The organism is Rathayibacter sp. VKM Ac-2805, assembly GCF_009834265.1.
Taxonomy (GTDB): Bacteria; Actinomycetota; Actinomycetes; order Actinomycetales; family Microbacteriaceae; genus Rathayibacter.
Map to the genome: position 1 here is coordinate 2,937,953 of NZ_CP047185.1, position 227,001 is coordinate 3,164,953.

The following is a 227,001-nucleotide window of genomic DNA, read 5'->3' on the forward strand; positions in this document are numbered from 1 at the left end:
CGGGTCGAGGTGCGGGTGCCGCTCGTCCGCTGAGCGGGCGCTTCAGGCCTGCTTCAGCGCCCGACCGCGAGAGTGCTGGAGGCGTCGACGAGCGGCGCCGGGACGGAGCCATCGTGCAGAAGAAGACGAAGATCATCGCCGGGATCGCCGGAGCGGTCGTGCTGATCGGAGCCGGGACGGGCATCGCCTACGCCGCGACCGACGGCTTCGAGGGGTCCGACTCCCTCACCGGCAGCGACCTGGACCGCGCGAGCGAGGCCGCGCTCGCCGAGATCGGCGGCGGGACCGTCACCTCGGCCGAGCGCGACGACGACGGCGCCACCGGCTACGAGCTGGACCTGACCGACCGCGCCGGCCTCGAGTACGAGGTGCGCCTCGACGACTCCTTCGCCGTCCTGTCCGTCGACCCCGACGACCGCGCCCTCCAGGCCGGCTCCGACGATGACGGCGTGCCTGCCGGCGACCCGACCGCCGCCGCCGTGGACCCGGACGACCTCACCGGCGACGACCTCGCCCGCGCGAGCGAGGCGGCGCTGGGCGCCGTCGGCTCCGGGACCGTCACCGAGGCCGAGCGCAGCGACGACGCCGACCACGCCTTCGAGGTGGAGGTCACCCGCGAGGACGGCACGGACGTGGACGTCGAGCTCGACGCGGCGTTCGCCGTGCTCTCGACCCAGGAATAGCGCTCTAGCGGCCGCCGGGGCCCTTCGCGGCCCCGGGTGCGGCACCGCTGCCCGCGGGGGCGCCGACGCCGGTCGCCGCACCGCGAGCGCCCGGGCCGTTGCCGCCCGCGTTGCCGTTGCCGTTGCCGTTGCCGTTGCCGTTGCCGTTGCCGGGAGCGTTCCCGCTGTTGCCGGGTGCGCCACCGCTGTTCCCCGGAGCGTCGCCGCTGTTCCCCGGAGCGTCGTCGCCGGGAGCGGCCGGGGTCTCCTCCGCGGGCTCCTCCGGCTCGGTCGGCGTCTCCTCCGGCTCCGACTCCTCGGGCGAGGGGGCGGGGTCGTCCTCGGTCTCGACGGGGGCCGGCGTGTCCTCCGGCTCCTCCTCGACCGGGGTCGTCTCCTCGGGAGCCGGGGCGGTCGTCTCGGCCGGCGCCGGCTCCGGGGCTCCCGCGATCAGGGCCTCGAGGTCGGCGCGGACGACGTCGACCTGCGCCTGCACCGTCGCTGCGCGGTCGGAGCTGACGGAGCCCTCGGCGAGCGCGGCGTCGAGCGCCGACTGCAGCGAGGCGAGCTCGGTGAGAGCGCCCTGGTAGTCGTCGGCCGAGGCCTTCTCGGCGACGGCCACCACCGCGTCGTCGAGGGTCTGGGCGGTGCCCTCGTCGATGCCCTGCGGCGCGGAGGAGCATCCGCTCAGCAGCAGGACCGAGGCGAGCACGGCGCCGGCGGCGCGCAGTCGGAGGCCCCTCACGAGCGGATGCTCTCGCGCAGCTGACGGAGGTGGTCGCCCAGCTCGCCGTCCACCTGCGGCAGAGGCGATTGGGGACCGTCGATCAGGATGATCGCGAGCCCGACGGCGACCGCGACCAGCGCGAGCACCAGCACGATCAGCCACGGGCTCGGGCCGCGGCGCTGCGGAGGGGCGGCCGCGGGGCGGAGCGGAGCCGTGCGCGGCGCCGGAGCGGTCTGCGGCGCCGGAGCGGTCCGCGGTGCCGGTGCGATCCGCTCGGTCGCGGTGAAGCGCTGCGTCGGAGCGATCGCCTCCGTGGCCGGGTACGCGTCGGCCGCGAGCCGGCGGGTCGGATCGAGCGCCTCCGTCCGCGTGATCGGCTCGGTCTCGGCCAGCGGCTCCGTCGACATCACCCGGGTGGCGGGGACGTCGGGGACGACGATGGCCGCCGGCGGGGAGTCGCGCCGCGGATCGATCAGGCGGCGTGCCGACTCCGCCACCTGGAGCGCGGCGGGACGCTCGCCGGGCTCGCGCCGCGTCATCGAGGTCAGGAGCGAGGTCCAGCCGCTGCCGAGCGACTCCGAGACCTCGGGGTCGCGGAGCAGGCGGGCGAGCGTGACCTCGATCGCCGAGCCCGTGAACGGGCGGCGGCCGGTCAGCGACTCCAGGAGCACCAGGCCGAGGGAGTAGATGTCGCTCGCCGACGTGACCGGGTCGCCGTGCGCCTGCTCGGGGCTGAGGTAGGCGGCGGTGCCGATGAGGGTGCCCGGCGCGGTGATCCGCGTCGCGTCGATGAGGGAGGCGATGCCGAAGTCGGCCAGCTTCGGGCGGAACTCGCGGCTGGTCAGCGGGCTCGGGACGAGCAGCACGTTCGACGGCTTCACGTCGCGGTGCACGACTCCGGCCGCGTGGACCGTGTGCAGGGCCTCGCCGAGGTCGCCCGCCATCGAGGCGACGTCGTTCGGCGCGACCGGGCCCTCGGCGAGCCGCTCGGACAGGCTCGGGCCCTCGGCGAGCTCCATCACCATGTAGGCCTGGCCGTTGGTGTCGTCGCCGCCGTCGTGCGCGTCGTAGAGGGTGACGAGGGCGGGGTGGTTGAGGGCCGCGAGCAGCCGGATCTCGGACGCCTTGCGCTGCAGGTCCTGCGCGTCGTCGATGCCGGGGGCGAACATCTTCAGCGCGACGGAGCGGCCGAGGACGCCGTCTCGCGCCCGGTAGACCGTGGCCATGCCGCCGCGGCCGATGAGCTCCTCGATCGTGTACCGGCCGTCGACCGTCGTCCCGACGATGCGGGTGTCGCCTGTCCGGTGGGATGCCACGGGTCCTCCTCGCGGTCGGCGGCGGGTGTGCCGCGCCCCCCGGTGCGACCGTCGACCCAGGGTAGTACGTCGACCCTGCACGCCGCCCTCCCCCGGCCGGGCTGTCAAGCGGGTGCCCCCGCTCGCGCCCCGACGTAGCGTCGGAGGTCCCGACGAAAGGCGACGACATGGACCAGGACCGCACGGAGCAGGACGACCAGGGCTCGACCATCGGCAAGCCGGACGGGGCGGCGCCCGCCACCTCCTCCGAGAGCGAGACCATCGAGAAGGACATCTCGGAGTCGCCCGGCAGCGAGCGCGAGACCGAGGCCAAGCAGGACTCGGACCCGGCGGAGAGCCGGACCGAGGTCTCCGGCTCGGCCGAGGTGAAGGCCGTGCCCGGCACGGGCGGCCCGGACGACGTGGGCGACGTCGAGGTCGACCCCGACGAGGTCTCGCTGAACGGCAAGCCGTTCCCGGGTCACGCCGGCACGAAGTAGGACGCCGGGAGGACGGAGCGGACGTGCCGCGGATCGCCGTGCGCCCGGCCGGAGACGTCAGCCGACGAGTGGCGCGAGCAGGCCCGGGTCGCGGCGGTCGACGGCGCGGGAGTTGTTCACGCGGCGGTCGACCGGGTGGGCCGTGACGGTCGAGGCCATCGCGACGGACGCCCGGTCGAGTGTGGCGAGCATCTCCTCGGCGGAGGCGAGCGGAGCCGGGTCGAGCCAGGCGTCGCGCACGTCGGGCGTCAGGAACACGGGCATCCGGTCGTGCACCTCGCCGGAGGCGTCGCGCGCCTCGCGGGTGATGATCGTGAAGGAGACGCGCCAGTCGTCGCCCTCCTTCCGGGCCGTGTAGAGGCCGGCCGCGGCGAGGATCGGCTCCTCGCCCTGCAGGAACCAGGGCTGCTTGCCGTCGGCGCGGGCCTCCCACTCGTAGTACCCGCGCATCGGCACGATCGCGCGCTGCTTGGCGAACGCCCCGCGGAACAGGCCGTTCGTCGCGACCGACTCGAGTCGCGCGTTGATCGGCGAGGGCCCCCTGCCCTTCGACCAGGACGGGGTGAAGCCCCAGGACGCGAGCTCGAGCTCGCGCTCCCGCTCGCCGTCGTGGAGCCGCTCGCGCACGATCGGCGCGACGTCGGTGGGAGCGACGCTGTAGTCGGGCGCCCAGTCCTCGGCGCGCCCGCCCGCGGCGACGAACTCGCGGATCAGCTCATCGGTCTCGGAGTCCATCGCGAAGCGGCCGCACATGCGGGACAGGCTACGCCGCACCTCCGACGCCGCGCGAGGCGCCCGGTCCGACCACCCGGGACTTCGCGGACCAGAAGCGCATCAGCGCGCCGGCGAGGATCGAGCCCAGCGCGCCGGCGGCGAGGTCGCCGAGCGTGTCCTCGTAGCCGACGAAGATCGAGGAGTCGATGAAGCGGTGCCCCGCCCACTCGCCCCACTCCCACAGGACGCCCGCCGTCGTCCCGAAGCAGGCGCAGAGCACGACCGCCGGGAGCAGCGGTCCGCGATCGCCCGCGACCGCCGGCACGACTCCGGCCCGCGCGGCGACGATGTAGGCCACCGCGGCGATCAGCCCGTTGAGCACGCAGTGCACGACCAGGTCCCACTGCGGCCAGGCCTCGTAGAGGCCGAGGACGCTGCTCCAGGACGCCACGAGCAGCGCGAGCCCGAAGAGGGCGTCGAGCGCCGGACGGATGCCGAGGAAGCGCGGCAGCACCAGCCCGATCGCCGCGAGCGCGAGCACCGCCACGTCCACCAGGTCCCAGCCGATCGCGGCCGCCACGATGCTCGCCGCCCCGATCGCGCGGATGCCGTCGGCCGTCCACTCCCCGCGGGTGCGCGGGGGCTCGAGGAAGGTCTCGACGAGGGCGGTGCCGCTCACGGGTTCGTGAAGCGCAGCACGGCCTGGACCGGCTCGTGGTCGGAGGGCGCCGCTCCCCCGTAGCGGACCGCGTTGATCCCCGCGGAGACGACCTCGAAGGCCCCCTGGCTGACGAGCAGCCAGTCGATCCGCTTGCCCGGCGCGGGCGGACGGTAGTTCGAGAAGGTGCTCCAGGAGTGGGTGAGGTGCTTCCCGGCGGTCTCCCACGCGTCGACGAGGCAGCCGTCGTCGAGGATCGTCCGATAGGGGACGGTGTCGACGTCGGTGTTGGTGTCGCCCATCACGATCGCGGGGCGTCCGAGCTCGAGGACGCGGCGGGCGATCAGCTCGGCGGAGCGCTGGCGCGAGCGCCGCGAGATGTGGTCGAAGTGGGTCGAGATCACGGTGAGCTCGCGGCTGGTCGCGTGATCGGTCAGCTCCGCGATCACGGCCGTGCGCGGGATGCGGTTGCCCCAGCTGCGCGAGCCGGCGACGTCCGGGGTGTCCGACAGGGCGAGCTGGGTCCAGTGCCGGACGGCGTAGCGGCTGCGGTCGACGAAGAGCATCACGCGCTCGCCGCCGCGGTCCGCGTCCCGGCCGAAGCCCATCGCCTCGAAGGAGGAGCCCAGCGCCTCGTGCACGGCGGCCGACTGGTCCGGCAGCGCCTCCTGCACGGCGAGGATCGAGGGGCGCTCCTGCTCCAGCACCCGCTGGACGAGCGGGCGGCGGCGGTCCCACTGGTCGACGGCGCGGGAGGTGAGGCGCGGCATCCGCCGGCGGATGTTGTAGGTCATCACGTGCAGATCGGGCGCCTCGGTCGGGCCGATCAGAGGCGTCGCGTCGGTCATCACTCCACCCTACGGGGGCGGATCGAGGTGCCACGGAGGCTTGCGGTGACCGCTCCCGGCCGCTCTACTTCGGACATGCCCCTCTCCCAGGACCTCACCGCTCTCGCCGACGAGCGCTTCGTCTCGCTCACCACGTTCCGGAAGTCCGGGGACGCCGTCTCGACCCCGGTCTGGATCGCCCGCGACGGCGACGAGCTGATCGTCACCACTCCCCGCCGCAGCGGCAAGGTGAAGCGCCTCCGCAACGACGCGCGGGTGACCCTCGTCCCCTGCGACCGCCGCGGCCGCGTCTCCGACTACGCGGTGCCGGTCGAGGCCGCCGCGGAGATCGACGCCGACCCCGGCGAGGTCGATCGCCTGGGCCGCGTGTTCCTGGCGAAGTACCGGCTCGAGTACCGCGTGTTCCTCCTGATCGAGGGCCTGGTCACCCGCGCCGACCGCACCCGCGTGATGCTCCGCGTCTCCGACCGCTGACCCGGCACCGCCCTACACCCCCGGAGGCTCCCGCCGGAAGGCCTGGGGGCCGCCGGTCCCGGGGTCTACCGTGGGGCGATCGCCGGTGCCCCTGCGCGCTTCCCGCGCGCGCTCCGGCGGCAGTCAGAAGGAGCACGCAATGAGCATCGGAGCAGGGATCTTCCTCCTCGTCGTCGGCGCGGTCCTCGCCTTCGCGGTGGACGTGCAGGTGTCCGGGATCGACCTGAGGCTGGTCGGCTACATCCTCATGGCGGCCGGAGCGGTCGGCCTGATCCTCGGGCTGGTCCTGCTGACGCGCCGCCGCCAGGCCGTCTCGACCACGCGCTCGGCCGTCGACCCGGCCAGCGGCGAGCAGGTCACCCGCCGCTCGAGCGAGAGCGACGGCCCGCTGATCTGATCGGCGGAACGACGAAGGGCGGGACCTCGCGGTCCCGCCCTTCGTCGTTCACGGCCCTACTCGGCGGGCTCGTCCGGCTCGCCGCCGGAGACGGTGTCGGTGTCGCCGCCACCGGAGGAGGTGTCCGTCCCGGTGCCGTCGGGGAGGTCCTCGGTCTTCTCGGTGTCCTCACCCGTGGTGCGGTCGGTGCTCATGGCGCTCTCCCTTCGCGTCGGCGACCTGCCGACCCTCCCACTCTGCTCCGCCCGCGCCTCGCGGGGCAGGGGGTAGCGGAGGCGGAGGGCGGCGTGGAAGGCGCCTACTCCTCGACGACGATGGTGGTGATGACCGGGTTCCGGCGGTGGCGGCGGGTCAGCCAGCGGCCGAGGGTGCGCGTGATCAGCGCCTCCATGGCCTCGAGCTCGACCGGCTTGCCCGCGGCCTGCAGGACGGCGTCGTCGATCGCCTTGCTCGCGTTGGCCTTCCAGCCCGGCTCCTCGACGAAGCCGCGGGTGAAGAACTCGACCGGCTCGCCGAGCGTGCCGCGGTCGAGGTCGGCGATGGCGAGGACCGTGATGGCCCCCTCCTCGGCGAGGACGATGCGGTCGTTCATCGCGTCCTCGGTGGCGACGCCCATCGTGGTGCCGTCGACCAGGATCTGGTCGGCCGGGATGCGCCCGCTGATGCGCGAGCGGCCCTTCACCAGGTCGATCGAGACGCCGTCCTCGATGACGAAGACGTCCTTCTCGTCGATCCCGGTGCGCGTCGCGATCGCCGCGTTCGCGGTGAGGTGGCGCCACTCGCCGTGCACGGGGAGCACCGCGGTGGGGCGGAGGATGTTGTAGCAGTAGGCGAGCTCGCCCGCGCTGGCGTGACCCGAGACGTGCACCTTGGCGTTGCCCTTGTGCACGACGGTGGCGCCCCAGCGGGTGAAGGCGTTGATGATCCGGTAGATCGCGTTCTCGTTGCCGGGGATCAGCGAGCTGGCCAGCAGCACGGTGTCGCCGGGGCCGATGTCGATGATGTGGTCCTTGTTGGCCATGCGCGAGAGCGCCGCCATCGGCTCGCCCTGCGAACCGGTGCAGATCATCACGATCTCGGTCGCGGGGAGCTTCTCGAGCACCTTCATGTCGACGACGAGGCCGGCCGGGATCTTGAGGTAGCCCAGGTCGGCGGCGATGCCCATGTTGCGGACCATCGAGCGGCCGACGAAGGCGACCTTGCGGCCGTGGCGCTGCGCGGCGTCGAGGACCTGCTGGATGCGGTGCACGTGGCTCGCGAAGCTGGACACGACGATGCGGCGCGGCGCGGTGCGGAACACCTGGTCGATCGCGGGGGCGAGGTCGCCCTCCGAGATCGCGAAGCCGGGGACGTCGGCGTTCGTGGAGTCGACCAGGAACAGGTCGACGCCCTCGTCGCCGAGGCGCGCGAAGCCGGGGAGGTCGGTGGTGCGCCCGTCGAGCGGGAACTGGTCCATCTTGAAGTCGCCCGTGTGCAGCACGAGGCCGGCCTCGGTGCGGATCGCGACGGCGAGCCCGTCCGGGATGGAGTGGTTCACGGCGAGGAACTCGAGGTCGAAGACGCCGGCGTCGATCCGGTCGCCCTCCTTCACCGGGCGCGTGCGCGGCGTGATGCGGTGCTCCTGCAGCTTCGCGCTGATCAGCGCGAGGGTGAAGGTCGAGGCGATGATCGGGATGTCGCCGCGCTCCTTGAGGAGGTAGGGCACGCCGCCGATGTGGTCCTCGTGGCCGTGGGTGAGGACGATGGCCTCGATGTCCTTCAGGCGCGAGCGGATCGCGGCGAAGTCGGGGAGGATCACGTCGATGCCGGGCTGGTTCTCCTCGGGGAAGAGGACGCCGCAGTCGACGATGAGCAGCTTGCCCTTGTGCTCGAAGACGGTCATGTTGCGGCCGATCTCGCCGAGGCCGCCGAGCGGAGTGATCCGCATGGCGCCCTTCTCGAGGGGCTTGGGCTTGGGGAGCTCGAGGTGGTGGCGGGCGGGCTTGGCGGTTCTGGCGTTTCTCATGCGGTTCTTCCGGGAGGGAGTGGCTGGACGCGGGCGCGCGGCGCAGGGTCCGACCGCGCGCCCGGTCGGGCCGCGGTGACGTGTCGCTCCGGCGCTGTGAGCGCTGTCGGGAGCGGGTGGAGGTGTGCGGGACGGGGCCGGGCGGGGCCGCTCTCAGCGGGCGGTGCCGTCCGTGCGGCGCGCTCTCGCGCACCGACCGTCCCGTACATCCTGCCAGCGTTCCCTGGGTCGCGGGTCCAGGAGGCGGGATCCGGACCTCGCAGGCGCTCAGGCGCGTGCGTCCTCCGGGGTCTCGGCGGCCTCCTCCGCCGCGCGGAGCACGCGCAAAGTGTTGCGTCCGGCCAGGTCGAGCAGCTCCGCGTCGCTCCAGCCGCGGTCGGCCAGCTCGGCGAGCAGGCGCGGGTAGCCCGAGACGTCGCCGAGCCCCTCGGGCAGGTCGGCGACGCCGTCGAAGTCGCTGCCGAGGCCGACGTGCCGGGACCCGACGGCCGCGCGGGCGGCGTCGACGTGGTCGGCGACCTGCGCGACGGTGACGAGCGGCGCCGGATGCGCGCGGCACCAGTGCTCGAAGGCGGCGAGCGCGGCGGGGTCGGCCACCGGGAACGCGGCCCGGTTCGCCCGCGCGGCGTCCTCGGGCGCCTCGGCGGGGCGGGGGGCGCGGGGCCAGGGCATCGACGTGGTGATCCCGAGCCCGGCGCGGGCTGCGTCCGCCTCGGCCGACCAGTCGGCGAAGGCGCGCGAGACGAACTGCGCGACGAAGGCGATCTGCAGCACTCCTCCGTTCGCGGCGAGCGCCGCGAGAGCCCGGGCGGAGACGTTGCGCGGGTGGGCGGCGACGTCCGCGACTCCGGAGTGGGAGTAGAGGACGGGAGCGGAGGTGGCGGCGAGCGCGGCGAGCTGGGTGCGCTCGGAGGTGTGCGAGAGGTCGACGACGACGCCGAGCCGGTTCAGCTCGCGCACGACGGCCACCCCGTCCGCCGTGAGCCCGCCCTCGACCGGGGTGCCGGTGGCGGCTTCCGCCCAGTCGAGGGAGCTGTTGTGCGTGAGCGTCATCGTCCGCACGCCCAGCCGGGCGAGCATCCGGAGCACGCCGAGGGAGGAGGCGACGGAGTGGCCGCCCTCGATCCCGAGGAAGGAGGCGATCCGGCCGGAGGCGACCGCCTGCTCCGCCTCCCGCACCGTGGTCACGATGCGCAGGTCGCGCGGGTGGGCGGCGGCGAACCGGTACGCGGCGTCGATCTGCTCCAGCGTCGCGGCCACCGCGTCGCCCTCGCTCTGCAGCGCCGAGACGAAGACCGACCAGACCTGCGCCGAGACGCCTCCCGCGCGCAGCCGCGGCAGGTCGGTGTGGAACTCCGGGCGGGGCCGGTCGAAGCCCTCGACGCGGTACCCCTCGTAGCGCCGCAGCCCGCAGAGCAGGTCGTTGTGCGTGTCGAGCAGCACCTCGCCCTCGAGGAGCCGGCGGAGGCGCTCGGCGCTCACGCGTCGTCGTCGGTGGGGATCGGTCCGACGCCGCGCCAGCGGGAGAACACCAGGGTCGTGTAGGTGTCGGCGACCACCGGATCGGAGGTGACGCAGTCGAGGACGAAGTCGCTCAGCTCGTCGGGGCTCGCGGCGACCACCTCGATCAGGTAGTCGTCCTCGCCCGCGACCAGCCACAGGTTCACCACCTGGGGCAGCTTCGACATCGCCTCGGCGAAGCGGGCGTTCTCGGCCCGCGAGTGCTCGCGCAGCTGGACGCGGAGGATCGCGCGGATGCCCTTGCCGAGCAGGCGCGCGTCGACCTCGGCGTGGAAGCCCGAGATGACTCCGCTCTCGATCAGCGCCCGCACCCGGGCCAGTGAGGAGGAGGGCGCGAGGCCGATCCGGTCGGCCAGCTCCTTGTTCGGGATGCGCCCGTCCTGCACCAGGACGTTGATGATCGCGCGGTCGACCTCGTCGAGCCGGACCGGCCTAATTATGTTCGGCAAGGGAGACACCTTTCGCGGGCGTGAGCCGCTTCTGTGCGGCCAGAGTGGGAATCGCTGTACAGGATACAGACCGTTTGCCTCAACGGGCATCGACGTGCAGACTTTCTGCGAGATCACCGAACGCATGCGCCAGTCCCCTCGATGACGCCGCACCCTCCCGACTCCCCCGAGTCTCCCGATGCACCACACACGAAGGGGTACCTCCTCCCATGAAACGGCTCCCGAAGCTCCTGATGGCGGCGGTCGCGATGACCGCGGCCGTCGGCCTGCTGTCCGCCTGCGGCACCGACTCGACGTCGTCGAGCCAGGCCGGCACGTCCTCCCACGTCCTCACCGTCGGCAAGCTGCTCCCCCTGCAGGCCGTCGATCCGCACAAGGTGAACGACGGCATGTCGAACGAGGTGCTCACCGCCGTCTTCGACGGCCTCTACACGCTCGACGCCGACGGCCAGATCGACCCGCTGATGGCGGAGAGCGTCGAGAAGTCCGACGACGGCCTGACCTACACCTTCACGATCCGCGACGCGTCGTGGAGCAACGGGACGCCGGTCACCGCGCAGGACTTCGAGTACTCGTGGAAGCGCCTGGTGAACCCGGCCACCGCGGCCCCGAACAGCAACGAGGCGGTCGCCGCCGGCATCAAGAACGCGAACGAGATCGTCAACGAGGGGATGGACTACACCCAGCTCGGCGTCACGGCGCTCGACGACAAGACCCTGCAGGTGCAGCTCGCCGCAGACGTGCCCTACTTCCAGGCGCTGCTGGTGCGGCCGGCGTTCCTCCCGGTGAACCAGGCCTACCTGGAGAGCGTGGGCGACACCTACGGCCAGACCCCCGAGACGACGATCTACAACGGGCCCTTCGTCTGGGACTCGTGGGACTTCGCGAACAACTTCTCGGTCGCCAGGAACGCCGACTACTGGAACGCCTCCGGCATCGACCTGGACGCGATCAAGTGGCAGGTCGTGAAGGACTCGCAGACCGCGGCGCTCCTCCAGGAGAGCGGCGACCTCGACTTCACCGAGATCTCCGGAAGCCTGATCGACCGCTACACCGACTCCCCCGAGCTGACCACGGCGCTCGAGGTGCACATGTGGTACTTCTACCCCAACCTCCAGAACCCGGCGCTCGCGAACGAGGACATCCGCACCGCGCTGGCCACCTCCTTCGACAAGGAGGCGCTCGCCGACGAGGTGCTGAAGAACGGCGCCCAGCCGGCCGACTACTTCGTCGGTCAGAACCTGGCGGTCGGACCCGACGGGAAGCAGTTCCGCGACACGGGCGGCAGCTACCTCGCCTACGACCTCGACGCGGCGCAGGCCGCCTGGACGAAGGGACTCGCCGCCCTGGGCACCGACTCCGTGAGCCTCACGCTCTCGTACTGGGACGACGAGGCCTCGATCGCGCAGGCCGAGTACGTCGCCTCGCAGTGGGAGGCGAACCTGCCCGGTCTGAGCATCGAGCTCACCAGCCAGCCCAAGGCGACGGCGAACGAGCAGGCCACGGCCGGCGACTTCGACCTCTACCTCTTCCGCTGGGGCCCCGACTACAAGGACCCGATGGCGTTCCTGGAGCTGCTGTCCTCCACCTCCGCCCGCGACTTCGGCGGCTACGCGAACCCGGAGTACGACTCGATCATCGCCGCGGCCCGCACCGCCGACATGCTCTCCCAGCCGGAGGCGCGCTGGCAGAGCCTGCACGACGCGGAGGACATCCTGATGGGCGACGTGGCGGTGATCCCGACCGTGCAGAACGGAATCGCGATGCTGATCAACCCCGCCGTGCAGGGCATGGAGGTCCGCAACGTGAGCCTGACCTGGAACTACCGCCTCGTCACGAAGGACGACTGATGCGGACCACCCCCCGAGAGGAGACGGCACGATGACCGCGACGAGGACCCTGCGCGAGCTGATGGAGTCCGGGAGCGTCCTGGCCCCCTGCGTCTTCGACTGCTCCTCCGCCCGAGCGGTCGAGCTGGCCGGCTTCGAGGCGATGCTGCTGAGCGGATCGGAGGTGTCGATGTCGATGAAGGGCATCCCCGACCTCGGACTGCTCTCGCTGGAGGAGCTCCTCTGGGCGGTGGAGCGGATCGTCGACATGTCGCCGCTGCCGCTCGCGGTCGACATCGAGGACGGCTTCGGCGCGAGTCCCCTGCAGGTGTACGAGACCTGCAGGCGGGTGGCCAAGGCAGGCGCGATGGCGGTGCTGATGGAGGACGAGTTCGAGCCCGGCTACGCCCGGGACGTCTCGGCCGACAACATGATCCCCCGCGAGGAGTACTACGCGAAGGTGCGGGCCGCCGTCCGCGCCGTCGAGGGCACCGACTGCATGGTGATCGCGCGCAGCAACTACGGCAGCGCGAACCTGGAGGAGGGCATCCAGCGGATGATCGACTGCGTCGCCCTCGGAGCGCACGCGACGGTCGTGGTCAACGTCACGACCCTCGCGGACGCCGCCGAGGTGGCCCGCCGGGTGCCGGGGCTGAAGATGTTCGCCGACATCAACGCCAAGCGCGGCCTCGAGCAGATGTCGTTCGCGCAGCTGGCGGAGCTGGGCTTCCAGCTGGTCACGATGCACTTCACGATGAAGGCGTCCATGGCCGGGATGATCGAGGCCGGCCGGGCGAACCTCGCCGAGATGGGCAACACCTACTCGAACGAGCTGATGCCGGAGGAGTACCCGGGCCACAGCGGCATGGCGTTCTTCGCCGCGCAGGAGCTGCTCGACCTCGAGTCGGAGTTCTCGGGCCGCGTCCAGTCGTTCAACGACCCTCGGACCGTGCACGCGGCCCCGGCCGGCTGAGCGCGACCGCACCTCTGCAGGGCCGTCCGCCCGCGCCTCGAGCGCGGCGGGCGGCCCTTCGTCGTGCGCGGGGCGCGAGGGGCGCGGCGCCGAACATCGTTCGGCCGAGAGCCCTCACTGCCGCACGCAGCCGAATCCGCTTCGGCAGCAGCGTCGCATCGGCGCTTCTGTTCGGCTGACTTGCCGCTCGCCCGCGTTCTATGCAGACTTAAGCCACTACCACCGAACGACCGAGGCTCCGAAGCCGGATCAACGAAAGAGACTCACTCCCATGACTGAACTGGCACAGACGAGCGGAACCGCCTCGATCGGCTCCTCTCAGCCCGACTTCGTCGAGATCGACGGCTTCACGCTCACGATCGAGGACATCGCGCTCGTCGCCCGCGGGCTCTCGGACGGCACGTTCCCCGAGGTCGTCCTCAGCGACGAGGCCCGCCGGGTCACGAACGAGGCCCGCGCCTACGTCGACGAGCACTTCCTCGCCCCCGACGCCCCCGCCATCTACGGCATCAACACCGGGCTCGGCCGGCTGATGGACGTCCGCGTCCCCGCCGAGGACCAGGCCCGCTTCCAGCGCCTGGTCATCAACTCCCACTCCGCCGGAGTCGGCGAGCCGCTCCCCCTCGACGAGACCCGCGCGCTGCTGCTGCTGCGCACCAACGCGATCGCCAAGGGCATGTCGGGCGTGCGGATCGAGTGCATCGACCGCCTGATCGCGATGCTCAACGCCGACGTCCTCCCGGTCATCCCGGGCCAGGGCTCGGTCGGCGCCTCGGGCGACCTCGCCCCCCTCGCGCACATGGTCAGCGTGATGGTCGGCCACGAGAAGGCCGAGGCCTACCACCGCGGCGTGCGGATGCCCGCCGTCGAGGCCCTCACTGCGGCCGGACTCGCCACCGAGTTCGAGCTCAAGCCCAAGGACGTCCTCGCCCTGATCAACGGCTCCACCATCTCGCTCGCCACCGCCTGCCTCGCCCTGCACGACGCGTGGAGCCTCACCCGCCAGGCGGACGTGGCCCTCTCGCTCTCGCTCGAGGCGATCCGCGGCGAGCTCGACGCGTTCGACGAGCGCATCCACCTCGCCCGCAACGCCCCCGGCCAGGTCGACGTGGCCGCGAACGTCCGCGCCCTCACCGCGGGCAGCGAGCGCACCGTCGAGGAGGCGCGCCGCCTCCGCCTCCCGGACGAGCAGCGCGTCGGCGGCGTCTACAAGCCGCGCGTGCAGGACGCCTACTCGCTGCGCTGCGCGCCGCAGGTGCACGGCACGACCCGCGAGTCGCTCCTGTTCGCGCAGACGCTGCTGGTGCGCGAGGCCAACGCCGCGACCGACAACCCGCTGGTGCTCCCGGACGGCGAGGGCGGCTACGACGTCCTCTCCGGCGGCAACTTCCACGGCGAGCCGATCGGCGTCGCGGCCGACCTCATCGCGATCGCGGTCGCCGAGATCGGCGCCATCTCGGAGCGCCGCTCGTTCCGCCTCACCGACCCCAACCTCAGCTACGGCCTGCCGCTCAACCTCGTCGGCGGCCAGCTCGGCCTCAACACGGGCTTCTCGATCGTGCACTGCGCGGCGGCCGCCATCGCCTCCGAGAACAAGGTGCTGTGCTTCCCCTCCGTCGTCGACTCGATCCCGACGAAGGCGAACCAGGAGGACCACGTCTCGATGTGCACCTTCTCCTCGCGGAAGGCGCGCAGCATCATCCACAACACGCAGGTGATCCTCGGAGTGGAGTTCATCCTCGCCACCCAGGGCATCGACCTCGCGTCGCCGCACCTGGAGGACCGGGCGCTCGGCGAGGGCAGCACGGCCGCCTACGAGGCGGTCCGCTCGATCGTGCCGATGACCCGCGAGGACATCTACCAGTCGGAGCAGATGATCAACGCGCAGGCGATGGTCGTGCTCGGCACCGTCCTCACCGCCGTCGAGGCGCGCATCGGAGCCGTGCGGTGACCGCGGGCGGGACGGTCGTCCACGGCCGCGTCGTCACGCCGGGCGCCGTGATCGAGGACGGGGCGGTGGTCGTCGAGGACGGCCGCATCGCCGCCGTGCTCGGCGGACGCGAAGCGGCGCGCGCCCTCGCGGAGGCCTCGGTCGTGATCGGCGGCGCGGGGATGCTCGTCCTGCCCGGCGCGGTCGACGCGCACGTCCACGCCTTCTCGGAGCCGGCCGAGACGTTCACCGCCGCGACCTCGGCCGCCGCCGCGGGCGGGGTGACCACGATCCTCGACATGCCCTACGACGCGGGCAGCCCGGTGAACACGGCCGCCGCCGTCGTCGCCAAGCGCGAGCGCCTCGAGCGCGAGGCCGTCGTCGACGTCGCCCTGCACGGCACGGTCCGCCCCGGGGACGGCGCGCGGGACGTGGCCGGGATGATCGACGAGGGCGTCTGCGGATTCAAGGTCTCGCTGTTCGAGACCGACCCGATCCGCTTCCCCCGCATCCCCTCCGACCAGCTGCTCGAGGCCTTCGCGATCATGGCTGAGCGCGGCGTCCGCGTCGGCGTGCACGCGGAGGACGGCGAGATCATCGGCGCGCTCGTCGCGGCGGCGAGGGCCGCGGGCCGCACCGCCCCCCTCGACCACGTCCGCAGCCGCCCGCCCGTGTCCGAGACCTCCTCGGTGGCGCTCGGGCTCGAGCTCGCCTCGGCGGCCGGCGTGCCCTTCCACATCTTCCACGCGAGCCTCCCCGGCACCGTCGAGCTCGTGACGGCGAGCGCCGCCCGCGGGCTCGACGCGACGCTGGAGACCTGCCCGCACTACCTCGTCCTCACCGAGGACGACATGGAGCGGCTCGGCGCCCTCGGCAAGATCAACCCGCCGCTGCGCACCGCCGAGCACGCCCGCGGGATGTGGGAGGCGCTCGCCGACGGCCGGATCGGCCTGGTGACCTCCGACCATGCGCCGTGGCCGCTGGCGAAGAAGAGCGCCGACGTGATCTTCGACAACGCCTCCGGAGCGCCCGGCGTGCAGACCCTGCTGCCGATCGTGATCGGCGCCGGCTACCTCGGCGGCCGCCTCTCGCTGCTGCGCGCCGCCGAGGTCCTCGCGACGAACCCCGCCCGCGCGTTCGGCCTCGGGCACCGCAAGGGCGCGATCGAGATGGGCCTGGACGCGGACTTCGCCGTCGTCGACCCCTCCGGCACGACCGTGATCGACGACACCCCGATGCTCTCGACCGCCACCTGGAGCCCCTACGCCGGGATGTCCTTCCCCGGCCGCCTCGAGACCACCGTCGTCCGCGGCACCCCCGTCTTCAGCCGGGCCGAGGGCCTGCTCGCGGAGCCGGGCGACGGACGCTTCGTCGCGAGGGCCGCCTGATGGGCGAGCAGTCCCTCCGCGCCTTCGTCGACGCGCTGCCCGCCGACGAGCTCGTCACCGTCGAGCGCACCGTCGACGCCCGCTTCGAGCTGGCGAGCGTGCTCGCGCTGCTGGACCGCGGCCCGGCCGTGCGCCTGACCTCGGTCGCCGGCTCGGCCCACCCGGTCGTCGGCAACGTGCTCTCCAGCCGCGAGCGGATCGCCCGCGCCGTCGGCTGCCGCGTCGACGAGCTGCTCGACCGGCTCACCGCCGCGGTCGCCGACCGCACCCCGGTGCGCGTGGTCGAGGACGCTCCGGTGCAGGCCGTGCGCCTGCCCGCCGCGTCCGTGTGGGAGGAGGTCGTCGCTCCGGTCTGGTTCGAGAAGGACTCCGGCGGCTACCTCACCGCCGGGCTCATCGTGGCGTTCGACCCGGTGACCGGGCACCGCAACGCCTCCTACGCGCGGATCAAGCCGCTCGACGCGACCACCGGCTTCGTCGGGATCGCGCCGAACCACCACCTCACCGCGCTCTCGCGCTCGGCCGCGGCCGTCGGCGGGCTCCCCGTCGCCGTGGTCCTCGGCGCGCACCCGGCCGTGCAGCTCGCCGCCTGCTGCTACCTCGCCCTGGGCGACGACGAGCTGGAGCACGCCGCGCACCTGCTCGGCGAGGAGGTGCGGGTCGCGCGGGCCACGACGAGCGACGTGCTCGTCCCCGCCGACGCGGAGATCGTGATCGAGGGGATCCTGCACGCCGACCGGCCGGTGCACGAGGGCCTCGTGAACGAGTACCACGGCATGTACGAGGACTACGGCGACGGGATCACCCTCGAGGTCACCGCCGTGACCCGCCGCGAGTCCCCCGAGGTCCAGGTGATCCTGCCCGGCCTCTCCTCGGAGCACAGCTACATCGCGGCGCTGCCCATCGCCGCCGGCATCCGGCACGCGCTGCGGAACGTCGGCTGCGACATCGTCGACGTGGCGGTCACGCACTCCGGCGGCGGCCGGGTCGACGTGGTGGTCGCGATCGCGAACGGCCGTCCGGGCACCGCCAAGCGCGTGATGTTCGGCGCGTTCGCGGCCGTCAGCATGGTCAAGCAGGTCACCGTCGTCGACTCCGACGTGGACGCCTGGGACATGGAGCACGTGCACTGGGCCCGGACGAGCCGGATGCGGTGGGACCGCGACCTGATGCTGGTCGACGGGGTCGCCACCGACCGCAACGTGCCGATGCAGGTCGGAGGCACCGTGACGAAGATCGGGATGGACGCGACCCGCAAGGAGGGCGACCGCGCCCTCGGCGCCGAGCTGGCCGTCCCGCCCGGGGACGTCCTCCGCCGCGTGCGCGACGCCCTCGTCGCCGACGGAGTCGCCCTCCGCCCCGCCGTCGTCGTGCACGGCTCCCTGGCCGACGACGGGGAGGACCCGCGATGACCCCCGACGTGCGCTTCCCCGACACCGGGCGGCTGGCCCTCGACCTCGACGAGATCGCCGGCCTCGTCGACTCCTCGCGCCCCGGCTGGAGCCGCGTGGCGATGACCGAGGTCGACACCGACTCCCGGCACTGGGTCGCCGAGCGGATGCGCTCCGCGGGCCTGGAGGTCCGGATCGACGGGATCGGCAACGTGATCGGCACCCTCGCCGGCACGGGAGCCGCCCGCCGCGCGATCGTGATCGGCTCGCACACGGACACGGTGGACGGCGGCGGGCGCTACGACGGCGTCGTCGGCGTGCTGGGCGCGATCGAGGTGGCGCGCCTGCTGCAGGAGTCGGGGATCCGGCTCCACCACGACCTGCGCGTCGTCGACTTCTACAACGAGGAGGCCAACCGCTTCGAGCTCTCCTGCCTGGGCAGCCGCGCGCTGGCCGGCTCCCTCACGGCCGAGCACCTCTCGGCGACCGACGACACCGGGCGCACCCTCGGCGCCGCCCTCGAAGCCGCCGGCTGGTCCGACCCGCTCTCGGGCACCCGCTGGAGCCCCGACGAGGTGCTCGGCTTCCTCGAGCTGCACATCGAGCAGGGCCCGGTCCTCGAGCGCGAGGGGCTGCCGCTCGGAGTCGTCACCTCGATCGCGGGCATCTCGCGGTTCCGCACCCTCTTCTCGGGCCGCCGCGACCACGCGGGCACCATGCCGATGGCGCTGCGGCACGACGCCGGCTGCGCCGCGGCCGGAGTGGTCCTCGCGGTCGAGCGCATCGCCTCCCGGGCCGCGGAGGCGGTCGGCACCGTCGGCTCCGTCACCTTCACTCCGGAGGCGACCAGCGTCGTCACCGAGAGCGCCCTGGTCACCGCGGAGTTCCGCAGCCCCGACCCCGGCTGGTTCACCCTCGCCCGCGAGCAGATCGCGGAGGCCGCGGCCTTTGAGGCGGCGGCGCGCGGCCTCGGCCACGAGGTGACGTGGCTGCCCTGGGAGCGCCCGACGGCCATCGACCCCCGCCTCGCGGACGGCATCGGCCGCTCCATCGAGCGCCTCGGCCACCCCGCCGCCCGCCTCTACAGCGGAGCCGGGCACGACGGGGTGCAGATGGCGAGACTGGGACCCATCGGCATGATCTTCATCCCCTCGCAGGACGGCCGCAGCCACTGCCCGGAGGAGTACACCGGGATCACGGATATCGCGGTGGGCGTGCACGCGCTCGCGCAGTCCGTGCTCACCCTCGACAAGGAAGGCCTCGCATGAACCGCACCCGCCAGGAGCCCCCCGGCCGCGTGATCGTCGCCATCACCGGCGCCTCCGGAGTCGGGATCGGGGTCCGCATCCTCGAGCTGCTGCGGATGGATCCGGGGCTGCGCAGCGACGTCATCGTCTCGAAGGCGGGCGCGATGACGCTCGACCAGGAGTGCGGCCTCACCCAGAAGCAGGTGGAGGCGCTCGCCGACACGGCCCACCGGCCCGCGCACATCGGCGCCTCCATCGCGTCGGGGTCCACGCCCGCCACGGCGATGGTGATCGCGCCCTGCACGATCAAGACCCTGAGCGGCATCGCCTACGGCCTCGCCGACAACCTGATCACGCGGGCGGCCGACGTCTGCCTCAAGGAGGGCGTGCCGACGCTCCTGATGGTGCGGGAGTCGCCGCTGCACCGCGGCCACCTCGCCGCGATGGACGCGGTGGCCCGCTCGGGCGGCATCATCGCGCCGCCGGTCCCCGCCTTCTACACGCGGCCCGCCTCGGTGGAGGAGATCATCGACTCCCTCGCCCGCCGCGCCCTGGTGCGCGTGGGGCTGACCCAGTTCCACGCCCGCTCCTGGGCCGGCATCCCCGAGGACGGCGAGCGCGCCGTGCTCGCCGAGGGGTCGAGCCGGTGACGAAGTACGTCGCCACCCGGCTGCTCACCTCGGTCTTCACGATCATCGCGATCGCGATCGTGATGTTCGCGCTGCTGCAGCTGCTCCCGGGCTCGCCCTTCAACAGCGAGAAGCTCGACGCGGTGCAGAAGGCGCTCCTCACGCAGAAGTACGGGCTCGACGAGCCGGTGCTGCTGCGGCTGGGCACCTACCTGGTGAACCTCGCCCGCGGCGACTTCGGCATCTCGTACAACCTCATCCCGGACTTCCCCGTCTCGGAGATGCTCGGCAGCCGCCTGCCCGTCACGATCCGCATCGGCCTGCAGGCCCTCGTCCTCGGCGTGGTGCTGGGCCTGCTGATCGGCATCGTCTCGGCGATCCGCCCGCGCGGCTGGTTCGACAACCTTTCGACGTTCGTCTCGGTGATCGCCTTCAGCGTCCCGTCGTTCGTCATCGCGCTGCTGCTGGTCTACTTCGTCGGCTTCGAGTGGAAGCTGCTGCCGATCCGGTACTCCGAGTCGGACCCCTTCACCTCGAGCGTGCTGCCGACGATCTCGCTCGCCGCCTACGTGATGGCGGTGACCGCCCGCTACGCCCGCTCCGAGATGCTCGACTGCCTCGAGAGCGACTACATCCTCCTGGCGAAGGCGAAGGGCATCGGCCCCTCCAAGGTGATCGGCCGGCACGCGCTGCGCAACACCCTGGTCTCGATCATCACGGTGCTCTCGCCGCTGCTGATCGGCCTGATCACCGGCTCCGTCGTCATCGAGCAGATCTTCGGAGCGCCGGGCCTGGGCCAGCTGCTGCTCACGGCGATCCAGAACGTCGACTACAACATCGTCATCGCGATCAGCCTCGTCTACAGCATCATCTACATCCTCGTGATGCTGCTCGTCGACGTGCTCTACGGACTGATCGACCCCCGCATCCGACTGGCAGGACAGGCAGCATGAGCGACCGCGTCTCCCCCACGGCCGGCCTCGACGCCGGCGTCCCGCCCGAGGGCCTGCGCCTCGTCTCGCCGGGCAACCGGCCCGCCGGGCCGCCGACCACCTCCACCCGCATCATCCGCGGCGGCGGCCGCGACATCGCCCGGCGCTTCCGCGCCAACTGGCCGGCGATGGTCGGCCTGGTGCTGCTGGTGGTCATCGTCGTGCTGAGCCTGGTGGTCCCCTTCTTCCCCGCAGCCGGAGGAGGAGCGGACGTCGGCTCGCGCTTCCTCCCGCCGCGCGTGCCGCTGCTCGAGGGCCTCGGGATCCTCGACGGCACCCACGACGGCCAGGACGCGTACGCCGCGGCGGGCCTGCCGCCCGGCACCTACTTCCTCTTCGGCACCGACGAGCTGGGCCGCGACGTGTGGTCGCGGGTCTGGAGCGGCACCCGCGTCTCGCTCCTGATCGCCGTGATCGCCTTCGCGATCGACGTGGTCATCGGCATGACCTACGGCCTGGTCTCGGGCTACTTCGGCGGTCGCACCGACTCGGCGATGCAGCGCGTGGTCGAGGTGCTCTCCGGCATCCCGCAGCTGGTGATCGTGACGCTCTTCGTGGTCGCCGTCGGGCCGGGCATCGGCGCCATCGTCTTCGGCCTCCTGCTGAGCAACTGGCTCGCGATGAGCCGCGTCAGCCGCGCGCAGGCGCTGCGCCAGAAGACGGAGGAGTACGTGCTCGCCTCGCGCACCCTCGGAGCGCGGGACAGCCGGATCGTGTTCGTCGAGATCCTCCCGAACATCATCGGCCCGATCGTGACGATGAGCATGTTCTCGATCCCGTCGGCGATCTTCACCGAGTCGTACCTGTCGTTCGTGGGCCTGGGCGTCCAGGCGCCGATGGCCTCGCTCGGCTCGCTCGTCAGCGTCGGCTACAAGTCGTTCCTCTCCTATCCGTTCCTCGTGATCGTCCCCGTGGTCGTGCTGGGCCTGCTCATGGTGGCGTTCACGCTCGTCGCCGACGGGTTGAAAGAGGCCACCGATCCGCGACTGTCCCACTCGAGAGGCCACTGACATGACCGAGAGCAGCACGGGCACGACCCGTCAGGACACGGCCGGACCGGAGCGCGGCAGGGTCCTCCTGTCGGTGCGCGATCTGGCGATCTCGTTCGACAACGAGGGCGGCAGCGTCGAGGCGATCCGCGGACTGGGCTTCGACCTGCACGAGGGCGAGGTGGTCGCGATCGTCGGCGAGTCCGGCAGCGGCAAGTCGGTCACGGCGCGCGCGATCCTCGGCCTGATGGCCCGCAACCAGCGGATCACCGCGGGCAGCATCGAGTTCTCGCACCGGAGCGACGACGGCACGGTGACCGCGAAGGACATCGCGGCGATGCCCGAGTCGGCGATCCGCCGCGAGATCTGCGGGCGCCGCATCGCGATGGTGTTCCAGGACGCCCTGACCTGCCTCGACCCGACGATGTCGGTCGGCAAGCAGGTGATGGAGGGGATCCAGGAGCACTTCGGGCTCGGCCGTCGCGAGGCGCGCGCCCGTGCCGTGGAGCTGCTCGGCGAGGTCGGCATCGACGATCCGGAGCGGCGGTTCAAGCAGTACCCCCACCAGCTCTCCGGAGGCATGTGCCAGCGGGTCAACATCGCCATCGCGCTGTCGTGCAACCCGGACGTGCTGATCTGCGACGAGCCGACGACCGCGCTCGACGTGACGATCCAGCTGCGGATCCTCGAGCTGCTGAAGCGCCTGCAGGCGGACCGCGGGCTCTCGGTGATCTTCATCACCCACGACCTCGGCGTCGTCGCGACCGTCGCCGACCACGTCAGCGTGATGTACGCCGGACGGATCATCGAGCAGGGCACCGCCGAGCAGGTCTTCTACGACCCGCGGCACCCCTACACCTGGGGCCTGCTCTCGGCGATGCCGGACCTGACCACCGACTCCCCCGAGCTGTTCGCCATCCCCGGCAGCCCGGCGAGCCTGGTGAACCGCGCGCCGGGAGACCCCTTCGCTCCGAGGAACCCGTTCGCGCTCGAGATCGACTTCGTCGAGGAGCCGCCCCTCTTCGACGTCGGCGGCGGGCACCGGGTCGCCTCGTGGCTCTGCCATCCCTCCGCTCCCCCGGTCGAGATGCCGGCGCCGCTGCGCGCCAAGATCGACGCCATGCTCGTCCCCAGTGAAGGACCGACCCCGTGACCGCACTCGCTCCGACGCCCGACTCCGCGCCCGCCCTGCTCTCGGTGCGCGGTCTCACCCAGGTGTTCCGGCTGGGCCGGCGGCACCACGTGACCGCGATCGGCGGCGTCGACTTCGAGATCCGGCGCGGCGAGACCTTCGGGCTGGTCGGCGAGTCCGGCAGCGGCAAGTCCACGATCGGCCGCTCGATCATCCGGCTGATCGACCCGACCGACGGCCAGGTCGTGCTCGCGGGCCGCACGATCAGCGGCCGGCTCGACGCCGCCCAGCGCGACCACCTGCGCTCCAGCATCCAGATGATCTTCCAGAACCCGATGTCGAGCCTCAATCCGCGCAAGACCGTCTTCGACATCGTCGCGCAGGGACTCACCACCCAGCGCCGGTACTCCTCGGCGGCCGAGCGCGACGAGAAGGTCTACGCGATCCTCGAGAAGGTCGGCCTCGACCGCTCCCACGCCGACCGCTACCCGCACCAGTTCTCGGGCGGCCAGCGGCAGCGCATCGGCATCGCCCGCGCGCTCGTGATGCAGCCCGACCTCGTGATCGCGGACGAGTGCGTCTCGGCGCTCGACGTCTCGATCCAGGCGCAGGTCGTGAACCTGATGCGCGCGCTCCAGGAGGAGCTCGGCACCGCGTACCTCTTCATCGCCCACGACCTCGCGATGGTGAAGTACATCTCCGACCGGATCGGCGTCATGCACAAGGGCCACCTGGTCGAGACGGGCACGACCGCCGAGATCTTCTCCGGCCCCGTGCACCCCTACACCCGCTCGCTGCTGCGCGCCGTGCTCTCGGCGGACCCGCGCGCGATGCGCCGCCGCGCCCCCTCCGAGCCGTACGACCCGGTCGCGCTCGGGATCGACTACTCGGCCGGGAGCGTCCACGAGCTCTCGCCGACCCACCGCGTCCTGACGACCCCGGAGGAGCTGGCGGCCTGGCGCGCGTGACGGCCGCCCGGCGTCAGGACTCGTCGGCCTCGAACCGCAGGGGCCGGTCGGCCACCGGCAGCCCGGAGCCGCGCACGGCGGCCTCGATCGCGGCGTGCCCGCCGTCGGGCGCGACGATCCGCAGGCCGTCCTCGGTCGCCCAGTAGGCGGTGACGCCGTGCTCCTCGACGAGGGTCGTGAGCAGCGCGGCGGTCCGCTCCTGCTCGCCGGGACCGACGGTGATCGCGGCCCAGGGACCGGAGATCTCGACCGGGGCGCCCCGCTCCGCGCCCGCAGCGTCCCGCAGGTCCTCCGCCGCCCGGACGATCGGGAGCAGCTCGGGCAGCCCGCCGGAGACGTCCTCGAAGGAGTCGAGGGCGAAGGCCCCCTCGCGGAGCGACGCGTGCAGCTCCAGGCCGCGGCCGAGGCCGTCGATCCGGTCGAGCAGGCCCGACGCGTCGACAGCGGGAGCGGGGCACTCGCCGGTCGGCTCCTCCGCGCCCGCGAAGGAGAGGGCGTTCCCGCCTGCGGACGTCGCCCGGAACGACCACAGCACCGGATCCGCGTACTCGGTCGCGCAGGCCGTCGCGAGGGCGTCGGCGAGCGCCGGCTCCTCGACCGCGACCCCGACCCACGAGGTCGGCGGGCCGAACGCCGGCGCCTCGACCCAGCGCTCGGCGCCGTCGAGGGAGACTCCGGGCACCGCGGCGACCTCGCTCGTCAGACGGTCGAAGCCGGCGTCGGGCCGTGCGAACGGCGTCTCGTCGATCGTCCAGACGAGGAGCGTCAGCCCGCCGGCGGCGAGGGCCGCGGCGAGGACGCCGGCGACGGGGAGGAGGAGGCGACGGGACACGCCCCCATCCTCGCTCCCCTCCTCCGCGGCGTCACGTGGACATCGGGCGAACGGACGGTGCGCCGGCGACGACGGCGCCCGCCTCGATCGAGCGCATCATCCGCGTGTTCACGGGCGACGGGTGGATCGAGTCGACCCGGACGCCGGTGCCCGCGACCTCGAGGGCCGCGCTCTTGGTGAGCCCGGCGATCCCGTGCTTCGAGGCGACGGAGGGGCTGAGGCCCGGGGCGCCGTCGAGACCGGCGACGGAGGAGGTGGTGATCACGCTGCCCCGCCCCTGCTCGATCATCCGCGGCAGCACGGAGCGGAGCCGGTGCCGGCCCGCTCCCAGCACGCTGGGCGGCGGCCGGCCGCCTGCCACGGGGGTCGACCTCCGCTGGGGGCAGGGGCTACAGGCGCAGTCCCGAGACGAGCGCGAGGAGCCCGTCCATCGACTCGACGACGAGAGGCGGGAGGTCGCCGCGCTCGGCGACGAAGGCGACCGCGAGCACGCCCGCTCCGGACGCGTCGGACTGCTCCCGCTCCGGCACAAGGCCCAGCGCGCGGGCCGCCGTCTCCGCTTGACTGGGGGCGACGCGCCGACCCTCGGCGCACCCGGGAGGCGACATGGCGAACCACCGTTTCGAGCTGCGGTCCGGCCGCGGGATGGGCGTCTCGGCGGCGGGCGATCCCGTCGCCGACCGGCTGGTGGTGTTCTGCCACCCCACTCCCGGAGCGGGCGGCTTCGACCCCGACCCCACTGTCACCGGCCCGTGGGGCCTGCACCTGCTGATCCTCGACCGCCCCGGCTACGGCGCCTCGGACCCGGTCGACGCCGCTCACGGCCGCGTCGAGGACCGCGCGGACGACCTCGCCGAGTACCTGCGCCGCTCCGAGCGCACCGCCCGCATGGTCGAGGGCGCCCGCTTCGGCAGCGTCGGCGTGGTCGGCTGGGGCTCCGGCGGCGCGTTCGCGCTCTCGCTCGCGGCCCGGCACCCCGACCTCGTGGACCGCCTCGCGCTGGTCGGCACCCCCGCGCCCCCGCAGGCCGGCGTGATCGTGCACCCCACCAGCGCGTGGGAGCGGCGCGAGACCCTCCGCGGGGAGGACGCCGACGCGATCGCCGCCGCCCTCCCGCAGACGCAGCCGGGCCTGGACGCGCTCGGGATCGACTCCGACGACCCGGTGCTCGCCACCCACGGCGGACTGCGCAACCGGCTGGAGCGGATGCTCGCCGAGGGCTGGCGGCAGGGCCCGAGCGGCGCCGCGACCGACCTCGCAGCGCTCCGCGACGGCTCCTGGGCCGACGACCTCGACCGGGTGACCGCCGAGACGCTCCTGGTCCACGGCGACGCGGACCCGGTGGCGAGCGCCGAGGACGGCCGCTGGTACCGCGGCCGCCTCGCCCGGGCGCGCACCGTGACGGTCGACGGAGCCGGCCGGCTGGCGCTGGTGCGCGAGTGGCGCCGGATCCTCGACCACGTCGCTCCGCTCGAGCGCGGGGCGGAGGGCCGATGAGCCGGCTGGGCGCGGGACCGCTCGTGCTCGTGTCGGCGATGGCGGTCTCGGGAGTCGTCCACCTGGTGCACCCGCGGACCTTCGACGCGGTGGTCCCGCGCGGGATGCCCGGCTCGGCGCGCGGCTGGGTCCTCGTCTCGGGAGCGGCGGAGCTGGTCTGCGCGGCCGCGACGCTGCACCCGCGGACCCGCGCGGCCGGCGGTCTCGCCTCCGCCGCCCTGATGGCCGCCGTCCTCCCCGGCAACGTGCAGATGGCGCGGGACGCCCGTCGGCCTCGGACCCGGGTGATCACGCTGCTGCGCCTCCCGCTCCAGATCCCGCTCGTGCTCTGGGGTCTTCAGGCGGCACGCAGCCGCTGACGCAAGCCCGCGCGGGCGCGGATCGCCCGCTGCTACCGTCCAGGCATGACCGACCAGAGCGCGGACGACCGCCACGACCAGCTGACCAGCGCCCCGAAGGCGACGGAGGCCGACGCGGCCCCGCGCATCGAGGTCTCCACCACCGAGGCCGGCGACACCCGCATCGACATCCGCGAGGACGCCGCGGTGCGTCCGGGCCGTGTCGACGAGAACGGCGACGAGCTCGACGAGAGCCGCGACGATGCCTGAGCGCCGCCGTGCCGCCCTCGTCTACAACCCCGTCAAGGTCGACCTGGAGTCCGTGAAGGCCGCTGTGAAGCGCGCCGAGGAGGCCGCCGGCTGGGAGGAGACGCTCTGGTACGAGACCTCCGTCGAGGACCCCGGAGCCGGTCAGACGAAGGAGGCCCTCGCCGCGGGCGCCGACGTCGTGATCGCGGCCGGCGGCGACGGGACGGTCCGCGTCGTGGCGGAGGCCCTTCGCGGCTCCGACGCCTCGCTCGCGCTGCTGCCCTCCGGCACCGGCAACCTGCTCGCCCGCAACCTGAACCTCACGCTCGACGACATCGACAACTCCCTGACCGTCGCGTTCTCCGGACAGGACCGGGCGATCGACGTCGGGATGATCGACATCGAGACCTCCACGGGCCGCGACCGCCACGCCTACGTCGTGATGGCGGGCCTCGGGATCGACGCGAAGATGCTCGCCAACACCGACGACGACCTCAAGAAGCGGGCCGGCTGGCTCGCCTACGTGGACGCGCTGCGGAAGGCCCTGCTCGACAAGAACCAGCTCGAGTTCCGCTACCGCCTCGACGGCTCGAAGACCCGCAAGGTGCGCGCGCACACGATCATCGTGGGCAACTGCGGCGCCCTGCCTGCGAACATCCTCCTGCTGCCGGACGCGGCCGTCGACGACGGCGAGTTCGACATCGTCCTGCTGCGCCCCGAGGGCTTCTTCGGCTGGGTGCAGATCATCTTCAAGGTGGTGTGGGAGAACGGCGTGCTCCGCCGCAGCGGCGTCGTCGGCAAGAAGCTGATGGGCCTGACCAAGGAGGTGTCGGCCCTGCGGTACGTGAAGGGCCGCGACCTCACGGTCCGCCTCGAGCACGCGCAGGAGATCGAGCTCGACGGCGATCCGTTCGGCTCGACCTCGGCGTTCCGCACCTGGATCGAGCCCGGCGGGCTGACGGTGCGCGTCCCGGCGTAGCGACGGCGGCGGCCGGGCGGATCCGCCCGGTCCGCCTCCCGCCGGGAGAGAGGATCGTCATCCCTCCCGGCGGAGGCGTCTGCTCCGAGCAGGGCGGTGCAGTGCGGCTTCGGGTACCGCACCCCATGCACCTGCATGAACACGGCGACTGTAGTGCGGAATCCGTCGCCGACGCAACGATCCACGCGACCCCGGCGGCTCGCATGGGTAGTTCCACCGTGCGATGCTCCGCGGCCACGACGGATTCCGCAGCTGACTCGCCCCGGCAGGAGCGCGATCGCCCGTCCGTCGATCGACGGGGCTTCTCCTCGGCACGGTGCCGACACGCGCACGAAACGCCCGCCCGCTAGCGTGCGGACATGACATTCCGTGCGTCAGCCGCGCTCTGCGCGCTCGTGGCCTCCTCCCTCCTCCTCGCACCCGCCGCCATCGCCTCCCCCGCCGCCCGCGCGGGAGCCGTCGACGAGGGCACCAGCGCCGGCGATCCCTACTTCCCCGGCCTCGGCAGCAGCGGCTTCGACGCCCTCACCTACAGCCTCGTCCTGAAGTACGATCCGGCGACCCGGGCCCTCGGCGGCAGGGCCGTGGTCACCCTCGCGCCCCAGAAGGACCTGCGCTCGCTCTCCTTCGACCTGACCGGCCTCACCGTCTCGAAGGTCACCGTCAACGCCGGGGGCGCCCGGTTCTCCCAGTCGGGGGACGAGCTGACCGTCACGCCCGCCCGGACCCTCCGGAAGGGCCTGCCCGCGCTGGTGAGCATCGACTACGCCGGGACCACCGGGAACCCCGTCGACGGCACCGGGGCCCCCTTCGGCTGGTGGTCGACGGACGACGGCGCCCTGGTCGCCAGCGAGCCGGACGGCGCCTCGACCTGGTACCCCGTCAACGACTCGCCCGCCGACAAGGCGCGCTACACCTTCAGCATCACGGTCCCGGAGGGCCGGACGGTGGTCGCGAACGGCCTGCCGGTCGGCTCCCCCACCACGTCGAAGGGGTGGACGACCTCGCGCTGGGTCGAGACCAGCCCGATGGCGAGCTACCTCGCCATGGTGAACATCGGCGACTACGACCTGGTCCGCTCCACCCAGGGCGGCGTGACGACCATCGACGCGATCGACCGGGACATCACCGGCGACACCCGCGCCCGCACCGAGGCGGCGCTCGCGAAGCAGGGCGCGATCATCGACTACTTCTCCTCCGTCTTCGGCCCGTACCCGTTCCGCTCGGCCGGAGCCGTGGTCGACGACGAGCGGATCGGCTACGCCCTCGAGACCCAGGGCCGCTCGTTCTACTCCGGCGGCGCGGACGAGTCGACCGTCGCGCACGAGACCGCGCACCAGTGGTACGGCGACAGCGTCACTCCGGAGACCTGGTCCGACATCTGGCTGAACGAGGGCTTCGCGACCTACGCCGAGTGGCTCTGGGAGGAGCACACCGGCGGCGCGAGCGTCACCGAGTCCGCCGCCCGGGTCGCCGCCGCTCCCGCCGACGACCCGTTCTGGTCGACCGCCGTCGCCGACCCCGGAGCCGCAGGCCTCTTCGATGCGCCCGTCTACGCCCGCGGCGGCCTGACGCTCGTCGCCCTCCGCGACCGGATCGGCGCGGACGCGTTCGGCGTGCTGCTGAAGCGCTGGGCCTCCGAGAACCGCTACTCGAACGCGACGACCGCCGACTTCCAGGCCCTGGCCGAGAACGTCTCCGGCTCCGACCTGGCGGACTTCTTCGACACCTGGCTGCGCACGCCGGAGAAGCCCGCCGGTCTCTGACCCCCGCATCGCCGCCGCGCGGCCGGGGTGTCAAGGAGGGACGGCAGGTCGGCCCGAGCCGATACCGTCCCTCCATGGGCTTCTTCGACCGCAACGACTCCTCGACCAGCGCCGCAGCGCCGCCGCCGAGCGCACCCGATCCGCAGCGGCGGGTCTGGAGCGACGGCCTCGGCCGGTTCGCCACCCGCTGCCTCCAGGTGGTCATCGTCCTCCTGCTGGCCTCGGTGCTCGTCTTCGCGATGACGCAGCTCACGCTGGTGCTCATCCCCGTGATGATCGCGCTCATCCTCGCCGCGGCGATCCACCCGGTCCTGGCGTGGATGCGGCGCAAGGGCGTGCCGTCGATCCTCGCGACCTGGCTGGCGCTGATCGGGCTGCTCGCGATCCTCGGCGCGGTCGGCTGGCTGATCACGGTCGCGGTCCGCAACCAGTGGGACGAGCTGGTCAGCAGCGCCTCCGACGGCATCACCTCGCTGCAGGACTACGTGCAGCACCTGCCGTTCCAGATCACCGACGAGCAGATCGAGTCCGCCCGCCAGTCGGTCGTCGACTTCCTCACCTCCAGCTCGTTCGGCAACGGCGCGCTCGCGGGCGTCTCCGCGGCGGCGAACTTCATCACCGGCCTCGTGCTGATGATCGTGGTGCTGTTCTTCTTCATGAAGGACGGCCCGAAGATCTGGGAGTTCCTCCTGCGCCCCTTCACCGGCTCGGGCTACGAGCGCGCCAAGCGCGTCGGGCACAAGACGGTCGACGTACTGGGCGGCTACGTCCGCGGAACGGCGACCGTCGCGGCGGTCGACGCGATCGGCATCGGAGTCGCGCTGGCGATCATCCAGGTGCCGCTGGCGATCCCGCTGGCCGTCATCGTCTTCCTCACCGCGTTCATCCCGATCGTCGGAGCCACGGCCGCCGGCATCCTCGCCGCTCTCGTCGCGCTGGTGGCCAACGGCCCGGTCGCCGCGCTGATCGTGATCCTGGTCGTCATCGGGGTCAACCAGCTCGAGGGCAACTTCCTCCAGCCGGTCGTGATGGCGCGCTCGCTGAAGCTGCACCCGCTGATCGTCCTGATCGCCCTGACCGTGGGCACCGTCCTCGCCGGCATCGTCGGCGCCGTGCTGGCCGTGCCGATCGCGGCCGTCGTCTGGGGCATCGTCTCGATCTGGAACGGGCCCTCCGACCCCGCCGAGCCCGCGCGGCAGAAGCGCGCCGAGACGGTCTAGGCCCCCGGGATCGTCGAGCGCGCGCCTAGCGCTCGACGATCCCGTCGCGCAGAGCCTGCCGGCGGAGCGAGATCTTCGTGCCGACGGCCAGCCCCTCCGCCCGGTACTTGCCCCGGGCGCTGCGCAGCGAGCTCCGCGCGGCGTCCTGGGTGATGCCGAGGAGCGTGGCGACCTGCTTCAGCGGCATCCCGTCGACGAAGAGGCGGACGATCTCCCGCTCGCGGTGCGTCAGGGTGCCCGGGCGGTCGGCCCCGAGCAGCTCCCGCGTCTGCGCCGTCAGGAAGCGCTCGTCGCGCGCCGCCGCCCGGATCGCCGCGAGGATCGTCTCGGTCCGCTCGCTCTTGACCACGTAGCCGTGCGCCCCGGCCTCGAGCGCCCGGCTGATCGTCCCCGGCTCGGAGTGCGTGCTGATGATGATCGTGGCGGCGCCGGCGGCCGCGATGATCCGGATCTTCATGGCGAGGTCGAGCTCGTCGCCGAGGTCGATGTCGAGCAGCACCACGTCGGTCGGGAAGGCCGGATGCGCGAGCAGGTCCGTCCAGGTGCCGGCCGTCGCCGCCACGCGGATGTCCGTGCCCGAGCGGCGGATCCACTCCGCCAGCGCCGCCAGCAGGATCGGGTGGTCGTCGAGGATGGCCAGCGTGATCGCGGGCTCGTCGCTCATGTCGTCGTCCTCCTCCGGGGCCGGTGGGCGAGGAGGATCCTCGTCGCGCCGTGGTCGGTCGTCGTGCGGTGCTCGCCGAGCTCGCTGAGGATGCCCCAGACCGAGCGGTCGAGGTCGCGGGTGCGGATGCCCGCGGCGACCAGGGCGAGCTCCACCCCGCCGCCCTGGCCCGGCTCCAGGCGGACGGCGAGCGGGGTCCTCCCCGCGGGGGCGGTGAGCAGCCAGAGCACCGAGAGCAGCCGCGAGCGGTCGAGCGGGGCCAGCAGCGCCGCGGCCCCGCTCGGATCGTCGATCGCGACAGCGGAGGACAGCAGCGCCGACTCCTCCACCGCGATCCTCAGCCAGGTGCGGTCGTGGCTGCGGGCCAGCGCCTCGCGGAGCTCGTCTCCGAGCACCCGCGCCCGCTCGCCCAGCTCCTCGTCCAGCGACACCGGCGTCCGGACCCGCTCGAGGAGCTCCTCGATGCGGGCGTCCACCTGCGAGAACTCGTCGTCCGCGGCGGGGACGGTGCCGTCGGCCAGGCTGCGGTCGAGCGTGCGCCGCACGTACTGGTCGAGCGAGGTGAGCACGACGACGCACACGGCCGCGGGCGCGACGGCGAGGAGGACGTTGCTCACCGCGAGGGCGGCGCCTCCGTCGCCGAGCAGCGCCTGGCCGACGAGTCCGAGCGCCGCGAGCGCGACCAGGACCACGAGGGCGAGGAACGAGCGCGAGAGCGGCTGGAAGGTGATCAGCGCGATCACGCCCGCGCCCACTCCCACGCAGACCGACGGGTAGTACATCGGTGCCGGAGTGGGCAGCGCGTGGTCGGCGAACTCGAGCAGCAGCGCGATCACGTCGACGCCGAGGACGCCCGCGAAGGCCCAGCGCGGCAGCTCGCCGTGGCGGCGCAGGGCGATCGCGGCCCCCGCCGCGCTCGCGGCGATCACGAGCAGCCAGGAGAGACCGCTCACCCAGGTCGCGGACCGGGCGTCGAGGGACCAGAGGTACGAGATCAGTCCGCGGATGTCGAGCATCACCGCCATGGTGAGGAAGCCCAGCCCGAGGTAGCTCCCGCTCAGGCGGTTCGGCCGCGTCAGGCGCTCGCGGATGCTCCACAGCGCTCCGGGGCTCCGATCCGCCGCGCGGACCAGCTCGAGGAGCGTCCCGTCCTCCGGCCCCTCCTCCTGCCGCGTCCCGCTCACAGCGGCACGCTCAGCAGCGGCACGCTCAGCAGCACGGTCGCGCCGGATCCCGGCGCCGAGAAGACCCGGACCGTGCCGCCCACCGCCTCGACGCGGCCGACGACGGACTCCGCGAGGCCCAGGCGCCCCGGCGGCACCGCGGCCGGATCGAAGCCGCGCCCCTCGTCCGTGACGACGACGCGGAGCGAGCCCGCCTCCTCCGCGACGCTCACGTGCGCCAGCGCTGCCCCGGAGTGACGGCGCACGTTCTCGAGGCACTCCCCGGTCGCGCGCACCAGGGCGTCGAGCACCTCCGCACGGATCCGCGGCTGGGCACCGCCGTGCCAGCGCACCTCGACGCCGACCTCCGCCGACCGCCGACCGAGCGCGGCGAGCGGCTCGGGCAGCCGGACGCCGGAGGCCGGCTCCGGCTCGTCCACCGCCTCCACACCGCGCAGGAGCGCGAGGTCGGCCGCCGCCCGGTCGCGCAGCACCGGAGCCGGCACTCCCTCGCCCCGATGGGCCACGAGCGTCAGGGTCGCCAGGATGGTGTCGTGCATGAGCCGCGCGTCGGCGCGGTGCCGCGACTCGGTCTCGCTGGAGCGGCGCTCGGCGTCGTGGGCCCTCCGGAGACGGGCCGTGCCGACGTGGGCCCGCGCGACGCTGCCCTCGAGCCAGCGGGCGGCCGTCAGCAGCAGGGCCCAGCAGACGACGATCGAGAGGAGGACGAACGGCGCGCGCCCGGACGCCCCCGTCGTCGCCGCCCCGAGGACCAGGACCGGGAGCAGCGCCAGGACCGCGGCCCAGGGCAGGCCCCGCCAGGCGCCGACGGCGAGCATCGCGCACGGCAGCGCCATCGAGGTGAGCATCGTGATCCCGCTCAGGACGGCTCGGAGGGAGGCGTCGACGTCCGGCGAGAGGAACGCGACGAGCGCCGCGACGTCCAGCGCGAGCCCGAGGGCGACCGCCCTCGCCCCCGTCGCGACGGACCGGCTGGGCGCGAGCTGCACGAGCGCCGAGACGACGAGCAGCGCGGCGCTCGGCACCACCGTCAGCAGCTGGGCCGGAGTCAGGGCGAGCAGGTGCAGGGCTGAGGCGGCGGTGAGCACCCCGCCGGCCCGCCGAGCGCAGAGCACGCCGACCTCCCGCTGCTCGCGCAGCAGCACCGCGGCGTCGGCGGGCCGGGGAGGCAGGGGCACGGTGACCTCGGAAGGAGGGGCGGGGGCGAAGACGGGGAGGTGCGGTGGGGTCGGCGGTGGGGTCGGCGCGTTCCGAGTCGTATCGTGGCACACCGCGACCCACTCCAGCGGGCCTTCCGGCCGTCCAGCGCACGCGGATCGGCGCGCCGTATGACGCGGGCGGTCGCGCTCGGGGGCCGTGATCCCGTAGAGTCGAGACATCTCCTGGGCGATCGCCCGAATTCCACGGCTGAGAAGTCGCACGACGACGAAGAGACTCAGCCCCTGATAGAGACCGCACCGACCGAGAGCATCGTCCTCGGTCGTCCGGTTCGAACGCCCGCCTCGCACGCGGGTACCGCCCTTCACAGGACGCCGCGGAAGCCGCGCCGTTCCTCGTTCGACCCCCGCTCCACCGGCTCGCCCGGTCCGCGGGACGTTCTCCCCCGCAGAGCCGCCCTCCCCCGGAGGCGCGAGCTCAGCCCCTAGACGACCCGGACGACTCCGGCAGACGCGTGTTTCACCCGCGGAGGCCGAGTCGAGCGGGTACCGCACACTCGTGCGGACTCTGACGACGCCGGCCCCGGTCGGCGTCATTAACACATAAGGAAAAGAAATGCCTACTGGCACCGTTAAGTGGTTCAACTCCGAAAAGGGCTTCGGCTTCATCGCTCCCGACGACGGAGGCGCCGACGTGTTCGCGCACTTCTCCGCCATCGCGAAGCAGGGCTACCGCGAGCTCGTCGAGAACCAGCACGTCGAGTACGACGTCGAGCAGGGCCGCAAGGGCCCGCAGGCCGCGAACATCCGCGGCGTCGGCGAGTAATCTCCGACTTCCGACGCCCCGTCGACCAGGATCCCCGGATCCGGTCGGCGGGGCGTCCGTCGTTGACGGGGTGATTCCGCCCCCGGCCGGCGGAGGCGAGAGCCGTGTCACCCCTCCGGGTCGCAGGATCGGTATCCTCTCCGTGGCGGCTCCCGAGCTCACGGAGCCCGCGACGCCGTCCGGGACTCCGGCGCGTCGGCACGACTTCACGGCGGAGACAATGGGACGACTGATCTACGGACCGCAATCACTCGAGATCGACTTCGAGGACCGGCTCCTCGCGCACCTCAAGGTTGCGATGTTCACCAAGATGCGGCGGAACGAGTCGTTCAGCCTCTCCTGGAGCGAGCCGGAGTCGTCCGGCTACGGCCGCAGCTCCGTCTGGGTGCACCCGACGACTCCGCTGCACTTCCGGTTCCACGGCAGCAAGCGCCCGTCGCTGAACCGCCTGTGGATCGAGCAGTTCATCGCGAGCGCGAACAACACCGGCGAGATGACCGTGGTGCCGGAGCCGGCCGAGGGCTCCTGAGCCGCGACGCTCCTCAGACCACGAGCGGCCGGGCCGTGTGCACGAGCTCTTCGTGCGGCAGGGCCCGGAGGCGCTCGGCGATCTCGGCACGGGCCCCCGCGTCGACCGAGGCCCGGGCGTGCTCCTGCGGCCGCAGCGGCGTGAGGGTGACCAGGTCGGCGTGACCGGTCGCCAGGTCGAGCCGCTCGGGCAGGCCGGGGCTGCGCAGGCCCAGGAGGACACCGACGGTGCCCTGCTCATCGGTCCAGGCGGGCGGCGCCGCGACGTTCGCGAGCCGCGCCGTGTCGAGGGAGCTGCGGCAGCACACCCCCTGCAGGGCGGCCCGTCGGGCGGCCTCGTACAGCAGGCGGAAGTGCCAGTGGTTCCAGAGCTCGGCGGTGGGGACGCCGCGGACGGCGGACGTCTCGAGGCACAGCTCGAGGCCGAGACCGGTGCCGGGATGCGCGAGCCGGTCGAAGGGATCGCTCAGCCCGTCGGTAGCGAGCACCACGGAGGCGCCGCGGTCGACGCGCAGGAACGCACGGTGATCGGTGGGCCAGCGCGCGCCGCCGCGGACGCCCGGGTCCTCGGTCGAGACGACGACGGTGCGATCCAGCGCACCCACTCCGCGCCAGGCGTCGGCCCGGTCCTCCGCCACCGCCTCGGCCAGCGCCCGCCTCTCGTCCTCGGTCCATCGGACCTCACGAGTGCGGTTCAGGAACAACGACATGGGACTCCCCGTCCGCGCGACCGGCGTGCCGCGCTCCCGGAACGCTACGGCGCCCACCCCTGCTCCTCCTCCGAGCAACCGGAACGCCAGCTGTGTGCGGTGTTCACTCCCGCGGCGGTCCCCGCCCGCCGCGGCGCAGTCGGCTCCCAGGAGTGGCCGGGCAGGTGGAGCGGGTCGCGACCGGCTACGCCGAAACGCTGGAACGCGTTTCGACGGTTCGCCTCACGGCGCGCCGCCGTGGCCGTGGATGGAGGAGTCGATGGCCCGCGCGACCGGACGTCCACCGCCGCTGGGGTCCGCGAGGCGAACCGGCGGAACGCGTGTCAGCGTTCCGTCGTAGCTGGACGCAGGACGCTCCACCCGCCCGGCCATCCCGGGTAGCCGACTGCGCCGCGGCGGGCGGGGACCGCCGCGGAAGAAGGCTCACCCCAGCGGGTTGATGCCGTTGGTGCGCCAGCGCTCGTCGGCGAGCTGGCCGGGGGTGCCGGCGCTCGCGTTCTCGCCCAGGGGCTCGCCGCCCTCGACGGCGTCGGCGCCGAGTGCGGTGCCGGCTCCCTCGGCGGTGCTGCCGGGGGGCAGCAGGCCCTCCTCGTCCTCGCGGGGGCCGACCTCGTCCTCGGGGGCGTTCTCGGAGCCGCTCTCGCTCATCGGGTCGTAGCCGTGGTCCGGGTCGCGGCTCTCGTCGGCCGTCGTGTTCTCCTCGACCTCGGCGTCAGCGGGACGGACGTCGTCGGCCTTCTCCGCATCGGTGGAGGGGGTGGCCTCGAAGCCTGCGAACTCGGGACTGTCGTCTGCGCTCATGGCCGCCACGGTAGCACCGGCCCCGCGGGCACCGGAGGGGGTTCCGCCGGGCGCCCGCGACGCCTCCGCTCAGCGGCCACGCCCTAGGCTCGAGGGGCTGGCACGGACGACGGGAGCGACATGCGACGACTCGGGTACGACAGGTTCGGCGGGCCCGATCTGCTCTCGTGGCGGAAGGCGCCGGTGCCGATGCCGGGTCGCGGCGAGGTCCTGGTGCGCACGCGCGCGGCGAGCATCAACGCGACGGACGAGAAGATCCTGTCCGGCTCCGCGCGGATCATGGCCGTCGGCCGCTCCCGCCCCTACGGGTTCGGACTCGACATCGCCGGCACCGTCGAGGCGCTCGGCCCGGGGTCGCACTCCGTCGCGATCGGCGACCGCGTCGTGGGGATGACCCGCGACGGCGACGCCTTCGCCGACGCGTCCCTCGCCCGCAGCCGCTCGCTCGTCCCGCTCCCCGACTCCCTCGGCTTCGTCGAGGCCGTCACGCTCGCGATGTCGGGAGGCACCGCGGTGGGCCTGGTCGACGCGCTGCACGTGCGCGCCGGCGAGCGCGTCCTCGTCAGCGGCGGCTCGGGAGCGATCGGCGATCCGACGATCCAGCTGCTGGTGCGCGCCGGCTGCACCGTCGCGGCGACCGGCTCGGCCGCTTCCGCCGACCTCCTGCGCGAGATCGGCGCCGAGCCGCACGACTACCGCGCGCTCGACCTCGGGGTGCTGGGCGGCCGATTCGACGTGGTCGTCGACGTCTCCGGCCACCTGCCGGTCGACGACGCGGCGATCCTCCTGGCCGAGGGCGGGCGCATCGCGACGCTGGTGCCGAGCGGTTCGGCGCTGGTCTCGCAGGCGTCGGGCCTCGTCCGCCGCGACCGCCCGCGGGTGCGCAACCTGATCGTGGTGGCGACGGCGGAGCGGATCGGGCGCGCGGTCTCGCTGGCCACCTCCGGCGAGCTGCGGCCCCGGCCGGGCGCCGTGCATCCGCTGGGCGACGTCGTCGACGTCCTGTCGCGCCGTGCGACGGGCGCCGACCGCACGATCGGCAAGATCGTCTTCACCGCCGACGACTCGGCTCCGCTGAGCTGACCTCCGCCTCCGCCTCCTCGGCCGGGCGGCCGAGCGAGAGCGTGGCCAGGAAGCCGACGGCGAGGAATCCGGCGGCCGCGAAGGCCGCGTACCGGGTGCCGTCCGAGAACGCCTCCCCCGCCGCCCGGGCCGCGTCGGCGGTGGCCGGCGAGGCGGCCAGCCCCGCGATCGCGGCGCCGGAGGAGTCGACCACCGCGTCGACGGTGCTCGCGACCTGCTCCGCGGGGAGGCCCTGCTGCTCGAGCGAGGACGTGAGGACCCCCGCGGTCGAGGTGTAGAGGATCGTCCCGAGCACGGCGATGCCGAGGGCCGAGCCGATCTGCCGGGCGGTCGACTGCGTGCCCGAGCCCTGGCCGCTGAGCTCGACGGGCACGTCACGGAGCACGACCCCGGTCAGCTGCGCCGTCGCGAGACCGACGCCGAAGCCGTAGACGGCGAGGAACGGGACGAGGGCCCACCACGGAGTGGAGTCGGAGACGACCAGGCCGATGCCCGCGACGCCGACGATCTCGGCCGCGAGGCCCACCCGCACGATCAGCACCGGCGCGACCCGGTTGCCGAAGGCGCCGGCGAAGCCCGAGGCGACGAAGGAGCCGAGCGCGAGCGCGAGGAGCACCAGGCCGGTCTGCACGGCTGTGTAGCCGAGGACGCTCTGGAGCCAGATCGGCAGCGCCAGGATGATCCCGAACTCGCCGAGCGAGACGATCATCGCGGCGAGGTTGCCGTTGCGGAACGAGGCGAGGCGGAAGAGCCCGATCGCGAGCATCGCCGAGCGCCCGGCGCGCTCGCGGGCCCGCGCCCACAGGACGAAGGCGACCCCGGCGAGCACCGCGACGGCGAACGCGATCGGGACCGGCGAGAGGCCGAGCGGCCAGCTCCAGCCGCCGACGCTCAGCCGCTCGTCGACGCCCCACCAGCCGAGGGTGCGCCCCTCGATGAGGGCGAACACCAGGGAGGCGGAGGCGATGATGGAGAGCGCGGCGCCGACGAGGTCGACCCTCCGCCCGTCGGGCTGCCGCGACTCGTCGACGAACAGCAGCGCTCCGACCACGATGATCACGCCGAGCGGGATGTTGATGCCGAACGCCCAGCGCCAGGAGAAGTCGGTGGTGAGCCAGCCGCCGAGCAGCGGGCCGACCGCGGTCATGCCGCCGATGGTCGAGCCCCAGACGGCGAAGGCGATGGCGCGCTCGCGCCCGCGGAAGGTGGCGTTGATCAGCGAGAGGGTCGTCGGCAGCACCATCGCTCCTCCGACGCCCTGCACGACCCTGGAGAGGATCAGCAGGTCGCCGGTCGGAGCGAGGGCCGCCGCGACGGAGGAGAGCGCGAAGAGCGAGACGCCGACGATCAGCATGCGGCGCCGGCCCCAGCGGTCGGCGAGGGTGCCGAAGACCAGCAGGAGCGCGGCGAACACGAGCGTGTACGACTCCTGCACCCACTGCACCTGGGTCGAGGTGATCCCGAGATCGGCGACGATCGACGGGATGGCGACGTTGACGATGGTCGAGTCGACGATGATCGTCGCCACTCCGAGGCTGATGACGACCAGCCCGATCCACTTGCGGTTGCGCACGACGCTCTCCTCCGACGATTTAGTAAGCCAGCTGACTATATGCCCGCGGAGGGCGCCGTGTCGAAGGGAGGGCCTGGAAGATTAGCGGGAGGCGGGCGCGGCGACAAGGGCGCGAAGCTCCCGGAGCCGCCCGGTCAGGATGGACGCATGCCCGCATCCCCCCGTTCCTTCCCGTATCCCCTCGGCGTCTCCCTCCGCGGCGACGCCGGCGCCAACGTCGCCGTCTACTCCGAGACCGCGGACAGCGTCGAGGTCTGCCTCTTCGACGAGTCCGGAGCAGAGACCCGCGTCGCCCTCACCGAGCGGACCGGCCACGTCTTCCACGGCCTCGTCCCCGAGATGGGCATCGGCACCCGCTACGGACTGCGCGTCGACGGCCCCTGGGACCCCGCCAACGGCCTCCGCCACAACGCCGCCAAGCTCCTCCTCGACCCGCACGCCACCGCGATCGAGGGCTCGTACACCTGGTCCGAGGACGTCTTCGGCCAGTTCTACGAGGACGCCGACTCCCGCAATGACGCCGACTCCGCGCACGCGGTCCCCCGCTGCGTCGTCACCGACCCCGACTCCTTCGACTGGAGCGGCGACACCGCGCCGCGCATCCCACTCGAGGAGACCGTCGTCTACGAGGTGCACGTGAAGGGCTTCACGAAGCTGCACCCCGACGTGCCCGAGGACATCCGCGGCACCTACCGCGGCCTCGCGCACCCCGCCGCGATCAAGCACTTCACCGACCTGGGCGTGACCTCGGTCGAGCTGCTCCCCGTGCACCAGTTCGTGCAGGACTCGCACCTCGAGGAGAAGGGCCTGCGCAACTACTGGGGCTACAACTCCCTCGGCTTCTTCGCGCCGCACAACGAGTACTCGCACGCCGGGGACGACGGCTCGCAGGTCGACGAGTTCAAGGCCATGGTCAAGGCGTTCCACGAGGCCGGCCTCGAGGTCATCCTCGACGTGGTCTACAACCACACCGCCGAGGGCAACGACAAGGGCCCCACCCTCTCGTTCAAGGGCATCGACAACGGCTCCTACTACCGACTGGTGGAGGAGGACCGCGCGAACTACTTCGACACCACCGGCACCGGCAACAGCCTCAACGTCGCGCACCCGGCCGCGCTCGGCCTGATCATGGACTCGCTGCGCTACTGGGTGACCGAGATGCACATCGACGGCTTCCGCTTCGACCTCGCCACCACCCTCACCCGCCAGACCGGTGAGGCCGAGGTGCACAGCGCCTTCCTCGACCTGATCGCGCAGGACCCGGTGCTCGCGCCCGTCAAGATGATCGCCGAGCCGTGGGACACCGCCGGCTACCAGGTCGGCGGCTTCCCCGCGGACTGGTCGGAGTGGAACGGGAAGTTCCGCGACGACGTGCGCGACTTCTGGAACGGCGCCGACTCGGTGCTCGGCACGACCGCGCAGCGCGTCCTCGGCTCCCCCGACGTGTACGAGGCCGACCGCCGCTCGCCGGTCTCCAGCATCAACTTCGTCACCGCGCACGACGGCTTCACCCTCGCCGACCTCACCGCGTACTCGCGCAAGCACAACGCGGCCAACGGCGAGGACAACAACGACGGCGAGAGCGACAACCGCTCCTCCAACAACGGCGCCGAGGGCCCGACCGAGAACGAGGCGGTCAACGAGCGCCGCGACCGCATGCGCCGCAACTTCCTCGCGACGCTGCTGCTCTCGGCCGGCGTGCCGATGATCCTGGGCGGCGACGAGATCGCCCGCACGCAGGGCGGCAACAACAACGCCTACTGCCAGGACGACGAGATCTCGTGGTTCGACTGGGAGAACGCGGACCGCGAGCTGCTCGCCTTCACCCGCGAGCTGATCGCCCTCCGCGCCGCGGAGCCGGCGCTGCGCCCGAAGTGGTTCCGTCGCGCCCCCGGCGACGGCGGCCCTGACACGGTCGACATCCTCCGCTCCGACGCGCAGGGCTTCGCCGACGAGGACTGGGACAACCCCGACGCCCGCTCGATCACGTTCGTGTTCGAGCACGAGGGCAGCGCGAGCTTCGCCCTGCTGCTGAACGCGGCGGAGAACGGCGTCGAGTTCACCGTTCCCGAGGCGCCCGGCGCCGAGTGGACGCTGGCCGCCTCGAGCGACCCGGAGCAGGTCGTCGAGGGCGAGGTCACCACGCTGATCGTCCGCGACGGCTCGTTCACGCTGCTGCGCTCGGCCTCCTGATGACCGGCCGGACCCCGCGGCTCCTCCGCTTCGGCGGGCGCATCGCGGGGTTCGGCACGTCCTCGGGCACGAGGATCGTGCTGGGCCTCTGGGAGGACACCCCCTTCGGCCCGTTCGCCGACGCGATGGTCGAGGACGGCGACGGCCACCGCCTCCTGATCGCACCGACCCGCGAGGTCGCGGACTTCATCGGGTCGACGTACGCGTTCGACGAGGTGCGGATCGCGCCGGTGTCGTGGCGGAGGATCGCGGGCGGCCTGTCCGTCGCGGCCGGACCGCTCGCGGTGCGACTGGAGCTCGGCGGTCTCACTGCGCTCGGCCGGCTGCTGCGGATCGTTCCGCGACCGCTCGCCGAGCACCCGGCATGGCTGACCGCGATCTCGCCGGTCGCCTCCCTGCTCGTCCGCGGGGTCAGCACGGCCGGGTCGGCCGGGCACGGACGCCGCGAGTACTACGGCGTGCGGGCGATCCGCCGCGTCGAGGGCGTCCACGCGGTGCTGGCGGAGGAGGACCTCGGCCCGTTGCGCCCGCTCTCGCCGCCCGTGCGGTTCGGCTTCTCGTCGGCGCCCGCCGCTCCGGCGATCGTCGACGTCACCACCACCATCGCGCTTCCGCGCGAGGGGACCACCGCGCTCCGGCGCGACCGAGAGAGAGGAGCCGCCTCGTGAAGAAGGGCGACAAGATCAGCTGGAACACCCCGCAGGGCGAGACCCACGGCGAGCTGGTCGAGAAGAAGACGAAGGAGTTCCAGTTCGAGGGGCAGAAGTTCAACGCCTCGGACGACGAGCCCTACTGGATCGTGCAGAGCGACAAGACCGACGCGAAGGCCGCGCACAAGGAGTCCTCGCTGACGAAGAAGTGAGCGCGGGGGTCGTCGGAGCGCCGGTCGGACCGGCGCTCCGACGACTCACGCGATGCGGATGAGCTTCTTGTTCACGAACTCCTCGAGGGCGGGGCGGCCCATCTCGCGGCCGGTCCCCGAGCGCTTCACGCCGCCGAAGGGCAGCTCGGCCGCGTCGCCGAGGACGAGGTTGATCCAGACCATCCCCGCGTCGATCCGGTCCGCCAGGCGCAGGGCCTGCTCCTGGTCGGTCGTGTAGAGGTAGGAGCCGAGGCCGTAGGGGGTGTCGTTCGCGAGGGCGATCGCCTCGTCCTCGTCGCGGATGCGGTAGAGCGCGGCGACGGGGCCGAAGAACTCCTCGCGGTAGGCGTCCATCTCGGGCGTGACGCCCTCGAGCACGGCGGGCGGGAAGAAGTTGCCGGTCACCTCGCCGCTGGCGCGGACGGTGGCCCCCTGCTCGCGCGCGGCCGCCAGCTGCGCCTCGAGTCGCTCCGTCGCGGCGGAGGAGGAGAGCGGGCCGAGGAGGGTGCCCTCCGCGAACGGATCGGCCGGCTGGGCGCGGGTGAACGCCTCCGTGAACTTCTCGGCGAACGCGTCGTACAGCTCGTCGATCACGATGAAGCGCTTCGCGGCGTTGCAGGACTGGCCGTTGTTGTCCAGGCGCGCGGCGACCGCGTCCTCGACCGCCTTGTCGAGGTCGTCGGTCGACAGGAGCACGAACGGGTCGGAGCCGCCGAGCTCGAGCACGACCTTCTTCAGGTGCCGGCCCGCGAGCTCCGCGACGGCCGCGCCGGCTCGCTCGGAACCGGTGACGGAGACGCCCTGGACCCGGGGGTCGGCGATGACGGTCGCGGCCTGCTCGTTCGTGGCGTAGAGGTTCACGTAGACGCCGGCGGGCGCACCCAGCTCCTCGGCCGCGGTGCGGAACATGTCGGCGATGGCGGCGGCCGACTCCGGGCACTGCGGCGCGTGCTTGAGCAGGATCGTGTTGCCCGCGACCACGTTCGGGCCGGCGAAGCGGGCCACCTGGTAGTAGGGGAAGTTCCACGGCATGATGCCCAGCAGCACGCCCAGCCCGGCACGGCGGATCAGCGCGGAGCCGGTGCCCTCGGCGAGCTCGATCGGCTCGTCGGCCAGGAAGGCCTCGCCGTTCTCGGCGTAGTAGCGGTAGATGTCGGCGGCGAAGCCGACCTCGCCCCGCGCCTGGTCGAGCGGCTTGCCCATCTCGCGGACGATGATCGCCGCGAGCTCGTCGGCGCGCTCGACGTGCAGCTCTGCCACCCGGGCGATCAGCGCCGCGCGGGTCGCAACGGGCACGGTCCGCGACCACGAGGAGTACGCGTCCTGCGCCGAGCCGATCGCCGCGGTCAGCTCGGCGTCGCCGAGGGTCGGGTACTCGCGGAGGGTCTCCCCCGTGGCCGGGTCGATCACGGCGTAGTGGGTGCTCATGCGGGCTGTGCTCCTTCGCGCTGGGGGGCCGGTGCGGTCGCGCCGTCCTCGTCGATGATCTCCTGTGCCAGGCGCCTGCCGACGCGGATGGCGCCGTCGACGTGCTGGTAGCCCTCGGCGGCGAGGTCGCTCGTGCCGAAGCGGAGCGGACCCACCGGCTCCAGCTGCAGCGCGCCGTACCGGGTCAGCCCGCCCAGGTCGAAGCTCGCGGCGTACGCGCCCTGCGTCCACTCCTCGGACGCCCAGTCGCTCTCGTAGTAGACGACCGGATCGAGTGCGGCCGGGCCGAAGTAGGCGGCGAGCGAGTCGAGGATCGCGGCCTTCCGCTCCGCCTCGTCGAGCGCGAGCACGCGGTCGGCCTTCTCGTCCGAGACGAAGCCGACCAGGGTGCCGCGCTCCTCCCCGTGGTTCGAGTTGTCGTAGGCCTCGTGCACGAGCGAGTGCGGGCTGAACGCGGTGCCGGAGAGGCCGTCGGCGCGCCAGAAGGGCGTGGCGTAGGTGGCGTGCACCTTGATCACGAGGCCGAGCGACTGGTGCTGCAGGGCCTGCTGCCGCAGGCGCGGGAGCGATGGATCGAACGAGATGCGGCCGACGAGGTTCGGCGGCACGGCGACGATCGCACGGCGAGCGCGGAGGACGACGCCGTCGGCGCGCACCTCGACCCCGTCGTCGCCGTAGCGGACGGAGCGGACCGGGTGCCCGAGCAGGACGCGCTCGGCGCCGAGGCGCTCGGCGAGCCGCTCCGGGACCTGCTGGAGGCCGCCGATCACGCGCTTGTCGAGGATGAAGTCGGCGTCGACCAGGTTGCTGAAGCTCCCCGCACTCGCGGCCATGAGGAGCGCCTGGAGGAGGGAGAAGGCGTGCGCCGGCTTGGTGAGCATGGCGTCGGCGAGGAAGAGGGCGATGTTGGCCCGCGCCTCCTCGTCGTCGCTCTGCTGCTCCAGCCAGGCGGCGAAGGTGACGCGGTCGTAGTCGCGGGCGAGCGGGTGCGTCCACGGCGCCGCCGGGTCCGTCTCGGCGACGAGGCGGTCGAGCACCTCGATCAGGCGGGAGATCTCGGACTCGGTGCGCTCGCTCCCCGGGAAGATGTCGCCGGTGAAGCGGCGGGCGGAGCCGTCGGCGCCGATGTAGACGCTCTCGCCCTCGCGGTAACGGGAGTAGGTGCCGAGGCCGAGCTCGTCGAGGGTCTCGAGGAGCGCCGTCTGGTCCGGCGAGACCCACTGGCCGCCGAGCTCGAGGAGCTGCCCGTCGACCACGCGGGTCTCGAGCCGCCCGCCCACGCGCTCGCGCGCCTCGACGACGACGACGTCGAGGCCGTGCTGCTGCAGCCGGCGCGCCGCGGTGAGTCCGGTGGCACCGGCTCCGATCACGACGACGTCGTGCTCGCTGGGGGACATGACTTCTCTTTCCGTCGGTGATCGCGGGAGTGGACGCGCGAATACGGATGATCCTGTCACAGAAGCGGAGGAGAACGTCAGTGAGTGCGCACGATGGAGGGTGGACTCGAAGCGCCCTCCACCAAACTACATAGGCGTGCTATATTGTTTCTCGTGCCCGATTCCAGCGCCCCCGTGCGTCTCGCCTCCGCCGCCACCGCCCTCACGCGGTTCGCGGGCCGGGCGAGCGGCGCGACCGGGCTCGGCGCGCAGTCCGGAGCCGTCTGGTCGACGCTCGCCGAGCTGCGCACCGCCTCCCCCTCCCGCCTCGGCGAGCTCGCCGAGCGGGTCCGCGTCACCCAGCCGACGATGACCGGCATCATCGCCCGTCTCGACGAGGCCGGCTGGATCCGCCGCGTCCACGACGCCGGCGACGGCCGCGCCTGGCTGATCGAGGGCACTCCCGCCGGCTTCGACGCCCTCGCCGAGCACCGTCTCCGCCTCGAGGCCGCCCTGGCCCCGCTGTTCGAGGACCTCGACGAGGACGACCGCCTCGCCCTCGAGCGCGCCGCGACCCTCGTCGAGGCCCGCGTCGCCCGCATCGCCGGCACCCCCGTCCCCTCCTCCCCCGAGAAAGGCTCCACGCCGTGACCACCTCCCCCCACTCGCCCGCCCAGGGCTCGATCCTGAAGCAGCCGCTGGCCGTCTGGGCCGTCGCCTTCGCCGCGGTGATCGCCTTCATGGGGATCGGCCTGGTCGACCCCATCCTCCCGGCCATCGCCGAGAGCCTGCAGGCGACTCCGACCGAGACCTCGCTGCTCTTCACGAGCTACCTCGTCATCACCGGCGTCGTGATGTTCTTCACCAGCTGGCTCTCCAGCCGCATCGGCGCCAAGAAGACCCTCATGATCGGCTTGGTGCTGATCGTGGTGTTCGCCGCGCTCGCCGGCACGGCGGGCAGCGTCGAGGGCGTCATCGGCTTCCGCGCGGGCTGGGGCTTCGGCAACGCGCTGTTCATCTCGACCGCCCTGTCGACCATCGTCGGCGCGGCGAGCGGAGGCTCCTCCGCGGCGATCGTGCTCTACGAGGCCGCGCTGGGCATCGGCATCGCCATCGGCCCGCTGCTCGGCGGGCTCCTCGGCAGCGTCTCGTGGCGCGGCCCGTTCTTCGGGACCGCCGTGCTGATGGCCGTCGGCTTCATCGCCATCGCGACGCTCCTGCGCGAGGACGGCCCGAAGCCCGCTCCGACTCCGCTCTCGGCGCCCTTCGCGGCCCTCAAGGTCCCGGCCATCCGCACGCTGGCGGGCGCCGCCCTGTTCTACAACATCGGCTTCTTCGTGCTGCTCGCCTACACGCCCTACCCGCTCGGGCTGGACGAGATGGGCCTCGGCTTCACGTTCTTCGGCTGGGGCCTGGGCGTGGCGATCACCTCCGTGTTCGTCGCTCCGCTGCTCACCCGGCGCCTCCCGCGCACCGTCGTGCTGCGCTCGGTGCTGCTGCTGCTCGCGCTCGACCTGATCGCCGGCGGCCTCGTGATCTCGTCGCGCGTCGGCCTGATCGTCTGCATCATCGTCGGCGGCCTGCTGCTCGGAGTCGTCAACACGGTGCTCACCGAGTGCGTGATGGAGGCGACCGACCTGCCCCGCTCCGTCGCCTCGTCCGCCTACTCCGGCGTCCGCTTCCTCGGCGGCGCGATCGCCCCGCCCGCCGCCTCCGCCCTGGCCGCCGCGATCTCGCCGGCCTTCCCGATGTACGCCGCGGCCGGAGCGGTCGCCGTCGCCGCGCTGATCGTGCTGCTCGGACGCCGCACCCTCGCCCGCGCCGACGCCCACGAGCCCGAGCCCGAGCTCGTCGAGGCGCAGGCGATCACGCTCGGCGAGTGACGCGCCCGGCGGGCTTCAGGGGCCCGCCGAGGGGTCGCGAACGGTCGTCATCCGAGCGGGATGACGGCCGTTCGTGACGCCTCACGGGAGGGCGCGCGCTCAGGAGTCAGGGCGCGACCTCGAAGAGGCGCGGGCGCAGCGCGGACGTGCGCGGGTCGGCGGCGCAGGCGGCGAGCGCCGCCGCGAGGACGCCGCGGGCCGGGTGCGGGTCGCGGACGTACACGTCGACGCCGGCGGGCGTGAACGGCGTCCGGGCGAAGCGGGTGAGCGCCCAGCCCGCCTCCTCGTCGGCGGCGACGAACGACCAGCGGCTGCGGGCGAGGAGGGTCAGCGGCTCGACGCCGCGCCAGCGGAAGCCGGACGGATCGTGCGGGTCGGGGGTGTCGATCCCGACCACGTAGTGCGAGCGCGTGCGGCCGCGCCAGCTGACGACGTCGCCGATCCCGCCGGTCGGGAGCGGCGCGTACGTGATCGCCACCCCCGACCGCGAGCGCCAGAGCGGCAGCGAGGAGCCCCGGACGAACCAGGTGCCGCTCGCGAGCGCCCGGGCGTCGATCATCGGAGAGCGTGCTTGATGTTGGTGCGGGCCAGCGCGACGGCCTCGCCCGCTCCTCCGTTCATCACGATCTTCGAGACCGCCAGCGCGAAGCCCTTCACCTGCGCGCCCGTGATCGTGGGCGGGAGCGAGAGGGCGAGCGGATCCGTCACCACGTCGACGAGGACCGGGCCGCCGTCGGCGAGAGCCGAGCGGAGGGCCTCCTCCACGTCGCGCGGGTCCTCGACGCGGATGCCGCGGATGCCGATCGCCTCCGCCACCTTCGCGTAGTCGACCATCGGCACGTCGACGGCGAAGTCCGGGAAGCCGTCGACCAGCATCTCGACCTTCACCAGCCCGAGCGTGGAGTTGTTGAACACGACGATCGTCACGGGCAGCCGGTAGGCGGCGACCGTGACCAGCTCGCCCATCAGCATGGAGAGCCCGCCGTCGCCGCTCAGCGAGACGACCTGGCGACCGGGGTGCGAGAGCTGCGCGCCGACCGCCTGCGGCAGCGCGTTCGCCATCGAGCCGTGCATGTACGAGCCGAGCAGGCGCCGCTTCCCGTTGGGGGTGATGTAGCGGGCCTGCCAGACGTTGCCCATGCCGGTGTCGGCGGTGACGATCGCGTCCTCGGAGAGCAGGCCGTCGAGCGTGGACGCGACGAGCTCGGGGTGGATCGGGCTGCGCGTGCCGACCTCGGTGTACTTCCCGACGACTCCGGTGACCAGCTTCTCGTGCTTCTTCAGCGTCTTGTCGAGGAAGCGGTGGTCCTTCCGCTGCACGAGCGGGGTCAGCGCGGTGAGGGTCGCCGCCACGTCGCCGTGGACGGGGTGCGCGACGCTGACGCGGCGCCCGAGCTTCGAGGCGTCGCTGTCGACCTGAGCGATCACGACCTTCGAGGCGTCGGGGAGGAACTGCTCGTAGGGGAAGTCGGTGCCGAGGAGGAGGAGCAGGTCGGCGTCGTGCATGCCGGCGTGAGCCGCTCCGTAGCCGAGGAGGCCCGTCATGCCGACGTCGTAGGGGTTGTCGTACTGGATCCACTCCTTGCCGCGCAGGCTGTGCCCGACGGGCGCGCCCACCAGCTCGGCGAAGGCGACGACCTCGTCGTGCGCGTTCTGCACTCCGGCGCCCGCGAAGATCGCGACGGTCCGCGCCTGGTCGATCGCGGCCGCGAGGGCGCGGACGTCGGCGTCGGCGGGGACCAGGACGGGTGTCGACGGCAGCACGAACGCGGGGAAGCCGTCGACCGCCTCCAGCTCGGCGATGTCGCCGGGGAGGGTGACCACGGCGACTCCGCGGAGCGCCACCGCGCTGCGCATCGCGGCGTTCACGACCCGCGGAGCCTGGGCGGCGGTCGAGATCAGCTCGCGGTAGTTCGAGCACTCGACGAAGAGCCTGTCCGGGTGCGTCTCCTGGAAGTAGGACGAGCCGATCTCGTTGCTGGGGATGTGGCTCGCGATGGCGAGCACCGGGGCGGAGGAGCGGTGCGCGTCGTAGAGGCCGTTGATGAGGTGCAGGTTGCCGGGGCCGCAGCTGCCGGCGCAGACGGCGAGGCGCCCGGTGAGCTGCGCCTCCGCGCCGGCGGCGAAGGCGGCCGCCTCCTCGTTGCGCACGTGGATCCAGTCGATGCCTCCCTTCTCGGATCCGCCGCTGCGGCGCACCGCGTCGACGATCGGATTCAGCGAGTCGCCGACGATCCCGTAGATGCGGGAGACGCCGGCGTCGATGAGCTGAGCGATGAGCTGGTCTGCGACCGTCTTCTGAGCCATGACCCCATTCGACCGGACCGGGCTGAGCGTCCGCTACTCCGGAAAGTGGAGATCCGGATCGAGTGCATCCCCCTCGGGACGGATGCCCTGCACCCCTAGCCTGGGAGCCGTCACAGGAACACCTCCGTGCAGCAGATCCCGGGAGTCGTCATGAACCGCCGCAGAACCGCCCTCGTCCTGGCCGCCGGCGCGGCCCTCGCCCTCGGCCTGACCGGCTGCTCGGGCCTGAACGGCCTGATGGGAGGCGAGACCCGCGACGACGAGACCGGGGAGATCACCGAGGGCGGGACGACCGACGTCTTCCAGCTGCGCGTGGGCGACTGCCTGAACGGCGAGCTCAGCGAGGAGGCGACCGAGGTCACCGACGTGCCGACCGTGCCCTGCACCGACCCGCACGTCTACGAGGTGTTCCAGAACCTGACGATGGCCGACGCCGACGAGTACCCGGGCGAGTCGGTCGCGACGGAGCAGGCCGAGACCGACTGCGTCACGGCCTTCGAGTCGTTCACCGGGATCGGCTACCAGGACTCGGCGTACGACTTCAGCTACTACTACCCGACCGCCGAGAGCTGGGGCACGGGCGACCGCACGATCAACTGCATGATCACCGACCCGAACGGGCCGAGCACGGGCACGCTGGCGGGCGTCGCGACCTGATCGCGATCCCCGCGCGCGGTGGTGCCGGTCCGGCCGAGCGCTCCGCGCGCGGCCGGGGTCAGTCGCGGTCGCGCGCGGGGAACAGGCGCAGCAGCAGGCCGGAGCCGATCCAGACCACGGCGATCCCCGCGACGAGCCAGGAGGCTCCGAGGCCGGACGCCGCTCCCGCCAGCACGGCGCCGACGGCCGCGGCGGCGGAGCGCAGCCCCGCGCCGATCGTGAACACCTGCGAGCGGACGGCGGCGGGGCTCTCCTGGTCGCGCAGCAGCAGCATCGCCGCGTTCGAGGGTGCCGTGAAGACGCCCGCGACCGCGAAGGCGGCGATCGCCACGACGACGCCCAGGTCGGGGACGGCGACCAGGAGGACGGCGCCGGTCGCGATGTAGGCGGCGCCCATGGTCCACGCCGGCGGACGGCGGGTCCAGCGGCGGGCCGCCACGGCGAGGGCGCCGAGCAGGCCGCCCACGGCGAAGGCGGTCAGGATCCACGCGGCGGCGTCGGTGCTGCCCAGCCGCTCCACCGAGAGGCTGATCGCCGCGACTCCCGCCGCTCCGCCCGCGACCTGGCTGAGGGTGCCCGCCGAGGTGACCACCGCGATCGGACGGTGCCGCACGAGGTGGGTGACGCCCGCGACGATCGTCCGCAGCACGCCGACGGTCGGCGCCGGACGCGCCTCCATCGCCAGGCCGAGCGATCCGACGACGCCGATGAGGGCGAGGACCGCCATGGCGAGCATCGCGGTCCGCGCTCTCCCGACTCCGACCGCGAGGCCCACGATCGCCGGCCCGCTGATCGAGGCGACCGTGTACGAGAGCGAGTCCTGCGCGTAGGCGCGGCGCGGCTCCGGGATGGCGCTCGTGACGAAGCTCGACATGCCGCCCATGTAGACGGGCGTCGCGAGCCCCGCGAGGAGCAGCAGCACCACGATGAGCGGCGTCGGCACCTCGCCGAGGAAGGCGGCGACCGCGAAGGCGACGGCGGTCGTGAGCGCGGCGCCGACCAGGAGCCGGCGGGGGCGGCGGACCCGGTCGAGCACCGTGCCGACGAGCGGTGCGGCGATCACGGCGGGGAAGAGCGCCGCTCCGGTCAGGGCGCCGCCGAGCGCGACGTCGCCGAGACGCTCGACGGCGAGGACGGGGAGGGCGACGACCATGCCGGCGCTGGCCAGGCGGAGGGGGATCGACGCGGCCTGGTAGCTGACCGCGCTCATGCGGGACCGGAGATCGACATCACCTCCGATGGTGTCACGGCTGCGGGACCGGGTCGGCCGGGGAGGCAGGCCACCGGCGTCCGAGCGGCCTGCGGAGCCTGCCCTAGGCGATCGGCGTCCGCGCCGCGAGCTCGGCCGCCGCCGCGACGCCCAGGCGCCAGGGCGCGCCGTGGCCGGGCAGGAGTGTCCGCGCCCCGGTCCCGGCGAGGACCCGCAGCGAGTCGAGGGACTGCGCCGTGTCGGCGGTGGCGGCGCGCGCGACCAGGTGCGGGCCGGTGCGCGCGGAGTAGGGGTCGAGCGTGACCAGCGCGTCTCCGCCGATCACCGCGTCGCGCTCGGGCAGGTGCAGCGAGACGTGCCCGTCGGTGTGCCCCGGAGTCGCGAGCACGCGGGGCGATCCGGGCACGTCGAGCACCGCTCCGGCGGTCAGCGGCAGGGTCCCGTGCACAGGCGGCACCGCGAGCGCGCCCGCACGGGCCATCGCTCCGAGCACCGGGATCGCGGAGGGGTGCAGCAGCGGGTACACGAACGGCGTGCGCTGGCGGCGGTAGGAGTAGGGCTGCGCGGCGAGCGGCTGGTCGGCCGCGTGCAGGTGGACGGGGACGCCCCGGCGGACGAGGCTGCGGGCGACGCCGAGGTGGTCGAAGTGCACGTGGGTCAGCACGAGGGCGTCGATGTCGCCGAGCGAGCGGCCGAGCACCTCCAGCGCGCGGACCAGGTGCGGCCACGTCCTCGGGAGACCGGCGTCGACGACGGTCAACCGGCCCGCCTCCTCGATCAGGTAGAGGTTCGTCCAGGCGTGCTCGAGCCGGTGCACCCCGGGTGCGACGTCCCGGTGCAGGCTCGCGCCGCCCCCTCGCCGCTGCTGCCGGTGCTGCTGATCGCGCTGCTGCTGCTGGTCCATCGTGCTCCCGCCCCTCCGGGCCCGCGCCCGATCGCGACGACGCTACGAGCGTCTGCGACGGATCGGACAGGGCGTTGACGGCGGGGGTCCGCGTCGTGCAGGGCTCAGCGGCGCCGCCCGCGGAGGGCGAGCTGCACCGCCGCGAGCAGGAGGAGGACCGCGAAGAGGATCCCGGACACGCGCGCCGGCAGGAGGAAGGAGAGCGCCACTCCGGCGAAGGAGAACGCCGTGGCGGTGAGTCCGACCACGAGGCCCGCGCGCACGTCGAGCAGGCCGCGCCGGGCGTTCGCGATCGAGCCGGTGACCGCCGTGGGGATCATCGCGGCGAGCGAGGTGCCCTTGGCCAGGAGGTCCGCGAGCCCGAAGGCGCCGACCAGGACCGGCACGGCGATCGCTCCGCCGCCGATGCCGAAGAGGCCGGAGGCGACGCCCATCCCTATGCCGAGCCCCGCGAATCCGGGCCACACGCCCCAGCCCTCGGCGACGTCGCCGGTGTCGTTCGAGCCGAACACGGCCATCCGCACCGCCGCGGCCACGAGCAGCGCCACGAACATCCAGCGCAGCACGCCCAGAGGCAGCCGCGCGAGCAGCCAGGATCCGGCCACCGCCCCGAGCATCGCCGCAGCCGCGATCACCGCCGCCGGGACCCAGGCGACCTGGCCGGCGAGGGCGTAGCCGAACGCTCCGGCGACCGAGGTCGGAGCGATCGCGAGCAGCGAGGTGGCGGAGGCGCGGCGCTGGTCCATCCCGGCCCACGCGATCAGCATCGGCACCATCACGATCCCGCCGCCGACGCCGAACGCGCCCGACAGGGTCCCGCCGACCGCGCCGATCAGGGCCAGGACGAGCAGGGCGCGCGGGCGCATGCGCTCGGCCGTCCGACCGGGGAGGGGCGCCTGCGGGGCGGTCGAGTCGGTCACGGCTCCATGCCACCACAGCACCGGGCCGAGGGCGAATCGACGAGCGTCGACCGCGTTCCTGAGAGGACCGGCCCGGCCCGCCTCTCTGGCAGTTGCCTGGGCGGGCCGGATCCGACCGTGACGTTCGGCGTCGACGGAGCGTCCTACCTGCATACCCCGCCTGATCGAGCGATCGGGCCCCGAGCGAAAGAGGAGACCATGGCCGAGACCACCGCGACCACCACCCGTCAGACCAGCACCGGATCCGGACGCACCGTGATCGAGGACGGCGTCATCGCCAAGGTCGCCGGCATCGCCGCGCGCGAGGTCCCGGGCGTCCACGCCCTCGGCGGAGGAGCGGCCCGAGCGATCGGCGCCATCCGCAACGCGATCGGCAACGACGACCGCGGCCAGGGCGTCAAGGTCGAGGTCGGCGAGCGCCAGGTCGCCGCCGACATCACCATCGTCGCCGAGTACCCCGCGCCGCTGCAGAAGGTCGCCGAGGACGTGCGCTCCGCCGTCGCCGACGCCATCCAGCACATCGCCGGCATGGAGGTCGCCGAGATCAACGTGACCGTCCAGGACGTCCACATCCCCGAGGACGACACCCAGGAGTCCGACCCGCGCGTCGTCTGACCCGTTCCCCCCGCACCGACGCCCCGGGCCGAACGGCACCGGGGCGTCGGCGTGTCGGCGACCCTGCGCCGACCCCCGGGGCGTCCCCCGCGCCCCTCCCCGACCGGGAACCCGGCCCCGCACCCCGACGCGGGGCCCCCGCCCCCGAACCCTGACCCGAACAGGAGCGATGACATGGAGAAGTCCTGCGTCCGCCCCCTCGACCTGGACGACGCCGTCGCCCTCGTCGGCATCCTCGCCGCCCTCCAGGCCCTCCTCGACAGCGGCGGCCTCCCCCCTGAGGAGGTCGAGGCCCTGCGCCACGGCCTCGAGCAGGGCGGAGCCCTCCTCCCCGGAAGCGACGAGAACGAGATCGCGACGGCTCTGGGTGGGCTGAACGCCCGCCTGCGTGGGACCATCGGGTGATCGCGCCGCGCTCGACGTTCCCGTAGCCTTCATCCGCGCTCGTGTCGACCCCGGAGACGCGCTCCCCCGACCACGGGTAGCGTCCGGTCCGGTCCCGCACTCCCACGGGGTCGCTGAACCCCGAGAGCCGGAGGAGATCCGATCGTGAACGGTGACCACTTCGTGCTCTCGACCGCGACGCCGTGGGACGACCGCACAGAGATCATCGGCGTGTACGCCTCCGAGGCGTGGGCCCGCGAGGCCGCCGCCGTATGGCTCGGCTCCCCGGACCGCGAGGCGTTCCCCCGGTGCGTCATCGAGGGCTGGAGCGGCGCGCACCTCCTCGGCCGCGAGGTCGTCGAGGCCCTCGGCTTCGACGACGAGGGCGGCGACGAGTCGCTGGGCGGCCCCCGCAGCCTCTGACCTGGCGGCCTAGCCGCCCCAGTGCGACGGGCGCTCGAAATGCGACGGCAGCGTGGTCGCCGCATCCCCTCGGGCGCTGTTCACCTGCGCCTGGGTGAGGTAGACCGCCTCGGCGAGCCGCGCACCGGACACGTCCGCATCACGAAGGTCCACCCCGAGCAGGTCGCACCGCTGCAGATCCGCACCCCGCAGATCCGCGGCGAGGAGGAGCGCGCCCCGCAGATCCGCCCCCCGCAGGTCCGCGTTCCGGAGCGATGCACCCGCCAGATCGGCACCCGGAGCGAGCCGACGGCCCCTCGACCGGCGGGCAGCCGGCGCCGCTCCTGCGCGAGCGGCTGCGCTCGCCGCGATCAGGAGCGGCCGGGACGCTCCGTACTCCGCGTCGACGTCGACCGCGACCACCTGCTCCGGCTCGCCGAGGGTGTGCGCGTGCACCGCGTCGAACCGCTCGCGCAGCTCATCGAGGAGCGGCGCGCCGACGCCGGGCAGCGCCAGAGCGGAGTCGAGGTACCAGAGCAGCTCGTGCAGGCGGCGCATCAGCGGGAACACCGCGAACATCCGCTCGCGCACGGCAGGGTCGGACCGCCAGGAGACGCCGCCGAACGTGTGCTGCGAGACCTTCTGGCCGGCGCCGAAGCAGTCGAAGACGGTGCAGCCGACGAAGCCCTGCGGCCGGAGCCGGCGGTGGATCGTGCACGCGTCCTCGCCGTCGAGGTTGACGCACGGGTCCCCGGCGTGCTTGTCGAACGGGAAGTCGGCGGAGCGGGCGAAGGCGAGGGCCACGCAGCACAGGCCGAAGCAGTTCGCGCAGTCGGCGCCGAGGTCCTCGCGGCGGCCGAGCTCGACCCTGGTGCGTGACGTCATCCGTCCGAGCCTACGCGCGGCGGCGCCTCCGGATCAGTGCGCGAGCGCGAGCACGCCGACGACCAGCACGCCGAGGCCCACGATCCCGAGCAGCGAGACGAGGCTCTCCTTCCAGGAGAGGCCCGCGCGCACGACGGCGATGAGGGCGATCCCCGCGAGCGTGGCGACGTAGACGCCCGCGCCGATCCGCAGCGCGACCGTCGCATCGATCCAGCCCAGCGCCGCGGCACCGAGCGCGAGGACCGGCAGCGACGCCGAGGCGAGCGCCCCGCCCGCGATCCGCAGCATCGTGCCCGACTCCGCTCGCGAGGGCGTCGCCGCGTGCACGACCTGGTGCGCGATCACCTCGGCGACGAAGCCCGCGGCCGAGATCCCGACGATCGAGATCACGAGGCTCTGGAGGGCGTGGACCGCGTCGGGGTGGTCGCCGACGAGGTAGATCATCACCACGGCCAGGCCCGTGAAGGTCGCGTAGACGCGCTCCTTGAGGGCGCGGGCGATCTCGTCGAGGGGGCGGCGGGTCCGCTCCGCCCACCGGCCGGCGCGGCCCGGGCGCAGGCGCACGGGCGTCATCCGGTCGGCGGGTGCGGTGCGGCCCTCGTCGGCCGCTCCGTCAGTAGGAGGCGGAGTCGACACGTGCCGCGGAGGAGTCGCCCGAGTGCCGCGCGGCGAGGTCGCCGAGGATGGTCGCGGAGCCGCTGGTGCCGAAGCGGGTGACGCCGAGGCCGCGGTAGGCGAGGAGCGTGTCGAGGTCGCGGACGCCGCCGGACGCCTTCACCTGGACGGCCTCCGAGACGGCGCCGCGCATGAGGCGGAGGTCGTGCTCGTTCGCGCCTCCGCCCGCGAAGCCGGTGGCGGTCTTCACGAAGTCCGCGCCGGCGCGCTCGGCGGCCCGGCTGCCCTCGACGACCTGCTCGTCGTCGAGGAGGCTCGTCTCGAGGATGACCTTGACGACGTGGCCCTCGGCGGCCTCGACCACGGCGCGGACGTCGTCCTCGACGTCCTGGAGCAGGCCGCTCCGGAGGCGGCCGATGTTGACGACCATGTCGAGCTCGGACGCGCCGTCGGCGAGCGCCTGACGCGACTCCGCGACCTTCGCCGCGGTCGAGGTGGTGCCATGGGGGAAGCCGATGACCGTGCCGACCAGGACGCCGGAGCCCTCGAGCCGAGCGACCGAGTGGGCGATGTCGGAGGGGCGGACGCAGACGCTGAACACGCCGGACGCGCGCGCCTCGTCGAGCTGGGCGTCGACCTCGGCGCGGGTGAGCTCGGGCTTCAGGATCGCGTGGTCGATGAGCGCCGCGATCTCGGCGACGGTGGGCAGGCTGGAGTCGGTCATCCGCACATTTTACGTCCGCCGGCGGGACGACGAAGGCCCGCGATCCGATGGATCACGGGCCTTCGGTCGTTCACGCCGCTAGCGGCGCTCGGTCACCAGCTGGACTTGGTGATACCGGGCAGCTCGCCGCGGTGCGCCATGTCACGGAAGCGGACACGCGAGATGCCGAACTTCGTGAGGTTGCCGCGGGGGCGGCCGTCGACGGCGTCGCGCGAGCGGACGCGGACGGGCGAGGCGTTGCGGGGGAGCTTCTGGAGGCCGACGCGGGCGGCCTCACGGGTCTCGTCGGTCCCGGCCGGGTCGACCAGAGCCTTCTTCAGCTCGAGGCGCTTGGCGGCGTAGCGGTCGACGATCACCTTGCGCTGCTCGTTGCGGGCGATCTTGCTCTTCTTGGCCATACTTAGCGCTCCTCGCGGAAGTCGACGTGCTTGCGCACTACGGGGTCGTACTTCTTGAGCACGAGACGGTCGGGGTCGTTGCGGCGGTTCTTCTTGGTCACGTAGGTGTAACCGGTGCCGGCCGTCGAACGGAGCTTGATGATCGGACGGACGTCCTGCTGCTTGGCCATTAGATCTTCACCCCGCGAGCGAGAACATCCTTGACGACGGACTCGATGCCACGGGCGTCGATGACCTTGATGCCCTTGGCCGAGAGGGTCAGGGTGACGTTACGGCGAAGCGACGGCACGTAGTACGTCTTCTTCTGCACGTTCGGGTCGAAGCGGCGCTTGGTGCGCCGGTGCGAGTGCGAGATGGCGTGCCCGAAGCCGGGGACGGCTCCGGTCACCTGGCAGACTGCTGCCATGGTTTCCTCCATGTGTGGTTACCGTGGATCACGCGCGGCACGAAGCCCCGCCCGACCCACCCAAGGTCACTTGTCGGCGCACCGCCCGCCTGTCCGGCCGGAGCCGGAGCTCCTGCCCGGTGGGCAGCACGCAAGCGCGTGCAGATGCACGCAACCTCGCTAGGCTACGCGACCCGGGCGGCGGCCGCAATAGGGCGGGGGCGCTACCCCGACAGGGTGGGGACACTCCCCCGACAGGGTGGGGACACTGCCCCGACAGGGTGGGGACGCTGCCCGGACGTGCACGGGGACTTCCTGGGAGGTTCCGGCAAAAGCGGCCTCCCGTACCCCCCGAGCAGGGCGTTCGTGTACCTTCCGCCTTCCTCGCGGGTCGACGACCGCCCTACTCTGAGCCGACCGCGGGCGCCCGCTCCCGGCAGCAGCCGGGAGTAGCAGCACATGCGCCAGTCCTTCCTCCGTTCCCTCGTCGCCGCGGCCGTGCTCGTAGCGGGCGCAGGACTCAGCGTCGTGGCCGCGCCGACGGCGTCGGCGGCGCCGGTCTTCAGCACCGCGTGCTTCACCTCCCCGAAGGTCTCGACGGTGTCGCAGTACACCGTTCCCGCGACCGGGGTCTCGACGGTCCGCGCCGTCCTCAGCGGACAGAACGGTGGGAAGGGTGCGAGCGGCCTCGGGACGGGCAACGCCGGCGGACGCGGCTCCAGCCTCGTCGTCGAGGTGCCCGTCACGCCCGGGCAGGTGCTGGAGATCGGGCGCCTCGCCGGCGCCCCGGCCGGAGCGGCAGGCGCCACGCGCTACGTGAACGGCGGCGTCTACGGGGGCGACTCCGGCGGCGCGGGCGGCGACGCCCAGTACCTCAGCACGGCCGGCTCGGACGGCTGTCAGCACGCCCTCGCCGTGGCGGCGGGCGGCGGAGGCGGCGGCGGGCGGTCCTCGGTCGGCGGCGACGCCGACGCCGGCAGCGGCGCGAGGGGCGGCGGAACGGCGGCAGGAACAACGCGGCCGACGGCGGCGGCGGCGGCGCGGCCGGGCAGAGCTCGGGCGGCTCGCCCGGCGCCCGCGGCTACAGCACCTTCGGCGAGTGCGCCGACGGCAACAACGGCCAGTGGGGCGTGTTCCTCAACGACGGCAAGGGCGCCGACGCCGGCGCCTCCCGCGGCGGCGGAGGCAACTGCTCGTTCCCCGGCCACAGCGGCGGCGGCGGCGGGGCAGGCTGGTGGTACGGCGGCGGCGGCGGATCGCCCTACGTGTTCGGCAGCATGAACGACACCCTCGGCGTCATGAACGACCCCGGCGCCGGCGGCGGCGGCTCGAGCTACGTGCACCCGAGCGCGACGAGGATCTCGCAGACGGCCGGCCCGACGGCGGCCGACCCCGTTGTCGCTCCGGTGTACGACACCGCCGTGACCGTGACGCGCACCCCCGACTTCTCGATGCTCGGGCAGGAGGTCACCGTCACCGCGAGGGTGACCATCCCGAGCCTGGGCCGGCCGGTGGCCGCCGGCGGCACCGTCGAGATCCTCACCGGCGCGGGCACCAGCAGGGTGACCCTCGACGCGGACGGCGTCGGCGTGCTGACCACGAGGGACATCCCGCAGGGCTGGAACGAGATCCGCGCGCACTACCCCGACACCATCACCCCCGCCGAGGCGGGACGCGGGAGCTGGTCGGCGCTCCCCGCTCTGCGCCACGAGGTGCGCGCGTGCGCCGCGGCACCCGTCATCACCCGGCAGCCCTCGGACATCGCGGGCGTCACCAACCAGATCTACACGCTGACGATGGGCGTGAGCGTCTCCGCCGTCTACGGCGGCATCCCCGCCGTGTCCTGGGAGAGGTCCACGGACGGCGGCGCCACGTGGAAGCCTGCGCTCGGCCGGGCGGGCGCCCGGGAGGACGGGACCGCGTTCCTCGAGGCCGGCCCCGATCCCACCGGCTCCTACCGCTACCGGGCGACCCTGACCACCTGCGGCGGCAGCGTCCGCAGCGAGCCGGCCACCGTGGCGGTGGGCGGCGTGCGCTTCGACCTGTCGACGCTCCCGCAGAAGGCCTACGGCGACTCCTTCGACGCGAGCCCCTACGCGCAGGCCGTCGACGTGCCCGGCCGCTCGATCGTCCTGAGCAGCAGGACCGCCGAGACCTGCTCCGTCAGCGGCATGAGGGTGACCGTGCTCCACGCCGGCGTCTGCACGCTCGCGGCGAGGCTCGACGCGCTCGCTCCTCTGGGCTGGGCGGGCGAGCCCCTGCAGAGCTTCACGGCGAAGCCGAAGGCGCTCACGGTCACCGCTCCGACGGTCGACTACCCGCGAGGCGCGCCGGCCCCCGACCTGCGCTGCACGGCCGCCTTCGTCGGCTCCGACACCTTCGGCGCCCCGCTCACGGCCGGCGTCTACCGGCCGATCGTCACGGCGGACGACGTCATCTACCGCCTGATCCCTAACTGGCCCACCTCCACCTTCACCACCTTCACCACGCGGTGCAGCGGCGCGAAGGTCAGCAGCGACTACACGATCGCGGGGTACAAGGACGGCGCGCTGCGCATCGTCGCGGCCGTCCCGATGGTGACCGCCTCCTCGCCCTCGTCGACCTACGGATCCACTCCCCCCGCGATCACCGCCTCCGTGACCGGCTCCCCCTCGGGGACCGTCTCCTGCGGCGCCTTCGCGGCGTCCGACACCGGATTCACGACGCCGCTGGCGCTCTCCGCGACGACCCCCGTCGGCCGCTACCCCACGCGCTGCTCCGGCCTGACGAACCCCTCGGGACAGCTGATCACCATCGACGGCGCGCTCACGATCTCGCCGGCGCCCCTCTTGGTGACCGCGTCGAGCCCCGGGACGCAGGCGCACGGCACCGCGACCGCCCCGACGGTCACCTGCACGGCCGACGGCTTCGCAGGAACCGACCGGTTCGTCACCGAGCCGACCGGCGCCTACTACACGGCGGACGGCACCGGGAAGGTCACGATCGGAGCGCGCACGCCCGTCGGCGACTACGTCACGCGGTGCGACGGAGGCGACGCCGGGCCGAACTACACCCTCCGGTCGATCCCCGGCACCTTCGCGCTGGCCGACCGCTCGGCCCCCGTCGTGACCGTGCCCGCCGCCGTCACGGCCGAGCCGGCCGACGTCTCCGGCGCCGTCGTCACCTTCGCGTCCTCCGCGCAGGACGCGGTCGACGGAGCCGTGGGCTCGACCTGCACGCCCGCCTCGGGGAGCGTCTTCCCGATCGGGGACACGACGGTCGACTGCACCGCGGACGACGAGGCCGGCAACACCGGCACGTCCTCGTTCCGGATCACGGTCCGGAAGTTCTCGCAGACGGTCGCCTTCACCTCCTCGCGGCCGACCGCGCCGACGGCGCTGGGCACCTTCACTCCGACGGCCACCGGCGGCGGCTCCGGGAGCCCCGTCTCGATCGGAGCGACCGGATCCTGCGCGATCGCCGACGGCGTCGTGACCTTCACCCGGAGCGGCACCTGCACCGTGACCGCGGATCAGGCCGGCGACGACCACTACACCGCGGGGCGCGCCTCCTTCGATCTCGAGGTCGCGAAGGCGTCGCAGACGCTGACGGTCGCGGTGCCGAAGACCGGCGTCCTGGAGTCGACCGGCGTCGCCACGGCGACCTCGAGCTCGGGACTGCCGGTGCTCGTCAGGACCTTCTTCGGCTGCACCGTCGCCCCCGACGCGACGGGTGCGCAGATCCTGACCTACACCGAGCCCTCGACCTGCGGCGTGCAGTTCGACCAGCCGGGCGACGAGGTGTACGCGGCCGCCGTCGGCCTGGTGCGCTTCGTCCCGATCTCGCGGATCCCCCAGACCGTCGTCGTCACCTCGACTCCGCCCGACCGGGTGTTCACCGACGACCGGTACACGGTCGAGGCGACCGGCGGCGGCTCGGGCAACCCGCTCGTGATCGCGGTGATCGAGAACGGCAACTGCACCATCGCGGACGACGTGGTGACGTTCTTCGGCGACGGCACCTGCACGGTGACGATCGACCAGGCCGCGGACGATCGGCACGACGCCGCTCCGCAGGTCCGGCAGGTCATCACGGTCGGGACTCCCGAGGGGAACCTCTCCTTCGGGAGCACCGCGCCCCCGCACGCGATGTCGCTCGAGACGTACCGGCCGACGATCGTGCCCGGCCCGTCGAAGGGCGTGCCCGTGCTCTCCGCGAGCCGAGACTGCTCGATCCTCCCGGACGGCGTGACTGTGCGGAACGACGGGGCCGGGCTCTGCGTGCTGTCCCTCGACCAGCCCGGAGACGGCTACTGGCCCGCGCGGCACGCCGAGCAGGAGTACTCGATCTACTTCCTCCCGCAGACGGTCCGGATCACGAGCGCGCCTCCGGTCGGCGCCGTCCTCGGGGACACGTACCGCCCCGTGATCGAGGGCGGCGCCTCGGGCATCGCTCCGTTCCTCCTCACCACCGCGTCGTGCTCGGCGAAGGACGGCGTGGTCACCTTCACCACGAAGGGCGTCTGCGGCGTCTTCGCCTACCAGAACGGCAACCGGCAGTACGACAGCGCCCGGCCCGCCGTGCAGGAGGTGGAGGTCGGCTACGCGCCCGGCTCCGTGGCGTTCACGACCGCCGTCCCGACCGACGCGGAGGTCGGCGGATCCTTCACTCCCGCCTTCACGCGCGGACCGTCCTCCGGCCCCTCGGTGCTCAGCGTCTCGGGCGCCTGCTCCGACGGCGAGAACGGCGCCGTCCGGTTCGACTCCGCGGGCACCTGCACGCTGACGGCGATCCACTACCGCGACGCCACCTACGGCACCGCGCGGGCGGTCCAGACCTTCGAGGTCACCGCGATCGCGCAGACCGTCGCCTTCACCTCGACCGCGCCGTCGACGGCCGCGGCCGGCGACACGCTCACTCCGACCGCGACGGGCGGCGCGTCCGGGCTCCCCGTGACGATCGGAGCGACCGGCGCCTGCACGCTCGCGGACGGCGTCGTCACCTTCGCCGGCAGCGGCACCTGCACCGTCACGGCGGACCAGGCGGGCGACGGGCGCTACGCCGCGGCGGCGCAGGCCTCGCAGACCGTCGCGGTCACGCAGCTCGCGGGCACCGTCGCGTTCGGCGGCGATGCTCCGGCCGAGGCCCGGGTCGGGGGCTCCTCGACGGCCGCGGTCGTCGCCGGCCCCTCCAGTGCTCCCCCGGTGCTGACGGCCTCCGGCGCCTGCTCCGTCGGGCCCTTCCGACTGGTCTCCTACGACTCCGCGGGCACCTGCACGCTGACCCTGGACCAGGCGGGCGACTCCCGCCACAGCGCAGCGCCGACGGCGGTGCGCAGATTCGAGATCACCCGGATCGCGCAGACCGTGGCCTTCACCTCGCAGGCGCCGGACTCGGCGCTCGCGGGCGGCACCTACCGCCCGACCGCGACCGGCGGGGCCTCGGGGCGGCCCGTGGTGCTCGGCGCCTCCGGGTCCTGCACGCTCACCAACGGGGTCGTCTCCTTCACCGGATCGGGCACCTGCACGGTGACCGCCGACCAGACGGGCGACACCCGGTACGACGCGGCGGAGCGGGCCTCGCAGGTGATCGCGGTCGGACTGCTCGCGGGCACCGTCTCCTTCGGCGGCAGCGCGCCGACCGGCGCGACGGTCGGCGGGACGACCACCCCGCGGATCATCGCCGGACCGTCCACGGCGCGTCCGGTGCTGACCGCCTCCGGAGCATGCTCGGCGGCCGCGGGAGTGGTGTCCTACGACTCCGTCGGCACCTGCACGCTGACGCTGGACCAGGCCGGCGACGACGCTCACGCGCCCGCGGAGCAGGTCGTCCGGACGTTCCCGATCGGCAGGGCGCTGCAGACGGTCGCCTTCACCTCCGCGGCTCCGAGCACGGCGACCGCGGGCGGCCGCTACACGCCGACCGCGGCGGGCGGCTCCTCCGACCTGCCGGTCACGATCGGCGCCACGGGCGCGTGCTCGCTCGCGAGCGGCGTCGTGACCTTCAGCGGATCCGGCACCTGCACGGTCACCGCGGATCAGGCCGGCGACGCCTCCCACGACGCGGCTCCCCGGGCGACCCAGTCGATCGCGGTCGCCGCGGTCGTCCCCCAGAAGAAGAAGGCGCAGAAGGTCGCCTTCTCGACCGCGATGCCGTCCTCGCCCGAGAAGGGGATCGCCTACCCGGTCGCGGCCACCGCCTCCTCCGGTCTGCCCGTGAAGCTGTACGCGAGCGGCAGCTGCACGCTGACCGCGACCGGCGCGGGCACGGCGACGGTGCGGCTGACGGGCGCGGCGAGCTGCACCGTCCGGGCCACGCAGGCGGGCGACTCGGCGTGGCTCGCCGCGACCTCGGTGACGCAGTCGCTGCAGGTGAGGTCCTCCACCCGCGCCGACCTCACACTGACGCTGGCGCCGGCGCCGGGACTGGCGGCGACGGCTCCCCTCTCGGGCACGATCACCGTCCGGAACACCGGCACCCGGGACGCGGCGACGACGACCACCCGGGTCGTCGTCAGCGGAACGGTGGCGAGTGCGCCCGGCGCCGTGCAGACGAAGGGCTCGGCCGCGGGCACGACGGTCCTCACCTGGACCGCGCCGAGCGTCTCCGCCGGGCGGAGCACCACCTACTCGGTGACGCTGGTCGACCGGCCGGCCGCCACGACGATCGACGCCAGGGTGTCGACCGCCGCCGCCGATCCCACGCCGGCGAACAACGCGGTCAGGCGCACCTTCCGGTAGAGGCTGCGGGGAGGGAGGGGTGTCGCGCCGCGTTGCCCGTTCCCTCCCCGACCGCTACGGTCGCGGGGACGCTCCGGGGGACGGGGCTCGCGAGGGGGGCCCGTGGACCGGTTGAGGCGACGCGCGCTGCTGCTGGGGATCGCCTCGTCGGCGGTCGCGCTGACGGGGTGCACGCCCGCCCGGCCCGCTCCCGCGGCGCTCCCGCCGAGCACGGCGCCGGCGGCGGTGCTGCCGTCCGCCGCTCCGACGGCCGTCCCGACCCCTCCCCGCCCCGTGCCGACCACCACCGCCGCGGCGACTCCGGTGCGGCGGAAGGCGCCGCTGCCCTCCGGCACGATCTCGGAGCTGCCCGGCGAGGGGAGCACGCTCGCCTGGACCGTCGACGACGGCGCGGACTCCGACGTGGTCGCCGCCTACGCGCAGTTCGCCCGCGATACCGGCACCCGGCTGACCTTCTTCCTCAACGGGAAGTACGACTCGTGGACCGTGAACGCGCCGCTGCTGGCTCCGCTCGTCGCCTCGGGGCAGGTGCAGCTCGCGAACCACACCTGGTCGCACGCCGACCTGACGAGCCTCTCGAGCGACGGCGTGCAGGAGGAGCTGGGCCGCAACGGCGACTTCATCCGCTCGACCTACGGGGTGGAGGCGGCGCCCTTCTACCGGCCGCCGTTCGGCTACACGGACGAGCGGAGCCGGGCCGCCGCGGCGGCGATCGGCTACACGGCGACGGTGCTCTGGTACGGCTCGCTCTCGGACTCCGGGCGGATCACGCCGGAGCAGGTGGTCGGCTTCGCGGACCAGTGGTTCCTGCCGCAGCACATCGTGATCGGGCACGCCAACTTCGATCCGGTGACGCAGGTCTACGCGCGGCTCGTCGACATCCTCCGCGAGCGCTCGCTCGAGACGGTGACCCTCCGCGACGTGTTCGCGGTCTGAGCGCCTCCCCGGCGGCGCAGGTCAGCGCGCGGGTCAGCGGAGCGCGGCGCGCGCGGCAGCGGAGACGGCCGCGGCGACCGCGTCGAGGGCGGGCGTGTGCAGGGCCCACTGCTGCCAGTAGAGGGGGACGTCGACGGGGTCGCCGCCCAGCTCGACGAGGCCCTCGCCGCCGACCGGGGCCTGCAGCTCGGGCAGCATCCCCCACCCCATGCCCAGGCGCACGGCTCGCTCGAAGTCGGTCGATCCGGGGACGCGGTGCTGCGGCGGGCGGTCCTCGACGCCGGCGGCTCGGAGGAAGTCGTCCTGCAGGCGGTCCTTCTCGTCGAAGACGACCAGCGGAGCGCTCGCGAGACCGGCCGTGCCGCCGTCCGGGAACCAGCGCTCGGCGAACGCGGGCGCGGCCATGGCGCGGTACCGCATCACTCCGAGCGGTGCGACGGTGCAGCCGAGCACCGCTTCCGACTCTCCGGTGACGGCCGCCAGCACGGTGCCGTCGCGGAGGAACGCGGTGGTGTGCGCCTGGTCCTCGCGGTGCAGCTCCACCACGACGTCGGGGACGGAGGCGAGCGCGGGCAGCACCCAGGTGGCCAGGGAGTCGGCGTTGACGGCGAGCGGGAGGACGACGGGGCCCGCCCCCTCCGCGTCCTCGCCGCCGAGCGAGCGGACGGCGTCGTCGGCGAGGAGCTCGATCTGGCGGGCGAGGCGGAGGAGCCCCGCACCGGCCTCGGTCGCGACGACCGGGCGCGAGCGCACCAGCAGGACGCGGCCTGCGGCGGTCTCGAGCGCCTTGATCCGCTGGCTGAGGGCGGAGGGGGTGATGTGCAGGGCCCGGGCGGCGGCGTCGAAGGAGCCGTACCGGACGGAGGCGGCGAGCGCGCGCAGGCGGGAGAGGTCGAGGTCGTCTGTCAGCATCAGTGCTGCTTACGGTACTGAAGGAGCATGAGCTGGTCTACAGATGCGCCCCGCCCTAACGTCGGAGCGTGTCCCCCCTCCTCGCCGCCCTCTCCGGCCTCGGCTTCGGCCTCTCGCTCATCATCGCGATCGGCGCGCAGAACGCCTTCGTGCTCCGCCAGGGCCTCCGCCGCGAGCACGTGCCCGCCGTCGTCGCGATCTGCGCGCTCTGCGACGCCGCGCTGATCGTGCTCGGGATCGCGGGGATCGGAGCGGTCCTGGAGTCGGCGCCGTGGCTGCTGGTGGTGATCCGCTGGGGCGGCATCGTCTTCCTCCTCGCCTACGCGGTGATGGCGGCGAGACGCGCACTGCGGCCGGGGACCCTCGACGGCGATCCGGCCGGCGCCTCGACGTCGCTCCGCACGGCGATCGGCACGTGCCTGGCGCTCACGCTGCTGAACCCGCACGTCTACCTCGACACGGTCGTGCTGCTCGGGTCGGTGGCGAACACGCACGGCGACGAGCGCTGGTGGTTCGGGGCGGGGGCGGCGGCCGGGAGCGTGCTGTGGTTCACCGCTCTCGGCTTCGGGGCGCGCGCGCTGCGGCCGCTGTTCCGGAGCCGCGGGGCCTGGCGGATCCTCGACGCGGCTGTGGCGGTCGTGATGGTGGTGCTGGCGGTGTCGCTCGCGCTGCACTGAGGGCCTGGTGGTGCACTGCTTGTTCTACTAACATTGTGAACATGTTGTTCCGGGTCGACCACTCCGCGGCGGGCTCGCTCGCCGACCAGCTGGAGTCGCAGGTGCGCTCGGCCGTCGCCCGGGGCGAGCTCTCGGCGGGCGACCGCCTGCCGCCCGCCCGCGAGCTCGCCGACTCGCTCGGCATCAACATGCACACCGTGCTGCGCGCGTACGCCGCCCTGCGCGACGACGGGATCCTCCAGATGCGCCGGGGCCGCGGCGCGTGGATCACGGAGTCGGCCGGGCCCGGGCTCGTGCGCGTCACCGCCCTGGTCGACGAGCTGCTCGCGGAGGCCCGTCGCAGCGGCATCACCCCGGCGGAGCTCGTCCGCCTGATCGAGAGGACCGGATCATGACCGCCACCGCCGACCGCCACCGCGAGCTCCTCGCCGCCGCGTCCCTCCTGCTCCCCGCCGCCGGAGTGCTCGTCTCGCGCCTCGTCCTGGACGACGCTCTGCCCGCGGAGCTCGCCTCGCACTGGTCGGGCACCGGGGCGGCCGATGCGACCGCGTCGACGGGCGCCCTGCTCGCGATCGCCCTCGTGCTCTCCGGGCTCCCGGCCGTCGCGGGCCTCGTGGCGGCGGCCGTCGGGCGCGCCGCGCGGCTCCTGCTGGCGACCCTCGGCCTCGTGGCCGGGCTGGGCGCCTCCGCCTGGGCGACCTCGGTCGGCACGACGCTCGCGGCCGGGCGCGCCGAGGGGCGGAGCTCGGCGGGTGGCTGCTCGCGCTGCTCGGAGGGATGCTCTTCGCCGTCGTGCCCGCGCTGATCGCTCCGCGCACCCGGCGCCTCCCGCCTGGCCGCCGGCCGCCTGCCGCTGGCGGCGGAGGAGGAGACCGGCGCCTGGTCGCAGACGCTGACGGGCCCGGTGTTCGCCGTCGCCGCGATCGCCACGGCGGCGGGCGCGGCCCTCTCCCTCGCGACGCTCGCCGCGGCGGGCGCCACCGGTCCGGCGATCGCGACGGCCGTCGTCCTCGGCGTCGTCGCGCTGGTGCTCCTCTCCTTCTCCCGCCTGAGGGTGACCGCCGACCGCCGCGGCCTCCGCGTCGTCACGACCGCCCTCGGCATCCCGCTGCGCCGCATCCCGCTCGACACCATCGCCTCGGCCGGCACGGCCCAGCTGCGGCCGTCGGAGTGGGGCGGCTGGGGGTACCGAGTGATGCCGGGCCGCTCGGCGGTCATCCTGCACGCCGGGCCGGGGCTGGTGGTGACGACGGACCGCTCGCGCGAGTTCGCGATCAGCCTCGACGACCCCGAGACCCCCGCGGCGCTGCTCGAGACCCTGCGCTCGCGGGCCTGAGGCGCCGACCCGTCAGTCGACCACGATCCGGACGAGCGTCGTGACGGCATCCACCGCGTTCACGTAGGAGTAGTGCCGCGAGGTCGGGAAGGCGAGGTGCCGTCCAGGCTCCAGCCGCACGGGCTCCTCGCCCTCCCGCTCCAGGAGGAGCGCGCCGGCGGTGACGAGCAGGATCTCGTGCCACCCCTCGGGGTCGGGCTGCGCGTCGTAGCGGTCCCCGGGGCCGAGCGTCCAGGTCCAGAGCTGGGCCTCCCGGCGCGCGGGGACGGAGGAGAGCAGGACGGCGACGCTCGCCTCGCCCGCTCCCCGCCAGGCGACCTGGTCGATCGCCGCGGGCGCGGATCCCGGGGCCGAGACGAGTGCCGTGAACGTGGTGCCGAGGGCGGTCGCGAGGCGGTCGACTCCGGTCAGCGAGATGTTGGCCTCGCCGGCCTCGGCCGCGACGATCGTCCGCCGGCTGATGCCCGAGCGCGCCGCCAGCGCGGACTGGCTCAGTCCGGCTCCGCGCCGCGCGAGACGGAGGTTGCCGCCCAGGTGGGCGAGGACGGGAGCCGACATGCGCACTATTCTGCACCGACATGCCCCTGATGCTCCTAGGATGTGCAGAATGATGCACATCTCGCCTCTCCGGGGCCTCCGCTTCACGCGTCCGGAGTGGGCGCTCATCGGCATCACCGCGATCTGGGGCGGGACCTTCCTCGCCGTTCACATCGCGATGGAGCACAGTGGGCCGCTGTTCTTCGTCGGGATGCGGTTCGCCATCGCGGGGCTGATCAGCGCGGTCGTGTTCCACCGGTCGCTCCGGGGGATGCGGCGGATCGACCTCGCGGCCGGCGTCGCGATCGGGGTGATGATCTTCGCGGGCTACGGCCTGCAGAGCTACGGGCTGCAGACGATCACGAGCAGCACCTCCGCGTTCCTGACCGCGCTGTACGTGCCGCTGGTGCCGCTGCTCCAGTGGGTCGTGTTCCGTCGCCGTCCGGGCGTGCTGACGCTGGTGGGCGTCGCGCTGGCGTTCGTCGGACTGCTCCTGATCGCGGGCCCGCAGCCGGGCGTCGCGCTCGGAGCGGGCGAGGTGGCGACGATCGCGAGCACGCTGCCGATCGCGGCGGAGATCATCCTGATCGGCCTCGTCGCCGGACGCGTCGACCTCGGCCGGGTGACCGTGGTGCAGCTGCTGGTCGCCGGCGCGCTCGGGTTCGCCTCGATGCCCCTCGCGGGCGAGGCGGTCCCGGCGTTCTCGGGGGCCTGGCTGATCCCCGCGCTCGCGCTCGGGGCGAGCAGCTGCCTGATCCAGCTGACGATGAACTGGGCTCAGCGCTCGGTCTCGCCGTCGCGCGCCACGATCATCTACTCCGCCGAGCCCGTCTGGGCCGGCCTGATCGGCCGCCTCGCCGGCGACCGGCTCCCCGCGCTCGCCCTGCTCGGGGCGGGGTTCATCGTCGCGGGCACGCTCGTCAGCGAGCTGAAGCCGCGCCGCGAGCCTGCGCCGCCGGCTCTCAGGTGACGGCGGGGAGGGCGGCCGAGGCGACGAGCGCTCCGCCGGCGTCGGTGACCTCGACGGCGGCGACGGACTCGCGCAGGACGGCCGCGTTCATCTCGCAGTCGAGCTCCGCGGAGCTGCCGAGGAAGGAGCCGGACGGGAGCCGCTCACCGGAGCCGGTGACCAGCACGAGGTCGTAGCTCTCGCCGAGCGTGAAGCCGGTCCCGCGGAGGATCGTCTCGGTGCCCCAGGTGTGCGCCACGAGCGAGCCGTCGAGCGTCACGCCCTCCGTCCGCTCCTCGAAGGCGATCGCCTCGACGGCGCCGAGCGTCCCGGGCGGTCCCGCGACGGGGCGCTCCTCGGCGGACCGCAGGGCCGCTCCGGCGACGCCGCCCACGACGAGGAGCGCGGCCGCCGCGGCGACGGCCAGGACGGCACGGCGGCGCGAGGCACGGCGGCGCGAGGCACGGCGGCGCGGGGCACCCACGCTCGCAGCGCGCTCGGACCGCTCCCCGGCGAGCGCCGCGATGCGCGACCGCAGCTCCGGCGACGGCTCCGCCTCCTCCCAGCGGCCCAGCGCGCCGACCCGGTCGACCACCGCACCGAACGACGCGAGCTCGGGGTCGATCGAGGGGTCGGCGGCGCGCAGGCTCTCGAACTCCCGCGTCTCCTCGGCGGAGAGGTCGCCGGCGAGGGCCGCGGCGAGGAGCTCCTCGCGGCGGCCGCCGGGCTCGTCTCCGTCGGGCTGGTCTCGGTCGATCACGATCTCTCCTCGTCGGTGGGTCCGGCGCCCGCGAGGTGACCGCGGAGCGCTCGGAGAGCGTAGAAGGCGCGGCTGCGCAAGGTGGCGACCGGCACGCTCGTGGCGGCCGACAGCTCGGCGTAGGTCTCGCCGTGCAGGTGGACGGCGACGACGACCTGCCGGTGCTCGGCGGAGAGCCGCGCGAGCGCCTCGGCGATCGCGAGCGGCTCGAGGGGGTCGCGGTCCTCCGCGGGCACCTCCTCCAGAATCTCGGCCTCGATCAGGCACGGCAGGCGCTGACGCGAGCGGTGGACGTCGATGACGACGTTGCGGGCGATGGCGAAGAGCCAGGTGCGGGTGCTGGCACGCTCGGCGGAGTAGCTCGCCCGCGAGCGCCAGGCGCGCAGGAACGTCTCCTGCACGCAGTCCTCGGCGAGGCCGCGGTCGCGCAGGGCGTTGAGCGCGAAGCCGAGCAGGGCGGACCCGTGCTCGTCGAAGGCGGCGGCCGGGTCGAACCCCGCCGTCCGGGGCTCGAGGCGCACCACCGGAGCCGGGACCTCCGAGTGCTCGCGCGGCATCGCGGGCCCTTCGTCTCGTCGTGCCGTCGCCGTGCGCGCCACACCGCCTCCTCGTCGGGACCGGTGGTCCGTCGGAAGGGGGTACGGCCGCGGCGGCGGCAGCGTTCATCGGAGGCGAGGACCGTCTCCGTGAAGATCTTCTCAGATGGAGTGAACGCGGCGCCGCTTCCGGCCGTACTCCCTGCATCGGGCCCGCTCGGCGCTCGCGATCGAAAGGCTCCACCATGACGAAGACGTCCCCCGCGCGGAACCGCGCCGGCCGCCGCCTGCTCTCCCTGGGCGGCATCACCGCCGTCGCCGCCGCCTCCTTCTTCGCCGCCGCGCCGGCCCAGGCCGAGACCGAGGTCGCCGAGCCGTCCTCCTTCACCAGCGCCTTCACGGTGATGGCGACGCCCGACCAGGTCGTGAACGCCGACTCCGCCGCGACCCCCGGCCAGCCCGGCGCCACGGGCGAGATGACCTTCCGGGTCAACAGCGACCTCGACATCATCTGCTACGACATCACCCTCACCGGCGTGACCGGCGACTACCAGAGCCCCGCGAAGACCGCGACGCACATCCACCAGGCGGCGCTGGGCAAGGCGGGCCCGCCGCGCATCGCGTTCCCGAACCCGGCGCCGGTCGGAGACGGCCCCCGCACCAGCAGCGGCTGCCTGCAGGGCCCCTTCACCACGGGCATCCAGGCGAACGGGGCCGACACCGGCGCCGGATTCACGCTGAAGGCCCTCGAGGCCGATCCCGCCGCCTTCGCGGGCGACTCCCACACGGCCTCGTATGCGGCTGGCGTCGTCCGCGGCCAGCTCTCGCAGGTGCCGGTCGGCGGCCTCCAGACCGGTGGCGGCGCGACCGCCGCCGGGAGCGACGCCACGGGCCCGTCCGGTCTCGCCGCGATGGCCGGCCTCGGAGCCGTCGCCGCCCTCGGCGCGGCCGGAGTGGTCGTCGCCCGCCGGCGCACCGCCTCCTGATCGTGGGCACCCGGTCGAGGAGCGGCGCGGCGGCACTGTGCGCCGTGCTGCTCCTCGCGGGGTGCGCCGCCGCGGACGGGAGCGGAGGAGCGGAGACGCCCGCGAGCGCGCCCGCGCCTCCGGCCCTCGCTACTGCTCCCCTGGTCACTCCTCCCCCGGTCCCCGCGCCCGACCCCGCCGCTGCGGCGCCCGCGCGCACCGTCGGCGTCGAGCCCGCCCGGCTGATCGTGCCCGCGATGGGCCTGGACGAGCCGCTGATCGCCCTGGGCATCCAGTCGGACGGGGCGATGGAGGTGCCGGCGGACTACGACGACGTCGGCTGGTTCTCGGGAGGCGGGCGCCCGGGCGGCAGCGGCCGCACCGTGATCGCGGCGCACGTCGATTCGCGGTCCGGTCCCGCGGTCTTCTTCCGCCTCGGCGAGCTCGCCCCGGGCGATGAGATCGCGGTGAGCGGAGTGGACGGCTCCGACCACCGCTACCGGGTGACGGCGGTCGAGTCCCACGCCAAGGCCGCGTTCCCCACCGCCCGCGTCTTCGGCGCGACCCTCGAGGAGGAGCTGATCCTCGTGACCTGCGGAGGCGAGTACGACGCGGCGATCGGCCGCTACCGGGACAACCTCGTGGTGTTCGCCGCTCCGGTCTGACGGAGGGGTGGGGGCGGCTGCACGAGGGGCCGGTTGCACGAGCGGGCCGTCGGCGCAAGGGGCCGGGCGCGCGGGCGCGGTGTGATCGGATGAAGGAGGCCGGTCTTCGCCGACTCCCCCCTCCCCGCCGTCTCCCGCTCCCCACTGCCGTGGCGCGGCCGATCCGACAGGACGCCCGTGTCCACCAGCCCCCGCCCCACCCTCTTCGCCCTGCCCGGACTCGGGCTCGACGGCCGCGCCTTCGACGCGCTCGGCCGCGAGCTCGCCGACGTCGCGGACCTCGTCGCGCTCGACCTGCCCGGTGGATCCGGGACCTCGCTCGAGGAGATGACCGCCGCCACGATCCGCCGGATCCGCGAGCACGGCTCCTCCCGCTGGCTGCTCCTCGGGCACAGCATGGGCGGGAAGATCGCCTCGCTCGTGGCCTCCCGCACGGTCACCGGCCGCTCGGGCCTGTTCGGGCTCGCGGGCGTCGTGCTCCTCGCCGGGTCGCCGCTCTCGCCCGAGCCGATGGAGGAGGAGCGCCGCTCGACCATGCTCGGCTGGGTCGACGACGGACCCCTCGACGAGGCGCAGGCGCGCGAGTTCGTCGACCAGAACGTCGGCTCGCCGCTGCCCGCCGACGCCGACGCGGAGGTGCTGGCCGAGCTGCGCCGCTACTCCCCCGAGGGCTGGCGCGACTGGCTCGAGCACGGCAGCCGCGAGGACCGCGCCGGCGAGGCCGCCCTCGGGCCTGTGCCCGCGCTGCTGATCGCGGGCGGAGAGGACGGCGACCTCGGCGCCGACGCGCAGCGCCGCCTGAACGGCTCCCTCTACTCCCGTGCCCGGCTGCTCACGCTCGCCGGGGCGGGCCACCTGCTGCCGTTCGAGCGCCCGGTCGAGGTGGCGGCGGCGATCCGCCGGTTCTGGGAGGAGGAGGCCGGCACGGCGCCGTCGGTCCCGGCCGACGTCGGCGCGGCCATCGCCTCCGCCCGGACCTCCACGCGGGTGCGCGGGCTCCTGGCCGTGCGCGCGCTCGCCGACGACCCGGAGTACGCGCCGCGCGCCCTGACCGTCGCCCAGCTCGCGGAGCTGCGGGCGATCGCCGACCGGGTCGTCCCTCAGGAGGGCGGCCGGATCGACCTGGCCGCGCGGGTGGACACGCAGCTCGCGAACGGCGAGGGCGACGGCTGGCGCAACGCCGACCTGCCGGCCGACCCGATCGCCTACGGTCTGGCGCTCGACACCCTCCGGGGCTTCGCCGGCCTCGGCCCCGCCGAGCAGGACGCGCGCCTCACCGCGATCGCCGACGGCTCCGCGGAGCCCGGCGACCGCTCGGCCGGCGGGCTCGGTGCAGATCAGCTGACCGCCTGGTTCGAGGACTGCCGCGTCGACCTCGTGAAGCAGTGGCTGGCGCACCCCGCGTCGATGGCGCGGATCGGCTACGACGGCTACGCCAGCGGCGGCGACACGCTGCCGCTCGTGACGGGCTTCCGCCTGCTCGGCGCCGACGACCGCGAGACCTGGGAACCGACGACGAGGAGTCACCGATGAACACGACCGGCATGCGCCGCTTCCCGCTCGACGAGACGGTCGACGCCGTCGTGATCGGCACCGGGGCCGGCGGAGCGCCCCTGCTCTCGGTGCTCGCCGCTCGCGGGCTGCGCGTCGTCGCCCTCGAGGCCGGGCCGCACTTCGATCCGCTGGGCCACACCGCCGACGAGACGGCGGCCGTGGAGATCAACTGGATGGAGGAGCGCCTCAGCGGAGGCGAGACCCCCACCGCCTTCGGGCAGAACAACAGCGGCCGCGGGGTCGGCGGCTCGACGCTGCACTGGGGCGCGTTCACGCCCCGCCCCGACCCGCGCGACCTGCGACTCCGGAGCGACTCCGGCGTCGGCCGCGACTGGCCGATCGAGCACGCCGAGCTCACCGCGTACATCGAGAAGGTGGAGGCGACGATCGGAGTGGCGGGTCCGGCCGAGTACCCGTGGGACCCGTCGCGCCGCTACCTGCAGGGCCCGCTCGCGCGGAACGCCTCGGCCGACATGATGCTGCGCGGCTGCGCGGCGATCGGGATGCGCGCGACCGATGCGCCCGCCGCCGTGCTCAGCGGCCCGCGGGACGACGGCCGCCCGTCCTGCGTCAACTGCGGCCAGTGCCATCAGGGCTGCCGGACCGGCGCGAAGACGAGCATGGACGTGACCTACCTGCCGGAGGCGGTGCGCGCCGGCGCCGAGATCCGGGCCGACTCGTTCGTGCACGGGATCGAGCTGGACGCCGCGGGCCGCGTGTGCGCCGTGGTCTACACGAGCGGCGGAGTGGAGCACCGGCAGCGCTGCTCCGCCCTGTTCCTCTGCGCGGGCGGCGTCGAGACGCCCCGGCTCCTCCTGCACACCGGCATCGCGAACAGCAGCGGCCAGGTGGGCCGCAACTTCCTGGCGCACGGGGCGACCCAGGTCTGGGGCACCTTCGAGAACGAGATGCGCGGCTACCGCGGCTACCCCTCCTCGGTGATCACCGAGGACACCGTCCGCCCGGCCGACGCGGACTTCGCGGGCGGCTACCTGATCCAGAGTCTCGGAGTGATGCCGCTGACCTACGCGACGACGCTCGCCCGCGGCGCGGGACTCTGGGGCTGCGATCTGATGGACGCGCTCGACGGCTACCGCTTCGCGGCGGGCGTCGGGATCAACGCGGAGTGCCTGCCCGCCGACGGCAACCGGCTGGAGCTGACCGACGAGCTGGACGAGCACGGGGTGCCGAAGGCGCGCATCACGTTCTCGGCGGGCGCCAACGAGGAGGCGATCGACCGGCACGCGATCCGGACGATGACCGCGATCGTGGAGGCGGCCGGCGCGACGAGCACGCGGGTGATGGCTCGCACGGCGCACACGCTCGGCACCGTGCGGATGGGCACCGACGCGGGCGACGCCGTGATCGACGCGGACGGCCGCAGCTTCGACGTGCCGAACCTCTGGGTGTGCGACAACTCGGTGTTCCCGAGCGCACTGATCGCGAACCCGGCGCTCGCGACGATGGCGCTCTCGCTGCGGACGGCGGACCGCTTCCTGGCGGCGTAGCGGCGAGCGGCGGAGTCGCGGGGCCGGACTTCCGGCGAGGGGCGCTGCACGGCAGGGCAGGGCAGGGCAGGAGGGTTTCGGAGCCTCGCGCGATCGCGCCGCCCTCGGCGAGTCCCGCTCCGGTGCTCGGCGCCATGTGCTCGTGCGTTCGTCGCCACGGCGTCTCGGAGGCGCGTCGATGCACGCGGCTCCTCGGATCCGCGGCAGCGTGCAGGGGTCAGAACGGCGGCGGGTCGTCGAACCTTGGGAGCGCACCCGATCCGGGCGGTCGTGCGGGGAGACTCGGCGGCCGCGTCGTGATGCGGCGCCCGGTGGGAGTGGTCCAGTCGGCGGTGCCGTCGGGATGGAGGACGTAGGTCCAGCGATCGCCGTGGCGGACGTGGTGGTGGGCGACGCAGAGGCTGGCGAGGTTGCCCGGGTCGGTGCCGCCTCCGTTGCGCCACTCGACGACGTGGTCGGCCTCGGCGGTCGTGGCCGAGCGCGTGCAGCCGGGGAACCGGCAGGTCACGTCGCGGAGCTGGAGGAGGAGCCGCAGCTCGCGGTGCGGGAGGCGGCGGGTGCGGCCGACCGACAGGACAGCGCCCGTGACCGGCTCGGTCAGGACCCGCGTGACGGTCGCGGGGAGCAGGCTCCGAGCGGCCTCGGCCGGGACGGGCCCGTAGCCCTCGAGCTCGACCGGGTCGTCGTCGCGGCCGGAGGCGGTGCTCGCGGCCAGGGTGATGCGCACGTCGGCACGGATGCCGGGCACGACGGTCGGCGCGAGACGGTCGGCGCGGGCGTCCTCGGGGACGGTGCCGATGATGTCGCCGTCGCAGAGGATGTCGGCCAGAGCGTCGGCGCGCAGCTGGGAGAGGGTGCGCCCGTCGCCCTCGCCGACAGTCGGCACGGACGGGCCCGGACTGTCCGACTCCCTGCCCTCGGCGCCGTCGCGGAGGCTCCGGGCGATCCGGTACAGGCGGCCGTACGCCCCCATCGCGACGTGCGCGGGCAGGAGGGCGCAGAGGGTCGCCATCCCGTCGACCTCGGGGCTCAACCAGACGGCGCGGTCCTCGCGAGCCCGCCGGTGGCGCTCGGCGAGGGGCTGCTCGTGGAGCTCCTCGCGCAATCGGGCCAGCGCCCGCCGCAGCTGCGTCGGCGTCGACCGGACGGCGAGCTCGGCCGCGCGCTCGTCGAAGGCGGCGCGGGAGCCCTCGGGCAGAGAGGCCGCGACCGCGCAGACCGCCTGCCCCGCCTCCCACCGCAGCCGCGCCTCGGCGAGCGCGGACCGGGTGCACGGCAGATCCTCGACCAGGAGGCGTGCGTGGTCGAGCTCGCGGGAGGCCACCCGCTCGGACACCCCGAGGGCTACCGCGAACTCCGCGCGGACCGACCGCTCGACGAGATCGCTCGACGCGTACGGCGCCGCACCTCGGGCGAACGACTCCGGGTGCTCCAGAGCCGCCCGGTGCCCGGCGTGCAGCTCCTCAGCGGCCGCCAGCAGCAGCGGGGACGCCGAGCGGGCGAGCTCGGCGGCGCGGTCGCCGCGCTCGCGCACCTCGCCGAGCACCGCCTCCGCCCCATCGGTCATCCCGTTCGATCTCATACGAGTATTGAATCAGGGACCACCGACACGCAGCGGCCGGACGGGCTCGATCGGGACGATCGGCCCTGATCCGCACCCTGTGGAGGAGCGTCGGCCGGTCGACCCTCCCGAGCCGAGCCGAACCGCGCCGCCCGCAGGCAGAGGACGACCCGCAGCCCGGGCGCCTCCGCACAGCCTCCGCCCGAGCAGCGAGCGCGCGCGCGAGCGCCGGCATCCCCTCGAACGCCCCGCCGCCCCTCGAGCCGCGCCCGCCCGGTATCGAGTACCGGCAGGCATCGCCCGACCGGAACGACAGGGCCGACCGGCCCCGATCCGCACCCTGTGGAGGAGCGTCGGCCGCTCGACTCTCCCGAACCGAACCGAACCGGACCGAACCGCGCCGCCCCGCCCGCGGAAGACGACCCGCAGCTCGGACGCCTCCGAACCGCCCCGCCCGCCCGAGCAGCGAACTCCCAGCGCACCGCGGAGACCCGAGCGCAGCAGCGAGCGTGCGCACCAGCGCCGGTGTCCCCTCGAACGCCCCGCCTCCCCTCGAGCCGAGCCCGCCCGGCGGAAGCGCCGAACCGGGACCGCCTCCCCCGCCGACACCTCACAGCCGCTCCCTACCGGCACCTCCGCGTGGCTCCGCTGCCGCGCCCGGCCGACACCTCCGACCGGCCCCCGTCCCCGCTCGGACCTCCGACACGCCGCCCCCGCTCCGCTAACAGCAGCCCCGCTACTCCCCGTCCGCGAAGTCGGTGCTGCGGCTCAGCCCCTCCCACTCGTCGGCATCCGCGCGGAGGGCGTCGAGCGCCGAGCGGAAGGCGTCGGAGGAGTCGTTGCCGAGCAGGAGCAGCGACGGGGTCGTCTCCGACTCGACGACCCGGATCAGCGCGTCCGCCGCGCGGGCCGGGTCGCCCTTCTGCGTGCCGTGGGCCGTGTCGTTCTCCTTGCGGCGCCGGCCGGCGGTGTCGGCGTAGTCGGCGATCGGAGTCGCGGACTGGGTGAGCGAGCGGCCCGCGAAGTCGGTGCGGAACCCGCCCGGCTCGACCGAGAACGCCCGGATGCCCAGCGGCGCGACCTCCTTGCGCAGGGACTCGGTGAGCGCCTCGATCGCGGCCTTCACGGCGGCGTAGTAGCCGGAGCCCTCCGGCGAGATGCGCGCGCCGATCGAGGACAGGTTCACGATCGTGCCCGAGCGGCGCTCGCGCATACCGGGCAGCACGGCCTTGATCGTGCGGACCGTTCCGGAGAAGTGCGTGTCGAACAGGCGGTGGACGGCGGCCTCCTCGCCCTCCTCGACGGCGGCGCGGTAGCCGTAGCCGGCGTTGTTGACGAGAACGTCGACTCCGCCGAAGCGCTCGTGGGCGGCGTCGACCGCGGCGGCGACCTGCCCGTCGTCGGTGACGTCGAGGGCGAGGGCCAGGGCCGTCTCGGGGTGGGCCCCGGTGATGTCGCGGACCGAGTCGACGTCGCGCGCGGTGACGACGGCCCGGTCGCCACGGGCGAGGACGGCGATCGCGAGGGCGCGACCGAGACCGGTCGAGCAGCCGGTGATGAGCCAGGTGGTCATGGTTCCTTCTTCCTCCGAGGTGACGCACCGCTCCTGGGGAGCGGCGCCCTCCAGTCCACCCCTCCACCCCGGCCGGCGGACAGGGGTGGACCGCTCACGCGAACCGCCCCGCCACCTCCGCCAGGCACTCCCGGAACACCCGCACGGCCGGCGACGCCAGCTGCGCCTCGCGCTGGGCGGTGAAGATCGTGCGGCGGGGCGTGCCGGGCAGCTCGAGGAGGCGGCAGTCCGGGGCCTCGCCCGCCCAGACCAGGTCGGGCATCAGGGCGACGGCGTGGCCGGAGGCGGCGAGTCGGATCTGCGCCTGCAGGTCGGCGGTCTCGAAGCGGACGTCCGGCTCGAAGCCCGCGACCCGGCAGGTCTGCTCGGCGAAGTGGCGGCTCGCGGTGCCGCGCGGCTCCATCACCCAGGCGGAGTCGCGGGCCGAGGCGAGGTCGACCACGGCGGAGTCGCGGCTCACGGCGAGGCGGATCGCGTCGGACGTCAGGTCGCTGCGCACCAGTCCGGGCAGCCAGGAGGTCGAGTGGCCGGGGTACTGCTCGGCGACGACGAGGTCGAACTCCCGCGCCCACGACGTCTCGTGCAGAGCGCCCTCCGGCTCGCGCTGCACCATCTCGACGCGCACCTCCGGGAAGCGGTCGGCGACGGCCCGGAGCGCGCCCGGCATGAGCGCGAGCGCGGCCGACTGGAACACCGCGACGCGCACCCGCCCGGTCACCGACTCCCCCGAGGCCGCGAGCGCCGCCTCCGCCCGCTCGAGCAGGGCCATCACCTCGCCGGCCGCCTCGACCAGGATCTCGGCCTGGGGTGTGAGCTGCACGCGCCGGCCCGCCTTCCGCAGCAGCTCGACGCCGGCCTCGCGCTCGAGCACGGCGAGCTGCTGCGAGACGGCGGAGGGACTGTAGGCGAGGGCGTCGGCCGCGGCCGCGAGAGTGCCGCGGATGGCCACCTCGCGGAGCAGGACCAGGCGGCGGACATCGAGCACGGCGTCTCTCCGATCGTTCAGCTGAGCTGACCGGTACCGGTAAGGAACGGTCGCTTCTGCTCAACGGTAGTCGGTCGAATACTGAAGGCACCCCCCTCAGAGCAGAAGGACCGCACCATGACGGATCTCGCCAGCCCCGCTCTCGCCACCGGCCCCGCCGCCGACGGCCCGTCCCCCGATTCGATCGACCCCCGCCTGGTCGACGAGAGCGTCGCCCTGGTGCGGCGCTGGCTGCGCGAGGCGTCCGCGATCCCGATCGACGCCTCCGGGGCGCAGCTGGCGGGCGTGCTGAAGGACCCGTCCGGCCTGGACTTCACGGTCGGCTTCGTCGACGGCGTCGTCCGCCCCGAGGACACCCGGGTCGCGGCGGCGGCGCTGAAGGCGATCGCGGGCGGCGTGCCGTCCTTCCTCCCGGCTCCGACGCGCGGCGCGGTCGCCCTCGGCGGCGTGATGGCGCCGCTCCTCCCGGACGTCGTGGTGCCGATCGCGCGCCGGGTGCTGCGGCGGATGGTCGGCCACCTGATCATCGACGCGACCGACTCGCGCCTGGGCCCGGCCATCGCCGCGATCCGCCGCGACGGCGTCCGGCTCAACATGAACCTGCTCGGCGAGGCCGTCCTCGGCCGCGAGGAGGCCCACCGCCGCCTGGAGGGGACCCACCGGCTCCTCGCCCGCGACGACGTCGACTACGTCTCGATCAAGGTCTCCTCGAGCACCGCCCCGCACAACCCGTGGGCCTTCGACGCCGCGGTCGACGACATCGTCGAGGAGCTGGCGCCGCTGTTCGCCCGGGCCGCCGCCTCCTCGCCGCAGAAGTTCATCAACCTCGACATGGAGGAGTACAAGGACCTCGACCTCACCATCGCGGTCTTCACCCGCATCCTCGACCGGCCGGAGTTCCTCGGCCTCGAGGCCGGCATCGTGCTGCAGGCCTACCTGCCGGACGCGCTCTCGGCGATGATCCGCCTGCAGGAGTGGAGCGCCGCCCGCCGGGCCCGCGGCGGCGCCGGCATCAAGGTGCGCCTGGTCAAGGGCGCGAACCTGCCGATGGAGCAGGTCGAGGCCTCGGTACACGGCTGGCCGCTGGCGACCTGGGGCAGCAAGCAGGACTCCGACACGAACTACAAGCGCGTCGTCGACTACGCGCTGCACCCGGAGCGGATCCGCAACGTGCGGGTCGGCGTCGCCGGGCACAACCTCTTCGACGTCGCGTACTCGTGGCTGCTCGCGGGCACCCGCGGCGTCCGCGAGGGCATCGAGTACGAGATGCTCCTCGGCATGGCCCAGGGCCAGGCGGAGGCGGTGCGCCGCACGGTCGGCTCGCTCCTGCTCTACACGCCGGTCGTCGCGCCGGCCGAGTTCGACGTGGCGATCGCCTACCTGATCCGCCGGCTGGAGGAGGGAGCGTCGAGCCAGAACTTCATGTCGGCCGTCTTCGAGCTCGAGGCCGACCCGGCGCTCTTCGCGCGGGAGGAGGAGCGGTTCCGCGCCTCCGTCGCCGCCCTCGACGGGGCCGTCCCCCCGGCGCACCGCGTGCCCGACCGGTTCGCCGCGAGCGGCCGTCCGGGACCGGGCGACTTCCGCAGCACCCCCGACACCGACCCGTCCGTCGCCGCGAACCGCGAGTGGGCGCAGGCGATCCTCGCGCGCGTCCCCTCCTCCCGGGCCGGCGCCGACGCGATCGAGGCCGCCACGATCGGCACCCTCGACGAGCTGGAGTCGGTGCTCTCCGGCGCCCGCGGCAGCGGCTGGAGCGACGTCCCGGCCGAGGAGCGTGCGCGCATCCTGCACCGCGCGGGCGACGAGCTGGAGGCGCGCCGCGCCGAGCTGCTCGAGGTCATGGCGGCCGAGGGCGGCAAGACCCTCGACCAGGGCGACCCCGAGGTCTCGGAGGCCGTGGACTTCGCCCACTACTACGCCGAGCGCGCCCTCGAGCTCGACGCGGTCGACGGCGCCCGCTTCCACCCGGCCGCGCTGACCCTGGTCGCTCCGCCGTGGAACTTCCCGGTCGCGATCCCGGCCGGCGGCGTCCTCGCGGCGCTCGCGGCCGGCTCCGCCGTGGTGCTCAAGCCCGCCGGTCCGACCGCGCGCTGCGGTGCCGTGGTGGCGGAGGCGCTGTGGGCGGCTGGCGTGCCCCGCGAGGCCCTGCGCCTGCTCCGCCTGCCGGAGGAGGAGCTGGGGCGCGACCTGATCGCCTCCCCGCAGGTCGACCGCGTGATCCTCACCGGCGCCTACGAGACGGCGGAGCTGTTCCGCTCCTTCCGGAACGACCTCCCGCTGCTCGCCGAGACGAGCGGCAAGAACGCGATCGTGGTCACCCCCTCGGCCGACCTCGACCTGGCGGTGAAGGACGTGGTGGCGAGCGCCTTCGGGCACGCGGGCCAGAAGTGCTCCGCCGCCTCGCTCGTGGTGCTGGTCGGCTCCGTCGCTCGCTCGAAGCGGTTCCGCGCGCAGCTGCTCGACGCGGTCTCCTCCCTCACGGTCGGCTACCCGACCGACCCCGCGACGCGGATGGGGCCGGTGATCGAACCCGCCGTGGGCAAGCTGCTGCGCGGCCTGACCGCGCTCGGCGCCGGTGAGACCTGGCTGCTGCAGCCGCGGAGCCTCGACGACTCCGGACGCCTGTGGAGCCCCGGCGTCCGCGACGGCGTGCGCCGCGGGTCCGAGTTCCACCGCACCGAGTACTTCGGGCCGATCCTCGGGATCATGACGGCGGCGACCCTCGACGAGGCGATCGCGATCGTCAACGAGGTCGACTACGGGCTCACCTCGGGCCTGCACGCGCTCGACCCGGAGGAGATCGGCACCTGGCTCGACGGGATCGAGGCCGGCAACCTCTACGTGAACCGCGGGATCACCGGGGCGATCGTGCAGCGCCAGCCGTTCGGCGGCTGGAAGAAGTCGGCGGTCGGCCCGGGCACCAAGGCGGGCGGGCCGGACTACCTGCTCGGCCTGGGCTCCTGGACCGCGGCGCCGTCGGAGGCGACCGCTCCGGTCGTCGGACCGGCCGCCCGCCTGCTCGCCGCGTCGCGTGCGGAGCTCCCGGCGGAGGAGCACGCCGCGGTGGAGCGGACGGCGCGCAGCTGCGCGGCGGCGTGGGCCGCGGGTGCTCCTCGCGACGTGACGGGGCTGGAGGCGGAGCGCAACGTCTTCCGCCGCCTGCCCTACGACTCCGCCGTGCTGGTGCGTTTGGCCGCCGGGGAGCCGCTGGGCTCGCTCGTGCGGGTGGCCGTCGCGGCGGCGACCGCGCAGGCACGGGTGGTCGTCTCGAGCGCCGCGGCGCTGCCTCCGCAGCTCGCCGCCGGTCTCGACGAGGCGGCCGGCGCCGTCGTGGTCGAGGACGACGCGGCGTGGGAGGCGCGGGTGCGCGCGCACGGCGCCGGACGGGTGCGCCTGCTGGGCGCGTCCGCCGCGACGGTGACGGCCGTGACGGGCGGGCGCCCCGACCTCGCGGTCTACGCGGGCGCGGCGACCGAGGCGGGCCGGCTGGAGCTGCTGCCGTTCCTCCGCGAGCAGGCCGTGTCGATCACGGCCCACCGCTTCGGCACGCCGGACCACCTCACGGACGGGCTGCTCTGACGACCCTCCCGCGAGATGCCACTTGAGTACGCCCGCCGCGGCGTGTCGCGTACTCAAGTGGCATCTCGCGCAGGGGCACGCAGGAGAGCGGGCGCCGCGGCGGGATCAGAACAGGCCGCGCGGGGGCTCGATCGAGGCGAGGACGCCGGGAGCGGCGATCACGCTGAGGCGGCCGACCTCCTCCGGGGTCAGCTCGGGCAGGCGCTGCGCGAGGTCGAGGAAGCGCTCGATCTCGGACTCCTCGAGCACGTCGGCGGCGAGCGTGCGGAACTTCGACACGTACTGCTCGCGGCTGAACGGATGCGCGCCCAGCGGATGCGCGTCCGCCACCGCGATCTCGTCGACGATCGTCGTGCCGTCCGTCATCAGGATCTCGACGCGCGCGCCGAACGCCTTCTCGCCCGGATCGGTGGAGTGGTAGCGGCGCGTCCACTCCGCGTCCTCCTGCGTGGTGACCCGGTGCCAGAGCGCGATCGTGTCGGCGCGGGCGGCCCGCTCGGGGGCGTAGCTGTGCACGTGGTGCCAGGCGCCGTCCTGCAGCGCCACCGTGAAGATGTACGGCACGGAGTGGTCCAGCGTCTCGCGGGACGCGGCCGGGTCGTACTTCTGCGGGTCGTTCGCGCCCGAGCCGATCACGAAGTGCGTGTGGTGCGAGGTGTGCAGGACGATCCGCTCGACGCGCTCGGGATCGGCGGCCTCGGGGTGCGTGCGGTGCAGGCGGCGGGCGAGGTCGATCAGCGCCTGCGCCTGGTACTCGGCCGAGTGCTCCTTCGTGTAGGTGTCGAGGATCGCGCGCTTGGCCTCGCCGCGGTCGGGCAGCGGGACGTCGTAGCTCGCGTCGGCGCCGTCGAGCATCCAGGCGATGACGCCGTCCTCGCCCTCGTAGATCGGCGACGGGCTGGTCTCGCCGCGCATCGCCCGGTCGACCGCCTCGATCGCCATCTTCCCCGCGAAGGCCGGCGCGTACGCCTTCCAGCTCGAGATCTCGCCCTTGCGCGACTGCCGCGTGGCGGTCGTCGTGTGCAGGGCCTGCGCGACGGCCTGCTCGATCGTCGCGACGTCGAGGCCGAGCAGCGTGCCGATCCCGGCGGCGGCCGAGGGGCCGAGGTGCGCGACGTGGTCGATCTTGTGCCGGTGCAGGCTGATCGCGCGCACCAGGTCGACCTGGACCTCGTATCCGGTGACGATGCCGCGGACGAGCTGCGCCCCGCCGATGCCCGCGTGCTGGGCGACGGCGATCAGCGGAGGGATGTTGTCGCCCGGGTGCGAGTACTCGGCCGCCAGGAACGTGTCGTGGTAGTCGAGCTCGCGCACGGCGACTCCGTTGGCCCAGGCCGCCCACTCGGGCGACACCCGGCGGGCCGGGTCGACGCCGAGGACGACCGAGCCCTGGCCGCCGATGGAGGCGGGGTGCGCGAGAGCCTGCGCGCGGGCGGCGACGACCGGGCGGCGCAGGAGCGACGCGGTGGCGACGGCGGCGTTGTCGATGACCCGGTTGACCACCATCTCGGCGACCTCGTCGTCGATCTCGACCGGATCGGCGGCGACCTCGGCGAGCGCGTGGGCGAGCTGCCCGTGTCGCGGGAGCTCCTCGTCGCTGCGGTGGACGCGGACGTGGTGTTCGTGCACGGGCGGCTCCTTCGTCTCTCCCCCCAGGCTATCGCCCGCCTCCGGCCCGGGCCGCGCGGGCAGAATGGGCGGATGTCCTCCCTCACGCGCGTCGCGGCGCTCGACTGCGGCACCAACTCCCTCCGCCTGCTGATCGCCGACGTGGAGGGCGGGCGCCTCCGGGACGTCCAGCGCCGCACCGAGCTCGTGCGGCTGGGCCGCGGGGTCGACCGCACCGGCCGCTTCGACCCGGCCGCGCTCGAGCGGACCCTCGCCGTCACCCGCGAGTACGCGGCCGCCGCGCAGGAGGCCGGCGCCGAGCACCTCCGCTTCGTCGCTACCTCGGCCACCCGCGACGCGGCCGACCGCGAGGACTTCCTCGCCGCCGTCGAGCGGATCCTCGGCGTCACCCCGGAGACGATCTCCGGCGAGGAGGAGGCGCGGCTCTCCTTCCGCGGCGCGGTCTCGGCCGTCGACTCCGCCCGGCCCGTGCTGGTCGTCGACCTCGGCGGCGGCTCGACCGAGCTCGTGCTCGGCGGAGCGGAGCCGGAGCAGGCGCATTCGATGGACGTCGGCAGCGTCCGCCTGACCGAGCGCCACCGCCGGGCCGCCGAACCGACGGAGGGCGAGCGCGCGGCGATGCGGGCGGACGTGGGCGCCGCGCTGGCCGCCTCCTCCGTCGACCTCTCGCAGGCCCGGAGCGTCGTCGGCGTCGCCGCGACCGTGCTCACGATCACCGCGCACGTCCTCCGCACCACCGACCGCGCCGCGCTCGAGACGTCCCTCCCCCTCTCCGACGTCCTCGCCGCCTGCGACGAGCTCGCCGCACTGTCTCCGGAGGGGACGGCGGCCCTCCCCTGGGTCCGCCCGGGGCGCGAGGACGTGCTGGCGGCCGGCGCGCTGGTCTGGGGCGAGGTCCTCCGCGCGGTCCACGAGGCGTCGCCGGGCGTCGACCGGGTCCACTCGACCGCGCACGACATCCTCGACGGCATCGCGCTCGGCCTCGCCTGACGCCCGCGCGGGTCAGGCGGTGAGGGCGCTCCCGGAGTCGCGCGGGAGCCGGGCGGCGGCGGCGAGCGGCACGAGGGTCAGCACCGCGAGGGCGAGGAAGGCGACGCGGTAGGGGACGAGGCCGGGCCCGATCGCGGTGCCGACGGCGAGCGCCACCGCGCCCACCGCGACCCCGAGGCCGGCCGCGATCTGCTGCGTGGTGGCGTTGAGGGTGTTGGCGCCCGACATCCCCTCCTGCGGGACCTCGGCGAACGTGACGGTGTTGTAGGCCGTGAAGCCCGCCGAGCGGGCCACTCCGCTCAGCACCAGCAGCGCCACCACGAGCGCCACCGGAGTCGCCGGCTCGAGGAACGCCATCGCCGCCATGCACGCCGCCCCGACCGCGCTCGCCGCGACCAGCACCCCGCGGAAGCCGAGGCGCCGCAGCAGCGGAGTCGTGGCCGGCTTGATCGCCAGGTTGCCGGCGAAGAGCGCCAGCACCACGGAGCCGGCCTGCACCGGGCTCCAGCCGAACGCGTCCTGGAACAGCAGCGGGAGCAGGAACGGCACCGCGTTCACGGTCGCCCGGTAGAGCGATCCGCTCGCGTTGGCGACCCGGAAGGTGCGGAAGCGGAAGGCGTCGAGCCGCACGAGCGGATGCTCGGCGCGGCGCAGGTGCCGCACGGCGAGCGCCGTCACGACCGCGCCGACGAGCATCGGCGCCACCGCCCGCCCGTCGAGCTCGGAGCCGGTGAGGAGCCCCGCCGCTCCGACCAGCGCGCCCAGCCCGACCGCGACGAGCACCAGCCCCGTGACGTCGAGCGGGGGCGGCGCGCTCTCGGAGGTGACGGGGACGATCCGGCGCGCGATCGCGAACGCGACGACCCCGAGGGGCAGGTTGATCAGGAAGATCCAGTGCCAGGAGGCGACGGTCGTGAGAAGGCCGCCGAGGAACGGCGCGATCACGGGGGCGACCAGTCCCGGCCAGACCAGGATCGCGATGGCGTGGATGATCCCCTCCCGCGGAGTCGCCCGCAGCACCGCGAGCCGGCCGACCGGCACCATCAGCGCGCCGCCGACGCCCTGCAGGACCCGGGCGCCGACCAGAAGCGGCAGCGTGGGGCTGAGCGCGCAGAGCAGGGAGGCGAGGGTGAAGACGGCGATCGCGGTGGTGAAGACGCGGCGCACGCCGAAGCGCTCGCTGAGCCAGCCCGAGGCCGGGATGAGGACGGCGACGGTGAGGAGGAACGCGGTGACGGTGATCGAGACCGCGGCGGAGTCGACGCCCAGGTCGGCGGCGATCGCGGGCGCGGCGGTCGTCACGATCGTGGCGTCGAGGTTCTCCATGAAGAAGCAGCCGGCGACGAGCAGCGCGAGGGAGCGGTGGCGGGGGTCCGTGCTGTCCTCCTCGGCGTGGGGCTGTCGGCGGCGAGCGTAGCGCGGCGACGGCGCGGCCGCCGGGCGGGTACCGTCGCAGCATGAGCGCTGCAGCCGAGACCAGGACGATCCAACTCCGACGCTACGAGCTGATGGACGGGGTGATGGACGACTTCCTCGCCTGGTTCCCCGAGCGGATCGTGCCGGCGCGCGAGGCCCACGGCTTCCGGATCGAGTTCGCCTACGCCGACCGCGAGGTGAACGAGTTCGTCTGGGCGGTCAGCACGGCCGGCGACGCCGACGCGTTCGCCGAGGTCGAGCGGGCGTACCTGGCCTCGCCCGAGCGCGACGCCGCCTTCGCGGGCGAGCCGAAGCGCGTCGCGGTGCAGCACGTGCGGCTGGTCGAGCGGATCGTCTGACCCGGGCGGCGTCCGAGCCGAGCGGCGTCCGACCCGGGCGCCGTCGTCTCCGGGGCGCCGCCGACTCCGGGCGCCGTCGGGTCCGGCCCGGTCAGCTCCGGGCGCGCCGCACGGCCGCGAGGACGCCGCGGACCACGAGCGTCCCGACCGCGATCGACCCGATCGCTCCGGTCAGGCGCGCCCAGACGTGCTTCGGCCGGTCGATCCCGGCGCGGTCGGCGGGCGAGGGGAGCGAGGCGGGCGCGAGCGTGCGGCCCGCGGCTCCCGCCTCGGCCATGTGGGCGAGCCGGCGCACGGCCTCGCGGTTGCGGATCCAGAGGAACGAGTGCATCAGCGGCTTCGGGACGAGCGTGCCCGGGCCCTTCACGGGCGCCTCGTGCATCCGCACCTTCGCGCCGCGCGCGTGCGGCTCGACCTCGACGCGCACCCGGGCCTCGCCGAGCGGCCAGCCGGCGGCCTGGATGACCGTCCGGCGCGGCGGGTCCCACTCGAGAACCGTCGTGTGGTCGTCGATCACGAGCGGCCAGAGGCCGAAGGAGTGGTGCAGCTGCGAGCCCACGTGCGGGAAGTCCGCGTCGACCTTCCGCATCCGCGACGCGCCGACGACCCAGCTCGGGAACAGCCAGCCGGAGGCGAGCACCGCGAAGACGGACTCGGGCGGGCAGTGGACGACGCGGGTGGTGCGGGACATCGCGGGCTCCTTCGAGTGGTGGTGGGGCGCGTGGGGGCGCCGTCCCTCAGCCTGGCAGGCCGGGGGCGGCGACGGGCGCAGCGCAACGGCGGCGGCTCAGGCCGGGTGCGCCTCCGGCGACAGGTCGGGCGACTCGCGCACCCCGAACTCGTGCCGCAGCGCGCTGCGGGCGGCGTGCCAGCCGGCCATGCCGTGCACGCCCGGCCCGGGCGGGGTGGACGAGGAGCAGAGGTAGAGCCCCTTCGCGGGCGTCCGCCACGGGTCGGTCGTGGGGACCGGGCGCGAGAGCAGCTGCGCGACGCTCGCGGCTCCGGCGGCGATGTCCCCGCCCAGGTAGTTCGGGTTGTAGGCCTGCATGTCGCGGGCGGTCATCGAGGAGGCGCCGATCACGCGGTCGCGGAACCCGGGGGCGAAGCGCTCGATCTGGGCGGTGATCGCCTCCTGCTGGTCGGCGGGCGAGTACCGGGGGACGTGCGTGTACGCCCAGAGGACGTGCTTGCCCTCGGGCGCCCGGGTCGGATCGGCGATCGAGGGCTGCGCCACCAGCACGTAGGGGCTGCGGCTGTGCCGGCCGCGCTTCACGTCGCGCTCGGCGGCCGCGATCTCGGCGCGGCTGCCTCCGACGTGCAGCGTGCCCGCGCCGGCGAGCTCCGGGTTCGTCCACGGCACCGGCCCGTCGAGGGCGAAGTCGACCTTGGCCACGCCGTTGCCGTAGCGGAAGCGCTGGAGGGCCGCGGCGTACGCCGGGGGCAGCCGGTCCCCCGCCATCGCGAGCAGCGCCGTCGGCGTGCCGTCGACGAGCACGGCGCGGGCCGGGGGCAGCTCGGAGAGGGAGGTCACCTCGACGCCGGTCTCGATGGTGCCGCCGTGCGCCCGGAGGTCGTCGGCGAGCGCGTCGACGATCGACTGGCTGCCTCCGATCGGCACCGGCCAGCCGCGCGCGTGGGCGTAGGCGCCGAGCGCCAGGGCGGCCGCGGCCGTCGACGGGCTCGGCATCGGGCGGATCGAGTGCGCGGCGACCCCGGAGAACATCGCCGGGGCGACGTCCTCGCGGAAGCGCAGGTTCCACACCGGGGTGCCCTGCTCGAGCACCCGCAGCCCGAAGCGGATCAGCACGCTCGGGTCCGTCGGGATCCGCAGCAGCGCGTCGTTGGTGAAGCCCGCGACGCGGTCGGCCCGCTCGGAGAGAGGTCCCATCAGGGCGCGCCACGCCGCTCCGTCGCGCCCCAGCGCCTCGACCGTGCGGTCGAGGTCGCGGTAGGCGATGCCCGCGCGGCCGCCGTCGAGCGGATGCGCGTACGAGATCTCGGGGACGACCAGCTCGATGCGCCGGTCGAGCCCGAAGGCGCGGAAGAAGCCGGACGCGAGCGCCATCGGGTGCACCGCCGAGCAGACGTCGTGGTGGAAGCCGGGCAGCGTCAGCTCCGCCGTGCGCGCGCCGCCGCCGATCGTCTCGTTGCGCTCGAGCACGGTGACCGAGAGCCCGGCCCGCGCGAGCGTGACCGCGGCGGCGAGGCCGTTGGGCCCCGCCCCGATGACGACGGCGTCGACCACGGTCACTTCCTCCGCAGGGCCGAGACGACGCCCGCGGCGCCGGCGGCGAGGGCCGCGGCGGCCCCCGCGTAGCTCAGGGCGCGGTGGCGGATCATCCAGATCTGGGGCGTCATGGTGTGCGCGCGGTCGCTGAAGAGGCCGCGGGCGCCGTGATCGCCGGGGACCGGCTCGTAGACGTTGTTCGGCAGCATCGGCTCCGCCTTGTCGGGGGCCTGCTGACCGTCGAAGGCGCTGCGGGCGAGGTACCAGTCCATGAAGCGCCCGGCGAAGCGGTCGCCGAGGATGGTGCCCGCGGTCGGCTCGCCGACCCAGGTGCGGCGGCGCGGCTTGTCGGCCACGTCGGCGATCGCGATCGCGCCCACCTCGGGCTCGTAGATCGGCGGCACGGGCTGCGGGTGGTGCGGCAGCTGCGACTTCACCCAGTTGAACTGGATGGTGTTGAGCGCCGGCATGTCGACCTCGGACAGGCGCACGCGGCTCTTCGCGTGCAGCAGCTCCGCGGTGACGGCCTCGGTGAAGCCTCGGGCGCCGAACTTGGAGGCGCAGTACGCGGCCTGCAGCGGGATGCCCCGGTGCGCGAGGGCGGAGCCGACCTGGATGACGTGCCCGCGGTCGCGCGGGGTCATCCGGGAGAGGGCTGCGCGGGTGCCGTTGACGAAGCCGAAGAAGTTGACGCCCACGGCGCGCTCGAAGTCGGCGGGCTCGGTCGAGAGGAACTCGCCGAAGACGCCGACCATCGCGTCGTTGACCCACAGCTCGATCGGGCCGAGCTCGGCCTCGACCCGGTCGGCCGCCGACTCGACGGCCTCGCGGTCGGCCACGTCGGTCGGGATGCCCAGCCCGCGCCGGCCCTTCTGCTCGATCTCGGCCACCGTGGCCGCCAGTCCGTCCTCGCCGCGCGCCAGCACGGCGACGTCCCAGCCGCGGGAGGCGAGCTCGCGGACCGTGGCGCGTCCGAGCCCGGCCGTGCCGCCCGTGACGACGGCGACTCCTCGGCTCATGCGCGGGCCTCGCGGGAGGAGGTCTCGAGGCGGGGGTGCTGCGTCATGGTGCGGGCTCCTTCGTGAGGGCGCGGTGTGCGTCGGGAGTCCCACGCTAGGCGGGAGCGGCGGCGCGGCGCGCGGGGTTGCGCCCGATCGGTGGAGAGCTCGGTGGATCCGCGCCCGGGGAGGAGAATCGCTCCCGACAGCTCCCGGCTCTCCTCCAGAGACCGCCGCCAGACTGACGCCCGCCCGAGCACCCTCCGACCGGATCGACGCATGACCTCTCTCCTCGACCTGAGCCTCGTCTCCGGCCCCCTCGTCGTCGCCGTCTACGTGCTCGCGATCGGAGCGCTCCTCCTCCTGCTCGCCGCCCACGTCCGCGCTCCCCGCCGCGGGCGCTCCCGACGCGGCGGGATCGCCGTCGCGGTCCTCCTCCTGGGCCTGATCGGCGGCGCCGCCCTGGCCGCCCTCGTCGACGGGCCCGACGGCCCGTTCGGCGTCGACTTCACGCCGGTCACCCGGGTCGCGATCGGCCTCGGGATCGGCGGGCTGGGCGTCGCCCTGATCGTCCTCGGGCACGCGATCGCCCGCCGGCGCGCGCGCGGGGTGCTCGCATCGCTCGCGGCCGGAGTGCTCGTCGTCGCGGCGGCCGCGATGACCGTCAACATCGACTTCGGCCAGTACCCCACGGTGCGCAGCGCGCTCGGGATCAGCGCGTACTCCGACTCCTCCGTGCCGGTCGCCGCCGCGGACGGACCGCACTCGGACCTCGCGACCTGGACGGCCCCGGCCGGGATGCCCGCCGTCGGCTCGGTCTCGACGGTCGCCATCCCCGCCACCGCGTCGGGCTTCCCGGCCCGCGACGCCGTGGTCTACCTCCCGCCCGCGGCCCTCACCGCGACCCCGCCGCTGCTGCCGGTGATGATCATGCTCTCGGGGCAGCCGGGGTCGCCCTCCGATCCGCTCTCGACCGAGAAGTTCCAGCAGACCCTCGACGCCTACGCCGCCGCGCACGCCGGCCTCGCGCCGATCGTCGTGTCGCCCGACCAGCTGGGCGATCCGGACAGGAACCCGATGTGCGTCGACTCGCCGCTCGGGAAGTCGGCCACCTACCTCACCGTCGACGTCCCGAACTGGATCCGCGCCAACCTGCCGGTGCTCGGCGACGCGCAGCACTGGGCGATCGGCGGCCTCTCGCAGGGCGGGACCTGCTCGATCCAGCTCGGCGCCGGCCACCCGTCGCTCTTCGGCAACATCGTCGACGCCTCGGGCGAGCTCGCGCCGACCCTCGGCAGCGAGGCGGCGACGGTCGCGCAGGGGTTCGGCGGCGACCAGGCCGCCTACGAGGCCGCGAAGCCGGTGAACGTCCTCGCGGCGAACGCCCCCTACACCGGCACCGTCGCGATCTTCGGAGTCGGCGCCGAGGACACCTCGTTCCTCCCCGGAGCGAAGACCGTCTACGCCGCGGCCGTCGCCGCCGGCATGAGCGCCACCTACCTCGAGGTGCCGGACAGCGCCCACGACGTCACGGCGTGGTCGGCGACCTTCGACAAGGGCCTCGAGATCCTCGCCGACCGCTGGAAGCTCGTCCCCGCCTCCTGAGCGGCTCCGGGCCTCAGGCGCTCTCGACCAGCCGGACCGCCGCCTCGATCCCGCCGCTCCACGGCGCTCCGTGGCCCGGCACCACCCAGCGCGCCCCGGTGGGCAGGAGCGCCCGGAGCGACGCGAGCGCCTGCTCCGGCTCGTCGGTGAAGGGCGCGGGCTGCGGACCCGTGCGGCCGGTGAGCACGTGGCGGGTGGTCAGCCCGTCGCCGACGAAGACCGCGTCGGCCAGCGGCACGTGCACGGCGATGCTCCCCGGGGAGTGACCCGGGAGCGCGATCACGCGGGGAGCGCCCGGCAGGTCGAGCGTCTGCCCGTCGTGCACTTCGACGACCTCGGTGAGCGGCGGGACCGTCGCGATGCCCTTCCGCAGCGCGTAGGCCGCGAAGCCGAGGAGCGGCAGGACGCGCAGCCGCGGTGTCGCGGTCCTCGGCTTCGCCCCGCCCTTCGCCCGCTCGGCGTCGGCGGCGTGCACGTGGACCGGCACGCCGTGGTCGCGGCGCAGGCGCTCGGCGAAGCCCACGTGGTCGGAGTCGCCGTGGGTCAGCACGACGCCGCGCACATCGTCGAGGGTGCGGCCCATTGCGCGCAGCTCGGCCAGGAGCTCCGGCCAGAGACCGGGCAGGCCGGCGTCGATGAGCGTGACGCCCTCGTCGGTGTGGACGAGGTGGACGGCGACGATGTCGGTGCCGATGCGGCGCAGGTGGGGTCCGAGTTCCATGATGGCTACGCTAGTTAGCCATCATGGCTACTGTCAATAGCTATACTCGGCCCATGCCCACTCCCGACCGCACCTCCCTCGAGGCGATCGTGCGCGCCGCCGGCGAGCTCCTCGAGCGCGACGGGCTCGCCGGGGTCACGATGCAGGCCGTCGCGCAGAGCGTCGGAGTCCGCGCCCCCTCCCTCTACAAGCGCGTCGAGGGACGCGAGACGCTGATCCGCCTCGTCGCCGCGGACGCCCTGACCGTGCTCGCCGACCGCCTCGCCGACGCCCCGGACGCCGCCGCGCTCGCCGACCGCCTCCGCGCCTTCGGCCACGAGCGGCCGGCCGCGTTCCTCCTCGTGATGGCCCCCGCTCCCGGCACGCCCGTCGCCGCCCAGGAGTACCGCGACGCGGCGAGCGCCCGCCTGCTGGACCTCACCGAGCAGCTGGCGGGCGAGGAGGACGCCCTCGAGGCGGCGCGCACGCTGACCGCCTGGGCGACGGGGTTCATCGGGATGGAGATCACCGGCGCCTTCACCCTCGGCGGCGACGTGGAGAGCGCCTGGCGCTTCGGGCTGGCGCGGATCGTCTCCGCGCTCGCTCCGGCCGCGTCGCGCTGAGCGCCACCGCTCAGGCCCGGCGGAGCGCCGCCTCGTCCTCGAGGAACCGCGGACGGCACGCGACGATCCCGCTGACCAGCAGCACCGCCACTCCGGCGAACAGCAGCGCGTACGCGCCGCTCCAGTCCCCCTGCGCCTCGTAGAGCACGCCGATCAGCAGCGGACCGAGGCAGGCGAGCCCGTAGCCGAGCCCCTGCGTGGCGCCGGAGAGGGTCGAGGAGCCGGTGGTCGTCCGCGTCCGCGCGTTCACGAGCGTCAGCGTCATCGGGAACGTGCTGACGCCGAGCCCGAGGCAGACCACCCACGCCACGGCTCCCTCCAGCGGAGCGACGACGAGGCCGGCGTAGCCGACCGCGAGCAGCGCGCAGCACACCACCACGACCACGACCGGGTTGCGCATCCCCAGCGTCAGCGGCGGCACCACGAAGGCGGCGGCGAGGCCGAACACCGAGAACAGCGCCAGCAGCGCCCCGCCCTGCGCCGGATCCGCGCCCGCGTCGACGAGGATCGTCGGCAGCCAAGTGATGATCCCGTAGGTGTGCAGACCGGTCATCCCGAGCATCAGCACCATCGCCCAGAGCAGCGGCGTGCGCCAGGCCCCGTCCACGCGGCCGCCGGCGGCGGCCGGAGCCGCCCCGCCTCCTCCGCGGGCCGCGAGCGCCGCCCAGAGCAGGCAGGCCGCGGCCGTCATCACGGCCCAGATCCCGATCGCCCAGCGCCACCCCGCCGTCGAGGCCAGCGGCACCGCGACCAGCGGAGCGACGAACTGGCCCACCTGCAGCAGCGCCAGGTAGAGCGAGCTGACCGTCTTGATCCGCTCGGCGAAGTACCGCTTCACGATCGGCACGATGAGCACGTTCGTGGTGCCCACGCCCGCGAAGGCGACGACGGTCGAGAGCACCAGCGCGACCGGGTTCGGGCTCAGCGCGCGGAGGGCGATGCCCAGCGTGGTCACCAGCGTCGCGATCGCGAGCGTGCGCTCCAGGCCGATCCGGCGCGAGACGGCCGCGGCGACGAAGCCGAAGACGGCGAAGGAGGCGGTGACGATCGTCCCCAGCGCCCCGTAGAGCGAGGGCCCGAAGCCGAGATCGGCGCCGATCGTGTCGAGCAGCGGGCTGAAGCCGGTGACGGCGGTGCGGAGGTTCAGCGCGGTGATCGCGATGGCGGCGAGGGCCAGGAGGGCGGTGGCGCGGAGCGTCGGTGCTGCGGTCATGGGGTCCCCGAGAGATAGGATGATGGGATGAATCCTGGCGAGTCTAGCCCCGCGGCGCCGTTCCAGCGCGAGAGCCTGATCGACCACGTCACGGCGCTGTTCCACGAGGAGATCCGCTCGGGCCGCTGGGCCGTCGGCGAGCGGATCCCGGTGGAGGCCGAGCTCGCCCGCTGGACCGGCGCCGGCCGCAACTCCGTCCGCGAGGCCGTCCAGGCCCTCGTGCAGGCGGGCCTCGTGCGGCGGGAGCAGGGGCGCGGCACGTTCGTCACCGCGCGCTCGCAGCTCGCCGAGTCGCTGCGCCGCCGCATCCCGAGCGCCGCCCGCCGGGAGGGCCTCGAGCTGCGGTTCGCGATCGACGGGGCGACGGCCGCGCTGGCGGCCGAGCGCCGCACCGGGGAGGACGTCGCCTCCCTCCGCGCCCTGCTGGCCCGCCGGGCCCGCTCGTGGGAGGCGCCGGAGCTCGCCGAGCGGATCGCCGCGGACACCGCGCTGCACCGGGCCGTCGTCGTCGCGACCCACAACGACCTGTTCGTCGAGCTCTACGACGGCCTCACCGGCATGTTCGAGTCGGTGCTGGAGGAGGACGTCGTCGGCGAGGAGGACGTGCACGCCCGCCAGCACGCCGAGCTGGTCGAGGCGATCGCCGCGGGCGACGCCGAGGGGGCGCGGCGCCGGATCGAGGAGCTGCTCGCGCCGCTGCTGGCCGAGGCGCAGCACGACGTCTGAAGGGAATCCTCCGCGGCCGGCGGCGGACGGCACGCGCTCGCGGCCGGTTCCGTGCCGCCCGCCGAGTGGGATCAGCCCCGCGGACGACGGGTCGACCAGAGTGCCCACGCCACCAGCAGCGGCTGGAACGCGAGGCGCACGGCGCGCTTGCGGTCGGTGTCGAGGCCGAAGGCGCTCGTCCGCGTCACCCACTGCGAGACGTTGCCCGGGAAGATCGCGGTGAAGAAGGCGGCGGCCACGGCTCCGACCAGCGGCGCCCGGCGGCGCGCGAGCACCAGGGAGGCGCCGAGCCCGATCTCGACCACGCCCGAGGCGAGCACGACCGCGTCCTTGTCCAGCGGCACCCACTCGGGCACCTGCGCCTGGAACTCCTCCCGCTTGCGGGTGAGGTGGCTCGCCCCCGCGAAGAGGAGGGCGGAGCCGAGGAGCACCTTGGCGCCGGTGCGGAGGAGGGACGGGGAGGAGGATGTCATGCGCTCCATCGTTCCCGATGCGGGCCGCCGCCGCCGCCGTGGCGCGGCCACTGCGCACGAACGTGCCGGTGTCGGAGGCGGCGCCTAGTCTGATCGCGTGACTGACCGCATCCTCGTCCTCACCACCGGTGGCACCGTCGACAAGGAGTACTCGCTCGCGGGCGAGCTCGAGATCGGCGCCCCGACGGTGCCGCGCCTGCTCGCCCCGGTGCTCACCACGCTCGAGTTCCGCGTCGAGGAGGTCCTCGCCAAGGACAGCCTCGAGCTCGACGACGCCGATCGGGCCCTCATCCGCGAGCGGGTGCTCGCCGCCGAGGAGGACCGGATCGTCCTCACCCACGGCACCGACACGATGACCGCGACGGCCGAGGCCCTCGGCGTCGTCCGCGATCGGGTGGTCGTCCTCACCGGCGCGATGCAGCCCGCACGGATGCTCGACAGCGACGCCGCGTTCAACCTCGGCACCGCGGTGGCCGCCGTGCAGCTGCTGCCGCCGGGCGTCTACCTCGCGATGAGCGGGCGGGTGCTGCCCGCCGGCTCCGTGGTGAAGGACCGGTCGATCGGGGTGTTCCTCCCGGCCTGAGCCGGACCAGGATCGAGGGGCGCCCGCGGACGGGCTCCCGGCCGGACCGGCGTCAGGCCTCGGCGAGCTCCGCGGTGCAGGCCGCGCAGAGCCCGAAGACGTCCACGACGTGGTGCGCGTCCGTGAAGCCGTTCTGCGACGCGACCGAGCGCGCCCACTCCTCGACCTCGTCGGCCGCGATCTCGACCGTCAGCCCGCAGCGGCGGCAGATCAGGTGGTGGTGGTGCGTCCCCGGCGTGCAGGCGCGGTAGAGGCTCTCGCCCTCGGGCGACTGCAGCGAGTCGGCCTCGCCCTCCACGGCCAGGTCCGAGAGCGCGCGGTAGACCGTCGCGAGCCCGATCGGCGAGCCGGAGGCGTGCAGCGCACTGTGCAGGCCCTGGGCGCTGACGAAGTCCTCGCGACGCCCGAGAGCCTCGCGCACCGCCTCGCGCTGCCACGTGTTGCGCTTGACCACTGGACCACCTCCACTCCGCACGACCCGGGCCACGCTACCGCCCCCCGCCGACGGCGAGCCGGGAGCGCCGGACGCCCTTGCGGCCGATGATCCGGCAGACCGCGTAGATCGCGAACGAGATCGTCGTCACGTAGGGGCTGATCGGGATCGATCCACCCAGCGCGAGCAGGATGCCGCCCACCAGCGCGCCGACGGCGAAGAGCACGCTCAGCAGCGGCACGACCACCGGCGAGGCGGAGAGGCGCAGCGCCGCGGCCGCCGGCGTCACCAGGATCGCGAGCACGAGCAGCGAGCCGACGATCTGCACCGAGACGGCGACCGCGAGGCCGAGCAGGAGCATGAACGCGATCGAGAGCGCCCGGGTGGGGATGCCGCGCGCGGCCGCCACGTCGGCGTCGACGCTCGCGAAGGTGAGGGGACGCCAGATCAGCGCGAGACCGACGAGGACGACCACCGAGATGCCGATCAGCCACCCGAGCTGCGGGTCGTCGACCGCGACGATCTGACCCGTGAGCAGGCCGAACTTGTTCGCGCTGCGGCCCGGGTAGAGGGCCAGGCAGAGGATGCCGATGCCGAGTCCGAACGGCATCAGCACCGCGATGATCGAGTTGCGGTCGCGAGCGCGCGAGCCGAGCACGCCGATCAGGACCGCCGCGATCAGCGAGCCGACGATCGATCCCTCGACGACGCCGACGCCCAGCAGCAGTCCCGCGGAGGCCCCCGCGAACGAGAGCTCGCTGATGCCGTGGACCGCGAAGGCCATGTCGCGCGACATCACGAAGACGCCGATGAGCCCGCCGACCACTCCGAGGACCGCGCCGGCGATCACCGAGTTCATCAGGAGCGACAGCAGCGCTCCGTAGTCCGAGAAGTCGAAGATCTGCGACCAGACGTCCGTCACGACTGCCCCTCCTCGTGCTCGTGCACGTGCGAGTGGTCGGGGGCGCCGACCACGATGACCCGGCCCCGGGCGCGGATCACGTCGACGGGTGCGTCGTAGAGCTCGCTGAGCACCTCCGAGCGCAGGACCTCGTCGGGGGTGCCGATCCGGAACCGGCCGCCGGCGAGGTAGAGCACGCGGTCCACCATGCCGAGCACCGGATTCACGTCGTGCGTGACGAAGAGGACGCCGAGGTTCCGCTCGCGGCGGTGCTGGTCGATCAGCTCGCTGACCGCTCGCTGGTGGGCGAGGTCGAGCGCGATCAGCGGCTCGTCGCAGAGCAGGAGCGCCGGGTCGCCCGCGAGCGCCTGGCCGACGCGGACGCGCTGCTGCTCGCCGCCGGACAGGCTGCCGATGGGGGCGTCGGCGAAGGCGGTGGCGCCGACGGCCTCGAGCAGCGCGTCGACGGCCGCGCGCCGGGAGCGGGAGGGCAGGGGCAGGCCGAACCGGTGGCCGTCGATCCCGAGCCCGAGCAGATCGCGGGCGCGCAGCGGAGTGCCCTCGTCGGCGAGCTTCTGCTGCGGGATGTAGCCGATGCGCCGGTTGCCGCGGTGCACGGGCTCGCCGAGCACCTGCAGCTCCCCCGCGCTCAGCTGCTGCTGGCCGAGCACCGCGCGCAGGAGGCTCGTCTTGCCGGAGCCGTTCGCGCCGAGCACCGCGACGAACTCGCCGGCGCGCACGTCGAGGTCGACGCCGCTCCACAGCTCGCGGTCGCCGAAGCGGAGGCCGGCGCCGCGCAGCCGCAGCACGGACGCCGAAGGGCCCGCCTCCGGGGAGACGGGCCTGGTCGGGGAGTCGTGGCTCACTGGGAGAGGGCTCCCTCGATCGCGTCGAGGTTGGCGGTCATCCAGCCGGTGTAGTCGTCGCCCTCGGGCAGCGTCTCGGTGACGGGGACGGCCGGGATCCCGGCGGCCTTCGCGGCGTCGAGCACCGCGTCCGTCTGCGCGCCCTCGGTCTGCTCGTTGTAGATCAGCGCGTCGACGGCCTCGCCGGAGAACAGCGCCAGCGTCTCCTGGAGCGTGGTCGCGGGGACGTCGGTGCCCTCCTCGACCGCCTCGCTGAAGGCCTCGGGAGTCGCGTCGGTCAGGCCGAGCGCATCGGTCATGTACAGCGGGACGGGCTCGGTGATCGCGATGGAGCGGCCGGAGAGCGTGCCCTTCAGCTCGCTCTCACGGGCGATCAGGGCGTCGAGCCCCTCGTCGAGCGTGGCGAGGTTGGCGGAGTAGGCGGAGGCGTTGTCGGGGTCGAGCGCGGCGAGCTCGTCGCCGATCCGCCCCGCGACCTCCTTCATCACCGAGAGGTCGTACCAGACGTGCTCGTTGAACTCCGCGTGCTCGTGCCCGCCCTCCGACTCCTCCTCCTCCGCGTGGTCGTGGACGTCCTCCAGGCCGGCGATCACGGTCGCCGTGATGACGGGGGCCTCGGTGCCGGCCGCGCCGATCATGGTGTCGAGGAAGTGGTCGTAGCCGCCGCCGTTCTCGATCACGAGGGTCGCGCCGGACACGGCGAGCTGGTCGCGGGCGGTGGCCTCGTACTCGTGCGGGTCCTTGTCCGGGCTGTCGATGATGCTGGTCACCTCGACCAGGTCGCCGCCGATGCTCGAGACGAGGTCGCCGTAGACGTTCGTCGACGCGACGACCTTCACGGGCCCGCCCGCGGCGGCGGCGGAGGAGCTGTCGGAGGCGCTGCCCGCTCCGGAGCAGCCGCTCAGGGCGAGCGCGGTGCCGCCGAGGAGGGCGGTGAAAGCGAGGAGGCGGGTCTTCACGGTGAGCCGATCTGGGTCAGGGGCCGGGCGGGTGCTCCCACGCTAACGGCTATTGATAACGATTGTCAAAATCGTGCAGAGGCGCCCGCCGGTCATCCGCGGACACACGCGGACACGGGGCGACACGCGCCTCGCTCCGAGCACCTCGCCCCTGGCACAGTCGCTGCACACCGCCCCCGACGAGACGAGGACACCGTGACCACCACCGCACCCACGACCACCGGCGCCGACGCCGCGACGCCGATCGGCGCCGCAGCCCAGCACTGGTCGGCCGCACCCCGGCCCGACTCCCCGGACGCCTGGCTCGTCCGCGCCGAGGAGGTCGCCGCCGTGCTCGCGACCGACGCCCTCGAGCGCGACCACGCCGGCGCCGCCCCCTTCGCCGAGGTCGCCCTGCTCAAGGCGGCCGGCCTCGTCACGCTGCTCGGGCCCGCCGAGCACGGCGGCGGTGCCCAGGAGTGGACCACCGCCCTCCGCGTCGTCCGCGCCGTCGCGCGCGGCGACGGCTCGATCGGCCAGCTGCTCGGCTACCACTACCTCTGGGCCTGGGCGGCCCGCCTCGTGGGGACCCCTGAGCAGATCATCGCGGTCGAGCAGCTCGCGACCGAGGGGGACCTCCTCTACGGAGGCGCGGTGAACCCCCGCGACTCCGACCTCACCGTGCGGGAGGAGGGCGACGAGCTGGTCTTCACCGGCCGCAAGTCGTTCTCGACCGGCGGCGTGGTCAGCGACCTGACCGTGCTCGAGGGGGTGCTCGAGGGGACGGACACCCACCTCTTCGCGATCGTCCCCACCGCTCAGGAGGGGATCGTCTTCGGCCGCGACTGGGACAGCCTCGGCCAGCGGCTCACCGAGTCCGGCTCCGTCGAGATCCGCGGCGTCCGCGTGCCGTGGGCGGCCGCGGCCGGCTTCGTCGACAGGGTCTACCGTCCGCTCGTCTACAACACCCTCAACGTGCCCGTCATCCAGCAGGTCTTCGCCGAGTTCTACCTCGGCATCGCGCAGGGAGCTCTCGAGCGCGCGGCGCAGTACACCCGCGAGCGCACCCGGGCCTGGCCGTACGGCGGCGACGACAAGGAGCGCGCCGGCGACGAGTGGTACGTGCTCGAGGGATACGGCGACCTGCAGTCCCGGCTCTGGGCCGACGAGGCGCTGATCGACGCGACGGGGGCCGCGCTCTCGGCCGCGCTGCACGCTCCGCGCGAGGAGCTGACGCCTCGGCGCCGCGGCGAGATCGCCGTGCGGATCGCCGCGGCCAAGGCGCGGATCGTGGAGGACGGCCTCGCGACGGCGACCCGCGTCTTCGAGCTGACCGGCGCCCGCGCCTCCGCGAGCTCGGTCGGACTCGACCTCTACTGGCGGAACCTCCGCACCCACTCCCTGCACGATCCGCTGCCCTACAAGCGCCGCGAGGTCGGCGTCTTCGCCCTGCTCGACACCGTCCCCGAGCCCAGCTGGTACACCTGATCGGCCGCGGGGCGCGTCCTGCTCCGGCGACGCGCCCCGCCCGCACGCCGCCCCGGCGTCGATCCGCGACAGGCCGGAGCGGAGCCCCGGGGTAGCGTGAGGGCCGAGCGGAGGGAGGACCGTGGCCGTCACGCTGCACGACGTCGCCCGCGCCGCCGACGTCTCGATCAAGACCGTCTCGAACGTGATCAACGACTATCCGCACGTGCGCCCGGCCACCCGCTCCCGGGTGCAGGCGGCCATCGCGCAGCTGGGCTACCGGCCCAACCTCTCCGCGCGGAGCCTGCGCCGCGGCCGTACCGGCGTGATCGGCCTCGCCCTGCCGGAGCTGAGCCTCCCCTACTTCGCCGAGCTCGCCGACAGCGTGATGCGCGCCGCCGACGAGCGCGGCCTGACGGTGCTGATCGAGCAGACCGGCGGCGACCCCGAGCGCGAGCGGAGCGTCCTGGCGAGCGAGCGCCGGCAGCTCACCGACGGCCTGCTCTTCAGCCCGCTGGGCCTCGCCGACGAGGACGCGCTCGCGGTCGACTTCCCCCTGGTGCTGCTCGGCGAGCGGATCTTCACCGGGCTGGTCGACCACGTCACCATGCAGAACACCGCGGCGGCGCACGCGGCCACCGCGCACCTGCTCGCCTCCGGAAGGCGCCGGATCGTGGCGCTCGGGACCCACCCCGACGCCGCCGTCAGCTCGGCGTCGCTCCGCCTCGAGGGCTACCGCGCCGCGCTCGCCGAGGCCGGCATCGCCTACGACGAGCGGATGATCGGCGTCTCGGGCCCGTGGCGGCGCTCCGGCGGCGCCGAGGCGATGCGCCGTGTGCTCGCCTCCGGGCTCGACTTCGACGCCGTGTTCGCGCTCAACGACACCCTCGCACTCGGCGCGGTCCGCGCGCTCCAGGAGGCGGGGGTCCGCGTGCCCGAGGAGGTGGCGGTGATCGGCTTCGACGACATCGACGAGGCGGGCTACTCCTCCCCCAGCCTCTCCAGTGTGGACTCGGGGCGCGACGAGATCGCGCGGACCGCGGTCGAGGTGCTGCAGGCCCGGATCGAGGGCACCCGCACCGGCCCGGGGACGCTCCACGAGGCGGCGTTCACCGTGGTCGCCCGGGAGTCGACCGCGGGCCGTCCGATCGCGGAGGACCCGTCGGTCGGCCGGGCGTCGGCCGGGGCCTAGGCGCAGGTCCCGCTGCCGCAGATCTCGCGGCGGATCCACGCGCCCGCGTCCGCGACGGCCAGCTCGCCGCGGCGGAGGAGCCGGCTCCACTCCACGGCCCGCGTCGTCAGCCGGTCGTCGGCCGAGCCGCGGACGTCGCCGCCGACGGTCCGGAGGAACAGGTGCGCGAGCGGGCCGCCGAGGTAGAGCGTGGCGCCCGCGACTCCGGCGAAGTGGCGGGCCTGGCCGCGGGTTCCGTCGTCGTAGGGGCGGCGGAAGCCTTTCCCCCGGACCCGGTTGCGGCCGCCGTGCGCCAGGTCGAGGGCGCCGAGCGGGGCGCTGCGGATGCCTGCGACCTCGCGTGCAAGAGCGCGGATCAGTGCGCGGGGCGCGGGACCCGAGGCGGCGAGCATCTCTGTCCGGTCGGCGAGGAGGCGGCACGCGTCGATCTCTTCCACTCCGCCACTCCAGCACAGCCGGCTGGGCGGACACCTCTCGTGCCGGTCGGGGACGGACCGGCCGCCACGACGGAGAGATCCCTCGACGACCGCGGCCGGCAGTCGTCGGCCGCCGCGGGGACCTCCGGCGACGCCGGACACGGGCCGCCCGTCCTCGCGTCGCCCGGAGCGGTCAGGCGAGGCCGTGCCGGACGGAGGCGAAGCGCCGCTCGAGGACGTCGCCGCTCTCGGTTCCGTCGAGGTAGGTGCGGAGGGCGCTGACGAGGCCCTTCATCTCGTGACCGTCGAGCATCGCGCGGGCGCCGTCATCCATGGCGCGGTCGATCTCGCGAAGCTGCGGAACGAGCTCGCGTCCCTCGTCGGTGAGCTGGAGCGCCACGGCACGGCGATCGCTGGCGTGCGCGGATCTCTCGACGAGGCCCCGGCGGACCAGGGTGTCCACGATGCGACTGGGGCTGGCGGTCTCGCAGACGATGAGCTCGCCGAGCTCTCGCAGAGTGATGGGCCCGTACTGGGACAGAACGAGGACGATCTCGAACTGCGACGCCGTCAGCCCGAGCCCGGACAGCTGCCGGTTGAGGGCGCGATTGCCCTCCCGTTGCGCCGCGAGGACCAGGTACCTCAGCTCGAACCGCGCGAGTGCGGGCGCGGCGTCCGCGTGGGGGTGTGCTGGAGTGGTCATCTGCGGTCCGGTCGTGACGGAGGCGCGGGTCGTCGCCTCCGCTTCATTCTGGCAGGTCCGCCCGGGGGCGACCCGGATCCCCCTGTCGAGGTCGGCGCGGCCGGCGTCAGCGCGGCCGGACGGCGACCGGGGAGGAGCCGAACGCCCGCGGACCGAGGGCCCGGAGGACGCTCGGCATCACGATCCTGCGGATGACGATCGCGTCGAGCGCGACGGCGATCGCGAGGCCGAGACCGATCTCGCGGACGATGCTGATCTGGGCGGTCATGAAGGACAGGAACACCGCGATCATGATCAGGGCCGCGCTGGTGATCATGCTCCGGGTGAGGCGGGCCCCGTCGAGGACCGCCCGCTGGTAGGGGACGCCGGCCCGGTGCAGCTCCCGCATCCGGGACATGATGATGACCATGTAGTCCATGCTGAGCCCGAACATCACGGCGAAGAGCAGGATCGGGGTGACGGAGTTCAGGGGGGCGTCGGAGGCCGCCTGCTGGATCACGGTCAGTGTGCCGACACTCGCTCCGACGACCAGCAGGTTGAAGAACAGTGCGAGCGCAGGCAGGACGGCGGAGCGCCATGCGAAGGCGAGCAGGACGAAGGTGAGCAGCAGCACGAGCGCGGCGATCAGCGGGATGCTCTGCACGATGGTGGCGTCGAAGTCGACGCCCTGAGCCGTGGCTCCGGTGACGGCGACGGTCGCGTCCGGGCCGAGTTGGGCGGGCAGATCCTTCCGGATCTCGCCGACGAGGGTGTGAGCGCTGACGGAGTCGGGGCCCTCGCTGGTGGTGGTCAGCAGTCGGGCCGTGAGGAGACCGTCGCCGGTGTGCCAGAGGGGGGCGAGATCTGCGGGATCGGCGCCCTGCTCGAGGAGCGCGGCGAGCTGCTCCGAGGCGATGCCGAGCGTCGTCACCGAGGTGACGGCGTCTGCCCCGGGCCGCCCCGCGAGCCAGGCGCCGGCGCGCTCGACGTCCTCGAGCGCCGAGGCGACCCCTGTGGCTGCGGGGAAGGCGAGGACCACGTCGATGGGGAAGAGCCCTTCGTGACCGATGCGCTCGTCGAGGATCTCGAGCCCCTGCCGGGCCGGATCGGACGGAGGGAGGACCGTCGCGCTCGCGACGGGCGATTGCAGGGACAGCCCGATGATCGGAAGCGCGCAGGCGGCGAGAGCGAGGATCCCGGCACCGCCGACGAGGCCGGGGCGTCCGATCTTCGTGGACGGAGTGCCGTCGCTCGCCGGTGTCCTCCGGCGCAGGAACGGCACGCGGAAGCGGTCGATTCGGGGCCCGAGGAGGGTGAGCGCGGCGGGCAGGACCAGCATCGTGAGGACGAGCGCGACGATCGAGACGACGATGCCTCCGAGGGCGATGCTCGTGAGCGCCATCACTCCCGGGATCAGGAGCGCGGCGAGGGCGAGGACGACCGCGATGCCGCTGAACAGCACAGAGCGGCCGGCTGTGGCCATCGCGGCCCGTACGGCGTCAGGGGTCGGCAGCCCCTCGGCGAGCTCTTCCCTGAACCGCTTGATGATGAAGAGCGAGTAGTCGACCGCGACGGCCAGACCGATCATCGACACGATGTTGGAGTACAGGTTCGACACTTCCGTCACCCGGGTCAGCAGGTAGCCGACGCCCAGCGCCATCCCGAGGGATGAGCCTGCGACGAGCAGAGGCAGGAGGGTCGCGACGAGCGACCCGAAGACGGCGAGCAGCACGACGATCAGGAGCGGGAACACGATCAGCTCGGCCCGCGTCGCGTCGGCCTTCGAGTGGGCGTTCAGCTGGAAGTCGAGCGCCGGCTGCCCCGTCACGAAGACCTCGTCCGCCAGACCCGCCTCATCGAGGTGCCGCTGCAGAGCCGGGACGAGGTTCTGGACCGTCGTGCCGTCGCCGTCGAAGCCTGCCATGAGGGCCGCCGTGCGGCCGTCGCCGGAGATCAGGCTCGGGTTCGTCGTCGAAGTCGTGACAGCGTCTGCGCCTCCGTCCTCGAGGATCCGCACCACGTCCGCGACGGTCTCGCTCGTCACCGCCTCATCACCGTCGAGGACGACGACCAGCTGATTCGGCGACTCAGCGAAGCGCTCCTCGACGACCGCCCGAGTCACGAGCGCTTCCGCTCTCGGGTCGGTGAACCCGCCGCCGGACAGAGCAGGATCCAGGTGCAGCGCCAGGATCCCTCCGGCAAGGAACAGCAGGAGCCAGGCCGCGATCGTCGTGCGTGGGAAGCGGATGGGGGCGTCGAGCAGGCGTCGCATGGGTCCTCCGATACTGCGTGATACCGCATGCATGCGGCATCATGTACCGTACCGCACTCGATGGTTTGCGACCCAGGGGCGGGCGCTGAACGGCACGCTTGACGTTGCAGTGAGATTTCCTCTAGTTTGGGTTGTACCAAATCGGTGTTGTCGCATGTATTGCAACAACATGCGTAGAGCCGTCGATGAGCGGCAGGACAACAGGGAGTGACGCCATGACTGCGACCATCGACACCACAGACCTCATGAGCGAGCAGCCGCTGCTTTACTCTGCGGAGACCGCGATCGCTGCGATCGGGCGAGGAGAGATCGTCGTGGTCGTCGACGACGAGGACCGTGAGAACGAGGGCGACCTGGTGATGGCGGCCGACCACGTGTCTCCGCAGGCGATCAACTTCATGATCACCCGCGGCCGCGGGCTGGTGTGCTTCTCGCTGACAGAAGAGCGCGCCGAGCAGCTTCAGCTGCCGCCGATGGTCCCTCGCAACGAGGACCACCTCGGCACGGCCTTCACCGTGAGCATCGACGCGACCCCTGCTCACGGCGTGACCACCGGGATCTCCGCGGCCGATCGGGCGACGACGATCACCGTGGCGATGTCGGGCGAGTCCGGAGACCTGCAGCGTCCCGGCCACATCTTCCCCCTCATCGCGCGGAAGGGCGGAGTTCTCACTCGTGCCGGTCACACCGAGGCGTCGGTCGACCTCGCCCGTGCCGCCGGCTGCCGCCCAGCAGGAGTGATCGTCGAGATCCTCGGCGAGGACGGAGCCATGCTGCGGCGGGACGGCCTGCGCGCATTCGCCACGCAGCACAGGCTGGTGATGACGAGCGTGGAGCTCCTCCGCGAGCACCTCCTCGCGGAAGGCGCGTGACATGCGCGGAGAGCGCACTGTCCGCACCGTCTCCCGCGCCTTCATCGCCCGCCGAGTGCGCCGACACCTGCTCTCAGTCCAGGGGCTCGAGCACCTGCCCACCGTCGGCGCTTTCGTCCTCGCACCCAACCATCGCAGTTACTTCGATCACTTCGTGATGGAGATCCTCGTCGGCAGCGCGACCGGTCGGCCGGTGTGGTTCCTCACCAAACGCGAGAGCTTCGAGAAGACCCTTACACGACTGTGGACGCTCGCGTGGTACGGGATCCCCGTCGACCGCGACTCCCCCGCGCCGGACACCCTCCGCACCGTGCAGCGCATCCTCGCTGCGGGCGATGTCCTCTGCATCTACCCAGAAGGCACCCGGAACGCCGATGTCGGGCTCCTGCCGTTCAGGAGCGGCGCGTTCCGATTCGCCCTCTCCGCCGAGGTCCCGGTGATCCCCGTCGCCATGACCGGCACCGACGACGTCCTCCCCAAAGGCGCGAAGTGGTTCCGACCGAAAGGACGCGTCCACGTCGTCTTCGGCCCGCCCATGGCGGTCGACAGGACCGTCGGGAAGCGGCGGGCCGCCGAGGCCATGTCTGTGCTCGCACGTCACTCGATCCTGGACCTCGGCCAGCAAGCCGCAGCAACTGCTATGACCGGGCCCTCCGGAGACGCCCGTGCAACAGCAGGAGGGGCCCTCGACCAGCGGATCACAGCAGCTCTTGACGGGCACCGCCGGCTCAGTCGGTCCGACAACCGCCGACTCCGACTGTTGGCGTCACTCCTCACCGCGATGGAGACACATCCAGACCACATCAGCATCCAACGGGCGCGCCTTCTCGGACTCCGAATCCTCCGACTCCCCTTAGCACTCCGGCCCCTCCCCGCAATTATCGTCCGCCGCACTGCGGAGGCCGTCCTCGAGCATGATCCCGACCATCGCGACGCCAACTACCTCCTCGGCCGCTGGCATCTGAGCATGCCCGCGCTTCTGGGCGGACGCGCGTTGCAGGCGGCCTCTGCGTTCCGCCGCAGCGCCGGCAGCGGTCCCTCTCACGACACGCGCGCTCTCGCGGGCCTCGCCGACGCCTACGCCGTCCTCGGCCGGACCGAGGATGCACTTCGTACCCTCCGCACCCTCAGCTCCCTGACGAGCGCCCCACGGTCTCGAGACGCGGCTCGCATCCAGCGAGCGAAAGCGGAACTCGCAGCACTCGACACCCAGGGAACGAGCAGCACTCGATGACGATCACCATGTCCGAGGACGGGCTCCTCCTCATCGGAGACGTCGCCGTCGTCTTCGACGACACGTCACGGATCCGCTGGCACCGCACCGCCACCGGGTGGACGCTCCGCGACTCCTGGCCCACGACAGCGGAACGTGACACTCTGCACCGCCACCTCGCCGCCGGAGGCACAGCGCTGGTCGTGACCGACAACGAGCCCATTCGGGTTCACGCCCTGGCCAGTGAGCTTCCTGGCGCACGACCCGGAGACCGACCGGGCTTCGAGCCCGTCGACATCAGCGCGGACCACTTCGACTGGCTGCCCGACGAGCCTCGCCTCCGCGGCGAGACGTTCGTCGCCGAGCAGAAGGACTACTGGTCCACTCGACCCGGGCTCCTGCGGCCTCCTCTCGTCCTCAGCGGCCTCGACCTCTCTTCGGATCTCCTCCGCCCCGGGCACATCACCTTCGGACTCATCGCCCCCGGGATCAGCAGAGGACACGTCGAGCGAGGGCTCGGGCACGCGATCATGTACCTCCGTTCCCCCGCAGCGACCGACGAGCGAGGACGTCACACGTGACCTTCACCGCTATTCGCATAGTCGACTGCGCGGCCCCGATCGTGCTCGAAGTCCTCCGCGATGCCCGCTCGCTCGCGGCTTGGAATCCCGCACTCGGCACCCTCCGCCCGTCTGACCGGCACGCCGTCGTCGGACGCTCCTACCGCACGGTCATCCGCGGCGTTCTGCCCGCCGTCGTGACCTTCACCCGGATCGACGAGATCATCGTCGACTACCGGATGAACGCCTTCGGAGCAGAAGAGTCAGGGAGCTGGATCGTCGAGCCCCTCGGCGAGGCCCGGGCCCGAGTGACCCATTCCTTCACGCACAAGGGAGCACTGCTCGACCTCTTCCGGCGCTCGTTCGCACCCGTCGCATCCCGGCGGCTCGATCGCCTCGTACGCGAATTCCTTGTCACATAGAGGCACTGCCGCATCGGACGCAGGGGGACCACGCCAGGAGGTCCACTCTTGACAGCGGCGACAGCGGCGCGGATCGTGTACAACGTTAGAAAGACTGCTCGCCGCCGAGCCCGCTGCGGGAGCCCGAAGCCCGAAAGGCCCTCATGACCGACGCCCCCGCCGCCACCGCGCGCATCAGCCTCGACCCCGCCGCGGTCGTCGCCCCCGTCACTCCGCGCCTCTTCGGCTCGTTCGTCGAGCACCTCGGCCGCTGCGTGTACGACGGCATCTACGAGCCCGGCCACCCCGCCTCGAACGAGGACGGGTTCCGCCTCGACGTGGTCGAGCTGGTCAAGGAGCTGGGCACCACGACGATCCGCTACCCCGGCGGCAACTTCGTCTCGGGCTACCGCTGGGAGGACGGCGTCGGCCCGCGCTCCGAGCGCCCCCGCCGCCGCGACCTGGCCTGGCACTCGCTCGAGACCAACGAGGTCGGGCTGGACGACTTCGCGAAGTGGGCGGAGCTGACCGGCAGCGAGATCATGTACGCCGTCAACCTCGGCACCCGCGGCGTCCTCGAGGCGCTCGACGTCCTCGAGTACGCCAACGGACCGGCCGGCACCGCTCTCGCCGACCAGCGCATCGCCAACGGCGGGACCGAGCCCTACGACATCCGCATGTGGTGCCTCGGGAACGAGATGGACGGCCCCTGGCAGGTCGGCCACATGAGCGCCGACGACTACGGCAAGCTCGCCTCCCGCACCGCCAAGGCCCTCAAGATCGCCGACCCCTCGCTCGAGCTGGTCGTCTGCGGCTCGTCGAGCTCGTCGATGCCGACCTTCGGCGAGTGGGAGCGCGTGGTCCTCGAGCACGCGTACGACGACGTCGAGTACGTCTCGTGCCACGCCTACTACCAGGAGTACGACGGCGACCTCGGCTCCTTCCTCGCCTCCTCCCTCGACATGGAGTACTTCATCGCCACCGTCGCGGCGACCGTGGACCACGTGAAGTTCAAGCTCAAGAAGACGAAGGACATCAAGCTCTCCTTCGACGAGTGGAACGTCTGGTACCTCGAGGAGTGGCAGGCCAAGGAGAAGGCCGACGCCGAGGGCGACCAGAGCACCCGCGAGTGGGCCTACGCCCCGCGCCTGCTCGAGGACGTCTACTCCGTCGCCGACGCCGTCGTCCTCGGCAACCTGATGATCACGCTGCTGAAGAACTCCGACCGGGTCACCTCCGCCTCCCTCGCGCAGCTCGTCAACGTGATCGCGCCGATCATGACCGAGCCGGGCGGAGCCGCCTGGCGCCAGACCACGTTCTTCCCGTTCTCGACCACTGCACGCCTGGCCTCCGGCTCGGTGCTGCGCCCCCGGATCGACGCGGGGACCTACTCGACCGCCCGCCACGGCGACGCTCCGCTCATCGACTCCGTCGCCACCGTCGACGAGGGCCGCGCGGCCGTCTTCCTGGTGAACCGTTCGCAGACGGAGCCGATCGAGGTCACCGTCGACGTCAGCGGCCTCGGAGTCTCGAGCATCGCGGAGGCGGTGGCCCTGTTCGACGAGGACCCCTACGCGAAGAACACGCGTGACGACCAGGACCGCGTGCGCCTGCGCGAGGCCCCGGCGACGCTCGAGGACGGCGTGCTGACGCTGACGCTCCCGCCCGTCTCGTGGACGGCGGTCGCCCTCACGGCGTAGCGGCGTCCGACCCGCGGGACCGCGTCCGGCCTCCCGGAGCCGCGCGGTCCCGTCGGCAACCGTCTCGGCTCAGGCCGCGGGCCACTGCACGGGCACCGGCAGGCGGCGGCGCTCGGGAGGGGCGTCGCGTCGGGCGAGGCGCTCGATGAGCAGCTCCGCGGCCGCCCGGCCCAGCTGCTCGCCGTCCACGTCGACCGCCGGCACCCCCACCAGCCCGAGCGCGTCGACGATCGACCGCTCCGAGCTCACCACGAGCCGCTCCGGGAGGCCGCCGGAGGCGAGCAGCGCGTACTGCACCCCGAGCCCGAGAGCGGTCGCGTAGGGCACGACCGCCGTCGCTCCGGACTCGCGCACCGCGGCCGCGGCCGAGACGCCGGCCGCGAAGGTGGCCGGGAAGGGCCCGAGCACCGTGAGCTCCGCTCCTCCGCTCGCCGCCGCCTCGTGCACGGCCGCGGTGCGCTGCCTGTCCTGCCACGAGCCCTCCGGCCCGCCGAGGTAGAGCACGCGCTCGTGCCCGTCGGCGGCGAAGCGCGCCACCAGCGACCCGAACGCGGCGGCCGTGTCGGCGACGACGGAGGCGAGACCGTCGACCTCGCGGTCCACCAGCACGGTCGGCTTGTGCGATCCGGCCGCCAGCAGGAGCTCGTCCCCGCCGCGGGGAGCGACGACGATGAAGCCGTCGACCTGCCGCGAGAGCCGGTCGAACGCGCCGAGCTCGCGCACGGCCTCGAGCGGGTGCACGGCGACGGTCAGCTGCAGGCCGTCCTCGTCTGCGCGGCGCTGCGCCCCTCCGATGATCGGGGTGAAGAAGGCGTTGTCGAGCGTGGGGACGACCAGGGCCACGACGCCGGTGCGGCCGCGGGCGAGCTGGCGTGCGGCGGAGTTCGGGATGAAGCCGAGCTTGGCGGCCGCGGTCAGCACGCGGGCGGCCGTCTCGGGCGAGACGACCTCCGGGCGCGAGAGTGTGCGCGAGGCGGTGGCCTTCGAGACGCCGGCGAGGGCGGCGACGTCGGCGAGCGTGGCCATCCGGCTCCTCCCTGCGGTCCTCCCGCGATCATAGGGGCCCGCCTGCAACCGGTCGCACCGGCGGCGCGAAGCGGTCCCGGATTTCGAAACACGGAATTTACACGGGCGACGCAGACCGGGTACCGCCGCACCCGTAGGGTCGATGCAACCGGTTACATCCGCAGCTGGCCACCACTCGCCCCGGAAGGAGCAACCCGTGAGGACACGATCCGCTCCCCTCCTGCTCCTGCCGGGACTCGGGTTCCTGCTGCTGTTCTTCGTGGTCCCGTCGCTCGTGATGCTGTTCGCGCCGCCCGGCGCCACCGCCGCCGACGTGATCGCGAGAGTCGGCCAGATGCTGACCGACCCGTACGAGCTGCGGATCATCGGCCGCACCGTCGGCATCGGCCTCGTCGTCACGCTGATCTGCGTCGTCCTCGGCTTCCCGATCGCCTACCTGCTGGCCCGCTCCACCTCGCGCTGGGCGGGCGTGCTGCTGGCCCTCGCGATCTTCCCGCTGCTGCTCAGCAACGTGGTGCGCACTTTCGGCTGGCTCGTGGTCCTCGGCTCGAACGGCGCGATCGGGCAGCTCCTCGTCGCCACCGGCCTGGTCGACGAGGCGCCCCAGCTGCTCTACACCGAGCTGGCGATCGTGCTCGGCCTCACGCAGCTGTTCCTCCCGCTCGCGATCATCTCCTGCTACTCCGCCGTCTCGCAGGTGGACGCCGGGCTCGACGACGCCGCCCGCGGCCTCGGCGCGAGCCCGACCCGGACCTTCTGGGACGTCGTGGTGCCGCTCTCGCTCCCCGGCGTCGTCGTCGCGGCGACCCTCGTCTTCGCGGGATCCGTGACCGCGTACACGACTCCGTACCTGCTCGGCGGGTCCTCGCAGCGGATGCTGAGCACGCAGCTGTTCTCGTACTCCAGCGTGACGATCGACTGGGCGGGCGCGTCGGCCACGGCGATCGTGATGACGATCTTGGTCTTCCTCGTCTCCGGGCTCTCCTCGCTCGTCGCCCGCCGGGGGGCCGTCTCGTGAGGACCCGCCGCCCCGTCGCCGCGACCCTGGCCGTCGCCGGCTACGTGATCATGATCGTGCCGATCCTGTTCGTCGTCGCCACGGCGTTCACGGCCGGATCCACTCTGCGCTTCCCGCCGGAGGGCTTCTCGTTCCGCTGGTTCGGCGAAGCGCTCTCGTACGACCCGTTCCTCGAGTCGCTCGCCACCAGCGCTCAGCTCGCCGTCCTCTCGACGGCGATCGCGCTCCTGCTCGGGATCCCGGCGACCCTCGCCATCCACCGCGGGCGCATCCCGGGGAAAGGGATCGTCGAGGGGCTCTTCCTCTCGCCGCTGATCGTGCCCGAGCTCGTCGTCGGGCTGGCCCTCTTCCAGCAGCTCGTCGTGACGCTCAAGGTCGACAACGCCGCCGTGCTCCTCGTCGGCCACACCGCGCTCCTGCTCCCCTACGCGGTGCGCGTCACCGGCGCCTCGCTCGCCACCAGCGACCCGGCGCTGGAGGAGGCCGCCCGCGGACTCGGGGCCGGACCGCTGCGCACCTTCTTCACGATCACGCTGCCGATCCTGCGCCCCGGCGTCTTCTCGGCCGCCCTGCTCGGCTTCGTGACGTCCTTCAACAACGTCCCCCTGTCGCTCCTGCTGCAGAGCCGCGACGCCAGGACCCTGCCCGTCACGATGCTCGACTACGTGCAGCAGAGCTACGACCCGATGGTCGCGGCCACCTCCACCCTCATCCTCGCGGCGACCGTCGTCATCGCGTTCCTCGCCGAGCGCAGCGTCGGCTTCGCCCAGATCTTCGGAGGCATCAACCGATGAGCGCCGCAGCGGAATTCGTCAACGTCAGCCAGGTCTTCGGGGACTTCACCGCCGTCGACCGCATCGATCTCGCGATCCCCGCGGGGCGGCTGACCACCCTGCTCGGCCCCAGCGGCTGCGGCAAGACCACCTCGCTCCGGATGCTCGCGGGCTACTCGGCCCCCAGCTCCGGCCGCATCCTCATCGACGGCCTGGACAGCACGAAGCTGCCCCCGGAGAAGCGCGGGCTCGGCATGGTGTTCCAGTCGTACGCGCTCTTCCCGCACCTCAGCGTCGCCGAGAACGTCGGCTACGGGCTGAAGCTGCGCGGAGTCGGGCGGGCGGAGCGGCAGGCCCGGGTCGTGGAGAGCCTCGAGATGGTGGGCCTGGCTCACCTCGCCGCCAGCCGGCCTCGGAAGCTCTCCGGCGGCCAGCAGCAGCGGGTCGCACTCGCCCGGGCCATCGCGATCCGGCCGCGGCTGCTCCTGCTCGACGAGCCGCTGTCCAACCTCGACGCCCGGCTGCGCGTGCAGATGCGCTCCGAGATCCGCCGCATCCAGGCGGAGACCGGGCTGACCGTGGTGCTCGTCACCCACGACCAGGACGAGGCGCTCGAGATGAGCGACGAGATGGTCCTGATGCGCGCCGGGCGGATCATGCAGCAGGGCGCCCCGAGCGCCGTCTTCGGCTCCCCCGCGAACCGCTTCGTCGCCGACTTCCTCGGCTACGAGAACTTCCTCGTCCTCGCGGACGGGTCGCTCGCGACGGTCCGGCCCGAGCACCTCGCGGTGTCGGCGACGGCCCCCGCCTCGCCCGGGCTCGCGCTCGACGGCGTGGTCGTTGACGTCGCCTACCGCGGCGTCGACGTGCTGGTCACCGTGGCCGCGACCGACCCCTCCGGCGCCCCGGTGCGCCTGGTGTCGGACGTCCGGGCCGACGGATCGGCCGCGCTCTCCCCCGGCGACGCCGTCGTGGTCTCGGCGCCGGCCGCGCGGCTGGTGCCGCTCGCCGCCGACGTCCCGGCCTGATCCGCGGTCCTCCCACCCCTCGCTCCGCCCGCTCCCTCCCGCCCCGCAGCGCTCCTCCGCACCGCCCCTCGAAAGGACCCGCCATGTCCCGCACCACCGCCCGGCGCACGCTCGCCCTCACCGCGGGAGCCGTCATCGGCGCCCTCGCCCTGGCCGGCTGCTCCGGCTCCGGCTCCTCCGACGAGTCCGACGCGCAGTCGCTCGTGGTCAGCACCTTCCCCTTCGGCGTGGAGGAGTTCCAGGAGGCCGTGATCGACCCGTTCACCGAGGCCACCGGCATCGAGGTCGAGGTCGAGACCGGCTCCAACTCCGACCGCCTCTCGCAGCTCCAGCTGGCCGGCGGGGACGACCCCGGCGTCGACGTGATGCTCATCAGCGACTACTACGCCGCGCTGGGCCAGAAGGACGACCTGTTCCAGCAGGTCGACGCGGCCTCGGTGCCCGCGCTCGCCGACGTCGCCGCCTTCGCCACCGAGGAGTCCTACCTCGGGCCCGCCTACAGCTACCAGCTCAACGGCACGCTCTACTCGACCGACGCCCTCACCGCCGACCAGGCGGCGCAGTGGTCGGTCTACTCCGACCCCGCGAACGCCGGGAAGGTCGCGCTGCCCGACATCTCCGTCACTGCGGGCCAGCTGATGGTCAGCGGAGTCGCCGCGACCGAGGGCTCCGGCCCGTACGACATCGACGCGGCCCTCAGCACCCTCGCCGACTGGGCCCCCGGAGTGCTGCAGTTCTACAGCTCCTCCACCGAGGTCACGAACCTGCTCACGCAGGGCGAGATCGTCGCCGCCGACGCCCTCAGCGGCTTCGCCACCGACCTGGTGGCCTCCGGCGAGCCGATCGGGTGGACCCCGCCCGCGACCGGCCGCTACATGGCGACCAACCGCGCGATGATCCCGACCGGAGCCGCGAACGTCGACGCCGCCGAGCAGTTCATCGACTACCTGCTCTCGGTCGAGGCGCAGACCTCCTCCGCCGCGATCGTCGGCGACCTGCCCGTGAACCTCTCCGCCGAGGTGCCCGACACCATCACGGCCGTCGTCGGCGACATCGCGGCCGACCCGACCGCCGCCGGCTACTCCACCCTCGACCCCGCCGAGCTCGTCCCCACCCGCTCGGAGTGGGTCGACCGCTTCGCCCGCGAGGTCACCGCCCAGTAGCGGCCCGCCCCGTGCACGACGCCCGCGCACGGGGCCCCGACCGTCCGATCCCGCACCTCCGGAGACCGCCATGAGCACCACCCCCACCGCCGCCGTGCCCGACGAGTGGATCCGCCGGATCCCGAAGGCCGATCTGCACTGCCACCTCATCGGGACCGTGCGGCCCGCGACCTTCGCCGAGCTCGCCCGCCGCGAGGGCCTCGCCCTGCCGGCCGAGCCGGAGCGGATCTTCGCCGACATCAACTCGCTGCCCCCGGACCCGGCGCTCTACCGGGACACCGTGATCCCGGTGCCCCAGGGCCGCTCCGCCGACGAGCCCGCGGTGTCGTACTCGCTCTTCCAGGTCTCGAACTGGGTGGTGCAGCTGCTCCGCACCCCGGAGGACCTGACCCGGATCGTGCACGAGGCGTTCGAGGACGCCCACCGCACGAGCGGCACCCGCCACCTGGAGCTGTTCTTCGACGCCGTCCCGGAGCACCTCGCCGGGCTCGGCTACCGCGGCAGCGTCGAGGCCTACGCCGAGGGCATCCGGATGGCCGAGCGCGACTTCGGCATGACGGGGCGGATGATCGCCGGCATCGACCGCAGCCGCAGCGGGGAGGAGGCGCTCGAGCTGGTCCGCGAGGTCGTCCGCCACCCCCACGAGTACGTGGCGGGGATCGGGCTCGACAACCTCGAGACGGCGGGTCCGCCCGAGCGCTTCGCCGATGCCTACCGCCTCGCCGGGGAGGCCGGCCTGGGCCGGACCGCCCACTCCTCCGAGCACGCCCCGACCGCGGCCAACACGACGACCTGCCTCGATCTGCTGGGCTGCGACCGGATCGACCACGGCTACTTCGTCCTCGAGGACCCCGCCGTCGTCCAGCGCGTCCGCGAGCAGGGCGTGGTGTTCACCGTCGCCTCGACGACCTCGCGCCGCTCCTGGCGGCCCTGGCGGCGCGCGTCCATCCGGGCGATGCTCGACGCGGGACTGCGGGTCGTGCCGTGCTCCGACGATCCCGGGATGTTCCCGACCACGCTCGCCGACGAGTACCGCCTCGCCGCCGGCCCGATCGGCGCGACCGCCGCTCAGCTGCGCGCGATGGCGCTCACCGGAGCGGAGGCCTCCTGGCTGCCCGCCGACGAGAAGGAGAGTCTCCGCGCGTCGTTCGCCGCGGAGCTGGACGCGCTGGACGCGGAGTTCGGGCTCGTCTGAGGCCCGGGACGCGACGGGCTCCCCGCCCTGACAGAGTGGACGGATGAGCCCCCTCCCCGATCCCCTGGCCTTCGACCTCGAGGCGCTGCGCCGGGAGGTGCTGCCGGACGACGGGGGCGAGGTCGACGACAGCATCCCCGCGCTCGCGAACGCCGACCCGGGTCTCTGCGCGATCGCGCTCGTCCTGCCCGACGGGTCCGTCCGCGCGACCGCCGACGCGGAGGAGCGGTTCAGCATCCAGTCGGCCGTGAAGCCGTTCCTGTTCGCGCTCGCGCTCCTCGACACCGGCGGCGACGCGCTCGACCGCGTCGGCATCGAGCCCACCGGCGAGGCCTTCGACGCCCTCAAGCTCGAGAGCGGCACCGGGCGCCCGCCGAACCCGATGGTCAACGCGGGAGCGCTGCTGACCGCCGCCCTGGTCGACGGGGGCGACGCCGACGGCCGGAGCGAGCGGATCCTCCGCGGCCTCTCCGCCTTCGCCGGCCGCCCGCTCTCCGTCGACGAGAGCGTCGCCGCCGACGAGCACCTCCTCGGCGACCGGAATCACGCCCTCGCGCACCTGATGCGCGCGGAGGGCACCCTGCACCGCAGCGCCGACGACGCCGTCTCCGCGTACGCCCGGGCGTGCGCTGTGCTGGTCGACGTCCGCGACCTGGCCGCGATGGGCGCGACGCTCGCGTTCGGCGGCGTGCACCCGGGGACCGGCGAGCGGGTCGTGCCGGCCTCGGTCGCGCGCGACGTGGTCGCGGTCATGGCGACGTGCGGCGTCTACGACGGCTCGGGCCGCTGGATGCGCGCGGTCGGCGTCCCCGCCAAGTCGAGCGTCTCGGGCGCCCTCGTCCTCTCCGCGCCCGGCCGCCTCGGCGCCGCCGTCGTCAGCGCGCCGCTGGACCCCCAGGGCACCAGCGTCCGCGGCGCCCGCGTCGCCGCCCGCCTGAGCGACGCCCTCGCCCTGCACTCCTTCGCCGTCTCCCCCCGCTGACCGCTGCCGTTCCCCCGCTCTCCCCGCTCTCCCCGCTCTCGCCGGCGCAGCCGCGGCCCGTGCCTCGCGCCGTCGCAGGCGCCGGCGCCCACCGCACCCTCAGCGGAGACCACCCGCCCTCCCGCGACAGCGAAGGGCCGAGCCGCATCCGTGCACGCTCGCCCTCAGGGCCGAGCCACGTCAGCGCACGCTCGCCCGCAGGGCCGAGCTGACCGCCGAATCGCGTTCCAGCGATTCGCCGTAGCGGTACGCTCCCCGCTCCACGACACGCCCCCACCTCGTACAGCCGACCGCGGAGCGGATGACACGAAGGAGGAATCCGCTCCATCGAGCACCGCCGAGCTCACCGCCGAATCGCGTTCCAGCGATTCGCCGTAGCGGTACGCTCCCCGCTCCACGAAACGCACCACCTCGGACAGCCGACCGCGGAGCGGATGACGACGAAGGAGGAATCCGCTCGATCGAGCACCGCCGAGCTCACCGCCGAATCGCGTTCCAGCGATTCGCCGTAGCGGTACGCTCCCCGCTCCACGACACGCCCCCACCTCGAACAGCCGACCGCGGAGCGGATGACGACGAAGGAGGAATCCGCTCAATCGAGCAGCAGCGCCGGTTCCTCCAGCACGCTGGCGACGTCGGCGACGAAGCGGCTGACGACGTCGCCGTCGACGACGCGGTGGTCGAAGGAGCCGCCGACCGTGGTGACGAAGCGGGGGCGGACCTCGCCGTCGACGACCCAGGGCTTCTGCTTGATCGTGCCGAGGGCGATGATCGCGACTTCGCCGGGGTTGAGGATGGGGGTGCCCGTGTCCATCCCGAACACGCCGATGTTGGTGATGGTGATGGTGCCGTTCTGCATGTCGGCGGCGGTGGTCTTGCCGTCGCGGGCGTCGAGGGTGAGCTTCTCGAGGGCCTGCGCCAGTTCGAGGAGGCTCATCGACTGGGCGTCCTTGACGTTGGGGACGAGCAGTCCGCGCGGGGTGGCCGCGGCGATGCCGAGGTTGACGTAGTGGCGGACGACGATCTCGGTGTCGGTCCAGGCGGAGTTGACGGTGGGGTTGCGGCGGACGGCCCAGATGATGGCCTTGGCCATGATGAGCAACGGCGAGACCTTGACGCCGGCGAAGTCGGGCGAGTTCTTGAGGCGCTTGACGAACTCCATGGTGCGGGTCGCGTCGACGTCGACGAAGACGCTGACGTGGGGCGCGGTGAACGCGCTCGTCGACATCGCGGCGGCGATCGCCTTGCGGACGCCGCGCACGGGGATGCGCTCCTCGCGGTCGTCGCCCCAGGCGGGGGTCTGGATGTTGCGGAAGACGCTGGCCTGGGAGGCGTGGCGGATGACGTCGTCGCGGGTGACCTCGCCGGCGAGGCCGGTGGCCTGCACCTCGAGGAGGTCGACGTCGAGGTCCTTCGCGAGCTTGCGGATCGGCGGCTTCGCGATGACGGGGAGCGCGGCGGCGGCCGGCACGGAGGCGGGCCGGGCCGGGGCCGTCGGGCGGGCGGCGGGCGCGGCGGCCGGGGCGGTGGCGCCCGGTCGGCGGCGGCGGGTCTGGACGTGTCCGCCGGCGGTGCCGTAGCCGACGAGCGCGGCTCCGGAGCCCTCGCCCGGCTCGGTGGTGGAGGGGGCGGGCGGGGCGGCGGCCTGCGCGGGGTGGGCCGGGATCGCGGGCACCTCGGAGCCGATCGAGCCGACTCCGGCCTGGACGGTGATGATCGCGGTGCCGACGTCGACCGTCTGGCCCTCGTCGACGAGCACGTCGACCACGGTGCCGCTGAACGGCGAGGGGAGCTCGACGAGCGACTTGGCGGTCTCGATCTCGACGAGGACCTGGTTGACGGCCACCTCGTCGCCGACCTTGACCTTCCAGGCCACGATCTCGGCCTCGGTGAGGCCCTCGCCGACGTCGGGGAGGAGGAACTGCTCTGTCATCGGGGGGACTCCTGTGGGCTCGTGCGGGCGGATGTCGCGCGCGTCAGTACGCGAGCGAGCGGTCGACGGCCTCGAGCACGCGGTCGACGTCGGGGAGGAAGAGCTTCTCGACCTTGGCGGGCGGGAACGGGGTGTCGAAGCCGGCGACCCGGAGGACCGGCGCCTCCAGCGAGAAGAAGGCGCGCTCGGTGACGGTCGCCGCGATCTCGGAGCCGAGGCTCACGTTCGCGGACGCCTCCTGCGCGACGACGAGCCGGCCGGTCCTGCGGACCGACGCGAGCAGCGGCTCCCAGTCGATCGGGGAGAGCGAGCGCAGGTCGACGACCTCGACGCTCGTGCCCTCCTCGCCCGCGAGCTCGGCGGCCTGGAGGAGGACCGCGACCATCGGGCCCCAGCCGACCAGCGTGACCTCCGTGCCCTGGCGGACGACGCGGCTGGCGTGCAGCGGCGCGGCGGACCCGCTGAGGTCGACGTCGCCCTTGGGCCAGTAGCGGCTCTTGGGCTCGAAGAACATGACGGGGTCGTCCGAGGCGATGGCCTCCTGGATCATCCAGTAGGCGTCGTTGGGAGTCGACGGGCTGACCGCGCGCAGGCCCGCGGTGTGCGCGAAGTACGCCTCGTTGCTCTCCTGGTGGTGCTCGACCGCTCCGATGTGCCCGCCATAGGGCACGCGGATGACGACGGGCATGGTGATCGCGCCCTCGTGGCGGTTGGTCATCTTGGCCAGCTGCGAGGTGATCTGGTCGAACGCCGGGTAGATGAACCCGTCGAACTGGATCTCGCAGACCGGGCGGAAGCCGCGCATCGCGAGCCCGATCGCGGTGCCGACGATGCCGGACTCGGCGAGCGGCGTGTCGAGCACGCGCTTCGCCCCGAACTCGGCGTGCAGGCCCTCGGTGATGCGGAAGACGCCGCCCAGGGGGCCGATGTCCTCGCCCATCAGGAGGACGCGGTCGTCCTGCGTCATCGCGCGGCGGAGGCCGGCGTTGAGCGCCTTGGCCATGGACATGGACTCGAGCTGCGACCCGGTGAGGGGCGGCTGCGCGGCCGTCGTGCTGGTGTCGATCGTCATCACTCGCCTCCGAACGATTCTTCGTAGCGCTGCAGCCACGCCTTCTGCTCCTCGACGAGCACGTGCGGCTCCGAGTAGACGTGGTCGAACATGACGCCCGTGGGCGGGACCTCGAGGGCGAGGAGGCGGCGGCGGATGTCGGACGCGAAGTCCTTCGCCTCCTCGTCGACCTCGTCGAAGAAGGACTGCTCCACGCCCTCGCTCCGCAGGAACGCGGCGAAGCGGGTGATCGGGTCCTTCGCGACCCACGAGGCGAGCTCGTCGTCGGTGCGGTACTTCGTCGGGTCGTCGCTCGAGGTGTGCGCGCCGATCCGGTAGGTCAGCGCCTCGATGAACTGGGGACCGCCGCCGGAGCGCGCGTCCTGCAGGTGCTTGGCGGTGACCGCGTAGCTCGCGAGCACGTCGTTGCCGTCGATCTGCACGCCGGGGATGCCGAAGCCGGAGGAGCGGAGGTAGAGGGGGCTGCGCGACTGCGTGGCCACGGGGACCGAGATCGCGTAGTGGTTGTTCTGGAGGAAGAAGACCTCGGGAGCCTGGTAGCTCGCGGCGAAGACCATCGCCTCGCTGACGTCGCCCTGGCTGGAGGCGCCGTCGCCGAAGTAGACGACGACGGCCGCGTCCTTCTCGGGGTCGCCCGTGCCGGTCGCTCCGTCGAGGGTGAGGCCCATCGCGTAGCCGGTCGCGTGCAGGGCCTGCGAGCCGAGCACCAGCGTGTAGAGGTGGAAGTTCCCGTTCGTCGGGTCGGTCGGGTCCCAGCCCCCGTGCGTCGTGCCGCGCAGGAGCGCGAGGACGCCGAGCAGGTCGATGCCGCGGATCTTGCCGACGACGTGCTCGCGGTAGGAGGGGAACACGTGGTCCTGCGGGCGCATCGCGAACGCGGAGCCGACCTGCGCCGCCTCCTGGCCGTGGCTCGGGACCCACAGTCCGAGCTGGCCCTGGCGCTGCAGGTTCGCGGCCTCGGTGTCGAAGCGGCGGACCACCGCCATCTCGCGGTAGAAGGAGCGGTGCTGCGCCTCGTCCACCCCGTCGAGGTAGGAGGCGTACTGCTCGGCCGCGGGGGTCGGCGAGAACCGCCCGTCCGCGGAGAGGAACTGGACAGTCGGCGACTCCGTGCTGGTGGCTACCACCCGACTAACCTATCCGTCTCGCGGGGTGGCCCTCGGGGAGGGAAGCCACAATCTCGGCCGCCGCGCTGAGGAGCTTGTCGACAGAGCGCGCCTCGCCGACGGAGACGCGGATCCCCTCCGGCGGGAACGCGCGGACCACGACTCCCGCGCGCTCGAAGACCTCGGCGGCCCGCGCCGTGTCCTCGCGGGTGTCGAACCAGAGGAAGTTCGCCTGCGACTCCGGGATCGTCCAGCCCTGGTCGAGCAGCGCCCGCCAGAGGTCGTCGCGGAGGCGGGTGATGCGGTGGACGCGCTCGAGGAGCTCCTCGCGGTGCTCGAGGGAGGCGACCGCCGCGGTCTCGGCGAACCGGGTGACCGAGAGCGGGATGGCGGTGGAGCGGGCGGCGTCGAGGATCCGCGCGTGGCCGATCGCGTAGCCGACGCGGAGGCCGGCGAGGCCGTACGCCTTGGAGAAGGTGCGGGCGATCACGAGGTTCGGGTAGCGGCCGAGCAGGCGGGTGCCGTCCACGGCCCGCTCGTCGTCGACGAACTCGGCGTACGCCTCGTCGAGGAGCACGAGGACGTCTCCCGGGACGCGCTCGAGGAGCGCCTCGACGTCGTCGGCGGTGGCGACGGTGCCGGTGGGGTTGTTGGGGCTGCAGACGATCAGCAGGCGGGTGCGCTCGGTGACGGCCTGCGCCATGGCGTCGAGGTCGTGAGTGTCGTCTGCGCGGAGCGGCACGCGCACGCTGGTGGCGCCCGCCGTCGTGACGAGCGAGGGGTACGCCTCGAACGAGCGCCAGGCGTAGACGACCTCGTCGCCCGGGCCCGCCGCCGCGGTGATGAGCTGGGCGATGACCGCGACGGAGCCGGCTCCGACGATCACCTCCTCGATCGTGACGCCGTACTCCGCGGCGAGCGCCGTCCGCAGGGCGGTCGCCGCCGCGTCCGGGTACCGGTTGAAGTCGTCCACCTCGCGGACCCGCGCGAGCACGGAGGGCAGCGGGTCGAACGGGTTCTCGTTGGAGGAGAGCTTGAAGGCGTCGGCGGCGGCCGCGCGGCCCTGCTTGTAGGCGGGGAGCGCCAGGATCTCGGGGCGGAGGCGGACGGGAGGCTCCTGCTGGTCGGTCACCCGCCCCATGCTAGGCGGCGCGGCGGCGGGCGCCCCGCCGTTCCGCGCGCGCCGTCCCCCGCCCTCGACGGGTGTGCGCCGGGCCCCCTTCCCACCGGTCGAGCGCCGTGGGTGCGGCCCGGAGGTGCGGCCGACCCGGGTCTCGGATGCGCGAACCGCCCCGCTGACCGGCGCCCACGGCGGCCGTCCCCCGATTAGGGTGCAGTGATGCGGAGTCGAGGGCGAGCCGAGCGGCGCGGGGGTGCGCGCCCGCTCCTCCGGGGCGCCACGGCCGCGATCGCCCTGCTCGTCGCCGCCGGCGCGCTCACCGGATGCACGCCCTCCGCGGAGGGCACGCAGGCGACCCCGACTCTCCGCGAGACGTCCATCGACGTCGCCGCGCCTCCGGCCTACACCGCCGCGCGCGAGGCCGGCCTCGCGCTGCGGGACGACTCGCTCGCGCTCCTCACCGCGACCGACGGCACCGTCGCGGGCGCGGCCCGCACCGATCTGCTGGTGGCGATCGGTTCCCTGAACGCAGCGCTCGAGGGAGTCTCGGCCGACGCCATCACCACCGCGACGACCGCGGCCGGGGAGCAGCGGACGGCGCTGGCCGAGCGAGTGCTCGGCCTCGCCACGTCGACCCTCGCCTCCGGTCGCGGATCGACGTCCCGGCGGGCGGTGCTGACCGACGCGGTCGAGCAGCTCCGGAGCGCCCTCGCCTCGGGAGCCGCGGTCGCTCCGGCCGCCGTCGCCGTGATCGAGGCGCGCGAGCCGCTCGTCCCGGAGCCGGGCAGCGGATTCGCTCCTCCCCCGCGCCCCGCGCCTCCCGCCGCTCCCCGGCCGACCACGGCGCCCGAGCCCACCCAGGAGCCGACGCCCGATCCCCCGGCTCCGGAGCCGGCACCCGCGCCCGCCCCCGAGCCGACCGAGGCCCCGCAGCCGACGGCGGAGCCCCTGCCGCAGCCCGAGCCCACCGCGGTGCTCCCTCCGCGGACCTGCGCCGACGACCCCCGCCTCTGCACTCCTGCGCCCGAACCGACCATCGGCGGGCCCCTCACCTGAGCCCCGGCTCGCGGCCCGCCCCGCCTGCGGGGATAGTGGAGGCATGAGCAGACTCCTCCTCGGCCTCCTGACCAACGCCGTCGCGATCTGGCTCACGACCCTGGTCGTGGCGGGCGTGCGCGTCGACCCGTACGAGGAGGGCCCCGCCGCGGCGGTCCTCACGTACCTGCTGGTCGCGGTGATCTTCGGCGTCGTCAACGCCGTCGTCGGCGGAGTGGTGCGGGTGGTCGCGTTCCCCCTGTACGTGCTGACGCTCGGCCTGGTCTCGTTCCTCGTCAACGGCCTCCTGCTGCTCCTGACCGCCTGGATCAGCGGCCTCTTCGGCTTCGGCCTCGTCGTGGACGGCTTCTGGTGGGGCGTGCTCGGCGCCCTCGTGCTCGCCCTGGTGAACTGGTTCATCGGCCTCCTCCTGCGCCCCTTCCTCCGCCGCCGTCAGGACTGACACCGCGGGCTCGGCAGTCAGCATCGGCCGCGCCGCCGCCGCCCGGGAGGCGTCGCGCGCCATCGGTGGACGGCGGCCGCGATCGGCCTGCTGTGGAGGAGCCGCGGTGCGCCATGATGGGCGGGTGACCCCCGACTCCCCTGCGCCCTCGGCCTTCGCCGTGTGCTTCGTCTGCACCGGCAACATCTGCCGGTCGCCGATGGCCGAGGTGGTGCTGCGCTCCCTGGCGGAGCAGGCGGGGCTCGGCTCCGCGATCGAGATCAGCTCGGCCGGCACCGGCGAGTGGCACCTCGGCGAGCACGCCGACAGCCGCGCCCTCGCGGCGCTGGAGCGTCACGGCTTCGACGGGGGCCGCCACCGCGCCCAGCTCTTCGACCCGTCCCGCTTCGCCGAGTTCGACCTGGTCGTCGCGCTCGACCACGGGCACGAGCGCGCGCTGCGCTCCTGGGCGCGCACCGAGGTCGACCGGCAGAAGATCCGCCGCCTGCTCGACTTCGAGCCCGGCCTCTCCCCGCAGGGCGACGTCCCCGACCCCTACTATTCCGATGCGGCGGCGTTCGACTCGGTGCTCGCGCTGATCGAGCGCGCCTGCCGGGCCCTCTTCGCCCAGATCGAACCAGGACTGCGCGGCAACCGCTCTGTCCGCCCCGACTCCACCGACGCGCGCGCCGCCCTCGCGCAGGACACCTGAGAACCGGAAGGCACCACCGCATGACCTCGCTCCCCACCCAGCCGCTGAGCCCCCTCGACGGCCGCTACAGCGGTGCCGTCTCGTCGCTCGGCGAGTACCTCTCGGAGGCGGGACTGAACCGCGCGCGGGTGCACGTCGAGGTCGAGTGGCTGCTGGCGCTGACCGACCGCCGCCTCTTCGGCTCCGAGCCCGTCGATGCGGCGACCGCCGAGGAGCTGCGCCGCCGCGCCCGCGACTTCGGCCAGCCCGAGATCGACGAGCTGGCCGCCCTCGAGGCCCGCACCCGCCACGACGTGAAGGCCGTGGAGTACCTCGTCCGCCAGTGGCTCGAGGAGCTCGGACTGCAGCGCATCGCCGAGCTCACCCACTTCGCCGCCACCAGCGAGGACATCAACAACCTCTCCTACGCGATCGTGGTCCGTCAGGCCGTCGGCGAGATCTGGCTGCCGAAGCTGCGCTCGGTCGTCGCGTCGCTCCGGGAGCTGGCCGTCCGCTACCGCGACGAGTCGATGCTCAGCCGCACCCACGGCCAGCCCGCGACCCCGACCACGATGGGCAAGGAGTTCGCCGTCTACGCCTACCGGCTCGAGCGGGTCGTCGCGCAGATCGAGGCGACGGAGTACCTGGGCAAGTTCAGCGGAGCGACGGGCACGTTCGCCGCCCACCTCGCCGCCGACCCCGGCACCGACTGGCCCGCCCTCGCGGAGGAGTTCGTCACCTCCCTCGGCCTCGTCTTCAACCCGCTGACCACCCAGATCGAGTCGCACGACTGGCAGGCCGAGCTCTACGGCAGGGCCGCGCACGCGAACCGCATCCTGCACAACATCTGCACCGATGTCTGGACCTACATCTCGCTCGGCTACTTCCGGCAGATCCCCCAGGCCGGGGCGACCGGCTCGTCCACGATGCCGCACAAGATCAACCCGATCCGCTTCGAGAACGCCGAGGCGAACCTCGAGCTCTCCAGCGCCCTGCTCGACTCGCTCGCGCAGACCCTGGTCACCTCGCGCCTCCAGCGCGACCTCACCGACTCGACCACGCAGCGCAACATCGGCGTCGCGTTCGGCCACTCCCTCCTCGCCCTCGACAACATCGCCCGCGGCCTGCTCGAGATCGACCTCGACCCGACCGCCCTCGCCGCCGACCTCGACGGCAACTGGGAGGTGCTGGCCGAGGCGATCCAGACCGTGATCCGCGCGGAGGTGGCGGCGGGCCGCTCCTCGATCACCGACCCGTACGCGCTGCTGAAGGACCTGACCCGCGGCAAGCGCCTCGGTGCCGACGACCTCGCCGTCTTCGTGCAGGGTCTCGACATCGGCGACGCGGCGAAGGAGCGCCTGCTGGCGCTGACGCCGGGCGGCTACACGGGCCTCGCCTCGTCGCTGGTCGACCGCCTGAGCTGATCCGCCGGGCCGCGATCGCGCGGATGCCGCCGTCCTCGAGCGCGAGCACTCCGACTCCTGCGTGCTCGCGGCGGCGCGGTCGACGGCGGCGCGATGTCGGGGGTCGCACCTAGCGTCGGCGGCATGGCAGCATGCGCGATCGGAGGGTGCGCCTCCTCGGCCGAGACGGGCGCCCCCCTCGCGCTCTGCGCGGCACACCTCGGGCTCGCGCACGACTGGGTCGCCCGCGAGGACGGGGTGATCGACGCCCTGCCCTCGCCGTGCGCGGCGTGCGGGTCCCGCCTGGGCGTCCGGCTCCCCTCCGCCTGGCTCTGCGCCGCCTGCGAGTGGCGGCTCGGCGACGCTCCCGACGGCGAGCTGCCGCCGCCCCGGGTCGACGTCGTCTACTACATCCGCTTCGGCGAGCGGATCAAGATCGGCACCAGCGGCAATCCCCGGCAGCGCCTCCACCGGCTCCGGCACGAGGAGCTCCTCGCGTTCGAGCGCGGCGGGCGGGCGCTCGAGCAGCATCGGCACGCCCAGTTCGCCGACGAGCGCCTGGAGCGCACCGAGTGGTTCGCGCGCAGCCCTGCGCTCGACGCCCACATCGAGACCGTGCGCGCCGGGGAGCCCGACCCCTGGGCGCTGCACCGCCGCTGGCGCAGCGAGGCGCTGGCCCTGCGGCTCTGACGCGTCGGCTGCGAGCCGGCGGCTGCGACTCGACCGCTCCGACTCGCCGGCTCCCACTCGACGGTTCCCACTCGCCGGCACTGCATCCACGGGTCCCGCTCCGCCGAGCAGGACACCGGGACGGAGCGACGGGGACGGAGCGACGGGGACGGGTCCCCGAGGACCGTCCCGCAGCCGCCGCACGACGCGCTCAGCGCGCCCAGGCGTCGACGAGCAGCGGACCGCGGACATCGCGGAGCCGGTCGACCAGGCGGTCCGCCAGCGCGGCCGTGACCCCCGTGGCGACCAGGTCGTGGGGGCCGAGCGGCAGCAGCTTTCCCGTGCGGATGCGCACCACCTCCCATCCGGCGGAGCGGAGCGCGCGGTCCTTCCGCCGGTCGGCCTCCTCGCGGTGCCCGACGTGCTCGAGTCCGTGACGGCCGGTGGAGTCGTACTCGATCGCGACGCGCAGCTCGCCGAGCACCAGGTCGGGCCACGCCTCGCAGTGCTCGAAGAACGGCCGCGCGAGACGCACCGCCGTGTGTGCCGGATCGAAGACGAGGCGCTCGGCGAGGAGTGCCCGGAGCCGGGCCTCGACGGCGGAGGCGGGAGGAGGCGCGCACCGGCTCGCGAAGGGCTCGCCGACGGGGAGGTCCGGCGTCTTCGGGCACACGCGGGCGGGCCGGGGTCGGGAGCGCGCCGGGCGGGCGGCGGGGTCGGCGGACGGGACCGCGGCCGGAACGGCGGAGGCAGCGGCGGGAGGGGCGGACGGGAGCGCGGCCGGAGCGGCGGCAGCTGGAGGGCTCGATCGAGCGGACGGAGGAGTCGACGACGCGGCGGGCGCGGATCCGCTCGGGTCGGCGGGTGACGCGGACCCGCGGCCGGTGGGCGACGCGGACGTCGGGAGCCCCCGCGCGATCACGGCGGGCGGCGCCAGGAGGACGAAGGAGCCGTCGTCGGGGGCGGACGTCGGCGCGAGCACCTCGGCGAGCCGACCGCCGATCATCGGCGCGGCCCGGGGCAGGCGCGGCGAGGCGAGCTCGGCGCAGTCGGGGCACCAGGAGGAGCGGCGCCGCTCCCGGCCGGGACGGTGGCGCTGCTCCTCGGGGGTGGCGACGAAGACATGCCCGGCGTCGCAGAGCCAGCACAGGTACACGTCGGCCGCGGGCGGGATCTGGCTGAGCACGATGCCCTCGTTGTACTCGGGCCGGTACTGCCGCACCAGGACGGGGTAGGACGCCCACGCCTCCCGGTAGGTGCCGACCGCGTAGGGGACGTCGGCGCCGCGCGAGAACCGCCGCCGCTGCCACCACCGCCCGATCGCCTCCGCCACCCTCCGCACGCTACGCGCGACCACCGACGCGGAAGCGGCGCCCGCGTGCGCAGGCGGGATCTCGAGACGCCCTGCGGGCTGCTCGATCAGCATGAACGGCGGGCACTCCGCGGAGGGGAGCCCGGAGCGGCCTCAGGCGGGAACGCGCTCGCGTGCGCGGCGGATCCCGAGACGCCCTGCGGGCTGCTCGATCAGCATGCGCGGCGGAAGGGACCCTCCACCCGCGATGCTGTGCTCCCGGCCGACTAGGTGACGGCGGAGCCGTCCCTTACCTAGTGAGCAGTGACGGCGGAGCCGTCCCTCGCCTAGTGAGCGGAGTCCTGCTCGTCGATGTCCGCGATCTCGGCCTCGTCCGGCTTGAAGGTCAGCGAGAACATGGCGATCGCGACGAGCACGACGATGAAGGCGACGCCGAACGAGATGAGCGCGACGACCGGCTCGCGGGTCGAGAGCATGACGACGAGGCCGACGAAGGCCGCCATCACCGCGGAGAAGCCGATGAGCTCGAGCGGGCGCAGGCGGTCCTTGCGGGTCGGCTGGAACGTGCGGGGCGTGAACTCGCCGGCGTCGCGCGCCGGGGCGGAGTCGGCCGCCGAGGCGCGGTCTGCGGGAGAGGCGGGGTCGGGCTGCTGGCCTTCGGCGGTCATCGGTCTCCTCCGGAGGTCGGTGTCGTGGGGGCGACGGGATCGTGTCCGGTGGCTGCGTCGGCGCCGGCGGCCCATTTGAGCGAGAACGCCGCGATGGCGAGGAACACGGCGACCATCACGGCGTAGGCGCCGAGGAGGCCGACGGTGACGACGGGGTGGGGCGGGAGGAGTCCGAAGGCGGCGCCGAGCAGCATCGTGCCGACGCCGACGATCACGGAGTCGCGGGCGGCGAGGCCCTGACCGCGGCGGCCGCTCGAGAACTCGAGGAAGCCGGAGAGCAGCGCCCAGCCGGCGACGAGGGCGACGAAGGAGAGCAGGTTGGCGACCGGGAGCGCGACGAGCGCCGCGACTCCGGCGACCAGGGTGAGCACCGCGGAGCCGAGGGCGAGCGGGCGGGCCCGGCCGCTCCAGCTGCGGAGCCCGAGGGCGAGCGAGACGGCGCCGGTCGCGATCGCGAAGCCGCCGAAGACGGCGAGGCCGAAGGCGGGCCCGTGGTCGGGCGAGAAGGTGACGACGCAGCCGGCGACCGCCGCGATCACGGCGCGCGCGAGGGGCAGGGTCCACAGGCGGCGGTCGGAGTCGGCGGCGATGGCCACGGTCGAGCCTCTCTGGGATGGAGGGAGAAGGCGTCCGGGAGCGGACGGATGGGCGCGCGACGGCACGGCGACGCGGACTCCACCGATTTTACGCTCCCGCGGCTCCGCCCAGGCCCGGAGCGGGGCCCGGGGCGCGATCCGGGGCGAAGTCGCAGGCGGCTCAGCCGAGCCAGACCTCCTCCACCCGCGGGAACACGGCGTCGGCGGAGAAGCGCTCACGGAAGCGCGCCCCGGCCTTCTCGACGACCTCGGCCCGGGCGTCCTCGTCGGTGATGAGCTCGGTCAGCGCGGCGGCGAGGCCCTCCACGTCTCCGGGCGCGACCACGCGGCCGCAGCCGTCGCCGAGGACCTCGGGGATGCCGCCGACCGCGGTCGAGACGACGGCGGCGTCGCGGGCGAGGGCTTCGAGGATGAAGATCGGCATCGCCTCGTCGCGCGAGGGCAGGACGGCGATGGACGCCTCGTCGAGCAGGGCGAGCAGGCGGGCGTTCTCGAGCGAGCCGAGGAACTCGATCCCCGGGACGCCGCGGTCGACGACCTCCGGCTCGCGGATCGGACCGGCGACCAGCAGGCGCCAGCCCTCCTTGCCCTCGACCTGCGCCCACGCCTTCTGCAGCACGTCGACGCCCTTGCGGTGGCTGACGACGCCGCCGAAGACGACCGTGCGGGTCTTCTCGCGCGGGGTGCCCTGCTCGAGCGCGTTCGGCACGAGGTGCACGCGCTCGGCGGGGACGTAGCGGCGGCAGATCGCCGAGGTCTCCTCCGAGAGCGAGATGATCTCGTCCGCGCTGCGCAGCACGTCCTTCACCAGGCGCGGGTGCGCGGCGGTGAAGGCGGCGAACTCGCTGCCGTGCAGGTGGGCGACCGTGCGCAGGCCCAGGCGGTGCGCGAGGCGGAGGAGGGACCCCTCGCGGAGGAACGAGCCGCGCTCCGAGAGGTGGACGACGATCACGGCGCCGGGCTCCCGGCGCGCGATCGCGACGATGCGGGCGGCGGCGCCGGCGGCCAGGCGGGCCGCGGCGACGTGCTCGCCCGGAGCGGTGCGGGAGGAGATCACCCGGACGTCCGAGCGCTCGAACGGCCAGCGCAGGTACCCGTTGACGACCTGCGTCATGCCTCCGGGGACCTCTCCGCTGCGGCCGACGTGGTACACCCGCGTCTTCGGGCCGGCAGGGGCTGCCGCGGCGGCCGGGCGGCTGCGGGGCGGCACGGCGAGCAGCGCCTGGATGTCGTCGCGGACGCCGCGGAGGCGCCCGCGGGCGACGAGCAGCTTCTCGAGCAGCTCGCTCCGGCGGGCGACCACGGCGGAGAAGGTCTCGACGCCGGCGGCCGGGGTCGTCCGGGACATGTCGACGGTGACGTCGTGGATCCCGATGGTCTCGAAGTGGCGCGAGGCCTTCGTCGATCCGTCCATCTGCAGGCTCACCGGGGCCGCGCCCTCGGTGAACGCCATGATGATCACGTGCAGCCGGTCGCTCATCGCGACGCGGGCCGTGCGGTAGAGCTCGCGCAGCAGGATCTCGTGCTCGTCGTGGGTGTGCGCCGGATCCCAGTCGAGGATGTCCGCGTCGAGGTCGGCGGCGAGACGGCGGGAGCGCTCGGCGTCGACGGCGACCTGCGTGACGACGACGATGTCGAGGTCCTCGCGCTCGGCGAAGCCCTTGATCGCGGCCAGCCACTCCTGCTCGGGGTACGGGCGGGCGTCCACCTCGTGGTCCTCGCGGAGGGAGAGGACCAGAACGCGCCGCTCCTCGTCGGGCTGCGCGGCGAACGCGGTCAGCTCCGCATCGCTCGAGCCCTCGCCGTAGCCGAGGTCGGGCATGGCGGCGCCGACGCGCATGTAGCCGGCCGTCTTGTCGTCGCGCCAGCGGGTGTAGCTCGAGAGCGCCATCGAGGGCCACATGATCGCGCGGGGCAGCGGGGCGAAGTTGCGGGTGCCCACGCCGGCGCGGATCACGCGGCCGCCGCCGAGGCGCACCAGGGCGATGCCCGGGAGCATCACGAGGTGCTCCTTCATCCCGATCAGGGTCAGCTGGATCTCTCCCGGCTTGAACACCGAGTTCGCCCGGCCGGCGAGGGCCTCGCGGGCGAGCGCCGCGTACCAGCGCAGGAGCGAGCGGTACACCGTGTCGTCCGGGCCCAGGCGCAGGCCGTCGTCGTAGCCCCACGGCGAGTGGCCCACGTAGACGTGGAGCGGACCCGACTCGCGGAGCCAGTCGAGGAGCTGGCGGCGCAGGATGATGTCGCCGATGTTCTCGTACTGGCCGCGGCCGACGGCGAAGATCGATCGGGCAGGTGTCACGGGCGGGCCTTTCGGAGGGGTTCGCGTGGGGGTGACCGGTGCGGAGCGGGGAGCGTCGCGGGTCTCCCCGGTCGATCCTCCTGCCGCGCTGCCGTCGTGGGCCGGGCCGGCCGGGCTCCGCAGGAGCGGGCTCGGGGCCGATGGCGCCCCGGGCAGACTAGCGCAGGCGGGCTCGGCGGCTCGAGGAGGAGTGCTCGCGTCAACAGCCGTTGGTGACCAGGAAGGCCTTGAGGAACGCGCCGGTCTGGTAGACGTACTGGTTCACCAGGTAGTCCAGGCCCATCGGCTCGCCCGAGGGCACCATCGAGAGCTCGCCGGAGTAGCAGCGCTCGATGATCATCTCGGCGCGCACGAGGTGGGAGGCGTTGGTGATCACGATGACGTGGTCCCAGCCGTGCTGCTCGGCCATGTCGCGCAGCTGCCGGGCCTCTCCCTGGGTCGTGAGCGGGTCGGCGGAGTAGCAGAGGACGTCGCCGCCGGGCTCGTTGCACTTCTTGTACTTCTTGGCCTCGTAGGGAGCGTTCATCTCGCCGGGGCCGACCGAGAGCACCATCGTGTCCGTCGCTCCGGAGGTGATGATCCGGCGGGCGAACTCGACGCGCGCCCTCGTGGACGGGCCGAGCACGAAGACCGCGTCCGCCTGCTCGGGGATCGGGTCGATCGGGGGCGTGACGTAGAGCGGGATCCCGGCGCCGAAGAGGGCGAGCACCACGAGGGGGACGAGCAGGAGCCGTCCGATCACGGTGCGAGCGCGGACCCGGGGGCGTCTCGGGCGCTCCCGGGACGGCGGGGTGGACGGGCGGTCGCCGGTCGCGGTCGTGGCCGTGTCCATCGCGTCCTCCCTCTCGTCGGGACCGCCGCTCGGCCCGCGGCGGGTGATCCGCGACGCGGGTGCGACGGCGATCACCAGTGGACAGCCCATCATCGCAGTGTTTCGGCGCGGGGTCGGCCCGGTGAACGCCCGGTCAATTCTCTCGCCCAGCGGCCCGGCCCGGGGCCGTGTCCAGAGTCGCCGGATAGGGTCGCCGTTCCTCGACCGAGCAGCACTCCCCCTCGTCCATTCCGCGGACGGGCATTCCCGGAGTCTCCTCCCGATCCGACATCCGCCCTCCGATCCGTCGTCGACAGCGCGTGTGACCGTTCCGTGTACACGCATGCGCGGCGGTTCGCCAGTCCTTCAGCGGAATCGCTGATATAAGCCCGACCACCACGCCCGAATGGGGTACTACAACCTGAATCCGTCTCATCCAGCCATCAGTCGCAAGGCCCGTCTATAGCGTCGGGAGGACCAGCACCACCCCCTTGAGCAGCCCCCTCGAACCGCCCCCGACGCCCCCTCGAAGACCCGGAGCCGATCGTGAATCCTCAGACGACGCCAGACCCGACCCGCCCTCGCCGACGACGCGCACGCCTCTCCCTCACCACCGCTCTGATCGCCGCTCTCGGCATCCTGGTCGCCCCCCTCACGGCACCCGCCGCCTCCGCGGCCACTCTCGACCCGGGCGCCGGGCAGAGCACGCGGATCCAGGAGACGAACTCCTCGCTGACCTACAGCGGCTCGTGGCGCACGATGACGGGCGGCGACAGCGGCGGCGGGATCAAGTTCCTCAACAGCACCGGCTCCGTCTCGTTCAGCTTCCGCGGCACCGGCTTCAGCTGGGTCAGCCGCACCACCGCCTCCGCCGGCATCGCCACCGTCACGGTCGACGGCGCGAGCACCTCGGTCGACCGGTACACGAAGACCACGGCGTACCAGGTCCCGGTGTTCACGAAGAAGGACCTCGCCGACACCGTCCACACGGTCAAGATCGCCTGGAGCGGCAAGGCCAACAGCTCCGCGAGCGACAAGAACCTGGTCATCGACGCGTTCGACATCACCCGCGCGACTCCCGCCACCGAGGAGCCGACCGACGAGACCGGCGGCGGCGAGGACGACGGCCCCGTGCTCGATCCCTCCGGAGCGACCAGCCTCCTCGTGCAGGAGACCGACCCCGCGCTGCAGTACACCGGCTCGTGGAGATCGATGGCGGGCGGCGACAGCGGCGGCGGGATGAAGTACCTGACCTCCGCCGGATCGGTGGAGTTCACCTTCGTCGGCACGTCGTGGCGCTGGATCAGCCGGAAGACCTCCTCCTCCGGCATCGCCGCGGTCTCGGTCGACGGCGGACCCGTCACCAAGGTCGACCGCTACAGCTCGACCGCGCAGTACCAGGTGCCGGTCTACGAGACGACCGACCTCGCCGAAGGCACGCACACCGTGACCATCTCCTACACGGGGACGAAGAACTCCAAGTCGACCGACAAGAACCTGATCATCGACGCGTTCGTCCTCGCCGAGGACGGCCTCGCGACCGACGCCGTGGAGCTCTCCCCCCTGACCGACGGCTACACCGTCGCCTGGGACGCGCCCTTCAGCTCGCGGGTCGTCTCGTACGACGTGCACCGCTCGAACGAGGACGGCTCCGGCGACACGGTCGTCGGCACCGTCGCCGACCCGGTGCGCCAGTACCGCGACGAGACCGCCGAGGCGGGACGCGCCTACACGTACACCGTCACGGCGACCGACGACGCCGGCCGCGACTCGCGGCTGAAGGAGTCGGCCACCACCTCGGCCGACATCCTCGCCTCCCGCGCCTCGCTGCTCGCGGCCTTCGACTGCCCCGCCGCCACCAAGACGGTGTCGACCTCGGCGCAGCTCGTCACGGCCCTGACCAACCCCTCCTCCGGCGACGTCATCCGCCTGGCCGACGGCGTCTACACCGGCAAGTTCGCCCTCCGCGGCACCGCCGCCCAGCCCGGCTCGATCTGGATCTGCGGCTCGCCCAACGCGGTCCTCACCTCCGGATCCACCTCGAGCGGCACCGCGCTCATCCTGAACACGGTGAGCGACGTGCACCTCGTGGGCTTCTCGGTCCGCAGCTCCTTCCAGGGCATCCAGGTGCTCGCCAGCAAGGGCGTCCAGATGGCCGGCCTGACGGTGAGCGAGATCGGCTACGAGGCGGTCCACTTCCGCAACCAGACCACCGACTCCCTGATCGTCGGCAGCACCATCCGCCGCACCGGCATCGTCTCCGCCAAGTACGGCGAGGGCGTCTACGTCGGCACCTCCGACCGCAACTGGTGCGAGTACAACAGCTGCAACCCTGACCGCACGGCCCGCATCGCGGTCGTGGACAACGCGATCAGCGACACCGGCGCCGAGCCGATCGAGGCCAAGGAGGGCACCCTCGACGGCGACATCATCGGGAACACGGTCCTCGGCGGATCGCGGCTCGCCTCGGACGTCGTCTCGCTGATCCTGGTCTCGGGCAACAGCTGGCTGGCCGCGGGGAACTCCGCCGCGGGCACCACCACCTACGGCTATCAGGTGATCACCCGCGCCGACGGCTCGGGCAACGACAACACCATCAGCGGCAACCTCGCGCTGAAGACCCGGGACGCCGTGGTCTACCTCCACCAGCCGTCCAACTGGTCCACCAGTGGCAACACGCTGAGCTGCTCCAACTCCGGGAAGGACCTGATCGGGAACGTGGCCTGCACGCCGTGACCTGATCCGCCCCCCGCGCGCAGAACCGCCGCCGTCGTCCCTCGACGGCGGCGGTTCTGCGTGTGCCCGCCTCCCGCCGACCAGGCGCGGACGGCGGGGTCGCGCGCGACGACCGCGACCACCGCGGACTCGCGAGGGCGCGGGCGGGCGCTCGGCGTCTCCGGGGCCGCAGGAGTGGGCCGGTCGGACGGTGACGCGATCAGAGCCCGGCTGACGCGCCCGCGCCTCTCCAGCACGCAGAAGTGGGCGGAGTCGCGCGCGGGTACCGCGACTTCTGCGGCCTCGCGGTGTCAGCGGGCTCCCGGGAGCCGGTGAGGCACCTGGTCCGGCCACGGCGGGCGCTGGAGAGGCCGGAGGAGGTCCGGAGGGGCCGGCCATGCCCTGGAGAGCCCGCACGGGCCCGCCCCGGAGAGCCCGCTGGCCTAGGACGGGGACGCCGCCTCCTCTCGAGTCCGCGGAAGTCGGCGTGCTCGCGCGCGACTACCGCGACTCGTGCGGACTCGCGGGGTGAGCGGGCTCGCGGGGGACGGAGAAGGGCCCGGTCCGGCCACGGCGGGCGTTGGAGAGGCTGGGAGGGCGGACGCGCCGGCCAGGCCTCGCAGAGCCCGCACGGGCCCGCCCCGGACAAGCGGCAGTCCCCGGACGCGGAAGAGCGCACCGCGGCCGGGGCCGGGGTGCGCTCTTCCGCAGCGTGCGAGGACGCGATCAGACGATCGCGGGGGCCTTCTGCAGCTTGTGGCGGGCCAGGACGACCGCGCCGACCACGGGGGTGCCGGCGGTCTCGATCCAGTGGACGTCGGCGGCGGCCTGGGGCGAGTCGACCTTGCCCTCGATCAGGACGAGGACGGCGCCGTCGGCCACGCCGCGGAAGGTCGGCGACTGCTCGGTCGCGCCGAGAGTGCCCGTGACGATCAGGACGATGTCGTAGACCTTCTCGAGCTCCTCGACCAGCGCGCGGAGGGCGTCGGTCGGCATCGGCGTACCGGCCTGGGCGCCGCCCGCGGGGAGCAGGTCGACGCGGTCGGTCGAGCGCTTGATGATCGCGTCGTCGAGCGAGGCGGCTCCGGCGAGCACCTCGCGCAGGCCCGGGCGTCCGCCCGAGGCGGAAGCGAGAGCCGAGCCCTCGGCGGTGCCGTCCACGATCACGACGGACGAGCCGAGCACGGCCAGCGCCTTGGCGAGCAGCACCGCGCTGGCGGTGTGCGGGGTCTTCTCGGACGCCGGGGCGATCGCGAAGGAGGAGTACGAGCGGGTGCGCGCGATGGCGGAGAGCTCGAACGCGACGGCCGAGTAGCGGGCCGGGATCTCGGTCGAGTTCAGCATCTCGTCGAGCTTGGTGGCCTTGACCGGGACGATGCCCAGCAGCGGCCGGTCGATCGCGGAGCGGACGTCGTCGCCGCTGCGGAGGCGGCGGTCGAGGGCGGTCAACACGATCGCCACTCCCACGCCGACCACGGCGCCGCCGAGGATGCCGAGCGCGAGCAGGACGAGGATGCCACCGGTGACCGGCAGCTCCGGCGGGAGCGCCTGGCTGAGCACCTGGAGCTGGATCTGCGGGACGGCGACGCCGTTCGTGGTGGTTGCCGGGTCGGCCCCCTTCACGGCCGCGTCGAGCTGGGCGGCGACCGCGTTGGCGATGACCGCGGCCTGCTCGGGCGAGGGGTCGGTGGCCGAGATCGTGATGACCACGGACTCCGGCTCGGCGAGGACGGTCACGCGCTTGGCGAAGTCCTCGATGGGCTCGTCGATGCCGAGGCCGTCGATGACGCCCTGCAGGACGGTGTCCGAGGTGCCGAGGGCGACGGAGGTGACCGTGGCCTGGGAGGCGGCGCTGTTGGCCGCGACCCGGTCCGCGGTCGAGAGGACCCCGGACGAGGAGACCGCGACGTACACGCGTGCGTCCGCCTTGTACTGCGGGAGGAGGACGGCGTTGAGTACCAGGGCCGCCACGGCGCCGAGCAGAGCGAAGGCGACGATGTAGACCCACCTCCGGCCGATGCCGGCGAACAGTCCGTTCAAGGTCATGGTGTGTGGTGTCCCTTTCGTCGACTGCACCGGAGTGCAGGGGGTCTGACTGTAGCGTCGTGATGTGTCGTCCGCGTTGCGCGGACCCGGCCGCGAGGTTTCGCGCGGGAGCGGTGGATCAGAGGTGGGCCTGCAGGAAGGCGAGGATCGCCTTCTTGTTGTTCGGGGTGTTGTTCTGGAGCCCGTGGTGGCCGGAGCCGTCCACGCCGACCTCGGACGCCACTCCGGCGTCCTGCAGGGCGACCTGCATCGCGTCGGCCTGCTCGACCGGGACGAGCTCGTCCTCGGAGGTCAGCCAGATCTGCGGGGCGTCCGTGGAGTCGACCGAGGTGATCGGCGACGCGGGGATGCTCTGCGGGCAGGTCGTCGAGTCGATCTCGTCGCAGTCCAGGTAGGAGAGGATCTGCTCCTTCGCCTCGGGCACCGGCGTGCCCAGCGACATCCCGGTCTCGGTCATGTCGGCGACCGCCGAGAAGGCGACGACCGTCTTGACCCGCGAGCCCTCGGTGAGGGAGCCCTCGCCGAGCGTGCCCATGGTCGCTCCGATGATCGCTCCGGCGGAGCTGCCCATCACGCCGATGCGGGCGGGGTCGAGGCCGAAGCGCGTGACCTGCGCGGGCTCGCGCAGCCACTCCACAGCGGCCTGCGCGTCCTCGATCTGGCCGGGGTACCGGCTGTCCTGGAGGAGGCGGTAGTCGACGGAGACCGAGACGAAGCCGCGCTCGGCGTAGTACTCGCAGAGCTCGGTCATCCCGCCCTCGTCGCGGGCGCCGTCGACGAACCCTCCGCCGTGCAGCATCAGCAGCGCGGGGCGGTCGGTGCCGCCCGCGGTGGGGAGGCAGGCGTCGGCCTTCAGCGAGACGCCGTCGACCGAGCGGTACTCGATCGCCTTCTCGGTCGTGAAGCCGTCGGGCGTGCGGACGGGCTCGGGCTGCGAGGAGCAGCCGGCGAGCCCGAGGGCGACGGCCACGACGGCCGCCAGGACTCCGGCTCTGCGTGCTCGTGTCGTCTTCACTCGTGGGACTCCGCTCTCTTCTTCTCGTGACTGGGGGAGGTGCCGGGCTCATCGGCCGGGACCGCGGCGGGATCGGAGACGACTCCGGGGCCGCGCGCAGGGACGGGCACGGGCTTGCGCCGCTTGCCGGGGCCGCCGAGGGCGGCCGGGGGGACGTAGATCCACTTGACCTTCGAGAGGTAGCGGGTCACGAAGAGCGAGAGGACGACCGCGAGCACCATCACGACAAGCAGCAGCGGCACCTCGAAGCCGCCGATCTCGGAGCGGTCCTCGGGGAGGATCACCCGCAGGATCGTGATGGCGATCACGATGAAGTAGAGGTGCAGCAGGTAGATGTGCAGGCTGCGCTCGCCGCAGATCGTGAAGAAGTTCAGGAATCGCACTCGGGAGAGGGCCCGCGACACGAGGATGCCCATCGCGACGGCGGCCATCTGGCCGGCGAGGGCGAGGAACGGCACCCAGCGGATCGGGAAGAGGAAGAGCACCGCGCTCAGCACGACGAAGACCGGAGTGACGTAGAGGAACGCGCGGCTCCCCTTCTGCTCGACGAAGTCGATGATCCTCTTCGAGTAGAGCGTGCCCACCAGGAAGAAGACGAACAGGGCGCCGATGCGGTTCCAGCCCACGTTGGTCGTGTTGAGGAGACCGGTGGTGAACATCGTCCCCATCACCGCGGCGAGGGCGACCTGCACGCGGTGGTCGACCTTGCGCAGGAGCCACGCGCCGAGCGTGAAGAGGACGAGGCCGTAGATGAACCAGTAGCTGCTGCTGGGCCAGAAGAACAGCAGGAGCAGGTTGAGCGGGTCGGTCGCGGGGAGCTCGCCGAGTCCGCCGTTCGCGAGCGGCACGACCAGGTAGAAGGCCATGCGGATCACGGACCAGACCACGTAGAGCCAGAGCAGCGGGTACAGCCTGCGGCGCCAGAGGTCGCCGAAGCTCCAGGTGCGGATGCGCGAGCCGAAGAGACCGGACACCAGGAAGAAGAGGGGCATCGGGAACAGCTCGAACACGACCTTGATGCGGCCGAGAGTGTTCTCGACCCCGATGTCACCGAGGTACAACGACGTGTGGTAGTACACGACCATCAGGATGGCGGCACCCTTGGCGAAATCCACCCATTCGCGTCGGGCCCCGCCCGCAGGCTTCAGCAGCTTCATTCTCTCCCCCTTGTGCCCGGTCGTACCGCTCGTGAATTCCATCCGAGGTGAACAAGGCTCAGAGAAGGACGCAGGCTCGGTCGCAGAATGCGACCGAGGATCAAGACTAAGGGTGTATCGTCCGCGCCGCACATTCGGCTGAATAGTGACGAGGACTCGATTGCCGGGAAGCGCACTCCGGCCTCTCCGCTCACCGGGGGGACGACGGTCACCGGCGTCCGTTCCCGGCGCTCATCGCCGCACGGTAGAGCGCGGGCGCCGCGGCGGCGAGCCCGAAGAGGACGGAGCGCTTCAGGTCGCGCCGGCGCACGAGCGCGACCAGGTGCCGGAGCCCCGCCTCGTCGTGCGCGGCCCGCCAGAGCCGGTCGGCCTCCTCGGGGCTGTGCGCGCCCGAGGTGGCGTCCTTGAAGCGGGAGAGCAGGGAGAAGCGCGCGCGGTAGTAGGAGTAGTCCTGCGAGTCGAGGAGGCGCGGGTCGAGCCCGCGGGCCGTCCGCTCGATCACGGCGGCGAGCCCGGCGAGCGAGTCGGCGCGCTTCGCGCCCGAGCGGATGATCGAGCCCGAGCGGAGGCGGTACTCGTAGACGGAGTCGGGGACGACGACGACCTCGTCGGCCGCGGCGAGCAGCTGCGCGACCTGCGCCTGGTCCGAGTGCTGGCGGATCCGCGTGAAGTCGATGCCGTCGAAGAGCTCGCGGCGGAACAGCTTGTTCCAGAGGTGCCCGGTCAGCTCCCCGACCAGGAGCGCGGTGAAGGCGCCCCGGCCCGAGAGCGCGAGCGGGCCGCGCAGGGAGCCGACGGGCGTGGATCCGGTGGCGTCGACCGTGACCGCCTGGGCGACCACCACGTCGGCGCGGCCCGCCTCCCCCGCGGTGAGCATGGCCTCGACCGCGGTCTCCGGCCACTCGTCGTCGGCGTCGACCAGCCAGACCCATTCGCCGGCGGCCTCGCCGACGGCGCGCTCGCGAGCGGCGGCGACGCCCTGGTTCTCGTCCCAGCGCAGGTAGCGGATCCGTTCGTGCTCCTCGGCGAACGCGCGGCCGATCGCCTCGGTCCCGTCGGTCGAGGCGTCGTCGACCACGAGGATCTCGAGCTCGGCGTGGGTCTGCCGCAGCAGGCGCTCCAGGGCCGAGGCGAGGTGCGCCTCCTCCTGGTGCGCCGGGACCACCACCGAGACGAGGGTCACTTCTGCCCCACGACCCGGCGGAGCACCGTCTCGAGGTCGCGGCCGCTCGACTCCAGCGAGAAGCGGTCGAGCCAGCGGTCGATGCCGGTGATCTCGAGCTCGCTCGCGCGGATCAGCGCGTCGGCGAGGTCGGAGGCGGAGGGGGTGAGCGCGAGCTCGCCGGTGAGGCCGGGGACGATCGCGTCCGCGACTCCGAGCGCCCCGGACACGGCGACCGAGGGGACGCCGGCGGCGGCCGCCTCGACCAGCACGTTGCCGAAGCCCTCGCGCAGCGACGGGAGCAGCACGACGGCGTTCTCGTCGAAGTGGTGGAACCAGTCCTCGACCCAGCCCATGTCCTGGAAGTCCACGCCGCGCGCGGTCGCCTCCGCCTTCATGCTGCCGAGCAGCGGGCCGCCGCCGAAGGAGACGACCTTCGCGGGGATGCCGCGGCGCTCCAGCTCCTCGGCCGCGAGGATCGCGAGCTCGGGGCGCTTCTGGACGACGAGGCGGCAGGGCAGCACGATCTGCAGGCCCGCCGCGGTGCCGGGGGTGCGCGAGACCTGGCGGGAGCGGTCGACCTTGGCGGTCGCCGGGTTCGGCACGACGGTGCAGCGCTCGCCCGAGACGCCGAAGCCGGCGACGAGCTCGCCCGCGACGGGGTGCGAGATCGCGATGACGTGGTCGGCGCGTCGGTAGAGCGTCTTGGCGAGCCCGAGCTGCACCTTCTGCGTCCTCGAGAAGCCCGGGATGCCGAGCGAGACGAGGTTGCGCTCGCTCACGATGGTCTTCGGGCGGTCCGCTTTCGCGGTCATCTCGGCCGAGGCCAGGAGCACGATGTTCGGGTAGCCCTGCAGGGCGACCGCGACGTCGGGGGTGCGGCGGCGGAACAGCTCCTTGAGCATCCGCGCCTTGCCGACGTGGCCCTTGCCCTCGCCGATGCGGTGCAGCACCGCGCCCTCGGGGAGGTACTCGTCGGTGCCCTTCACCGAGGTGGTGACGACGTCGACGTGGTGGCCCTGCTCGAGGAGCCAGCCCATCCAGGTGCGGGCGACGAACTCGGCCCCGCCGCCGTGCAGCGACGTGACGACGAACATGATCCGCATACGCGGTCCCTTCTCCTGCGCCGCGCTCATCGCACGACCTCCGCGCCGAGGCCGCGGGTGTTGAGCGCCGAGAGGCGGCGCACCTCGGGCATGGCCGCGTCGATGGTGGCGCGCACGCCGCCGTCGCCCGGCTCCGCGAGGATGCGGTCGATCACCGGGAGGACGCGGTCGGCGAAGCCGGGGACAGGCTCGACGCACAGCTGCGGCAGGCCGATGAGGCGCATGATGCCCTCGACCTTGCCCTGGGTGGCGAGGGTGATCGCGGGGACGCCGAGCGAGAGCGACATGATCGCGAGGTGCATGCGGCCGGTGACGGTCAGCAGGGCGTCCTCGGCGAGGCCGCGGATCTCGGCGGGCATGAGCACGCGGTCGACGACGGTGACGCCCTCGGATCCCACGCGCTCGGCGACCGCGCGGACGGCCACCTTGTCGTCGCCGATGGGGCGGGAGACGTGCGGGAGGAGCACGACGTGCACGCCGGCGGCGCGGAGGCGGTCGACGATGCGCTCGTACTCCGGCACCTGGTCGACCATGCCGGCGACGAGGGCGCTCGCGTTCACGAGCGCGAAGGGGACGCCCTCGGGCAGTCCCAGCCCCTCGCGGAAGCTGCGGTCGCGGGTGCGCGCCGAGAAGACGATGTCCGTGACCTCCTCGACGCGCTGCACGCCGATGCTCCGGGCGCGCTCCGCCGAGAGCGGATCGCGCAGCATCGGGACGACGCCGGCGCGGGAGGCGGCGATCAGGGAGCGGCGGGCGGCGAGGCGGGCCGCCGCGTTCCAGGAGAAGCCGAGGATGCGCGTGGGCACCCCTGCCTCGGCGGCCGCCTGCGCGAGCAGGGAGCGGCGGACCGAGCCGCGGAGGCTGTACTTGCCGTCCATCATGTCGGCGCCGACGACCGAGACCGAGCGGGCGCGGCGGATCAGCGCGGCGTAGGCGCGGAGGTCGGCGGCGTGCGCGTCGCCCACTCCGTAGACCAGGTGCGGGAGCTCGACGACCTCGACCCGGTCGGCCTGCTCCTCGGGGATCACGACGTCGCCGGCGTAGCGCTGGACGACCACGACAGGACCGGTGGTGTTCTCGAGGAACGCCTCCAGCATCGCCTGGTCGCCGATGTTGCCGCTGCCGGGAGCGGCGATCACGAGGTGCGACTCGGGCTCGGGTCGGAGGTCCGCGAGGGCGGCGCGGAGCACCGCCGCGTCGCGGCGGGCGGGCAGGCGGGTCGTCGTGACGAAGTCCTTCTTCCAGGACTTGACGACGCCGAGCTTGAGTTTCATCGATCTCTTTCGGTGGGGGGAACGGCGGCGGGAGGCCGCTCGGAGTCGGGAGTGTCGGCCGTGACGGCTCCGTCGACCAGCGCGCTGTCACCGGTGGGGCTGGTGGCGTCGACCGTGGCCGGGGCGGGAGCGGCGGCCGGGCGGCTGCGGCGGAAGTGGCGGCGCAGGTCGGCGAGGCCGAGGATCTGGCGGCGGAACGCGGGGAGGATCAGCATCCAGAGCCCGACCCCGACCAGGACGGCGGCACCGCCCACGAGGAGGCGGAGGACGGGCTGGTCGGCGGCGATCCAGACGGTGGAGAAGGAGGAGCCCACCGTGATCGAGCCGAACGCGATGCCGCTGCGGAGGCCGTTGGTGAACATCTCGCGGGCGGGGGCGTCGGAGGTGCGGCCGATCCAGATCAGCGCGATCGGCCAGGTGAGGGCGAGCGAGCCGGCGTACGCGACCGCGACGCCCGTCACTCCCCAGTTGGAGCCGAGCAGGATCAGGACGACCATCAGCGGGCGGGTCGCCAGGCTGTACCAGACGCTCTGGCGCACGAGGCCCTTGGAGAGGAACACCCACCAGGAGCAGTACGCCGTGGCCTGGAAGAACCCGGCCACGAGCAGGATCTGGAAGATCGGGACCGAGGCGAGCCAGCGCTCCCCCAGCAGGATCCGGATGACCGAGTCGGACTGGGAGCCGAGGACGGCGAGCACGAGGCCCATCACCGTCAGCATCGCCGACTGGCCGAAGAGGATGAACGTGCGGAACCGCTCGCGCTCGTCCTGCAGCTTGGAGAGCACGGGCAGGGCGACGCGCTGCGCCGGGGCGTTCAGCTGCTGCAGCGGCAGCATCATCAGCTGGAACGCGCGGTTGTAGAGGCCCAGGTCGACCGGGCCGAAGCGCGCGCCGATGATGACGGAGTCGACGTTCTTGCTCGCGTAGGTCAGCGCCTGGGTCGCGAAGACGCCGCCTCCGTAGCGGAGGAAGTGGCCCATCGCCTCGCCGCGGCGGTAGCGGCCGGGACGCCAGCCCGTGATGAAGACCAGCATCAGCACGCCGATGAGCGGCTGCACGACCTGGCTCGCGGCCAGCGCCCAGTAGCCGGCGCCGCCGAGCGCCATCAGCACGCCGACCACGAGGCCCAGCACCTGGCCGACGATGTCGACCAGGGTGAGCTTCACGAAGCGGAGGTGCCGGGCGAGGTCGGCGCGGAACTGCGTCGAGATCCCGTTGAGGAGGAAGGTCGAGGAGAGCACGACGGTCAGCAGCTGGAGCCGGTCGTCGCCGTAGAGGGCGGCGATCGGCCACGAGGCCGCGATGACCAGCAGGGTGAGGGTGAGGCCGATGCCCGCGTTCATCCAGAACAGATTGCTCTTCTGGCCCGGCGTGATCTCCTTCGCCTGGATGGCGGCGGAGGAGAGGCCGAAGTCGCGGAAGATCTCGCCGATGCCGATGATCGCCGTGACCATCGCGAGCAGGCCGTAGTCGGCCGGCGCGAGCAGGCGCGCGAGGACGACGATGCTGCCCAGCTGGACGGCGATGCGGATCGCCTGCCCGCCGATCGTGACGGCGGCGCCGCGGCTCGCGGAGCGGCCGAGGCTCGGAGACGGCTTCTGCGTGGTCCCGGTCATCGGGTCGAGCCCTTCTTGGTGGCGATCGCGCCCTCGTAGGCCTTCTTGAGCTGGAGTCCGAGCACGTCCCAGTCGCGACCGGAGAGGGCGGGGAGCCCCTCCGGCGGACGGGTGCGCGTGCGCTCGAGCGCGGAGGTGATCCGCTCGGGCGTGAGATCGCCGTCGTACTCGATCACCCAGTCGCTGCCGACCTCCTCGGCCAGGGCCGTGTTGGTGGGCGTGCGCGGCACCAGGATCGGCCGGCCGAGCGAGAGCGCGACCAGGATCGAGCCGGAGTTGTGCATCTCGCGGTAGGGCAGGACGATCAGCTCGGCCCGGCCGATCTCGTCGACCATCTCGGCGTCGTCGACCCGGCGGAGCGTGGTCCGCACCCGGGTGTCGCGGGCGGCCCGCTCCTCGACCAGCTCGCGCTGGCCCGTGCTGGGGCTGCCGACCACGTGCAGGGAGAGGGAGTCGTCCTCCACGCCGCGGAAGACGTCCATCAGCTCGACGACGCCCTTGTAGGGGCGGATGATGCCGAAGTAGAGGACGCGGCCGTGCTCGCGCTCGGGCAGCGGGTGCTGCGCGAACTGGTCGCGGTAGTGGCCGTGCAGCACCGTGACGGCGGGCGCCCGGCCGGGAGTGACGGTCGTGGGGTTCAGGCGGACGAACAGGTCGGTCGCGCGGTCGATCCGGGCCAGGGAGCGGCGCTCGGCGGCGGGACCGAGCTCGTGCGGGTGCAGGTTGTGCACCGTGCGCACGAGCGGGATGCGCTGGAGCGCGAGGCGCACCAGCAGCACGTCGAGAGCGCGGCGGCGCAGGAAGCGGTGCAGCGGGCTGCGGCCGCGGATCATCAGCTCGGGCCAGTGCACGTGCAGCACGTCGTAGTCGGCGAGCAGGGCGCTGCGCCAGGAGAAGAACAGCAGCTCGACGCCGGGCGCGAGGCCGTCGACGATCGAGTCGACGTACTGCGTGGTCGAGTCCGGCGGCGCGAGCGACTGCTGGACGACGAGCGCGGCCGGCGACGAGTCGTTCCTGCGGGAGCGGCGGCTCACCGCTCGCCCCGCATCCCGACGGCCATCGGCGCGTCGAAGATCCGCGCCCCGAGGGGCTGGCGCATCCGGATGCCCTTCGAGAAGTCGGGGACGTGCACCGGGTTCAGACAGATGATGACGAGGAAGCCCAGGAGCAGGTGGCTGGGGCGGACCGCGTCGATGGCGTTGTAGCCGGCGAGGCAGACCATGAAGCCGAGCAGGCCGGCCGCGGGGCCGACGTCGCGACGGCTGAGCGTGGCGCCGAACATCGCGGCCACCATGATCACGAAGAACAGCAGGCCGGGGATGCCGACGCTGATCAGCAGCTGCAGGAACGAGTTCTCGATGACCACGTCCGAGAACCGCCTGCCGCTGATGCCGGACGTCGCCGCTCCGGAGCCGAGCCAGTGCGTGAGCTCGGCCGCCTTCAGCGACACGGTCACCGCGAGGTCGCGGGCGCCGGCCGAGATGGAGGCGTCGAGGTTGTTGTTGCGGGCGGTGACGGGCTCGAAGTTCAGGACTCCGACGCCCGCGATGAGGCCGGCGATCAGGATCGAGCCGGGCCGGAGCAGCGAGCGGTCCGGGTTGAGGAAGCCGACGGCGACGAGCGCGACGACGACCGCGACGGCGATGGCCGCCATCGGTCCGCGCGAGACGGTCGCGACGACACCGCCCGAGGCCAGGATGCCCAGCAGCAGGTCCGACTTGCGGGAGCCCTGGAGCCAGGAGCCGAAGGCGAGCCCGGCGCCCACGGTGAGGAAGGTGCCGGCGAGCAGCGGGTGTCCGAAGGTGATCTCGGCGCGGTAGAGCGACCAGTGCTGGTCCTGCTCGTAGCCGAGGGCGCCGTAGACGGCACCGAGGATCGGGGAGCTCTGCGCGACCAGCTCGAGGGCGGCGTAGAGGGCGAGCAGCCCGGAGAGGATCACCCACGTCTTGCGCAGCAGCACGGCCTCGCGCTGGGCGTCGAAGACGAGCATCGGCACGCCCACGCAGATCGCGAAGCTGAACAGCCACGAGACGCCCTCGCTCGCGAAGGAGCCGCGCACCGTCGCCACGGCCGACCAGAGCATGAGGGCGATGAACGCGAGGATCACCACGGCCCGCCACGGGGAGAGCACGAGCTCGCGGGTCCACGCCTTGACGGGGGCGCGCCACAGCTCGGGAGCGAGCCCGCGCCGGATCGCCCAGATCACGAGGATGACCGCCCAGAGCGTCATGCGGAACGTCAGGGTCGAGGGGGTGAGCGGCGTCGGGACGAGCGCGAAGAACGCGAGCGCCATCGCCGGCAGCCAGTGCGCGGGGACCCGCAGCAGAACGTAGGCGCCGACGATGCCGCCGACTCCGGCGGCGATCACCAGGAGGCCGGTGGCCGGCTCCCGGGTCGAGAAGATGTACCCCATCCCGAGGACGATCACCAGGGCGACCGAGAAGAGCGCGCCGACGAGGAGTCGTCGCGGGAGGATGTCGATCACGTCAGGGAGTCCTTCTGGCGTCGGAGCGGAGTGGTGGAGGAGGGGGCGGGCGGTGCGGCGCTCACGGGAGTGGTCCCGTCGGCCTCGATGAGGATCGCGATGCCCTCGCGAGCCGCCTCTCGGCGGCTGGGACGCCTGCGATGCCGTGCCCTCCTCCTCCACTGCTCGACCCTGGCGCCGACCCCCGGGGAGGAGGGGTCGCGTCGGTCCTGCCGCGGATCAGGCGGGGCCCTCCTGGAGCCAGCGGCGGAAGGTCTCGACCGAGTCCTTGTTGGTGGTGGTCGGGACGATGTGGCCGCCCTGGTAGCCGTCGCTGCTGTGGTACGCGATCGTCGCCTCCTTGGCGACGGGCAGCGCCAGGCGGCGGAGACGTCCGCCGTGGAGCTCGGCGGGAGCGAGCTGGTCGGCCGTGCCGGCGCTGACGCGCAGGCGGATGCCCTTCCACGCGTCCTGCGGCAGCCGGGCGGGGTTGGTCGCGCGCATCAGCGCCCGGTCTCCGCCGTACACCGCGAGGACGCGGTTCGGCTGGGTGTCGTCGCGCGCCGCGAGGTCCTCGACGTCGAAGACGCTGCTGGCGTGGTACGCCCCGTAGATGTTCGGCACCATCTTCTTCGCGTAGGCCCAGCACATCATCGCTCCGCCGCCGGAGTTCGAACGGAGGAAGCTCGCGCGGACGTTCCAGAGGCTCTGCACCCAGGCCGTGGCCGCCGTCTGCACGGCGAGCGCGGTGGGGTTGGTGTAGTTGCTCGGGCCGCCGAAGTCGGGGCTGATGCTGACGAAGCCCAGGTCGACGAGCGGATCCGCCGAGTAGCTGTACGCGTTGTCGAGAGCTTTGTAGCTGCTGCCGCTGGCGTGGTAGAACCAGGCGACCGGCACCGAGGAGCCTGAATTCGGCTTCGCCGAGTGCGGGACGAAGAGACGGGTGGAGTCGTTGCCGATCTTGACGTCGATGATCTCGTACGGCTTCCTGCCGTTCCTCGAGATCGCGGTGTCGAGGCGCGAGACCTCGCCCGGGAGCCTCGGGATCACGCTGTAGTTCGGCGCGGCGAGCGCCGGGGTCGCTACGAGAGCGGAGGCGGTCGCGGCGGCTCCGACAGCGGAGGCGGCGAGCAGGAGGCGGCGCGAGAGGCCGCGCGGGGTGTCAGTCATATCGAGAATCCTTCGGAGCTTTCGCCATCAGTGTCGAGTCGGCCGACCATTCCGAATTCGACGCACATGAAGTGACGTCCGGCCCCCCAACCCATTCGAGAGTGTACGGGCCGCGGATGACGCGTGGATGTCGTTCTCATCACGTCTGGTCGCGCGGGCGGGGATCAGCGGGAGGAGGGGAAGAGTCGGCGGGAGAGGCCCGAGGACTTCTCGGCCGTCTCGTGCACCACGAAGGGCACGGCGGAATCGGCGGAGACGACCCGCCTCGCCGCGGCGAGTTCGAGCGTCTCGCGGGAGAGGCCCTCGATGTCGACGGTGACCGCGAGGCCGGAGTCGGCCAGGCGGGTGGCGATCTGCACCTGGTGGTCGTCGACGTGCTCGCCGAACGAGGCGCGGCGCGGGACCAGGATCGGCACCCGGCCCTGCTCGATGGCGCTGAGCGCGGTGCCCACTCCCCCGTGCGCGATGACGACGTCGGCCGCCTTCATCGCGGCGTTGAGCTCGTCGTGCGGCACGGAGTGGCGGCCGTCGATCCCGAGCCCGGAGACGTCGTTCGCCCCGGTCTGCCAGAGCACCTCCACGCCCTCGAGCAGCGGCGCGAGCGCGGCGAAGAATCGGGGGAACGGGTAGCCGTCCTGCGTGCCGACCGAGACCACGGCGCGGCGGATCGGCTGCGGGACGACGTCCTCGACGCGGTAGGTGTCGAAGATCGAGCCGCCGAAGCTCCAGCGGTCGTCGGCCCAGGAGCGGTACTGGGTGTAGGTCGAGACGGCGGGGACCCGGGCGAGGATCCGACCGGTCATCGACGGGCCGAGCACGCGGGCGGCGCTCTCGATGTAGTGCGCGGGGATGCCGCGCGAGGCCGCGAGCGGCAGGAAGGAGAGGGCGGGGCTGGCGCCGGTGCTGAAGACGGCGTCGAAGGACCCGCGGGCCAGCAGGGAGCGGCCGATCATCGCGTTGCGGAGCACCGGCACCACGGCGCGGGGCGGCGGATCGGCGAGGTGGGTCACGCGCCGGTCGGCGAGGAGGGTGCGGCTGAGGGCGCTGTCGACGGTCGCCCAATGCTGCTCCTCCGGGTCGACTCCGAGGAGTCCCGAGAGGGCGAACATCTCCTTGAGATGCCCGCCGCCGGAGCAGACGAAGAGATACGAAGCCATACGCGCCTTCACTGGTGATGATCGAGATAACAGGCGTGTGGATGATCGATCGTCCGCCGAGAACGACCCCCCGGTCCCTGGTGCAGAAGTCGCCCGATCATAGCAGGGAGGGTCTCCGAGGGGCACTTCTCTGAGAGAACTGTTCACCTCGCCGGAAAGCGATAGGGGCTCATTCGACAGGCGATATCCGCTCACTTCTCCGGAGGGCGGAGAGCGATATCCGCTCGATTCGAGGATGGCCGGGAACGTCGCTCGGCACCCCGATAGCGGACCGGCCGATTCCCGTCGATCACCTGCACCGCACGGGCCGCGCGCGTAGCGTCGGACCACCGGCGCAGAGGCCGGTCGACCCAGGAGGAGCGCCATGAGCGACAACGAGCAGAACAGCCCCGTGATGGACGGAGCCGAGGACGCCAGCAACGACGAGAAGCTCGGCGGCCTGATCGACCAGGTCGAGCACGACCACGGAGCCGAGGGCGCCGGCGCGATGGCCGACGCGCTCCGCGACCGCGCCGACGAGACCGACACCGAGATCACCGAGGAGTCGGACGCGTCCGGCCCGGTCGAGGACAGCGGCACCGCCCAGGTCTGAGCGACGGGGCCCGGAGGACGACTCCGGGCCCCGATCTCGGATCGCCGGGGTGAGCGAGAATCCCGGAAGCGCCGGTGGGCCCTCCGGATCGCTCGTCAGAGCGGCCCGGCGAGCGCCGCCCGATGTGCACCGGAGCGGCCCGGCGAGCGCCGCCCCACCCCCAAAGCCCTGTTTGACGGTGCGGGAGCCGCCGGTCACCATGGCCGCATGTCCTCTCTCGACGAGCTGCGCGCCACCGCGCATCCGATCCGCCTCCGCCTGCTGTCCCTGGTGACGGGAGCGGCGATGAGCGCCGCGGAGGCCGCCCGCGAGCTGCAGCTGTCACAGGCGACGGCGAGCTACCACTTCCGCGTGCTGGAGCGCGCCGGGCTCGTGGCCGTCGTCGAGACCGTGCGCCTGCGGGGCGGCGAGGCGAAGCGGTACCGGCACGAGGCCTCCGGAAGGCCCTTCGACGTGACCGCGTCAGTGGACGCCGGGCCGGAGGAGGAGCGGGACCTGCACCTCGAGGCCCTGATCGAGGAGCTCCGGCGGCGCTCGTCGAGCCGGGCGGACGGTCCTCAGCTCTCGACGGACGCGGAGCTCTGGGTCGACCCCGAGGTCTGGCGGCGGGTGGTGCGGCACGTCGGGGAGGCGTCCGCGCTGCTGCACGCGGCGGCCCGGCCGCCGAGGACGCCCGGTACCGCGCCGGTGTCGATGACGACCGCGATGTTCCCGCTCCGCCGGCCGTGACCCGCGACGGGCGCGGGCCGCTGGCGCACGGTCCTCTTGCGCACGGCCCCTTCCGCTGGCTCCTCGCCGCCCGCACGACCGGCGTCCTCGGCAACGCCGTCGCTCCGATCGCCCTGGCCTTCGCCGTGCTGGACCTGACGGGCTCGCCGACGGACCTCGGACTCGTCGTCGCCGCGCGCTCCCTCGCCAACGTCGCCGTCCTGCTGCTCGGCGGCGTCCTCGCCGACCGGCTCCCCCGCTCCGTGATCCTCGTCGGCACCTCGCTCGCGGCGGCGGCCACTCAGGCCGCGGTCGCCGTGACGGTGATCACGGGGACGGCGACCGTCGCGGCCCTGGTCGTGCTCAGCGTGCTCAACGGCGCCGTCGCGGCGATGAGCCTGCCCGCCGCGGCCGCCCTCGTCCCCGAGACGGTGCCGGTCGGCGAGCTCCGCCCGGCCAACGCCCTGCTCCGCCTGGGCCTGAACGCCGGGAGCATCGTCGGCGCCTCGGCCGGGGCCGCGCTCGTCGCACTGGTGGGTCCCGGGTGGGGGCTGGCGGTCGACGCCGCAGGCTTCGCCCTGGCCGCGGTCCTCTACTCCCGTGTGCGGCTGCCGCGGACGGTCCGCTCGGGCCCGGGCGCCTCCGTCCTCGCCGACCTCCGCGAGGGGTGGCGGGAGTTCACGAGCCGGCGCTGGGTGTGGATCGTCGTGGCGCAGTTCACAGCCGTCAACGCCGCGTTCGTCGGCGCGACCACGGTCCTCGGCCCGGTCGTCGCCGACCGGTCCTTCGGCCGAGCGGCGTGGGGCCTCGTGATCGCCGCACAGACCGTCGGTCTGGTGATCGGGGCCGTGATCGCGCTGCGCTGGCGGCCCCGGGCGCTGGGGGCGGGCGTCGCTCTCATGGCGGTGACGGCTGTCCCGGTCGCCGCCCTCGGGATCCTCCCGGCGCTCCCCGCCCTCCTCCTCGCCTTCGCCCTCGGCGGAGTCGCGCTCGAGATCTTCGCCATCGCCTGGGACCAGACGCTGCAGACCCACGTCCCCCGCGAGGCGCTCGCCCGGGTCTACTCCTACGACATGGTCGGCTCCTTCCTCGCCGTGCCGCTCGGGGAGGCGCTCGTGGGCCCGCTCGCCGACCTCGTCGGGCTCGACCGCACCCTGCTCGGCTGCGCCGCGGTCGTCCTCGTCGCCTCGCTCCTCGCGGCCTCCAGCAGGAGCGTCCGCGGGGTGGGCACGGTCCGTCCGCGGCCGGAGACGCTCTAGCGCGTCACCGGAGGCGCGGGTGCGCGGTCGACCGGTCGGAGGTGCCGGAGGATCGCGGCCGCGACCGCCCCGGGGGCCTCGCGCTGCACGAAGTGGCCGACGCCGTCGAGCTCGATCAGCTCCCGGCCTGCGGAGAAGTACCGGCCGTTCGCCCGTGCGAGGGCGGGCGTCTCGCAGCCGTCGGCCGTCCCGAGGAGGAAGGTCGTCGGCGCGTCGATGCGCGGCCAGGCGTCGAGGGCCTCCTGCGCGGCGCGGTACACGGCCCGGCCGGGCGCCTCCCCGGCGCCGTGCCGGTAGTAGTCGACGACCGTGTCGGCGAAGCCGCTGGTCGCCGTCGCCGCGAGGACCTCCTCCAGGGCCTCCGGCGGGAGGGAGCCCGGAGGCGACCACTCCCGCCAGGCCCAGCGGACGAGCTGCGCCGGGTCGCCCCGGAACGCCTCCGCTCCCGCGGCCGTGCAGAGCCAGTAGCGGTACCAGGCCGCGGCGGCGTCGTCGAGGACCTCGCCGCCGCTCAGCTCGCTCGACGGTCCGTACGCGGTGGCGAGGGTGACCAGTGCGCCGACCCGCTCGGGCGCGAGCGCCGCGACGGCGTGAGCGGTCCGCGCTCCCCAGTCGTGGCCGACGAGCACGACAGGCCCGAGGTCGAGCGCCTCGAGGAGATCGAGCAGGTCGGTGGCCAGCGCGGCCACCTGCCCGGACCGCGCCCCGGGGTCGACGACACGGGTCCGCCCGACCCCGCGCAGGAAGGGGCGCACCACCCGGAGCCCGGGGGGAAGCAGCTCCAGGACGCCGTCCCAGGTGGCGGGGACGTCGGGGAAGCCGTGCACGAGCACGAGCGGAGTGCCGTCCACCGGTCCCTCGTCGAGGTAGTGGACGTCGGTGAAGCGCGTGGACAGGACGCGCGCACCCGTCCCCTCCTGCTCCGGCCCGTCCGAACGGGAGTGCCGCGGCCCGCTCACGGGCGGTAGAGGGAGTCGACGGGGACCTCGCGGCTCGAGCCGTCCCGGGTGGTGATCGTGACCGTGCCGGCGGGCCCGGCGGCGAGACCGTCGGACGAGGGCCACCAGGCGGTCCAGGAGCCGCCCTCGAGGGTCGCGACGACCGGCTCGACGCCGGCCTCGTTCAGCACCACCGATTCCACGTCCGCGCCCGCGAAGCCGACCGCGTAGATCAGAGCGGCGTCCCCCTCTCCGAAGGTGCCGGCCGAGCTGAGCTGGACGGCGTCCGCGGCGAGGGGGCCGGCCGGTGCGGCGTCCGCCACCTCCCACATCCCCGCGCCGTTCCCGGCGCTGAGGCAGTAGTAGAGGGAGTCGTCGAAGCGGTAGATCATCGAGGCGGCGTCGCCGCGCGCGTCGAGGTGCGAGATTTCCGCCGGCCCGGCCTCGCCGTTGGGGCTCTGCAGGTTCGTCGCACACCACTGCGTCGCCGACTGCCCGAGCTCGGAGCTCGGCAGGATGCGCTCGGGGATCGCGGTCCAGGAGGCGAGCACCGCGCGGTTCAGCCCGACGGAGCCGGTGCCGGGGATGAGACCCGGGACCACGACGATCACCGCGGCTGCGGCTGCGGCGGCCAGGAGCACGGTCGCCGCGCCGGCGACGGCCCAGTCGCGGGGGCGGAAGAAACGGGGAGCGGCCGCGTCCTCGCTGACCAGGATCTCGCCGAGGAGCGCGTCCCGACGTGCGGCCTCGCCAGCGGTGAGGGGGGTGCGGGGCTCGGCGTCGTGGGCGCGGAGCAGGTCGAGGAGCTGGTCGGTCATGAGAGGGTCCGTTCTGCCGTGCCGGAGAGGAGCGTGGAGTCGAGGGGGGCGAGCAGCGCCGCCAGCCGCCGCTTCGCGCGGGTGAGCCGCATCGCGTAGGCGGCCCGGGAGCAGCCGAGCACCTGCGCCGCCTCGGCCTGCGGGAGGTCCTCCCACACGTGGAGGGCCAGAGCCTCCTGCTCGGCGAGGGGCAGCCGCTTCCACGCGCTCTCCAGGTCGAGGCGGTCGCCGACCGACGGGTCGGCCTGCTCCTCCGGAGCGAGGGTCCCGACCCGCACGGCCAGCGCCTGCCGGCGGTTCTCGCCGCGGGCGGCGTTGAGGATCACGTGCCGGGCCGTGCCGAACAGCCAGGGCCGCACGTTCTCCGGCAGGTCCTGCCTGCGACGCCAGGCGGCGAGGAAGGTCTCGCCGACGATGTCGTCGACCGTCGCGGCGGGAGCGCGGCGGCGGACGAAGCGGAGCAGGTCGTCGTAGTGGGCGCGGTACAGCTCGGAGAAGTCGTCTCGGGAGCGGATGCTCATGGTTCCCCTTTCGCGGAGTCACAGGTACATGTCCGGCTGCGGCGGCGATGAAACATCCGTGTCGGCGGGAGTCCCGATGGGGCGGTGGCCGCGGCGTCCTGCGCGGCGCTCCGTGTCCGGGCAGGATCCACCGCGCGGGGCAGGTCCTGCAAGCGGCAGGCGGCGATCCGCGTCGACCGCACGCCGGAGAGGAGGGACCCTCGGCGGGTGGCGGGCTGTCGGAGGGAGCAGCGGACGCGCGGTCATCCCCGAGGCGCACCGGACGCGACTCCCGGACGACGCACCGGACTCCTCCGGCCCGGGACTCTGGCAGAACGCCGCCGAGCCTCTGCTCCCGGCGCCCGTCCCGCCCCAGGAGACCCTCGTGAACCGCGCCCTCGCCGCCGCCTCAGCCCTCGTCGTCGCCGCCGCCGACCAGCGCGCCGCTGACGCCCGATGACCGGCTCCGGGAAGCCGGCCGGCGATCAGGCTCCGCTCCGCCTCACGCTCGTGCACGTCGACTTCTGGTCGGCCGTCAAGCTCTCGTTCCTTCTCGGCCTCGCGCTCGCGGTGCTCGGCCTCGCCGCCGTCCTGGTCGCCCATCCGCTGCTCGTGCACCCGGAGCTCTTCACCCAGGCCGACACGCTCCTCGGGCAGGTCGTCGGCGATCAGGTCGACCTCGACGCGATCCTCTCGCTGCCGAACGTGCTGGGCTTCGCGCTCGTCGGAGCCGTGCTGAACACCGTCGTCGCCACCGCCCTGGGCGGGGTGGGGGCGCTGCTCTTCGGATCCGCCGCCGCCCTCGCGGGCGGGCTCCCGGTCGGCCTCGCCCGGCAGTGAGGGGCTCCGCTCCGACTAGGCCGCGAGCCCTCCCTCGGGAACAGGGGACGGACGGTCGTCACCGAGGATCGGCGCCTGCTCGGGCTCGGCGGCGACGACCATGTCGCGCCCGGACGCGGGGGTGAGGAGCTCGCGCAGCCAGAGGCGGTTCACGGCGTGCAGCCGGGGACGATCGAAGCGGTACTCCAGCACCGCGTTCGGCTGCACGAGGATCGCGTGCGAGCGCGACTCCGACTCCTGCAGCGTCCTCCAGGTCAAGCGGAACGGCTGTCCCTGCTCCATCCGCGCGCGCACCGCGATCCGCACGTGCGCGAGCGTCCGGTCCTCGAACTCGATCCGGCGCCGCCAGGCGCCGAAGATCAGCACTCCCACAGGGGCTCTCCTCATCGTGTCGGTCGAGCAGCCCGCAGAACGGCGGGGGCGGCGGGCGCGAGGCTCGCAGGGCCGGACCGCCATCGGACGGTCCGGTCGTGGGGACCGGAGTAGAGGTGGGTCCGAGGCTAGTCCCTTCCCGGAGGTGTGCGGACGGAGTGCGCTCCCGCGTCAGTCGGCGAAGATCGCGCCGACCGGCTCGCGCTTCTCGGCCTGGAAGCGGTCCTCGGCGCGGCCGAGAGCCCAGTAGGCCGAGAGCGAGAGCGCCCGGCGCTCCACGCCCCACTCGTCCTGCAGGAAAGCGCGCAGCTGCTTCATCGCGGTGCGCTCGCCGTGCGCGAAGACCTCGAGCACGCCCTCGGGCCTCCGCTCGGCCCGGACGGCCGCGACCAGCGCCCGGCCGGCCTCGAGACCGCCGCGGTGCAGCCAGCGCACCTCCACTCCGGCCGGAGCGGGAAGATCGAGCTCGTCGGCGGCCGAGTCCACCTCGATCAGGACCAGGCCGCGCGCGTGCGCGGACATCCCCTCGAGGGCGGAGGCGATCGCCGGCAGAGCGGAGTCGTCGCCGAGCAGCAGGTGCACGGCCTCGGGGTCGGCGCTCGGCGACCAGGCGCCGCCGGGCGCGGAGAGCGCGATCCGGTCACCGGGAGCCGCGGCGAGCGCCCACGGTCCCGCCACCCCTTCGTCGCCGTGCACGACGAAGTCGACGGCGATCGAGCGCCGCTCGAGGTCGACCGAGCGGACGGTGTAGGTGCGGCGCACGGGCAGCTGCTCGGGGGCGACGCTCGCCCGGAGCGCGTCGAGGTCGAAGGGCGGCTGGAGGTCGGAGCCGCGCGGCGGGAGCAGGAGCTTCACGTAGCGGTCGGTCGCGGCGAGGCGCTCGGGGTCGGACTCGGCGAGGAACGCGTCGAGCCCGTCGCCGCCGAGGTGCACGCGGACCAGGTGGCCGGTGAGGCGCTCGGTCCGCAGCACGGTGAGCACGTGCTGGCTGCGGGCACGGCGCGGGCGGTCGGGGGACGGGGCGGCGTCGGTCATCCGTCCAGCATGCCCGGTCGTGCTCGGTGCGGGCCGAGTGCAGGCCGCTCGCGGGCGGGCGGGCGTCGAGGGGTCACGAACGGTCGCTTCCGACGGGCGGAGGGGACCGTTCTCGACGCATCGGAGCAGGCCGGAGGCACGGCCGGGACATCCCGGCGCCGAGCGCGAGGCGGCGGCGCGGGCGCGCGTGCGGACGAACGGGCGCCGAGGGGTCACGAACGGTCGCTTCGGGAGGGAGAAAGGAGCCGTTCGTGACGCATCGGAGCAGGCCGAGGCGGGACCGGGACGTCGCGGCGGGGATCCGCGCGAGGCGGCGGCGCGGGCGGGCGCTGATCCGTCGCTCACGGCCCGCGGAGGAGCGCAGGACGGGCCGTCCGCGACGGATCGGAGCGGGCCGGGCGCGCCTGGGCGCCGCATGCGGAGCGAGCGCGGGCCTGCCGGAGGGCGCCGGGCGTCGATCCGTCACGAACGGCCCGTGCGGGGGGACGGAACGGGCCGTCAGCGACGGATCGGAGCGGGCGGCCGGAGGCCCCGGCCGACGGAGCGGAGCGGACAGCAGCGCCCGTCGGCGGGGCGGGCGGCGCCGCGGCCGACGGCCCGGCGGGCGGGCGGTGGCGCGAGGTGCGCTCGCGCGGGGCGCGGCGGCGGGGGCGCGCCTACTCTCGCGGGATGACTGCGACGGCTCCGCGACTCCGGCACGACCGACTGGTCGCCCCCGATGTGCTGCGCGGAGTGGCGGTGGCGGCCATGCTCGTCGCGCACGCGATGCCGCTCGTGCCGAGCGCGCGCACGGGGGTCGTCGGGTTCCTGGCGTGGAACGTCAACGATCTCGCGTCGCCGCTGTTCGCGCTGGTGATGGGGATGTCGGCGGCCCTGGTGCTCGCGCGGCCCGGTGCCTCGCCAGGGCGGGTGCTGCTGCGGAACGCGATCCGCGGCGCGGTGCTCGTGGCACTCGGGGTCTGGCTCGAGACCTGGGGCAGCTGGATCGCGATCGTGCTGCAGTACCTCGGCGTCGTGCTCGTGCTCGGCACGCCGCTGCTGCTCCTCCGCTCCCGGACGATCGCCGCGCTGGCCGCCGTGCTCGCGCTCGCCGCCGGGCCCGTGAACGCCGCGGTCGCCGCCGCCGCATCCGGCTCTCCGCTCGCCCTCTGGCTCTTCACCGGGCCGAGCTACCGCGCGACCAACCTGCTCCCCTTCTTCCTCCTCGGAGCCCTGCTGCTGCGGCACGGCGCGCAGCGCGACCGGCTGCTGCCGGTGCTCGCGGCGGTCGCGGTCGTCGCGTACCCGGTGCGGCCACTGGTCGCGCTCCTGCTCGGCGTGGAGTCGCCCTCCGGCAGCCTCCCGGACACCCTGCACGACCTCGGGCTCGTGCTCCTGGCCTACGTCGCGGTGGTGCTGCTGACCACGTCGCGCTCCACCGCGGTCCGACGGCTGCTGGTGCCGCTCCGGGCGATCGGCACGCTCGCGCTCTCGGTCTACGTGCTGCAGGTGGCTCTCGTCGCGGCGCTCGCGCGGGCGGGCCTCGGCTACTCCGCCGACACTCCGCTCGCCGCTCTCGCCCTCGTGCTCGGGCTGTGCGCGGCCGCCGTGCTGTGGTGGCGGCTCCTCGGTGCGGGCCCCGTCGAGCGGCTGACGGCGCGGCTCACCGGGCTCGTGCCGCGCTGAGCCCCCGGCCGCCCGGGGCCGGCGGCGAGGACCTGAGCCCGCTGCGGCAGGCGGCGAGCTCGCCCGAGCTCACAAGGTCCGCGGCGACCCCGGCTGATCCCTCAGAGCCCGGCAGCCCGCACACGAGCGCAGGCCGCCGGGCGTCCCCTCCCTCAGCGCGCGAGCGCCGACGCCTCCTTCGCGAGGGCCGGGCCGTGCGCCGCGAGCACCAGGTCGCGCACGGCGGTGGCCGGGAGCGACGCGGCTCCGGCCGGCAGCAGGTCCGCGTCCGAGGCCAGCACGAGCGGGGTGTCGGCCGATGAGGACGGCAGCCTCCCGTGCGTGCCGCGCACGAGCGACGCGTCCAGGGGCACCAGGTTCATCGCGTAGCGCAGCCCCAGCGCCTTCTTGGCGAGGTTGCCCGCCGCCTTCGCCTTCACCAGCGGGTCGGCCGGATCGAAGAAGAGCTCGGCCGGGTCGTAGCCGGGCTTGCGGTGGATGTCGACGCCGCGGGCGAAGTCGGGCGCGCGGTCGTCGTCGAGCCAGTAGTAGTAGGTGAACCACGCCCCCGGCCGGGCGACCACGACGAACTCCCCCGAGCGCTCGTGGTCGAGGCCGTAGCGGGCCTGCGCCTCCCGGTCGAGCACCTCGTCGACGCCGTCGAGCCCCTCGAGGATCGAGCGCACCCGCGGCAGGTCCGCCGCGTCCTGCACGTAGACGTGCGCGACCTGGTGGTCGGCGACGGCGAACGCGCGCGACGTCCACGGGTCCAGCTGCTCGCGGCCGTCCTGCACGTAGACCTCGAGCAGGCCCTCGCGGCGGAGCGCCCGGTTCACGTCGACCGGAGTGTCGGCGTCGGCGATCCCGTACTCGGCGACCACGATCACCGACGCGCCCAGCGCCTCCGCGTCGTCGAGCAGCGGAGCGAGCACCACGTCGAGCTCCGACGCGGCCCGGCGCGCCTCGGGCGAGTCCGGTCCGAAGCGCTGGAGGTCGTAGTCGAGGTGCGGCAGGTACGCCGTGGTCAGCTCGGGCGGTCCGGAGCCGTCTCCGGCCAGCACGTGCCGGGTCGCGTCGACCATCCACTGGGTCGAGCGGAGCGACGCGGTCGGCCCCCAGTACTGGAACAGCGGGAAGGCGCCGAAGCGCGAGACCAGCTCGTCGTGCAGCGCCGGCGGGCGCACGTACGCGTCCGGCGACTTGCGGCCGTCGGCGTGGTAGATCGGGCGCGGAGTGACGGTGACGTCGGTCGTCGCCCCCATCGCGTACCACCAGCCGATGTTGGCCGCGCGGTACGGCTCCCCGCTCAGCCGGCGCGCGGTCTCCCAGACCTTCTCCCCCGTGACCAGGCGGTTGTGCTGGCGCCACAGGTGCACCTCGCCGAGGTCGCGGAAGTACCAGCCGTTGCCGACGATCCCGTGCTGCGCGGGCATCGAGCCGGTGAGCATGGTCGACTGCACGCTGCAGGTGACCGCAGGCAGGACCGTGTCCAGCGGCAGGCGCCCGCCCCCGCGGGCCAGCCGCGAGAGGCGGGGCATGTCGGCGAGCGCCGTCGAGGTCAACCCGACCACGTCGAGCAGCAGCACGGGCCTCACAGTGCCGCCGCCTGCGGGAGGAGGGGCGCCAGCAGCGCCTCTCGGGAGGCGGGCGTGAGCAGGTGCGCGGCCGCCCAGGCGAGCTCGGCGCCGATGCCCGTCGAGAGGTCGCTCGGGGCGTCGGCGAGCACCGACCAGGTGTAGGTCTCGACGTCGAGGTGGATCTCGTCGTACGGCCAGGCGGCGTCGACCGCCGAGACCGCCTCCGCCAGGACGGCCGTGGTCGCCGAGAGCGGCGCCTCCGGCCGGTGGTGCAGCGGCACGTGGAAGTGCACGCGCCACGGGCCGGTGCCGGGGAGCGTGTCCAGCGCCTCGGGCAGGTCGTCGACGCGGAGCACTCCGTCGATCCCGTTCTCGCGGGTCTGGTGCAGGTAGCGCTTCTCGACGAACGGGGTGAGCGCGGCGCGGCCCGAGGGGTCCTCCAGGTGGAGCGCGGCGGAGGCCTGCACCTTGACCACGCGCAGGCCCGCGTCGCGGATGCGGCGGACGGCCGAGACCGGGTCGGCGAAGGAGACGGCGAGGTGGCAGGTGTCGAGGCACACGCCCACGTACGCCGGGTCGACCACTCCGATCCGCGGGTGCAGCCAGTCGACGACGTCGTCCACGGTGTCGAGGATGCAGCCGGGCTCGGGCTCGATCGCCAGGCGGATCGCGTGGCCGGTGGAGCGGCGCAGGTCGCGCAGCTCCTCGACGAGCCGGGCGAGGTTGCGGCAGGCGGCCTCGTCCTGCTCCCGCCCCCAGCCCTCGCGCCAGCCCAGAGGCAGCGTCGAGATGCTGCCGTCGGCGCCGGCGGGCAGCAGGTCGGCCAGGATGCGCGCGCAGTCGATCGTGTACTGCAGGCGCTCCGGCGTGGTCCAGTCGGGGCGGTAGACGTCGAGCTTCACGACCTCGGCGTGGAACGCGGCGTACGGGAAGGCGTTGAGCGTGCGCACCTCCAGGCCGTTGCGCTGCAGGGCCGCGCGGAGGACGGCGCGGTCCTCGGCGCTGGCGACCAGGCGGGCCGCGAGGTCGCGCGGGATCCACAGGCCGACTCCGACCAGGGCGAGCCCGGCGGCCACGCGCGCGGGTCCGGCGTAGACGTCGAGCTGGCGGACGACTCCGGCCAGGTCCTCGGCGGGATGGACGTTGGTGCAGTAGGAGAGGTGCATCACACGACCTCCGCCACGCGCGGGGCGCCCCGGAGCACGGAGTTGCCCTCGAAGGTGCGGCCGGCCGACTCCTGCACGTCGAAGCCCGCGACGGGCGAGAGGTCCAGGCGTCCGCTCTGCCCGTAGAACTCGACCGGGTTCTGCCAGAGCAGCCGGTCGACGTCGCCCGCGCTGAAGCCGGCGACGAGGAGGAGGCGGCCGGTCTTCGCGGTCGTGAGCGGGTCGGAGCGGCCCCAGTCGGCGGCGGAGTTGACCAGCACGCGGTCCAGCCCGATCCGCTCGACCAGCGTCACCAGGCGGGTCTCGTCCATCTTCGTGTCGGGGTAGATGGAGAAGCCCATCCAGCAGCCGGAGTCGCGGACCGCGTCGACGGTGACCTCGTTGAGGTGGTCGACGAGGACCCGCCCAGGCTCGAGCCCCGAGTCGGCGACGACCTCGAGGGTGCGGCGGGTGCCCGACTCCTTGTCGCGGTGCGGGGTGTGCACCATCGCGGGGAGGCCGTGCTCGCCGGCGAGCTCGAGCTGCTGGCGGAAGACCTGGTCCTCCTCGGGGGTGAGCGAGTCGTAGCCGGTCTCGCCGACCGCGACGACGCCGTCCTTGGCGAGGTAGCGGTCGAGCTCGGGCAGGACGGCCCGGCAGCGCGGGTCGTTCGCCTCCTTCGGGTTGAGCCCGATGGTGCAGTGGTGGCGGATGCCGAACTGCGCGGCGCGGAAGCGCTCCCAGCCGATCAGGGCGTCGAAGTAGTCCGTGAACGAGCCGACGTTCGTGCGCGGCTGTCCGAGCCAGAAGGAGGGTTCGACGACCGCGCGGACGCCGGCGTCGAACATCGCCTGGTAGTCGTCGGTGGTGCGGGAGGTCATGTGGATGTGCGGGTCGAAGATGCGCATCGTCGCGCCTTTCTCATCGGTGGTGGTGCCCCGCGGTCGGGGCGGCGTTCGGGGGCGGTCAGCTCGGCAGGAGCACCGCCAGATCGTCCGGGAGCGGGCGCCCGGCCGCGCGGCGCTCGTCCGCGAAGCGGCCGGCCATCGCGCGCAGCTCGGCGTCGCTGCGCTCCTCCAGCCCGGCGACCGCCGCGAGCGGGACGCCGAGGAAGACGAGCTTGAGCACCCCGTGCCGCCAGGCGTGCGCATCGAGGTGGCGGCGGGCGAAGGAGCCCATCGCCGCGGCGACGAGCCGGGTGTCGTTGGCGCGCAGGGCGTCGGCGGTCAGCTCGAGGCCGGCGAGGGTCGTCGCCGGTCCCGGGTCGCCGAGGGCGTTCAGCCCGGCCAGCACTCCGCGGCGCTCGGCGCCGTCCCCGCCGCGGTAGAGGCGGAGGAGGAGAGCGGCCAGGTCGTCGTCGCCGAGCGCCTGCGCCGCGGCCTGCACCAGGGCGGCGCGGGCCGCGTCGTCGTGCGTGCCGTGGACGAGGCCGTGCGGGTCCTCGGCGGGCCGGAGCGGCTCGCGTCCGGCCTCGCGGCCGGCGGCGGGGAAGAAGCGCTCGATCCGCGCCGGGCGCTCGAGGACGGCGGAGCGGGCGGCCGCGGTCCACGGGTGCTCGACGTGCGAGGAGGCGCCGCCGAGCGCCTCCTCCATCGCCGCGAGGCTCGCCACGGCCAGGCGGGGCGCGTCGTGCGAGTGCCGGGGCAGCTCGACGGCGGCGATCCCGCGGTAGCCGATCTCGGCGAGGGTCGCGAAGGCGGCCGCGAGGTCGAGCGATCCGGTGCCGAGCTCGAGGTGCTCGTGCCGCTCCGGGAGCATGTCGTCGACCTGCACGTTCAGAAGCAGGTCCCCGGCGCTGCGGAGGGCTCCGACCACGCCGTCCGGCTCCACCACGACGCAGTGGCCGAGGTCGACCGTCAGACCGACCGACTCCGGGTCGCCGAGCTCGCGGCGCAGCAGCAGCGCGTCGGCGACCGTCTCCACCAGCATCCCCGGCTCGGGCTCGACGGCCAGCCGCACGCCGTGGCGCTCGGCCGTCGCGACGACGCCGCGCATCCGCTCGACGAGCAGCCGCCAGGCCGCGGCCGCATCGGCGCCCGCCGGCACGACCCCCGACCAGAGGGAGACGGCGTCGGCGCCCAGCAGCGCGGCGATCTCGATCGCGCGCTCGAGGAAGCGGACCCGGGGACCGGCCTCCTCGTCGACCAGCGTGGGGCGGTGCTTCGCGAACGGGTCGAGCAGGTACCGCGCGCCCGTCTCGACGACCACGCGCAGGCCCAGCTCGTCGAGCCGCGACCGGAGCGCCAGCGTCCGCTCGCGCCAGTCGGCCGCGAAGGGATCGAGGTGCGGGTGCCCGAGGGTGAGCGCGACGGCGCGGTACCCCGCGGCGTGGATCACCGTGAGCGCGTCGTCGAGGGTGTGGTCGGCGAAGCCGTTGGTGCCGTAGCCGAGGACGGGTCCGGTGGCGCTCATGTGATGTCCGCCGTCCGCGGGCGGCGGAGCAGGAGGGAGCCGAGCGCGTCGAGCGCGAGCAGCGCCGCCCCCAGCTCGGGACGCTTCAGACCGGCGAGCGCGGCCTGCAGCGGGATCATCCCGGTGATGCCCGCGCGGGTCGCCGTCCGCGCGGCCGCGGCCGTCGGCGTCCGCACGGCCTGCAGCTGCGCGGTGAGCACGAGCAGGAGCCAGCGCCCGAGGCCCGCGGCGACGACCGCGGCGGGGGCGGCCCGGCGCTCGGCCAGAGCGCCGGCCGCGGTGGACAGCGCGATCGCCGCGGTGCCGGCCGAGACCGCTCCCGCCGCGACCGGGGTGGTGCCGTGCACCTCGCCGCGCGAGAGCACGGTGACGCCGAGCGTGTGCGCGGCCACAGCGGCGGAGGCGGGGGCCGCCGCGCGCACGCCGTCGACGCCCGCGCCGAGCAGCACGTCGAGACCGCGGCAGGCCGCCATCACGACCGGGCCCAGCGGAGTCGGCTTCGCGAGCAGGTCGTACGACCAGATCCCGGCCGCGAGCGGCAGCGAGAGCGCGAGCGAGCGCCGCCCGTCCACGACGGCCGCCACGGCGATCCCCGCCGCGGTCAGCGCCGCCGCCGTGCCCAGCGCCGCCGAGCGCCGGATGCGCCCCGAGGGGATCGGCCGCTCGGGCCGCTCCCGGGCGTCGAGCTCGGCGTCCGCGTAGTCGTTGAGCGCCATGCCCGCCGAGTAGAGCAGCGCCGAGGACAGCGGGAGCGCGACCGTGCGCGCTCCCACTCCGCGGCCCGCCCACGCTCCGCCCGCGACGGTGTCGCCGATCACGGTCAGCGCGGCCTTCGCGCGGACCAGCTCGAGGTAGTCGCGCAGCTCAGCCATCGCTCCGCGTCCCGCTCGTCACCGGGGTGCGGCGCTCGGCGACGAGGGCGCCGGTGCGGGCGGACCAGGCCACCAGCTCCGCCGTCTGCTCGGCGAAGCCGTGCACGTCGCTGCCCCACGGGTCCTTGAAGAAGAAGCCGAGCTCGCCGACCGGGCCCGAGACGCCGGCCTCGTCCGCGAGCGCCAGCAGGCGGGCGAGGTCGAGGATCAGCGGCGCCGCGAGGGCCGAGTCGTACGCCGACCAGATCGTCTGCACCGTGATCCGCGAGCCGAGGAAGCCCTCGGCGTGCACGTGGTCCCAGGCGGTCTTGACGTCGCCGAGGTCCGGGACGTTGTCGATGTGGAGCGGAGTGACGACGTCGTCGCCGAGGAGGCTGCGCAGTCCGCGGTTCTTCGAGACGAGCTTCGAGCGCACCGCCTCCGGGTCGGCGAGGGTCTGCCCGTCGCCGCCGCCGAGGAGGTTCGCCCCCGCCCACGAGAGCACGCGCATCCCGCGCGCCGTGAACATCGGCGCGAGCACGCTGCGGAGCAGGGTCTCCCCCGTCTTGCCGTCCTGGCCGGCGATCGGGATCCCGGCCTCGGCGGCCCACTCCTCCAGGGCCGGCAGAGCCAGCGCGGTCGAGGGAGTGAAGCAGGCGTAGGCCGCGCCCGCGACGACGGCCGAGAGGGCGGCGATCGAGCTCGGCGGCAGGAGGCGCTCGCCCGGACGCGCCAGGGCGGCGCGCAGAGCGGCGAGGTCGTGGAACTCGGGACGGTCGGCCGGCAGTACCTCGGTCGAGGCGACGTCGATCACGACGACCCGGGCGAGGCCGTGGCGCTCGCGGAAGGCGACGATGTCGGCGGCCCGGCGGTCGATCTCCTCCTGCTGCGACGCGGCGTCGGCGGGGGCGAGGCGGATCTCGGCGTCGGTCGCGTCGATCCGGTCGGCCACCTCGGCGACGACCGAGGTCGGGAACATGCCGCCGGCCGCGAGGCCCGTGGCCTTCTCGAGCAGCGGGGTCGGCGACACGTCGTGGCCGCCGATGACGATGTCGGCGAAACCGGCGAGCGGGACGTCCTCGAAGGCGGGGGTCGCGGTGGCGCAGCCCGAGCTGGGCGCGGCTCCGGCGGCGATGGCGTGCAGGCCCACGGCGGCCGTGGTGGCGACGCTGCCCCGGGCCCCGATCAGCCAGAGGCCGATGCGCCCGCTCGATCGGGGGGCGCCTGTGGTGGTGGTGTCGGACGAGGTCATCGTTCTCTCCTGTCTGGAAGGGCTGGCTGAGCGGCGATCGTCGGGGCGCACCCGGGCGATCGGAGTGGGGAGGGGCCGCGGACGGGCGCGCGACGCGCCTCCGCCTGGCCGTGTTGCGCACGACCCGCACGGGGGGCCCGCCGAGATTGCGCGACCGTGCGACGCCTGGTTTCCTCAGGTGTGCTGTCCCCCGAACCCGTCCTCCGGGCCGAGAGAAGGAGCTGAGCGTGGCCGAGCGCGCGGGTACCGCGACCGGCGACATGCTGAGGCTGTTCGCCGACGGTCGACCGCGCACCCGAGCCGAGCTGGTCGAGGAGACGGGCCTCGCGCGGACCGCGGTCATGACGCGCCTGGAGCAGTTCTTCGAGCTCGGCCTGATCGCGCACCTCGACCGCGCTCCGTCGACCGGCGGCCGCCCGTCCGCGCGCCTCGTCTTCGACCCGGCCGTCCGCTCGCTCCTGGCCATCGACCTGGGCGCGGCGCACTCGACCATCGCGCTGACCGACTTCGACGGCCGCATCATCGCCGAGCGCCGCGAGGAGCTCGACATCGCGCAGGGCCCCGTCGCGGTGCTCGGGCACGCGCTCGACGTCTGCGACGGGATCCTCGCCGCGGCCGGCGTCGACCGCTCCGCCCTCGCGGGCATCGGGGTCGGCGTGCCCGGCCCGGTGGAGCACGCGAGCGGCCGCCCGGTGCGCCCGCCGATCATGCCCGGCTGGGACGGCTTCGACATCCCCGCCTTCGTGCGCCGGCGCTACGACACCACGGTGCTCGTCGACAACGACGTGAACCTGCTGGCGCTCGGTGAGCGGGCCTCGCGCTTCCCGCACGCCCTCGACCTGATGTTCGTGAAGGTCGGCACCGGCATCGGCGCGGGCATCGTCTCCTCCGGGCTGCTCCAGCGCGGAGCCCTCGGCTCCGCGGGTGATCTCGGCCACGTCCAGGTGCCGCGCACGGCCCCGGCCGCGGCGGGCGGTCAGGAGGGGGACCTCGAGGCGGTCGCGGGCGGCTCCGCTCTGGCCGCCGGGCTCGCCCGGGCGGGCCGCGACGTGCAGTCGGTGCGCGAGCTGATCGACCTGCTGAAGGCGCGCGATCCCGAGGCCGTGGAGGCGGCGCGGATCGCGGGACTCCAGCTCGGCGAGGTGCTGGCCACCTGCGTGAGCCTGCTGAACCCCTCCGTCATCGTGCTGGGCGGCGCGGTCGCCCTCGCCAGCCCGGAGATCCTGACGGCCGTGCGCTCGGTGATCGACGAGCGCTCCCTCCCCCTCGCGACGCAGCGGCTCGACGTGGTGACCGCCGAGCTGGGCGGCAGCGGGGGCGTGCGCGGTGCCGCGCTGATGCTGCGCGGGCACCTGCTCAGCCCCGCCGTGGTGGACGGCTTCCTCGAGCAGCTGCGCGCCGAGGGGCGGGCGGTCCGCTAGAGCGGCGGCCGCGCGGCCGGAGGCGGCGGGCCGCGCCGGCGCGATCCCCCGTGGACCGCGTCGGCCGCACCCGGTCAGGAGCGGACCTCCGCGCGGTCGGCGTCCTCCGGCTGGGCGCCGAGAGCGGCGGCGACGGCGGCGTCGATGCGCGCCTGCTCCCCCGCGGCCCGGCGGCGGCGGCGGACGACGGTCAGCACGATGAGCCCGATGAGCAGGGCGAGGAGGAGCACGGCGCTCCACGGCACGGCCGCGGCCGAGGTCTCGGCGGTGGCGACCGGCACGTCGGGGACGACGACGGCGGAGTCGGCCTGCGCGGCCTGGTCGGCGGTGACGACGGTGCCCGAGAGCGCGGCGCGGGCGGTCGCGACGAAGAGCGGCCAGACTCCGGCGACGGTCACGGTGCGCGAGACGGAGGTTCCGGGGAGGAGCTCGGGCAGCGGCTCCGGGTCGGTCGCGGACACCGGCGCGAGGCCGAAGAGGCCGGCGACGCTGATCTCGGCGCCCGGCGCGATGCGGGTGTTGCCCGCGTTGGTCACGGTGTAGTCGACGGTCGCGGAGCCGGGGGCGAAGGGGTTCCAGCCGCCCTGGTACGAGACGGCGAGGCCGTCGATCGACAGGCGCGGGGCGAGCTCGCCGCCGACGCGGAGGTACATGCGCGAGCCCAGGCGCCGGTCGACCGAGACTCCGGTCTCGCCCTGCACCAGGATCGAGGAGACGACGCCCGCGGCGTAGTCGCCCGGGGTCACGTCCTCGGGGACGACGACCTCGAACGGGACCTGCACGCTCTCGCCGGCGGGAACGGTGACCTCGGGCTCGGGGAACGCGATCCAGCTGCCGAGCTGCGTCGAGGGCTCCGCAGCGGGGAGCAGGTCGAGCTGGCCGGCCTCGGTGATGAAGCCGTCGGAGCCGTAGACGCGGAACGTCTGCTCCTCGTCGTCGTAGTTGGAGACGATCAGGGCGTCGCTGAGGCGTCCGCCGGGATCGAGGGCGTACGCGTAGTTCGGCCGCTCGCTGCCCTGCTCGGTGTCGGCGGGGCGCACCCCCCAGGTGACCGGCGTGGAGGCGGGGTCCGCCTCCTGGGCACCCGCCTGAGCCGAGAGGCCGCCGGCTGCGAGGAGCGTCATCAGCAGCAGGGCGGCGGTGGTGCGGGAGGTGCGTGGCATGAGCGGCATCGATCAGGCTTCCGTTGCAAGGGGGGATGCCTCCCCGCGGGACGCCGCTCCGGTACACGGCACGCCGAGCGGGGCGTACCGGAGTGGCGTCCCGCGGGGAGACGGGGGGAGGGTGGGGCGGCCCGGAGGCCGCCCCACCGGTGCTAGCCGAGCGCGGTGAGCGTCAGCGTCGCGGTGTAGGTGCCGGTTCCGACCGAGAGCGGGAGCTTCAGGTCGAGGTCGGCGCCCAGGACCGAGGATCCGGTCGGGTGCTGCGCCGCGGCGGAGCCGAGGACGCGGGGCGTGGCGAGGCCGTTGCCCGAGTCGAACCCGGAGGGGACGGCTGCGCCGGCGACGGCACCGCCGGTGTTCTCCAGGACCTCGGGGGTCCAGCCGAGGTGCTTGCCCGAGAACGTCTTCTCGCCGGAGCGGAAGTCGCTCAGCTGGCCGGTGACCGACCAGGCCGGGCCGTTGAGGCGGGTGTCGGTCACGCGGACCGGCACGAGCTCACCGGAGGCGGCGAAGTGGTCGCCCTGCTCCTCGGCGACGCCGAGGTTCACCAGGTTGCTGGTGCCCTCGAGCGTCCAGGTCAGCTCGCCCTTGTTGGCCTCGGGGACGATGACGGCCACGGCCTGGTCGCCGGCCGCCGCAGCGCCCGCCGCCGTTCCCGTGAAGGTGCCGTCGACTCCGGCGGCGGTGTTGCCCGCGCCGAAGTTGACCGCCGGCGCGTTGTCGGCGAGCGCAATGCGCCCGCCGACCGTCGAGCCCGCGAGCTGGACGTTGCCGGAGTTGCCCGAGAGCGTGAGGTTCCCGCCCACCGTGTTGCCGAGGGCCGAGGCCGAGCCGTCCTCGTTCGCGCCCAGGAGGACGCCGCGCGAGGAGCCGGTGACGGCGAGCGAGCCGCCGACGATGGCGCCCTGCACGTTCACGCCGAAGTCGCTGCCGGCGAAGGTGGCGTCGCCGCCGACGCTGGTGCGGTCGACGTCGACGTAGTTCGCCGCGTCGGTGCTGACCGAGCCGTCGACCGAGAGGTCGCTGAACTCGACGTCGATCCCGCCGGCCTCGACCATGCCGCCGACCGTGAGGTCGCGCAGGTAGAGGAAGCCGTTGCGGCTGCCGTCCGAGAACGAGACGACGTCTCCGCCGACGCTGGTGCCGTCGATCGAGATGCCGTACGCGTCGGTGCCGATGACGTCGCCGCCGATGGTCGCCGAGGTGGCGTCCAGCCAGGCGTCGTCGCCGACGATGACGTTGCCGGTGACGGTCACGTTGCCGAGCACGCAGGTCTGGCCCGCGCCGACGTTGAGGTCTCCGGTGATCGTCTGGTTCCCGAGCTCGGTGGTGCAGTCCGTCGTCGCCGCGAAGGCGGACGGTGCGGCGACCATCGCGAGGGAGGCGGCCGCGAGGACCGCCGTGGGCGTCTTCCACTTCATGGGGGTTCTCCTCGGTGCGCTCGTGCGCGTCGTGCTGGTGGTGGTGCTGTCGGTGCGGCGCGCGCGGCGCGGGGTGCGCTCAGCCACGGAGCGCAGCGATCGCGGAGTAGCTGCGGGAAGCGGCCTCGAGGGAGTTCCCCGTGCTCGGCGGCGTCGCCAGCGTGGGAGCGGTGTCCTGCTCCCAGACGCCGAAGCGCTGGCCGCGGTCGCGCAGCTCCGAGAGGAACGCCTGGTAGGGCAGGTTGCCCGCGCCGAACTCGACGATGTCGTAGCCGTTGGTGTTGGCGTTGTTCGTCTTGCCGTCCTTGAGGTGCAGGATCGGGTAGCGGCGCGGGTTGCGCTTGATGTAGTCGAGCGGCTCGAAGCCCGGGTAGAGCTTCTTGCCGACGTACGCCCAGTAGACGTCCATCTCGAGGTACACGTGACGCGGGTCGGTGTTGTCGTAGAAGAGGTCGTACAGGCGGGTCTTGGGGTCGTCCGTGGCGAACCCGAACTCACCGGCGTGGTTGTGCTGGTAGAGCTTCATGCCCGCGGCCGAGACCTGCTGGCCCCACTTGTTCCACTCCTCCGCCGCGGCGAGGTAGCCCGCCTTGGTGTTGACGTTGGTTGGCGCGTTGCCGGTGCCGAGGTGCGGCGTGCCGAGGACCTGCGCGATCTCGATCTGCTTGCCCAGCTCCGAGCGGAGGAGGTTGGTGCCGACGTGCGAGCCGACGGCGCGGAGGCCGTTGTCGTCGAGCAGCTGGCGGATCTGCTGCGGGGTGATCGCCCCGACGTTGCCCTGGGTGTACCCGGCGAACTCGATCTCGCTGTAGCCGATGCGGCCGAGCTCCTCGAAGACGGCCCGGAAGCCGAGCGACGAGACCTTGTCGCGGACGCTGTAGAGCTGGATGCCGATGCGGTTGATCGGGACCAGGCGCGTGGATCCGGACGAGGGCGCGGGGGCGGCCGTGGCGGGCGCCGCGAGGGCTCCCGCTCCGACGCCGACCGCGACGGTCGATGCGGCCAGGGCCGTCATCAGCGAGCGCCGGCTCATCGGCTTGGCCGTGATGGATGCGTGGTGGTGGTGCATCATTTCTCCTTCGAAATGGCAGATGGTGCAGGGGGTGGGGGGCCGGCCGGCCCGGTCGAGCCGGCCGACCCCTGCGCGGGGGCTACTGCTGGACGGTGAGGTTCAGCAGCGCCGACGCGGCGTTGGTGTCCGCCGTGGCGGTGTGGGTGACGGTCAGCTTGTAGCTGCCCGCCGCGAGCTTCGGGAGCGTCACCACGACGTGCCCGTTCTCGTCGAGGGTCCCGGTGAGCATCGCGACGGTGGAGAGGTTCCTCTTCACCATCACGCTCACCTGACCGGTGCCGGCGACACCCGTCGAGGACTTCGCGTCGACCGTGACCTGCGCGCTGGCGCCCGGCTTGACCGGGTTGGGCGAGACGGTCGCGGTGAGCTCCGAGGCGGCCTTCGAGACGATCAGGCGGGCGGTGCCCTCCGAGGCCTTGAAGGTGGCGTCCGAGCCGTACGCCGCACGGAGGGTGTGGGTGCCGGCGCCGAGGGTCTTCGGCAGGGCGAAGGTCGCCTTGCCGTCCTTCAGCGTCGCGCGGCCCAGCTCGGTGGCGCCCTCGTAGAGGACGACCTCTCCGCCGGGGTTCCCACCCTGACCGGTGACCGTGACGGTCGCCTCGCCGGGTGCCCCGAAGGTCACGCGGGGAGCCGAGAGCGCCACGGTGGTGGTCGACGCGGCGGTCGGGGCGTTCGCCGCGGCCAGGTCGATCGTGAACTTCACCGTGCCGACCGCCGAGACGTTGCCGCCGGTGTCGGTGGCGCGGTACTGGATCGTCCGGGCGCCGTTCGTGGTGAACGGGACCGTGTACGCGCCGTTGACGGCGCGGACCGTGGTCCACGTCGTGCCGTTGTCGGCGGAGTACTGGACGGTGGAGAGCGCTCCGTTGTCCGTGGCGGTGAGGCCGAGGGTCACGGGCTTGTTGTAGACGCCGCCGACGCCCGCAGGCGCTGCCGGGTCGAGGGTCGCCGCGACGGTCGGAGCCGTCTTGTCACCGGCGCCGGCACCCTGGAAGGTGAGGGAGTCGAGCGACAGGCCGCTGGGCGAGGTCACGTAGAGCGAGCCGGTGCCGCGGGGGACGTTGGTGCCGAAGGGGACGAGGACGTCCTTCCAGCCGGCTCCCGCGGGGATGGTCGCCGTTCCGAAGGGCGCTGCGTCGGCAGCGTTCCAGCGGAGGTCGACGGTGCCCTCACCGGTGGCGCGGACCACGACGCCGGTCAGGTTGGCGAAGTTCACCGGGTCCCAGCGCAGGAAGGATCCCGCACCGAGTCCGCTGACGGCGTTGCCGCCGCTGGCGGTGGTGTCCGCGTAGGGCAGGACGCCCTCACGGGCGGCGTGCTCCGCCTCCTGCGTCTTCGGGTTCAGCCGCAGCGTCGCCTCGGCCGCAGCCGGGGGCAGGCCGTTGAAGCCGCCGTCCGTGTAGGTCACGACGACGGTGCCGTACAGCAGCGCGCCGGGGCCGTGCTCGGGCGAGTCCTTGGACGTCGGGAACGCTCCCTTGGCACCGGTGCCGGTGACCTCGGGGTGGGCGTGCTCGTCGTGGCCGAGGCCGTAGGTCCAGCCCACGCGGCTGCTGACGATCTGGTCGCCGTCCTCAGCGTCCTTGCCGGTCACCTGGTAGGGGATCGCGTCGCCCCAGTTGAAGAACGAGCCGTTGCCGGGCGTCTGGATCTGGATCTGCGGCGCCTGGTTGCCGACCGAGATGACCCGCGAGGTCAGGCTGAACTTGCCCTTGGCGTCGGTGACGCGCAGACGGGCCGTGAACTGTCCGAGCTCGGTGTAGGTCTTCTTGACGGTCACTCCGGTGGCGTCGAAGGTGCCGTCGCCGTCGAAGTCCCAGTCGTAGGTGAGCGCGTCGCCCTCGGGGTCGGTCGATCCCTTGGCGTCGAACGTGACCTCGAGCGGGGTCTGCGAGGCGGACAGGGGGGTCGCGGTGAAGCGGGCCTGCGGCGCCTTGTTGCCCTCGGCGTAGTCGATCCGGTACAGGCCCGCGTCGGGGTTGGCGCGGAAGAATCCGTCGCCGTACTCGATCACGTACATCGACCCGTCGGGGCCGAACTCCATGTCCATCGGGTTGTCGTGGATCGGCTGCGCGGCCTGGCTGAGCGCCGCGTTGGGGAGGAAGTCCTCGATGTGCGTGACCGCGCGGTCCTCATCGAGCGTGAACGCCGCGATGTAGTCCTGCGAGAACTCGCCGAAGAAGGTCTTCTTGTCCCAGTACTCCGGGAACTTCGACGTCGAGGTGTTGTCCGCGTCGAAGTGGTACACCGGTCCGCCCATGGGGCCCTGGCCGGTGCTGGTCCCGAAGTTGACGAGCTCGTCGAACGGCTGGTCGCCGGGGTTGTCGCCGTAGTAGACGGTCGCCGCCTTGGCGTCCGGGATGTCGACGAGGCCGGTGTTCCAGCGCGAGTTGTTCTTCAGGTTCTCCGGGTCGAAGAAGCCGCGGGGCGTCGACGTCTCGAAGTTCCACTCGTTGTACGGCGCGTTCGGTCCGTGGACGTAGGGCCAGCCGGAGTTGTGCGGCTCGTCCAGTCCGGTCGCGTTCCACTCGACGAGGCCCATCGGGCCGCGGACGCCGTCGGCCGCAGCGGCCTTCGTGGCGTCGGGGCCGTAGTCACCCCAGGAGAGGGTGTTCGTCTCGGCGTCGACGTCGATCTTGAACGGGTTGCGGACGCCCATCACGAAGATCTCGGGGCGGGTCTTCTCGGTTCCCACCGGGAAGAGGTTGCCGTCGGGGATCGTGTACGAGCCGTCCTCCTGCACGGTGATCCGGAGGATCTTGCCGCGGAGGTCGTTCGTGTTGCCGGCGCCGCGACGCGAGTCGAAGCCCGGGTTCATGCGGGGCGCGTCGTTGTTCGGCGCGAAGCCCGCGGCACCCGGAGCGCTCGCCGGCGTGTTGTCGCCGGTGGAGAGGTACAGGTTGCCGTCGGCGTCCCAGTCGAAGTCGGCACCCACGTGGCAGCACTGCCCGCGCTGGGTCTCGATGTCGATGATCTTCTGCTCGCTCGCGAGGTCGAGGCCCGAGCCGGTCCACTTGAACCGGGAGAGGCGGTTGATGCCCTTCCACTGGTCCCAGTAGCTGTCGGTCGCGCCCTCGGGCAGCATGTTCGGAGCCGCGCCGGTCGGGGTGTTCCCGGGGGGCGCGTAGACGAGGTAGACCCACTTGTTCTCGGCGAAGTCGGGGTCGATGCCGACGGACTGCAGTCCGTCCTCCGAGTTCTGGTACACGGGGATCGTGTTGACGACACGGGTGGTGCCGGTCTTGGGGTCGGTGTGGCGGATCTCGCCGTTCCGAGCGGTGTGGAGGACCGACTTGTCCGGGAGGACGGCCAGGTCGAGGGGCTCGCCGACGTTCTTCGTCAGCAGGACCTTCTCGTAGTTGCTCCAGTCGAGAGCGGATGCTCCGCCCTCGGAACCGTGGTCCACTCCGTCGTGGGCCGAGGCGGGCAGGCCGAGGGCGGTGAGTCCGGAGACCGTCACCATCCCGGCGATGCCGAGTGCGAGAAGACGCCTGATGCTTCTTCTCGAGGATCGCTTACCATTCATGCGTGATGTGATTCCTTCAATGAGGTGTTCATCGCAGAGGCCGGGTCCGTCGCTGTCCGCACGACTGAGCGGATCCGGTCTCCTCCTGTCCGGCCCTGGGGCCGGTGTCTTGCACTCCTCCTCCTCTCGCGGATGCCGGTGGCGCTGCGCTGCGGGTCGTCAGTGATCCCGGGGCGGCGCCGAGGTGGGGGCCGGCGCGGGATGGTTCCCGCGCCGACCCGGGCTGGTGGGGCCGATCAGGACTCGAAGGCCGAGGGCAGGTACTCGGAGACGTTGTCCTTGGTGACGACCGGCGCGAAGAGCTGGATCTGGCGCGGGACGCCGAGCGAGCTGGTGTCGGCCATCGACTTGTTCTGCTCGACGAGGCGGGCGAGCTTGATGCCGTCCGCGGCCTGGGTCGAGGGGTAGACGACCGTGGCCTTGACGACGGAGTCGTCGGCCTCGATCGCGCGCATCACGTTGGCCGAGCCGGCGCCGCCGACGAAGAGGAACTCGTCGCGTCCGGCCGTGTCGATCGCCGCGAGGACGCCGACGCCCTGGTCGTCGTCGTGGTTCCAGATGGCGTCGATCTTCGGCGCGGCCTGGAGGAGGTTGGCCGCGGCCTGCTCTCCGCCCTGGACGGTGAAGTCGGCGGCGACGCGGTTGTCCACGTCGAGTCCGCAGCCCTCGAGCGCGTCCGAGAAGCCCTGGCTGCGCTCCTGGGTCAGCGGGAGGGAGTCGATGCCGGCGATCTCGGCGACGACGGCGTCGGGGTTGTCGCCGAGCTCCTCGCAGATGTAGGTGCCGGCGCTGACGCCCATGCCGTAGTTGTCGCCGAGGATGGTCGACCGGGCGGCGAAGGGGCTGGAGAACTCGCGGTCCACGTTGATGACGGTGATGCCCGCCTCCATCGCCTGGGTGGCGACCTGCGTGAGCGCCGCTCCGTCGATCGGCAGGAGCACGATCGCGTCGACGCCGTCGTTGATGAAGGTCTCGACCTGGCTGATCTGGAGGTTGACGTCGTTGGTGCCCTCCGCGGTGCGGAGCTCCACGTCGTCGTACTTCTCGGCCTCGGCGATGGCGGCGCGGCTGACCGCGCCCATCCAGCCGTGGTCGGCGGCGGGAGCGGTGAAGCCGATGACGACGTTGTCGCCGGAGGCGTCGTTGTCCGAGGCGGCCACGGCGGCGGCGGTCCCGCCGGAGGCGGCGTTGCCGGTCTCGACCGGGGCGTTCGAGATGCAGCCGGTGAGCATCAGCGCGACGGCGCCGAAGGCGACGCCGGCCGAGCCGAGTCGGGCGGTGCGGGAGAGGCGGCTGCGGGTGAAGGGGCGTGCGGGCATGGAAGTGATCTCCTTCGATCGATCCGAGGGGTCCGAGGGCACACGTGTCCTGCGGAGAGGTGACCTGAGTGGTCGGGTGGGTTGCTGTGTGTGGAGGAGCGGGGCCGGAGCCCCGGGGTCAGGACTTCCTGCCGCGGGCGGCGAACCGCTGCTGCAGCAGGACGGCGGCGACGATGATCGCGCCCTTCGCGACGGCCTGAGTCGAGGTCGACATGTTGTTCTGCGTGAACACGTTGGTCAGGGTCGTGAAGATGAGGACGCCGAACACGGTGCCGACGATGGTGCCGCGGCCGCCGGCCAGCAGCGTGCCTCCGACGACGACCGCCGCGATGGCGTCGAGCTCGTAGAGGAGGCCGTTGGTCGAGCTTCCGGCGGTGGTGCGGGCGAGCATCATGACGGCGGCGATGCCGGCGGTGAGCCCGGCGAGGCCGTAGACGTACATGGTGTGGCGGCGGACCTTGATGCCGGCGAGGCGGGCCGCCTCGGGGTTGCCGCCGACCGCGATGGTGCGGCGGCCGAAGGTGGTGCGGTTGAGCAGGATCCAGCCGGCGACGGCGACGACCACGAAGATCAGCACGAGCACCGGGATGCCGAGCACGTCGGCGCGGAAGAAGTCGAGGAACGGCGTGACCGTGACGACCTGCGTCTGGCGGTTCGAGATCAGCTCGGCGAAGCCGCGGGCGGCGACGAGCATCGCCAGGGTCGCCATGAAGGCGACGACCCGGCCGTAGGCGATCAGCGCGCCGTTGATGAGGCCGCAGACGAGGCCGACGACGACCGCGGTGAGCACGATCACCAGCCAGGAGGTGTTGGCCGCGTAGTACTGGGTCGAGACCGTGCTCGCCCAGACCGTCGCGAGCCCCATCACGGAGCCGACCGAGAGGTCGATGCCGCCGGAGGTGATGACGAACGTCATGCCGATGCTCAGCACGCCGATGACGGCGGCGAGGCGGAGGATCGTGAGCACGTTGTCGACGCTGGCGAAGCGCTCCCCCGCGGTCGCGAATCCGACGATGCAGAGGATCACCAGCGCGAGCAGCAGCCCGACGTTGCGGCCGAGGGAGCCCTGCATGAGGCGGGCCATCCCGGAGCGGGAGTCCTTCGAGGGCACGCCCCCGGAGGAGCCTCCCGTCGCGGCCGACGCGTGACGGGCGGCGTCCTCCTGCGGACCGCCGATCGACGGCGACGCGGTGTCGAGCTGTCCGCTCACGCTGCACTTCCTTCCATGACGAGATCGAGCACGCGGTGCTCGTCGATCGAATCGGCCGGGCCCTCGTGGACCACGGCGCCGTCGGAGATCACGAGCACTCGGTCGGAGAGTCCGAGGACCTCGCCGATCTCGCTGGAGACCACGAGCACGGCGGCGCCGTTGGTCGCGAGGTCCCTGATCAGGGTGTAGATCTCGGCCCGTGCGCCGACGTCGACCCCGCGGGTCGGCTCGTCGAGCAGCAGGACGCGGCAGCCGCGCACGAGCCAGCGGGCGAGGAGCGCCTTCTGCTGGTTGCCTCCGGAGAGGGTGCGGGCGTCGCGGTCGACCCCGGAGGGCCGCAGGTCGAGGGAGACTGCCTGCTCGGCCGCCGCCGCGCGCTCGGAGCGCTCGTCGAGGAAGCCGCGCTTGGCGAAGCGGTCGAAGGTCGAGAGGGTGATGTTGCGGTAGACCGGCTCGTCCAGGAGCAGGCCCTGGCTCTTGCGCTCCTCCGGGCAGAGGCCGATGCCGGCGTCGACCGCTGAGGTGACGGAGCCGGCGCGCAGGCGCTTGCCCGCCACGCTGACCGTCCCGGTGCTGGCGCGGCGCGCCCCGTAGATGGTCTCGAGGATCTCGGAGCGGCCGGAGCCGACCAGCCCCGCGAGGCCGACGACCTCGCCGGCGCGGATCTCGAGGGAGACGTCCGAGAAGGAGCCCTGCAGGCCCAGCTTCTCGACCTTCAGCAGCGTCTCGGCCTCGACGTCGAGCTCCTGGCGGTCCGGGAAGACGTACTCGACGGCGCGGCCGGTCATCAGGGTGATGAGCTTCGAGGTGGGGGTGTCGGCGACCGCGAGGTTCTGCGCGACGGTCGCGCCGTCCTTGATCACGGTGATCCGGTCGCCGATGGCGCGGATCTCGTCGAGGCGGTGCGAGATGTAGACGATGGCGACGCCGGAGGCGGTGAGCTGGCGCACCACGTGGAAGAGGTTCTCCACCTCCTCGGAGTCGAGCACCGCGGAGGGCTCGTCCATGATGATGACCCGCGCGTCGTGCGAGAGGGCACGGGCCATCTGCACGATCTGCTTGCCGGCGGCGGAGAGCGTGCCGACCTCGCGGTTCGGCGAGATCTCGGAGTGCCCGAGGCGCTCCATCAGCTCGCGGGTGATCCTCGTGGCCTTCGCCCGGGCGGTGAAGCCGCCGCGGGAGAGCTCGTGGCCGAGGAAGATGTTCTCGGCGACGGAGAGGCCGTCGACGACGTCGAGCTCCTGGTACATCGTCGCGATGCCCAGGGCGAGGGCCGCCGTCGGGGACGGGATCGTGACGACGTTCCCGTCGACGAGGATCTCGCCCTCGGTGGGCTGGTGGGCCCCGGCGAGGGTCTTGATGAGGGTGGACTTGCCGGCGCCGTTCTGGCCGAGGAGGCAGTGCACCTCACCGGGTCGGACATCGAGGTCGACGCCGTCGAGAGCACGGGCGCCGGGGAAGACCTTCACGATGCCGCGCATCTGCAGAAGCAGCTGCTGAGACTCGTCGGAGGTGCGGGGAAGAGGCTGTGCAGCAGTGCTGCGGGGGTCTGCGGTGACCATGCGGATGAAGCTACTTCCACTTACGTCGCGGGTCAAGCAAAAGTTCTGAACCGATTCGAAGGCGGTTCGGGTGATCGCCCAGTCGCCCGGAGGGCTTCCTGCTATCGCGTCAGGGCAGGGATCCGCGGGATTACGCGACACCTGACGGCGGCGGTTGAGACATTCCGTCCGTGATAGAGCGCTCTCCGAACCCTATGAAGGCGCTCATGTCCGTGCAGCCCGGGCGCGTCGCCCCGGAGGCGGCCTCGCCGAGCGCGGTAGCGCCCGCGCCCCGACCCGTGGCAGGGTCGTACGGCCGACGAAAGGACGACGATGTCGAACGACCGAGCCCTGCGCGTCGCGATGGTGGGGACCGCCTTCATGGGCCGCACCCACTCGCACGCCTGGCGCACCGCCTCCCGCTTCTTCCCCCTCCCCCTCCGCCCCGAGCTCGCCGTGCTCGTGGGGAGCAACCCCGACTCGACCGCCGAGCGCGCCGAGCGGCTGGGCTGGAGCGAGGCCTCCACCGACTGGCGGGCCGTCATCGCCCGCGACGACATCGACCTCGTCGACATCTGCACCCCGGGCGACACCCACGCCGAGATCGCCATCGCGGCCCTCGAGGCCGGCAAGCACGTGCTGTGCGAGAAGCCCCTCGCCAACTCCGTCGAGGAGGCGGAGCGGATGGTCGCCGCGGCCGCCGCCTCCGGGAAGGTGGCGATGTGCGGCTTCAGCTACCGTCGCACCCCGGCTCTCGCCCTCGCGAAGCGCTTCATCGAGGAGGGCCGCCTCGGCGACATCCGCCACGTGCGCGCCCAGTACCTGCAGGACTGGCTGTCCGACTCCGAGGCGCCGCTGACCTGGCGCCTGCAGAAGGAGCGCGCCGGCTCGGGCGCCCTCGGCGACATCGGCGCGCACAGCATCGACACCGCCCAGTGGCTGACCGGCCGCGGCATCACCTCGGTCTCGGCGACGCTGCGCACCTTCACCACCGAGCGCCCCGTGCTCAGCGAGCAGGTCGGCCTCGGCGGCCGTGCCGGTGCCGACGCCCCGCGCGGCGCCGTGACCGTCGACGACGCCGCGGCCTTCACCGCCTCCTTCGAGGGCGGCGCCCTGGGCGTCTTCGAGGCGACCCGCGTCGCGACCGGCCGCCGCAACGCCAACCGGATCGAGGTGAACGGCGAGCTCGGCTCGATCGCCTTCGACTTCGAGCGGATGAACGAGCTCGAGTACTACGACGCCCGCGACCCCGAGGAGGCGCAGGGCTTCCGGCGCATCCAGGTCACCGAGCCGGCGCACCCGTACATGGCGGCCTGGTGGCCGACCGGGCACGGCATCGGCTACGAGCACCTCTTCACCCACCAGGTCGTCGATCTCGTCGAGGCGATCGCCGGCGGCACGGCGGTCACGCCCACCTTCGCCGACGCCCTCGACGTGCAGCGAGTCCTCGACGCGGTGGCCACCAGCGCGGGCGCGTCGTCCGTCTCCACGCCGGTCGCCCGCTGACCCGCCCGTCCCCTCCTCGCGAGATGCCACCTGTGACGCCCCGCCGCGGCGTGTCGTCGTTACAGGTGGCATCTCGCGGAGGGTGACCGCGGGTGGGTGCGGGAACGCGGTCGGCGCCGTGCGCCGATCCTGCGCCATAATGCGCCTATGAGCAAGAAGATTGACGCCGCGCATCGCGCGCTGGTAGACGCCCTCGACAAGCACGCCCGACTCGTCTCGGACAAGGAGTCGAAGCCGCGGAAGGTCGAACGGGCGGGAGCCGAGCTCCGCGCCGCGACGAAGGCGTACGCCGCGCTCGTGTCCGCGCGCACCGGCGCCGCGAGCCCCTTCGCCGACCTGGCCGACCCCCGCCTGGACAAGCCGACCATCGCGTCGCTCCGGGCCGAGCGCGACGCGATCGCGAAGCGGATCGCCAAGCACGAGGCGTCGGCGGGCGAGGACGGCGCGCTCGCGAGCTGAGCGTGCGGCGCGGCGCGGTCGCGGCGCTGAGCAGCCGTCACAGCGCGATCCCGCGCTGAGCGGCGCCGCGGCGCGCTCTCGAGCTGGCCGCGCTCCACGGCGCGACCCCGCGCCGAGCAGCCGCGACGGCGCGCTCGCGTGGTGAGCGCGCCTCCTCTGCCTCCGAGTCGCCGTGTTACGCGCGGGTTCCGCGCGGGTCCGACCGCCTTCGTAAGGTGATCCCCGGGATCCGCGCAGTCGCGGCGCCGAGCGACCGGAGGCCGGTCGCAGCGCCGGCGGTGACCAGCACCGCCCGGTCGGCGCCGAGTGCCCGGATCCTCTCCACGGAAGGATCCCCACAGCCATGACCCTGCGCACCCGACTCCTCGCGACCTCCGCGATCGCCGCCTCCGCCGCCCTCCTCCTCGCCGGCTGCTCCGGCGCGGGCGGCGGCGACGACACCGTCCGCATCGGCGTGGTCGGCGCGAGCGACCCCTACTGGGCCACCTACGAGAAGGCCGCCGCCGCCGCCGGGATCGACGTCGAGATCGTCGACTTCAGCGACTACAACCAGCCCAACCCCGCCCTCACCGAGGGCGAGATCGACCTCAACCAGTTCCAGCACATCGCCTACCTGGCGCAGTACAACACCTCGGCCGACGCCGACCTCGTGCCGATCGGCGCGACCGCGATCTACCCGCTCGGCCTCTACTCCTCGCAGTACGACGACGTCGCGGACATCCCCGCCGGTTCCACCGTCGCGATCCCCAACGACGAGACCAATCAGGCGCGCGCGCTGCTGGTGCTGCAGTCGGCCGGGCTCGTCGAGCTGAAGGACGGCGGCGGAGTGCTCTCGAACGTCGACGACGTCGAGTCCTCCTCGAAGGTGGAGGTCACCGCGCTCGAGGCCTCCCTCACCCCGACGTCGCTCCCGGACGTGGCCGCCGCGATCATCAACAACGACTTCATCGAGAACGCGGGCCTGAAGGCCTCGGACGCGATCGCCCAGGACGACCCGAGCGACCCCGCCTCCCTGCTCTACACGAACATCTTCGCCGCCCGGGCCGACGACGCCGAGAACGAGACCTACACGAAGCTCGTCTCGATCTACCAGGACAGCCAGGACGTGCTCGACGGCGTCTCGGAGCAGTCCGGCGGCACCGCGGTCTTCCTGAAGACCCCCGCCTCCGAGCTGGAGACCTCGCTCGAGTCCGCCGAGACCGACATCGCCGCCGCCTCCTGACTCCGGCACCCGCGGCACCGCGCCGGTCGGGTCCTCCGCTCGCGGAGCTCCCCACCGGCGCGGTCCCGCGCCTCCCCCGCAACAGAAAGGGCGCCCCGTGCCGCTCATCCGCATGACCGACGTGCGCAAGGTGTACCCCGGCGCAGGGCGCGGCGCCGCCCCGACCGCGGCCGTCGACGGCGTGAGCCTCGAGATCGAGGCGGGCGACGTCTACGGCGTGATCGGCTACTCCGGCGCCGGCAAGAGCACGCTCGCGCGCCTCGTCAACGCCCTCGAGCCCGCGACCAGCGGCAGCATCGAGATCGACGGCCGCGAGACCGTGGGCCTGCCCGAGCGCGAGCTGCGCCGGCTGCGCCTGGGGATCGGGATGATCTTCCAGCAGTTCAACCTGTTCGGCTCGAAGACCGTGGGGCAGAACGTCGCCTACCCGCTGCAGGTCGCGGGCGTCCCGCGCGCGGAGCAGCGCGCCCGCGTCGACGAGATGCTCCGCTTCGTCGGCCTGAGCGACAAGGCGCGCAGCCACCCGGAGCAGCTCTCGGGCGGGCAGAAGCAGCGCGTCGGCATCGCCCGCGCCCTCGCCGCCTCCCCGCGCATCCTGCTGGCCGACGAGGCCACCAGCGCGCTCGACCCGGACACCACCGGCGAGGTGCTCGCCCTCCTCCGCCGCATCAACGAGGAGCTGGGCGTCACCATCGTCGTGATCACCCACGAGATGGACGTGGTCCAGCAGCTCGCGACGAAGGTCGCGGTGATGGAGTCGGGCCGCATCGTGGAGCGCGGGCCCGTCTTCGACGTGTTCTCGGCCCCGCGCGAGCCGGTCACCCGCCGCTTCGTCTCCACGGTCGTCCGCTCGGTGCCCTCGCCCGCGGAGGCGGCCGTGCTGCGCGCGCGCCACCGCGGCCGGCTGGTCACGCTCTCGTTCTCGGACGACTCCGCCTCCCAGGGCGACGTCTTCGCCGAGGTCGCGGCCGCCGGCGTGCCGCTCGAACTCGTCTACGGCGGCATCACCGACGTCCGCGGGCGGGCCTTCGGCCACCTCACGGTCGCCCTCGACGCGCCGGACGGCGTCGTCGACCCCCTCCTCGCCCGCCTCGGCGAACGCGTCGCCCTCACGGAGGTGCCCCGATGAACGAGCTGATCCCGCTCCTGCCCAAGCTCGTCCAGGCGACCGGCGAGACGCTCTACATCGTCGCGCTGAGCCTCCTCTTCGGCGGGCTCGGCGGACTGCTGATCGGACTGGGCCTCGCGCTCACCCGCGGCGGCGCCCTCTACGCGAACCGGGCGGTCCACGGACTGCTCAACGTGATCGTGAACGTGTTCCGGCCGATCCCGTTCATCATCTTCATCGCCGCTGCCCAGCCGCTGGCCCGGCTGGTGGTCGGCTCCGGCATCGGCACGGACGCCATCGTCTTCACCCTCTCGCTCGGCGCCGCCTTCGGCATCGGGCGGATCGTGGAGCAGAACCTGCTGACCGTGCAGCCCGGCGTCATCGAGGCGGCGCGGTCGGTCGGAGCGAGCAGGTTCCGGATCGTCCGCACGGTGCTGCTGCCGGAGGCGCTCGGTCCGCTGATCCTCGGCTACACGTTCGTGTTCGTCGCCGTGATCGACATGTCGGCGGTCGCCGGCTACATCGGCGCCGGCGGGCTCGGCAACTTCGCGATCCAGTACGGCTACCGGCAGTTCGAGCCGGTCGTCACCTGGGCCGCGGTGCTCGTGATCATCGTGATCGTGCAGCTGGTGCAGCTGCTCGGCAACGTGCTGGCCCGGCGCGTCCTGCGCCGCTGAGCCCGCACCCGCACCTCCGCGAGATGCCACTTGAGTACGCGACACGCCGCTGTCGGCGTACCGAAGTGGCATCTCGCGAAGCGCCGGTCCTCCCAGGGGCGGCTGCTGCGACCGCACCCCGCACGAACGCGAGATGCCACTTCGGTACGCGACACGCGGGTGTCGCTGTACCGGAGTGGCATCTCGCGGAGGCCCGTCCGCCGGGGCGGGAGGCGTCAGTAGCGCGGCTTGCGCTCCGGGCGCTCGCTCGAGCGGCTCGGGCCGCTGGGGCGTGCGCCGCGGTCGGCGCCGGCGCGGCTCGGACGGCGGTCGGGCTTCAGCTCGATCAGCTGGCCGCTGATGCGGGTGTCGGCGAGGCGGTCGAGCACGTCCTGGGGCAGGTCTGCCGGCAGCTCCACGATCGAGAAGTCCGGGCGGATGTCGATGTGCCCGAAGTCGCCGCGGTTGAGGCCGCCCTCGTTCGCGAGCGCGCCCACGATCTGGCGGGGCTCGACGCGCTGGCGGCGGCCGACCTCGATCCGGTACGAGGCGAGGTTGCTGTTCGCCGGGCGCTGACGGCGCTCGGGACGCTCGCCCCGGTCGCCGCCGCGGTCGAAGCGGTCGCCGCGCTCGGGACGGTCGCCGCGGTCGGGCCGGGAGTCGCGGTCCTCGCGCTCGCGACGGGCGAAGCGGGGGTCGTCGGGCGAGAGCAGCAGCGGCTCCTCGCCCTGCGCGACGATGGCCAGCGCGGCGGCGACGTCCGACTCGACCACGTCGTGGTGCTCGACGTAGTGGCCGATGATGTCGCGGAAGCGCTGCAGGCGCTCGGTGTCGGCGAGCGCCGCGGTGATCGCGTCGTCGAAGCGCGAGAGGCGGGTGACGTTGACGTCCTCGACGCTCGGCATCCGCATCTCGGTCAGCGGCTGGCGGGTGGCCTTCTCGATGGCGGCGAGGAGGCGGCGCTCGCGCGGCGTGACGAAGCTGATCGCCGCTCCGCTACGCCCCGCGCGACCGGTGCGGCCGATGCGGTGGACGTACGACTCGGTGTCGATCGGGATGTCGTAGTTGACGACGTGGCTGATGCGCTCGACGTCGAGACCGCGGGCGGCGACGTCGGTCGCGACGAGGATGTCGAGCTTGCCGGACTTCAGCTGCTCGACGGTGCGCTCGCGCTGGGCCTGGGCCACGTCTCCGCTGATCGCCGCCGCGGTGTAGCCGCGGGCGCGCAGCTTCTCGGCCAGCGTCTCCGTCTCGCTCTTCGTGCGGACGAACACGATCATGCCCTCGAAGTTCTCGACCTCGAGGATGCGGGTGAGCGCATCGACCTTCTGCGGGTACGACACCATCAGGTAGCGCTGGGTGGTGTTGACGGAGGTCGTGGTCTTGTTCTTGACCGTGATCTCCTCCGGCTCCTTCAGGTACTTGCCGGAGATGCGGCGGATCTGCGCGGGCATCGTCGCCGAGAACAGCGCGATCTGCTTCTCGACGGGGGTGTCGGCGAGGATCGTCTCGACGTCCTCCGCGAAGCCCATCTTGAGCATCTCGTCGGCCTCGTCGAGAACCAGGAACTTCAGCTGCGAGAGGTCGAGGGTGCCCTTCTCGAGGTGGTCCATGATGCGGCCGGGCGTGCCGACGACGACGTGGACGCCGCGGCGGAGCGCGGAGAGCTGGGTGCCGTAGCCCTGGCCGCCGTAGACGGGGAGGACGTGGACGCCGCGGAGGCCGGACGCGTAGCGCTCGAACGCCTCGCACACCTGCAGCGCGAGCTCGCGGGTCGGGGCCAGCACGAGGGCCTGCGGCGTCTTCTGCGAGACGTCGAGGCGCGAGAGGATCGGCAGCGCGAACGCCGCGGTCTTGCCAGTGCCGGTCTGGGCGACGCCGAGGACGTCGCGGCCGGAGAGGAGGGACGGGATCGTCGCGGCCTGGATGGCCGAGGGCGTCTCGTAGCCGACCTCCTTGAGGGCCTTGAGGACCGGGTCGGAGAGACCGAGGTCGGAGAAGGTGAGCGTGGGGGCGCTCTCGGAAGCGGTGTCGGCTTCGGGGGCGGAATCGGGGGTATCGGTGGACGCCATGGTGCAACGGTAGTGCTCCGGCGGCACCGCCGTCCGAGGGAACCCCGAACGCTCGGGCGATCCCGACCCTCCGGAGGCGCCTCGAGCGCCCGTCACGGGGTGAAGTCGAGCAGCACCTTGCTCGAGCGCGAGGCGTCGCGGGCGAGCTCGAAGGCCTCGAGCGCGCGCTCCAGCGGCACCACCTGCGTGACCACCGGCGCCACCGCGAGGCTCCCGTCGGCGAGCGCCGCCAGCACCTTGTCGATCTCGTCGACGAAGCGGAAGGAGCCGATCAGGCGCAGCTCCCGGGTGATCGCGAGCGAGATCAGGGCCGGCTGCTCGCCCGAGGGGAGGAGTCCCACCATCACGACGGTGCCGCCGCGGGCGGCGCCCCGGACGGCCGAGGCGAGGCCGCGCGGGCTGCCCGAGGACTCGAAGACGACGTCGGCCGCGACCTCGGCGATCGCGACGGCGTCGGTCGCGCGGATCGTCCGGGTCGCGCCGACCGCCCGGGCGATCGCGAGGGGCTCCTCGGCCAGGTCGACGGCGACGATCTCGGCCGCCCCCGCCCGCTTCAGCACGGCGACGATCAGCGCTCCGATCGGGCCGCTGCCGATCACCAGCGCGCGCCGTCCCGACACTTCACCCGCGCGCGACACCGCGTGCCAGGCGACGCTCGCCGGCTCCGCGAGCGCCGCCTCCCGGAGCCCGAGACCGGCGGGCAGCTCGCGGAGCATGCGCGCCGGCAGCACCGCGTGGCGGGCGAACGCGCCCTGGGTGTGCGGCATCCGCGCGGCGCTGCCCAGATAGGTGCCCTCGGTCGCGAGGTTGGGGCGCCCGTCGGGCCACTCGCCGCGAGCGGTCGCGGGGTGCACGGCGACGGCCGCGCCGACCGGGGGTCCCGAGCCGTCCACCGCTGCCTCGACGACCGTGCCGACCACCTCGTGGCCGAGCGTCAGCGGCTCGCGGAGGATCGACTCGCCCGCGGCGCCGTGCGTCCAGTAGTGCAGATCGGAGCCGCAGATCCCGCCGTACGCGACGGCGACGAGGGCCTCGCCGGGGCCGCGCGGCGCGAGCGGCGCCTCCTCGACGCGGAGGTCGCCGGCGGCGTGGACGACGACGCGGGTGGTGGAGGCGGGGACGAGCGCGGTCATGCGGGTTCCGTTCGGTGGGTCGAGGGGTGGCTCAGACGACGACGGTCATGCCGCCGTCGATGAAGACGACCTGCCCGTTGACGTAGTCCGAGCCGTCGGAGGCGAGCCAGACGGCGGGGCCGATCAGGTCCTCGACGCGGCCCCAGCGCGCGGCGGGCGTGCGGCCGAGGATCCAGCTGTTGAACGCCTCGTCGTCGACGAGGCCCTGCGTCATCTCGGTGTGGATGTACCCCGGAGCGATCGCGTTGACCTGGATGCCGTGCTGCGCCCACTCCGCCGTCATCGCGCGGGTGAGGTTGCGGATCCCGCCCTTCGAGGCGGTGTAGGGCGCGATCGTCGGCCGCGCGAGATCGGCCTGCACCGAGGCGACGTTGACGATCTTCCCGGCGCCGCGCGGGATCATCCGCTTCGCCGCCGCCCGGCCGACCACGAAAGCGCTGGTGAGGTTCGTGCGCAGCACCCGCTCCCAGTCGGCGACCTCGAGCTCGAGCAGGGGCACGCGGTGCTGGACGCCGGCGTTGTTGACCAGGATGCGCAACGGACCCACCGCCTCCTCGATCCAGGCGACGCCCGCCTCGGCGGCCGCGTCGTCGGTGACGTCGAAGGCGCGGGCGTGGATCCGCGGGCGGTCGTCCGTGCCGGGGAACCGCTCCGCGAGCTCGGCGCGGGCGGCCTCGAGGCGCTCGGGGTCGAGGCCGTTCAGGACGACGGTGGCGCCCGCCTCGGCGAGGCCGGTGGCGACGGCGCGGCCGATGCCGCGGCTGGATCCGGTGACGAGCGCCACGCGGTCGGTCAGGTCGAAGAGCACGGTTCCTCCAGAGGGTCGGAGCGGGTGTCAGGGCTGCGGAGGCGCCGCGCGCGGAGGGCCCGGGACGGTGCGGCTCGCGAGCGCGCCGATCCCGTCGAGGGCGATCAGCACCTCCTGGCCGGGCTCGACCTCGACGGCTGTGCCGGGCGAGCCGGTGAGGACGACGTCTCCCGGGTGGAGCGTGAGGTGGGAGGTGAGGTGCACCAGGATCTCGGCGGCGCGCCAGCCGAGGCGCGCAGTGGAGGAGACGGCCCGCACGTCCCCGTCGACGCTCACCGTGATGCCGACCGCGTCGACGTCGACTCCGGTCTCGATCCACGGTCCGAGCGGCGTCCAGCCGTCGCCGTTCTTGCCCTGGAGGAAGAGGCCGTCGGCGGCGATCATCCCGGGAGCGGTGACGTCGTTCGCGACCGTCGCTCCGAGCACGTGCGCGAGCGCGTCCTCGGGCGTGAGGTGCCGCGCGGTGCGGCCGATGACCAGGGCGAGCTCGCCCTCGACGACCACCGGGCCGATGCCCTCGTCGAGGACGATCGGGTCGCCGGGCCCGGCCAGCGTGTGCGCGGTCTTGTGGAAGGCCTGCGGGGGCAGCAGCCGGTCGACCGCGGAGCCGTTGTGCGCCATGCCGAGGATGACGCGGGGCTCCACCGGGGCCAGCAGCTGCGCGCCCTCGACGGGCCAGCGGCGGCCCGTCTCGATCGGCTCCGCGGCGAAGGCGTCCTCGATCTCGCGCCACTCCCCCGCGACCTGGAGGACGACGGCCGGTCCGCCATCGGCCCGGATCCGCGCGAGGCGCATCAGCGGACGCCCCTCGGCTGGACGCCGCCGGTGCTGCTGGTGCTGCTGCTGCTGGTCGCCACGGTGCCTCGCTCACTCCGGCCCGCGCGGGCGGGACGGACCGAGCGTAACAGCCCACTGAACGGCATTCAACAGGATGGACGGTGTCAGGCGTGTCCTCCGGCCACGAGGGGCGGGCGGCCGAGCGCCGCGGCGGCCTCGCGGAGGGCCGCGACGACCTCCTCCTGATCGTCGGCGACCGGCCGGACCAGCGAGACGCCGACCGCGACCGAGAGATCGGAGCGGGTGGCGGCCGGGACCGCGACGGCGACGCCCAGGACGCTGGGGTGCAGCTCGCCGTCGTCGATCGCGTAGCCGCGCACGCGCGCCGCGGCGACCTTGCGGAGCAGCTCGCGGGTCGAGGACGTGGACCGGTCGGTGAAGACGACGATGTCACGGTCGTCGGCGAAGCGCTCGGCGATCTCGCTGTCGTCGAGCTCGGCCAGAAGCGCCGTTCCGACGGCCGTGGCGGAGGCGGGGTACCGGTCGCCGACGCTCGCGGACAGCGCGAACCGCTCCCGCCCCTCGTGCACCGCCAGGTAGAGGACCCGCGTGCCGTCGAGCAGCGCGATCTGCACCAGCTGACGCGAGAGCACCGGCGACTCCTCGCAGAGCCGGTAGAACTCGCGCACCGGGTCGAAGCCGGCGAGGTAGTGGCTGCCGAGCTCGACGGTGCGCCGGCCGAGGAGGAAGCCGGAGCCGACGCGGCGGATGAGCCGGCCCTCCTCGAGCGCGACGCAGAGGTTCGACGTCGACGACTTGGCGATCCCGAGCTCGCGGGCGATGTCGGTCAGCGTGCGCGGGCCGCCCGCGTCGGCGAGGAGGTCGAGGATCCGCATCGCGCGCGACACGGCCGGGGCGCCCGAGCCCCTGTCGGAGTCGACCGTCGTCGGGGGCGCATCGGGGCGGGCCATGTCGTCCTCTCGCGGGGGCGGTGTCAGTAGAACTCCACCGTATCGACTCGGTTGATCAGGGGCTCCCCGTCGAGGAAGCGGGTGGCGTTGCGCGCGAAGAGCTCGGCGATCAGGCGGTCCTCCGCGACGTTCAGCGCCGCGGTGTGGGGGCTGATCAGGACGCTCGGGTGGCTCCAGAGCGGGCTGCTCTGCTCGAGCGGCTCCTCCGCCACCACGTCGAGCGCGGCGAAGCCGACGCGGCCGTCGTCGAGCGCGGCGAGCAGCGCCTCCTCGTCGACGACCGTCCCGCGGCCGACGCTGACGAACGAGGCGCCGGGGCGCAGTGCGGCGAAGAACTCGGAGCCGACCAGCTTCTCGGTGGCGGCGGTGCCGGGGAGCGTGACGACGACCCCGTCGATCCGGCCCGCCACCTCCGCGATCGCGTCGGGGGCGACGATCTCGTCGACGTGCTCGACCTCGGTCTCGTGGCGGCTCGTGCCGATCACGCGGGCGCCGAGCTGCTGGAGCTTGCGGGCCGTCGCGCGCCCGATCGTGCCGAGCCCCACGATCAGGACCGTCTGCTCCGAGATCAGCCCCATCGTCCACCGGCCGCCCCAGACGCGCTCGCGCTGGAGGGACTGGAGGCGCGGGAGGGACTTGGCACCGGCCAGGAGTCCGAAGACCCCGAACTCGGCGAGCGGCTCGGAGTGGACTCCCGCCGAGGTCGAGAACGCGATGCGCTCGAGCTGCGCGTCGTCGAGCCCCGCGGCCCGCACCTGCGCGCCTCCGCCCGCGGGCATCGTCTGCACCCAGCGGAGGCGCGGATTCGCGGACGCCGTGCGCGCGAGGGCGGCGGGGGTCTCGTCCGGCACGCCGTAGAGCACGTCGGCGGAGTCGACCAGCTCGTCGAAGGCGCGCTGCTGCTCCGGGGTGCGCTGGAAGGAGGGGTCTCCGCCGTGATCGCCGGGGTGGCGCATCGGAGGGAGGAGGCTCTGGTCGGCGACGACGTCGAGGCGCGGCTCGAGCTCGACGATGCGGGCGATCAGCTCGGGGCTGAGCGGCGAGGCGATGACGACGCGGAGGCGATCGGTCACGGGTGTCCCTTCGCGGGACGGTGCGGGAGGCTCTCCCCCGAATCGGCCCGCGCCCACCCTACTTCACTCCTGTGAACCCTGTTCGATATGCTGGGCGCATGCCGGACACCACGACCGTCGCCCTCCCGCCCGCGCGCACCGGCTTCGTCGGGCTCGGGAGCATGGGCGCCCCGATGGCCCAACGCCTCGTCGCCGCCGGCGTCCCGCTCGGGATCACCGCGCGCCCCGCCTCCGCCGACCGCGCCAGACGCGCCGTCCCCGAGGCGCAGTGGCACGACTCCGCCCGCTCGCTCGCCGCCGCCTCGGACGTGCTGATCGTGATGGTGCCGGACCTGCCGCAGCTCGAGGAGGTGCTCGAGGGAGAGGAGGGCGTGCTCGCGGCCGGGGCGGACCTCGTGCTCGTCGTCTGCTCCAGCGTGTCCGCCTCCGGCCTGCGCGAGCTGGCGGGACGCCACCCAGGGCTCCGCCTCATCGACGCCCCCGTCAGCGGCGGAACCGAGGGCGCCGAGGCGGGGACCCTCTCGATCATGGTCGGCGGGGCGGAGGAGGACGTCGCCCGGGTGCTGCCCGTCCTGTCCGCCTGCGGGACCGCCGTCCGCCTCGGACCGCTCGGCGCCGGCGAGGTGGCCAAGGCCTGCAACCAGCTCGTCGTCGCCGCGACCATGACCGCGATCGCGGAGGCCGCCGTGATCGCCGAGCGCTCCGGCCTCGACCTCGACACGCTGCTCGCCCTGCTGCAGGGCGGCTACGCGGGCAGCCGCGTGCTCGAGACCAAGCGGGCCGCCCTGGTCGCCCGCGACTACACCCCGACCGGTGTCGCCTCCTTCATGGACAAGGACCTGCGGGCCGCGGCCGACGAGGCGGAGGCGACGGGCACCTCCGCTCCGCTGCTCGGCACGCTCCGCACCGTGTTCCGCGACCTGGTGGACGCCGGCCTCGGCGACGAGGACCTCGCGGTGGTGCACCGCTTCGTCGCCGAGCGCTGAGGCGGGGGGGGGGCGCACGCGCGCGGAGGCCGGGCCGAGACGTCCCGCTGCGCGCCGGGACGCCGGCGAGGGGCGGTGTCTCGGCACTGACGGGCAGCGGGAAGCCGGCGCCTCACCGCTGCCGGGCGCGTGAGCACGGCAGCTCGGCGGAGAGGCGCCCGCGCGAGAGCAGCCTCCGCGCGTCGGCGCAAGGGCCCCCGCTCCGGGCGTCCCCGACCTAGCGTGGGAGGAACGGCATCATCGAGCGAAGGAGCACGACATGGCATCAGGAGTCGCAACGGTCTGGGTCCCCGTCACGGACATGGAGCGGGCGGTCGCGTTCTACCGCGACACGCTCGGCCTCGAGGTCAAGGACACCTCGGACGACTGGTCGGAGCTGGACGCCGGCGGGCTGATGATCGGCCTGAACGCCCGCGAGTCGGCCACGGTCGCCGAGCAGGGCGGGGCGGTCATCTCGTTCCAGCCCGACGGCTCGATCGAGGACGAGCTGGAGCGCCTCACGGCGCGCGGTGCGTCGATCGAGGGCGAGATCAGCGACCACGAGTGGGGCCGCATCCTCCCCTTCAAGGACTCGGAGGGCAACGACCTCCAGTTCTACTCGCCGCCGCAGAGCTGAGCGGAGGGCCGCCGTCGAGGCGGCCTCGACGAGCGGCGGGCGGGCCGGAGCCGGAGGGCTGCGGTCCGCCCGCCGCTGTGCGTCGCGCGGCCCGTCGGTCCTCGCGCAGGTGCGTCACCCGGCCGGTCCGATCCTCGGATCGTCTCTCCGCCGCACGTGAGGCCCTCCTCCCAGCTCGCCTCCGCACCTGAGGTCCTAGGATCAGCTGTCCGCCGCATCTGCGGACTTCAGATCCGGAGGTCCCCGTGCATCGTCGCCTGCTCCCCCTCGTCCCGGCCGCTGCCGCGCTCCTCCTGCTCGCGGGCTGCTCCGCTCCGTCGACCCCCGCCGGCGACGCGGCCAGCGACGGCGCGACATCCTCGGCCGGCGGCTCCGTCACCGTCTTCGCCGCCGCCTCGCTGAAGGCCGCGTTCACCGAGCTCGCCACGGGGTTCGAGGCCGCCGAGCCCGGCGCGCGGGTCGAGCTCTCCTTCGCCGGCTCCTCCGACCTCGCGACGCAGATCGTCAACGGCGCCCCGGCCGACGTCTTCGCCTCCGCCGACGAGCGCACGATGTCCACCGTCGCCGAGGCCGGGCTCGTCGACGGGAACCCGGTCGACATCGCCACGAACACGCTCGAGATCGCCGTGCCTCCCGGCAACCCGGCGCAGGTCGCCTCGCTCGCCGACCTCGCCCGGCCCGGGACCGCCACCGTCGTCTGCGCGCCGCAGGTGCCGTGCGGAGCAGCGGCCGTCGCGGTCGAGCAGGCCGCCGGGGTCGACATCTTTCCCGTGAGCGAGGAGTCGTCGGTCACCGACGTGCTCGGCAAGGTGTCCTCGGGCGAAGCGGACGCCGGGCTCGTCTACGCGACCGACGTCCGCGGGGCCGCGGGCTCGGTCACCGGCATCCCCTTCGCCGAGGCCTCGCAGGCGGTGAACACGTACCCGATCGCGGCGCTGACCGGAGCGGGCGACCCGGCCACGGCGGCGGCCTTCGTCGCGTACGTCGCCTCCGACGCCGGGCGCGCGGTGCTCGCGGCGGCCGGGTTCGGAGCACCGTGAGAGGCGTCGCGGCGTCGGAGGAGGCCTGCAGGGCGGTCGGCAGGGCGGTCGGCAGGTCGGTCATAGGAGGGTCGTAGGACGGTCATCGAAGGCGCAGAGCCTCGGCCGCCAGGGTTGCTCGCGACGGACACCACGACCGACGAGGAGCACGACCATGACCCGCATCCCGGAGCCCCGCAGCACGCCCGACGGACCGGCCTACGAGGGCCGCCGGCTCGACCGCCCCGAGGAGGAGGTGGTCGACCAGGGCCTCCCGTTCGACGTGGGGACCCTCTTCTCGCGGCGCGGCGTGCTGACGCTGGTCGGCGCGGGGGCGGCGACCCTCGGGCTCGCAGCATGCGCCACCGGAGGATCGGGATCCGCCTCCTCCGCCGCCGCGACCGCCACCGCGACTCCCACCGCGATCGCCACGGCCGGGGCCGGCACCGCGGTCGCCGGCGAGATCCCCGACGAGACGGCCGGCCCCTACCCGGGCGACGGCTCGAACGGGGTCGACGTCCTCGAGCGCTCCGGGATCGTCCGCAGCGACCTGCGGACCAGCATCGGCGGCGGCGCGACGGCCGACGGGGTCCCCCTGGCGCTCACTCTGACGATCCTCGACGCGGCGAACGGGGGCGTGCCGTTCGCCGGAGCCGCCGTGTACGTCTGGCACTGCGACGCGCACGGGGACTACTCGATGTACTCCAGCGGCGTCGAGGACGAGACGTACCTCCGCGGCGTGCAGGTCGCCGACGCGTCGGGCGTCGTCTCCTTCGCCTCGATCGCCCCGGCCTGCTACTCCGGCCGCTGGCCGCACATCCACTTCGAGGTGTACCCGGGAGTGGACTCGATCACCGACGCGTCGAACGCGATCGCGACCTCGCAGGTCGCCCTCCAGGAGGAGGCGTGCACCGCGGTCTACGCCCTCGACGCGTACGCGGGCTCGGCCGCGAACCTCGCCCGGGTCGGCCTGGACACCGACTCCGTCTTCGGCGACGACGGCGGAGCCCTGCAGCTCGCGACGATGTCCGGCAGCCCGGCGTCCGGCTACTCCGCGGAGCTCACCGCGAGTGTCGACACCCGCACCGCGCCGACGGCCGGCGCCGCCCCCCGCAGCCGCTGACCCCCCGTCCCTCTCCGCGAGATGCCACTTGGGTACGCGACACGCCGTGCGAGGCGTACCGAACTGGCATCTCGCGGAGAGGGGACGGGCGGGGCGCGGGCGTGCGCGAGGGCGAGATGCCACTTGGGTACGCGACACGCCGCGCGAGGCGTACCGAACTGGCATCTCGCGGGGAGGGGATGGGCGGGGAGCGGCGCAGGCGCGGACGTAGGATCGACGGCATGCCGCAGATACGGATCAAGGACGCCGCCGCAGCGCTGGGAGTGAGCGACGACACGCTGCGGCGCTGGATCGAGAACGGGACGCTCGAGAGCGCGAGAGACTCCTCCGGGCGGCGGGTCGTCGACGGCCTCGAGGTCGCCCGGCTCGCCCGCGCGAACGCCGTGCTGCCGGAGGATCCGTCCCCGGTCGCGCGCTCGGCCCGCAACCGCTTCGTCGGGATCGTCACCGGCATCGTGATGGACACCGTGATGGCGCAGGTCGAGCTGCAGTGCGGTCCGCACCGCGTGGTCTCGCTGATGAGCAGCGAGGCGGTCCGCGAGCTCGGGCTCGAGCCCGGGTCTCCCGCGGTGGCGGTGGTCAAGGCGACCACGGTCATCGTCGAGACGCCGCTCGCCCGCGGCTGATGCGCACCGGGTCCGGCCTGCCGCGCTGGGTCGTGGCCGTCGCCGCGCTCGGCGCCCTGCTGGTGCTGCTCCCGCTCGCCGCGATCCTCGCCCGCGTCGACTGGCCGCAGTTCCTGCCGCTGATCACCTCCGACTCCTCCGTCGCCGCGCTCCTGCTGAGCCTGCGCACCTCCGCCGTCGCGACCCTGCTGTGCCTGCTGCTCGGTACCCCGATGGCCCTCGTGCTCGCCCGCACGGCCTTCCCCGGCCAGCGCCTGCTCCGCTCGCTGGTGCTGCTGCCGCTGGTGCTGCCGCCGGTGGTCGGCGGGCTGGCGCTGCTCTTCACCTTCGGGCGGATGGGCCTCCTCGGCGGCGCGCTGGAGGCCCTCGGCGTCCGAATCGCGTTCTCGACCACCGCCGTCGTGATCGCGCAGACCTTCGTGGCCCTGCCGTTCCTGGTGCTGACGCTCGAGGGCGCGCTGCGCAGCGCCGGCGCGCGGTACGAGTCGGTCGCCGCGACGCTCGGCGCCTCGCCCGGGACGGTGCTCCGGCGGATCACGCTGCCGCTGATCCTGCCGGGCCTCGCCTCGGGCGCGATCCTCTCGTTCGCGCGGGCGCTCGGCGAGTTCGGGGCGACGCTGACCTTCGCCGGCAGCCTCGAGGGCACGACGCGCACCCTCCCGCTCGAGATCTACCTGCAGCGCGAGAGCGATCCGGACGCGGCGGTCGCCCTCGCGCTGGTGCTCGTGGTGGTCGCGGTGCTCGTGATCGGTCTCGCGCACGGCCGCTCCGCCCGGGGGGTGCCGCGATGAGCCTGCTGCTGGAGGCGCGGCTCGCGGCGCGCGGGATCGATGTGCGGATCGACGTGGCCGAGGGCGAGACGATCGCGCTGCTCGGGCCCAACGGCGCGGGCAAGTCGACCGTGCTCGAGTTGATCGCCGGCCTCGTCCGCGCCGACTCCGGGCGGGCGACCGTCGGCGGCGACCTGCTCTTCGAAGACCGCCGGTGGACTCCTCCGCACCGCCGCCCCGTCGCCCTGCTGGCGCAGGACCCGCTGCTGTTCCCGCACCTCAGCGTGCGCGAGAACGCGGCGTTCGGTCCGCGCAGCGCCGGCGCCGGACGGGCGCGGTCCCTCGAGCGGGCGGAGCGCGAGCTGGCCGCCGCGGGCGTGGCCGACCTGGCCGACCGGCGCCCGGGGAGCCTCTCCGGCGGCCAGGCGCAGCGGGTCGCCCTCGCCCGGGCCCTCGCGACCGACCCGCGCCTTCTGCTGCTCGACGAGCCGCTGGCCGCGGTCGACGCCCGGACCGCCCCGGTCCTCCGCCGGATGCTCCGCGAGGTGCTCGCCGACCGCTCGGCGATCGTGGTCACCCACGACGTGCTCGACGCCTGGACCCTCGCCGACCGGGTTCTGGTGCTGCACGGCGGCCGGGTGGTCGAGGAGGGGCCGACCGCCCGCGTCCTCACGCGCCCGCGCACCGCATTCACCGCCGAGCTCGCCGGGCTCGAGCTGCTCGAGGGCGTCCGCACCGCGACGGGTCTGCGCACCGCCGACGGGCACGAGCTGTCCGGAGTCGCGGCCGAGCCGGTCGCGGTCGGCGCCGCGGTGCTCGCCGCGGTCCGTCCCTCCGCCGTCTCCGTCGGAGAGGGAGGCCTCCGCGCCGTGATCACCGACGTGGAGCAGCGGGGAGACGCGGTGCGGGTGCGCAGCGCGCTCCTGACCGCCGACGTCCCGGCGGCCGACGCGGCGCGCCTCGACCTCGCGCCCGGCCGCGAGGCAGGCTTCACCGTCGCTCCGCAGGATCTGCTGGTCTACCCGGCGTGAGGGGCGGGCACGAGGAGACGGCTCGCCATCCGGCGTGAATCCGCCCCTCGGACCGCCCTGTGCTCGACGCGAGGGACGGCGCGAGCGCCCGTCCCGCTACTCCGTCCGTCCGCCGTCCCCGCCGGGCGCAGCGCCGGGCAGCGGGAGCCGAGCCCGCAGCCGCGCCCCCGCCAGCACGGGCGAGTCCGAGAGCTCCAACGAGCCCCCGTAGACCGCGAGCTGCCGCTCCAGCCGCGCCAGGCCCGAGCGCGTCGACCCCTCGACGAGTCCGCGGCCGTCGTCGTCGAGGGTGAGCACCACGACGCCCGCCTCCTCGTCGCCGCGCACCCGCAGCGAGGAGGCGCCGCCGTGCTTCAGCGCGTTGGTGACCGCCTCCTCCAGGAACCGGACCAGGAGCATCCGCTGGTCGAGCGGCGGCTCGGCACCCTCGGCGGCGAGCGCCGGGATGCGGCCGAGGTCGAGGTCGACGGCGATCTCGGGAGGGAGGCGCGCGACGAGGTCGCGGACGGCGGGGACCAGGCCGTGGTCGATCTCGACCGGGTAGAGGGCGTGGCCGACCGCGCGCACCTCGTCCTCGCGGAGCCGGTCGAGCCGGGCGGCGATGGCGAGCAGCCGCTCCGAGGCCGCCTCGTCGGATGTGCTCGCGACCGCGTGCAGCTCGGCGGTCAGCACCACGAGTCCGTTCTGGAGGCCGCCGTGCAGGCTCTGCGCGACGTCGCGCCGCACCCGCAGCTCCTCCCGCTGCAGGGCCTGCACCGCCTCGAGCGCCTGCACGGAGGCGCGGGCGTGCTCCCGCTCCTTCTCGCGCACCCGCCGCGCCGCGCGCACGAGCAGGTAGCCGTAGGCCGTGATCAGCGCGATCACCGTGGATCCGACGACCAGCTCGACCGCGAGAGCGGGGAGGGCCGAGAGCGGGTAGACGCCGGTCAGCACCTGGAGGCAGCAGCGGACCAGGCCCATCCCCACGGCGATGACCGCCGTCCGGGCCACGCGGCCGCCGCCGGTCGAGCGCTCGGGACGCAGCACCGCGACCAGGGCGATCGCGAGCCCGATCGTCGACACGTTGACCAGGACGCGCGTCGTCACGTCGAGCAGCGGCCCCGGATCGACGCCCCGCAGCGTCCGCGACAGCATCCCGAGCGCGAAGACGGCCTGGAGCGCGGCCAGCAGCGAGAGGACGCCGCCCAGGAGGGCCATCGCTCCGAGGACGATGCGGTTGTCCTCGCGCGCGTCGCGCGGGCCGGCGCTCATCCGGTGTGCTCGAGGAAGAGGAGCGTCGCGTCGACCCGCGGGTTGCGCTCGCCGTCCGAGCGGACGCCGAGGGACGCGTAGACGGCGTTGACGTGGTTGTCGACCGAGCGGACCGCGATGCCGAGGCGCTCGCCGATCGCGGCGTTGGTCAGCCCCGATGCGAGGCCCGAGAGCACCTCGTACTGGCGCGGGCTCAGCGCGGCGACCGGGGAGTCGCGGCGGGCCGCGCGGGCGGCGACCAGCGCCGGATCGAGCACGGTGCGGCCGTCCGCCGTCGCGCGGACGGAGGCGAGCAGCGCGGGGGCGGAGAGGGAGGAGGTCTTCGAGAGGTAGCTCCAGCCGCGGGCCTCGGCGCGGTCGAGGCGGAGGAAGCGGTGCATCGCGTCGACGGCCGAGAGCAGGACGATGCCCAGCCCCGGCGCGGTGGACCGCAGCCGGCGCCCGAGCTCGATGCCGTCCCCGTCGCCGAGCTCGATGTCGAGGATCGCCACGTCGAGCTCCGCGGGCCGCAGCACCGACCGCGCCTCTGTGGCGGATCCGGCCTCCACGACGCTCCGCACGCCCGGCACCGCGCGCAGCAGCGACGACAGCATGTGCCGGTAGAGGGGCTGGTCGTCGACGACGGCCAGCCTGAGCTCCGGAACGCCCCCCACGGATGTCATCCGCCCATCTTCACCCATGCTCCGGAGGTCGAGGCGTCCCTCGACCGGGGGTCACCGCGCGAGGATCCGCGTCGGCTCGCGGGCGGCGGCGGGCGCCTGCCCCGTGAGCGGGGGGATCAGGAGTGACGGGGCGGGGTCGATGAGGCGGGCGCGGAGGGGCGTGGGGTGGGCTCCGGGAAGGGCGGTGAGGAGCAGAGCCGCACGCCGCTCCGGCTCGCCCGCCGCGCCGCGTCGGAGTGCCCACCGCGCCGCTCAGGACAGCCGGACGCCCGTCAGCGCGAGGCCCGCGGCCGCCGCCGCGACGGCGAGCGCCGCCGTGCCGACGCCGTACCCCAGGCCGGCCGCCCAGCGCCGGTCGAGCAAGAGCCGCGCGGTCTCGACGCTCGCCGTGCTGAACGTGGTGAAGCCGCCGAGCACGCCCGTGCCGAGCACGGCCCGCCACACCGGGTCGAGGACGCCGGCCAGCACGAGCCCGGTGACGACTCCGAGCAGCAGCGACCCGCTGACGTTGATCAGCGCGGTGCCGACCGGCCAGCGCGCCGGCACGAGCGACCGCGCGACCCCGTCGACGACGAGCCGTGCGGCCGCTCCGACTCCGCCCGCGAGAGCGACCGCGAGCAGCAGGCCGGGCGTCACGCCGCCGCCCTCCGCCGCCCCGCGACAGCGATGCCCAGCGCCGCCGCAAGCACGCCCAGCACGAGCGTGCCGCCGGCGTAGAGCAGGTACTCCACGACGTGGCCGCCCTCGAGCAGCGCGACCGTGTCGAGCGAGAAGGTGCTGTAGGTCGTGAATCCGCCCAGCACGCCGGTGCCGAGCAGGAGGCGCAGGGTGCGGCGCCCGCCCTCATCCGGCCCGCGCCGCGCCAGCGCCTCGAGCAGGAGGCCCAGGAGGAACGCGCCCGGCAGGTTCACGGCGAGCGTCGCGACCGGCACGACGCCCAACGGGGGCAGTGCGGCGCCGATCGCGGCGCGGGCAGCCGTGCCGACGGCTCCGCCCGCCGCGACGAGGAGGATCGCGGAGGGGCGCAGGTGGAGGGGTCGCGTCACTCCGCGAGGTCCCAGGGCGCCGGGCGCGACGGGTCGCGGTCGGCGCGCGGGACGACGAGCACGGGGCGGTGCTGACGGTGCGCGAGGTGGGCGGCGACGCTCCCGCTGAGGAACTCGGCGATGCTCGCGAGCACGCCCGCGTCGCGGGTGCCGACCACGATCATCCGCGCGTCGACCTCCTCGGCGACCTCGGCGAGCGCCAGGGCGGGCTCGCCCCGCGCCGCGCGCAGCGACCACTGCACGGTGCTGCCGTCCAGCTCGTGCTCGACCGTCTCGCGGAGCCCGGGCGGGAGGAACGGGCCCTCGCCGCGGTCGGCCGCGGCGCCGACGAAGCCGAGCGGGATGCCGCCGGTCATCGGATCGACGTACTCACCGACGAGGTACGGATCGGCCGAGACCGACACGAGCAGCAGGGCGGCTCCGGCGTCGGCGGCGACGCGGGCGGCGGTGCGCAGGACCTCGGGTCGCTGGCCGTCGACGATGCCGACGAGGACGGGCCCGGTGGGGGTGGGTGCGGTCATGAGGAGCTCCTTCCCGGTTGCGCCCCATCCTGGCACCGCACGGGCGCGAGCGGTCGGAGCATCCGTGCCGGATCCGTCGTGATCGTTCCGTTATGCGCGGGCCTCGGGCTAGAGTGGCTCGTCGCCGGATCCCCACCGGCCCCCGACCCCCCGTCACCACCGTCATCCGAGGAGAACGCACGCGTGTCGAAGCCAGGCATTCCCACCCCTGAGGAGAGTGCCGGCACCCCGACCACTGCATCCCTGACCCGGCGCGAGGCCCGCGAGGCCGAGCGACGTGCGGCCCGGGCCGAGACGGAGACGGGCGCGGCGACCGCCGGTGGTGCGGTCGAGAGCAGCGGATCGGACGAGACGATCGCCTCTGCGGAGAACGGCGACTCCGCCGGAACTGCGCCCACCGCCGTCGACGCCGCAACGGCCGTGGCGACCGCTCCGACCGTCTCGGTCGAGGTCCCCGCCGTCGCCTCCCCCGCCTCCCGGTCGATCCCGGCCTCACCGCGCCGCGCGTCCGCCTCCCGCCCCGTCGCTCCCCGCACCGCCGCGCCCGTCCGGGCCCGCGGCCTCAGCCGCCGCGCCCTGGCCTTCGGCACCTTCTCGGTGGTCGGCGGCCTCTTCGCCACGGCCGCGATCCCCGCGTACGGCGCCCGCAGCTCCTCCGCCACCGCGACCGGCCGCGCCGCCGCGAACCGGGTCGGCCTCCAGAACCTCACCGTCTCCTCCGACGCCGCCGGCCAGACCGCCGTCCGTGACGCCTTCGCCGCACCGACCCAGGCGCAGCTCGACGAGGCCAGCCGCCAGGCGGCCGTGCTCTCCGGTTCCAACGGCGGCGAGTTCTCGACCGTGCAGACCCGCGCGGTCGGCGACGACTACCCGTGGCCCTACGAGACCATCGACGACGACGGCGGCGGACTCTCGCCGCTCGGCTACTACTACCGCGAGTGCGTCGACTTCGTGGCCTGGCGCCTCAACCGCGACGCCGGCCGCACCTCCGCGCCGTGGAAGTACACGTGGGGCAACATCACCCCGCTCGGCGGCAGCGCCTACGAGTGGCCGGACAACTGGGCCGCGAAGGGCTGGGCGACCAGCAGCGTCCCGATCGTCGGCTGCGTCGCGTGGTGGACCTACAACCACGTCTCCTACGTGCAGAAGGTCAACGACGACGGCACCGTGCTCCTCGAGGAGTACAACTACGGCGGCAAGCACAGCTACGTCACCCGCACCTTCCCCACCGCGCAGGTCCCGCTCTTCCTGTACCCGCCGGTCCTGTAGGGGGCATGTTCCCGTCGCGCCTCGGCGGGCGGAGCGTCGCAGTCCCGCTCCCGGCGCGCGTCAGCCGAGCGCGGCGAGGAGGATCGCGAAGGCGGGCGTCGTCGGATCGACGAGCGCCATGTGGTCGGCGTCGGCGAGCTCGTGCAGCTGCACGGCGAGATGCCGGTCGGCGTATCGGCGGCTGTAGGCGACGGGGACGTCCTCGTCGAGCACGCCGTGGATCAGCGTGGTCGGCTGCGGCGGCGCGGGCAGCTGCGCGGGGTCGGCGCCCGGGAGCAGCGCGAGGTCACCGCCGAGGAGCTCGCCCACGGCGTCGTCGCTGAGGCGGTCGGCGGAGGCGGCGGCCAGGTCGAGCACGCCCGCCAGCGCCACCACGGCCGCGACGAGCGGCGACGGACGGGCGGCCTGCGACCAGACGGCGAGGTGGCCGCCGGCGGAGTGGCCGACGAGGGTGACCGGTCCGGCGCCGGGCAGCAGCGCCGCGAGCGCCGCGAGCACGGCCAGGACGTCGTCGCCGGTGCCCGGCCAGCCGCCTCCCGTGTCGCCCGTGCGCCGGTACTCGGGGAGGAGCACGTCGTGCCCGCGGTCGGCCAGCGCCGCCGCGAGCGGCCGGGCGTGCCGCCGGTCCCACCGCGCCCGCCAGAATCCGCCGTGCACGAGCACGACCGGCCGGCGCGCCCCGCCGGGCGCCCCGCGGAAGACGTCCGCGATCTGCTCCGGCGCCTTCCCGTACCGGCGCACCTCGTCCGGCTCGCGCCCCTCCGTCTGCTGCATCCCCCCAGTACCTCCCCGCGGGACGCCACGTCGGTGCGCCCGGCACGGCGTGTCGCGTACCGGAGCGGCATGCCGCGGAGAGGGAGGGGCCCGCGTCAGGACTCGAACCAGCCCCGGGGGTGGTGGTCGGCCGTGAGGGGCGTGCGCGGCCGGGTCGGGCGGGCCCAGCGGACGGCGTTCGCCAGCACGCGCCGGATGTCCGGGTGGTGGTAGACGGGGTAGTCCTGGTCGCCGGGCGAGAAGTAGAAGACCTTCCCGAGACCGCGGGTGTAGGTCACGCCGGAGCGGAACACCTCGCCGCCGGTGAACGTCGACAGGAACACCGTCTCCTCCGGCACCGGGATGTCGAAGTACTCGCCGTACATCTCCTGCTCGGGGATGATCAGCGGGCTGGGCACGCCCTCGGCGATGGGATGCGTGGGCGCGATCGTCCAGACCAGCTCGCGGTCGCGGTCGTTGCGCCACTTCAGCGAGCAGGTCGTGCCCATGAGCGCCTTGAAGATCGACGAGTAGTGGCCCGAGTGCAGGACCAGGATCCCCATCCCCTCCTGCACGTGCCGCAGGACCCGCTGGACGACCTCCTCCGACACCTCCTCGTGCGCGATGTGCCCCCACCACAGCAGCACGTCCGCCGTCGCGAGCGCCTCCTCGGTGAGCCCGTGCTCGGGCTCGGGGAGCGTCGCGGTGCGCACCGAGACGGCGTCGCCGAGCGACTCCGCGAGCCCGTCCGCGATGACGCGGTGGATGCCGTCCGGGTAGTGGCGCAGCACGGTCTCGTCGCCGCGGGTCTCGTGGCGGAACTCGTTCCAGACGAGGACCTCGATCGGGGCGCTCATGCGACCGCCACCTCCTGCTTCTCGGCGGCGGAGCGGTAGATCGCGTCGACCACCCGGCTGCGGTGCAGCGCGTACTCGCCGTAGTGGCCGGAGTAGCGGGGGCCGCCCGCGGGCGCGTCGGCTCCCGAGGCGATCGCCTCCAGGAACTCGGCGATGACCGAGCGGTGGTGCCCGGCGGGGACCTTCACGTCGGGGTGCGAGACGGTCGGCGCTCCGGCGACCTCGGAGTAGAGCGTCAGAGTCCCCTCCGTGGCGTAGTCGGCGATGTGGAGGCGCGCGCCCCCGGCCGAGCCGAGCAGCTCGACCTCGATGTCCTCGTCGACCTTCGAGTAGCTGGCCCAGGAGGCGTCGAGCTGGAGCGAGCGGCCGTTGTCGAGGCGCAGCAGGGCGCTCGAGAAGTCCTCCACCTCGAACGCGTGCGTGCCGGTGGCGGCGACGCCGTGCGGGCGCCCGCCGCGGCCGGAGCGGCCGATCTCGCCGTAGGCGACCGCCGAGACGCTGGTCACGCGCGGCTCGTCGAGCAGGTGCAGCGCGATGTCGAGCACGTGGGAGCCGAGGTCGATGAGCGGGCCGCCGCCGGCGAGCTCCTTGCTGGTGAACCAGGAGCCGATGCCGGGGATGCCGGTGCGCCGCTGCCAGCTCGCGCGGGCGTGGTAGACGTCGCCCAGCGGCGCGTCGTCGAGGTAGTCGCGGAGGAAGGCGACGTCGGCGCGGCGGCGGTGGTTGTAGGCGATCTCGAGCACCCGGTCGTTCGTGCGGGCGGCCTCGACCATCTCGGCCGCCAGCTCGGCGGTGGTGGCGAGCGGCTTCTCGCAGAAGACGTGCTTGCCGCTCGCGAGCGCGGCCACGGCGATCGGGTGGTGCAGGTGGTTCGGGACGCCGATGGAGACGACGTCGAGGTCGTCGCGGGCGACGAGCTCCTCCCAGTCGGCGTAGAGGTCGGGGACGCCGCGGGTCGCGCCGAGTTCGTGCACGCGCGCCTCCTCCTGGCCGGCGAGCGCGACGACGCGGGCACCGGGCAGGGATTGGAAGGCGTCGAGGTGGGTGGTGCCGGCGAAGCCGAGGCCGACGACCCCCACGCGCAGCTCAGTGGTGTTCTCTGTCATGCGCCGAGCCTACTCGAATCGATTCGAGCACTCCATGGGCGGTGCGGCTTCCCGGAGCATCCGGCAGGCCGGCTTCAGGCCGCGAGGCGCGCCTCGAGCGCGGCGAGCGACGCGCGCAGGGCCGGCGCCTCGAGGGCGTCGCCGTCGGCGGCGGCGTGCGCGGCGGCGAACGCCTGGACCTGGCGGTGCAGCTCGACGCGGGTCCCGCCGCGGGCGACGACCGCGAGCCGCTCGGCGAGGCGCACGCCGGCGCGGACGACGAGCGGCTGCTCCATCGCGTACGAGCGCAGCGCGAGGAACACGTCGGCCAGCAGCTCGCCCGCTCGGGGCCACGGGACGACCAGGCGGACGACTCCGTCGGCGTCGGAGTAGCGGCCGCGCGCCTCCGGCCGGCCGCAGAGGTCGACGAGCGCGCTGGTCAGGGCCTCGACGGCGCCGACCGCGGTGTACGGGTCGTTCGTGCCGGTCGCGAGCCCGCGGACTCCGATCTCGACCACCTGCTGGACGGCGTACCGGAGGTCCTGGTGCGGGGTGCGCGCGTCGGCGACGACGACCGCGGCGACCGCCTCCTCCTGGGCGACCGACCCCTCGAGGACCTCGAGCACCGGGTCGCCGACGAGGACGTGGTCGCCGGGCAGCGCGAGCACCCGGAGCCGCGCGTCGCCGCGGCGGGCGAGCGCGACCAGCCGCTCGATCTCGAGCTGCTCGACGTAGCCGCCCCGCACCGCCCGCAGCACGACCGGCTCCCGCCCCGCCGGCGGCAGAGCCTCCTCCGCGAGCAGGGCCCCCTCCGCGAGCAGGGCCCCCTCCGCGAGCAGGGCCCCCTCCGCGTCCGCCGGCTCCTCCCCGCCCTCCGGATGCAGTCGCTCGATCACGTCGACGAGCTCGCCGAGCACCCGCTGCTGCAGCGTCGTCACCTGCACCGACAGCGCGATGTGGTGGATGAAGTAGACGAGCACCGCGACGTCGCCCACCGCGAGCAGCACCGAGAACGAGACGGCCACCACCGGCACGAACGTCAGCGACGCGTCCTCCTCCGTATGCACCGCGCGCAGCACGATCAGCGAGTAGAGGAACGTGGAGGTGAGCACCGCCAGGACGACCTGGTTGCCGCGGTCGGCCATGAAGTTGCGGACCAGCCGGGGCCCGTAGGCGGAGGACGTGGTCGCCAGCACCGAGATCGTGATCGAGAACGAGGTCGCGGCGACGCCGAGCATCGTCCCGCCGATCGCCGAGAGGATCGCCCGGCCGCCGGTCGGCGACAGGTCCTCGATCAGCGGGATGTCGCTGACGCCGGCGCGGACCAGCAGGTGGTCGACCTCGACCAGACCCAGCGCCAGCCCGACGGCGAGGACGCCGAACAGGGCCGGGAGGAACCAGAAGGATTCGCGGAGGTGGAGGAGCCGGGAGCGCATCCTCGAAGGCTAGAGCGGCGCCTCCTCACGGGACGTGCCGCCGCGGAGGCTTGCGGACAGGGCCGCGACGTGCCGAGGTGGCCGGTGCGGAGGGGCGACGCGTCCAGGACACGACGGCATCGGAGGCGGGGCCCGGTGCGGAGGCGTCGTCTCATCGGAGTCGCCCGCCCACCGAGGTCCGTCCTCCTGCCGGACGCACCGGAGGCGCCGACCCGGCGGGGATCGGCGCCTCCACCGGGCGTCAGGTGACGTTGATCAGCGTGCGCTGCCAGCCGGAGGAGCCGTCGGGCGCGACCGGTGCGCGGTCCTCGATCTGGACCATCCCGTTCTTGTCGACCGCGCGGACAGCGACGTAGTGCGAGCCGGGCTGGGCGTCCCAGTCGACGAACCACTGCACCCAGGTGTCGAGGTTGACCGGGGTCGAGAGCGTCGCCTCCTGCCAGTCGCCGTTGTCGATGCTCACCTCGACCTTCTCGATGCCGATGCTCTGCGCCCAGGCGACGCCCGCGATCTTGAGAGCGCCCGAGGTGACGGGGACGCCGATCCGCGGGGTGTCGATCCGCGAGGACATCTTGATGGGGGCCTCGGCGGAGTAGCCGCGCGGGGTCCAGTAGGCCTGGTCGGCCTCGAAGGTGGTGACCTTGAGCTCGGTGAGCCACTTGGTAGCCGAGACGTAGCCGTAGAGGCCGGGCACGATCATCCGCACCGGGAAGCCGTGCTCGAACGGGAGGGGCTCGCCGTTCATGCCGACGGCGAGGATCGCGTCGAGGTTCTCGTCCGTGACCGCGGTGATCGGGGTGGACGCCGTGTAGCCGTCGCTGCTGGTGGAGAGGAGCATGTCGGCTCCGCTCTGCACGCCGGCCATCTTCAGCACGTCGCGGAGGGGGACGCCGAGCCACTTGGCGTTGCCGACGAGATTGCCGCCGACCTGGTTCGAGACGCAGGTGAGGGTGATGCCGTACTCGTCGAGGCCCATGTCGAAGATCTGCTGGAGGTTCAGCGTCACCTCGCGGTCGACCATGCCGGTGATCTTCAGCGACCAGGCCGACGGGTCCAGGTTGGGCACGGTGAGGGCGGTGTCGACGCGGTAGAAGTCGGCGTTCGGCGTGTAGAGCGGGGTGATGCCCTCGATGTCGAGCTCGGCGCCCGCGGGGACCGAGACGGTGCTGCGCGGGGACGGCAGGCGCAGGGCGTCGCGGACACCGGCGAGGGAGGAGGTCGCCGCGTTGACCAGGCGGGCACCGGTGCCGACGACGGCCGCGCCGACGGCGGAGATCAGCGCGATGCGGAAGAAGCCGCGGCGCTCGAGGGCGCCCGGACGGGCCTCGGAGGATGTTCCCCTGGCCTCCGAGGCCCGGGCCGCACGCCAGCCGCGCAGGCGCGTGAAGAGGAGGTGCATGACGACGACGGCGACGACGAGTCCGACCAGCGTGGGCACCGCAGCGAGCGGCGACGCTCCGGTGCGGGTCACGATGGCGGCGATCGAGAGGCCGCCGGCGATCACGAGCAGCACCTGGCCGAGCGGCGGGCGGACCAGCTGGAGCACTCCGGCGATCGCGGCGGCGACGACGACCGCGGCGCCCACGCTGCCGAGCAGGAAGGTCTTGTCGTTCTCGCCGAACGTCTCGATCGCGAACTCCTTGAGCGGGCGCGGGACGATGTCGACGATGAAGGCGCCGAGGGCGAGCACGGGGCTCGCGGTGCGGGCGACCGCGAGGGCGATGAGCTCGGCGACGGCGAGGAGGACTCCGCCCGTGACGATGCCCGCGAGGGCGGCGAGCAGGAAGTAGAGAGCTCGATGCTCGCGCACGGGTGCCGCTGTCTGGTTCATGGAGGAGAGTTTTCTCCCGCGACCTGCCGTTTCCCAGGGTGTCCCTGGTTTGGTCGTGTAAGTGCCTTTTTCATAACGAACAGGTAACGCACAGCGGCGGGACCGCGGCCGGGTCGATTGAGGGGCCGACCCGGAAGGTCGGCCCGGCGTCGGCCCGGATCCGTCTCGAGATCGCCGACGGTGAGGATCGTCGACGGTGAGGATCGTCGACGCCGGTCCCGTGCGGTGGGCTCGGTGCAGGCGCGCTCGGACCCACGCGACGGACTCGCGTCCCGCTCCCCCTCCGCGGTCGGGAGTGACGGTGCCGCGGACCGCTCGGGTCGGCTGCTCGCCGCCGCGCCTCCTCTTCCAGCGGCCCCCCTCGAGGGCCGGTCCGTCAGAGCGCCCCGAGGACCGGGCCGCCGAGGATCGCCTCCGCCTCGTGCCAGAGCCGCGCGCCCAGCGCCGCGTCGGTCGAGCTGGGCACGGGAGTCGCGAGCACCGGCTCTCCCGCGGCTCCGCGGCGCGGGCCGATGTAGGCGTTCCGCGGCAGTGTCGGTGCGGCGACGGCGGCGACGGCGGGTCGCGCCGCGGAGTCCTTCCCCTGCACCAGGCGCGAGACCAGCGGCGCGAGGGCGGGTGCGAGGAGCCGCACGGGCAGCGGCCGCTCGTGGAGCGGCGGCCGCTCGGGGGTGAGGGCGTCGATGGCGCCGCCGGGGTGGGCGACGACGGAGCGGATCCGAGACCCCGCCTCGAGGAGGCGCCGGTCGAGCTCGAACCCCAGGATCTCCGCGGCGTGCTTGGACATCGCGTAGGCGACGCGGGGGCGGTAGGACTTCTGCGAGAGCCAGTCGTCGGGGTCGAAGGGAATCCGCCGGGTGAGCATGCTGCCGGTGCTGACGATCCGCGCGGCCGGCGCCTCCTCGAGCGCCGGCAGTGCGGAGCGCAGGAGCTCGAGGTGCGCGAGGACGTTCACGCCGACCGTCGACTCGACGCCGAAAGCGCCCGTCGCAGCGGTCCTCGGCGCGGCGATGATCCCCGCGTTGAGGACGATGCCGTCGAGGGTGCCGAGGCGCCGGAGGGCGTCCCCCGCCGACAGGATCGACTCCCGGTCGGAGAGGTCCAGCGGCAGGTGGCGGTGCAGGCCCGGCTCGGGGAGCAACCCGATGGCCGAGTGCGCCCGGGCCGCCGAGCGGGCGGCGACGACGACCCGTGCGCCGAGGCGGGCGAGTCCCTCCGCGACGAAGAAGCCGATGCCGCCGGCGGCCCCGGTGACGACGACGGTGCGCCCGTCGAGTCGTGCGATCTCCACGGCGATCTCCCTTCGGCGCCCGAGAAGGGGCGCGGTGGTCTCGGAAGGGCTCTGATTCCCTTCAATCCTTGAAGCTTCACGGTACATGCTTCAGGACTTGAAGCGATATTCTGCTCGCATGGCGACGCGACGGGACGAGCGGCTGGCGGACGCACTGGCCGCGGTCTACGACGTGGTGGCGCGCACCGACGAGGCGCTCGCTCCGGCACTGCGCGAGTACGGCATCACCGCCACGACCGCCCACCTCCTCTGGAGCATCGACCCCGACGAGCCCGCGCCGTCCATGAGTGAGGCGGCCGCCCGAGCGCACTGCACCCCTCAGAACGTCACCTTCCTCTGCCGGCAGCTCGAGGCGCGGGGACTGGTCGAGCGCCGCGTGTCGCCGACGGACCAGCGGCAGCGCGTCATCGGGATCACGCCGCTCGGCCGCGTCGCCCGCGAGCGGATCAGCGCGCTCGTCTCCGCCGACTCCCCCCTGGCGCGGAGGACCGATGCGGTGCTCGATGCCGTCGTCGAGCTGCTCGGCCCGCCGCCGGGCCTCACCGCCCGCGACGCCCCCGCCGGAGGACCGCCGCGTTCGCGATGACGATGAGGGCGATCCCGATCCATCCGGCCGCGCCGACGTCCTGCCCGAGCACGACCGCGCCGATGAGGGCGGCCAGGACGGGGTTGACGCTCATGAGCATCCCGAACACGCTCGCCGGGAGCCTCCGGAGCGCGATCACGTCCGCCACGAACGGGACGGCCGTCGCGAGGACGCCGGCGCCGACCGCCAGGAGCACGGTGCCCGCGTCGGGGCGCGTCGTGACGAGCGTCCAGACGGCGACAGGCAGGAAGACGGCGGCGGAGATCCCGGTCGCCGTGGCGGTCCCCTGCGCTCCGGGCAGCCGGAGTCCGATGATCCGGTTGAGCAGGATGTACGCGGCCCAGCAGCACGCGGCCGCGAGACCGAGCGCGATCCCCAGCTGGTCGGACGAGGGCCTCGGCCCGGCGATCGCGACGACGCCCGCTCCGGCGACGAGGGCGCAGAGCGCGCTGGTCCTGCTCCGGGAGCCGAGGAGCGCGACCGCCAGCGGCCCGCAGAACTCCAGGGTCACCGCCAGCCCCAGCCCGATGCGGTCGATGGCCGCGTAGAGCGTGAGGTTCATCGCTCCGAACACCACGGCGAGGAGCAGGACGGGCCACCACTGCGCGCGGGTCAGGTCGCGGATCCGCGGTCGCACGACCGGCAGGAGGATCAGCGCGGCGACGATCTGCCGGACGGCGACCACTCCGACGGATCCCAGGACCGGGAAGGCCAGAGTCCCGGAGGCCGCCCCGAGCTGATTCGAGAGGGCGCTCGCGAGGGCGGTCGCGACGCCGACGGTCCGGCCGTCGCCGGGGAGCTGCTTCGTCATGCCGGAAGTCTGCGAGCGGTCCGGTCCCGGCTCACAATGCGCCATCGGCCTGATCGATGCGCGATCCGCATGAATAGGATGCGGTCATGGATCTGGAACTGCGCCACCTCCGGTCGTTCGTCGGCGTCGTGGACGCCGGGACCTTCACCGACGCGGGGATCGAGCTCGGCATCTCCCAGACGGCGGTCTCCCGCAACGTCGCGGCGCTCGAGTCCGTCCTCGGACGAAGGCTCCTCCACCGGACGACCCGCAGCGTCGAGCTCGCGCCGGCGGGCGAGCGGGTGCTGCGGCACGCCCGCCGCGTCCTGGCCGTCGTCGACGACCTGCGCGAGGAGGCGGCGGCCGGGACGGACACGATCCGGATCGGCTACGCCTGGTCGGCTCTCGGCGAGCACACCCAGGAGTTCCAGCGCCGCTGGGCCGCGGCGCTCCCCCGCCACGAGCTGCGGCTGATCCGCTCCAACACCCCCACCGCGGGGCTCGCTGAGGGCCTCAGCGATCTGGCGATCCTCCGGCGCGGATCCCCGGCTGCGGACGTCGAGTCGGCTCTGATCGGCACCGAGAAGCGCTACTGCGCGCTGTCCGTCGACGACCCGCTCGCCGCGAAGCGCACGGTCACCCTCGCCCAGGTGGCGACCGCTCCGCTCGCGCTCGACGACCGGACCGGGAGCACCCGGCTCGACCTCTGGCCCGAGCACGACCGGCCGCGGATCACCGTCCCGACGACCGACGTCGACGACTGGCTCACGGTGATCAGCAGCGGCTCCGCCCGCGGAGTGACCGCGGAATCGACGGTGAGCCAGTACCGACGGCAGGGCCTCGCCTACCGGGTCGTCCGCGACGCCCCGCCGGTCCCCGTGCACGCCGCGTGGATCCGGAGCGACCCGCCGCCCGTCCTGGGCGACGTCATCGGGCTGCTCCAGGGCCTCTACCGCACCTCCGACTGACGACGACGGCCGCCGGGGGCGATCCCCGGCGGCCGTCGTCGTCACGTCACCTGCAGGTGAGAGCGGAGTACGCGGCCTGCTTCGTGGTCGTCACCGCGGCTCCGTCCAGGGTGGCCGTCGCGGTCACCGTCGCCGAGCCCGCGGCCACCGAGGCGGCGCGGGTGGTGAAGGCGTGGGACGCGCTCGACCCCGGAGCGATCCCGGTGAACGACTTCGAGCCCCAGGAGGACGCGATGGTGATCGCCGCCGGGACCTTCGCGTCGTTCCGAGCGGAGACCGTCACCACGACCTTGCCCGCCACGCAGCGGCTGGTGGCCGTCACGGTGGTCGGCACCGTCGCCGCGGAGGCGCGGACGATAGAGAGACGGTAGGTCGCGGTGGTCGTGTGGTCCTGCGCCGACGACTCGACGACCACGCTCGTCGTGCCCGACGCCGCGAGCGGCACCGTGCGGCGGAGGGTGTCGTCGATCAGCACGCCGTCGACCTTCACCAGACCGCTGGGCACGGCCGGGTCGAGGTCGAGCGAGACGCTGGTCGTGCCGGCCGGCACCGTCAGGGTGTGGTCCCGCACCCCGGCGGCGAGCGCCGGCGAGAGCGTCCCGACGTCGGAGGAGAGCTTCGTCAGCTCCGGGTCCACCGCGTAGGTGGTCGACTCCGTGGTGTAGACCCCGAAGACGCCGCCGACGTAGCTGGACCCGGTGCCCTGGAAGCGCACCGTGACGACGGGGATCTTCCGTCCCTGCGCGTCGAGCACGTACTTCCCGCTCTGGTCGCGCTTGTAGCTGTCCTTCGCGGCGAGGCCGCTGAGGACGGACGCCGGGATCCGGTCGTACTGGACGTACCAGCTCGTCGCTCCGGCCGCTCCCGAGACCACCTCGGTCTTGAGCTTCACGTCGTTGAGGTAGACGTCGAAGGTGCGTCCCGCGTCGCCGCCGTAGTAGCGGACGCCGAGGTAGTTGGCCGGCAGGGTCGGGTCGACGATCATGTCGTACTGGAAGTACGCCTCCGCCGAACGCTCGCCGTCGCGGTAGCCCTCCCCGCGCCAGGTGCCGACTCCGGACCGGGCGGTCTTGTAGTTCTTGTCGGCCTCGCTGTTGTTGTTGTCGAACGAGGTGAGGGAGTCGATGGTCGTCTCGTCGACGCGCAGCTGCTCCTTCTGGGTCCGGATCAGCGCCTGCGCCGCGGCCGAGTCGGGCTCGATCAGGGTCATGTACGTCGCGTAGCGGGCGTTGTAGAGGCTGTAGTACGGGGTGAAGACCCGGGCGGCGGAGGCGGCGTCGACGTTCTTCATGCCGAAGCGCATCGTGGTGCGGCCGTTGCCGTCCGCGCCGTCGGGCAGGCGCACCAGGTTGTCGCGGATCGCCGAGGTCCAGGCCGCGGAGTCGCCCACGACGATGTTCGAGTTCACGGACTTGTCGGCCGTGCCCATCCGCACCAGGACGCCGGCGACGTAGGACGCCTCGACGTTCGAGCGGTTGAGCTCGGTCGCCAGCAGCACCGGTCCGTAGCGGAACGCGGTCCAGTCGGCGCTCTCGGTGTCCGCGACGGCGGTGACCGCGGCGGGCAGCTTCCAGGTGAGGAGGTCACCGGCGGCGACGGCGACGGAGACGTAGCCGGCCTCGGCCGTGACCGTGCGGGTCGCGCCGTTCACGGTCAGCGTCGGTGCTCCGTCGATCCAGGACGGGACGCGCAGCTTCAGGGTCGTGCCCTCGGCCACGGCTCCTCCCGCCAGCGCCTCGACCCGCAGGGTCGCGGTGTCGGTGGCGGGGATGTCCGCCGTCTGGCTCAGCCTCAGGTTGTTCGCCGAGGAGCGGAGCACGGAGGAGCGGAACTGGTTCACGAAGACGGTCTTCGGCTTCTCGAAGTAGATCGAGTCGCCGAGCTTGGTGAAGCTCTCGATGCCGGTGCCGTGGTCGCACCAGAACTCGTCGTGCTCGTGCCCGAAGACCTTCGCGTAGCCCGCGGTCTGCGGCTGGAAGTAGGTCACCATGCCCGTGTCCGGGTTCTGCACCGAGAGGACGCCGTTGATGAACGCCTCCTCGTAGAAGTCGGCGTACTTCACGTCCTCCGTCACCTGGAACAGCGACCGGGTGAGCTTGAGCATGTTGTAGATGTTGCAGCCCTCGGAGGTGGAGTTCTCGCCGTAGCCGGTGGTCTGGCCGTTGGTCGCGTACTCGTGGAGGGTGCCGGGGGCGTGGAAGTGCTCGGACTGGCTGTTGCCGCCGTTGGCGTAGGTGTGGGTCTCGTCGACCATGCGCCAGAAGTTCTCGGCGGCGCGGCGGTACATGTCGAGGTCCGACTTCTCGGCGTCGGTCAGCGTCGCGTAGAGCGCCGGGTCGTCGGTGAAGACGCGGTAGCGCTTCAGCGCGCCGATCAGCTTCGGGATCGTGGTGTTCGCGTGCAGCCCGTTGAGGACGTCCTCGTTGTTCGCCAGCTTGCGGAACAGCGCCGTCTCGTCGAAGTACTCCGCCGCGCGCTTGTGCGCCGGGTCGTGCGTGGTCTCGTAGAGGCGGTAGAGCGCCTCGTTCATCCCGCCGTACTCGGTGTTGAGGAGCTGACCGGGGTTCGCCTGACGGCCCGCCCAGGCGGTGATCCAGCTGCCGAAGCCGCCGGCGACGACGAGCGCCTTCTGCGAGACGGCGTCGGGGGCGTGCTCGTGGGCGTCGAGGAGGCCCGCGAGCACCTTGTGCAGGTTGTAGAAGGGGACGAGCAGGCCGTCGCCGCCCGAGGGGAGGTAGCGGGTCGGGAACGGCGAGACGTAGCCGGCGTTCGCGGGGTCCTTCAGCGCGTAGGCGTCCTGGACCTTCTTCAGCCCGTCGACGGAGGCGGTGAGCTTCGCGAGCAGGGCGGCCTTCGTGGTCGGGTCCTCGGTGGTGGCGTAGGCCTGCGAGAGCGCGGACACGTAGTGGCCGAAGAAGTGGCCCTGGAACCGGGTGCCGTTCTCGCGCTCCCAGCCCCCGTATCCGCCGCTCGTGGTCGGGGCGAGCCCGGCCTCGCGGTAGAAGGAGTAGAGGAACATCTCGGGATCGAGGCTCAGCAGGTACTCGACGGTCTGCTGCTCCCCGTTCTCGAGGTACGGGTCCTGCACGGAGACGTCGGACAGGCCGGCCTCCAGAAGGTAGTTCGACGTCTTCACTCCCCGGGGCTGCACCTGGAGAGTGTAGGTCTTCGTGACCGCGGTGCTGCCCCCGTAGGTGGCGGAGCCGGTGAGGACGACCTGCGTCGCGGAGCCGGTGGGCGGCGTGACCGCGGCCGTGCCTCCGCTGATCGCGACGGTCGCCGGGTCGGAGGAGGTCCAGCTGAGGGCGGACCCCTTCGCGCCGACGGTGGGCAGGGTGAAGCCGGTGCTGGTGCTCGCGGGCGGGGCGACCAGCTCGAGGTCGGCCCGGGCGATGCTCGCGGGGTCGAAGGAGGGGTTGCCGGCCTTCGTCAGGGCGACGACGTCGGTGGTGGTCGCGACGCCGTTGTAGAGCGCGTAGTCGTCGAGCAGGCCGCGCAGGTGCGCGCCGTTGTACTGGGGGCCGTTGAAGCCGAGGGTCTTCGTCGAGGTGCTCTCGGAGCCGAGGACGCCGGATGCGGAGGAGGACGGCGCGGTCTTGACGACGGCGGTCTGCTTCACCCCGTTGCGGTAGAAGGCGACGGCCTTGGTGCTCTTGTCGTACGTGGCGACCACGTGCGTCCACTCCCCCGCGGGGAAGAAGCCGGAGCGGGCGGTCTCGACGGCGACCTTGTACGGCTGGCCGCCGGACGGGCCGATCGAGAGGGCGAGCGGAGTGCCGTCGCCCTCGGAGGTGAGGTACCAGCCGTCGGAGTTGTAGGCGGTCTTGTTCCAGGTGAAGACCTGCTCACCGGTCATCGCGCTGGTCGGCTTGTACCAGAACGAGACGGTGAGGTCGGCGGGCTGCAGCGCCGCCGCAGTGCCGAGCGAGATCGCGTTCGATCCGGTGAACTCGAACGCCCGGCCGTTCAGGCCGGTGCCGTAGGAGGCGGTGCCCTTCTGCATCCCGAGGGCGGTACCACGACCGCTGGTGTCGGCGAGCGACCCGTCGAACGGGAGCTCGAGCACCTTCGCTGAGTCGAGCGAGGTGGTGGGGGCGGCCTGGGCCGTGGGGCCGACCGACAGGAGACCTGCCGTCAGCGCCATCACCGCCACGGTGGCCAGGGGGAGTCGTCGTCTCATTCGTGAGGCCTCTCATCGTTGAGAAATCCGGCCCAGGGGGGCGGGCCGCCTCGAATGTTACCGTTAACAATAGTTTTCGGTGAGGTTTCGGTGAGAGGACTGACAGGCTCCCCGGGCGCTCAGCGGCGCCGGTCCAGGGCCGCCCGGAGGTACGGAGCGGTGCGGCTGCCCGCGGCCTCGGCGACCTCCTCCGGAGTGCCCGTGGCGACCACCGAGCCTCCCGCGCGGCCCGCCCCCGGACCGAGGTCCACGACCCAGTCCGCGTCGGCGACGACGCGCATGTCGTGCTCGACCACGATCACCGTGTTGCCCGCGTCGACCAGGTGCTGCAGGTGCTCGAGCAGGCGGTCGGCGTCGGCGGGGTGCAGGCCCGAGGTCGGCTCGTCGAGCAGGTAGAGCGTGTCCCCGCGCTGGGCGCGGCGCAGCTCCGAGGCGAGCTTCACCCGCTGCGCCTCTCCCCCGGACAGCTCGGGCGCCGGCTGCCCGAGCGAGACGTAGCCGAGCCCTACGTCCACCAGCGCGTCGAGGTGGCGCGCGACCTCGCGGTCCTCGGCGAAGGCCTCGCGCGCCTCGGCGACGCTCAGCGCGAGGACGTCGGCGATCGTCCGGCCGCCCAGGGTGACCTCGAGGGTCTCGTCGTTGTACCGCGTCCCGCCGCACGCCGTGCAGGGCGCCTCGACGGTCGGGAGGAACAGCAGCTCCACCTCGACGGAGCCCTCGCCCTTGCAGACGGGGCAGCGCCCGCTGGGCAGGTTGAAGGAGAAGCGGCTCGCGGAGAAGCGGCGGCGCTTCGCCTCCGGGGTCGCCGCGAAGAGCGTCCGCACCCGGTCGAACAGGCCTGTGTAGGTCGCGACGTTCGAGCGCGAGGTCCGGCCGATCGGGGTCTGGGTCACCTGCACCACGCGGCGCAGGCGGTCCGCGGGCCCGGAGGCGGTGCCGCGGGTCGGCGCCGCGGCCGCGTCCAGCAGCGGGTCCGCCTCCCCGCCCTCCTCCGCCGGCGCGTCCTCGGCGACGTCGGCGCGGAGCGAGGCGCGCAGCAGATCGGGCAGCGCCTGGTTCACGAGCGTCGACTTGCCCGATCCGGAGACACCGGTGACCGCGGTGAGCACCCCGACCGGGAACGCGACGGAGAGGTCGTCGAGGGTGTGCCGCGAGACTCCGGCGAGCTCGATCCACTGCTCCGCGGTGCGGCGGGAGCGCAGCGGCGCCGGGTCGCCCTCGGGGAAGAGGTAGCGGCGGGTGACGGAGCCGCGGGCGCCCGGCAGGCCGTCGAGCGGGCCGGAGTAGACGACGGTGCCGCCCCCCGACCCCGCGCCCGGGCCGATGTCGACGATCCAGTCGGCCTCGCGGATGACGTCGAGGGAGTGCTCGACGAAGAAGACGGTGTTGCCGGTCGCGCGCAGGGTCCGCAGGATGCCGAGCAGCGCCTCCGTGTCGGCGGGGTGCAGGCCCGTGGACGGCTCGTCGAGCACGAAGACGACGCCGAAGAGGCGCGAGAGCACCTGCGTCGCGAGGCGCATCCGCTGGAGCTCCCCCGAGGAGAGCGTCGGCGTGGAGCGGTCGAGCGAGAGGTGGCCGAGGCCCAGGTCGACGATCGGCGCGAGGCGGGCGACGAGGTCCTCGACCAGCCGCTGCGCGGCCAGGCGGGTCTGCGGAGCGCCGTCGGCCGGGGTCCAGCCGGGCTCCAGCACGCGCCGCGCGACGACGACCAGCTCCTCGAGCGGGAGCGCTGACAGCTCGGTGATGTCGAGCCCCTCGAAGGTGACGGCGAGCGCGTCGGGCTTCAGCCTCCGGCCGCCGCACACCGGGCAGGCGACGCTGACGACGAACGAGGCCGCGCGCTCGCGCATCCGGGCGCTCTTCGAGCCGGCGAAGGTGTCGAGCACGTAGCGGCGCACCCCGAGGAACGTGCTCATGTAGCGCGGCTCGTCACCGGCGGCCACGGCCGCGCGCACCTCCGCGGGAGAGCGGTCGGTCCACACGGGAACCTGCGGGGAGTCAGGAGTGTGCAGGATCCAGTCGCGGTCCTCCGCGGGCAGGTCGCGCCACGGAGCGTCGATGTCGTGTCCGAGCGAGATCAGGCTGTCGCGCAGCTGCTTGCCGTGCCAGGCGGTCGGCCAGGCGGCGAGCGCCCCGTCGCGGATCGAGAGCGAGTCGTCCGGCACCATCAGCTCGTCGGGGACGTCGTAGACCCGGCCGATGCCGTGGCAGCTCGGGCAGGCGCCCTGCACGGTGTTGGCCGAGAAGTCCTCCGCGAGCAGCATCGGCGCGCCCTCGGGGTAGGCGCCGATGCGCGAGAACACCATCCGCACCACGCTCGAGAGCGTCGTCGCACTGCCGACCGTGGAGCGGGCCGAGCCTCCGGAGCGCCGCTGCGGGAGGGCGACGGCCGGCGGCAGGCCCTCGATCGAGTCGACGTCCGGCACGCCGACCTGGTCGATCAGCCGCCGCGCGTAGGGGGCGACCGACTCGAAGTAGCGGCGCTGCGCCTCCGCGTAGAGCGTGCCGAAGGCGAGCGAGCTCTTGCCCGATCCCGAGACCCCCGTGAAGGCGACGAGGGCGTCGCGCGGCACGTCGACGTCGATGCTCCGGAGGTTGTTCTCGCGGGCGCCGCGCACGCGGACGCGGTCGAGGGGGTCGGTGGTTCCAGGCGCGCTCATCCGTACAGCCTGCCGTGCCCCGGATGTGGGACGGCCCGGGCGGGTCGGCGCCGCGGGGGCGTCTCGACGGAGCCGCGCACCGGCGGCCGGCGAGACAGCCCCGTATCCGCCGAGACACCTCCGTGTCAGCGGCGTCTCGACGGAGGGGGCGGCGCCTCGACGCTAGGACGAACCGGCGGCGGATCGAGACAGCCCTGCCTTCAGCGAAACACCACAGGGCGGAGGCGCCTCGACCCCGGGCACCTCAGCGGAGGAGGCGCCGCGGTTCAGGCCAGGCCGTGGCGGTGCGCGAAGGCGACGAGCTGCAGTCTGGAGGCGAGACCGAGCTTCGCGAGGATGCTCGAGACATGGCTCTTGACGGTGGACTCGCTGAGGTGGGCCGCGGCCGCGATCTCGGCGATGCTCCGCCCCTGCGCTGCCGAGGTGAACACCTCCTTTTCGCGAGCCGAGAGCACGTCGAGCACCTCCGGACGGGCGGGCACCGCCGACGCCGTGTAGTCGCGGAGCTGGGCGTGCCGGCCACCGCCGGCCACCACCGTCCGCCCCGCGGCGACCGCGCGCACGGTGCCCAGCAGCAGCTCGGTCGTCGCGTCCTTCATCAGGAAACCCGCCGCTCCGGCCGCCAGCGACTCGGCGACGGCGCTGTCGTGCTGATGCGTGGTCAGGATGATCACCCTCGTAGCGACGTCGGGATCGCGGGCGATCCTCCGCATCGCCGAGATGCCGTCGAGCAGCGGCATGCGCACGTCGAGCAGGAGCACGTCGGGAGCCTCGCGCCGCACGAGCTCGACGGCCGCCTCGCCGTCGTGCGCGGCTCCGGCGAACTCGAGCCCCGGCTCCGCGTCGAGGAGCATCCGGAGCCCGGAGCAGAACAGGACGTGGTCGTCCGCGACAGCGACGCGGATCACGCTGCACCCTCGAGCACGCGCGCCGGGATCGACGCGGTGACGCGGAATCCGCCGCCGTCCTCCTCCGCGGTCAGCCAGCCGCCGGCGAGCTCGGCCCGCTCCCGCATGCCGACGACCCCGCGGCCCGACCCGCTCGACTCCGCTCCGGAGCGACCGTGCGACGCGACCTCGAGCAGCAGCGCGCACTCCTCCCAGACGAGGCGCACCTCCGCATTCGGGGCGGCGCCGCTGTGGCGGAGCGCATTGGTGAGCGCCTCCTGCAGGATCCGGTACACCGCGAGCTGCTGAGCCGGCGAGAGCACGGCACGATCGCCCTGCTCGTCGAGCGCCGCGGCGAGCCCGGCGGAGCGGAATCGGCCGACGAGCTGCGGGAGGGAGTCGAGGCCGGGCTGATCGATCGCGTCGGGGCCGGTGCCGAGCGATTCGATCACGAGGCGCACCTCGACCAGCGACGTGCGGGCCACCTCCGCGATCGCCCGCAGCGACTCCTGCGCCCGGTCGGGCTCGGCGCGCACGAGCCGCTCGGCACCGTTCGCCTGGGCCAGGACGATCGAGAGCGATTGCGCCATCACGTCGTGCACGTCCCGGGCGATGCGCGCCCGCTCGGAGGCGACGGCGAGCTCGCGGTCCGCGTCGGCGAGCCCGTCCTCCAGCACCCGCCGCTCGAGGAGAAGGATCGAGCGGACGCGGGTTACCCGCAGGAGCCGGCCCACGAGCAGGCCGGAGCCCACGACGAGCGCACCGATGATCGCGGACGCGGTCCCGTCCGCCCCGGTCGCAGCGTGCACGGCGAACGAGGCGCCCGCACCGACCAGGGCGACGACGAGGACCGTCCGGCCGACCGCCTTCCGCCTCAGCGAGACTCGCGCGGCGGCGACGGCGAGCCCGGGAACGACGAAGGGGTCCGTGGAGAGCACGTCCGGCAGGAGGAAGGGCACCAGCGCCAGTGCGCCCGCGACGACCACGGCGGGCCACGGCAGCAGCGGCCCCAGAGCGATCAGCGCGCCGACGGCGTACAGGAGCGCGAAGGCGAGAGGTCCCTCCGACCACGGCAGCCGCCCGGCCTCGCTCAGGATCCACACCAGGAGGAACAGCAGTGCATTGGCGACGTCGAGAACGATCGGGGGCAGGCGGCGCAGGACTCGGATCATGCGCCGACCGTAGCGAGCCGCCGCGGGCTCGGCGCGGGCCGACAGCGACTTTCGTCCGAACGAACGAGGGATGCGGGCCGTCCCGCGGAGGTGACGAGAGACAGGAGCGGATTCCCTGGTGATCGGGCCGGAACCGCGCGGCAGGACCCTGCGCGCAGCCTGGAGCCCACGATCGACTCCTGCACTGCCGAACCACTCCCGGGCTCCTCCTGCACGGCTACCTATCAGAACCGCGAGAAGCCCGGCGTCGAGGAGACAACGCCGGACGAGTGACGCGTCGGAGGCGGATCGCGGACGACGGAGGGGTGGAAGTGCAGTGCCGATTCGCGCCAGTTCTCCCGCAGGCAACCGAAGATGTCGAGAATCGATCATGTTGGATCGCGCCGCTCCCGCCAGGAGTGCCTTGGTCCACCGGCCCGAGGATCACTTCGAGCTGCCCATCAGGAAGGAACTCACCATGAAGAAGATCGCCACTGGCGTGGCCGTCAGCGCCCTCGCCGTCGGACTCTCGATGGCTGGCGCACAGGCCGCGAGCGCCGCGACCATCCACGAGCACGAGAACTACGTCGGCCGAACGTTCAGCGGAGACAATGCAGCCAACGTCGGAGACATGAACGACGCCGGAACGTCGATCAGGAACGGCGGGCGTCTGCACTACTTCGAGGACTCGGGACACCTCGGACGCTCCGTCTGGCTGACAGGCAACTACAACGCCTTGCAGGCAGTCGGGGACAACCTGCACTTCGGCGAGACGTGGAACGACCGAATCAGCAGCTGGAAGTAGAGATCCGGTCGGGGTGCGCTTCGCACCCCGACCACTCTCGGCGGAAAGCGGAACTCCGAATCACATAAGAGAACGAAAGAAGGACTCCTCATGATTCAACCCGACACCGAAGCACGGAACGGTATGAAGTCACGGGGGCATCTCGCCCTCTCCTCCTTCCTCGGTCTCGGTCTGGCGCTCGCCCTGGGTTCCTGTTCATCGATGCCGGTGGAGCGGGAGCAGGACGTGACCGCCCGGGCACTCCTCGACCACACGACCGGCGAGATCGTGCTGCCTCTCGATGAGTACGACCCTTTCGACTCGGACAGCGTGGGGCTCCTCGTCGACCGCGCTTTCGACATCAGCACAGCGAAGTGCATGAGTCGACGAGGTCTGCAGTACACGGCTGCTGCCGTCGAAGAGGACCCCCAGCACGGGACCGGTGATCGAACGTACGGACTGTGGGACGAGGACCGAGCTCGCGCATACGGCTACGGCTACGCCCCCTCCCTCGTCGACGCTGCGAAGAAAGCCGACGCGCAGGCCGGAGGACCCGGCTGGGAGTCGGCGGTCGATGACTGCTCGACCGACGAAGACGACGAACTCGCTGCACTGATCCCGACGAACGAGGAGTCGGTCGATTCGCTCGTCGCCCGCATCCGGACCGATTCGTACAACGCGGCCGCATCGGATGCCGGATGGCAGAATGCTCGGGACGAATGGTCGCAGTGCCTTCGAAGCCTCGGCCTGTCTCCGCGTACGAGTGGCGGCGGCTGGAACTCGGAACAGGGTGAGGGACTCGTCACCAGCATAAGACCGGACGGCTCTTCTCCTGACAGAGAGGAGGAGATACGCGTCGCATCGCTTGAGGCGCAGTGCAACACCGAAACCGGACTCTCGCAGATCCTCGGCGATCTCGAGGCGTCGTACCAGGCGCCACTCATCAAGCAGAACCAGGCCGCACTGAACCGGATCAAGACACGGAACCAGGACCGGCTCGCCGGGCTTCGAGCCTACGTAGCCGCACATGGCTGACGCGACGACAACACTCCGACGGTTCCGGCATCCCTGGCGGATCGCCGTCCTCGCAGCAGTACTGACCCTCGCATCAGGCGCGTCGTTCGCTGCTGGACTGTCCGTTCACGCGCCCGAGCGGGACGCCCTTGTCTCGACACAGGAGCGGATCGAGGTGACGGCGATGGTCGAGCGGCGGGTCGTCGACTCCCGCTCCTCCTTCCCGGGAACGATCGTCGAGAGCCCTGCGGTTCCGGTCATCGCCCGATCACTGCCCGGTGTTCCTGTCGTCACTCGCCAGGCACTGACCACGGGCGAGCCTGTGTCCTCGGGCGACCTGGTCGCGCTCGTCGCCGGCGTGCCCTACTTCGTTCTGACCGGGCCGCTGCCGCTCTACCGGGATCTTCGCGCCGACGACCGAGGGGACGACGTCATTGCTCTGCAGCGCGCCCTGAACACGACGGGCGCCGATATCGAGGAGAGCGGATCGATCGACTGGGCCACGCTCGACGCTGTGAGTGGCCTCTTCGACGAACACGACCTCGTCCTCCCGGAGGCCGTCGCTTCGGATGGGAAGAAGACGTCGTTCATTCCCGCGAACCAGATCCTCGGCACCGGTTCCGCTGAGGGCACTGTCGTGTCGGCAGCCGGGGTGGGAACGGTGCTCGGTTCAGACACGCCGCTCATCAGCATCCGCACCGGACCGAAGACGATCACTCTCCGCGCCGACGTCGCGAATGCGGCGCGATTCACCGTCGGCGCCTCGATGACGGCTCGAGCTGGTAGCCAGGACCTTCCGGTGACAGTAGCGTCCATCGGCGCGTTCAGTGATGCCGGCGAAGGCAAGCTGGCTGGTCGTGATGTCGTCCTGGCCTGCACCGACCCGGCTCTCACCGATCTCGGCCCGGGGACCTCGGTCTCCGTGCTCAGCGGCGGCGTCGATGAGGAAGCATTGGCCGTGCCGCTGATCGCTGTCCGGCGCGATGCAGAGGGCGACTACGTGCAACGCCGCTCCGACGGCGCCCCTGCTCCGGAACGCGTGCCGATCACGGTGCAGCGCTCCGGCGGCGGCTGGGCTGCTGTGGCGGACGGGGAGCTCGAGGTCGGCGACCCCGTGCTGCTGTCGTGAGTGATCCGGTTCCCCTGCTCAGCCTCCGCGACGTCTCTCGCACCTTCGGCAGATCTTCGACAGGAGGCGTGCGCGGGATCACCTTCGACGTCCGCCGCGGCGAGTTCGTCGCCGTCGTCGGCCCATCGGGGGCAGGCAAGAGCACGCTCCTCGACATCCTGGGTCTCCTCGATCGTCCCACCGACGGCAGCTACCTGATCGATGGCGTCGCCACGAACGAACTCCGCGAGGGGCGTCGCAACACTCTCCGCTCCCGTCTCATCGGATTCGTCTTCCAGTCGTCGTTCGTCCTCGGTCATCAGAGCGTGGGAGAGAACGCGGCGACCGGGCTGCGGATCCAGGGCCGTCCGCTGAAAGACCGCCGTCGTTTGACCTCGAACGCGCTCGCTTCGGTCGGCATCGGCCACCGTGCGGACCTCGACGCGCGTCTTCTCTCCGGTGGCGAGCGCCAGCGGCTGGCTATCGCCCGGGCCGTCGCGACGAGACCTGACCTCATCCTCGCCGACGAGCCGACGGGCAACCTCGACTCGGCCAACGGCGAGAGCGTGCTCGATCAGCTGCTGGACCTGAACGCGACCGGGACCACCGTGGTACTCATCACCCACGATCCCACCATTGCAGCCCGAGCGGAGCGCCGCATCCGGATCGCCGACGGTCGCGTCATCGAGGACACGGGAGCGAGACCGACCAGCGCGCTGCCCTCCCCGCCTCCTCGACCGGAGACGGCCCCGCGCCGCTCCTTCATCACATCCGCGGCGGACGTGCTCGGCGACTCCCTCGGCGCCCTCGCCGCTCGCCCGCTCCGCACAGCCCTCCTCGTCCTCGCGTTCGCGCTCGGAGTCGGTGGTCTCATCGCCGCGCTCGGAGTCAGCGAGAGCGCCTCGGCGCAGGTCTCGGAGCGGCTCACAGCTGCCGCGCTGGACGAGGTCCGCGTCACCGTGCCGGGCGGCGCGGAACTCCTGGCTGCTGAGGACGGGCGCCTCGATTCCTGGCTCGCCGCGACAAGAGCGGTGCCTCATGTGGTCGACGCCGGCTTCGTCGCGCAGACCGGAGCGGAGGCCGCGCGCATCCGGCGCCTCGCCTCGACCGACCCGGAGCCGGCCGCACCGCTGCAGCTGATCAGCGCGGACCCCACGTACCTCCGCCTGGTCGGCGCCTCTGCCGTCGGACCCGACACCCGGGGTCTTCTCGCGACCCCCGGAGCCGACGCCATTGCGCTGCTCGGGTCGGGCGCGGCCTCGACCCTTGCCGCCGCCGCCCCGGGACCCGGCTCCACCGTCGAGGTCCTCGGCATCCGGGCCGCCGTGGCGGGCACCCTCATCGCGGGCGAGCGGGCGCCCGGAATCGACGGATCGGTCGTCGTCTCCCGGGAAATCCTGGCGCGAGCACCGTCCGTCGCCGTCACCATCCTCGTCCGGACCGATCCCGGCTTCCCCGCTCCGCTCGCCGAGGCGCTTCCCCTGGCGCTCGACCCGGGCGATCCAGGGCGCTTCACCGTCGAGACGGTCGCCGATCTGCGGGCCCTCCGCTACGGCGTCGCGACCGACCTCGGCGCGCTCATCGGCTTGATCGGGGTCGTGCTCCTCGTCTTGGCGACCATCAGCGCCTCGACGACGATGTACGTGTCCGTCCAGGCTCGGGCGGCCGAGATCGCTCTGAGGCGAGCGATCGGAGCGAGCCGCGGTGCGGTCGCACGGCTGTTCGTCGGCGAGGGGCTCGTGGTCGGAGTCATCGGTGGTGTGACGGGCGCCGTCCTCGGTACCGCCGCGACGCTGGCCACCGCCGCGGTGCAGGGATGGTCGCCGCTGCTGCCGCCCGCTCTCACTCCGCTGAGCATCGCGCTCGGAGCCGTGACCGGGGTCGTGAGCGCGATCGTGCCCGCGTGGGCGGCGGGGCGGCAGGAGCCTGCGAGCGCGCTCCGCGCCTGACGCCGAGACGGCCCGCTCCTGGCCGAGGCGCCGCCGTCAGGGCGGTGTCTCGGACGGGGCGGGCCGTCTCGGCGTCAGCGGCGCGCGTGCGTCAGCAGGTGCGCGCCGGGTAGGCCGCGGTCAGGGCGCCCGCGGTGAGCGCGGCGGCCGGGACCGAGGCCTGGCGGGTGGTGAAGGCGGCCGAGGCGCTGGCGCCGGGGGCGGCGGTCAGCGTCTGCGAGGCGCCGAACGGCGAGCGGATGACGACCGAGAGGGGCGTCGTGCCCGTGTTCTTCACCACTCCGGTGAGGACCACCCTGCCCGCGACGCAGCGGGAGGAGGCGGTGAGCGTCGCGGTCGGCGCCGTCACCACCACGGTCGCGGTGACCGTGACGGCCGTGGAGCTCGAGAGCCGGCGGTCGGCGGCGTTGTAGACCGTCGATCCGTTCGCGCCGATCCACTGGTTGTCGTTCGCGCCGATCGTGCGGACGACTCCGGTGACGGAGTAGCGGCCGGGCGCCGTCGCCACCGCGGAGGTGTTCCAGGTGACCGGCTGCGAGGCGGTGCCGCGGTTGTAGGCGAGCACCACGTCGGCACGGGCGGGCAGAGCCGCCGCGGCGTCGGCGCCGGAGGCGACCGTCACCTCGCCGAGGTCCGAGCGCACCGCGGAGGCCGCGTCGGCCGAGCGGACCTCGGCGTACTGCCCCGCGGTCAGCGAGACGATGCCGCCGTGCTTGGTCGAGGGGGCGAGCGAGAAGCCCGGGTCGGTCAGCTGGGTCCAGCCCGCGTCGAGGTCGTTCGTGACCATCGGCCGGTAGCCGGTCGAGGGGATCACGTCGACGTAGAGGTACCAGGTGTCCTCGCCGTGGTTCTTGAACACCGCGGGGCCCTCGACTCCTCCGGCGTTGCCGCCGGCCCACACCGCGCCGATGCGCGACTGGATCGGGGTCCACGACGTCGTCGGCAGCCACCAGGTCGGCGAGGTGGTCGACTCCATGTAGATGCCCTTGCCGGTGCCGTTGTCCTTCGAGATCCGGTAGGTCGTGCCCGAGTCCTGGATCAGCGTGGTGTCGATCGTGTCGGCCCCGGTGTCGATGAAGGTTCCGCCGTAGGAGTACGTTGCCTGCGTGAAGTCCGTGGTCGCTCCCCAGAGCACGCGGGAGGATCCGGTGCCCGGCGTGTGCGCCGCGGTCGGGTAGACCGTCGAGGACCAGTAGACGACGAACGAGCCCTTGCCGGGCCCTGCGTAGTCCGGCACCCAGGTGGCCTCGGGGGCCCACATCATGCCGGCCTCGAGGGCCTTCTTCCCGGCTCCGTCGAGCGCGACGTCGAACTGGCGCAGGTCGCTCCACGACACGAGGTCGCTCGACTCCCAGACGTTCATCTTCGTGCTGCCCTGCGTGGTCCAGTAGCACCAGGTGGTGCAGGAGCCGGTGCCGGAGTCGCCGCCGAAGACGCGGAGGTCGGTGGCGATGATGAAGTACTTCTTCGTCTCGGGGTTGTAGGTCAGGTACGGGTCGCGGACGCCGGTGGTGCCGAGGTCGGAGGCCAGGATCGGCTTCCCGCCGTTCAGCGGGTCCCACTTCTCCGGGTCGTCGCCGCGGGAGACGTCGAGGTAGATCTTCTCGGCGTAGCCCTGGGCGTCCTCGACGAAGTGGACCATCAGGTAGCCGTAGGGGGTGTCGACACCGACCTGCGGCTCCACGGTCACGGCGATCGAGCGGGTCTGCACGACTCCGCGGATCGACGCCGTCGCGGTGAGCGACGAGGTGCGCGCGGCCTGGCCCGCGGCGGGGCGGTCGGCGCTGAGGGTGCGGCCGTCGGCCGAGACGCGCAGGGTCGGGTCGCTGGAGGACCAGGTCACCGCTCCCCCGTAGTCGGGCAGGTTCGTGGTCGAGTCGTCGACGGCGAGCGGGGCGACCCCGGCCAGCACGGCGGCGGCGATCGGGGAGAACGTGGAGGCGTGCGGCTTCGCATCGACGGTCGACACGGCCGCCACCTCCGCCCCGGTGAGCGCGCGGTCGTAGACGCGGAACGCCGAGACCTCGCCGGTGTAGAACGGGTCGGGGTACGGCGCGCGGCCGATCGTGTTGAGCGACTGGTCGGCCACCGACGAGGGGCGCAGCGCGGTGGGAGCCGAGGCGACCCGGACGCCGTCGACGAAGAACGAGATCGTCCCGGCACTGCCGTCGATCACGGACGTGAGGCTGTACCAGCGGTCGGCGGTGAGGGCGGAGCCGCTGCGGGCGTTGTTCTCGCCGCCGCCGCCGTTCGTGGTGATCGCGGTGCGCACCCGGTCGCGGACGGACGCGAACCAGTACTGGTTCGTGCTGTCGCTGCCGATGTTCCACAGGAAGTGGAAGTTCGAGAGCATCGACGCGTCGGCGCGGGTCTCGATCGTGACGGTGGCCGATGAGCGGCCGGCCAGCAGGTTCGCGGGCAGCTGCACCCACGGGGCGGTGGTGCTGCTCTTGGGTCCGCCGGTGAGGCGGAGCGACGTGCCGGTCCAGAGCGCGTCGGTCGCGTTGCGGACGGTGGCGGCTCCCACGCCTCCGCTCACGGCGTTCGGGACCGAGCTGCCGGTGGTCTGCGTGAAGCGGTAGTCGGCGAGGAGGCCCTGCTGCGGGATCACGGCATCGGCCGCCTGCGCGGCGGGAGCCGGGG

The 227,001-nt window shown here is 73.4% G+C and carries 211 protein-coding genes (2 of these 211 only partly in view); 96 read left to right on the forward strand and 115 right to left on the reverse strand.

All coding sequences use genetic code 11. The annotated features are described in order from the left end of the window. Both GSU40_RS13770 and GSU40_RS13775 read left to right on the forward strand, forming a co-directional pair. Positions 1-33, forward strand: the end of a protein-coding gene (locus GSU40_RS13770; RefSeq protein WP_160035337.1) for an ATP-binding protein. The gene continues 1,272 nt to the left of window position 1, outside the view; the window shows 33 of its 1,305 coding nt (coding positions 1,273-1,305); its start codon lies beyond the left edge, outside the window; the stop codon is at positions 31-33. 80 nt (positions 34-113) lie between these two features. After that, complete coding sequence (locus GSU40_RS13775) at positions 114-683, forward strand: PepSY domain-containing protein (protein WP_104323658.1); 570 nt, start codon at positions 114-116, stop codon at positions 681-683. Between the two features lie 4 nt (positions 684-687). Here the strand turns inward: GSU40_RS13775 and GSU40_RS13780 are convergent, their stop codons facing one another. Next, entirely contained in the window at positions 688-1,407 is a 720-nt protein-coding gene (locus GSU40_RS13780; protein ID WP_160035339.1) for a hypothetical protein, read from the reverse strand. Next, positions 1,404-2,705 (reverse strand): serine/threonine-protein kinase, encoded by a 1,302-nt coding sequence (locus tag GSU40_RS13785; protein WP_104262770.1) that lies wholly within the window; start codon positions 2,703-2,705, stop codon positions 1,404-1,406. Before GSU40_RS13785 ends, GSU40_RS13780 begins: the two co-directional genes overlap by 4 nt. A 167-nt stretch (positions 2,706-2,872) precedes the next feature. Between GSU40_RS13785 and GSU40_RS13790 the strand changes: the two genes are divergently transcribed. Then, a complete protein-coding gene (locus GSU40_RS13790) occupies positions 2,873-3,184 on the forward strand; it encodes a hypothetical protein (RefSeq protein ID WP_104222919.1) in 312 nt (103 codons plus the stop codon). 57 nt (positions 3,185-3,241) lie between these two features. Here the strand turns inward: GSU40_RS13790 and GSU40_RS13795 are convergent, their stop codons facing one another. From GSU40_RS13795 to GSU40_RS13805, 3 genes are read right to left on the reverse strand one after another with little or no spacing between them, the layout of a single operon-like run. After that, positions 3,242-3,937 (reverse strand): SOS response-associated peptidase, encoded by a 696-nt coding sequence (locus GSU40_RS13795; protein WP_160035341.1) that lies wholly within the window; start codon positions 3,935-3,937, stop codon positions 3,242-3,244. Positions 3,938-3,947: 10 nt separating this feature from the next. Continuing rightward, positions 3,948-4,577 (reverse strand): hypothetical protein, encoded by a 630-nt coding sequence (locus tag GSU40_RS13800; RefSeq protein WP_104276268.1) that lies wholly within the window; start codon positions 4,575-4,577, stop codon positions 3,948-3,950. Next, a complete protein-coding gene (locus GSU40_RS13805; RefSeq protein WP_160035343.1) occupies positions 4,574-5,404 on the reverse strand; it encodes an endonuclease/exonuclease/phosphatase family protein in 831 nt (276 codons plus the stop codon). Before GSU40_RS13805 ends, GSU40_RS13800 begins: the two co-directional genes overlap by 4 nt. 75 nt (positions 5,405-5,479) lie before the next feature. On the opposite strand from GSU40_RS13805, the gene GSU40_RS13810 reads away from it, so the two are divergent. Both GSU40_RS13810 and GSU40_RS13815 read left to right on the forward strand, forming a co-directional pair. Next, a complete protein-coding gene (locus tag GSU40_RS13810) occupies positions 5,480-5,878 on the forward strand; it encodes a PPOX class F420-dependent oxidoreductase (protein WP_104222923.1) in 399 nt (132 codons plus the stop codon). A 139-nt stretch (positions 5,879-6,017) separates the two neighbouring features. Further along, on the forward strand, positions 6,018-6,275 hold the full coding sequence (locus GSU40_RS13815) for a DUF6458 family protein (protein ID WP_104262774.1): 258 nt from the start codon (positions 6,018-6,020) through the stop codon (positions 6,273-6,275). Positions 6,276-6,331: 56 nt separating this feature from the next. Here the strand turns inward: GSU40_RS13815 and GSU40_RS13820 are convergent, their stop codons facing one another. The 4 genes from GSU40_RS13820 to GSU40_RS13835 form a co-directional block, all read right to left on the reverse strand. Further along, a complete protein-coding gene (locus GSU40_RS13820) occupies positions 6,332-6,469 on the reverse strand; it encodes a hypothetical protein (protein WP_159940924.1) in 138 nt (45 codons plus the stop codon). A 104-nt stretch (positions 6,470-6,573) separates the two neighbouring features. After that, positions 6,574-8,202 carry a ribonuclease J gene (locus tag GSU40_RS13825; RefSeq protein WP_208543406.1) on the reverse strand — a complete coding sequence of 543 codons (1,629 nt, stop codon included), beginning with the start codon at positions 8,200-8,202 and terminating at the stop codon, positions 6,574-6,576. A 345-nt stretch (positions 8,203-8,547) separates the two neighbouring features. Continuing rightward, positions 8,548-9,762, reverse strand: coding sequence for a dipeptidase (locus tag GSU40_RS13830; protein WP_160035345.1), 1,215 nt, complete (start codon positions 9,760-9,762; stop codon positions 8,548-8,550). Then, entirely contained in the window at positions 9,759-10,250 is a 492-nt protein-coding gene (locus GSU40_RS13835; protein ID WP_208543320.1) for an Lrp/AsnC family transcriptional regulator, read from the reverse strand. Before GSU40_RS13835 ends, GSU40_RS13830 begins: the two co-directional genes overlap by 4 nt. A 209-nt stretch (positions 10,251-10,459) precedes the next feature. On the opposite strand from GSU40_RS13835, the gene GSU40_RS13840 reads away from it, so the two are divergent. From GSU40_RS13840 to GSU40_RS13890, 11 genes are all read left to right on the forward strand, one after another. After that, complete coding sequence (locus GSU40_RS13840; RefSeq protein ID WP_104328801.1) at positions 10,460-12,100, forward strand: peptide ABC transporter substrate-binding protein; 1,641 nt, start codon at positions 10,460-10,462, stop codon at positions 12,098-12,100. A 31-nt stretch (positions 12,101-12,131) separates the two neighbouring features. Next, a complete protein-coding gene (locus GSU40_RS13845) occupies positions 12,132-13,052 on the forward strand; it encodes an isocitrate lyase/PEP mutase family protein (RefSeq protein WP_104284021.1) in 921 nt (306 codons plus the stop codon). Between the two features lie 271 nt (positions 13,053-13,323). Next, positions 13,324-15,003: a histidine ammonia-lyase gene (locus GSU40_RS13850; protein ID WP_160035346.1), complete on the forward strand. Its 1,680-nt coding sequence runs from the start codon at positions 13,324-13,326 to the stop codon at positions 15,001-15,003. Then, positions 15,000-16,370 carry a dihydroorotase family protein gene (locus GSU40_RS13855; RefSeq protein ID WP_160035348.1) on the forward strand — a complete coding sequence of 457 codons (1,371 nt, stop codon included), beginning with the start codon at positions 15,000-15,002 and terminating at the stop codon, positions 16,368-16,370. The genes GSU40_RS13850 and GSU40_RS13855 overlap by 4 nt, the downstream gene beginning before the upstream one ends. Beyond that, positions 16,370-17,782: a UbiD family decarboxylase gene (locus GSU40_RS13860; protein WP_160035350.1), complete on the forward strand. Its 1,413-nt coding sequence runs from the start codon at positions 16,370-16,372 to the stop codon at positions 17,780-17,782. Before GSU40_RS13855 ends, GSU40_RS13860 begins: the two co-directional genes overlap by 1 nt. Further along, positions 17,779-19,029, forward strand: coding sequence for a M20 family metallo-hydrolase (locus tag GSU40_RS13865; protein WP_160035352.1), 1,251 nt, complete (start codon positions 17,779-17,781; stop codon positions 19,027-19,029). The genes GSU40_RS13860 and GSU40_RS13865 overlap by 4 nt, the downstream gene beginning before the upstream one ends. Beyond that, positions 19,026-19,658: a UbiX family flavin prenyltransferase gene (locus tag GSU40_RS13870; protein ID WP_104238809.1), complete on the forward strand. Its 633-nt coding sequence runs from the start codon at positions 19,026-19,028 to the stop codon at positions 19,656-19,658. The genes GSU40_RS13865 and GSU40_RS13870 overlap by 4 nt, the downstream gene beginning before the upstream one ends. Beyond that, positions 19,655-20,590 (forward strand): ABC transporter permease, encoded by a 936-nt coding sequence (locus GSU40_RS13875; RefSeq protein WP_104249938.1) that lies wholly within the window; start codon positions 19,655-19,657, stop codon positions 20,588-20,590. Before GSU40_RS13870 ends, GSU40_RS13875 begins: the two co-directional genes overlap by 4 nt. Then, the gene (locus GSU40_RS13880; protein ID WP_160035354.1) at positions 20,587-21,639 is read left to right on the forward strand and encodes an ABC transporter permease; all 1,053 of its coding nucleotides are present in this window, start codon (positions 20,587-20,589) and stop codon (positions 21,637-21,639) included. The genes GSU40_RS13875 and GSU40_RS13880 overlap by 4 nt, the downstream gene beginning before the upstream one ends. A gap of 1 nt (position 21,640) precedes the next feature. Further along, complete coding sequence (locus tag GSU40_RS13885) at positions 21,641-22,771, forward strand: ABC transporter ATP-binding protein (RefSeq protein ID WP_160035356.1); 1,131 nt, start codon at positions 21,641-21,643, stop codon at positions 22,769-22,771. After that, complete coding sequence (locus GSU40_RS13890; RefSeq protein WP_160035358.1) at positions 22,768-23,718, forward strand: ABC transporter ATP-binding protein; 951 nt, start codon at positions 22,768-22,770, stop codon at positions 23,716-23,718. Before GSU40_RS13885 ends, GSU40_RS13890 begins: the two co-directional genes overlap by 4 nt. Before the next feature lie 13 nt (positions 23,719-23,731). On the opposite strand, the gene GSU40_RS13895 is transcribed toward GSU40_RS13890, so the two are convergent. Genes GSU40_RS13895 through GSU40_RS13905 form a run of 3 tightly spaced genes read right to left on the reverse strand, consistent with a single transcriptional unit; the run spans position 23,732 to position 25,158 of the window. Further along, complete coding sequence (locus GSU40_RS13895; protein WP_160035360.1) at positions 23,732-24,550, reverse strand: hypothetical protein; 819 nt, start codon at positions 24,548-24,550, stop codon at positions 23,732-23,734. A gap of 31 nt (positions 24,551-24,581) precedes the next feature. After that, positions 24,582-24,911, reverse strand: a complete 330-nt coding sequence (locus tag GSU40_RS13900; protein ID WP_208543321.1) for an SDR family NAD(P)-dependent oxidoreductase — start codon at positions 24,909-24,911, stop codon at positions 24,582-24,584. Positions 24,912-24,939: 28 nt separating this feature from the next. Continuing rightward, positions 24,940-25,158, reverse strand: coding sequence for a hypothetical protein (locus GSU40_RS13905; protein ID WP_160035362.1), 219 nt, complete (start codon positions 25,156-25,158; stop codon positions 24,940-24,942). Between GSU40_RS13905 and GSU40_RS13910 the strand changes: the two genes are divergently transcribed. From GSU40_RS13910 to GSU40_RS13935, 6 genes are all read left to right on the forward strand, one after another. Next, on the forward strand, positions 25,157-26,047 hold the full coding sequence (locus tag GSU40_RS13910; RefSeq protein WP_104222928.1) for an alpha/beta hydrolase: 891 nt from the start codon (positions 25,157-25,159) through the stop codon (positions 26,045-26,047). The two genes, GSU40_RS13905 and GSU40_RS13910, sit on opposite strands and share 2 nt — an antisense overlap. Continuing rightward, positions 26,044-26,406, forward strand: a complete 363-nt coding sequence (locus tag GSU40_RS13915; RefSeq protein ID WP_104222929.1) for a hypothetical protein — start codon at positions 26,044-26,046, stop codon at positions 26,404-26,406. Before GSU40_RS13910 ends, GSU40_RS13915 begins: the two co-directional genes overlap by 4 nt. A gap of 45 nt (positions 26,407-26,451) precedes the next feature. Further along, complete coding sequence (locus tag GSU40_RS13920) at positions 26,452-26,655, forward strand: multidrug transporter (protein ID WP_104222930.1); 204 nt, start codon at positions 26,452-26,454, stop codon at positions 26,653-26,655. Next, entirely contained in the window at positions 26,648-27,613 is a 966-nt protein-coding gene (locus GSU40_RS13925; protein ID WP_104222931.1) for a diacylglycerol kinase family protein, read from the forward strand. The genes GSU40_RS13920 and GSU40_RS13925 overlap by 8 nt, the downstream gene beginning before the upstream one ends. 359 nt (positions 27,614-27,972) lie before the next feature. Continuing rightward, positions 27,973-29,379 (forward strand): M1 family metallopeptidase, encoded by a 1,407-nt coding sequence (locus tag GSU40_RS13930; RefSeq protein ID WP_160035364.1) that lies wholly within the window; start codon positions 27,973-27,975, stop codon positions 29,377-29,379. 74 nt (positions 29,380-29,453) lie between these two features. Next, a complete protein-coding gene (locus GSU40_RS13935; RefSeq protein ID WP_160035366.1) occupies positions 29,454-30,599 on the forward strand; it encodes an AI-2E family transporter in 1,146 nt (381 codons plus the stop codon). 25 nt (positions 30,600-30,624) lie between these two features. Here GSU40_RS13935 and GSU40_RS13940 read toward each other — a convergent pair whose 3' ends face one another. Genes GSU40_RS13940 through GSU40_RS13950 form a run of 3 tightly spaced genes read right to left on the reverse strand, consistent with a single transcriptional unit; the run spans position 30,625 to position 33,625 of the window. Continuing rightward, a complete protein-coding gene (locus tag GSU40_RS13940; protein ID WP_104246949.1) occupies positions 30,625-31,263 on the reverse strand; it encodes a response regulator in 639 nt (212 codons plus the stop codon). Next, positions 31,260-32,447, reverse strand: a complete 1,188-nt coding sequence (locus GSU40_RS13945; protein ID WP_160035368.1) for a hypothetical protein — start codon at positions 32,445-32,447, stop codon at positions 31,260-31,262. Before GSU40_RS13945 ends, GSU40_RS13940 begins: the two co-directional genes overlap by 4 nt. Beyond that, positions 32,444-33,625, reverse strand: a complete 1,182-nt coding sequence (locus GSU40_RS13950) for an ATP-binding protein (RefSeq protein WP_160035370.1) — start codon at positions 33,623-33,625, stop codon at positions 32,444-32,446. The genes GSU40_RS13945 and GSU40_RS13950 overlap by 4 nt, the downstream gene beginning before the upstream one ends. Positions 33,626-34,220: 595 nt before the next feature. On the opposite strand from GSU40_RS13950, the gene GSU40_RS13955 reads away from it, so the two are divergent. Together GSU40_RS13955 and GSU40_RS13960 are read left to right on the forward strand one after the other, a co-directional pair. Further along, positions 34,221-34,430, forward strand: coding sequence for a cold-shock protein (locus tag GSU40_RS13955; protein ID WP_055786246.1), 210 nt, complete (start codon positions 34,221-34,223; stop codon positions 34,428-34,430). A gap of 220 nt (positions 34,431-34,650) precedes the next feature. Then, positions 34,651-34,959: a hypothetical protein gene (locus GSU40_RS13960; RefSeq protein ID WP_104226101.1), complete on the forward strand. Its 309-nt coding sequence runs from the start codon at positions 34,651-34,653 to the stop codon at positions 34,957-34,959. A gap of 13 nt (positions 34,960-34,972) precedes the next feature. On the opposite strand, the gene GSU40_RS13965 is transcribed toward GSU40_RS13960, so the two are convergent. Together GSU40_RS13965 and GSU40_RS13970 are read right to left on the reverse strand one after the other, a co-directional pair. Beyond that, positions 34,973-35,668 (reverse strand): hypothetical protein, encoded by a 696-nt coding sequence (locus GSU40_RS13965; RefSeq protein ID WP_104238971.1) that lies wholly within the window; start codon positions 35,666-35,668, stop codon positions 34,973-34,975. A gap of 423 nt (positions 35,669-36,091) precedes the next feature. Beyond that, on the reverse strand, positions 36,092-36,469 hold the full coding sequence (locus GSU40_RS13970; RefSeq protein ID WP_104314845.1) for a hypothetical protein: 378 nt from the start codon (positions 36,467-36,469) through the stop codon (positions 36,092-36,094). A gap of 120 nt (positions 36,470-36,589) precedes the next feature. Here GSU40_RS13970 and GSU40_RS13975 point away from each other — a divergent pair, with 120 nt between their 5' ends. Beyond that, the gene (locus GSU40_RS13975; RefSeq protein ID WP_160035372.1) at positions 36,590-37,552 is read left to right on the forward strand and encodes an NADP-dependent oxidoreductase; all 963 of its coding nucleotides are present in this window, start codon (positions 36,590-36,592) and stop codon (positions 37,550-37,552) included. On the opposite strand, the gene GSU40_RS13980 is transcribed toward GSU40_RS13975, so the two are convergent. After that, entirely contained in the window at positions 37,521-39,125 is a 1,605-nt protein-coding gene (locus tag GSU40_RS13980) for a DHA2 family efflux MFS transporter permease subunit (RefSeq protein WP_160035374.1), read from the reverse strand. The genes GSU40_RS13975 and GSU40_RS13980 overlap by 32 nt on opposite strands. Positions 39,126-39,272: 147 nt before the next feature. On the opposite strand from GSU40_RS13980, the gene glgX reads away from it, so the two are divergent. The 3 genes from glgX to GSU40_RS13995 are packed head-to-tail and all read left to right on the forward strand — an operon-like array spanning position 39,273 to position 42,180. Further along, complete coding sequence (gene glgX, locus GSU40_RS13985) at positions 39,273-41,318, forward strand: glycogen debranching protein GlgX (protein WP_104346570.1); 2,046 nt, start codon at positions 39,273-39,275, stop codon at positions 41,316-41,318. Continuing rightward, positions 41,318-41,986, forward strand: a complete 669-nt coding sequence (locus GSU40_RS13990) for a hypothetical protein (protein ID WP_104233046.1) — start codon at positions 41,318-41,320, stop codon at positions 41,984-41,986. Before glgX ends, GSU40_RS13990 begins: the two co-directional genes overlap by 1 nt. Continuing rightward, entirely contained in the window at positions 41,983-42,180 is a 198-nt protein-coding gene (locus tag GSU40_RS13995) for a DUF2945 domain-containing protein (RefSeq protein WP_160035376.1), read from the forward strand. The genes GSU40_RS13990 and GSU40_RS13995 overlap by 4 nt, the downstream gene beginning before the upstream one ends. A 45-nt stretch (positions 42,181-42,225) precedes the next feature. Here GSU40_RS13995 and GSU40_RS14000 read toward each other — a convergent pair whose 3' ends face one another. Together GSU40_RS14000 and GSU40_RS14005 are read right to left on the reverse strand one after the other, a co-directional pair. Beyond that, positions 42,226-43,608 carry an NAD-dependent succinate-semialdehyde dehydrogenase gene (locus GSU40_RS14000; protein ID WP_160035378.1) on the reverse strand — a complete coding sequence of 461 codons (1,383 nt, stop codon included), beginning with the start codon at positions 43,606-43,608 and terminating at the stop codon, positions 42,226-42,228. After that, positions 43,605-45,005 carry an NAD(P)/FAD-dependent oxidoreductase gene (locus GSU40_RS14005; RefSeq protein WP_160035380.1) on the reverse strand — a complete coding sequence of 467 codons (1,401 nt, stop codon included), beginning with the start codon at positions 45,003-45,005 and terminating at the stop codon, positions 43,605-43,607. Before GSU40_RS14005 ends, GSU40_RS14000 begins: the two co-directional genes overlap by 4 nt. Positions 45,006-45,158: 153 nt before the next feature. On the opposite strand from GSU40_RS14005, the gene GSU40_RS14010 reads away from it, so the two are divergent. Together GSU40_RS14010 and GSU40_RS14015 are read left to right on the forward strand one after the other, a co-directional pair. Next, positions 45,159-45,635 (forward strand): MarR family transcriptional regulator, encoded by a 477-nt coding sequence (locus GSU40_RS14010; RefSeq protein ID WP_160035382.1) that lies wholly within the window; start codon positions 45,159-45,161, stop codon positions 45,633-45,635. After that, positions 45,632-46,867 carry an MFS transporter gene (locus GSU40_RS14015; RefSeq protein ID WP_104226092.1) on the forward strand — a complete coding sequence of 412 codons (1,236 nt, stop codon included), beginning with the start codon at positions 45,632-45,634 and terminating at the stop codon, positions 46,865-46,867. The genes GSU40_RS14010 and GSU40_RS14015 overlap by 4 nt, the downstream gene beginning before the upstream one ends. A 106-nt stretch (positions 46,868-46,973) precedes the next feature. Here GSU40_RS14015 and GSU40_RS14020 read toward each other — a convergent pair whose 3' ends face one another. Together GSU40_RS14020 and GSU40_RS14025 are read right to left on the reverse strand one after the other, a co-directional pair. Continuing rightward, entirely contained in the window at positions 46,974-47,426 is a 453-nt protein-coding gene (locus tag GSU40_RS14020; RefSeq protein ID WP_104262788.1) for a hypothetical protein, read from the reverse strand. After that, positions 47,423-49,174, reverse strand: a complete 1,752-nt coding sequence (locus GSU40_RS14025; protein ID WP_104226089.1) for a pyruvate dehydrogenase — start codon at positions 49,172-49,174, stop codon at positions 47,423-47,425. Before GSU40_RS14025 ends, GSU40_RS14020 begins: the two co-directional genes overlap by 4 nt. A gap of 126 nt (positions 49,175-49,300) precedes the next feature. On the opposite strand from GSU40_RS14025, the gene GSU40_RS14030 reads away from it, so the two are divergent. Further along, a complete protein-coding gene (locus tag GSU40_RS14030; RefSeq protein WP_160035384.1) occupies positions 49,301-49,831 on the forward strand; it encodes a septum formation family protein in 531 nt (176 codons plus the stop codon). Positions 49,832-49,889: 58 nt separating this feature from the next. Here GSU40_RS14030 and GSU40_RS14035 read toward each other — a convergent pair whose 3' ends face one another. The 3 genes from GSU40_RS14035 to GSU40_RS14045 all read right to left on the reverse strand — a co-directional run bounded on the left by GSU40_RS14035 (position 49,890) and on the right by GSU40_RS14045 (position 52,865). Continuing rightward, on the reverse strand, positions 49,890-51,041 hold the full coding sequence (locus tag GSU40_RS14035) for an MFS transporter (protein ID WP_160035386.1): 1,152 nt from the start codon (positions 51,039-51,041) through the stop codon (positions 49,890-49,892). Positions 51,042-51,144: 103 nt separating this feature from the next. After that, positions 51,145-51,945, reverse strand: coding sequence for an MBL fold metallo-hydrolase (locus GSU40_RS14040; protein ID WP_160035388.1), 801 nt, complete (start codon positions 51,943-51,945; stop codon positions 51,145-51,147). A 104-nt stretch (positions 51,946-52,049) separates the two neighbouring features. Further along, a complete protein-coding gene (locus GSU40_RS14045) occupies positions 52,050-52,865 on the reverse strand; it encodes a sulfite exporter TauE/SafE family protein (protein WP_160035390.1) in 816 nt (271 codons plus the stop codon). A gap of 198 nt (positions 52,866-53,063) precedes the next feature. Between GSU40_RS14045 and GSU40_RS14050 the strand changes: the two genes are divergently transcribed. The 3 genes from GSU40_RS14050 to GSU40_RS14060 all read left to right on the forward strand — a co-directional run bounded on the left by GSU40_RS14050 (position 53,064) and on the right by GSU40_RS14060 (position 54,287). Continuing rightward, entirely contained in the window at positions 53,064-53,480 is a 417-nt protein-coding gene (locus tag GSU40_RS14050; RefSeq protein WP_104283097.1) for an Asp23/Gls24 family envelope stress response protein, read from the forward strand. Positions 53,481-53,654: 174 nt separating this feature from the next. Further along, positions 53,655-53,885 carry a hypothetical protein gene (locus tag GSU40_RS14055; RefSeq protein ID WP_104225103.1) on the forward strand — a complete coding sequence of 77 codons (231 nt, stop codon included), beginning with the start codon at positions 53,655-53,657 and terminating at the stop codon, positions 53,883-53,885. A gap of 144 nt (positions 53,886-54,029) precedes the next feature. Further along, positions 54,030-54,287, forward strand: a complete 258-nt coding sequence (locus tag GSU40_RS14060) for a hypothetical protein (protein ID WP_160035392.1) — start codon at positions 54,030-54,032, stop codon at positions 54,285-54,287. 9 nt (positions 54,288-54,296) lie between these two features. On the opposite strand, the gene GSU40_RS14065 is transcribed toward GSU40_RS14060, so the two are convergent. The 6 genes from GSU40_RS14065 to rpmB all read right to left on the reverse strand — a co-directional run bounded on the left by GSU40_RS14065 (position 54,297) and on the right by rpmB (position 57,294). Continuing rightward, a complete protein-coding gene (locus tag GSU40_RS14065) occupies positions 54,297-55,151 on the reverse strand; it encodes a pentapeptide repeat-containing protein (RefSeq protein ID WP_160035394.1) in 855 nt (284 codons plus the stop codon). 33 nt (positions 55,152-55,184) lie between these two features. Beyond that, positions 55,185-55,787, reverse strand: coding sequence for a hypothetical protein (locus GSU40_RS14070; RefSeq protein WP_160035396.1), 603 nt, complete (start codon positions 55,785-55,787; stop codon positions 55,185-55,187). Continuing rightward, on the reverse strand, positions 55,765-56,490 hold the full coding sequence (gene deoC / locus GSU40_RS14075) for a deoxyribose-phosphate aldolase (protein WP_181027245.1): 726 nt from the start codon (positions 56,488-56,490) through the stop codon (positions 55,765-55,767). The genes GSU40_RS14070 and deoC overlap by 23 nt, the downstream gene beginning before the upstream one ends. Before the next feature lie 92 nt (positions 56,491-56,582). After that, positions 56,583-56,888, reverse strand: coding sequence for a 30S ribosomal protein S14 (rpsN, locus tag GSU40_RS14080; protein ID WP_104225107.1), 306 nt, complete (start codon positions 56,886-56,888; stop codon positions 56,583-56,585). A gap of 2 nt (positions 56,889-56,890) precedes the next feature. After that, positions 56,891-57,058, reverse strand: coding sequence for a 50S ribosomal protein L33 (rpmG, locus tag GSU40_RS14085; protein ID WP_027692168.1), 168 nt, complete (start codon positions 57,056-57,058; stop codon positions 56,891-56,893). After that, a complete protein-coding gene (gene rpmB, locus GSU40_RS14090; protein WP_056038148.1) occupies positions 57,058-57,294 on the reverse strand; it encodes a 50S ribosomal protein L28 in 237 nt (78 codons plus the stop codon). The genes rpmG and rpmB overlap by 1 nt, the downstream gene beginning before the upstream one ends. Positions 57,295-58,403: 1,109 nt before the next feature. Here rpmB and GSU40_RS14095 point away from each other — a divergent pair. Beyond that, positions 58,404-63,992: an HYR domain-containing protein gene (locus tag GSU40_RS14095; protein WP_160035398.1), complete on the forward strand. Its 5,589-nt coding sequence runs from the start codon at positions 58,404-58,406 to the stop codon at positions 63,990-63,992. A 102-nt stretch (positions 63,993-64,094) separates the two neighbouring features. Beyond that, positions 64,095-64,928, forward strand: a complete 834-nt coding sequence (locus GSU40_RS17175; protein WP_208543322.1) for a polysaccharide deacetylase family protein — start codon at positions 64,095-64,097, stop codon at positions 64,926-64,928. A gap of 33 nt (positions 64,929-64,961) precedes the next feature. On the opposite strand, the gene GSU40_RS14105 is transcribed toward GSU40_RS17175, so the two are convergent. After that, a complete protein-coding gene (locus GSU40_RS14105) occupies positions 64,962-65,840 on the reverse strand; it encodes a LysR family transcriptional regulator ArgP (RefSeq protein WP_160035400.1) in 879 nt (292 codons plus the stop codon). Positions 65,841-65,908: 68 nt separating this feature from the next. On the opposite strand from GSU40_RS14105, the gene GSU40_RS14110 reads away from it, so the two are divergent. The 4 genes from GSU40_RS14110 to GSU40_RS14125 all read left to right on the forward strand — a co-directional run bounded on the left by GSU40_RS14110 (position 65,909) and on the right by GSU40_RS14125 (position 67,853). Beyond that, positions 65,909-66,517 carry a LysE/ArgO family amino acid transporter gene (locus GSU40_RS14110; protein ID WP_104297480.1) on the forward strand — a complete coding sequence of 203 codons (609 nt, stop codon included), beginning with the start codon at positions 65,909-65,911 and terminating at the stop codon, positions 66,515-66,517. 41 nt (positions 66,518-66,558) lie between these two features. Beyond that, complete coding sequence (locus GSU40_RS14115; protein ID WP_104225158.1) at positions 66,559-66,912, forward strand: GntR family transcriptional regulator; 354 nt, start codon at positions 66,559-66,561, stop codon at positions 66,910-66,912. Continuing rightward, positions 66,909-67,322 (forward strand): hypothetical protein, encoded by a 414-nt coding sequence (locus tag GSU40_RS14120; RefSeq protein WP_160035402.1) that lies wholly within the window; start codon positions 66,909-66,911, stop codon positions 67,320-67,322. Before GSU40_RS14115 ends, GSU40_RS14120 begins: the two co-directional genes overlap by 4 nt. A 99-nt stretch (positions 67,323-67,421) precedes the next feature. After that, positions 67,422-67,853 (forward strand): hypothetical protein, encoded by a 432-nt coding sequence (locus GSU40_RS14125; protein ID WP_160035404.1) that lies wholly within the window; start codon positions 67,422-67,424, stop codon positions 67,851-67,853. A gap of 12 nt (positions 67,854-67,865) precedes the next feature. Here GSU40_RS14125 and GSU40_RS14130 read toward each other — a convergent pair whose 3' ends face one another. Then, positions 67,866-68,411: an XRE family transcriptional regulator gene (locus tag GSU40_RS14130; protein ID WP_104227343.1), complete on the reverse strand. Its 546-nt coding sequence runs from the start codon at positions 68,409-68,411 to the stop codon at positions 67,866-67,868. A gap of 49 nt (positions 68,412-68,460) precedes the next feature. Here GSU40_RS14130 and GSU40_RS14135 point away from each other — a divergent pair, with 49 nt between their 5' ends. Continuing rightward, a complete protein-coding gene (locus tag GSU40_RS14135) occupies positions 68,461-69,360 on the forward strand; it encodes a DMT family transporter (RefSeq protein WP_244229494.1) in 900 nt (299 codons plus the stop codon). On the opposite strand, the gene GSU40_RS14140 is transcribed toward GSU40_RS14135, so the two are convergent. Then, positions 69,353-70,099 (reverse strand): hypothetical protein, encoded by a 747-nt coding sequence (locus GSU40_RS14140; protein WP_160035406.1) that lies wholly within the window; start codon positions 70,097-70,099, stop codon positions 69,353-69,355. The two genes, GSU40_RS14135 and GSU40_RS14140, sit on opposite strands and share 8 nt — an antisense overlap. Next, on the reverse strand, positions 70,096-70,656 hold the full coding sequence (locus GSU40_RS14145) for a sigma-70 family RNA polymerase sigma factor (RefSeq protein WP_160035408.1): 561 nt from the start codon (positions 70,654-70,656) through the stop codon (positions 70,096-70,098). The genes GSU40_RS14140 and GSU40_RS14145 overlap by 4 nt, the downstream gene beginning before the upstream one ends. Positions 70,657-70,880: 224 nt before the next feature. Between GSU40_RS14145 and GSU40_RS14150 the strand changes: the two genes are divergently transcribed. From GSU40_RS14150 to GSU40_RS14165, 4 genes are all read left to right on the forward strand, one after another. Beyond that, a complete protein-coding gene (locus GSU40_RS14150) occupies positions 70,881-71,621 on the forward strand; it encodes a CHRD domain-containing protein (protein ID WP_104292933.1) in 741 nt (246 codons plus the stop codon). A gap of 2 nt (positions 71,622-71,623) precedes the next feature. Continuing rightward, a complete protein-coding gene (locus tag GSU40_RS17100; RefSeq protein ID WP_167299035.1) occupies positions 71,624-72,265 on the forward strand; it encodes a class F sortase in 642 nt (213 codons plus the stop codon). Between the two features lie 177 nt (positions 72,266-72,442). Further along, on the forward strand, positions 72,443-73,798 hold the full coding sequence (locus tag GSU40_RS14160) for an alpha/beta hydrolase (protein WP_160035410.1): 1,356 nt from the start codon (positions 72,443-72,445) through the stop codon (positions 73,796-73,798). Beyond that, complete coding sequence (locus GSU40_RS14165) at positions 73,795-75,327, forward strand: GMC family oxidoreductase (protein ID WP_160035412.1); 1,533 nt, start codon at positions 73,795-73,797, stop codon at positions 75,325-75,327. The genes GSU40_RS14160 and GSU40_RS14165 overlap by 4 nt, the downstream gene beginning before the upstream one ends. Before the next feature lie 217 nt (positions 75,328-75,544). Here GSU40_RS14165 and GSU40_RS14170 read toward each other — a convergent pair whose 3' ends face one another. The 3 genes from GSU40_RS14170 to GSU40_RS14180 form a co-directional block, all read right to left on the reverse strand. Next, the gene (locus tag GSU40_RS14170; protein ID WP_160035414.1) at positions 75,545-76,909 is read right to left on the reverse strand and encodes an HNH endonuclease signature motif containing protein; all 1,365 of its coding nucleotides are present in this window, start codon (positions 76,907-76,909) and stop codon (positions 75,545-75,547) included. 715 nt (positions 76,910-77,624) lie between these two features. Continuing rightward, positions 77,625-78,461 carry an oxidoreductase gene (locus GSU40_RS14175; protein WP_160035416.1) on the reverse strand — a complete coding sequence of 279 codons (837 nt, stop codon included), beginning with the start codon at positions 78,459-78,461 and terminating at the stop codon, positions 77,625-77,627. Positions 78,462-78,555: 94 nt separating this feature from the next. Continuing rightward, complete coding sequence (locus GSU40_RS14180) at positions 78,556-79,446, reverse strand: LysR family transcriptional regulator (RefSeq protein WP_160035418.1); 891 nt, start codon at positions 79,444-79,446, stop codon at positions 78,556-78,558. Positions 79,447-79,563: 117 nt separating this feature from the next. On the opposite strand from GSU40_RS14180, the gene GSU40_RS14185 reads away from it, so the two are divergent. Continuing rightward, positions 79,564-83,025, forward strand: a complete 3,462-nt coding sequence (locus GSU40_RS14185) for a bifunctional proline dehydrogenase/L-glutamate gamma-semialdehyde dehydrogenase (RefSeq protein WP_160035420.1) — start codon at positions 79,564-79,566, stop codon at positions 83,023-83,025. A gap of 105 nt (positions 83,026-83,130) precedes the next feature. On the opposite strand, the gene GSU40_RS14190 is transcribed toward GSU40_RS14185, so the two are convergent. Then, positions 83,131-84,654: an MmgE/PrpD family protein gene (locus tag GSU40_RS14190; protein ID WP_104251037.1), complete on the reverse strand. Its 1,524-nt coding sequence runs from the start codon at positions 84,652-84,654 to the stop codon at positions 83,131-83,133. Positions 84,655-84,726: 72 nt separating this feature from the next. On the opposite strand from GSU40_RS14190, the gene GSU40_RS14195 reads away from it, so the two are divergent. After that, a complete protein-coding gene (locus GSU40_RS14195) occupies positions 84,727-85,644 on the forward strand; it encodes an exopolyphosphatase (protein WP_160035422.1) in 918 nt (305 codons plus the stop codon). A 12-nt stretch (positions 85,645-85,656) separates the two neighbouring features. Here GSU40_RS14195 and GSU40_RS14200 read toward each other — a convergent pair whose 3' ends face one another. Further along, on the reverse strand, positions 85,657-86,994 hold the full coding sequence (locus GSU40_RS14200) for an MFS transporter (RefSeq protein ID WP_279630849.1): 1,338 nt from the start codon (positions 86,992-86,994) through the stop codon (positions 85,657-85,659). 107 nt (positions 86,995-87,101) lie between these two features. On the opposite strand from GSU40_RS14200, the gene GSU40_RS14205 reads away from it, so the two are divergent. Then, positions 87,102-87,419 carry an NIPSNAP family protein gene (locus GSU40_RS14205; RefSeq protein WP_104224531.1) on the forward strand — a complete coding sequence of 106 codons (318 nt, stop codon included), beginning with the start codon at positions 87,102-87,104 and terminating at the stop codon, positions 87,417-87,419. Positions 87,420-87,510: 91 nt separating this feature from the next. Here the strand turns inward: GSU40_RS14205 and GSU40_RS14210 are convergent, their stop codons facing one another. The 3 genes from GSU40_RS14210 to GSU40_RS14220 form a co-directional block, all read right to left on the reverse strand. After that, positions 87,511-88,110 carry an SRPBCC family protein gene (locus tag GSU40_RS14210; RefSeq protein ID WP_160035426.1) on the reverse strand — a complete coding sequence of 200 codons (600 nt, stop codon included), beginning with the start codon at positions 88,108-88,110 and terminating at the stop codon, positions 87,511-87,513. Positions 88,111-88,206: 96 nt separating this feature from the next. Further along, the gene (locus tag GSU40_RS14215) at positions 88,207-89,670 is read right to left on the reverse strand and encodes an NAD(P)/FAD-dependent oxidoreductase (RefSeq protein WP_104227217.1); all 1,464 of its coding nucleotides are present in this window, start codon (positions 89,668-89,670) and stop codon (positions 88,207-88,209) included. Continuing rightward, positions 89,667-90,665 (reverse strand): SDR family oxidoreductase, encoded by a 999-nt coding sequence (locus GSU40_RS14220; protein WP_160035428.1) that lies wholly within the window; start codon positions 90,663-90,665, stop codon positions 89,667-89,669. Before GSU40_RS14220 ends, GSU40_RS14215 begins: the two co-directional genes overlap by 4 nt. Positions 90,666-90,923: 258 nt before the next feature. Between GSU40_RS14220 and GSU40_RS14225 the strand changes: the two genes are divergently transcribed. Next, positions 90,924-92,249, forward strand: coding sequence for an alpha/beta hydrolase-fold protein (locus GSU40_RS14225; protein ID WP_160035430.1), 1,326 nt, complete (start codon positions 90,924-90,926; stop codon positions 92,247-92,249). 13 nt (positions 92,250-92,262) lie between these two features. Here GSU40_RS14225 and GSU40_RS14230 read toward each other — a convergent pair whose 3' ends face one another. Beyond that, the gene (locus GSU40_RS14230) at positions 92,263-92,970 is read right to left on the reverse strand and encodes an MBL fold metallo-hydrolase (protein ID WP_104251043.1); all 708 of its coding nucleotides are present in this window, start codon (positions 92,968-92,970) and stop codon (positions 92,263-92,265) included. A 53-nt stretch (positions 92,971-93,023) separates the two neighbouring features. Here GSU40_RS14230 and GSU40_RS14235 point away from each other — a divergent pair, with 53 nt between their 5' ends. Next, positions 93,024-93,572, forward strand: a complete 549-nt coding sequence (locus tag GSU40_RS14235; protein ID WP_160035432.1) for a TetR/AcrR family transcriptional regulator — start codon at positions 93,024-93,026, stop codon at positions 93,570-93,572. Positions 93,573-93,582: 10 nt separating this feature from the next. Here the strand turns inward: GSU40_RS14235 and GSU40_RS14240 are convergent, their stop codons facing one another. After that, positions 93,583-94,785 carry an MFS transporter gene (locus GSU40_RS14240; RefSeq protein WP_160035434.1) on the reverse strand — a complete coding sequence of 401 codons (1,203 nt, stop codon included), beginning with the start codon at positions 94,783-94,785 and terminating at the stop codon, positions 93,583-93,585. Between the two features lie 27 nt (positions 94,786-94,812). Between GSU40_RS14240 and GSU40_RS14245 the strand changes: the two genes are divergently transcribed. Next, entirely contained in the window at positions 94,813-95,511 is a 699-nt protein-coding gene (locus tag GSU40_RS14245; RefSeq protein ID WP_160035436.1) for an FCD domain-containing protein, read from the forward strand. A 71-nt stretch (positions 95,512-95,582) separates the two neighbouring features. Here GSU40_RS14245 and GSU40_RS14250 read toward each other — a convergent pair whose 3' ends face one another. Beyond that, positions 95,583-95,984 (reverse strand): hypothetical protein, encoded by a 402-nt coding sequence (locus GSU40_RS14250; RefSeq protein ID WP_160035438.1) that lies wholly within the window; start codon positions 95,982-95,984, stop codon positions 95,583-95,585. 97 nt (positions 95,985-96,081) lie between these two features. Here GSU40_RS14250 and GSU40_RS14255 point away from each other — a divergent pair, with 97 nt between their 5' ends. Next, positions 96,082-96,567, forward strand: a complete 486-nt coding sequence (locus GSU40_RS14255; RefSeq protein ID WP_160035440.1) for an asparaginase domain-containing protein — start codon at positions 96,082-96,084, stop codon at positions 96,565-96,567. A 52-nt stretch (positions 96,568-96,619) separates the two neighbouring features. Here the strand turns inward: GSU40_RS14255 and GSU40_RS14260 are convergent, their stop codons facing one another. The 4 genes from GSU40_RS14260 to GSU40_RS14275 are packed head-to-tail and all read right to left on the reverse strand — an operon-like array spanning position 96,620 to position 99,726. Then, positions 96,620-97,021, reverse strand: coding sequence for a transcriptional repressor (locus GSU40_RS14260; RefSeq protein ID WP_104238381.1), 402 nt, complete (start codon positions 97,019-97,021; stop codon positions 96,620-96,622). Positions 97,022-97,055: 34 nt separating this feature from the next. After that, positions 97,056-97,859, reverse strand: a complete 804-nt coding sequence (locus tag GSU40_RS14265) for a metal ABC transporter permease (RefSeq protein WP_104224551.1) — start codon at positions 97,857-97,859, stop codon at positions 97,056-97,058. 59 nt (positions 97,860-97,918) lie between these two features. Then, positions 97,919-98,767, reverse strand: a complete 849-nt coding sequence (locus GSU40_RS14270) for an ABC transporter ATP-binding protein (protein WP_160035442.1) — start codon at positions 98,765-98,767, stop codon at positions 97,919-97,921. Beyond that, positions 98,764-99,726: a zinc ABC transporter substrate-binding protein gene (locus tag GSU40_RS14275; RefSeq protein WP_160035444.1), complete on the reverse strand. Its 963-nt coding sequence runs from the start codon at positions 99,724-99,726 to the stop codon at positions 98,764-98,766. Before GSU40_RS14275 ends, GSU40_RS14270 begins: the two co-directional genes overlap by 4 nt. A gap of 195 nt (positions 99,727-99,921) precedes the next feature. On the opposite strand from GSU40_RS14275, the gene GSU40_RS14280 reads away from it, so the two are divergent. Beyond that, positions 99,922-101,193 carry an acyl-CoA dehydrogenase family protein gene (locus tag GSU40_RS14280; protein WP_244229495.1) on the forward strand — a complete coding sequence of 424 codons (1,272 nt, stop codon included), beginning with the start codon at positions 99,922-99,924 and terminating at the stop codon, positions 101,191-101,193. Between the two features lie 121 nt (positions 101,194-101,314). Further along, positions 101,315-102,364, forward strand: coding sequence for a LacI family DNA-binding transcriptional regulator (locus GSU40_RS14285; protein ID WP_160035446.1), 1,050 nt, complete (start codon positions 101,315-101,317; stop codon positions 102,362-102,364). On the opposite strand, the gene GSU40_RS14290 is transcribed toward GSU40_RS14285, so the two are convergent. The 3 genes from GSU40_RS14290 to GSU40_RS14300 all read right to left on the reverse strand — a co-directional run bounded on the left by GSU40_RS14290 (position 102,361) and on the right by GSU40_RS14300 (position 105,734). Then, positions 102,361-102,801 carry a hypothetical protein gene (locus tag GSU40_RS14290; protein ID WP_160035448.1) on the reverse strand — a complete coding sequence of 147 codons (441 nt, stop codon included), beginning with the start codon at positions 102,799-102,801 and terminating at the stop codon, positions 102,361-102,363. The genes GSU40_RS14285 and GSU40_RS14290 overlap by 4 nt on opposite strands. A 172-nt stretch (positions 102,802-102,973) precedes the next feature. After that, positions 102,974-103,483, reverse strand: a complete 510-nt coding sequence (locus GSU40_RS14295) for a MarR family transcriptional regulator (RefSeq protein ID WP_160035450.1) — start codon at positions 103,481-103,483, stop codon at positions 102,974-102,976. A 106-nt stretch (positions 103,484-103,589) separates the two neighbouring features. Then, a complete protein-coding gene (locus GSU40_RS14300) occupies positions 103,590-105,734 on the reverse strand; it encodes an MMPL family transporter (RefSeq protein WP_160035452.1) in 2,145 nt (714 codons plus the stop codon). Positions 105,735-105,949: 215 nt separating this feature from the next. Between GSU40_RS14300 and ribB the strand changes: the two genes are divergently transcribed. The 5 genes from ribB (at position 105,950) to GSU40_RS14325 (ending at position 110,480) form a co-directional block, all read left to right on the forward strand. After that, complete coding sequence (gene ribB / locus GSU40_RS14305; RefSeq protein ID WP_208543323.1) at positions 105,950-106,606, forward strand: 3,4-dihydroxy-2-butanone-4-phosphate synthase; 657 nt, start codon at positions 105,950-105,952, stop codon at positions 106,604-106,606. Position 106,607: 1 nt separating this feature from the next. Beyond that, positions 106,608-107,840 carry a 1-acyl-sn-glycerol-3-phosphate acyltransferase gene (locus tag GSU40_RS14310; RefSeq protein ID WP_160035454.1) on the forward strand — a complete coding sequence of 411 codons (1,233 nt, stop codon included), beginning with the start codon at positions 106,608-106,610 and terminating at the stop codon, positions 107,838-107,840. Beyond that, a complete protein-coding gene (locus GSU40_RS14315) occupies positions 107,837-108,400 on the forward strand; it encodes a hypothetical protein (RefSeq protein ID WP_160035456.1) in 564 nt (187 codons plus the stop codon). Before GSU40_RS14310 ends, GSU40_RS14315 begins: the two co-directional genes overlap by 4 nt. Next, positions 108,397-108,801, forward strand: coding sequence for an SRPBCC family protein (locus GSU40_RS14320; RefSeq protein WP_160035458.1), 405 nt, complete (start codon positions 108,397-108,399; stop codon positions 108,799-108,801). The genes GSU40_RS14315 and GSU40_RS14320 overlap by 4 nt, the downstream gene beginning before the upstream one ends. Before the next feature lie 143 nt (positions 108,802-108,944). After that, positions 108,945-110,480 (forward strand): alpha-N-arabinofuranosidase, encoded by a 1,536-nt coding sequence (locus GSU40_RS14325; protein ID WP_104233557.1) that lies wholly within the window; start codon positions 108,945-108,947, stop codon positions 110,478-110,480. Positions 110,481-110,549: 69 nt separating this feature from the next. Here the strand turns inward: GSU40_RS14325 and GSU40_RS14330 are convergent, their stop codons facing one another. After that, entirely contained in the window at positions 110,550-111,506 is a 957-nt protein-coding gene (locus GSU40_RS14330) for a LacI family DNA-binding transcriptional regulator (RefSeq protein WP_104283064.1), read from the reverse strand. Positions 111,507-111,702: 196 nt separating this feature from the next. Between GSU40_RS14330 and GSU40_RS14335 the strand changes: the two genes are divergently transcribed. The 6 genes from GSU40_RS14335 to glsA all read left to right on the forward strand — a co-directional run bounded on the left by GSU40_RS14335 (position 111,703) and on the right by glsA (position 117,665). Beyond that, positions 111,703-112,524, forward strand: coding sequence for an ABC transporter permease (locus GSU40_RS14335; protein ID WP_104283063.1), 822 nt, complete (start codon positions 111,703-111,705; stop codon positions 112,522-112,524). Beyond that, a complete protein-coding gene (locus tag GSU40_RS14340; RefSeq protein WP_104283062.1) occupies positions 112,521-113,318 on the forward strand; it encodes an ABC transporter permease in 798 nt (265 codons plus the stop codon). Before GSU40_RS14335 ends, GSU40_RS14340 begins: the two co-directional genes overlap by 4 nt. Continuing rightward, positions 113,315-114,325 (forward strand): ABC transporter ATP-binding protein, encoded by a 1,011-nt coding sequence (locus GSU40_RS14345; protein WP_104288958.1) that lies wholly within the window; start codon positions 113,315-113,317, stop codon positions 114,323-114,325. The genes GSU40_RS14340 and GSU40_RS14345 overlap by 4 nt, the downstream gene beginning before the upstream one ends. 83 nt (positions 114,326-114,408) lie before the next feature. Beyond that, positions 114,409-115,488, forward strand: coding sequence for an extracellular solute-binding protein (locus tag GSU40_RS14350; protein WP_159940793.1), 1,080 nt, complete (start codon positions 114,409-114,411; stop codon positions 115,486-115,488). Between the two features lie 70 nt (positions 115,489-115,558). After that, the gene (locus GSU40_RS14355) at positions 115,559-116,683 is read left to right on the forward strand and encodes a hypothetical protein (protein WP_244229496.1); all 1,125 of its coding nucleotides are present in this window, start codon (positions 115,559-115,561) and stop codon (positions 116,681-116,683) included. 43 nt (positions 116,684-116,726) lie between these two features. Continuing rightward, on the forward strand, positions 116,727-117,665 hold the full coding sequence (gene glsA, locus GSU40_RS14360; RefSeq protein WP_160035460.1) for a glutaminase A: 939 nt from the start codon (positions 116,727-116,729) through the stop codon (positions 117,663-117,665). Between the two features lie 592 nt (positions 117,666-118,257). On the opposite strand, the gene GSU40_RS14365 is transcribed toward glsA, so the two are convergent. Genes GSU40_RS14365 through hisC form a run of 4 tightly spaced genes read right to left on the reverse strand, consistent with a single transcriptional unit; the run spans position 118,258 to position 122,908 of the window. Then, positions 118,258-119,598 carry a dihydrolipoamide acetyltransferase family protein gene (locus tag GSU40_RS14365; protein ID WP_160035462.1) on the reverse strand — a complete coding sequence of 447 codons (1,341 nt, stop codon included), beginning with the start codon at positions 119,596-119,598 and terminating at the stop codon, positions 118,258-118,260. Between the two features lie 43 nt (positions 119,599-119,641). After that, positions 119,642-120,670 (reverse strand): alpha-ketoacid dehydrogenase subunit beta, encoded by a 1,029-nt coding sequence (locus tag GSU40_RS14370; RefSeq protein ID WP_104225191.1) that lies wholly within the window; start codon positions 120,668-120,670, stop codon positions 119,642-119,644. After that, on the reverse strand, positions 120,670-121,797 hold the full coding sequence (locus GSU40_RS14375; protein WP_104226633.1) for a thiamine pyrophosphate-dependent dehydrogenase E1 component subunit alpha: 1,128 nt from the start codon (positions 121,795-121,797) through the stop codon (positions 120,670-120,672). The genes GSU40_RS14370 and GSU40_RS14375 overlap by 1 nt, the downstream gene beginning before the upstream one ends. Before the next feature lie 4 nt (positions 121,798-121,801). Next, on the reverse strand, positions 121,802-122,908 hold the full coding sequence (hisC, locus tag GSU40_RS14380; RefSeq protein WP_244229497.1) for a histidinol-phosphate transaminase: 1,107 nt from the start codon (positions 122,906-122,908) through the stop codon (positions 121,802-121,804). Positions 122,909-123,115: 207 nt separating this feature from the next. Between hisC and GSU40_RS14385 the strand changes: the two genes are divergently transcribed. From GSU40_RS14385 to GSU40_RS14405, 5 genes are all read left to right on the forward strand, one after another. Further along, positions 123,116-123,952, forward strand: a complete 837-nt coding sequence (locus GSU40_RS14385) for a hypothetical protein (RefSeq protein WP_160035466.1) — start codon at positions 123,116-123,118, stop codon at positions 123,950-123,952. Positions 123,953-123,995: 43 nt separating this feature from the next. Beyond that, on the forward strand, positions 123,996-124,394 hold the full coding sequence (locus GSU40_RS14390; RefSeq protein WP_104225199.1) for a phage holin family protein: 399 nt from the start codon (positions 123,996-123,998) through the stop codon (positions 124,392-124,394). Between the two features lie 124 nt (positions 124,395-124,518). Further along, complete coding sequence (locus tag GSU40_RS14395) at positions 124,519-125,085, forward strand: low molecular weight protein-tyrosine-phosphatase (protein WP_181027248.1); 567 nt, start codon at positions 124,519-124,521, stop codon at positions 125,083-125,085. A 20-nt stretch (positions 125,086-125,105) separates the two neighbouring features. Then, positions 125,106-126,488 carry an adenylosuccinate lyase gene (gene purB / locus GSU40_RS14400; protein ID WP_104237969.1) on the forward strand — a complete coding sequence of 461 codons (1,383 nt, stop codon included), beginning with the start codon at positions 125,106-125,108 and terminating at the stop codon, positions 126,486-126,488. Between the two features lie 123 nt (positions 126,489-126,611). Beyond that, positions 126,612-127,157, forward strand: a complete 546-nt coding sequence (locus tag GSU40_RS14405) for a GIY-YIG nuclease family protein (RefSeq protein ID WP_104351190.1) — start codon at positions 126,612-126,614, stop codon at positions 127,155-127,157. Positions 127,158-127,347: 190 nt separating this feature from the next. On the opposite strand, the gene GSU40_RS14410 is transcribed toward GSU40_RS14405, so the two are convergent. The 5 genes from GSU40_RS14410 to GSU40_RS14430 all read right to left on the reverse strand — a co-directional run bounded on the left by GSU40_RS14410 (position 127,348) and on the right by GSU40_RS14430 (position 132,936). Continuing rightward, a complete protein-coding gene (locus GSU40_RS14410; RefSeq protein ID WP_244229498.1) occupies positions 127,348-128,469 on the reverse strand; it encodes a hypothetical protein in 1,122 nt (373 codons plus the stop codon). A 305-nt stretch (positions 128,470-128,774) separates the two neighbouring features. Next, positions 128,775-129,116, reverse strand: coding sequence for a hypothetical protein (locus tag GSU40_RS17105; RefSeq protein WP_244229499.1), 342 nt, complete (start codon positions 129,114-129,116; stop codon positions 128,775-128,777). Then, positions 129,113-129,712, reverse strand: a complete 600-nt coding sequence (locus GSU40_RS14420; protein ID WP_104225185.1) for a DUF308 domain-containing protein — start codon at positions 129,710-129,712, stop codon at positions 129,113-129,115. Before GSU40_RS14420 ends, GSU40_RS17105 begins: the two co-directional genes overlap by 4 nt. A gap of 160 nt (positions 129,713-129,872) precedes the next feature. Next, a complete protein-coding gene (locus GSU40_RS14425) occupies positions 129,873-132,014 on the reverse strand; it encodes a glycosyltransferase family 4 protein (protein ID WP_104226626.1) in 2,142 nt (713 codons plus the stop codon). A gap of 199 nt (positions 132,015-132,213) precedes the next feature. Continuing rightward, on the reverse strand, positions 132,214-132,936 hold the full coding sequence (locus GSU40_RS14430) for a YdcF family protein (RefSeq protein ID WP_160035468.1): 723 nt from the start codon (positions 132,934-132,936) through the stop codon (positions 132,214-132,216). Positions 132,937-133,371: 435 nt separating this feature from the next. Between GSU40_RS14430 and GSU40_RS14435 the strand changes: the two genes are divergently transcribed. Beyond that, on the forward strand, positions 133,372-135,561 hold the full coding sequence (locus tag GSU40_RS14435; RefSeq protein ID WP_160035470.1) for a hypothetical protein: 2,190 nt from the start codon (positions 133,372-133,374) through the stop codon (positions 135,559-135,561). Between the two features lie 705 nt (positions 135,562-136,266). Here the strand turns inward: GSU40_RS14435 and GSU40_RS14440 are convergent. From GSU40_RS14440 to GSU40_RS14490, 11 genes are all read right to left on the reverse strand, one after another. Continuing rightward, positions 136,267-137,586: a Wzz/FepE/Etk N-terminal domain-containing protein gene (locus GSU40_RS14440; RefSeq protein WP_104350119.1), complete on the reverse strand. Its 1,320-nt coding sequence runs from the start codon at positions 137,584-137,586 to the stop codon at positions 136,267-136,269. 118 nt (positions 137,587-137,704) lie between these two features. Continuing rightward, positions 137,705-138,601, reverse strand: coding sequence for an alpha/beta hydrolase (locus tag GSU40_RS14445; protein WP_104247646.1), 897 nt, complete (start codon positions 138,599-138,601; stop codon positions 137,705-137,707). Further along, entirely contained in the window at positions 138,598-139,758 is a 1,161-nt protein-coding gene (locus GSU40_RS14450; protein WP_159940775.1) for an acyltransferase family protein, read from the reverse strand. Before GSU40_RS14450 ends, GSU40_RS14445 begins: the two co-directional genes overlap by 4 nt. 208 nt (positions 139,759-139,966) lie before the next feature. After that, a complete protein-coding gene (locus GSU40_RS14455; RefSeq protein ID WP_160035472.1) occupies positions 139,967-140,941 on the reverse strand; it encodes a glycosyltransferase family 2 protein in 975 nt (324 codons plus the stop codon). Continuing rightward, positions 140,938-142,056 carry a glycosyltransferase gene (locus GSU40_RS14460; RefSeq protein ID WP_104222481.1) on the reverse strand — a complete coding sequence of 373 codons (1,119 nt, stop codon included), beginning with the start codon at positions 142,054-142,056 and terminating at the stop codon, positions 140,938-140,940. Before GSU40_RS14460 ends, GSU40_RS14455 begins: the two co-directional genes overlap by 4 nt. Further along, on the reverse strand, positions 142,053-143,300 hold the full coding sequence (locus GSU40_RS14465; RefSeq protein ID WP_104233543.1) for a polysaccharide pyruvyl transferase family protein: 1,248 nt from the start codon (positions 143,298-143,300) through the stop codon (positions 142,053-142,055). Before GSU40_RS14465 ends, GSU40_RS14460 begins: the two co-directional genes overlap by 4 nt. After that, entirely contained in the window at positions 143,297-144,916 is a 1,620-nt protein-coding gene (locus GSU40_RS14470; protein WP_160035474.1) for a lipopolysaccharide biosynthesis protein, read from the reverse strand. Before GSU40_RS14470 ends, GSU40_RS14465 begins: the two co-directional genes overlap by 4 nt. Then, positions 144,913-145,950: a glycosyltransferase gene (locus GSU40_RS14475; RefSeq protein WP_160035476.1), complete on the reverse strand. Its 1,038-nt coding sequence runs from the start codon at positions 145,948-145,950 to the stop codon at positions 144,913-144,915. Before GSU40_RS14475 ends, GSU40_RS14470 begins: the two co-directional genes overlap by 4 nt. Continuing rightward, entirely contained in the window at positions 145,947-147,401 is a 1,455-nt protein-coding gene (locus tag GSU40_RS14480; protein ID WP_104283050.1) for a hypothetical protein, read from the reverse strand. The genes GSU40_RS14475 and GSU40_RS14480 overlap by 4 nt, the downstream gene beginning before the upstream one ends. Positions 147,402-147,620: 219 nt before the next feature. Next, a complete protein-coding gene (locus GSU40_RS14485; RefSeq protein WP_104329468.1) occupies positions 147,621-148,550 on the reverse strand; it encodes a hypothetical protein in 930 nt (309 codons plus the stop codon). Positions 148,551-148,714: 164 nt separating this feature from the next. Next, positions 148,715-149,707, reverse strand: a complete 993-nt coding sequence (locus GSU40_RS14490; RefSeq protein WP_104260670.1) for a glycosyltransferase — start codon at positions 149,705-149,707, stop codon at positions 148,715-148,717. 364 nt (positions 149,708-150,071) lie between these two features. Here GSU40_RS14490 and GSU40_RS14495 point away from each other — a divergent pair, with 364 nt between their 5' ends. The 3 genes from GSU40_RS14495 (at position 150,072) to GSU40_RS14505 (ending at position 152,266) form a co-directional block, all read left to right on the forward strand. Further along, entirely contained in the window at positions 150,072-150,299 is a 228-nt protein-coding gene (locus GSU40_RS14495) for a hypothetical protein (protein WP_104222474.1), read from the forward strand. A 207-nt stretch (positions 150,300-150,506) separates the two neighbouring features. After that, complete coding sequence (locus GSU40_RS14500) at positions 150,507-151,028, forward strand: helix-turn-helix domain-containing protein (protein ID WP_104222473.1); 522 nt, start codon at positions 150,507-150,509, stop codon at positions 151,026-151,028. After that, positions 151,025-152,266, forward strand: coding sequence for an MFS transporter (locus tag GSU40_RS14505; RefSeq protein ID WP_244229500.1), 1,242 nt, complete (start codon positions 151,025-151,027; stop codon positions 152,264-152,266). The genes GSU40_RS14500 and GSU40_RS14505 overlap by 4 nt, the downstream gene beginning before the upstream one ends. On the opposite strand, the gene GSU40_RS14510 is transcribed toward GSU40_RS14505, so the two are convergent. The 3 genes from GSU40_RS14510 to GSU40_RS14520 are packed head-to-tail and all read right to left on the reverse strand — an operon-like array spanning position 152,263 to position 154,543. Beyond that, positions 152,263-153,225: an alpha/beta hydrolase gene (locus tag GSU40_RS14510; protein WP_160035478.1), complete on the reverse strand. Its 963-nt coding sequence runs from the start codon at positions 153,223-153,225 to the stop codon at positions 152,263-152,265. The two genes, GSU40_RS14505 and GSU40_RS14510, sit on opposite strands and share 4 nt — an antisense overlap. Next, entirely contained in the window at positions 153,222-154,022 is an 801-nt protein-coding gene (locus GSU40_RS14515) for a hypothetical protein (RefSeq protein WP_160035480.1), read from the reverse strand. The genes GSU40_RS14510 and GSU40_RS14515 overlap by 4 nt, the downstream gene beginning before the upstream one ends. Then, the gene (locus GSU40_RS14520; protein WP_160035482.1) at positions 154,019-154,543 is read right to left on the reverse strand and encodes an RNA polymerase sigma factor; all 525 of its coding nucleotides are present in this window, start codon (positions 154,541-154,543) and stop codon (positions 154,019-154,021) included. The genes GSU40_RS14515 and GSU40_RS14520 overlap by 4 nt, the downstream gene beginning before the upstream one ends. A gap of 435 nt (positions 154,544-154,978) precedes the next feature. On the opposite strand from GSU40_RS14520, the gene GSU40_RS14525 reads away from it, so the two are divergent. Next, positions 154,979-155,362, forward strand: a complete 384-nt coding sequence (locus GSU40_RS14525) for a DUF3566 domain-containing protein (protein ID WP_160035484.1) — start codon at positions 154,979-154,981, stop codon at positions 155,360-155,362. 15 nt (positions 155,363-155,377) lie between these two features. Here the strand turns inward: GSU40_RS14525 and GSU40_RS14530 are convergent, their stop codons facing one another. Continuing rightward, a complete protein-coding gene (locus tag GSU40_RS14530; protein ID WP_160035486.1) occupies positions 155,378-155,734 on the reverse strand; it encodes a hypothetical protein in 357 nt (118 codons plus the stop codon). 171 nt (positions 155,735-155,905) lie between these two features. Then, on the reverse strand, positions 155,906-156,769 hold the full coding sequence (locus GSU40_RS14535) for a siderophore-interacting protein (RefSeq protein ID WP_160035488.1): 864 nt from the start codon (positions 156,767-156,769) through the stop codon (positions 155,906-155,908). A gap of 669 nt (positions 156,770-157,438) precedes the next feature. Between GSU40_RS14535 and GSU40_RS14540 the strand changes: the two genes are divergently transcribed. Next, positions 157,439-158,434, forward strand: coding sequence for an acyltransferase family protein (locus GSU40_RS14540; protein ID WP_160035490.1), 996 nt, complete (start codon positions 157,439-157,441; stop codon positions 158,432-158,434). Positions 158,435-158,586: 152 nt separating this feature from the next. On the opposite strand, the gene GSU40_RS14545 is transcribed toward GSU40_RS14540, so the two are convergent. Genes GSU40_RS14545 through GSU40_RS14570 form a run of 6 tightly spaced genes read right to left on the reverse strand, consistent with a single transcriptional unit; the run spans position 158,587 to position 165,650 of the window. Further along, positions 158,587-159,999, reverse strand: a complete 1,413-nt coding sequence (locus GSU40_RS14545; RefSeq protein ID WP_244229501.1) for a nucleotide pyrophosphatase/phosphodiesterase family protein — start codon at positions 159,997-159,999, stop codon at positions 158,587-158,589. A gap of 5 nt (positions 160,000-160,004) precedes the next feature. Beyond that, the gene (eboE, locus tag GSU40_RS14550; RefSeq protein WP_104222467.1) at positions 160,005-161,156 is read right to left on the reverse strand and encodes a metabolite traffic protein EboE; all 1,152 of its coding nucleotides are present in this window, start codon (positions 161,154-161,156) and stop codon (positions 160,005-160,007) included. Further along, a complete protein-coding gene (locus GSU40_RS14555) occupies positions 161,156-162,043 on the reverse strand; it encodes a TatD family hydrolase (protein WP_104222466.1) in 888 nt (295 codons plus the stop codon). The genes eboE and GSU40_RS14555 overlap by 1 nt, the downstream gene beginning before the upstream one ends. Before the next feature lie 58 nt (positions 162,044-162,101). Continuing rightward, positions 162,102-163,547 (reverse strand): EboA domain-containing protein, encoded by a 1,446-nt coding sequence (locus tag GSU40_RS17110; RefSeq protein WP_160035492.1) that lies wholly within the window; start codon positions 163,545-163,547, stop codon positions 162,102-162,104. Next, entirely contained in the window at positions 163,544-164,419 is an 876-nt protein-coding gene (locus GSU40_RS14565; RefSeq protein ID WP_208543324.1) for an SCO3242 family prenyltransferase, read from the reverse strand. Before GSU40_RS14565 ends, GSU40_RS17110 begins: the two co-directional genes overlap by 4 nt. Continuing rightward, positions 164,412-165,650, reverse strand: coding sequence for an inositol-3-phosphate synthase (locus GSU40_RS14570; RefSeq protein WP_104222464.1), 1,239 nt, complete (start codon positions 165,648-165,650; stop codon positions 164,412-164,414). Before GSU40_RS14570 ends, GSU40_RS14565 begins: the two co-directional genes overlap by 8 nt. A 227-nt stretch (positions 165,651-165,877) precedes the next feature. Between GSU40_RS14570 and GSU40_RS14575 the strand changes: the two genes are divergently transcribed. After that, on the forward strand, positions 165,878-167,071 hold the full coding sequence (locus tag GSU40_RS14575; RefSeq protein ID WP_244229502.1) for an ROK family protein: 1,194 nt from the start codon (positions 165,878-165,880) through the stop codon (positions 167,069-167,071). Between the two features lie 74 nt (positions 167,072-167,145). Here GSU40_RS14575 and GSU40_RS14580 read toward each other — a convergent pair whose 3' ends face one another. From GSU40_RS14580 to GSU40_RS14610, 7 genes are all read right to left on the reverse strand, one after another. Next, complete coding sequence (locus GSU40_RS14580) at positions 167,146-168,234, reverse strand: hypothetical protein (protein WP_146081490.1); 1,089 nt, start codon at positions 168,232-168,234, stop codon at positions 167,146-167,148. 152 nt (positions 168,235-168,386) lie between these two features. Further along, positions 168,387-169,655: a hypothetical protein gene (locus GSU40_RS14585; protein ID WP_104226600.1), complete on the reverse strand. Its 1,269-nt coding sequence runs from the start codon at positions 169,653-169,655 to the stop codon at positions 168,387-168,389. 79 nt (positions 169,656-169,734) lie between these two features. Then, the gene (locus GSU40_RS14590; RefSeq protein WP_244229503.1) at positions 169,735-170,724 is read right to left on the reverse strand and encodes a sugar phosphate isomerase/epimerase; all 990 of its coding nucleotides are present in this window, start codon (positions 170,722-170,724) and stop codon (positions 169,735-169,737) included. An 82-nt stretch (positions 170,725-170,806) separates the two neighbouring features. Continuing rightward, the gene (locus tag GSU40_RS14595; RefSeq protein WP_160035494.1) at positions 170,807-174,253 is read right to left on the reverse strand and encodes a PQQ-dependent sugar dehydrogenase; all 3,447 of its coding nucleotides are present in this window, start codon (positions 174,251-174,253) and stop codon (positions 170,807-170,809) included. A 236-nt stretch (positions 174,254-174,489) separates the two neighbouring features. Then, positions 174,490-175,572: a substrate-binding domain-containing protein gene (locus tag GSU40_RS14600; RefSeq protein WP_104222461.1), complete on the reverse strand. Its 1,083-nt coding sequence runs from the start codon at positions 175,570-175,572 to the stop codon at positions 174,490-174,492. 118 nt (positions 175,573-175,690) lie between these two features. Continuing rightward, the gene (locus GSU40_RS14605) at positions 175,691-176,656 is read right to left on the reverse strand and encodes an ABC transporter permease (protein WP_104222491.1); all 966 of its coding nucleotides are present in this window, start codon (positions 176,654-176,656) and stop codon (positions 175,691-175,693) included. 122 nt (positions 176,657-176,778) lie between these two features. After that, positions 176,779-178,263: a sugar ABC transporter ATP-binding protein gene (locus tag GSU40_RS14610; RefSeq protein WP_208543410.1), complete on the reverse strand. Its 1,485-nt coding sequence runs from the start codon at positions 178,261-178,263 to the stop codon at positions 176,779-176,781. A 393-nt stretch (positions 178,264-178,656) separates the two neighbouring features. Here GSU40_RS14610 and GSU40_RS14615 point away from each other — a divergent pair, with 393 nt between their 5' ends. The 5 genes from GSU40_RS14615 to GSU40_RS14635 all read left to right on the forward strand — a co-directional run bounded on the left by GSU40_RS14615 (position 178,657) and on the right by GSU40_RS14635 (position 183,295). Beyond that, positions 178,657-179,829: a Gfo/Idh/MocA family oxidoreductase gene (locus GSU40_RS14615; protein ID WP_104226598.1), complete on the forward strand. Its 1,173-nt coding sequence runs from the start codon at positions 178,657-178,659 to the stop codon at positions 179,827-179,829. A gap of 147 nt (positions 179,830-179,976) precedes the next feature. After that, on the forward strand, positions 179,977-180,288 hold the full coding sequence (locus tag GSU40_RS14620; RefSeq protein ID WP_104233529.1) for a hypothetical protein: 312 nt from the start codon (positions 179,977-179,979) through the stop codon (positions 180,286-180,288). 343 nt (positions 180,289-180,631) lie between these two features. Continuing rightward, positions 180,632-181,510, forward strand: coding sequence for a MetQ/NlpA family ABC transporter substrate-binding protein (locus GSU40_RS14625; RefSeq protein WP_160035496.1), 879 nt, complete (start codon positions 180,632-180,634; stop codon positions 181,508-181,510). Between the two features lie 97 nt (positions 181,511-181,607). Next, a complete protein-coding gene (locus GSU40_RS14630; protein WP_244229504.1) occupies positions 181,608-182,639 on the forward strand; it encodes a methionine ABC transporter ATP-binding protein in 1,032 nt (343 codons plus the stop codon). After that, positions 182,636-183,295 (forward strand): methionine ABC transporter permease, encoded by a 660-nt coding sequence (locus GSU40_RS14635; RefSeq protein WP_104275888.1) that lies wholly within the window; start codon positions 182,636-182,638, stop codon positions 183,293-183,295. Before GSU40_RS14630 ends, GSU40_RS14635 begins: the two co-directional genes overlap by 4 nt. Positions 183,296-183,510: 215 nt before the next feature. Here the strand turns inward: GSU40_RS14635 and GSU40_RS14640 are convergent, their stop codons facing one another. From GSU40_RS14640 to GSU40_RS14665, 6 genes are all read right to left on the reverse strand, one after another. Next, entirely contained in the window at positions 183,511-185,346 is a 1,836-nt protein-coding gene (locus GSU40_RS14640) for a DEAD/DEAH box helicase (RefSeq protein ID WP_104237941.1), read from the reverse strand. A 92-nt stretch (positions 185,347-185,438) separates the two neighbouring features. Then, a complete protein-coding gene (locus GSU40_RS14645) occupies positions 185,439-186,479 on the reverse strand; it encodes an L-idonate 5-dehydrogenase (RefSeq protein ID WP_160035498.1) in 1,041 nt (346 codons plus the stop codon). Positions 186,480-186,510: 31 nt separating this feature from the next. Next, a complete protein-coding gene (locus GSU40_RS14650; protein ID WP_104345752.1) occupies positions 186,511-187,287 on the reverse strand; it encodes an SDR family oxidoreductase in 777 nt (258 codons plus the stop codon). Positions 187,288-187,314: 27 nt separating this feature from the next. Then, positions 187,315-188,082 carry a fumarylacetoacetate hydrolase family protein gene (locus GSU40_RS14655; RefSeq protein ID WP_160035500.1) on the reverse strand — a complete coding sequence of 256 codons (768 nt, stop codon included), beginning with the start codon at positions 188,080-188,082 and terminating at the stop codon, positions 187,315-187,317. Between the two features lie 146 nt (positions 188,083-188,228). After that, positions 188,229-189,035: an IclR family transcriptional regulator gene (locus GSU40_RS14660; RefSeq protein WP_160035502.1), complete on the reverse strand. Its 807-nt coding sequence runs from the start codon at positions 189,033-189,035 to the stop codon at positions 188,229-188,231. Positions 189,036-189,058: 23 nt separating this feature from the next. Further along, a complete protein-coding gene (locus GSU40_RS14665) occupies positions 189,059-190,108 on the reverse strand; it encodes a D-2-hydroxyacid dehydrogenase (RefSeq protein WP_244229505.1) in 1,050 nt (349 codons plus the stop codon). A 98-nt stretch (positions 190,109-190,206) separates the two neighbouring features. Here GSU40_RS14665 and GSU40_RS14670 point away from each other — a divergent pair, with 98 nt between their 5' ends. The 7 genes from GSU40_RS14670 to GSU40_RS14700 all read left to right on the forward strand — a co-directional run bounded on the left by GSU40_RS14670 (position 190,207) and on the right by GSU40_RS14700 (position 196,279). Next, positions 190,207-191,094 (forward strand): NAD(P)-dependent oxidoreductase, encoded by an 888-nt coding sequence (locus GSU40_RS14670; protein WP_160035506.1) that lies wholly within the window; start codon positions 190,207-190,209, stop codon positions 191,092-191,094. A 259-nt stretch (positions 191,095-191,353) separates the two neighbouring features. Then, positions 191,354-191,710, forward strand: coding sequence for a VOC family protein (locus GSU40_RS14675; RefSeq protein WP_160035508.1), 357 nt, complete (start codon positions 191,354-191,356; stop codon positions 191,708-191,710). Between the two features lie 245 nt (positions 191,711-191,955). Next, complete coding sequence (modA, locus tag GSU40_RS14680) at positions 191,956-192,750, forward strand: molybdate ABC transporter substrate-binding protein (RefSeq protein ID WP_160035510.1); 795 nt, start codon at positions 191,956-191,958, stop codon at positions 192,748-192,750. A 154-nt stretch (positions 192,751-192,904) separates the two neighbouring features. After that, positions 192,905-193,852, forward strand: a complete 948-nt coding sequence (locus GSU40_RS14685) for an intradiol ring-cleavage dioxygenase (protein WP_160035512.1) — start codon at positions 192,905-192,907, stop codon at positions 193,850-193,852. Positions 193,853-194,073: 221 nt separating this feature from the next. Beyond that, positions 194,074-194,478: a TOBE domain-containing protein gene (locus GSU40_RS14690; protein WP_160035514.1), complete on the forward strand. Its 405-nt coding sequence runs from the start codon at positions 194,074-194,076 to the stop codon at positions 194,476-194,478. Beyond that, positions 194,478-195,269, forward strand: a complete 792-nt coding sequence (locus GSU40_RS14695) for an ABC transporter permease (protein ID WP_104222446.1) — start codon at positions 194,478-194,480, stop codon at positions 195,267-195,269. Before GSU40_RS14690 ends, GSU40_RS14695 begins: the two co-directional genes overlap by 1 nt. Further along, a complete protein-coding gene (locus GSU40_RS14700) occupies positions 195,266-196,279 on the forward strand; it encodes an ABC transporter ATP-binding protein (protein WP_160035516.1) in 1,014 nt (337 codons plus the stop codon). Before GSU40_RS14695 ends, GSU40_RS14700 begins: the two co-directional genes overlap by 4 nt. Before the next feature lie 96 nt (positions 196,280-196,375). On the opposite strand, the gene GSU40_RS14705 is transcribed toward GSU40_RS14700, so the two are convergent. From GSU40_RS14705 to GSU40_RS14725, 5 genes are all read right to left on the reverse strand, one after another. Continuing rightward, positions 196,376-197,530, reverse strand: a complete 1,155-nt coding sequence (locus tag GSU40_RS14705) for a hypothetical protein (RefSeq protein ID WP_160035518.1) — start codon at positions 197,528-197,530, stop codon at positions 196,376-196,378. Further along, positions 197,527-198,192: a response regulator transcription factor gene (locus tag GSU40_RS14710; RefSeq protein ID WP_104237929.1), complete on the reverse strand. Its 666-nt coding sequence runs from the start codon at positions 198,190-198,192 to the stop codon at positions 197,527-197,529. The genes GSU40_RS14705 and GSU40_RS14710 overlap by 4 nt, the downstream gene beginning before the upstream one ends. A 252-nt stretch (positions 198,193-198,444) precedes the next feature. Continuing rightward, positions 198,445-198,828, reverse strand: coding sequence for a CrcB family protein (locus tag GSU40_RS14715; protein WP_104226584.1), 384 nt, complete (start codon positions 198,826-198,828; stop codon positions 198,445-198,447). Continuing rightward, the gene (locus tag GSU40_RS14720; protein WP_104222440.1) at positions 198,825-199,238 is read right to left on the reverse strand and encodes a CrcB family protein; all 414 of its coding nucleotides are present in this window, start codon (positions 199,236-199,238) and stop codon (positions 198,825-198,827) included. Before GSU40_RS14720 ends, GSU40_RS14715 begins: the two co-directional genes overlap by 4 nt. Further along, a complete protein-coding gene (locus tag GSU40_RS14725; RefSeq protein ID WP_160035520.1) occupies positions 199,235-199,759 on the reverse strand; it encodes a universal stress protein in 525 nt (174 codons plus the stop codon). Before GSU40_RS14725 ends, GSU40_RS14720 begins: the two co-directional genes overlap by 4 nt. A gap of 183 nt (positions 199,760-199,942) precedes the next feature. Between GSU40_RS14725 and GSU40_RS14730 the strand changes: the two genes are divergently transcribed. After that, complete coding sequence (locus GSU40_RS14730) at positions 199,943-201,028, forward strand: CHAP domain-containing protein (protein ID WP_160035522.1); 1,086 nt, start codon at positions 199,943-199,945, stop codon at positions 201,026-201,028. A 60-nt stretch (positions 201,029-201,088) separates the two neighbouring features. On the opposite strand, the gene GSU40_RS14735 is transcribed toward GSU40_RS14730, so the two are convergent. The 6 genes from GSU40_RS14735 to GSU40_RS14760 form a co-directional block, all read right to left on the reverse strand. Continuing rightward, positions 201,089-201,802 carry an alpha/beta fold hydrolase gene (locus tag GSU40_RS14735; protein WP_160035524.1) on the reverse strand — a complete coding sequence of 238 codons (714 nt, stop codon included), beginning with the start codon at positions 201,800-201,802 and terminating at the stop codon, positions 201,089-201,091. A 95-nt stretch (positions 201,803-201,897) separates the two neighbouring features. Continuing rightward, entirely contained in the window at positions 201,898-202,638 is a 741-nt protein-coding gene (locus GSU40_RS14740; RefSeq protein ID WP_208543325.1) for a ThuA domain-containing protein, read from the reverse strand. Further along, positions 202,635-203,744: a Gfo/Idh/MocA family oxidoreductase gene (locus tag GSU40_RS14745; protein WP_160035526.1), complete on the reverse strand. Its 1,110-nt coding sequence runs from the start codon at positions 203,742-203,744 to the stop codon at positions 202,635-202,637. Before GSU40_RS14745 ends, GSU40_RS14740 begins: the two co-directional genes overlap by 4 nt. 74 nt (positions 203,745-203,818) lie before the next feature. Beyond that, on the reverse strand, positions 203,819-205,159 hold the full coding sequence (locus tag GSU40_RS14750; protein ID WP_160035528.1) for a DUF2254 domain-containing protein: 1,341 nt from the start codon (positions 205,157-205,159) through the stop codon (positions 203,819-203,821). Between the two features lie 241 nt (positions 205,160-205,400). Further along, positions 205,401-206,990 (reverse strand): molybdopterin-dependent oxidoreductase, encoded by a 1,590-nt coding sequence (locus GSU40_RS14755; RefSeq protein WP_104226578.1) that lies wholly within the window; start codon positions 206,988-206,990, stop codon positions 205,401-205,403. Between the two features lie 376 nt (positions 206,991-207,366). Further along, a complete protein-coding gene (locus tag GSU40_RS14760; protein WP_160035530.1) occupies positions 207,367-208,281 on the reverse strand; it encodes an SDR family NAD(P)-dependent oxidoreductase in 915 nt (304 codons plus the stop codon). Positions 208,282-208,399: 118 nt separating this feature from the next. Between GSU40_RS14760 and GSU40_RS14765 the strand changes: the two genes are divergently transcribed. After that, positions 208,400-208,867, forward strand: a complete 468-nt coding sequence (locus GSU40_RS14765) for a MarR family transcriptional regulator (protein ID WP_160035532.1) — start codon at positions 208,400-208,402, stop codon at positions 208,865-208,867. On the opposite strand, the gene GSU40_RS14770 is transcribed toward GSU40_RS14765, so the two are convergent. After that, complete coding sequence (locus tag GSU40_RS14770) at positions 208,821-209,678, reverse strand: EamA family transporter (protein ID WP_160035534.1); 858 nt, start codon at positions 209,676-209,678, stop codon at positions 208,821-208,823. The two genes, GSU40_RS14765 and GSU40_RS14770, sit on opposite strands and share 47 nt — an antisense overlap. Positions 209,679-209,764: 86 nt before the next feature. On the opposite strand from GSU40_RS14770, the gene GSU40_RS14775 reads away from it, so the two are divergent. After that, positions 209,765-210,625 carry a LysR family transcriptional regulator gene (locus GSU40_RS14775; RefSeq protein ID WP_160035536.1) on the forward strand — a complete coding sequence of 287 codons (861 nt, stop codon included), beginning with the start codon at positions 209,765-209,767 and terminating at the stop codon, positions 210,623-210,625. A 46-nt stretch (positions 210,626-210,671) separates the two neighbouring features. Here GSU40_RS14775 and GSU40_RS14780 read toward each other — a convergent pair whose 3' ends face one another. The 4 genes from GSU40_RS14780 to GSU40_RS14795 all read right to left on the reverse strand — a co-directional run bounded on the left by GSU40_RS14780 (position 210,672) and on the right by GSU40_RS14795 (position 219,524). Next, complete coding sequence (locus tag GSU40_RS14780; protein WP_160035538.1) at positions 210,672-214,805, reverse strand: beta-L-arabinofuranosidase domain-containing protein; 4,134 nt, start codon at positions 214,803-214,805, stop codon at positions 210,672-210,674. A 119-nt stretch (positions 214,806-214,924) separates the two neighbouring features. Beyond that, a complete protein-coding gene (locus GSU40_RS14785) occupies positions 214,925-217,465 on the reverse strand; it encodes an excinuclease ABC subunit UvrA (RefSeq protein ID WP_160035540.1) in 2,541 nt (846 codons plus the stop codon). 266 nt (positions 217,466-217,731) lie between these two features. Next, positions 217,732-218,373 (reverse strand): response regulator transcription factor, encoded by a 642-nt coding sequence (locus tag GSU40_RS14790; RefSeq protein WP_160035542.1) that lies wholly within the window; start codon positions 218,371-218,373, stop codon positions 217,732-217,734. Further along, a complete protein-coding gene (locus GSU40_RS14795) occupies positions 218,370-219,524 on the reverse strand; it encodes a histidine kinase (protein WP_160035544.1) in 1,155 nt (384 codons plus the stop codon). The genes GSU40_RS14790 and GSU40_RS14795 overlap by 4 nt, the downstream gene beginning before the upstream one ends. 457 nt (positions 219,525-219,981) lie before the next feature. Between GSU40_RS14795 and GSU40_RS14800 the strand changes: the two genes are divergently transcribed. The 4 genes from GSU40_RS14800 (at position 219,982) to GSU40_RS14815 (ending at position 224,358) form a co-directional block, all read left to right on the forward strand. Next, a complete protein-coding gene (locus tag GSU40_RS14800; protein ID WP_160035546.1) occupies positions 219,982-220,308 on the forward strand; it encodes a hypothetical protein in 327 nt (108 codons plus the stop codon). 90 nt (positions 220,309-220,398) lie between these two features. Then, positions 220,399-221,322, forward strand: a complete 924-nt coding sequence (locus tag GSU40_RS14805) for a hypothetical protein (RefSeq protein ID WP_160035548.1) — start codon at positions 220,399-220,401, stop codon at positions 221,320-221,322. Continuing rightward, complete coding sequence (locus GSU40_RS14810; RefSeq protein ID WP_160035550.1) at positions 221,315-222,430, forward strand: hypothetical protein; 1,116 nt, start codon at positions 221,315-221,317, stop codon at positions 222,428-222,430. The genes GSU40_RS14805 and GSU40_RS14810 overlap by 8 nt, the downstream gene beginning before the upstream one ends. A gap of 68 nt (positions 222,431-222,498) precedes the next feature. Continuing rightward, positions 222,499-224,358 carry an ATP-binding cassette domain-containing protein gene (locus GSU40_RS14815; RefSeq protein WP_160035552.1) on the forward strand — a complete coding sequence of 620 codons (1,860 nt, stop codon included), beginning with the start codon at positions 222,499-222,501 and terminating at the stop codon, positions 224,356-224,358. 91 nt (positions 224,359-224,449) lie between these two features. On the opposite strand, the gene GSU40_RS14820 is transcribed toward GSU40_RS14815, so the two are convergent. Next, positions 224,450-227,001: the 3' portion of a LamG-like jellyroll fold domain-containing protein gene (locus GSU40_RS14820; RefSeq protein ID WP_160035554.1), read on the reverse strand. 91 nt of this gene lie beyond the right edge of the window; the window shows 2,552 of its 2,643 coding nt (coding positions 92-2,643); its start codon lies beyond the right edge, outside the window — the gene reads right to left on this strand; the stop codon is at positions 224,450-224,452.

Coding starts and splice junctions, on each gene's coding strand:
- GSU40_RS14145 (WP_160035408.1), bottom strand. CDS start 70,656: ATGCCGCGCGAGCACTCGGAGGTCCCGGCTCCGGTGGTGCGCCTCGAG.
- GSU40_RS14170 (WP_160035414.1), bottom strand. CDS start 76,909: ATGAGATCGAACGGGATGACCGATGGGGCGGAGGCGGTGCTCGGCGAG.
- GSU40_RS14055 (WP_104225103.1), top strand. CDS start 53,655: ATGGAGAAGTCCTGCGTCCGCCCCCTCGACCTGGACGACGCCGTCGCC.
- GSU40_RS14355 (WP_244229496.1), top strand. CDS start 115,559: ATGAGCACCACCCCCACCGCCGCCGTGCCCGACGAGTGGATCCGCCGG.
- GSU40_RS14450 (WP_159940775.1), bottom strand. CDS start 139,758: ATGAAGCTGCTGAAGCCTGCGGGCGGGGCCCGACGCGAATGGGTGGAT.
- GSU40_RS13910 (WP_104222928.1), top strand. CDS start 25,157: ATGGCGAACCACCGTTTCGAGCTGCGGTCCGGCCGCGGGATGGGCGTC.
- GSU40_RS14295 (WP_160035450.1), bottom strand. CDS start 103,483: ATGACCACTCCAGCACACCCCCACGCGGACGCCGCGCCCGCACTCGCG.
- GSU40_RS14485 (WP_104329468.1), bottom strand. CDS start 148,550: ATGACTGACACCCCGCGCGGCCTCTCGCGCCGCCTCCTGCTCGCCGCC.
- GSU40_RS13975 (WP_160035372.1), top strand. CDS start 36,590: ATGCGACGACTCGGGTACGACAGGTTCGGCGGGCCCGATCTGCTCTCG.
- eboE (WP_104222467.1), bottom strand. CDS start 161,156: ATGCACCTCTCCTACTGCACCAACGTCCATCCCGCCGAGGACCTGGCC.
- GSU40_RS14235 (WP_160035432.1), top strand. CDS start 93,024: ATGCCCACTCCCGACCGCACCTCCCTCGAGGCGATCGTGCGCGCCGCC.
- GSU40_RS13865 (WP_160035352.1), top strand. CDS start 17,779: ATGACCCCCGACGTGCGCTTCCCCGACACCGGGCGGCTGGCCCTCGAC.
- GSU40_RS13820 (WP_159940924.1), bottom strand. CDS start 6,469: ATGAGCACCGACCGCACCACGGGTGAGGACACCGAGAAGACCGAGGAC.
- GSU40_RS14345 (WP_104288958.1), top strand. CDS start 113,315: ATGAGCGCCGCAGCGGAATTCGTCAACGTCAGCCAGGTCTTCGGGGAC.
- GSU40_RS13795 (WP_160035341.1), bottom strand. CDS start 3,937: ATGTGCGGCCGCTTCGCGATGGACTCCGAGACCGATGAGCTGATCCGC.
- GSU40_RS14390 (WP_104225199.1), top strand. CDS start 123,996: ATGAGCAGACTCCTCCTCGGCCTCCTGACCAACGCCGTCGCGATCTGG.
- GSU40_RS14500 (WP_104222473.1), top strand. CDS start 150,507: ATGTCCTCTCTCGACGAGCTGCGCGCCACCGCGCATCCGATCCGCCTC.
- GSU40_RS14605 (WP_104222491.1), bottom strand. CDS start 176,656: ATGGCCCGCCTCATGCAGGGCTCCCTCGGCCGCAACGTCGGGCTGCTG.
- GSU40_RS14005 (WP_160035380.1), bottom strand. CDS start 45,005: ATGTCCCCCAGCGAGCACGACGTCGTCGTGATCGGAGCCGGTGCCACC.
- GSU40_RS13840 (WP_104328801.1), top strand. CDS start 10,460: ATGAAACGGCTCCCGAAGCTCCTGATGGCGGCGGTCGCGATGACCGCG.
- GSU40_RS14365 (WP_160035462.1), bottom strand. CDS start 119,598: ATGACAGAGCAGTTCCTCCTCCCCGACGTCGGCGAGGGCCTCACCGAG.
- GSU40_RS14660 (WP_160035502.1), bottom strand. CDS start 189,035: ATGGCCCGCCCCGATGCGCCCCCGACGACGGTCGACTCCGACAGGGGC.
- GSU40_RS14540 (WP_160035490.1), top strand. CDS start 157,439: ATGACTGCGACGGCTCCGCGACTCCGGCACGACCGACTGGTCGCCCCC.
- purB (WP_104237969.1), top strand. CDS start 125,106: ATGACCTCGCTCCCCACCCAGCCGCTGAGCCCCCTCGACGGCCGCTAC.
- GSU40_RS14250 (WP_160035438.1), bottom strand. CDS start 95,984: ATGACATCCTCCTCCCCGTCCCTCCTCCGCACCGGCGCCAAGGTGCTC.
- GSU40_RS13930 (WP_160035364.1), top strand. CDS start 27,973: ATGACATTCCGTGCGTCAGCCGCGCTCTGCGCGCTCGTGGCCTCCTCC.
- GSU40_RS14595 (WP_160035494.1), bottom strand. CDS start 174,253: ATGAATGGTAAGCGATCCTCGAGAAGAAGCATCAGGCGTCTTCTCGCA.
- GSU40_RS14000 (WP_160035378.1), bottom strand. CDS start 43,608: ATGAGCACCCACTACGCCGTGATCGACCCGGCCACGGGGGAGACCCTC.
- ribB (WP_208543323.1), top strand. CDS start 105,950: ATGACTGCGACCATCGACACCACAGACCTCATGAGCGAGCAGCCGCTG.
- GSU40_RS13920 (WP_104222930.1), top strand. CDS start 26,452: ATGACCGACCAGAGCGCGGACGACCGCCACGACCAGCTGACCAGCGCC.
- GSU40_RS14175 (WP_160035416.1), bottom strand. CDS start 78,461: ATGACCACCTGGCTCATCACCGGCTGCTCGACCGGTCTCGGTCGCGCC.
- GSU40_RS14325 (WP_104233557.1), top strand. CDS start 108,945: ATGACCGACGCCCCCGCCGCCACCGCGCGCATCAGCCTCGACCCCGCC.
- GSU40_RS14120 (WP_160035402.1), top strand. CDS start 66,909: ATGACCGCCACCGCCGACCGCCACCGCGAGCTCCTCGCCGCCGCGTCC.
- GSU40_RS14800 (WP_160035546.1), top strand. CDS start 219,982: ATGAAGAAGATCGCCACTGGCGTGGCCGTCAGCGCCCTCGCCGTCGGA.
- GSU40_RS14590 (WP_244229503.1), bottom strand. CDS start 170,724: ATGCACCACCACCACGCATCCATCACGGCCAAGCCGATGAGCCGGCGC.
- GSU40_RS13815 (WP_104262774.1), top strand. CDS start 6,018: ATGAGCATCGGAGCAGGGATCTTCCTCCTCGTCGTCGGCGCGGTCCTC.
- GSU40_RS13905 (WP_160035362.1), bottom strand. CDS start 25,158: ATGTCGCCTCCCGGGTGCGCCGAGGGTCGGCGCGTCGCCCCCAGTCAA.
- GSU40_RS13885 (WP_160035356.1), top strand. CDS start 21,641: ATGACCGAGAGCAGCACGGGCACGACCCGTCAGGACACGGCCGGACCG.
- rpmG (WP_027692168.1), bottom strand. CDS start 57,058: ATGGCCAAGCAGCAGGACGTCCGTCCGATCATCAAGCTCCGTTCGACG.
- GSU40_RS14810 (WP_160035550.1), top strand. CDS start 221,315: ATGGCTGACGCGACGACAACACTCCGACGGTTCCGGCATCCCTGGCGG.
- GSU40_RS14040 (WP_160035388.1), bottom strand. CDS start 51,945: ATGGACCAGCAGCAGCAGCGCGATCAGCAGCACCGGCAGCAGCGGCGA.
- GSU40_RS13880 (WP_160035354.1), top strand. CDS start 20,587: ATGAGCGACCGCGTCTCCCCCACGGCCGGCCTCGACGCCGGCGTCCCG.
- GSU40_RS14330 (WP_104283064.1), bottom strand. CDS start 111,506: ATGGCCACGCTCGCCGACGTCGCCGCCCTCGCCGGCGTCTCGAAGGCC.
- GSU40_RS13935 (WP_160035366.1), top strand. CDS start 29,454: ATGGGCTTCTTCGACCGCAACGACTCCTCGACCAGCGCCGCAGCGCCG.
- GSU40_RS13845 (WP_104284021.1), top strand. CDS start 12,132: ATGACCGCGACGAGGACCCTGCGCGAGCTGATGGAGTCCGGGAGCGTC.
- GSU40_RS14240 (WP_160035434.1), bottom strand. CDS start 94,785: ATGACCGCAGCACCGACGCTCCGCGCCACCGCCCTCCTGGCCCTCGCC.
- GSU40_RS13915 (WP_104222929.1), top strand. CDS start 26,044: ATGAGCCGGCTGGGCGCGGGACCGCTCGTGCTCGTGTCGGCGATGGCG.
- GSU40_RS14525 (WP_160035484.1), top strand. CDS start 154,979: ATGACCGGCTCCGGGAAGCCGGCCGGCGATCAGGCTCCGCTCCGCCTC.
- deoC (WP_181027245.1), bottom strand. CDS start 56,490: ATGACCGACTCCAGCCTGCCCACCGTCGCCGAGATCGCGGCGCTCATC.
- GSU40_RS13860 (WP_160035350.1), top strand. CDS start 16,370: ATGGGCGAGCAGTCCCTCCGCGCCTTCGTCGACGCGCTGCCCGCCGAC.
- GSU40_RS14460 (WP_104222481.1), bottom strand. CDS start 142,056: ATGAGCGCGGCGCAGGAGAAGGGACCGCGTATGCGGATCATGTTCGTC.
- GSU40_RS14735 (WP_160035524.1), bottom strand. CDS start 201,802: ATGCAGCAGACGGAGGGGCGCGAGCCGGACGAGGTGCGCCGGTACGGG.
- GSU40_RS14195 (WP_160035422.1), top strand. CDS start 84,727: ATGTCCTCCCTCACGCGCGTCGCGGCGCTCGACTGCGGCACCAACTCC.
- GSU40_RS13925 (WP_104222931.1), top strand. CDS start 26,648: ATGCCTGAGCGCCGCCGTGCCGCCCTCGTCTACAACCCCGTCAAGGTC.
- GSU40_RS14535 (WP_160035488.1), bottom strand. CDS start 156,769: ATGACCGACGCCGCCCCGTCCCCCGACCGCCCGCGCCGTGCCCGCAGC.
- GSU40_RS14245 (WP_160035436.1), top strand. CDS start 94,813: ATGAATCCTGGCGAGTCTAGCCCCGCGGCGCCGTTCCAGCGCGAGAGC.
- GSU40_RS13810 (WP_104222923.1), top strand. CDS start 5,480: ATGCCCCTCTCCCAGGACCTCACCGCTCTCGCCGACGAGCGCTTCGTC.
- rpsN (WP_104225107.1), bottom strand. CDS start 56,888: ATGGCCAAGAAGAGCAAGATCGCCCGCAACGAGCAGCGCAAGGTGATC.
- GSU40_RS14230 (WP_104251043.1), bottom strand. CDS start 92,970: ATGGAACTCGGACCCCACCTGCGCCGCATCGGCACCGACATCGTCGCC.
- GSU40_RS13850 (WP_160035346.1), top strand. CDS start 13,324: ATGACTGAACTGGCACAGACGAGCGGAACCGCCTCGATCGGCTCCTCT.
- GSU40_RS14490 (WP_104260670.1), bottom strand. CDS start 149,707: ATGGCTTCGTATCTCTTCGTCTGCTCCGGCGGCGGGCATCTCAAGGAG.
- GSU40_RS14695 (WP_104222446.1), top strand. CDS start 194,478: ATGCGCACCGGGTCCGGCCTGCCGCGCTGGGTCGTGGCCGTCGCCGCG.
- GSU40_RS14440 (WP_104350119.1), bottom strand. CDS start 137,586: ATGACCTTGAACGGACTGTTCGCCGGCATCGGCCGGAGGTGGGTCTAC.
- GSU40_RS14430 (WP_160035468.1), bottom strand. CDS start 132,936: ATGGGCTGTCCACTGGTGATCGCCGTCGCACCCGCGTCGCGGATCACC.
- GSU40_RS14700 (WP_160035516.1), top strand. CDS start 195,266: ATGAGCCTGCTGCTGGAGGCGCGGCTCGCGGCGCGCGGGATCGATGTG.
- rpmB (WP_056038148.1), bottom strand. CDS start 57,294: ATGGCAGCAGTCTGCCAGGTGACCGGAGCCGTCCCCGGCTTCGGGCAC.
- GSU40_RS14585 (WP_104226600.1), bottom strand. CDS start 169,655: ATGAAGTGGAAGACGCCCACGGCGGTCCTCGCGGCCGCCTCCCTCGCG.
- GSU40_RS14705 (WP_160035518.1), bottom strand. CDS start 197,530: ATGAGCGCCGGCCCGCGCGACGCGCGCGAGGACAACCGCATCGTCCTC.
- GSU40_RS14185 (WP_160035420.1), top strand. CDS start 79,564: ATGACGGATCTCGCCAGCCCCGCTCTCGCCACCGGCCCCGCCGCCGAC.
- GSU40_RS14570 (WP_104222464.1), bottom strand. CDS start 165,650: ATGACCTCGTCCGACACCACCACCACAGGCGCCCCCCGATCGAGCGGG.
- GSU40_RS14555 (WP_104222466.1), bottom strand. CDS start 162,043: ATGCGCATCTTCGACCCGCACATCCACATGACCTCCCGCACCACCGAC.
- GSU40_RS14805 (WP_160035548.1), top strand. CDS start 220,399: ATGATTCAACCCGACACCGAAGCACGGAACGGTATGAAGTCACGGGGG.
- GSU40_RS14655 (WP_160035500.1), bottom strand. CDS start 188,082: ATGCGCCTCGCGCGGATCCGGGCCGATGGCGGACCGGCCGTCGTCCTC.
- glgX (WP_104346570.1), top strand. CDS start 39,273: ATGCCCGCATCCCCCCGTTCCTTCCCGTATCCCCTCGGCGTCTCCCTC.
- GSU40_RS14225 (WP_160035430.1), top strand. CDS start 90,924: ATGACCTCTCTCCTCGACCTGAGCCTCGTCTCCGGCCCCCTCGTCGTC.
- GSU40_RS14775 (WP_160035536.1), top strand. CDS start 209,765: ATGGATCTGGAACTGCGCCACCTCCGGTCGTTCGTCGGCGTCGTGGAC.
- GSU40_RS14755 (WP_104226578.1), bottom strand. CDS start 206,990: ATGAACCAGACAGCGGCACCCGTGCGCGAGCATCGAGCTCTCTACTTC.
- GSU40_RS14690 (WP_160035514.1), top strand. CDS start 194,074: ATGCCGCAGATACGGATCAAGGACGCCGCCGCAGCGCTGGGAGTGAGC.
- GSU40_RS14710 (WP_104237929.1), bottom strand. CDS start 198,192: ATGACATCCGTGGGGGGCGTTCCGGAGCTCAGGCTGGCCGTCGTCGAC.
- GSU40_RS14370 (WP_104225191.1), bottom strand. CDS start 120,670: ATGACGATCGACACCAGCACGACGGCCGCGCAGCCGCCCCTCACCGGG.
- GSU40_RS14745 (WP_160035526.1), bottom strand. CDS start 203,744: ATGACAGAGAACACCACTGAGCTGCGCGTGGGGGTCGTCGGCCTCGGC.
- GSU40_RS13870 (WP_104238809.1), top strand. CDS start 19,026: ATGAACCGCACCCGCCAGGAGCCCCCCGGCCGCGTGATCGTCGCCATC.
- GSU40_RS14470 (WP_160035474.1), bottom strand. CDS start 144,916: ATGACCGGGACCACGCAGAAGCCGTCTCCGAGCCTCGGCCGCTCCGCG.
- GSU40_RS14675 (WP_160035508.1), top strand. CDS start 191,354: ATGGCATCAGGAGTCGCAACGGTCTGGGTCCCCGTCACGGACATGGAG.
- GSU40_RS13970 (WP_104314845.1), bottom strand. CDS start 36,469: ATGAGCGCAGACGACAGTCCCGAGTTCGCAGGCTTCGAGGCCACCCCC.
- GSU40_RS14785 (WP_160035540.1), bottom strand. CDS start 217,465: ATGAGCGCGCCTGGAACCACCGACCCCCTCGACCGCGTCCGCGTGCGC.
- GSU40_RS17105 (WP_244229499.1), bottom strand. CDS start 129,116: ATGACCGCCGAAGGCCAGCAGCCCGACCCCGCCTCTCCCGCAGACCGC.
- GSU40_RS14725 (WP_160035520.1), bottom strand. CDS start 199,759: ATGACCGCACCCACCCCCACCGGGCCCGTCCTCGTCGGCATCGTCGAC.
- GSU40_RS14615 (WP_104226598.1), top strand. CDS start 178,657: ATGTCGAACGACCGAGCCCTGCGCGTCGCGATGGTGGGGACCGCCTTC.
- GSU40_RS14770 (WP_160035534.1), bottom strand. CDS start 209,678: ATGACGAAGCAGCTCCCCGGCGACGGCCGGACCGTCGGCGTCGCGACC.
- GSU40_RS14025 (WP_104226089.1), bottom strand. CDS start 49,174: ATGGCTCAGAAGACGGTCGCAGACCAGCTCATCGCTCAGCTCATCGAC.
- GSU40_RS13990 (WP_104233046.1), top strand. CDS start 41,318: ATGACCGGCCGGACCCCGCGGCTCCTCCGCTTCGGCGGGCGCATCGCG.
- GSU40_RS14105 (WP_160035400.1), bottom strand. CDS start 65,840: ATGCTGACAGACGACCTCGACCTCTCCCGCCTGCGCGCGCTCGCCGCC.
- GSU40_RS14150 (WP_104292933.1), top strand. CDS start 70,881: ATGACGAAGACGTCCCCCGCGCGGAACCGCGCCGGCCGCCGCCTGCTC.
- GSU40_RS13825 (WP_208543406.1), bottom strand. CDS start 8,202: ATGCGGATCACTCCGCTCGGCGGCCTCGGCGAGATCGGCCGCAACATG.
- GSU40_RS14405 (WP_104351190.1), top strand. CDS start 126,612: ATGGCAGCATGCGCGATCGGAGGGTGCGCCTCCTCGGCCGAGACGGGC.
- GSU40_RS14220 (WP_160035428.1), bottom strand. CDS start 90,665: ATGAGCCGAGGAGTCGCCGTCGTCACGGGCGGCACGGCCGGGCTCGGA.
- GSU40_RS14740 (WP_208543325.1), bottom strand. CDS start 202,638: ATGAGCGCCCCGATCGAGGTCCTCGTCTGGAACGAGTTCCGCCACGAG.
- GSU40_RS14165 (WP_160035412.1), top strand. CDS start 73,795: ATGAACACGACCGGCATGCGCCGCTTCCCGCTCGACGAGACGGTCGAC.
- GSU40_RS14065 (WP_160035394.1), bottom strand. CDS start 55,151: ATGACGTCACGCACCAGGGTCGAGCTCGGCCGCCGCGAGGACCTCGGC.
- GSU40_RS14565 (WP_208543324.1), bottom strand. CDS start 164,419: ATGGCTGAGCTGCGCGACTACCTCGAGCTGGTCCGCGCGAAGGCCGCG.
- GSU40_RS14135 (WP_244229494.1), top strand. CDS start 68,461: ATGATGCACATCTCGCCTCTCCGGGGCCTCCGCTTCACGCGTCCGGAG.
- GSU40_RS14515 (WP_160035480.1), bottom strand. CDS start 154,022: ATGACCGACCAGCTCCTCGACCTGCTCCGCGCCCACGACGCCGAGCCC.
- GSU40_RS14495 (WP_104222474.1), top strand. CDS start 150,072: ATGAGCGACAACGAGCAGAACAGCCCCGTGATGGACGGAGCCGAGGAC.
- GSU40_RS14210 (WP_160035426.1), bottom strand. CDS start 88,110: ATGTCCCGCACCACCCGCGTCGTCCACTGCCCGCCCGAGTCCGTCTTC.
- GSU40_RS14635 (WP_104275888.1), top strand. CDS start 182,636: ATGAACGAGCTGATCCCGCTCCTGCCCAAGCTCGTCCAGGCGACCGGC.
- glsA (WP_160035460.1), top strand. CDS start 116,727: ATGAGCCCCCTCCCCGATCCCCTGGCCTTCGACCTCGAGGCGCTGCGC.
- GSU40_RS13965 (WP_104238971.1), bottom strand. CDS start 35,668: ATGTCGTTGTTCCTGAACCGCACTCGTGAGGTCCGATGGACCGAGGAC.
- GSU40_RS14130 (WP_104227343.1), bottom strand. CDS start 68,411: ATGTCGGCTCCCGTCCTCGCCCACCTGGGCGGCAACCTCCGTCTCGCG.
- GSU40_RS14050 (WP_104283097.1), top strand. CDS start 53,064: ATGGCCGAGACCACCGCGACCACCACCCGTCAGACCAGCACCGGATCC.
- GSU40_RS13790 (WP_104222919.1), top strand. CDS start 2,873: ATGGACCAGGACCGCACGGAGCAGGACGACCAGGGCTCGACCATCGGC.
- GSU40_RS14350 (WP_159940793.1), top strand. CDS start 114,409: ATGTCCCGCACCACCGCCCGGCGCACGCTCGCCCTCACCGCGGGAGCC.
- GSU40_RS14645 (WP_160035498.1), bottom strand. CDS start 186,479: ATGACCGCGCTCGTCCCCGCCTCCACCACCCGCGTCGTCGTCCACGCC.
- GSU40_RS13960 (WP_104226101.1), top strand. CDS start 34,651: ATGGGACGACTGATCTACGGACCGCAATCACTCGAGATCGACTTCGAG.
- GSU40_RS14265 (WP_104224551.1), bottom strand. CDS start 97,859: ATGAACTCGGTGATCGCCGGCGCGGTCCTCGGAGTGGTCGGCGGGCTC.
- GSU40_RS14640 (WP_104237941.1), bottom strand. CDS start 185,346: ATGGCGTCCACCGATACCCCCGATTCCGCCCCCGAAGCCGACACCGCT.
- GSU40_RS14610 (WP_208543410.1), bottom strand. CDS start 178,263: ATGCGCGGCATCGTGAAGGTCTTCCCCGGCGCCCGTGCTCTCGACGGC.
- GSU40_RS14670 (WP_160035506.1), top strand. CDS start 190,207: ATGCCGGACACCACGACCGTCGCCCTCCCGCCCGCGCGCACCGGCTTC.
- GSU40_RS14765 (WP_160035532.1), top strand. CDS start 208,400: ATGGCGACGCGACGGGACGAGCGGCTGGCGGACGCACTGGCCGCGGTC.
- GSU40_RS14780 (WP_160035538.1), bottom strand. CDS start 214,805: ATGAGACGACGACTCCCCCTGGCCACCGTGGCGGTGATGGCGCTGACG.
- GSU40_RS14310 (WP_160035454.1), top strand. CDS start 106,608: ATGCGCGGAGAGCGCACTGTCCGCACCGTCTCCCGCGCCTTCATCGCC.
- GSU40_RS14465 (WP_104233543.1), bottom strand. CDS start 143,300: ATGAAACTCAAGCTCGGCGTCGTCAAGTCCTGGAAGAAGGACTTCGTC.
- GSU40_RS14685 (WP_160035512.1), top strand. CDS start 192,905: ATGACCCGCATCCCGGAGCCCCGCAGCACGCCCGACGGACCGGCCTAC.
- GSU40_RS14035 (WP_160035386.1), bottom strand. CDS start 51,041: ATGAGCGCGGTCAGCTACCAGGCCGCGTCGATCCCCCTCCGCCTGGCC.
- GSU40_RS14620 (WP_104233529.1), top strand. CDS start 179,977: ATGAGCAAGAAGATTGACGCCGCGCATCGCGCGCTGGTAGACGCCCTC.
- GSU40_RS13955 (WP_055786246.1), top strand. CDS start 34,221: ATGCCTACTGGCACCGTTAAGTGGTTCAACTCCGAAAAGGGCTTCGGC.
- GSU40_RS14750 (WP_160035528.1), bottom strand. CDS start 205,159: ATGCGCTCCCGGCTCCTCCACCTCCGCGAATCCTTCTGGTTCCTCCCG.
- GSU40_RS14580 (WP_146081490.1), bottom strand. CDS start 168,234: ATGCCACGCACCTCCCGCACCACCGCCGCCCTGCTGCTGATGACGCTC.
- GSU40_RS14520 (WP_160035482.1), bottom strand. CDS start 154,543: ATGAGCATCCGCTCCCGAGACGACTTCTCCGAGCTGTACCGCGCCCAC.
- GSU40_RS14020 (WP_104262788.1), bottom strand. CDS start 47,426: ATGATCGACGCCCGGGCGCTCGCGAGCGGCACCTGGTTCGTCCGGGGC.
- GSU40_RS14625 (WP_160035496.1), top strand. CDS start 180,632: ATGACCCTGCGCACCCGACTCCTCGCGACCTCCGCGATCGCCGCCTCC.
- GSU40_RS14795 (WP_160035544.1), bottom strand. CDS start 219,524: ATGATCCGAGTCCTGCGCCGCCTGCCCCCGATCGTTCTCGACGTCGCC.
- GSU40_RS14315 (WP_160035456.1), top strand. CDS start 107,837: ATGACGATCACCATGTCCGAGGACGGGCTCCTCCTCATCGGAGACGTC.
- GSU40_RS14385 (WP_160035466.1), top strand. CDS start 123,116: ATGCGGAGTCGAGGGCGAGCCGAGCGGCGCGGGGGTGCGCGCCCGCTC.
- GSU40_RS14205 (WP_104224531.1), top strand. CDS start 87,102: ATGAGCGCTGCAGCCGAGACCAGGACGATCCAACTCCGACGCTACGAG.
- GSU40_RS14300 (WP_160035452.1), bottom strand. CDS start 105,734: ATGCGACGCCTGCTCGACGCCCCCATCCGCTTCCCACGCACGACGATC.
- GSU40_RS13940 (WP_104246949.1), bottom strand. CDS start 31,263: ATGAGCGACGAGCCCGCGATCACGCTGGCCATCCTCGACGACCACCCG.
- GSU40_RS17110 (WP_160035492.1), bottom strand. CDS start 163,547: ATGAGCGCCACCGGACCCGTCCTCGGCTACGGCACCAACGGCTTCGCC.
- GSU40_RS13805 (WP_160035343.1), bottom strand. CDS start 5,404: ATGACCGACGCGACGCCTCTGATCGGCCCGACCGAGGCGCCCGATCTG.
- GSU40_RS14600 (WP_104222461.1), bottom strand. CDS start 175,572: ATGCCCGCACGCCCCTTCACCCGCAGCCGCCTCTCCCGCACCGCCCGA.
- GSU40_RS14115 (WP_104225158.1), top strand. CDS start 66,559: ATGTTGTTCCGGGTCGACCACTCCGCGGCGGGCTCGCTCGCCGACCAG.